At 33.2% G+C, this 180,905-nt stretch carries 144 protein-coding genes, 2 tRNA genes and 1 pseudogene (1 of these 147 cut by a window edge); 82 read left to right on the forward strand and 65 right to left on the reverse strand.

Annotated features, from left to right (window positions below):
- The 5 genes from ACVCXO_RS11395 to ACVCXO_RS11415 form a co-directional block, all read right to left on the reverse strand.
- Positions 1 to 907, reverse strand: the 5' portion of a protein-coding gene (locus ACVCXO_RS11395; RefSeq protein WP_452229711.1) for a cellulose synthase family protein. Its footprint begins 584 nt before the window's first position; the window shows 907 of its 1,491 coding nt (coding positions 1-907); it begins with the start codon at positions 905 to 907; the stop codon falls past the left edge of the window.
- Between the two features lie 87 nt (positions 908 to 994).
- Positions 995 to 1,687, reverse strand: coding sequence for a glycosyltransferase family 2 protein (locus tag ACVCXO_RS11400; RefSeq protein ID WP_452229712.1), 693 nt, complete (start codon positions 1,685 to 1,687; stop codon positions 995 to 997).
- Positions 1,688 to 2,596 (reverse strand): toxin-antitoxin system YwqK family antitoxin, encoded by a 909-nt coding sequence (locus ACVCXO_RS11405; protein WP_452229713.1) that lies wholly within the window; start codon positions 2,594 to 2,596, stop codon positions 1,688 to 1,690. It lies immediately after the preceding gene.
- A 38-nt stretch (positions 2,597 to 2,634) separates the two neighbouring features.
- Positions 2,635 to 4,275, reverse strand: coding sequence for a 4Fe-4S binding protein (locus ACVCXO_RS11410; protein WP_452229714.1), 1,641 nt, complete (start codon positions 4,273 to 4,275; stop codon positions 2,635 to 2,637).
- An 11-nt stretch (positions 4,276 to 4,286) separates the two neighbouring features.
- Positions 4,287 to 5,594 carry an NAD(P)/FAD-dependent oxidoreductase gene (locus tag ACVCXO_RS11415; RefSeq protein WP_452229715.1) on the reverse strand — a complete coding sequence of 436 codons (1,308 nt, stop codon included), beginning with the start codon at positions 5,592 to 5,594 and terminating at the stop codon, positions 4,287 to 4,289.
- A 257-nt stretch (positions 5,595 to 5,851) separates the two neighbouring features.
- Here ACVCXO_RS11415 and ACVCXO_RS11420 point away from each other — a divergent pair, with 257 nt between their 5' ends.
- The 4 genes from ACVCXO_RS11420 to ACVCXO_RS11435 all read left to right on the forward strand — a co-directional run bounded on the left by ACVCXO_RS11420 (position 5,852) and on the right by ACVCXO_RS11435 (position 9,886).
- Positions 5,852 to 6,568: a DUF547 domain-containing protein gene (locus ACVCXO_RS11420; protein ID WP_452229716.1), complete on the forward strand. Its 717-nt coding sequence runs from the start codon at positions 5,852 to 5,854 to the stop codon at positions 6,566 to 6,568.
- A 39-nt stretch (positions 6,569 to 6,607) separates the two neighbouring features.
- On the forward strand, positions 6,608 to 7,528 hold the full coding sequence (locus tag ACVCXO_RS11425) for a hypothetical protein (protein WP_452229717.1): 921 nt from the start codon (positions 6,608 to 6,610) through the stop codon (positions 7,526 to 7,528).
- Between the two features lie 88 nt (positions 7,529 to 7,616).
- Positions 7,617 to 8,615: a glycoside hydrolase family 113 gene (locus tag ACVCXO_RS11430; RefSeq protein ID WP_452229718.1), complete on the forward strand. Its 999-nt coding sequence runs from the start codon at positions 7,617 to 7,619 to the stop codon at positions 8,613 to 8,615.
- A 5-nt stretch (positions 8,616 to 8,620) separates the two neighbouring features.
- A complete protein-coding gene (locus ACVCXO_RS11435) occupies positions 8,621 to 9,886 on the forward strand; it encodes a POTRA domain-containing protein (RefSeq protein WP_452229719.1) in 1,266 nt (421 codons plus the stop codon).
- Positions 9,887 to 9,995: 109 nt separating this feature from the next.
- Here ACVCXO_RS11435 and ACVCXO_RS11440 read toward each other — a convergent pair whose 3' ends face one another.
- From ACVCXO_RS11440 to ACVCXO_RS11500, 13 genes are all read right to left on the reverse strand, one after another.
- Positions 9,996 to 11,510 carry a carboxypeptidase-like regulatory domain-containing protein gene (locus tag ACVCXO_RS11440; protein ID WP_452229720.1) on the reverse strand — a complete coding sequence of 505 codons (1,515 nt, stop codon included), beginning with the start codon at positions 11,508 to 11,510 and terminating at the stop codon, positions 9,996 to 9,998.
- 73 nt (positions 11,511 to 11,583) lie between these two features.
- Positions 11,584 to 12,345, reverse strand: a complete 762-nt coding sequence (locus tag ACVCXO_RS11445) for a TIGR04283 family arsenosugar biosynthesis glycosyltransferase (RefSeq protein WP_452229721.1) — start codon at positions 12,343 to 12,345, stop codon at positions 11,584 to 11,586.
- The gene (locus tag ACVCXO_RS11450; RefSeq protein ID WP_452229722.1) at positions 12,338 to 13,207 is read right to left on the reverse strand and encodes a DUF547 domain-containing protein; all 870 of its coding nucleotides are present in this window, start codon (positions 13,205 to 13,207) and stop codon (positions 12,338 to 12,340) included. Before ACVCXO_RS11450 ends, ACVCXO_RS11445 begins: the two co-directional genes overlap by 8 nt.
- A 56-nt stretch (positions 13,208 to 13,263) precedes the next feature.
- Positions 13,264 to 14,157 (reverse strand): sterol desaturase family protein, encoded by an 894-nt coding sequence (locus tag ACVCXO_RS11455; protein ID WP_452229723.1) that lies wholly within the window; start codon positions 14,155 to 14,157, stop codon positions 13,264 to 13,266.
- 148 nt (positions 14,158 to 14,305) lie between these two features.
- Positions 14,306 to 15,274 (reverse strand): arsenosugar biosynthesis arsenite methyltransferase ArsM, encoded by a 969-nt coding sequence (gene arsM / locus ACVCXO_RS11460; protein WP_452229724.1) that lies wholly within the window; start codon positions 15,272 to 15,274, stop codon positions 14,306 to 14,308.
- Positions 15,275 to 15,654: 380 nt separating this feature from the next.
- On the reverse strand, positions 15,655 to 16,467 hold the full coding sequence (locus ACVCXO_RS11465) for a purine-nucleoside phosphorylase (protein ID WP_452229725.1): 813 nt from the start codon (positions 16,465 to 16,467) through the stop codon (positions 15,655 to 15,657).
- Positions 16,460 to 17,074 (reverse strand): TIGR04282 family arsenosugar biosynthesis glycosyltransferase, encoded by a 615-nt coding sequence (locus ACVCXO_RS11470; RefSeq protein WP_452229726.1) that lies wholly within the window; start codon positions 17,072 to 17,074, stop codon positions 16,460 to 16,462. Before ACVCXO_RS11470 ends, ACVCXO_RS11465 begins: the two co-directional genes overlap by 8 nt.
- A gap of 23 nt (positions 17,075 to 17,097) precedes the next feature.
- Entirely contained in the window at positions 17,098 to 17,595 is a 498-nt protein-coding gene (locus tag ACVCXO_RS11475) for a rhodanese-like domain-containing protein (protein ID WP_452229727.1), read from the reverse strand.
- Between the two features lie 30 nt (positions 17,596 to 17,625).
- The gene (locus ACVCXO_RS11480; RefSeq protein WP_452229728.1) at positions 17,626 to 18,453 is read right to left on the reverse strand and encodes a metallophosphoesterase family protein; all 828 of its coding nucleotides are present in this window, start codon (positions 18,451 to 18,453) and stop codon (positions 17,626 to 17,628) included.
- Between the two features lie 28 nt (positions 18,454 to 18,481).
- A complete protein-coding gene (locus tag ACVCXO_RS11485) occupies positions 18,482 to 19,822 on the reverse strand; it encodes a sodium:solute symporter (RefSeq protein WP_452229729.1) in 1,341 nt (446 codons plus the stop codon).
- Positions 19,823 to 19,844: 22 nt separating this feature from the next.
- Positions 19,845 to 20,909 (reverse strand): arsenosugar biosynthesis radical SAM (seleno)protein ArsS, encoded by a 1,065-nt coding sequence (gene arsS / locus ACVCXO_RS11490; protein ID WP_452229730.1) that lies wholly within the window; start codon positions 20,907 to 20,909, stop codon positions 19,845 to 19,847.
- 180 nt (positions 20,910 to 21,089) lie between these two features.
- On the reverse strand, positions 21,090 to 21,425 hold the full coding sequence (locus ACVCXO_RS11495) for an arsenosugar biosynthesis-associated peroxidase-like protein (RefSeq protein ID WP_452229731.1): 336 nt from the start codon (positions 21,423 to 21,425) through the stop codon (positions 21,090 to 21,092).
- An 83-nt stretch (positions 21,426 to 21,508) separates the two neighbouring features.
- Entirely contained in the window at positions 21,509 to 22,963 is a 1,455-nt protein-coding gene (locus tag ACVCXO_RS11500; RefSeq protein ID WP_452229732.1) for a membrane dipeptidase, read from the reverse strand.
- Positions 22,964 to 23,112: 149 nt separating this feature from the next.
- Here ACVCXO_RS11500 and ACVCXO_RS11505 point away from each other — a divergent pair, with 149 nt between their 5' ends.
- The 4 genes from ACVCXO_RS11505 to ACVCXO_RS11520 are packed head-to-tail and all read left to right on the forward strand — an operon-like array spanning position 23,113 to position 26,696.
- Positions 23,113 to 24,354 carry a cation:proton antiporter gene (locus ACVCXO_RS11505; protein ID WP_452229733.1) on the forward strand — a complete coding sequence of 414 codons (1,242 nt, stop codon included), beginning with the start codon at positions 23,113 to 23,115 and terminating at the stop codon, positions 24,352 to 24,354.
- Positions 24,355 to 24,359: 5 nt separating this feature from the next.
- Complete coding sequence (gene xdhC, locus ACVCXO_RS11510; protein WP_452229734.1) at positions 24,360 to 25,148, forward strand: xanthine dehydrogenase accessory protein XdhC; 789 nt, start codon at positions 24,360 to 24,362, stop codon at positions 25,146 to 25,148.
- A gap of 58 nt (positions 25,149 to 25,206) precedes the next feature.
- Positions 25,207 to 26,214 (forward strand): hypothetical protein, encoded by a 1,008-nt coding sequence (locus ACVCXO_RS11515; RefSeq protein WP_452229735.1) that lies wholly within the window; start codon positions 25,207 to 25,209, stop codon positions 26,212 to 26,214.
- Positions 26,211 to 26,696 (forward strand): nucleoside-triphosphatase, encoded by a 486-nt coding sequence (locus tag ACVCXO_RS11520; RefSeq protein WP_452229736.1) that lies wholly within the window; start codon positions 26,211 to 26,213, stop codon positions 26,694 to 26,696. Before ACVCXO_RS11515 ends, ACVCXO_RS11520 begins: the two co-directional genes overlap by 4 nt.
- Before the next feature lie 171 nt (positions 26,697 to 26,867).
- Here ACVCXO_RS11520 and ACVCXO_RS11525 read toward each other — a convergent pair whose 3' ends face one another.
- From ACVCXO_RS11525 to ACVCXO_RS11540, 4 genes are all read right to left on the reverse strand, one after another.
- On the reverse strand, positions 26,868 to 27,377 hold the full coding sequence (locus ACVCXO_RS11525) for a hypothetical protein (RefSeq protein ID WP_452229737.1): 510 nt from the start codon (positions 27,375 to 27,377) through the stop codon (positions 26,868 to 26,870).
- Between the two features lie 117 nt (positions 27,378 to 27,494).
- On the reverse strand, positions 27,495 to 29,825 hold the full coding sequence (locus ACVCXO_RS11530) for a xanthine dehydrogenase molybdopterin binding subunit (RefSeq protein WP_452229738.1): 2,331 nt from the start codon (positions 29,823 to 29,825) through the stop codon (positions 27,495 to 27,497).
- Positions 29,818 to 31,227 (reverse strand): FAD binding domain-containing protein, encoded by a 1,410-nt coding sequence (locus tag ACVCXO_RS11535; RefSeq protein WP_452229739.1) that lies wholly within the window; start codon positions 31,225 to 31,227, stop codon positions 29,818 to 29,820. The genes ACVCXO_RS11530 and ACVCXO_RS11535 overlap by 8 nt, the downstream gene beginning before the upstream one ends.
- 161 nt (positions 31,228 to 31,388) lie before the next feature.
- Positions 31,389 to 31,862 (reverse strand): nucleoside deaminase, encoded by a 474-nt coding sequence (locus tag ACVCXO_RS11540; protein ID WP_452229740.1) that lies wholly within the window; start codon positions 31,860 to 31,862, stop codon positions 31,389 to 31,391.
- A gap of 264 nt (positions 31,863 to 32,126) precedes the next feature.
- On the opposite strand from ACVCXO_RS11540, the gene ACVCXO_RS11545 reads away from it, so the two are divergent.
- The 11 genes from ACVCXO_RS11545 (at position 32,127) to ACVCXO_RS11595 (ending at position 51,823) form a co-directional block, all read left to right on the forward strand.
- Complete coding sequence (locus tag ACVCXO_RS11545; RefSeq protein ID WP_452229741.1) at positions 32,127 to 36,083, forward strand: PAS domain S-box protein; 3,957 nt, start codon at positions 32,127 to 32,129, stop codon at positions 36,081 to 36,083.
- Between the two features lie 42 nt (positions 36,084 to 36,125).
- Positions 36,126 to 38,654: a PAS domain-containing protein gene (locus ACVCXO_RS11550; RefSeq protein WP_452229742.1), complete on the forward strand. Its 2,529-nt coding sequence runs from the start codon at positions 36,126 to 36,128 to the stop codon at positions 38,652 to 38,654.
- 83 nt (positions 38,655 to 38,737) lie between these two features.
- Positions 38,738 to 39,106 carry a response regulator gene (locus tag ACVCXO_RS11555; protein ID WP_452229743.1) on the forward strand — a complete coding sequence of 123 codons (369 nt, stop codon included), beginning with the start codon at positions 38,738 to 38,740 and terminating at the stop codon, positions 39,104 to 39,106.
- 7 nt (positions 39,107 to 39,113) lie between these two features.
- Positions 39,114 to 44,363 carry a PAS domain S-box protein gene (locus ACVCXO_RS11560; RefSeq protein ID WP_452229744.1) on the forward strand — a complete coding sequence of 1,750 codons (5,250 nt, stop codon included), beginning with the start codon at positions 39,114 to 39,116 and terminating at the stop codon, positions 44,361 to 44,363.
- Between the two features lie 184 nt (positions 44,364 to 44,547).
- Positions 44,548 to 44,961, forward strand: coding sequence for a hypothetical protein (locus ACVCXO_RS11565; RefSeq protein WP_452229745.1), 414 nt, complete (start codon positions 44,548 to 44,550; stop codon positions 44,959 to 44,961).
- 77 nt (positions 44,962 to 45,038) lie between these two features.
- A complete protein-coding gene (locus ACVCXO_RS11570; RefSeq protein WP_452229746.1) occupies positions 45,039 to 47,015 on the forward strand; it encodes a T9SS type A sorting domain-containing protein in 1,977 nt (658 codons plus the stop codon).
- Between the two features lie 2 nt (positions 47,016 to 47,017).
- Complete coding sequence (locus ACVCXO_RS11575; protein WP_452229747.1) at positions 47,018 to 48,478, forward strand: hypothetical protein; 1,461 nt, start codon at positions 47,018 to 47,020, stop codon at positions 48,476 to 48,478.
- Between the two features lie 185 nt (positions 48,479 to 48,663).
- Positions 48,664 to 49,086, forward strand: a complete 423-nt coding sequence (locus ACVCXO_RS11580) for a DUF7793 family protein (RefSeq protein WP_452229748.1) — start codon at positions 48,664 to 48,666, stop codon at positions 49,084 to 49,086.
- Between the two features lies 1 nt (position 49,087).
- The gene (locus tag ACVCXO_RS11585) at positions 49,088 to 49,507 is read left to right on the forward strand and encodes a DUF7793 family protein (protein WP_452229749.1); all 420 of its coding nucleotides are present in this window, start codon (positions 49,088 to 49,090) and stop codon (positions 49,505 to 49,507) included.
- Positions 49,488 to 51,332 carry a PAS domain S-box protein gene (locus ACVCXO_RS11590; RefSeq protein WP_452229750.1) on the forward strand — a complete coding sequence of 615 codons (1,845 nt, stop codon included), beginning with the start codon at positions 49,488 to 49,490 and terminating at the stop codon, positions 51,330 to 51,332. The genes ACVCXO_RS11585 and ACVCXO_RS11590 overlap by 20 nt, the downstream gene beginning before the upstream one ends.
- Before the next feature lie 14 nt (positions 51,333 to 51,346).
- Positions 51,347 to 51,823, forward strand: a complete 477-nt coding sequence (locus tag ACVCXO_RS11595; protein WP_452229751.1) for a response regulator — start codon at positions 51,347 to 51,349, stop codon at positions 51,821 to 51,823.
- A gap of 267 nt (positions 51,824 to 52,090) precedes the next feature.
- Here the strand turns inward: ACVCXO_RS11595 and ACVCXO_RS11600 are convergent.
- Positions 52,091 to 52,166: transfer RNA gene (locus ACVCXO_RS11600), tRNA-Phe, on the reverse strand.
- Between the two features lie 180 nt (positions 52,167 to 52,346).
- Here ACVCXO_RS11600 and ACVCXO_RS11605 point away from each other — a divergent pair.
- The 7 genes from ACVCXO_RS11605 (at position 52,347) to ACVCXO_RS11635 (ending at position 60,261) form a co-directional block, all read left to right on the forward strand.
- Entirely contained in the window at positions 52,347 to 53,075 is a 729-nt protein-coding gene (locus tag ACVCXO_RS11605) for a type III pantothenate kinase (protein ID WP_452229752.1), read from the forward strand.
- Positions 53,075 to 54,382, forward strand: coding sequence for a hypothetical protein (locus ACVCXO_RS11610; RefSeq protein ID WP_452229753.1), 1,308 nt, complete (start codon positions 53,075 to 53,077; stop codon positions 54,380 to 54,382). Before ACVCXO_RS11605 ends, ACVCXO_RS11610 begins: the two co-directional genes overlap by 1 nt.
- Before the next feature lie 20 nt (positions 54,383 to 54,402).
- Positions 54,403 to 55,731, forward strand: a complete 1,329-nt coding sequence (locus tag ACVCXO_RS11615; RefSeq protein ID WP_452229754.1) for a hypothetical protein — start codon at positions 54,403 to 54,405, stop codon at positions 55,729 to 55,731.
- The gene (lptC, locus tag ACVCXO_RS11620; protein ID WP_452229755.1) at positions 55,731 to 56,282 is read left to right on the forward strand and encodes an LPS export ABC transporter periplasmic protein LptC; all 552 of its coding nucleotides are present in this window, start codon (positions 55,731 to 55,733) and stop codon (positions 56,280 to 56,282) included. The genes ACVCXO_RS11615 and lptC overlap by 1 nt, the downstream gene beginning before the upstream one ends.
- A gap of 44 nt (positions 56,283 to 56,326) precedes the next feature.
- Entirely contained in the window at positions 56,327 to 56,521 is a 195-nt protein-coding gene (locus ACVCXO_RS11625) for a hypothetical protein (protein WP_452229756.1), read from the forward strand.
- Entirely contained in the window at positions 56,521 to 57,810 is a 1,290-nt protein-coding gene (locus ACVCXO_RS11630) for a hemolysin family protein (RefSeq protein WP_452229757.1), read from the forward strand. Before ACVCXO_RS11625 ends, ACVCXO_RS11630 begins: the two co-directional genes overlap by 1 nt.
- A gap of 327 nt (positions 57,811 to 58,137) precedes the next feature.
- Positions 58,138 to 60,261: a peptidylprolyl isomerase gene (locus ACVCXO_RS11635; protein ID WP_452229758.1), complete on the forward strand. Its 2,124-nt coding sequence runs from the start codon at positions 58,138 to 58,140 to the stop codon at positions 60,259 to 60,261.
- Positions 60,262 to 60,345: 84 nt separating this feature from the next.
- Here the strand turns inward: ACVCXO_RS11635 and ACVCXO_RS11640 are convergent, their stop codons facing one another.
- The 3 genes from ACVCXO_RS11640 to ACVCXO_RS11650 form a co-directional block, all read right to left on the reverse strand.
- Positions 60,346 to 60,981, reverse strand: a complete 636-nt coding sequence (locus ACVCXO_RS11640; RefSeq protein WP_452229759.1) for a hypothetical protein — start codon at positions 60,979 to 60,981, stop codon at positions 60,346 to 60,348.
- Positions 60,982 to 61,105: 124 nt separating this feature from the next.
- Complete coding sequence (locus tag ACVCXO_RS11645) at positions 61,106 to 62,071, reverse strand: GYDIA family GHMP kinase (protein ID WP_452229760.1); 966 nt, start codon at positions 62,069 to 62,071, stop codon at positions 61,106 to 61,108.
- A gap of 3 nt (positions 62,072 to 62,074) precedes the next feature.
- Entirely contained in the window at positions 62,075 to 63,367 is a 1,293-nt protein-coding gene (locus tag ACVCXO_RS11650; protein WP_452229761.1) for a hydroxymethylglutaryl-CoA reductase, degradative, read from the reverse strand.
- A gap of 190 nt (positions 63,368 to 63,557) precedes the next feature.
- Here ACVCXO_RS11650 and ACVCXO_RS11655 point away from each other — a divergent pair, with 190 nt between their 5' ends.
- The 4 genes from ACVCXO_RS11655 (at position 63,558) to ACVCXO_RS11670 (ending at position 69,863) form a co-directional block, all read left to right on the forward strand.
- On the forward strand, positions 63,558 to 65,789 hold the full coding sequence (locus tag ACVCXO_RS11655) for a S9 family peptidase (protein ID WP_452229762.1): 2,232 nt from the start codon (positions 63,558 to 63,560) through the stop codon (positions 65,787 to 65,789).
- A 40-nt stretch (positions 65,790 to 65,829) separates the two neighbouring features.
- Positions 65,830 to 67,419: a peptide MFS transporter gene (locus ACVCXO_RS11660; RefSeq protein WP_452229763.1), complete on the forward strand. Its 1,590-nt coding sequence runs from the start codon at positions 65,830 to 65,832 to the stop codon at positions 67,417 to 67,419.
- Between the two features lie 42 nt (positions 67,420 to 67,461).
- Positions 67,462 to 69,240: a peptide MFS transporter gene (locus ACVCXO_RS11665; RefSeq protein WP_452229764.1), complete on the forward strand. Its 1,779-nt coding sequence runs from the start codon at positions 67,462 to 67,464 to the stop codon at positions 69,238 to 69,240.
- A gap of 74 nt (positions 69,241 to 69,314) precedes the next feature.
- Positions 69,315 to 69,863, forward strand: coding sequence for a thioredoxin family protein (locus tag ACVCXO_RS11670; protein WP_452229765.1), 549 nt, complete (start codon positions 69,315 to 69,317; stop codon positions 69,861 to 69,863).
- 5 nt (positions 69,864 to 69,868) lie between these two features.
- Here the strand turns inward: ACVCXO_RS11670 and ACVCXO_RS11675 are convergent, their stop codons facing one another.
- The 5 genes from ACVCXO_RS11675 to surE all read right to left on the reverse strand — a co-directional run bounded on the left by ACVCXO_RS11675 (position 69,869) and on the right by surE (position 74,780).
- Positions 69,869 to 71,905, reverse strand: coding sequence for a ComEC/Rec2 family competence protein (locus ACVCXO_RS11675; protein WP_452229766.1), 2,037 nt, complete (start codon positions 71,903 to 71,905; stop codon positions 69,869 to 69,871).
- 58 nt (positions 71,906 to 71,963) lie between these two features.
- On the reverse strand, positions 71,964 to 72,527 hold the full coding sequence (locus tag ACVCXO_RS11680) for a C40 family peptidase (protein WP_452229767.1): 564 nt from the start codon (positions 72,525 to 72,527) through the stop codon (positions 71,964 to 71,966).
- 8 nt (positions 72,528 to 72,535) lie between these two features.
- Complete coding sequence (gene lpxB / locus ACVCXO_RS11685) at positions 72,536 to 73,654, reverse strand: lipid-A-disaccharide synthase (protein ID WP_452229768.1); 1,119 nt, start codon at positions 73,652 to 73,654, stop codon at positions 72,536 to 72,538.
- Positions 73,655 to 73,936 carry a hypothetical protein gene (locus ACVCXO_RS11690; protein ID WP_452229769.1) on the reverse strand — a complete coding sequence of 94 codons (282 nt, stop codon included), beginning with the start codon at positions 73,934 to 73,936 and terminating at the stop codon, positions 73,655 to 73,657.
- Positions 73,937 to 73,997: 61 nt separating this feature from the next.
- Positions 73,998 to 74,780 (reverse strand): 5'/3'-nucleotidase SurE, encoded by a 783-nt coding sequence (surE, locus tag ACVCXO_RS11695; RefSeq protein WP_452229770.1) that lies wholly within the window; start codon positions 74,778 to 74,780, stop codon positions 73,998 to 74,000.
- A gap of 185 nt (positions 74,781 to 74,965) precedes the next feature.
- On the opposite strand from surE, the gene ACVCXO_RS11700 reads away from it, so the two are divergent.
- Together ACVCXO_RS11700 and ACVCXO_RS11705 are read left to right on the forward strand one after the other, a co-directional pair.
- Positions 74,966 to 77,086, forward strand: a complete 2,121-nt coding sequence (locus ACVCXO_RS11700; RefSeq protein WP_452229771.1) for a carboxy terminal-processing peptidase — start codon at positions 74,966 to 74,968, stop codon at positions 77,084 to 77,086.
- Positions 77,087 to 77,094: 8 nt separating this feature from the next.
- Positions 77,095 to 78,189 (forward strand): ABC transporter permease, encoded by a 1,095-nt coding sequence (locus tag ACVCXO_RS11705; RefSeq protein ID WP_452229772.1) that lies wholly within the window; start codon positions 77,095 to 77,097, stop codon positions 78,187 to 78,189.
- Between the two features lie 77 nt (positions 78,190 to 78,266).
- On the opposite strand, the gene yihA is transcribed toward ACVCXO_RS11705, so the two are convergent.
- Both yihA and ACVCXO_RS11715 read right to left on the reverse strand, forming a co-directional pair.
- Entirely contained in the window at positions 78,267 to 78,872 is a 606-nt protein-coding gene (gene yihA, locus ACVCXO_RS11710; RefSeq protein ID WP_452229773.1) for a ribosome biogenesis GTP-binding protein YihA/YsxC, read from the reverse strand.
- Between the two features lie 133 nt (positions 78,873 to 79,005).
- Positions 79,006 to 79,770, reverse strand: coding sequence for an alpha/beta fold hydrolase (locus tag ACVCXO_RS11715; protein WP_452229774.1), 765 nt, complete (start codon positions 79,768 to 79,770; stop codon positions 79,006 to 79,008).
- Positions 79,771 to 80,065: 295 nt separating this feature from the next.
- Here ACVCXO_RS11715 and mraZ point away from each other — a divergent pair, with 295 nt between their 5' ends.
- The 20 genes from mraZ (at position 80,066) to ACVCXO_RS11815 (ending at position 103,016) form a co-directional block, all read left to right on the forward strand.
- The gene (gene mraZ / locus ACVCXO_RS11720; RefSeq protein WP_452229775.1) at positions 80,066 to 80,536 is read left to right on the forward strand and encodes a division/cell wall cluster transcriptional repressor MraZ; all 471 of its coding nucleotides are present in this window, start codon (positions 80,066 to 80,068) and stop codon (positions 80,534 to 80,536) included.
- Positions 80,523 to 81,419 (forward strand): 16S rRNA (cytosine(1402)-N(4))-methyltransferase RsmH, encoded by an 897-nt coding sequence (rsmH, locus tag ACVCXO_RS11725; RefSeq protein ID WP_452229776.1) that lies wholly within the window; start codon positions 80,523 to 80,525, stop codon positions 81,417 to 81,419. Before mraZ ends, rsmH begins: the two co-directional genes overlap by 14 nt.
- Positions 81,420 to 81,553: 134 nt before the next feature.
- The gene (locus ACVCXO_RS11730) at positions 81,554 to 81,874 is read left to right on the forward strand and encodes an FtsL-like putative cell division protein (RefSeq protein ID WP_452229777.1); all 321 of its coding nucleotides are present in this window, start codon (positions 81,554 to 81,556) and stop codon (positions 81,872 to 81,874) included.
- 61 nt (positions 81,875 to 81,935) lie between these two features.
- Positions 81,936 to 83,897, forward strand: coding sequence for a penicillin-binding protein (locus ACVCXO_RS11735; protein WP_452229856.1), 1,962 nt, complete (start codon positions 81,936 to 81,938; stop codon positions 83,895 to 83,897).
- Entirely contained in the window at positions 83,894 to 85,357 is a 1,464-nt protein-coding gene (locus tag ACVCXO_RS11740) for a UDP-N-acetylmuramoyl-L-alanyl-D-glutamate--2,6-diaminopimelate ligase (protein ID WP_452229778.1), read from the forward strand. The genes ACVCXO_RS11735 and ACVCXO_RS11740 overlap by 4 nt, the downstream gene beginning before the upstream one ends.
- Positions 85,358 to 85,425: 68 nt before the next feature.
- The gene (gene mraY / locus ACVCXO_RS11745; RefSeq protein ID WP_452229779.1) at positions 85,426 to 86,667 is read left to right on the forward strand and encodes a phospho-N-acetylmuramoyl-pentapeptide-transferase; all 1,242 of its coding nucleotides are present in this window, start codon (positions 85,426 to 85,428) and stop codon (positions 86,665 to 86,667) included.
- 77 nt (positions 86,668 to 86,744) lie between these two features.
- Complete coding sequence (murD, locus tag ACVCXO_RS11750; RefSeq protein ID WP_452229780.1) at positions 86,745 to 88,082, forward strand: UDP-N-acetylmuramoyl-L-alanine--D-glutamate ligase; 1,338 nt, start codon at positions 86,745 to 86,747, stop codon at positions 88,080 to 88,082.
- Positions 88,083 to 88,201: 119 nt separating this feature from the next.
- Positions 88,202 to 89,395, forward strand: a complete 1,194-nt coding sequence (locus ACVCXO_RS11755; protein WP_452229781.1) for an FtsW/RodA/SpoVE family cell cycle protein — start codon at positions 88,202 to 88,204, stop codon at positions 89,393 to 89,395.
- Positions 89,395 to 90,489 (forward strand): undecaprenyldiphospho-muramoylpentapeptide beta-N-acetylglucosaminyltransferase, encoded by a 1,095-nt coding sequence (murG, locus tag ACVCXO_RS11760; protein ID WP_452229782.1) that lies wholly within the window; start codon positions 89,395 to 89,397, stop codon positions 90,487 to 90,489. The genes ACVCXO_RS11755 and murG overlap by 1 nt, the downstream gene beginning before the upstream one ends.
- 51 nt (positions 90,490 to 90,540) lie before the next feature.
- Complete coding sequence (gene murC / locus ACVCXO_RS11765) at positions 90,541 to 91,896, forward strand: UDP-N-acetylmuramate--L-alanine ligase (RefSeq protein WP_452229783.1); 1,356 nt, start codon at positions 90,541 to 90,543, stop codon at positions 91,894 to 91,896.
- A 16-nt stretch (positions 91,897 to 91,912) separates the two neighbouring features.
- Positions 91,913 to 92,605 (forward strand): cell division protein FtsQ/DivIB, encoded by a 693-nt coding sequence (locus tag ACVCXO_RS11770; protein WP_452229784.1) that lies wholly within the window; start codon positions 91,913 to 91,915, stop codon positions 92,603 to 92,605.
- Between the two features lie 3 nt (positions 92,606 to 92,608).
- Positions 92,609 to 93,931 (forward strand): cell division protein FtsA, encoded by a 1,323-nt coding sequence (gene ftsA / locus ACVCXO_RS11775; protein WP_452229785.1) that lies wholly within the window; start codon positions 92,609 to 92,611, stop codon positions 93,929 to 93,931.
- Positions 93,932 to 93,963: 32 nt separating this feature from the next.
- Positions 93,964 to 95,979, forward strand: a complete 2,016-nt coding sequence (ftsZ, locus tag ACVCXO_RS11780; RefSeq protein WP_452229786.1) for a cell division protein FtsZ — start codon at positions 93,964 to 93,966, stop codon at positions 95,977 to 95,979.
- A gap of 163 nt (positions 95,980 to 96,142) precedes the next feature.
- Positions 96,143 to 96,592, forward strand: coding sequence for a GatB/YqeY domain-containing protein (locus tag ACVCXO_RS11785; RefSeq protein WP_452229787.1), 450 nt, complete (start codon positions 96,143 to 96,145; stop codon positions 96,590 to 96,592).
- 32 nt (positions 96,593 to 96,624) lie between these two features.
- Positions 96,625 to 96,698: transfer RNA gene (locus ACVCXO_RS11790), tRNA-Arg, on the forward strand.
- Between the two features lie 806 nt (positions 96,699 to 97,504).
- Complete coding sequence (locus ACVCXO_RS11795; RefSeq protein WP_452229788.1) at positions 97,505 to 98,218, forward strand: hypothetical protein; 714 nt, start codon at positions 97,505 to 97,507, stop codon at positions 98,216 to 98,218.
- A gap of 26 nt (positions 98,219 to 98,244) precedes the next feature.
- On the forward strand, positions 98,245 to 99,810 hold the full coding sequence (locus ACVCXO_RS11800) for a phage tail sheath family protein (protein ID WP_452229789.1): 1,566 nt from the start codon (positions 98,245 to 98,247) through the stop codon (positions 99,808 to 99,810).
- 364 nt (positions 99,811 to 100,174) lie between these two features.
- Positions 100,175 to 100,261 carry a contractile injection system tape measure protein gene (locus tag ACVCXO_RS11805; protein WP_452229857.1) on the forward strand — a complete coding sequence of 29 codons (87 nt, stop codon included), beginning with the start codon at positions 100,175 to 100,177 and terminating at the stop codon, positions 100,259 to 100,261.
- Positions 100,262 to 100,303: 42 nt separating this feature from the next.
- Positions 100,304 to 101,188: a zinc-dependent peptidase gene (locus ACVCXO_RS11810; RefSeq protein WP_452229790.1), complete on the forward strand. Its 885-nt coding sequence runs from the start codon at positions 100,304 to 100,306 to the stop codon at positions 101,186 to 101,188.
- Positions 101,189 to 101,525: 337 nt separating this feature from the next.
- Complete coding sequence (locus ACVCXO_RS11815) at positions 101,526 to 103,016, forward strand: BspA family leucine-rich repeat surface protein (protein ID WP_452229791.1); 1,491 nt, start codon at positions 101,526 to 101,528, stop codon at positions 103,014 to 103,016.
- A gap of 24 nt (positions 103,017 to 103,040) precedes the next feature.
- Here the strand turns inward: ACVCXO_RS11815 and rpe are convergent, their stop codons facing one another.
- The 6 genes from rpe to ACVCXO_RS11845 all read right to left on the reverse strand — a co-directional run bounded on the left by rpe (position 103,041) and on the right by ACVCXO_RS11845 (position 108,291).
- Positions 103,041 to 103,703, reverse strand: a complete 663-nt coding sequence (gene rpe, locus ACVCXO_RS11820; protein WP_452229792.1) for a ribulose-phosphate 3-epimerase — start codon at positions 103,701 to 103,703, stop codon at positions 103,041 to 103,043.
- Between the two features lie 241 nt (positions 103,704 to 103,944).
- Positions 103,945 to 104,808, reverse strand: coding sequence for a sigma-70 family RNA polymerase sigma factor (locus tag ACVCXO_RS11825; protein WP_055442537.1), 864 nt, complete (start codon positions 104,806 to 104,808; stop codon positions 103,945 to 103,947).
- A gap of 309 nt (positions 104,809 to 105,117) precedes the next feature.
- Complete coding sequence (locus ACVCXO_RS11830; RefSeq protein ID WP_452229793.1) at positions 105,118 to 105,978, reverse strand: SDR family oxidoreductase; 861 nt, start codon at positions 105,976 to 105,978, stop codon at positions 105,118 to 105,120.
- Between the two features lie 53 nt (positions 105,979 to 106,031).
- The gene (locus ACVCXO_RS11835; RefSeq protein ID WP_452229794.1) at positions 106,032 to 106,583 is read right to left on the reverse strand and encodes a TetR/AcrR family transcriptional regulator; all 552 of its coding nucleotides are present in this window, start codon (positions 106,581 to 106,583) and stop codon (positions 106,032 to 106,034) included.
- 133 nt (positions 106,584 to 106,716) lie between these two features.
- Complete coding sequence (locus tag ACVCXO_RS11840) at positions 106,717 to 107,082, reverse strand: VF530 family protein (RefSeq protein WP_452229795.1); 366 nt, start codon at positions 107,080 to 107,082, stop codon at positions 106,717 to 106,719.
- 480 nt (positions 107,083 to 107,562) lie between these two features.
- Complete coding sequence (locus ACVCXO_RS11845) at positions 107,563 to 108,291, reverse strand: SDR family oxidoreductase (RefSeq protein ID WP_452229796.1); 729 nt, start codon at positions 108,289 to 108,291, stop codon at positions 107,563 to 107,565.
- Between the two features lie 145 nt (positions 108,292 to 108,436).
- Here ACVCXO_RS11845 and ACVCXO_RS11850 point away from each other — a divergent pair, with 145 nt between their 5' ends.
- A complete protein-coding gene (locus ACVCXO_RS11850; protein ID WP_452229797.1) occupies positions 108,437 to 109,327 on the forward strand; it encodes a LysR family transcriptional regulator in 891 nt (296 codons plus the stop codon).
- A 50-nt stretch (positions 109,328 to 109,377) separates the two neighbouring features.
- On the opposite strand, the gene ACVCXO_RS11855 is transcribed toward ACVCXO_RS11850, so the two are convergent.
- The 6 genes from ACVCXO_RS11855 to tamL all read right to left on the reverse strand — a co-directional run bounded on the left by ACVCXO_RS11855 (position 109,378) and on the right by tamL (position 118,762).
- Positions 109,378 to 110,775, reverse strand: a complete 1,398-nt coding sequence (locus ACVCXO_RS11855; protein ID WP_452229798.1) for a glycosyltransferase — start codon at positions 110,773 to 110,775, stop codon at positions 109,378 to 109,380.
- A 221-nt stretch (positions 110,776 to 110,996) separates the two neighbouring features.
- Positions 110,997 to 113,237: a polyribonucleotide nucleotidyltransferase gene (locus ACVCXO_RS11860; protein WP_452229799.1), complete on the reverse strand. Its 2,241-nt coding sequence runs from the start codon at positions 113,235 to 113,237 to the stop codon at positions 110,997 to 110,999.
- 243 nt (positions 113,238 to 113,480) lie between these two features.
- Positions 113,481 to 113,750 (reverse strand): 30S ribosomal protein S15, encoded by a 270-nt coding sequence (gene rpsO / locus ACVCXO_RS11865; RefSeq protein ID WP_452229800.1) that lies wholly within the window; start codon positions 113,748 to 113,750, stop codon positions 113,481 to 113,483.
- Positions 113,751 to 113,899: 149 nt separating this feature from the next.
- A complete protein-coding gene (gene accD / locus ACVCXO_RS11870; RefSeq protein ID WP_452229801.1) occupies positions 113,900 to 114,757 on the reverse strand; it encodes an acetyl-CoA carboxylase, carboxyltransferase subunit beta in 858 nt (285 codons plus the stop codon).
- A 296-nt stretch (positions 114,758 to 115,053) separates the two neighbouring features.
- The gene (gene fbaA, locus ACVCXO_RS11875; protein WP_452229802.1) at positions 115,054 to 116,121 is read right to left on the reverse strand and encodes a class II fructose-bisphosphate aldolase; all 1,068 of its coding nucleotides are present in this window, start codon (positions 116,119 to 116,121) and stop codon (positions 115,054 to 115,056) included.
- A 121-nt stretch (positions 116,122 to 116,242) separates the two neighbouring features.
- Positions 116,243 to 118,762, reverse strand: a complete 2,520-nt coding sequence (gene tamL, locus ACVCXO_RS11880; RefSeq protein ID WP_452229803.1) for a translocation and assembly module lipoprotein TamL — start codon at positions 118,760 to 118,762, stop codon at positions 116,243 to 116,245.
- Between the two features lie 102 nt (positions 118,763 to 118,864).
- Between tamL and ACVCXO_RS11885 the strand changes: the two genes are divergently transcribed.
- Positions 118,865 to 119,584 carry a TrmH family RNA methyltransferase gene (locus ACVCXO_RS11885; protein ID WP_452229804.1) on the forward strand — a complete coding sequence of 240 codons (720 nt, stop codon included), beginning with the start codon at positions 118,865 to 118,867 and terminating at the stop codon, positions 119,582 to 119,584.
- 373 nt (positions 119,585 to 119,957) lie between these two features.
- Here the strand turns inward: ACVCXO_RS11885 and porT are convergent, their stop codons facing one another.
- Complete coding sequence (porT, locus tag ACVCXO_RS11890) at positions 119,958 to 120,671, reverse strand: type IX secretion/gliding motility protein PorT/SprT (protein ID WP_452229805.1); 714 nt, start codon at positions 120,669 to 120,671, stop codon at positions 119,958 to 119,960.
- 3 nt (positions 120,672 to 120,674) lie between these two features.
- Complete coding sequence (gene ubiE, locus ACVCXO_RS11895; protein WP_452229806.1) at positions 120,675 to 121,400, reverse strand: bifunctional demethylmenaquinone methyltransferase/2-methoxy-6-polyprenyl-1,4-benzoquinol methylase UbiE; 726 nt, start codon at positions 121,398 to 121,400, stop codon at positions 120,675 to 120,677.
- Positions 121,401 to 121,621: 221 nt separating this feature from the next.
- Between ubiE and trkA the strand changes: the two genes are divergently transcribed.
- The 3 genes from trkA to ACVCXO_RS11910 all read left to right on the forward strand — a co-directional run bounded on the left by trkA (position 121,622) and on the right by ACVCXO_RS11910 (position 124,986).
- On the forward strand, positions 121,622 to 122,971 hold the full coding sequence (gene trkA / locus ACVCXO_RS11900) for a Trk system potassium transporter TrkA (protein WP_452229807.1): 1,350 nt from the start codon (positions 121,622 to 121,624) through the stop codon (positions 122,969 to 122,971).
- Entirely contained in the window at positions 122,972 to 124,474 is a 1,503-nt protein-coding gene (locus tag ACVCXO_RS11905; protein WP_452229808.1) for a TrkH family potassium uptake protein, read from the forward strand.
- Between the two features lie 248 nt (positions 124,475 to 124,722).
- Positions 124,723 to 124,986 carry a hypothetical protein gene (locus ACVCXO_RS11910; RefSeq protein ID WP_452229809.1) on the forward strand — a complete coding sequence of 88 codons (264 nt, stop codon included), beginning with the start codon at positions 124,723 to 124,725 and terminating at the stop codon, positions 124,984 to 124,986.
- A 319-nt stretch (positions 124,987 to 125,305) separates the two neighbouring features.
- On the opposite strand, the gene ACVCXO_RS11915 is transcribed toward ACVCXO_RS11910, so the two are convergent.
- Positions 125,306 to 126,493, reverse strand: coding sequence for a pyridoxal phosphate-dependent aminotransferase (locus tag ACVCXO_RS11915; RefSeq protein ID WP_452229810.1), 1,188 nt, complete (start codon positions 126,491 to 126,493; stop codon positions 125,306 to 125,308).
- 35 nt (positions 126,494 to 126,528) lie between these two features.
- On the reverse strand, positions 126,529 to 127,623 hold the full coding sequence (locus ACVCXO_RS11920; protein ID WP_452229811.1) for a fatty acid desaturase family protein: 1,095 nt from the start codon (positions 127,621 to 127,623) through the stop codon (positions 126,529 to 126,531).
- A gap of 142 nt (positions 127,624 to 127,765) precedes the next feature.
- On the opposite strand from ACVCXO_RS11920, the gene rsmG reads away from it, so the two are divergent.
- On the forward strand, positions 127,766 to 128,395 hold the full coding sequence (rsmG, locus tag ACVCXO_RS11925) for a 16S rRNA (guanine(527)-N(7))-methyltransferase RsmG (protein WP_452229812.1): 630 nt from the start codon (positions 127,766 to 127,768) through the stop codon (positions 128,393 to 128,395).
- On the opposite strand, the gene ACVCXO_RS11930 is transcribed toward rsmG, so the two are convergent.
- The 3 genes from ACVCXO_RS11930 to pruA form a co-directional block, all read right to left on the reverse strand.
- The gene (locus ACVCXO_RS11930) at positions 128,392 to 128,856 is read right to left on the reverse strand and encodes a cytochrome c oxidase assembly factor Coa1 family protein (RefSeq protein ID WP_452229813.1); all 465 of its coding nucleotides are present in this window, start codon (positions 128,854 to 128,856) and stop codon (positions 128,392 to 128,394) included. The two genes, rsmG and ACVCXO_RS11930, sit on opposite strands and share 4 nt — an antisense overlap.
- A gap of 82 nt (positions 128,857 to 128,938) precedes the next feature.
- The gene (locus ACVCXO_RS11935) at positions 128,939 to 131,323 is read right to left on the reverse strand and encodes a T9SS type A sorting domain-containing protein (protein WP_452229814.1); all 2,385 of its coding nucleotides are present in this window, start codon (positions 131,321 to 131,323) and stop codon (positions 128,939 to 128,941) included.
- 145 nt (positions 131,324 to 131,468) lie between these two features.
- Positions 131,469 to 133,097, reverse strand: a complete 1,629-nt coding sequence (pruA, locus tag ACVCXO_RS11940; RefSeq protein WP_452229815.1) for an L-glutamate gamma-semialdehyde dehydrogenase — start codon at positions 133,095 to 133,097, stop codon at positions 131,469 to 131,471.
- A gap of 144 nt (positions 133,098 to 133,241) precedes the next feature.
- Between pruA and ACVCXO_RS11945 the strand changes: the two genes are divergently transcribed.
- A complete protein-coding gene (locus ACVCXO_RS11945) occupies positions 133,242 to 133,967 on the forward strand; it encodes an NRDE family protein (protein WP_452229816.1) in 726 nt (241 codons plus the stop codon).
- A complete protein-coding gene (locus ACVCXO_RS11950) occupies positions 133,960 to 134,955 on the forward strand; it encodes a DUF6695 family protein (RefSeq protein WP_452229817.1) in 996 nt (331 codons plus the stop codon). The genes ACVCXO_RS11945 and ACVCXO_RS11950 overlap by 8 nt, the downstream gene beginning before the upstream one ends.
- Here the strand turns inward: ACVCXO_RS11950 and apaG are convergent.
- On the reverse strand, positions 134,952 to 135,338 hold the full coding sequence (gene apaG / locus ACVCXO_RS11955; RefSeq protein ID WP_452229818.1) for a Co2+/Mg2+ efflux protein ApaG: 387 nt from the start codon (positions 135,336 to 135,338) through the stop codon (positions 134,952 to 134,954). The genes ACVCXO_RS11950 and apaG overlap by 4 nt on opposite strands.
- A 106-nt stretch (positions 135,339 to 135,444) precedes the next feature.
- Positions 135,445 to 136,692: a type IX secretion system plug protein gene (locus ACVCXO_RS11960; protein ID WP_452229819.1), complete on the reverse strand. Its 1,248-nt coding sequence runs from the start codon at positions 136,690 to 136,692 to the stop codon at positions 135,445 to 135,447.
- A gap of 196 nt (positions 136,693 to 136,888) precedes the next feature.
- Here ACVCXO_RS11960 and ACVCXO_RS11965 point away from each other — a divergent pair, with 196 nt between their 5' ends.
- From ACVCXO_RS11965 to ACVCXO_RS12060, 20 genes are all read left to right on the forward strand, one after another.
- Positions 136,889 to 138,244 (forward strand): Na(+)-translocating NADH-quinone reductase subunit A, encoded by a 1,356-nt coding sequence (locus ACVCXO_RS11965; RefSeq protein WP_452229820.1) that lies wholly within the window; start codon positions 136,889 to 136,891, stop codon positions 138,242 to 138,244.
- Between the two features lie 39 nt (positions 138,245 to 138,283).
- Positions 138,284 to 139,489 carry an NADH:ubiquinone reductase (Na(+)-transporting) subunit B gene (locus ACVCXO_RS11970; protein WP_452229821.1) on the forward strand — a complete coding sequence of 402 codons (1,206 nt, stop codon included), beginning with the start codon at positions 138,284 to 138,286 and terminating at the stop codon, positions 139,487 to 139,489.
- Positions 139,490 to 139,491: 2 nt separating this feature from the next.
- Positions 139,492 to 140,238 carry a Na(+)-translocating NADH-quinone reductase subunit C gene (locus ACVCXO_RS11975; protein ID WP_452229822.1) on the forward strand — a complete coding sequence of 249 codons (747 nt, stop codon included), beginning with the start codon at positions 139,492 to 139,494 and terminating at the stop codon, positions 140,236 to 140,238.
- A 3-nt stretch (positions 140,239 to 140,241) separates the two neighbouring features.
- On the forward strand, positions 140,242 to 140,886 hold the full coding sequence (locus tag ACVCXO_RS11980) for an NADH:ubiquinone reductase (Na(+)-transporting) subunit D (protein WP_055445098.1): 645 nt from the start codon (positions 140,242 to 140,244) through the stop codon (positions 140,884 to 140,886).
- A 29-nt stretch (positions 140,887 to 140,915) separates the two neighbouring features.
- Positions 140,916 to 141,632 (forward strand): NADH:ubiquinone reductase (Na(+)-transporting) subunit E, encoded by a 717-nt coding sequence (gene nqrE, locus ACVCXO_RS11985; RefSeq protein WP_452229823.1) that lies wholly within the window; start codon positions 140,916 to 140,918, stop codon positions 141,630 to 141,632.
- Between the two features lies 1 nt (position 141,633).
- Entirely contained in the window at positions 141,634 to 142,947 is a 1,314-nt protein-coding gene (nqrF, locus tag ACVCXO_RS11990; RefSeq protein ID WP_452229824.1) for an NADH:ubiquinone reductase (Na(+)-transporting) subunit F, read from the forward strand.
- A gap of 185 nt (positions 142,948 to 143,132) precedes the next feature.
- Positions 143,133 to 144,899, forward strand: coding sequence for an OmpA family protein (locus ACVCXO_RS11995; RefSeq protein ID WP_452229825.1), 1,767 nt, complete (start codon positions 143,133 to 143,135; stop codon positions 144,897 to 144,899).
- Between the two features lie 76 nt (positions 144,900 to 144,975).
- Positions 144,976 to 145,851 (forward strand): hypothetical protein, encoded by an 876-nt coding sequence (locus tag ACVCXO_RS12000; RefSeq protein WP_452229826.1) that lies wholly within the window; start codon positions 144,976 to 144,978, stop codon positions 145,849 to 145,851.
- 282 nt (positions 145,852 to 146,133) lie between these two features.
- On the forward strand, positions 146,134 to 147,900 hold the full coding sequence (locus ACVCXO_RS12005) for an OmpA family protein (protein ID WP_452229827.1): 1,767 nt from the start codon (positions 146,134 to 146,136) through the stop codon (positions 147,898 to 147,900).
- 85 nt (positions 147,901 to 147,985) lie between these two features.
- Complete coding sequence (locus tag ACVCXO_RS12010) at positions 147,986 to 149,074, forward strand: MSCRAMM family protein (RefSeq protein WP_452229828.1); 1,089 nt, start codon at positions 147,986 to 147,988, stop codon at positions 149,072 to 149,074.
- A 347-nt stretch (positions 149,075 to 149,421) separates the two neighbouring features.
- Positions 149,422 to 149,799: a Na(+)-translocating NADH-quinone reductase subunit F gene (locus ACVCXO_RS12015; RefSeq protein WP_452229829.1), complete on the forward strand. Its 378-nt coding sequence runs from the start codon at positions 149,422 to 149,424 to the stop codon at positions 149,797 to 149,799.
- A gap of 7 nt (positions 149,800 to 149,806) precedes the next feature.
- Positions 149,807 to 150,787, forward strand: a complete 981-nt coding sequence (locus tag ACVCXO_RS12020) for an FAD:protein FMN transferase (RefSeq protein ID WP_452229830.1) — start codon at positions 149,807 to 149,809, stop codon at positions 150,785 to 150,787.
- 92 nt (positions 150,788 to 150,879) lie between these two features.
- On the forward strand, positions 150,880 to 152,862 hold the full coding sequence (locus ACVCXO_RS12025; protein ID WP_452229831.1) for a tetratricopeptide repeat-containing sensor histidine kinase: 1,983 nt from the start codon (positions 150,880 to 150,882) through the stop codon (positions 152,860 to 152,862).
- A gap of 87 nt (positions 152,863 to 152,949) precedes the next feature.
- A complete protein-coding gene (locus ACVCXO_RS12030; RefSeq protein ID WP_452229832.1) occupies positions 152,950 to 153,702 on the forward strand; it encodes a LytR/AlgR family response regulator transcription factor in 753 nt (250 codons plus the stop codon).
- 105 nt (positions 153,703 to 153,807) lie between these two features.
- Positions 153,808 to 156,735, forward strand: a complete 2,928-nt coding sequence (locus ACVCXO_RS12035; RefSeq protein WP_452229833.1) for a histidine kinase — start codon at positions 153,808 to 153,810, stop codon at positions 156,733 to 156,735.
- A gap of 205 nt (positions 156,736 to 156,940) precedes the next feature.
- Positions 156,941 to 159,457 (forward strand): T9SS type A sorting domain-containing protein, encoded by a 2,517-nt coding sequence (locus ACVCXO_RS12040; protein ID WP_452229834.1) that lies wholly within the window; start codon positions 156,941 to 156,943, stop codon positions 159,455 to 159,457.
- Between the two features lie 154 nt (positions 159,458 to 159,611).
- Positions 159,612 to 162,020, forward strand: a complete 2,409-nt coding sequence (locus ACVCXO_RS12045; protein ID WP_452229835.1) for a LamG-like jellyroll fold domain-containing protein — start codon at positions 159,612 to 159,614, stop codon at positions 162,018 to 162,020.
- A gap of 141 nt (positions 162,021 to 162,161) precedes the next feature.
- The gene (locus ACVCXO_RS12050) at positions 162,162 to 163,661 is read left to right on the forward strand and encodes a T9SS type A sorting domain-containing protein (protein WP_452229836.1); all 1,500 of its coding nucleotides are present in this window, start codon (positions 162,162 to 162,164) and stop codon (positions 163,659 to 163,661) included.
- 153 nt (positions 163,662 to 163,814) lie between these two features.
- Positions 163,815 to 164,615 carry a T9SS type A sorting domain-containing protein gene (locus ACVCXO_RS12055; protein WP_452229837.1) on the forward strand — a complete coding sequence of 267 codons (801 nt, stop codon included), beginning with the start codon at positions 163,815 to 163,817 and terminating at the stop codon, positions 164,613 to 164,615.
- A gap of 152 nt (positions 164,616 to 164,767) precedes the next feature.
- Positions 164,768 to 165,085 carry a hypothetical protein gene (locus ACVCXO_RS12060; RefSeq protein WP_452229838.1) on the forward strand — a complete coding sequence of 106 codons (318 nt, stop codon included), beginning with the start codon at positions 164,768 to 164,770 and terminating at the stop codon, positions 165,083 to 165,085.
- 400 nt (positions 165,086 to 165,485) lie between these two features.
- Here the strand turns inward: ACVCXO_RS12060 and ACVCXO_RS12065 are convergent, their stop codons facing one another.
- The 4 genes and pseudogenes from ACVCXO_RS12065 to map all read right to left on the reverse strand — a co-directional run bounded on the left by ACVCXO_RS12065 (position 165,486) and on the right by map (position 167,956).
- Positions 165,486 to 165,854, reverse strand: coding sequence for a DUF423 domain-containing protein (locus tag ACVCXO_RS12065; protein WP_452229839.1), 369 nt, complete (start codon positions 165,852 to 165,854; stop codon positions 165,486 to 165,488).
- 21 nt (positions 165,855 to 165,875) lie between these two features.
- Positions 165,876 to 166,640 (reverse strand): class I SAM-dependent methyltransferase, encoded by a 765-nt coding sequence (locus tag ACVCXO_RS12070; protein ID WP_452229840.1) that lies wholly within the window; start codon positions 166,638 to 166,640, stop codon positions 165,876 to 165,878.
- 48 nt (positions 166,641 to 166,688) lie between these two features.
- Positions 166,689 to 167,054, reverse strand: a pseudogene (locus tag ACVCXO_RS12075) (GxxExxY protein).
- Between the two features lie 83 nt (positions 167,055 to 167,137).
- On the reverse strand, positions 167,138 to 167,956 hold the full coding sequence (gene map, locus ACVCXO_RS12080; RefSeq protein WP_452229841.1) for a type I methionyl aminopeptidase: 819 nt from the start codon (positions 167,954 to 167,956) through the stop codon (positions 167,138 to 167,140).
- Between the two features lie 123 nt (positions 167,957 to 168,079).
- Between map and ACVCXO_RS12085 the strand changes: the two genes are divergently transcribed.
- Positions 168,080 to 169,351 (forward strand): acetyl-CoA hydrolase/transferase family protein, encoded by a 1,272-nt coding sequence (locus ACVCXO_RS12085; protein ID WP_452229842.1) that lies wholly within the window; start codon positions 168,080 to 168,082, stop codon positions 169,349 to 169,351.
- Here the strand turns inward: ACVCXO_RS12085 and ACVCXO_RS12090 are convergent.
- The 5 genes from ACVCXO_RS12090 to ACVCXO_RS12110 all read right to left on the reverse strand — a co-directional run bounded on the left by ACVCXO_RS12090 (position 169,348) and on the right by ACVCXO_RS12110 (position 173,465).
- Positions 169,348 to 169,767 (reverse strand): BT0820 family HAD-type phosphatase, encoded by a 420-nt coding sequence (locus ACVCXO_RS12090; protein ID WP_452229843.1) that lies wholly within the window; start codon positions 169,765 to 169,767, stop codon positions 169,348 to 169,350. The two genes, ACVCXO_RS12085 and ACVCXO_RS12090, sit on opposite strands and share 4 nt — an antisense overlap.
- 31 nt (positions 169,768 to 169,798) lie before the next feature.
- Positions 169,799 to 170,335, reverse strand: a complete 537-nt coding sequence (locus tag ACVCXO_RS12095) for a thioredoxin family protein (RefSeq protein WP_452229844.1) — start codon at positions 170,333 to 170,335, stop codon at positions 169,799 to 169,801.
- Between the two features lie 6 nt (positions 170,336 to 170,341).
- Positions 170,342 to 171,859: a 2,3-bisphosphoglycerate-independent phosphoglycerate mutase gene (gpmI, locus tag ACVCXO_RS12100; protein WP_452229845.1), complete on the reverse strand. Its 1,518-nt coding sequence runs from the start codon at positions 171,857 to 171,859 to the stop codon at positions 170,342 to 170,344.
- An 82-nt stretch (positions 171,860 to 171,941) separates the two neighbouring features.
- Entirely contained in the window at positions 171,942 to 172,712 is a 771-nt protein-coding gene (locus tag ACVCXO_RS12105) for a M48 family metalloprotease (RefSeq protein WP_452229846.1), read from the reverse strand.
- A gap of 24 nt (positions 172,713 to 172,736) precedes the next feature.
- Complete coding sequence (locus ACVCXO_RS12110) at positions 172,737 to 173,465, reverse strand: M15 family metallopeptidase (RefSeq protein WP_452229847.1); 729 nt, start codon at positions 173,463 to 173,465, stop codon at positions 172,737 to 172,739.
- A 63-nt stretch (positions 173,466 to 173,528) separates the two neighbouring features.
- On the opposite strand from ACVCXO_RS12110, the gene ACVCXO_RS12115 reads away from it, so the two are divergent.
- The gene (locus ACVCXO_RS12115; protein WP_452229848.1) at positions 173,529 to 173,954 is read left to right on the forward strand and encodes a GNAT family N-acetyltransferase; all 426 of its coding nucleotides are present in this window, start codon (positions 173,529 to 173,531) and stop codon (positions 173,952 to 173,954) included.
- On the opposite strand, the gene ACVCXO_RS12120 is transcribed toward ACVCXO_RS12115, so the two are convergent.
- Together ACVCXO_RS12120 and ACVCXO_RS12125 are read right to left on the reverse strand one after the other, a co-directional pair.
- A complete protein-coding gene (locus ACVCXO_RS12120) occupies positions 173,951 to 175,087 on the reverse strand; it encodes a gliding motility-associated C-terminal domain-containing protein (RefSeq protein ID WP_452229849.1) in 1,137 nt (378 codons plus the stop codon). The genes ACVCXO_RS12115 and ACVCXO_RS12120 overlap by 4 nt on opposite strands.
- A gap of 1 nt (position 175,088) precedes the next feature.
- Positions 175,089 to 180,905 (reverse strand): beta strand repeat-containing protein (locus ACVCXO_RS12125; protein ID WP_452229850.1); only part of this gene is annotated, 5,817 nt, incomplete at its 5' end.

Here is a 180,905-nt window from a genome sequence, read left to right on the forward strand (position 1 = left end):
AAATGTTTTTGCTTCTAACCACTTTAAGCATCATTTTTCTGAAGTTTTCTGCGCCACCTTTGTTCCATCGAAACTGTTGCGAGCGTGCAGCACTAATTACTACAGGTAATTCTGCTGGAGTTTCTACATCTTCTAAGTACTTAAATTTCCAGTTTTTAAGTTGTGCTCTGTAGCTCAAATCTAAATCTTCGGTTAGTGTATCACCTTCCCAATTTCCTGCATCTAGAATACATGTTTTTCGCCAAACGCCTGCAGTACCATTGAAATTGATAAAATGCCCTTTGCTATTTCTACCAACTTGCTCTAAGGTGAAATGCGCATCTAAAGCAAAAGCTTGAATTTTTGTTAGCGTAGAATAGTTTCTATTAATATGTGCCCAACGGGTTTGTACCACACCAATTTGTTTGTCTTTAAAATATGGAATGGTTTGTTTTAGCCAGTTTTTATTTGGGAGAAAATCGGCATCAAAAATAACGATGAATTCTCCTTTAGCCATTTTTAAACCTTCCTTTAACGCACCAGCTTTAAAACCTTGTCTATTGGTTCTACAAATATGTTTGATGTCTAATCCTTGTGCTTTTAGTTTTTCAATTTGCAATGCGGTAGTGTCAACGGTTTCATCGGTAGAATCGTCTAGTACTTGAATTTCTAACTTGTCTTTTGGGTATTCTATTTTTGCAATATTGTCCAGCAAACGTTCCATAACATACAACTCGTTGTACACTGGAAGTTGTATGGTTACTAAAGGGGTTTCATCTGCGTTTTTTAAATTGAATTTTGGCGAATGATCTTCCTTTTTTTGTGCAGCAATATAATTAAACAGCAAGTTTAATTGTGCCAGAGCATAAAAGAAAATCAGCAATAATGCAGTGGAATATATAATGATAATTGTGGTTTCTAAAATCATTTCATATGCTGATTTTAATTGTTTTATTAATGGTCATGTGTAATTCGCTATTAAAATTTATTATAGTATTAGGAGGTTGTTTTTGGCTCATTTCTTAAAGCTGTATTTAAAGATCCATCCAAGGATTTTAATTCCTGCAAAAACGCTTCCTTTTACCGTTCCTGAAACTTTAGAAACACCAATTCGGTTTCTGTAGTTTACAGGTATTTCTAGGTATGTTAATTTTTGTTTTAAAGCTTTTAATTGCATTTCTACGGTCCAACCATAGGTTTTATCTTCCATGTTTAAGTTTAAAAGCGTATCGTATTTAATAGCTCTAAATGGTCCTAGATCTGTAAATTTTGCTCCAAAAAACAGTTTCATTAAAAAGGTTGCTAACCAGTTTCCAAAAATCTGTTGCGGTGTCATAGAACCCGTTTCGCGAAGTTCTTTAACTCTTGCCCCAATAACAAAGTCGATATTATCTTCTAAAATTGGTTGTATAATTTTGGTTAATTCTTCTGGGTAATCGCTATAATCGCCATCTAGAAAAACAATAATATCTGGTTTGCTTTCTTGTTTTGAAATGTAATCCATTCCTTTTAAGCAGGCATATCCATAGCCTTTTCTGTTTTCTTTTAAAACGGTTGCTCCAGCATTTTTTGCGTTAGCTTCTGTAGCATCTGTGGAGTTATTACTAATAACAATTACTTCATCTACCATTTTAGGAATGTCATGAATAACATTCGCAATAGAGTCTTGTTCGTTATAAGCAGGTATTATTACTTTTATTTTGGGCATTTACTTAAGATCACTTAATTTATTTTCTCTTTTAAAAGCGGCCAAATCGGTCCACGTTTTAATCTTTTTTCCTTCTGAAAATTTACTGGCGGAAACTAGCTTTTCGTTTTTATACATCAAGCAATAGCCGTTTTTCTGATTGTCTTTTAATTGACATTTATGATTTACATTTCCTTTACTATCATAAAACAACCACCAATCTGATTTTTTACCGTTAATAAAATGGCCTTCTTTTTCTTTCGTGCCATTGTTTTTATAAAATGTCCAGTATTTGGTTTCTAGTCCAGATTTGTAATCCCCCGTTTTTTCTTGTTTTCCGTTATCGAAATAAAACGTCCAAAAACCATCTTCTTGTCCGTTTTTAAAAAGACCTTCCGATTGGAGGTTACCGTTATTGTGATAGTTTTTCCAATATGCTATTGGTTTTCCGTTTGCAAAGTTACCTTCTTTTTTTAGGATACCATTAAAATGATAGAATTTCCAATAATTATTAAAAAGGCCTTTGCTGTAATTGCCTTTGCGCATTAGGTTTCCATTGGTATGATAGCTTTGCCAACAACCAGTTTCTAATCCATTTTCATAATTACCAAACTTATTTCGCGTCTTATCTGGATAGAAGTAGGTCCAAAAACCAGATCGTTTTCCGTTTAAAAAATGACCTTCGGCTTCTAGGTTTTTATTTTCGTAATAAAACGTCCAAAAGCCATCTTCTAAATCTTTATTAAAGACGCCTGCTTTTTCTATGTTTCCGTTTAGATGATAGAATTTCCAGTATTCGGTTTTAAGGTTGTTTTCTGTCCAACCTTCCGCTTTTATTGAACCATTCTTATAATATGTTTTGGAGTACGTTTTTTCCGCGAAAGCGTTACAACTTACAAGCAATATTAATAAGTATAGTATTTTTTTCATGGAAAAGTTAAATTCGGATCCCGTGTAAATACAAGAACTTAATTTTTATTTAATAAGTCCATAAGGTCTACATCGTTACCTAATAACACTTCAGTCGGATTAATTCTTCCATCCATACTATCATTCTCTAATTTTAATACACCTCTTGGGCAAACCGCGCTACAAACACCGCAACCAACGCAACTGGAGCGTACAATGTTTTCTCCTTTTTGCGCATAAGCACGAACATCGATCCCCATTTCACAGCTATTAGAACAATTCCCGCATGAGATACATTGTCCGCCATTGGTTGTAATTCTAAATCTAGAGAATAAACGTTGTTGGATTCCCATAATAGTTGCCATTGGACAGCCCATTCTGCACCAAGTTCTGTTTCCTAAAATAGGATAGAATCCGGTACCGATAACTCCAGAAAATATAGAGCCGATTCCGAAACCATAAAAGCTTCGTAATGCGCTATCAAAATTATACGAGTTTTGGTTTAAGCCGAAGGAGAAATAACTTGCATTAATTTGTATCTGACTTAAGTCGAAGAAAGAAAAGAATACTAGGAAGGCGATTGTTAAAATGTAAAAACCAATAGCACCTTTAAAGGCACTTTTATTTAATTCTTCTCTTTTAAAATAAAGGATTCCTGCTAATAATACGGTTAAGAATACGCCAATACTGATTAGAAATACATTTTTTGTAAACCAGTATTTTTCGGAATCATAACCTAAATATGTGGATATTACGGCCACTGTTGTTACTACGGAAAATACAAGGACAGAATTAATCATCCATCTTTCCAGTTTCCATGCTTTTGTACCTTTATCACTTAGGTGTCTAAAAGCATCTCCTGCAGTTTCTGCCAATCCGCCACAACCACAAACCCATGAACAATACCAACGTTTTCCGTATTTGTAAGTTAGGAATGGGGAAATAACAAAAATCATTACTACCCCTAAAATTAAGAAAAACATTCCTACGGTTTGTGCATTTATAAATTGATCTACGCGCCATTGATCAAAAGCATAGTAGTTTAAAGGCCACATGTTTTTAAGATCATTATATGGCAAGGAGAAATCGTCTGAATTTAATCGCGCCATTAATTCTGGAATCACAAAAGCAAATGCCGTTTGAAAAAACATAACCGATGCGGTACGCAATTGTTGGTAGCGGTTGTGTCTATATTTTAACATGAACTTATATCCGAAAGCTAAAATAGCGACGGTGTATAAGGTTCCATATACAAACCATTGGCTAGCATTATTACCGCTTAAAAGATTGCTTAACGGATCGAAAAGAGCTACTAAGCCAGTATTTGCTGCGCCATCCACTCCTAGTCCTAAATAGGTAGGAAAGAAATAAAGTACAATATAAAATGCCGTTAAAATAATACCTAATGCCCAACCTAAAACGCCTCTTGAGGATAACGATTTAAACCAAACACCATCATTTTTTATACCTTCTAATTTGGTAAGGTATGCTTCTCTAGAATATATAATGGTGCCGCCAATAACCAAACCTAAGGATATGGCTAAGAAAACGGCTCTATTAGGAAAGTCTACATTAAATATAGCGAGTACTAGTATAAATAACCCGACCAAGCCAGTTGCTAAAGCTATTTTTTGTTTGGTAGTTATGTTTAAAGCATCTGGTGTTGCCAAAGACATACTGTGATCTATTTTATTGCTCATTTATTTTAGGGTTATACTGTTTGTAGTTGGTTATTGTAAGCAGCTAGAATGTCTTTTTCAAAATGCTTGTAAAATTCTGGATCGAAATTCGCTTTAGGTAGATTTTTTATTACATAATCTACATCGCGTTTTTCGGTTAGCCAACGATCAAATATTTCGTGACGCATTCTTATCCCGAAAGTATTAATTCCTAAAAAGGCATTTGTTTCTTTGTGGTAAGCTACGGTAATACATTTGGTGTCATCTTCGTGTATCCAGTGAAAATGTTTTTCATATTCTGGACGACCGCGATCTGCAAATACCCAACCATAGGTTTGGTATTCAATATCTAAGAATTTAGCAGAATTAAACCAATGACCTGGTTTATACTCCATCGTGTTTCCACAAATGGTTTGCGCTAATACTTCTCCCATCATTCTGCCCGTATACCAAACTGCTTCAATAGGTCTGCGTTGTCCAATACCATCATCACGTTGTTCGGCACAATCGCCAATGGCATAAACATCTGGAATATTTGTTTCTAAATGTCTGTTTACTAAAACACCTCTATTAATTTCAATATCAGAAGATTTTATAAAATCAATATTTGGAGTAACACCAGCAGTTAAACCAACAACGTTACATGCTATTTCTTCTCCAGTTTCTACGATGACAATCGATTTTACGTTTCCATTTTCGTCCGATTTTATTTCTTGTAAATTAGTGGATAAACGTAAATCGATATGGTGATTTTTAATATGTCTATTAATCATAGCACTTTCACCTTCTGGTAAAACACCATTCCAAAAACTATCTTCTCGTACTAAAAAAGTTACAGGAATACTTCTGGAGTTTAGCATTTCGGCTAATTCAATACCTATCAATCCGCCACCAACAATTACAGCGCGTTTACATACTTTGTTATTTGGTGCATTACGTTCTATACTATCTAAATCTTGTTTGCTATATAAACCTTGTGCTCCTTCTAGATCTTGACCTGGCCAGCCAAACTTATTAGGTTTACTTCCAGTTGCAATTACTAAGGTGTCGTATTGTAAGCTATCACCTTCTGCAAATTGCAGTGTTTTAGAGGTTGTTTCTATAGATTTTACAAAGCCCTTTTTTAATTCGATGCGATTCTTTTTCCAAAACGAATTTTCATAAGGTTGTGTATGTTCAAACTTCATGTGTCCCATGTATATGTACATTAAAGCAGTACGTGAGAAAAAGTAATCGGTTTCGGCAGATACGATAGTTATTTTTTTATCCGAATTTTTTCGAATATGTCTGGCTACGGTTACGCCGGAAATGCCATTTCCTATAATAACTACATGTTCCATATTTTAGTTTGGTTTTTTAATTCTATTCTGATTAGGTCGTGATACAAGATAAAAACTTAATCGGTAGTAAGTATTTAGAATAGATATAAACTACGCAGACTTGTAAGGTTTTTTCAGGCAATGAGACGAGAAATTTTCTAATATTTTTTTGAAAGTTTTTACATGTGTTATAGACTTAACCGAAAGTTATACCGATTTGGATGTGAATTTTATCTGAATTTTTTCGGAATAAAAGAAAAGAATTAAACCATATTAAAATGAAAAAAATAATAGTAGTAGCATTAATTTTATTAGGCCATTTTTCCGCGAAAGCGCAAAACTTAGAAACCTTTTTTACACAAGCAGATGCCTTTTTTAAAGTAAATGTTGTAGACGGAAAAGTAGCTTACGATGCAATTAAAAAAGATACGAAATCTTTAGATGCAGTTTTAAAAATAGCAGAAGGAATAACCGTTTCTAAAACAGATGCTACAAATTACCAAGCCTTTTGGATAAACGCTTATAATTTATCGGTGATTAAAGGATTGGTAGATAATTATCCAACAAAATCTCCATTAGAGGATAGTGGTTTTTTCGATAAAACAATATATCATTTGGCAGGCAAGAAAGTAACCTTAAACACTATTGAAAACAAATTGCTACGCGCAGAATTTAAAGATCCTCGTTTTCATTTTGTATTAGTTTGTGGCGCTGTTGGTTGTCCGCCATTAATTAGTAAAGCATACTTGCCAAAGACATTAGAAGCACAATTGCAAAAGCAAACACAGTTCGCTTTAAACGGTGATTATTTTATAAAAGTGAACGCGAAAAAGAAAAGTGTTTCCGGTTCTAAAATATTAGAATGGTATAAAGAAGATTTTATTGCGAATGGACAAACAGAAATAGAATATATAAATACCATTAGAACCGAAAAAATACCAACAGATTATAAGCTAACGTATTTTGAATACGATTGGAAAATAAACAAACAATAACACACGAATTAACTAACTAAGAATAAATAAAATTTAAAAATGAAAAAAGTAATTGTATTAGTAATAGCCTTGGTAATAAATTTTGTTGGGTTCGCACAGGAGGAAAAAGAGCCAACAAGGAGTAATGTTCAGGAATTTACACCAAGTAAATTATTAAACAAAGGACAATGGGATATTAAGTTTTTTAATAGTTTGTACACGCAAACCAAAAAAACAGGAGAAGGAACAGGGAAGTCTTTTGATGTGGATAGAGAGAATTTTTTCACCAATACGACAGAAATTTATACTGGAGTTAGTAAAAATGCAAGAATCAATGTTGGTTTGATTATTCAGGTAAGAGCCAATAATTATGGTGGTCAAGACGCTTTTAGTGTTTTCGATTTTGAAAACAATGGTGTAGATTCTAGAAGTGGTTTAACAACCATAGCACCTTCTATTAGAGTGCAGCCTTTTGCAAGTGTGCCTAACTTTTCTTTTACAAGTTCTGTGTATTTACCAGTTTTTAAAGACAAAGATGTTCCTGTATATTTAGATAAAAGAAGTACGTTTTGGGAAACAAAATTCTTCTATGATAAAACTTTTGGTGGTGGCGATTGGCAAATATTTACCGAGGCTGATTTCGGATTTAATTTTGGGGAATCTACTTCAGACGCTATTAAAAGCGGAGATGCTGTTAATGTAGGTGAGCGTTTTGCGAATAACAGTTTATTTCTTCCAGTAAGTGCTTTTTTAAGTTATTTTCCGTCATCTAAATCGACCTTGTTTGTAAATGCGCAACAAGCATTTTTAATGGATTTAGGAAACGACTTTGAACAAAATTATACGCAATTAGGTTTTGGTGGTAAATACCAATTAACCAAAGTATTAAATTTAGAAGCTTCTTATGGTAAAATTGTAAGAGGAAATAATTTTCAAGGATTAGGAAGTACTTTCAGTTTAGGACTTAGAGCATTACTATAAAGAAAAGAACATTTTTAAAAGTGTATAGAAAAGGATCCCGCCGTATTAGCGGGATCTTTTTCTTATATTTCGTGAATAATTGAATAGAATGAAATACATCAAGCTTCTTTTTATTGCTGTAATCTGTACGTTACAATCCTGCTCATCACAAACAAAAATTAATGGTGTAAGTTTTGTAGCATCTAGAACTGCTGTAACTGAAGAACATGTAAATCCGGTAAAAGATATTAATGCCAATTTTGCCGCAGTAATGCCTTTTGGGTTTATTAGAGAATTAAAAAATCCCGAAGTTGTTTACAATACAGAAAGACAATGGTACGGTGAAAGTAGCGTAGGAGTCCAGCAGTATGCAAAAAGCTTAGAAGCAAAAGGCATAAAAATAATGATTAAACCGCAAATTTGGGTTTCTCGAGGGCAATTTACGGGGTATATAGAAATGGAAACCGAAGCCGATTGGCAAATATTAGAAACTTCATATGCTAATTTTATTTTAGAGTATGCAAAATTAGCCCAAGAAATTAATGCCGATATCTTTTGTATTGGTACCGAATTAGAACAATTTGTAACCAACAGACCTGCATATTGGAGTGCGCTAATTGTAGAAATAAGAAAAGTGTACAAAGGAAAACTTACCTATGCCGCAAATTGGGATGAGTTTAAAAGAACTCCTTTTTGGAATGCATTAGATTATATTGGAGTAGATGCTTATTTTCCAATTAGTGCTAGTAAAACACCAACGGTAGCAGAATGTTTGGAAGGTTGGAAAACGCATAAGTCCGTGATAAAAGAGATTTCAGACAGACATAAAAAACCAATTTTATTTACAGAGTTTGGTTATAGAAGTGCCGATTACGCAGGAAAAGAACCTTGGGATTCTGAAAGAGGTTTGGATGTTGTAAATTTTGAAGCACAGAATAATACCACCAAAGCACTGTTCGATACCTTTTGGAAAGAAGATTGGTTTGCGGGAGGATTTATATGGAAATGGTTTCATGACCATGCCAATGTTGGTGGTGAAAAGGATAACCGGTTTACACCTCAGAATAAGCCTGTAGAAAAAATAATTAAAGCGTATTTTCAAGCCTAAAAAAGATGCTCTATAGAAAAATAGTCATACTAATTATTGCTTTTATATCTACTATTGCTGTAGGTCAGGATAAAATGATTTCGGACTTAAAAATTCAAGGAAACAAAAAGCTAAAAACGTCCCTAGTTAAAAAAATCTCTAAAGCCAAAGCAGGAAAAGTTTTAGATTCCACTATTTTAGAAGAAGATATTAAACGATTAAAACGTTTGCCAGCTGTTGCACATGCGTATTATCAAGTGTTTCTTTCGCATGATAATAGTTATAATGTGTTTTATAATATAGAAGAGAATTTTACCATTATTCCGTCGGTAAGTATTTATACCACAAATGATGACGAGTTTGCTTATCGTTTGGGTGTTTATGAGTTTAATGCATTAGGTCAGAATATTATTTTTGGCGGGTTTTATCAGAAAGATATCTTTAGTTCCTATGGTATAAATTTTAGAGCACCTTTCCTGTTTAGTAGAGCATTTGGTTTAGCAATCAATCATCAAAACTTAAATACGGAAGAACCGGTTTTCTTTGATGGAACTACTGCTAATTACAAGTACAAGAATAAATCGTATGAAGTTTTAGCATTGTATCAACCTAATTTTAAAAACCGCTTTGAAGTTGGTATAAATTATTTTCTAGAAGAATATAAATATATAAATGGCGCTACTAATCCTTCCGTGCCACAAGAATTGTCTATTAATAAAGTACTCTATAAAGGTATTTATGAATTTAATAGTCTAGATTATGATTACCAGTATGTATCCGGATTTAGAAGCTTGTTTAATTTTCAATATGTAACTGCAACTAGTCCAGATGGCTCTGATTTTGTAATTGGATGGAATGATTTACATTATTACAAAAGAGTAGGAAATAAAGGAAATTGGGCAAGTAGATTGCGCGTTGGTTTAGCAACTAATGATGAAACGCCATTTGCTCCTTTTTCTGTAGATAATAATGTCAATTTAAGAGGTGTTGGTAATACCATTGATAGAGGTACAGGAGCTATCGTTGTGAATACCGAATATAGACACACGCTATTAGATAAAGATTGGTTAGCCATTCAAGGGAATGCTTTTATAGATGCTGGTACTTGGCGAAATCCTGGTGGTGGTTTTGGCGATTTTGGGGAATCCAAAAATATTAGAGTATATCCTGGGTTTGGTTTTAGATTTATACATAAACGCATCTTTAATGCTATTTTTAGAATAGATTATGGCTTCGGAATTACTAAAGGTGAAACACAAGGTTTAGTTTTTGGTATTGGGCAATATTTTTAGCGGATATGCTTTATGTAATAGGCATATAAATCTTCCGCGGAAGCACCCAAAGCCTTCTTTATATAAATAGCCAAGAAGTGATATTGTAATTTCCAGATATTAACTTGAATTACTCGATACTTTTAAAATCTTTAATTGCTTGATTTGGTTCTATTACGTTATATCCTTTCCAGAAATCAGGATCGTAGTGTGGTAAATAAGTTGGCTTAATAGCTGCTTTTTCTTTAAAATTATTAAAAGTCTCTTTGGTAATATTATCGTTTTCAAAAACAACTAATTCTTTTTTGTTAATGTTTGTTATTTTTAAATTTATGTTTGCAGAAACCTCATTTTGTTTACGTCTTCCTTTTACATTTTTATTCTTTTCTATAATCCTTATTGGTCTTTTAATTCCAACATTCTCGCCATCCACAATTTCAAAATATTTTAATGCATATTTATCTGCTTTGTTTTTTTCGTAAATGATTGTACCTCTTTGTAAATAATGGTTTACAGATACTCCTAATAGACTAAAATCTCGAAGTGCTTTTACGTTTTCATAATCTAAACGAATAATAGCGAAATCATCTGTATTAACATACATCGTGCCTTTATAATCTTCACCTCGTTTTGGTTTAAAAGCAATTTTATAAACAAAATTACCATTTAAAAAAGCATAGTCTAATAATTCAAATTCGTATCTATTTGACTTGTGAATGATGTTTAGGTTGGAGTCTTCATTTAAAAATCCTTTATTTTCTAAATTAGATATTGTTATTTTTCTGTACTTTAAAAAGTTTTCTTTACGCTCTTTTTCTTCCTTTTTTTTAGCCTCTAAATATGCTACAGATTCTTTGTCTTCTGGAGTTTCAAAAAGGGAAGAATCTATTTCTGTTTTTGTTCCAAACCAACCTGATTTTATTTTAAAATAAGAGTCTCTTTTTATATGTTTTCTTGCAATGGCATTAAACTTTTCTTCGAGTTTTTCTGAATCTATTTCATTGTTTTTATCGTATAATTCGGAAGCTTTTATTATATCTAATTTACTAATAGCATCTGTGTCATTATTTTTATAAAGTACTCCTAGGATTTCTGTGTAATTACTCGATTTTTTAGGTAATACTCGTAATATACTATCTATGAAATTTTGATTGAATTCTGGAATGGTTGTTTTTTCAATGACAACATTATTTTTTACAATATTCGAGTGGTATGATTGTCTGAAAAATAGTTTGCTTTTTTGTAGATCATGACTATAGTTTGTTGGTAAACTGTCTTTTATGAAGTCTATAATCTCATCCATGGAATAATTTTTATTGCTAATTAAAACCTCGTCTAAGTCAATAGATTTCGGACTTAAAGTAATAATACTATCTGTGACGCTTTGAATAGATAGTTGTTTCGTTTTATAACCTAAACAACTAATGAATAAGGAGTCTGTTTTAGTGAATTTTTTATGGATATTTAAATGAAAAACCCCAAAATCATTACTTATAACTCCGCTTGTGTTATTTAGCGAAATTGTTGCATAAGGTATTGGGTTTTGGGTTATAGAGTCTATTATTTTTGCTGCAATTAAATCTTGCGCATGAGAAAGGTTTATAATGCCAAAGAATAATAAAAGGCTGAAGTAGAGGTGTTTCATCTATATTTTTTTACGAATATATATATTGTGAATACCTAAACATTAATTTTAATTTAATCTTAAGTAAATTTTATTACTTTTTAACATTTATGTAATTGTTGTAATACGCATATAAATCTTCCGCACTTGCACCAAACCATTTCTTAATATAAATCATCCAAAAATGATATTGTAATTTCCAGACGCCATGTATTTCATATAGCCTTGCTGAGGTTTGAATCTTTGCATTAATGACTACAAATTCCTTCCTCGCGTAGAGCGCATTAATTAAAATATAGTCTTCGTAGATAGTGAAGGTCTCATTGTAACCACCAATTTCTTGGAATAATTTTTTGGTGATAAACTGACTTTGGTCGCCACCACGACAAGCTTTCCAGTGGAATCTAGTAAACCAACTCGCTAAACCTAACCACCAATGATTACTTTTAAACTGAAGCCTAAAACAACCGGCAGGATTTCCTTTTTCAACTTCATTTAGTAGTAGTTTATCAAAGTTTTTCGGCGGAAAAGAGTCTGCATGTAAAAAATATAAAAGATCTCCGGAAGCTGCTTTTGCTCCAAGATTCATTTGTTTAGCTCTTCCTTTTCCGGAATTAATTAGGTAGATGTTTGGTGGAGCGCAGTCGAAACCTATTGGAGTCCTTTCGGCTTCGCTCGAGGTGACAACAGCCCCAAAATTAGTAACGATTTTTTGCGAACCATCTGTACTTCCGCCATCCACTACAAGTATTTCTGCAATATTTTTGGGAGTACTATTTTCCAATAGATGTGCCAGCAGATTTTTAATGTTTTCTGCTTCATTTAACATTGGAATAATAATGGAAATTTTACTCATTCAAATCCCAGTTATAATCTTTATAGCTTTTTTTAGCGTTGGAAGAAATGTCTACTTCGGAATACGTATTTAAGAAATCAATAAGATCTCCATCTTGTTTAAAATCTTTTGAAAACCATTGAAAAATCTTCGAGATTTTAATTTTATCGGAAGCTATTTCATTTCTATTCGAATCTCCCAAAAATGCTTTGGTAGCATTGGTTAGTTGTTCCTCTAATTTGGAAGCGGTAAAGGCTTCGTTTTGTAATTTCGGACAAGAAAAAGAGGCGCAAACAATAGCAAAATGAATTCTAGGTTCATTCATTTTACGTAAAATTTCATGCTCAATTTCGTTTAGATTGTACCACTTTTCACCAAGTTTCCATAAGCGTTGGTCCCAAGGATCTTTAATGTCTTTGATGCTTTTTACAGGATAATTTCTAATAATTAAATCTACGGTTAATGCGTTGTAGGCGTTAATCCAATAGGCAAGTTTGTCTTGACTGTTCCAATTTTCTGTAGGCATATTCGCTGCCAAAGAATCGATGTAAGCACGTAATGCTGTTGGATTGTTTTTAAAATCTAGGTAGTTTACATTACCAGATTCCGTTACATTTTTTTGTAATAAAGTATGCCATGAGTGATGATTAAAAGCTTCAGGAGCATAATCGTCAATAGCATCTACCACTTCTATTTTAGGAGCTTGAGGTGGCTCTGGTATTTCTTTTTCTATAACTACTTCTGCGTCTGTTTTCGGAGATACATCCTCAGTCTCAATAGCACTAATTTCTTCTTTTTTTACTTCATTATTGGGTATTACTTGTTTGGTAGAAGAACAAGAGCTGATTAGAATTGCAAAAAGAATAATACTAAAGTATTTCATGTTATTTGTTTATTTCTTTGTCAATTCTTAGTACTTTCCCTTACATAAGAAGCTCATTATTTAGAAGTGTTTTTCTTTAAAGGATATAATTCTTGATGAATAAAATCTTTTGGAAAATCTTCATCTCCTTCAAATCCAAGTTCTATGTCTCTGCCGTCATAAGGTATGTGGTTGGTTTTAAAAAGATAATCCCAAATACTTAAAGTAATGCCGTAGTTAATACCATGTGTTGCTCCTTCCGGAAGTTCTTTTACATGATGCCAAATATGCATTTTCGGATTGTTAAACACATATTTTAAAAAGCCATAATCCCAACCTAAATTGGCGTGGTTTAAATGGCCGATAGTAATCGCGAAAAAGTGAACTATTGCCACATCTTGCGCATCAAAACCACCAATAATTGCGATAGGAATATATAGTATAGATTTGTAGATTACAGGTTCCATCCAATGGTAACGTAAGTGTGCTGCAAAGCCCATTTCTTTCACCGAATGATGTACTTTATGGAAGTTCCAAAACATAGGAACACGATGTAATAAACGATGCGTATTCCATTGCATAAAGTCGCTAACCATAAAGAAAATAAATAGGCCTAAAACTCTTGGCAAATTATCTACATCAAACAACTGGAAGCTAGAAATGGATAAACCGACTATGGCTAAAATATCATTAAAAAATGTTGCAGCTGTATTGGATAAAGCAATAAGTACAATGAGATTCAATATAAAGAAATTGAAAAACATATAAAAAGTATCCAGCCAAAAATCTTTTCTAAAAATAGATTGATTCTTTCTCCAAGGGAAAGCAATTTCTAAACCCCAAACAACTAAAGAAATTACAATTAATCCGTAAAAATAATTATCCCAATGGTTAAGCGTAATTAGCTCGTTCTTTAGATAATTGAAATATCCCGAATAGGAATTTTTTATGATGTCTATGTATTTTTCCATGTTATTTCCTGCGAAGGCAGGAATCTTATTTATAATAAATTATTTCTTTTAAGGTTTTCGACTACACTCAAAATGACACTAAATATATTATGCATTTATTTTAGTTTTATTCATGAGATTCCTGCTTTCGCAGGAATGATATTATCGCCTAACAACAACCGCCACCATCATAATGGAAAGTAGATTCTGAAAAATAAATATCATCTCTGTTTAGTGCTTGTAATGCATTTGCAGTTTTATCGCAAATTGCCAATGGTTGATTTTTTAATAAGATATGTCCTTCTTTATCATCAAAATAATCTTGGTCGCCATAATAAATAGCAGCTTTTCCAGTAAAAATACAAGGTCCGTCTTTAGGCATTGGATCTTTTATAGCAGCAACTTCGATAGATTCAATATAAATCAATTCGTCTGTTGGGTAATTTTTAGGGTCTAGAATTCTATATGGTTTTCTAGCGCGAATTTCAATAGTTCCAAAACCAGCATCGGTTAGTGCTTTTACGTATTCGGCAATTGGTAAGCTTCCACTTAGGCATAAAGCTCTTAGTCTTTCGTCGTTACGCAAAGTATCATTCATTGGTTGCTCACAAGTAGGATCACTCATCACCAGTTTTCCATGTGGTTTTAAAACACGATACATTTCTTCTATGGCTTTCTTTAAATCTTCCGCTTTAAAAATATTGAATAAGCAGTTTTGCGCAGCAACATCGATAGAGTTATCTGCTACATTAAGGTTTAATGCATCTCCTTTTACAAGGTCTACAAATTCCGATTTAAACCAAGGATTTTGTGCTTCGGCTTCGATAAAGTTTTTACGAGAAGCTTCAAGCATTTCGTCTACAACATCAATACCTACAACACCACCTTTTTGGCGATTAAAATATGCGAATTGTAAAAGTTCCATTCCGCCACCAACACCAACATAAAGCATTTTTGGGTTATTGGTTAAATCACGAGCATGTACCGTAGAACCACAGCCGTAATTCATCTCTTGCATGATTTTCGGGATTTTTAATCCTGGTAATTCCCAAATCGGGTTAGTGGTGCAGCATAATCCAACATCTGGTGTTAATGCTGCTTCTTTGTATACGTCGTGTGTGGTTTCTAGGTAACTCATGTTTTCATTCCTGCGTAGGCAGGAATCTTTTTATTAATTATTAATATTATTTTATATTCATTTTGTCTGGATACAAAACGAATCAAAAAATCAAATTGAAATGAGGAATTTTTTATTCCTTTATTGGGAATAAAAACCAAAAACTAAATCTAAATTTTTTCCAAGGCTTCAAAAATTTTTTACGATTTAATTTTTATATTCTGCATTTCAATGGTCAATGCTTAGGCATTGATTTGGGACTTGATTTTTTGCCTTTAAAAGTCAAATCCTATGTTTTTTTCATCCTAGTAAGCGCGTTAAGGATTGAGGCTTTGTTGGAGCTCCTCGCAGAGAGCGACTGCCGAAAGCCAGACCCTTGTGGTAACGCCCTAATTATTTTACTAAATACTTTTTATCAATTCTTTAAATAATGTAATCATGTCTGGTTCTGCTTTCGCAGCCATGGCAATGATTTCATTAATATTTACAGGTTTTAGGTTGTTTGGGTCGCATTCATCTGTTAAAACAGATACTGCTGCTACTTTTAATTTTAAATGATTGGCAACAATAATCTCTGGAACGGTACTCATACCAACAGCATCGGTACCAATAATTTTAAGCATTCTGTATTCTGCTCTTGTTTCTAATTGCGGACCAACAACACTTGTGTAAACACCTTCGTGCAATGTTATATTGTTTGCTTGTGCAATAGCTTTAAAGCTTGCATTGATTTTTGCATCATAAGGAGCGCTCATATCTGTAAAACGCTCTCCTAAATCGGAAACCCCTTTAAATGCCAAAGGAGAACCACCTTGAAGATTAATATGATCTTCAATTAACATTAATTCCCCTTTTTTATAGTCCGTGTTTATTGCTCCAGAAGCATTAGAAACCAATAAGGTGGTGATGCCTAATTTTTCCATAATACGAACAGGATAGGTTACGTCTTGTAATGAATATCCTTCATAAATATGAAAACGCCCTTGCATAACCACTACTTTTTTTCCTGCTAAAACGCCGTAAATAAGTTTTCCTTTATGGAACTCTACGGTTGCTGTTGGGAAATTTGGAATATGATTATAGCTTGCTTCTGCAAGTATATCTATTTCATCAATGAGTTTTCCAAGTCCAGTACCAAGAATAATTCCTACTTCTGGTTTGTCGAAACCCTTTTCTTGAAGGTATGCTACAGTTTCGTTTATAAATTTAATCATTTGTAATTATTAGTTTTTTTAAAGTGGAATTATGCTCCATATCTTCAAAAGTATCAATATCATTTAACTTTTCTAGTTGATGAATTTTAAATTTTTGTAAATCTTTCATCGTGTCTTTAAAAACGGATGAAGTTCCCCATGCTTTGTTGTCAAAAACTTCGGTATGCACTGTTTTCATTCCTAATAAATAGTAACCACCATCTTTTGCTGGGCCGATAACAACATCTCTGATTTCTAATTTTTGAAATGCTTCGTCTATGTGTTTTTCTTTTAAGTCGAATAAATCGCTACCAACAATAAGTACTTTTTCGTATCCGTTTTGGAAGGCGTTTTGAAATGCATGAAGCATTCGCTCTCCTAAATCATCTCCTTTTTGTTGGTGTTTTTGGTATGCGGAATTATCCCAAATATCTTGATCTCTAACTTTTTCTGAATAATAAACTGCTTTGTCGCTATCTATGTTTCTAATCGTTTTTTCGGTGTGTTCTAATAAAAAGCTATAAATATGTAATGCAGAAGCGTCTCCAATAGTTTTTGCTAAACGTGTTTTTACTTTCCCGAGTTCTGGGTTTCTTGTAAATACAATTATGAGGTTTTTGTTTTTCAAATTAGTTGTTTTGTTAGCAGTTATCAGTCGTTATATATTTTATTCCCTTTTAAAAGCCATTTGCTCCATGCTTTAGAAAATGTATGTATGTCTTCGGTTTCTTCCTCTTCCATATTGTATACAATGAAGTTGTTGTTTTTCCATTCAAAAATTCCGCCATACAAATTAAGAACGTTTGTATATCCGGCTTTTTTAAGTTGTTCTGCGACTTTTTCAGAACGAATGCCTAACGAACAATATACAACTATTTGTTGCTGCTTGTTCTTTAAACGCGTTGTTGTTTCATTTAAATTGAAGTGATCATAACCTACATGCAAAGCGTCTTTAATATGACTAACCTTATATTCTTCTATTTCTCTTGCGTCTAAAATAATGGCTTGCGTTTTAGGCATCGCTAGCTCTTGAACAGAAACATAGGGAACACTTTTGGTGTTATGCAGGATAAGAAGTTCTTTAATGGTTTCTTGGCTATGTGCCGAAAAACTTAAAAGTAAAATAGATAATATAAAGAGTTTTCGCATTTTTAATTAGTATAAATAATATGTAGAACCTTACAATTCAATAGGTTTTCCTTGTAATTGTCTTTCTGCTTCTGGTAAAATTTCCATGTTGTCCCAAATACCGGAAACAATTGTTTTCGCATACGATTCTGGTAATAATCCGTTTTGCATGAATGTGCTTGTTAATATATGGTTATAATCTAGCCTATGGAAATGAACACGGAAAGGTTTTGTGGTATCTTCTAAAATACTAAACCAAACGCTTGGCGCTCCATCATTAGCAGGCATGCCAATTACGCCAGGGTTTATCCAGTGTTTATTGTTGTTTTTAGTATGGAATGGTAATCCGCAATGACCAGCAATTATAAGGTCACTTTGGGTAGCTTCAAAATTTGGGGCTTTGTTTTCCCAAGGAGTGGAGTGGAATATAAATTCGGAAACATTAAAAAAAGAACCATGTACCACTGTTATTTTTTGATTGCCTAAAGAAAAAGTAATGTGGTCTGGAAGCGTTTGCAAGTAATCCATAGAATTTTTAGAAAGCATCCTTTGGGCATACGGATACCATTGTTGTGAGAAATTATCACATCGCGAACCTTCTTTAAAATCACAACCACAATCTTCTTGCGCATCCCGTAATTGTATTTCAACATTACCAACAATACTCTTCGCTTTCCATTTTATAAAGGTCTGTAGCGTTTCTTCCGGTTGCGCGCAATAGCCAATAATATCTCCTGTACAAATACAGTTTTCTGGCGGAATACCTTCGGTTTTGGCTACAGCAATTAAGGCTTCTAATGCTTGTAGGTTGCTATAGACACCACCAAATAGCAGTACTTTTCCTGATAATTTTCCTATGTCAACGATATTCTTGTTCATGTCATTTTTTGCAAAAGAGGAGATCTTATTATTTATCTAGCTGGATCCATTTCGGAATGAAATATAAAATAGTACAACTTAAAATCCCCCAAATATTAACCCAAAGTAAATCGGCATACTTTCCTTTAGTAAAAATTAAAGCTTCTGGGAAAATATTAAAAACCAATACAAAACCAAATAATAATCCGGTAATCACGCTAAGATAGAAACTTATTTTTGGGACTTTAATGTTCCAAAATAGAAATAATGGCGTTAGTCCAATAACCATCGTTCCCGATATGGTGGTTGCCGAAAGTATTTCGATATTAAAAAAAACAGGTAACGTACCTAAAATGGCTATTGCTGCCATGGAAGCTCTTCCAAAAGTTAGGTCTTTTAAGAAACCTAAATCTATAGAAAGTAATTTTGAAAAAGAGGAAAAAGTAGAGTCTAAAGTAGATGCTGCCGAGATTATCATTATAAAATTAATTACTAATAAGATGATAATACCAAATGCTTTACCGACTTCTACTGCTGCTTGTCCTTTTAAACCTTGAGTTCGCGCGTAGACGCCTATAATACTAAAAAGTATAATGCAAATTGCTCCTAATACGCTTGCCCATAAAAAGCTTTTTCGTGTTGCTTTTGACGTACTTATAAATGCTCTGTCTGTTAAAACAGGATCGTGAAACGGATAACTAAACGATTGAATAATGGCTGCGAAAAATAGATTTAAACCCATTTCAAAACTCCAAGTACCAGAAGTAATAACGTCTGTTACGCTAAAGCTGTCCATGGAAAAGATATGCCATAGAATGATCAATAATAATATACCAAATAATACCATTTGAATACTATCTGTAAAAATAGAACTACTCAAGCCACCTTTAATGGCATAGGCCAAAGTTAATGCTGTGAAAACTATAATTGCCCAATAGTAGTTCGTACTGCCTGTTTCTCCAAAATAAGTCCCAATTACCATGGTGTTACTCCAAACTTCATTAAACAAACGAATAGCAATTAATACAGAAAACAAAACCATCGCTCCCTTGCCAAATTTGGTGGTTAAAAATTCATGAATACTTTTAAACCCGCCAACTGTACGTATTTTATAAATAAGTATACCAGCTACTGCGAAAGATAAATAATATCCAGCATAGGCTACACCGCCAACAATACCATAATCTAATCCTAGGTTCGCGGCATTGGTAATGCTCTTGGCAAAAATCCAAGAAATAATTAGACTTCCTGTAAGTACCAATGTGCTTGGCGCCTTCTTTTTGTGGATCGCTTTAAAAAAAGCATCTGTAGTTTTAGCTAACGGAGATAGGAAAAAGAGAACTAAGCTCGATATTAGAATCAATGCCCATTGGTAGTCGATTATGTTCATTGAAATTTAAAAAGTATATATTTTATGCAACTACGCCTTGACAACTACTTCCTGCTCCAGCTGTACAGCCATAGCAATGTTGCGAGATGATAATATCACGTCCTTCCAATAATTCTTCATTAAAGTCTGAAATGTGTTTCGATGTGCTATTAACTGGTAATTCTAACATTTGATTAAAATCGCAATCGTATAAATAACCATCCCAACTTACGGAAATAGTATTGGTACACATTACGTTTGCTACTGCGGAAGGATTATACGCTTCGACTAAAGAATACATGTAATCTTCGTAGTTTTCGGAAGCTATAAGATAATCTAAAAACCTGCTAATTGGTAAATTAGTAATAGCAAATAGATTGTGAAATTGAATACCAAAATCTTGATCTAAGGCCTTTTTAAAATCACTTTCTAATGCTGCTTGATCTCCAGGTAAAAATGCTCCGGAAGGATTGTAGACCAAATCTAATTTTAAATCGCTGTCTGGCATTCCATAGCCTACAGCGTTTAGTTGTTGTAAGGCTTGTATCGATTGACTAAACACACCTTCACCACGTTGCTTGTCTGTTTTTCCTTTAGTCCAATGTGGCATAGAAGAAACGACATGCACATTGTGTTTTTTGAAAAACTCTGGTAAGTCATAATATTTTTTGTTTGCTCGAATAATAGTTAGATTAGAACGAACAATGAAATCTTTAATTCCTGCTTTAGATGCTTCTTCTACAAACCATTTAAAATTCGGGTTCATTTCTGGTGCGCCACCTGTTAAGTCTAAAGTATGTGCTCCTGTAGTTTTAATAACCTCAAGACATTGTTTCATGGTATCTGCCGTCATGATTTCTTTTCTGTCTGGACCAGCGTCTACATGACAATGCGTGCATACTTGATTGCACATATAACCAACATTAATCTGAAGTATTTCTAGTTTTTTTGCGCGTAAAGGAAACTGATTTGTCTCTTTTATTTTTTTTGCAAAAGTTGGTAACTCTCCATTTTGAAATATTCCGTTAGAGAGTATTTCTAATTGTTTGTTAGCAACTGCTAGTTCGCTTTCTTGTTTATGAAGGGATTGTGTTTTTGATTTCGGCATATGTATTCCCCACGAAGGTGGGAATCTTTTTATTATTGCTACTTGTTTTCATGAGTTCCTCACTTGGTGAGGCTTTCTGCGTTAGGGATTAAAAAGGAAATCCTTTTGCTTTTTTGCAAAAGATTGTATTGGAAAGCCCGACACTACGTAGTTTTTACGGAGTAGTGTAACGCCCTAATTTTAACCATCTAATTTATTGACTTTATTCATCATTTGAACGCCGTGTACTAAGGTTGCGCCGCTTTTAATTGCTGCGCCAACATGTATTGCTTCCATCATTTGCTCTTTGGTGATGCCACGTTGCAAGCCGTCTTTGGTGTAGGCGTCAATGCAATACGGACATTGTTCGGTGTGAGCAACAGCCAAGGCTATCAGTGATTTTTCACGTGCTGTTAATGCGCCTTCTTCAAATACTTTTGTGTAATAATCGAAGAATTTATTTCCTAATTCTTCACTCCATTCGGTGATTTTACCAAATTTTTTTAAATCGGAAGGATCGTAATATGTTTTTTGCATCTTGTCGTTTTAAAATGTATTCCTAAAAAAGGAATATACAGTTTATGTCGATAAAATGTGGGGAACTTAACAAAAAAATAAATTTATTTGAAGTTGGTTTTTAAAAAAGTTTCGGCATTTAAAAATAAGAGGCGATCTATTATTTCTTGTCCTGAAATCTGGTTGATAGGAATTAAATTTTGCTTGTGATCTTTTAAATACGCATCGGCTCTTTCTACCAAATAGGGTTCTATGTCTTTGATGTTTTCGCTGGTCCAAAGTCCTTTTATCGGATTTACGATACCGTCAAAATCGGATCCTATAGCTAGCGTTTCCCAACAAAAAATATTGTTCTTGTTTAGTATTTCTGCGGCATGTTGTAATTGGTTCCAGATGAGTTCAGATTTGTTTCGTAATCGACTTTTTTTGTTTGGCATGTAAATTCTGGAACTCTTTACTGCTTTTTTGCTTCCTATGCGTCGTTCGTCTAGTTGCAAGCCAAAGATTCCTTTAGATTTTGCTATACGAAGGATTTCGGAATCATAAAAATTAATATCTAAATCACTAAATGCTCCACTTAAAGCGGAATCTTTTTTGTCCCATTCTTCAATAGAGCGTTTTCCATTTGCAGCGCCATGACTTACTATTATTGGAATATTTTGATCTGCATAAGTAGTTTCTAGTAAATTATAATAGGTTTTTCTTGCAGCGGTGCTCATGTGTTTTACGTCTATGAGTATGCGTTTGTTATTGGTTTTGTCTAAAAGTTTATCTATTACTTTAAAGCCTAACTCGGTAATGTCTGTATTTAGTCCGCGGTTTTGATTGTCTTTTATTGCGCCAATATTAATGCTTCTTGCATGTCCGCAAATTTCATTATAAAAGTGATGTGCTAAGGTGATAAAAAGTGGTTTGTGTGCCCAGTTTTTTACTTCTTCTATATTGCTTAAAACGGTTTGCTCGTCCGCCATATTTTTGTCTAAAAGTAATCCGGTTTCAAAAGCATGAGCGCCTTCTATAGTTGGTATGAGACTAATTATTTTTCTAGTATCTGTAGATTTTTCTATGTTTTGTTCTACTTCAGAAAAACTATTCGTCATTCTGTAGGTGTAGGTAATACCATCTATTTTTTGAGCAAAATTATCAAGCTGTAAATAGTATTCATATTCAAAATTTAAATCTTGGAAGTAACTTTTATGACTTCTAATATTATCAATTCTGGAATGACTTACGCCAGCGGCGAGGTTTGTTAAAATATCAGAAATGAACTTAAAACCTAACATTCTATCCTTTAAAAAATGTTTTTCAAATGGATATAATGAAATCACAACGACTTGGCAATTCGCTTTTGCCAAAGCACTTAAATCTGTCTGTGTGAATTTAGTTAAGGTTAATATTTTATTTACTTGACGCTCTAGGAAGTTTGGCGGACTATAATGCCAAATAGAATTTTTTCTTCCCGCATTTAAGTGGTTTTGTTTTGTTGGTTCGTATTTATAACTCTTGCCATACGGTTTTAAAGCTGGATGACAATGCAAATCTATATATGCCCTTTTCATTTGTTTCTATGTATTGTTTTTATTTCCACATGCTGTTCGCTATTAAATATTTGTTGGTGTAATGCGTTATTAGCATGCTCGTTTCTTAATATGGAATTAATGATAGTTAAAAGATATAAATTTTTAATTTAGCAATAAATATAAAATCTATGGATTATTTCGTAATCACCTCTATATTAGTGCTTATGTCTGCTGTTTTTGGCTATATAAATGTACGATTTTTAAAAATGCCAAACACTATTGGCTTAATGCTAATTACAATTCTGTTTACTTTTGCCGTATTTGTACTAAGTTATTTTGATGATACTTTACTAAATGCAGAAAAATTTATCATTACACAAATCGATTTTAAAGCCGTTTTATTAGATGTAATGTTGAGTTTTTTGCTTTTTGCGGGAGCTTTACATACCAACTTTGAGCAGCTCAAAGTGCAGCGATGGCCCGTTTTAGCATTTGCTACATTTGGTGTTTTAATCTCTACGTTTTTAGTTGGGGTTATTATGTTTTATGCACTGCCAATTGTTGGGTTACATGTGGATTTTATTTACTGTTTGTTATTTGGTGCTTTAATATCACCTACAGATCCTATTGCTGTTTTAGGAATACTAAAACAAGCAGGAGCGCCAAAAAGATTGGAAACCAAGATTGTTGGAGAGTCTTTATTTAATGATGGTGTTGGCGTTGTAATATTTTTAACCATTTATAAAATTGCCGACTTAGGCATTGAAAATGTTAGCGCTTTAGAAGTCGTTGAATTATTTGGTTTAGAAGTTATTGGTGGTATTGCTTTAGGTTTAATTTTAGGATGGATTACGTATAGATTGATGAAGTCTATTGACGATTATGATATTGAAGTAATTATCACATTAGCAGCGGTTATGGCAGGAACGGTATTGGCGCAAAAGTTGCATATTTCTGCTCCTTTAGCAATGGTCACTGCTGGTTTAGTTGTTGGTAATGACACCGTTAGAGATAACGCAATGTCGGAAACCACAGAAGCCTATGTAGATAAGTTTTGGGAGCTAATCGATATTCTTTTAAATACGATTCTATTTGTTTTAATTGGAATGGAAATGCTTGTTTTAACTTTTAAAATGGAATATTTATTAGCAGGGTTAATAGCAATACCTTTGGTGTTATTGTGTAGATATATTTCCTTATTAGTGCCTATAAAATTCTTTGAAAAGAAATTGGATTTCGTGCCAAAAACCAATTTAATTATGACTTGGGGAGGCTTACGTGGTGGAATTTCTATCGCATTAGCTTTAGGTCTTACGCAAGTTATGGAACGTGATTTATTTTTAGTAATTACCTATGTGGTTGTTGTGTTTTCTATATTATTTCAAGGGATGACCGTTGGTAAGCTGATTAAAAAATTAGAAGTCAAATAAACTTTATGCAAAACTGGATTACGCTTTTATCCGAATTTAAACAAAAACATATACCTGTAGCGTTTATTACCGTTACTAAATGTTTAGGGTCAACGCCGTGTGTGGTTGGTTCTAGAATGCTAGTTACTGCAGATAAAGTAATCCACGGAACCATTGGAGGTGGAAAGCTAGAGTATAAAGCAATTGATGAAGCGATTATTGCATTAAACGAAAATAGAATTATAGAATCCAGTTACACTTTAGGTCCAGAATTTGAACAATGCTGTGGCGGAAAAGTAGAATTTATCATAGAACCCATGAATCAATCCTCAGAATTATTTTTATTTGGAGCAGGACATATCGGAGTGGAAATTTGTAAGCTATTAGTCGGCACACCTTTTAAAGTAAATCTAATAGATTCTCGTGAAGATTGGTTTTCTAATCTTGAGTTAGACGAAAGTATTGCCACACATCCAACTAGGGAAACCGATTTTAAAACGTTTAGTGACGCGGTGAATTGGGGAAGTAATTGTTACGTTTTAGTGTTAACGCATAACCACGCTATCGATTTTGATATTATAGCTCTGGCTCTAAAAAACGAAACCAAATTCCTAGGGTTAATTGGTAGTAAAACCAAGAAAGTGCGGTTTAATAACATGCTTATTAAAGAGATGGATATTCCAGAAGGTATGACCAATGTGGTTTGCCCAATCGGATTAGATATTGGAGGAGATACACCAAAAGAAATTGCTATTAGCGTAGTTGCACAATTACTGCAAGTGCATTATCAAATTGTGCCCTCGAGGGGACTTTAGTGGTGTTTTCGAATTAATCATTATTAGATTTAGATTCCTATTTTCTCAGGAAGCAAACATGAAAAACAACAAATCCATTATAGATAAACTAACCGCACTTTGGGCTTTAAATGAGTCTGGGCTTGGTGGCTTTTTACATGTTTTTAATTCGCCATTTACGGGATTAATTGTTGGCGGAATAGCCATTTTACTCATTAGCTTAATTGCATATTATGCCGAAAACAAATGGCAAGCAATTTTAAAAGCATTAGTAATTGTCTTGATTATAAAAATGGCCGTGAGTCCGTATTCGCCATTTACAGCCTATGTTTCTGTAAGCTTTCAGGCTGTTTTTGGTGCATTTTTGTTTTCTAATTTTTCTTGGAAAGGAATTACTTTAATCCTTTTAGGAATGATAACCTTCTTACAATCTGCACTTCAAAAACTATTAAAACTAACCATTATTTATGGTACAGATTTTTGGGAAGCGATCAATATTTATGGTAGTTGGATTCAAGAAAAAATTAACTTTATTACCCAAACATCTACCACTTCCGTTTTAATTAGTATCTACCTTTTGGTTTATGGAATTAGCGGACTTCTAGCCGGACTTTTTATTAAAAGTATGATTGGTATTATTTCTGAAAAAGAAGAAACGAGTTTCTATTTAAAATCTCCCGTTATGACTTCCGAAGAGAAAAAAACTAAAAAGGGAATGAAGTCTAAAGTTATTTGGATTTGGTTAATCACTGTTGCAATTATTGTTTTGGCTTTTACATTTTTTGGAGGTGCTTTATTCGGATGGCAAAAAGCGATATATATTATTGCAAGAAGCTTTTTGTTTTTAATGCTTTGGTATTTGGTTTTAGGACCTTTTGTATTGAAGTTCATTCGGAAATATCTTGCTAAAAAGGAATCGAAGTACCAAGAAGATATTACGAATGCGATGGATTTGTTTCCGTATTTCCGACAAATAATTGCATGTACATGGAAAGAAACCAAACAGCTCAAAGGCTATACGCGTTTTAAATATTTTATAGCCAATAGCATTTCTAATTGTATTCATTTTAAAATCCCTTCGAAATGATTTATATACTCACAGGAGCCATTAGATCTGGAAAAACAAGCGCTTTATTAGATTGGTCTAAAACGCGAAACGATGTCGATGGATTGTTATGTCCGGATAATGAAGATGGAAAACGTTATTTTCTGAAAGTGAAATCCAAAAAGGAATTTGAACTTGAAACGGAATCGGAATCTGAAGACGTCATTAGGATAGGGCACTTTAAGTTTTTAAAGCCTGCTTTTAAAGAAGCGAATGATTATTTGATTTCTATTGCTTCGGAAGCTGAAAATAAATATCTAATTATAGATGAAATAGGGAAACTAGAATTAAGAAATGAAGGTTTACATCGTTCCGCGGAAGCGTTAATTTCTAGATTCAAAAAGGATAATGCACATCACGTAATTGTAGTAGTTCGTGATTATTTGTTGGACGCCGTGTTGAAGCATTATGCTATTTCTGAATATAAGATTCTCACAAAAGAAGATTTGGAAACCTTTCAATAGTTGTTTGTCTTGCAGGGTTTTAAAAACCTGGTAGGTATTTCTTCTTGTTAGGCTTTTTATATCTACAAGGTTTATAAACACCCCTAAAGTCCCCTCAAGGGGACATGTCTATTTAGTGGCTTTTGAGGCTGAGGGGACTTTAGGGGTGTTAGTCCATGTGAAAATTATGTGCTAGCTAAAAAGCGTCTCACTCAACGCGTAATAAATGGCCATAATTGCCGAAAATACAGCAGATCCCATAAAACGCCATTTCAATTTAAATCGGTTTTGAATAATATAATTCGCAGTAAATGAAATAGGAATATTTACCAAAAATGACCAAAAGGCAATCTCTAAAAGATGAAAACCAATCGCTTCAAACTTTCCCGAGAACAATTTAATAAACAGTAAATGTCTAGCAATCCAAAGTGGATTGAAGTATAAAATAGCTAAAACAGTTTTGGTTAGTGTAGCTTTTATACCTTTTAAAAATTGGGTCTTTTTAACAATCCAATCAAAATAGTTGGGGATTTCAAAAGCATAAAATGTTGCGCCAATGAGCATCATTCCTAATAAACGATGGTATGAAAATTCGTCTAGCAAGAAAGCAGCAATAGAATCTCCAGCACTGTAAATAAGTGCACCTTTAAGGATGTTTTGTTTTTTGTAATGCAAAGAAAATGGTTTAATTAAATTTGTCAATTCGAGTGAGTTTTACGATTGAAAATGAGTAAAATTTGTATCGAGAATAAGAATTTAGTTTCCGTAGGTTCTCGATACAATTTTCGTTCCTCAAATCACTCGAACTGACAATTGTTTTTATTTCGTGTTTTCATACAAACCCATCAAAACTTTCTCTGGAGTCATTGGCGCATGAAACTCTAAATCGTAATTCGGATTAAACGCTTTAATGGCATTTTGAAGCGCAAAATAAGCACCAATCCCGTACATTAAAGGAGGCTCACCAACGGCTTTCGATTTTAAAATAGCCATGTCATTTCCTTCCGTTTCTACAGGAATCACTTCTACCGTTTTTGGTACCGAAAAGATATCTGGAACTTTGTAAGTAGACAAGGCGTTCGATAGTAATCTTCCATCTTTATTATAGGCGATTTCTTCCATGGTCATCCAACCAATTCCTTGAATTAATGCACCTTCTACTTGTCCCAAATCAATACCTTCACTCATGCTTTTTCCGTAATCGTGAACAATTTTAACGCTGTCAAACGCATACGTACCACGTGTACAATCTATAGTTGTTGTGGTTATTGCTGTTCCGTAAACGTGATAGGCAAAAGGATGTCCTTTTTCTTTCGTTTTGTCGAAGTGAATTTCTGGTGTCGCATAATGTGCGTTTTCCGTTAAGGCAACACGTTTTAACATAGCAGAACTGATGAGGTTGGTCCATGATAAATCGGATTTCTTTCCGTTTACAAAAATAAATTCTTCCTTTAAAGTAATACTGTCTTCCGGAACATTTAAATCTTCCGAAGCTACTATTTTCAACCGTTCTAAAAGCGAGTTACAAGCCATTAGCGTTGCTTTTCCGTTTAAATCTGCAGTAGAACTCGCAGCAGAAGGAGAGGTGTTTGCAACTCTTGTGGTATTGGTAGTTTCTATCTTGATTTTTTCAATGGAAATAGAAAAGACATCCGCAGCAATTTGCATCATTTTTGTATTTACACCTTGACCCATTTCTACGGCGGCAGTACTAATTCCGATACTTCCATCTAAATAAATATGAACCAAAGCACGAGCGTGATTCATTGGTGTATTGGTAAACGAAATACCAAAAGTAATAGGCATAAACGAAAGTCCTTTTTTAAACGCGGTATTGTTTTTATTGAAGTCTGCAACATCGCGTTCTAAAGCGTTACTATTAAATATGTTTTTAGCAGAATTCCAAGTGTTTTTGGCTTCTACTTTTGTAGCTATTTGTCCGTAAGAAAACGTATCATTTTCATCTAGTAAATTAGCTTCCTGAATTTGACTAGCAGGGACACCAATTTCATGAGCAGCTTTCGCAATAGCAGATTCTATAACAAACATGCCTTGTGGTCCACCAAAACCTCGAAAAGCTGTATTTGGAGGTAAATTGGTTTTGCAACTCAATACTTTTGTGGTCACGTTTGGTACGTAATAACTGTTGGTAGCGTGAAATAATGTGCGTTCTGCAATGGCAGGAGATAAATCTGCTGCGGCGCCAGAATTTTGTAAAAACTCCGTTTGGTAGGCTATAATTTTTAAGTCTTTTGAAAGTCCGATTTTATAGGTGCTTTCATAGGGATGACGCTTACCTGTCATGCGTAAATCGTCATGGCGATTCAGTATTAATTTCACCGACTGGTTTAAATGGTAAGTGGCCAAAGCAGCCATTACTGCCCAAGGTGTTGCTTGGTCTTCTTTACCTCCAAATCCGCCACCAAGCCGAGTGACGTCGACTTCAATTTTATGCATGGCAATACCCAAAACTTTCGCAATAGTTTTTTGAACAGCCGTTGGGCCTTGTGTAGAAGAAGTTACTTTTATATTGCCGTTTTCTAATGGTTCGGCATAAGCACCTTGTGCTTCAATGTATAAATGTTCTTGTCCGTTGGAAAAGGTTTCCCCTTCAAAAACATAATCGCAATCTGCAAATGCTTTTTCAGTATCTCCTAAACTAAAAGATCTGGGTGCATTGATAAAGCTTCCTTTTGCTTTTGCTTCTTTTGCAGTGGTGATTACTGGTAAATCTTCAATTTCGATTTCAATTAAACCTCTTGCTTTTCTTGCGATAAATTCCGATTCGGCAACAATTAATGCAATTGGCATTCCCCAGAAATGTACTTCATCTTCTGCAAATAAAGGCTCGTCAGCAATAATACCACCAATTTCGTTTTCGCCAGGAACATCTTTGTAGGTGAAAATACGTTCGACACCTTCCAAGGCTTCCGCTTTAGAATAATCAATGCTTTTTATTTTTCCGTGTGCTTTTGGTGCGTCGAAAACTACACAGTGAAAGGTTCCTTGTCTAATGTTTACATCGTCTACATATAAGGATTCTCCACGCACATGCGTGTAAGAATCTAAGTTTTTAATGCTCTGCTTTAGTGCAATAGAAACGGCATCTAATTTAGAATCTAAGACTTTATTGGATTTGTTTTTATGCATGCTGAACAAAATCGTTTAAGGTGAATAGCTTCGGAAATAATCCCGTGAAATGTGCAAAAAATAACTGTCTTGCAAGCAAACGTTTATAGTCTGTTGTGCCACGAACATCGCTAATTGGTGCAATTTCCTTTTGAAGTATTTCGTTGGCTTCCAGTATAGTTTCTGTAGTCAACGGTTTTCCAATTAAGAAAGCGGAGGTTTCATGTAAATACTTCGGGATAGCAGCAACGCCACCAATAGAAACGTGTGCTTCTGTGATTGTTTCATTTTCAACAGAAATATGTATTGCAGAATTTACACTTGCAATATCTAAATGGGTTCGTTTACAGACTTTTTCAAAATTGAAAAAAGAGTGTTTCGTTGGTAACTTAAATCGAATTTCTTTTAAAAGTTCTCCAGTATGTAAATCGAATTTTTTATAATCTTGATAAAATGTATTTAATGGAATAGTTCTTTCTTTTTCTTCGGAATCTATTATCGTAATCGTACTATTAAGTGCTAAAAAGAATATGGTCATGTCACCAATTGGCGAAGCGTTGACTAAGTTTCCGCCTAAGGAAGCCATATTTCTAATTTGTTCTGAAGAAACCAGTTTTAAGTGTGTTCTTAAGTTTGGAAAAATGGTGTTTAATTTTTTATGATTCCATAAATCGGAAACGGTTGCATTTGTACCAATAGTGCACATTCCGTTCGCAATGGTAATCCCTTTTAAATAATCTTTTTCGGCAATAAGATGTACGTTATTACCTGCTAAATTATCTGCTTGTTGTACATATAAATCGGTTCCGCCAGAAACATATTTTCCTTTAGGTTGATTTAAATCAGCAACCTCCATGTCTTTTAAACGTTTAGGAATACTTTCAAAATAGTCTGGAATAAATTCATTTTCAATGAGCCAATTAAAAGAATTCTTTTCTTGACTCTCTAGTTTTTCAACTACTTGATGCGCTGCTTTTTCAATCGCTTTATAACCAGTGCATCTGCAAATGTTTCCGCTAATGGCGTCTATTGCGTTGCTATAATTGTTTTGTGAATTTGACAAAGCAAAACCAGTTAAAGCAACCACAAAACCTGGTGTGCAAAATCCGCATTGTGTGGCGTAATTTGCTCGCATTGCTTCTTGCGCAGTGGTTAATTTGTTTTTAAGATTAGTGCCTTCTACCGTTACAATGTGTTTGCCGTGCGCATTTCCTAAAGGAGAAATACACGATGTGATACTTTGGTATTCTATGGTATTGTTTGTTAACGTGCCAACTAAAACAGTGCAAGCACCGCAATCGCCTTCACGACAACCAATTTTGGTTCCTGTGAGACGTTGTTGGTAACGAACAAAATCTAATAAAGTCATTCCAGAATGTTCTGGTGTTTTAATAGTTTTGTTATTTAAAATGAAGGTAATCATGTTAATTATTTCAATTATAAATGAATTAGAAATCTAACTATATTGTCACTTCGAGTGAACTTCCTTTTTCGGAATTTTGTATCGAAAAGCTTCCTCTGTCCTAAAGCTTCTCGATACATTTTTCGCGCAGTCTAAACATTCGAACTGGCTTAGTCTGCAATTTAATATTCTGTTTTGTCCATTTTTTTAGTCCATTCTTGAAATGGTTCTAATGCAATTTCACGCGCTAACTGCTCAAAAGGAATACTTCGTTCTGCATAAGGTAGTGGAATTTCTTTATAAATAAATTCGTCATCAAAACCAATATTTGCAGCATCTACTTGATTGCTTCCATAATATACTTTGTCTGGTCTAGCCCAATAGATGGCTCCTAAACACATTGGACAAGGTTCGCAAGAGGTGTAAATTTCGCAACCATCTAATTGAAAAGAATCTAAATTTTTACAAGCATCTCTAATTGCTGTAACTTCTGCATGTGCCGTAGGATCGTTTGTTGAGGTTACTTTGTTGTTTCCGCGGCCTACAATTTTCCCGTCTTTAACAACTACGCAGCCAAATGGTCCGCCTTCGTTGTTATTCATTCCTTTTAAAGCTGCGTTTACAGCTTCTTTCATAAATTGATCTTTATTACTCATTTTGTCTTTTTTTCTAACAAGCTAATATACTATTTTTAAATAGTGATTAATAGAAAAGAAATTCAAACTTAATAGGTGTGAAAAATAGGAGTACTTATTTTTAATATTGCTTTTGCTAGCGTATAGAGAAGATTGTATTAGTGATTAGTTTGATTCGTTAGTGTTATGACTTCTACTGAGGCTATATGGTTTTTTTGATTTATTCTTTTTACTTTTCAAGTAAATAGCGTATTTTTAAGATCCCTAGCTTAACCAAATCATCTTATGAACATATATACTATAATACTTATTGAGTTTTTACTCATATCTGCCAGTATTCTTTTATTATTTAAATTTAGAAACGTACTAGGCTTAGCGCCTCTTTATCTTTTTTTAGGTGCAGTTAGATATTTACAAGCGCTTTCGGGTACAATGATAAGTTTTACTGTTTTTGATGAACTAGTAATTTACCCTACATCTGTTATTATATTTAGTTCTCTTTTGTTTGCGGTTTTATTGATTTATATCAAAGAAGGCGTTTCTAGTGCTAGAGCCCTTATTTTAGGTATTCTCATTTCAAACCTTCTTTTGTCTGCATTGTTCGCTGTTGCCAATGTGCAAAACTTGGGGGATATGGAATCATCCTTCGCTTTTTTAATAGACGATACGTATTTTATTACTGGTACGGTCTTGTTGTTGCTTGATTTTTTGTGGCTAGTAATAATTTATCAATTTTTGATTTCCGTAATTAATAAGCAATATTTCTTTTTCACACTCTTTATTTCGCTATTAGCCGTTTTTGTTTTTGACGCATTTATTTTTAATATAACGCTCTATTTTGGGGATGCGAAATTTTATAATTTATTGGCAGGTAGTATTATAGGGAAGTTTTTTGCAGCACTTTTGTTTTCTGTGATTCTCTATATATATATAAGGTATATAGATAATGAGAAAAGCAAAACTTCTTTTATTGCTAATCAAGAGCGAGAAGTATTTTCTATATTAAGATATGAAAAGAAATATTTAAAACTAAAGGCAGAAAAGAACCAGTTGAAGGAAAGTTTAACCTCTCAATTAGAAACCTCTTTAAATAGCATTTCAGGTGGTTTTATTTCTTTAGACACTAATTGGTGTTATACGTATGTTAATAAAAAAGCGGCGGAGCTATTAGGAAGAAAGCCAGGAACATTAGTGGGGAAACATATTTGGACCGAATTCCCGGAAGGTGTGGACCGTTCTTTTTATAAGGCGTATTATAAGGCTATGGAGACGCAAAAAACGGTATACTTTGATGATTATTATGAGCCGCTAGATAAATGGTTTGAAAACAGGATATACCCATCTCCAGAAGGGTTAACAATTTATTATACAGATATTACCGAAAAAAAGAAAACAGATGCTAATAATCAAATGTTGTTGTCTTTAATAGAAACTAATGATGATTTTATTGGCTTAGCAAGCTTAGAGGGAGAACCACTTTATTTAAATGATAATGGTAGGCAATTAATAGGGTTGGCATCCGATGAAAAAATGCCAGCTTCTATTTCTGATTTTTTTCCTGAAGATTACCGTGATAGGATTACAAATGAGCATATGTCTAGTATTTTTGAAACGAATAGGTGGTGCGGGGAAACGTATTTTAAACATTTTAAAACCGGGAATCTAATTCCAATTGAAATGTCCGGTTTCTTAATTAAAGATAAAGTAACGGGTACCTCAACAGCATTAGGAATCGTGGCTAAAGATATTACCAAACGTAAAGAAGCAGAAGAAAAGTTAATATATAGTGAGCAATTGTTTAGGCGATTAACGTCTAAAGCGCCAACTGGTATCTACCAAACAGATACAGAAGGTTCTTGTGATTATGTAAACGAAAGGTGGTTGGAGTACGCGGGAATATCTTATGAAGATGCCATGGGATATGGTTGGGCTACAGCGATTCATCCTGATGATGAGGTAAGAATACGTAAAGAATGGGAAGCGTACGTTGTATCTGGAGCAAGTGAACTGGAGACTGATTTTAGATTTCTGCATAAGGATGATAAGGTGATATGGGTGTCTGTAAAAACGATAGGGACCTATGATGCTCAAAATAATTTGTATGGTTATATAGGTATGGCTATTGATGTTACCGAGCGCAAAGAAGCCGAAGAAAAGTTAATAAATAGTGAGCAATTATTTAGACGATTATCTTCTAATGCGCCCGTTGGGATTTTTGAAACAGATAAAAATGGTGTTTGTAATTATGTAAATGAAGAATGGATAAAATATTCTGGATTAACTTTTAATGAATCCATAGGGTTAGGTTGGTCTAACGCTATTCATCCAGAAGATAGAGATAGAGTTGTGCGCGAGTGGGAACAAGCAGTTTCTAGTAAGACGGAATTAGTTTCAGATTTTAGGTTGCTAAATAAAAAAGGAGGAATAAAATGGATTTCGGCTAAAACAACCAGTTTATATGATTCTAATACGGAGTTATATGGTTATATAGGCACGCTTGTCGATGTTACCGAGCGTAAAGAAGCAGAAGAACAAATTATTCAAAGTGAAAAGTATTTGTATAATATTATAAATAGTATTGGTGATCCTATTTTTGTAAAAGATGGAGAAAGTAGGTTTGTATTGGCTAACGAGGCGTTTTATAACTTGTTTAATTTTTCAAAAGCAGAGATAATAGGTAAAACTCTAGAGGAAAGTTTACCAATGGATGAAATGAAAGGTTTTTTAAGTATTGACAAAGAAGTCCTGTCAACAGGTATTGAAAATATTAGTGAAGAAATATTGACTTTAGATGGAGGCGATATTCGTATTGTTTCTACTAAAAAAACAAGATATATCGATGTGGCTGGTGATAAGTATCTAATTGGCGTTTTTAGAGATATTACAGAGCTAAGGAAAACAGACGAAGAAATAAGAAAGGCACATCAACGCCTTACTACACATTTAAATAATTCTCCGTTAGCCATCGTGGAGTTTAATACCGATTTTTTCATTACTAATTGGTCTGTACAAGCAGAAAATATATTTGGTTGGAAAGCATCTGAAGTTATCGGAAAACAATTAGCCGACTTGAACTTGGTTTATGAAGAAGATCTCCCTTCTACAGATTTTATTGCTAGTGAATTAAGAAGCGGTAAGGTAAAGAATAATAGGATTGTGAACCGTAATAATACGAAATCCGGAAAAGTCATTTACTGCCAATGGTATAATTCTGTTTTACAATCTCCAGACGGAGAGGTAGAAACTGTTTTAGCACTGATACAGGATGTTACCGAAAGTAAAAAAGCAGATGAAGAAAACCGAAAGGCGCATCAACGCCTTACTAGTCATCTAAATAATTCTCCCTTAGCTATAATTGAATGGGATAAGAATTTAGTTATTTGTCGTTGGTCACCACAAGCCGAAAATATCTTTGGTTGGAAAGAACATGAAGTAGTAGGAAAACATTTTGGCGATTTTAATCTCGTTTACGAAGAAGATTATGCGTCTACAGAGATTGTTTCTAGTGAATTAAGAAATGGAAAAGTAAGGAGTAACAAGATTATTAACCGTAATAATACTAAATCTGGAAAAGTGATTTACTGCCAATGGTATAATTCTCTTTTAAAATCTCCTGACGGGGAAGTAGAAACTGTTTTATCTTTGGTGCAAGACATTACGGAACATATAGAAGCAGAAGATAATGTAAAAGAAATTGCCGAAAAATTCTCTAAAGCTTTTGATTCCAATGTCATTGGGAAGGCAATACTTAATAAAGAAAAAACTATTGTTGAAGTAAACGAAGCATTGGCAAACATTGTCGGTTTTGAAAGAGAAGAGATGTTAGGGAATACGGCAGAAGAAATAGGGTTATTCAATTTTGATAATCAAAAAAATGTAGAAAATCAAAATAAACTATGGGGTGAATTTGATGAAAAAGGCTATGTTTCCAATATTGAATTAGAATACCAAATGCAGTCTGGGAAAGAGCTTTTCCTATTAATTTCTTTACAATCGCTTCAGTTAAATAATGAAGGTCATGTTTTGATTACTATTATAGATATCACCGAAAAGAAAAATATTGAAGAAGAATTGGCAAAGCATAGAAATAACCTAGAAGAGTTAATTAAAGTTAGAACCGAAGAAATCTATTTAAAAAATAATCAATTAGAACGTATGAATAAATTGTTTGTTGGTAGAGAATTAAAAATGAAAGAATTAAAGAATGCTATTAAAGATTTGCAATCGAAAAAGGATAATTAAATCTGCTATTAAAATTAATAATCTCTTTAACTTTGCTTTCTTATGAATAAAAGTACTTTGCTCCTTTTTTTTAAAAAACCTCTGGTATTAGCTTTTTTGTTTTTTATAGTACTGCTTTTTGCTACGCAATATATTGCTTATCAAGAGTATATCATAAATAAGAATGAACAACAACGAGAAATAAACAATCAAGTAAATTTAATTCAAGAAAAGCTACAATCGTTAGTTATGTATAGCTATTCGGCTACTAAATCACTAGAGTATATTGTAGAAAGAAACGGAATACCATCAGATTTTGATAATATAGCAGCCGAGTTATTAAATAGAAGTAAATATTTTGATGTTGTAGAATTAGTAGATCGTGAAGGGTTTATTACACACGTTTATCCTTTAAAGAATAATGAAGTTATTGGTTTTAATATTCTAACAAGCCCGGAAGCAAGTAGTGGATCGCTCACTACTATTAAAAGAAAAGATTTTTTTATTGCAGGTCCGGTGCATCTAGAACAAGGAGGTGTTGGTATGGTAAGTAGACAGCCGATCTTTATAGATGGTGAGTTTTCAGGATTTTCGGCAGTGGTTACAAAGCTTTCTACTTTTTTTAATGACTTGATTACAGCTAATTCTAATGGACATAATTTTATTTATCAATTGTCTAGGGTGAATTTGGAAACTGGTGAGGAAGATTTTTTTTTAGAAAGTGATATATCTTCTTTTAAAGAATTTGCAGTGCCTGTGGAGATGTCTGTTGGGGAGTGGAAATTGTATGTTGTGCCATTACAACAAAAATTTAATACCGCAATATGGTCTTCTATTCTTGGCGTTTTAATTGCGTTTTTTAGCAGTTGGAGCGTTTGGTATTTTGGTGGTCGATCTGCTCGGTTAAATGAATTGATTTCCTCTAAACTTTTAGTACAGGAAAAGCAATTAAAATCCATACATCAAACCACATCAGAAAAAATACAAAAAAGTGAGTCTAATTTAAGAAAAGCACAACAGATTGCTAAACTTGGTAGCTGGGAGTTGGATAAAGAGCGGAATAAATTATCCTGGTCTAATGAAATGTATCGGATTTTTGAAAAGAATCCCAAAGATTTTGAGGTTACTTATGATGCGTTTTTAGATGCTATTCATCCAGATGACATGGCAATGGTAATGGAAATCTATGCAGATTCCGTGAAAAGCAAAAATCCTTATCAAATAATTTATAGATTAAAGCTGGATAATGAGCGAATTAAGTATGTGAATGAACGGTGCGAAACATTTTATGATGAAAATCAGATAGCTATAAAATCTTTTGGTACCATACAAGATGTTACGAGTAGAATAAAAACAGAAGAAGTTCTTAAAAATAGAGAATTATTGTATCGTAGTCTTACTTCTAATGCACCAGTTGCTATTTTTAATACCAATGAAAAAGGAGAGTGTACGTATGTTAATGAAGAATGGCTAAAATATACAGGAATGAATTTTTTAGAAGCCATGGGTTTGGGATGGGAAAATGCCTTGCATCCGGAAGATAAAGAAAGAGTATTGAAAGAGTGGCAAGAAGCAGCCACTACAGGCGCAGAGTTTAAAGGAGAATTTAGATTTCAGGATAAAAATAATAAAATTACTAGCGTTGCCGTAAAAGCAACAAAGCTTTTAGATACAGATGATAATATGCATGGATATATTGGTATCGCTGTGGATATTACCGAAAGAATTGCAAACGAAAAAGAGTTATTAATTTTTAAAAATAATCTAGAGGAATTAGTGAATTTAAGAACCGAAGAGCTCAATGATAGTAAAGAAGCTTTATTAAACCTCTTAGAAGATATAAATCTGCAATCTACCGAATTGGAAAAAGAAAAGGTAAAAGCACAATCTGCAGATTTAATGAAATCCGCATTTTTAGCAACCATGTCTCATGAGCTAAGAACACCAATGAATTCTATTATTGGTTTTACAGGGATTTTACTAAAGGAGTTGGCAGGGCCATTAAATCAAGAGCAGAAAAAGCAACTCTCTATGGTTAAAAATAGTAGCGCACATTTATTGAGTTTAATTAATGATATCTTAGATATTTCTAAAATAGAGGCAGGTAAATTAAAAGTATCCTTTTATCCATTTAAATATCTTACATCCTTAGAGAATACCATTGATTTTCTAGAACCACAAGCTTCCCGAAAAGGGCTTACCGTAAAGACAGAAATTTCTAATTTTGATATTACGCTTATCAGTGATGAAAGACGTGTGGAACAAGTTTTATTAAACTTGCTTTCTAATGCGATTAAGTTTTCTGAAAAAGGAATCATAGTTGTAAAAGTCCATATTGAAGACAATGTACTCGTTACGCAAGTTATAGATCAAGGAATAGGAATCACTAAAAAAGATGCTGTTAAATTATTTATGCCTTTTATTCAGATAGAAGGAGGTCTTAATAGAAAGCATGAAGGTACTGGTCTTGGATTGGCTATTTGTAAAAGTCTAGTGGAAAAATTGGGTGGTACCATTCGAGTAGAAAGTGAATTAGGTAAAGGCAGTAATTTCACGTTCAAGATACCGTTAGAATATGTCGATAAAATATAATGCCCTTATAAATTAGTTTATAATATCAATTTTAATATATTTAAGGCTTAACCTGTTGATGTTAAATTTTATACGTAAAAAAAATGAAACCTACCATTTTAATAATTGAAGATAATGAACAAAATATGTATATGCTTTCGTACCTCTTAGCAAATAGTGAGTATAGTGTGCTTAAAGCTTATAACGGAATTGATGGGTTAAATTTAGCACATGAAAACCATCCGGAAGTTATTTTAATAGATATACAACTACCAGATATGGATGGTTATGAAATTTGTAGTAAGTTAAGAAATAATGGGTTACCAAAAAACACCGTAATCATAGCAGTAACGTCTTATGCAATGGCTGGAGATAAAGAAAAAGCGATGGAAGCTGGTGCAAATGGGTATATAGAGAAACCTATTAATCCAGATACTTTTGTAAATCAAATGGAAAGTATATATAAAGCATAATTAAGGCATGAAGACTATATTAATAGTAGATGATACTTTTGAAAACCTATATTTACTTAGAGTTATACTTGAGGAAGTTGGTTATGTGGTTGTAGAAGCCAAAGACGGTAAAGAAGGTTTAGAAAAACTACACGAATGTAGTGTGGACTTAATTATATCAGATATCTTAATGCCTGTCATGGATGGGTATATGTTTTGTCAAGCTTGTAAAAAGGAGGAATCCTTTAAAAACATCCCATTTATTTTTTATACGTCTACGTATACGGAAGCGCTTGATGAAGATTTTGCTATAAAATTAGGAGCAGATCAATTTCTAAGGAAACCCACAGACCAAAATAAGATAATAGCAGTAGTTCAAGATCTATTTGGTAAAGTTAAACCAGACGCAGAGCCTGCTAAAAATGTCAAATTTACAGAGGAAGAAGTTTTAAAGCTTTATAGCAAACGCTTAATTAGTAAGTTGGAGCATAAAAATTTAGATCTCGAAAAAGAGGTTTTAGAACGAGAAAAAGCAGAGCAATTATTAATTCATAAAAATGAAATACTAGATTTAATTTCCATAAATACACCTTTAAATGAGATTTTTGACCGGTTGCTTTTAAACTATCAATCTGTTCATCCAGGTTATTATGGCTCTATTAGTTTAATGGATGAAGATGGTATACATCTTAATTTATCTTCTGGACCTTCCATGCCAGAACTTTATACTTTAGCTATAAAAAGACTTGTCATAGGTGAAAATGCTGGCTCTTGCGGTACAGCAGCATTTACGGGAAAGACCGTTATTGTTTCAGATATAAGTACAGATCCGTTATGGGTAGATTATAAAGACATTGCGCTAGAACACCATTTGTACGCGTGTTGGTCTATTCCTATTCTTTCAGAACACAAGGCTGTTATAGGTACTTTTGCTATTTATAGCAAGGCTATAAGTACACCTTCATTAAGTGATATTCGCGAACTTAATTTCACGTTAAATCTAGTCAATATTGCAATTGAGAAATCTAGAATTGTAGCAGAAATTAAGAAGAAAGATGAATCGTATAGAGCATTAATTGATCAGGCGAATGATGCTATAATTTCCTATTCTTTAGATGGCGAAATACACGATTTTAATAAAGCGGCCTATACTAGTTTGGGGTATACCAAAAGCGAGTTTTTAAACCTAAGAATTCAAGATTTTAATATTGGTGGTTTTGTTCAAAACCCAGAAAATCACGAGCGATTACTTGCTGGTGAAGCCGTTATTTTTGCTAGAAAGTTTCTGCGTAAGGACAAATCTTTATTAGATTTAGAAGTCTCTGCAAAACTGCAAAAAGACGGTAAAATACTTGGTATTGCACGGGATGTAACCGAGCGTAGAAGAGCAGAAGAAAAACTTTTAGAAAGCGAATATAACTTAAGACAATCTCAAATAGTTGCCAATATTGGGTCTTATACTGTAGATATTCTTACAAAGATTTGGGAGAGTTCTGCTGTTCTTAACAAGATTTTTGGAATTAATAAATCCTATCTAAGAACAAAGAAAGGTTGGAGTGATATTATTCATCCAGATCAAAGAGAAGAAGTATTAGCTTATTATGAGAATTGTGTTCTAAATAGAAAGAAAATTAATTTAGAATACAAAGCTGTAAGAGTAGATGATAACGAAGAAATTTGGGTACACGTTAGGGGAGAGTTCCTTTTTGATGACGATGCAAACCCTATAAAAATTATTGGTACTACGCAAGATATTACAGAGCGTAAAAAAGCGCAATTAAAACTTCAAGAAAGCGAATATAATTTAAGACAATCTCAAATAGTTGGTAATATAGGCTCTTACGCTATAGATTTAAAAACAATGACTTGGGAAGGCTCCTTATTCTTGTATACTCTTTTTGGTATAGATGCATCGTATGCTAAAACAATTGAAAGTTGGGGGGAGCGTATTCATCCTGAAGATAAAGAGGAAATACGTAGTTATTTAGAGTATTGTATTGTAAATAATAAAAGGTTTAATAAAGAATATCGAGTTTTAAAACTAGATACTAATGAAGAAATTTGGGTGCATGGTGTTGGAGAATTAATTTTTGACACCGAAGGGAATCCTGTAAAAATAATTGGTACCATACAGGATATTACGAATAGGAAACATTCAGAAATAAAACTTCAAGAAAGTGAATACAGTTTAAGGCAATCTCAAGTAGTTGCTAATATTGGTTCTTATGTTTTAGATTTACGCACAAGAAGTTGGGAGTCTTCCCCTGTTTTAAATAGTGTTTTCGGTATCCCGGAATCCTATGCGAAAACAATTGAGAGTTGGGTTCGTATTATTCATCCAGATGAAAGAGAGTTGATGTTTAATTATTTAGAAAACGGCATCCAAAATAATAAAAAGTTTGACAAAGAATATAGAGTCATTAAATTAGAATCTAAAGAAGAAATTTGGGTACATGGTACTGGCGAATTTATTTATGATAGTGAAGGACAATCTGTAAAAATGATTGGTACCATGCAAGATGTTACCCATCGTAAACAAGCAGAGTTAAAAATTCAAGAAAGTGAAAAATCACTATTAGCAGCTCAGGAAGTAGCAAAAATAGGTAGTTTTAATTTAGATGTAAAAAAATTAATAGGTGTTACCTCTATCACCTTTAATGATATTATAGGAATAGATAAGAATACTATAGTAGATTTTGATCTATGGAAATCAGTAGTCCACCCTCAAGATAGGTCTCTCATTAAAGAAAATGTTTTCAAAAGTCTAAAACATAAACGAAAATTTGATTTAGAATATCGAATCCTGACTAAAAACAAAAAGGAATTAAAATGGATTCAAGGTTTAGGCGAAGTTGTTTATGTTAATGGAGTAGCCAACAGTTTTGTTGGTACTATTCAAGATATTACCGAACGTAAAAAAGCCGAATTAGATTTAAAAATAGCCAATGATTTTTCATCCAGTCTTTTAAGTGGAATGCATGAAGGCTTATATGCCATAAATCTAGACTCCGAAATAATTAGCGTAAACCCTTCGTTTTGTAAAATGACAGGTTTTACGGAAAAAGAATTAATAGGAGTTAAGCGTCCATATCCTTTTTCACCACCTGAATTAAAAAAAGAAAATACCAATCGTTATAAGTTATTAATACAAAATAAAAATAATAAAGATTATGAAAATACATACATGCGAAAAAATGGAGAGCGTTTTCCTGTGCATGTATTGGTTTCTAGTATATATGACGAAAATGGTGTAAAAACAGCCAATTTTGCTACGGTAGAAGATATTACAGTTCGAAGAAAATCGGAAGTAGATTTAAAACTAGCTAAAGAATTTAATGACAGGCTTATCATGTCTATGCAAGAAGGGTTGCTTATGCTAGATATGCCTGGTAGAATTATAAAAGTAAACGAGGCATTATGTGAAATTCTGGGGTATTCAGAACAAGAGCTTATTGGTATGGAGTTACCATATCCATTTGCGAAAGCAGAGGACTTAGAAAGAATGCAAGAAATTGAAATAAAAGTAGCTAAAGGAGAAGCGCCATCCTTTCAATTTGAATTTGTTAGAAAAAATGGTACACAATTTACAGCTTCATTTTCAGCTGGAAATATAAAAAATGATAATGGAGAAGTTATAGCCATATTTGCAACAGTGAAGGATGTATCGGAAGAAGAGAAGGCAAAAAGGTTGTTAGAGGAAAATGCCAAAAAATCATTAGAAAGAAAAAATGTCATTATCGAATTGGCTAGCTTAGTTGGTACAGATTATAAAGAAGCATTAAATAGAATTACAGAGCTTTCTGCAAAAACCTTAAATGTGGAGAGAGGAAGTGTTCTCAAATTTAATAAGAATAAAACAGAAATGTTTTGCGAGAAATTATACTCGCAAACAAATAGGGAATATGAAAGCGGCCAAGTCTATTCTAAAAAAGGTAATAACCGCTTTTTTGATGCGTTAATTGAAAATAAAATAGTTTCAGCTTCCCATGCTATTAGTCATGCGCTTTCTACAGGTTTTATAGAGGATTACCTTATCCCGCTAAATATAAAATCTAAATTAAGTATTCCTATTCAAGGTGCAGATGAGGTTTATGGGGTTTTATGTTTTGAACAAGTAGATACTACGCATGTTTGGACTACCGATGAAGAGGAGTTTGCTACTTCTATTGCTAATCTAGTATCTTTAATGGTGGAAAGTACCGAGCGAAAATCAGCAGAAAATAAAATTTTAATTACAAACCAGAAACTAACAGAAGCTAATAAGGAACTAAATGTATTAAGAAACCAGTTAGAACAAGAAAATGTATATCTAAGAAACGAGTTAGATCTAGTATTTAATTATGAAGAAATGGTGTATGGTAGTGAAGAATTTAGTAATGTTCTTACAGAGGTTGAAAAGGTGGCGCCAACAAATGCTACGGTGTTATTGTTGGGGGAATCTGGAACTGGGAAAGAATTATTAGCAAGAGCGATCCATAATATTAGTTTGCGTAATAATAAACCGTTAATTAAGGTGAATTGTTCCGCAATACCTAGAGAGTTAATTGAAAGTGAATTATTTGGTCATAAAAAAGGTTCCTTTACAGGGGCTATTAATGATAAGATTGGGAAGTTTGAATTGGCAGATAAAGGTACTTTGTTTTTAGATGAAATAGGGGAGTTGCCGTTAGATATGCAACCAAAAATATTACGATTTTTGCAAGAAGGAGAAATTGAGGTTGTTGGTGGTACTACAGGAATGAAAAAATTAGATGTTAGAGTAATTGCTGCAACCAACCGAAATTTAAAAGATGCCATTCAGAAAAAGGAGTTTAGAGAAGATCTGTATTTCCGTCTTAATGTGTTTCCAATAGAAGTCCCTCCTTTAAGGGATAGAAAAGATGATATTCCTTTATTGGTAGAGCATTTTGTAGATAAATTTAATAAGGCTTACGGAAAAAGCATCCAATATATTACCGATGACGCTATGAGTCAGTTAAAAGCATACAATTGGCCAGGAAATATAAGAGAATTAGAAAACTTAATAGAACGTGCTTCTATTTTGTCTAATACAGAAACCTTGGTAGTTCCGGGTTTTGAGTCTTCTACACAAAAGGCGAAACCAATTAACAATAAAGATCTCACTCTTGACGCAGTGCAGCGTAATCATATTATCTATGTGTTAGAACAATGTAACTGGAAAATAAGTGGGCCTAAAGGAGCGGCTGTTGTACTTCATTTAAAGCCTAGTACGTTACGGGATAGAATGACTAAACTAGAAATCTCGAAAATGCAATAAAATTGACGGAATACCGTTAATCGTTGCTTTTTATCTTAAAAATGTGCGGTATAGCGATGTTTTTAATATTGTCCAAAATTTATATTTAAATCATAAAGCGTTTATTGTGAGCGATTTATGATTTTTTTTTGGTCCCTAACGGTTTTTGGCATCTGTATTGAAATACGTTTTTCAAAATAATACTATGGAAAACAAGAAGTTAACAAATAGTTTTAAGTTTAGAGTAGATCAAAATATAATCTTCTGTAACGTGTTTAATGATTTGAACGAAAAAGATTTGGATAACGATTTAGAAGAAATCTTTGTTCAGGCTATTTCTAAGTTATCAAGAGGTACTCACATGCCTATTTTAATAAACTTAGAAGCGCTCGATTTTTATACCGGAATAAAAGCTTTTAGGTTTTTGTCTAATAATTCAAAAATTAAATCCATAGTACTTTCGGAAACCTTCTTGGTAGACTCTTACCGTTTGAAGTTTTTTTTAATGGTTCAAAACATCATGGATATAACTATTATTCCGGATGCGGTTTTTAAAAATTTTCAATCTGCAAAGCTCTATTGTAATAAAAATAACAAGATGTATAACGCATTAAGTTAGTGATCTATAAAAATAATAATCCCTTTTAATTTTAAATAGCTATTAAACAAATTTATTCTAACCCCAAACCTTAACCTATGAGAAAGAAATATTTTATTTGTAATTGCTTCCTTCTTTTTACCTTTTTATGTGGTTATTCACAAATTGTGAATGAAGGCATATTGGAAATTGAACCAGCAACAAGTGTGTATTTTGAAAATGAATACACAAATAAAACGAGTGGTGTGCATGACAGTAACGGAAACCTTTATTTAAACAATAGTTTTGTAAATAATGGGGCTACTTCCTCTGCTTCTGGAACCACGTATTTTAAAAGTGCAGCAAACCCGTTAGTCAGTATTTCCGGTTCTTCATCTGCTGTTAATTTTAATAATTTAGAAGTAGATATTACGGCAGCGAGTGAGAAAGGCCTTTCTGTAGCAGATGGTTTTGCTTTAAATATTAGCAATGCATTAAATTTAGTGAGTGGCGATGTTAGGTTAATAGACGAGGCGCAGCTTATTCAAACACATCTTGGTGTAAATGCTAACTCTATTGGCTCTGGTAAAATATTAATAGACCAGCAAGGATATGCGTCCGGATTTAAATTTAATTATTGGTCGGCACCAGTGAATAGTGGTGGGACATTCTCTTTGTTAGGAAATAAGTATGATGGTACAGATGCCAGTCAAAACCCATTTAGCCCGCAACAAATGTTATTTAGTGGTAGCTCTCCATACAATGGGGCGCCATCTGTATTAGATGGTGGTAGTAATGTGACTACTTCCTTGACGCTTAATACGAGATGGATATATTCATACTTACAAGGAACGGGAGCATATGGAGACTGGGTTGGTTTGAATGCTACTAGTGTTATAAATCCAGCAGAAGGTTATACTATGAAAGGTAGTAATACGCTTTCTGCGAATCAAAACTATGTGTATTACGGCGCGCCTAATAACGGCGAATATCTAATGCCTATAAATGCAGGAGAAGAATCCTTATTAGGTAATCCGTATCCTTCCGCATTAGATGCTACTAAATTTATACAAGATAATTTATCTATGCTCGATGCTCTTTATTTTTGGGTAGATGGAGGTTCAAATTCGCATGCTACTACAGATTATTTAGGTGGTTACGCGATACGTAATTTATCTGGAGGTATTCCTCCTTCTGTTTCATCTCCTTTAATTGCAGGTATGGGTAATTCGGGAAGTGTTACAGCTCCTAAGCGATATGTTCCAGTTGGTCAAGGTTTTTTTGTTAGTGCCTACGGAAGCGGATCTGTTCTTTTTAATAATTCACAAAGAAAATTTAAAACAGAATCTACAGGAGATGCTATTTTTTATAAATCTTCGGAGGATACAGATGAAGATCCAGAATACACTGTCAATAATCAATATATACGAATAGGTTATGAGGATCCTGAAGGATTTCATAGACAATTGCTTTTAGCTTTTATGCCTAGTTCTACTGCAGATATTAATTATAACCAAGGTTATGATGCAGTGTTAAATGAGTATAGAAACGATGATTTGTTTTTTGTAATAGAGGAGGATGTAAATAAAAAATATGCTATTCAAGGATTAGATAGTTTTAATGAAGCACTGGAGTTTCCGTTAGGGTTGTTGATTAGCGAAGCTGGTTCTCATCAAATTATGATCGATGAAATAGAGAATTTTTTAGGACCGATTTATTTAAAAGATAATATTTTAAATACTACACATAGTTTAACTGGGTCTAGCTTTAATGTCAATTTACCAATAGGACAGTATTTGGATAGATATTCTATTGTTTTTGCGCCGTCAGAAACGCTATCTGTAGACGCGGAAGAAACTAAAAATATCAAGATCTTTTATGATGGAAACAATAACATCGTGGTAAGTAACCAGGATCAACTTGCATTAAAAAAGGTCGCAATATTTAATATTTTAGGACAAGAAGTTTTAACGCTAGATACGAACCTTAATAATAAAGACAGAATAGAAATACCATTTAACCATAGTGATGGGATTTATTTGGTAAAAGTACAAACAACAAATCGCGAATTAATGCAAAAAATCTTAACCTATTAATTATGAAAAATTTTAAACTAAAATTAACCGTATTAACCATAGCAATTTTTACTAGTTGCAATTATAGTGCATTTGCTCAAGTAGGAGTGGGAACATTAACACCAGACGCTTCCGCTATGCTCGACTTAACCTCTACCAGTAAAGGTATGTTAGCGCCAAGAATGACATCAACGCAGAGAATTGCAATTGTAAGCCCTGCAACTGGTTTGTTGGTTTATGATATAACAACGAGTGCTTTTTATTTTTATAACGCAAGTGATTGGGTAAAGATGGATTCAGAAAAACGAGACAACCATAAACTAATTAAATCTGCAGCAGATTTAAGTGATGAGCTTGCTGCTGGAGGTGGGAGTGAATATTTGTTAACCACAAATACTTTATATGAAATAAACGGACAGATTACTTTAGCGCAATCTATAAATTTAAATGGAGCTTATATATTAGGTTTAGATACCAATGAGGATATTTTAGTAAAAGTTGGAGGTACTATGTTTGAAGGAAGTTCAGGAGGAAGTATCAAAGGGGTAACGCTTACCGCGCCTGGAGGAACCATTTTCAATATGACAGGAACTAGTACAGATAATTTTGTGTTTAGAGATGCTATTGTAGCAAATTCAGCATCTGTTGGTACTATTGATGGATATGGGTTGGCCTTTTTAAGTATTGTTCAGTTTTCAGGAAATACAACTGGAATAACATATAATAATGTTACCGATTTATTACTGAGTAATATGGGATGGTTTTCTAATAATTTGGGAACCTATGAAACATTTTCAGGAACTTTTAATAATCTAGAAAAGCAAGGTGGTTTTTCTGAGGTAAATGGGTCTGCTATTGGTATTGATGTGAGTAGTAATCCAATAGTGGAAAGCGGAGTATTGACAGGAGCTAGTTTTAGTGGTACTAGTACACAGTATATTAAAAGATATACAACGGGTTCATTTGCAGGATATAATTTTAATAATGCATGGACAGTAGATTGTCCTGGAATACCTGTAGAATCTGATGAGGTAGCAACAGGTCATATTTATTATGATGGAACAATTACAACAGGTTTTATACAAACGGTTGTAGCTGGAACCGCATTTAATTTGGCAGGAAATTCTAATTCAAATTCTACTACAGCGGTAAACTTGCTTAGGGTATCCTCTCCTCAAGATAATAGAATAACTTATTTAGGAAAAAAGACGAGAACATTTCAAGTAAGTGCTTCATTGTCTGTTAGAGGAAACATTAATTTAGGGGACTATTATGCATTTTTTATAAGAAAAAATGGATCAACTACATTGGTTGAAACGAATACATTAATGAGAGTGAATCTTTTAGCAGATATTACTAGTAATTCAATTTCTGGAACCGTAGAGTTAGATCCAGGGGATTATGTTGAGATTTGGGGACAAAGGTTAGTTGGGCTTTTGCCTTCGTCAATTTCTGTTTTTTCATTAAATCTTAATATTAAATAAATTAACGGAATACCGTTGATTATTATGTTTTGACTTAAAAAGTCGTGGTATAACGATGCTTTATTAGTCTTCTCTAATTGAAATAAAAATACGCAATAAATTGATTTACAAAGTGTTGCGTATTTTTTTATAGTGAATTAAACTTTTGGCACTCCTATTGGTTTAGTTTTTTCTAAAGGATAATAATGAGAAACGAAATACTAATAAACAATATTAAATTTTGGGTAGACCAGAAAATTGTCTATTGTAAATTATATGATGATTCTGATGTAGACTATTCAGATAAAGATATTCAAGATATATTTTGTGAGGCTATTTCATTGTTGTCAGATAGTGCTTATTTACCTGTAATATTTGATTTTAAAGAGATTAATAGTGTGCTTTCGGTGAAACTATTTAAACTTTTATCAAGCAATATTAAAATCAAAAGTGCTGTCCTGTCAAAAGCATTTTTAGTAAAAAATTATAAGCATAAAATACTTCTTTCCTTTTATGTAATGTTTAGTGATTCTAATGTGCCAAATTTAATTTTTAAAGACCCCGATTTGGCAATACAATATAGTAATCAAAATTATGCAATTTTTAATTCTGTAACCTATGACAATTAGTATGAAAGACATGATTGAGATCGGAAATTCTAAATTTTGGACAGACAATGATATTCTTTATTGTCAGTTTAGAAATAAGGATGCGAATTCTAAATTAGAAACAAGTAAGATAAAACGATATATAGACGCAATTGTTAAATTATGTGAAGGCAAAGCGATGCCTTTTCTAATTGATTCCAGAGATACCCGAGGAACATATACTCGTGAAACCGCTAATTTATTAGCGAACTCTGCAATATTAAGTAAACTAAAAATTTCAGAAGCCTTTGTTTTTAATTCTATGGAAATAAAACTAGTGATCGCTTCGTACAAAAGAATTTATGAGCCTATTACTCCTTTTGGTGTATTTAATAATCTAGAATCTGCAAGAGAATATTGTGTAGAAACTAAAAACAATTTCTATGGAAGCAATCAAATATAACCTTTCTCATGTTCTTAATGATAGCGTACTAGTGGATGTTATTGAAAATTCTATTGTATCTGTAACAGATGCGTTAGGCAGAATAGAATATGCGAATGATAAATTTTGTGAAATTTTAGAATGTGATGCTAACCGGTTAGTTGGTGAAACGCATAAACTACTAAAGTCACCTCTTTATTCAGGGGAAATATATAAAAACCTTTGGAGAACCATTAAAATGGAAAAAAAATGGAATGGGGTCTTAACAGATGTTTCTAGTACAGGAAAAATATTTTGGTTAGATACAACTATTATACCTATAAGAAACGAAGGAGAGAAAGGACTGAAGTACTTGTCCATTTATAAAGATGTTACTAAATATCACAACGAGAATGAAAAGCTTGTAGCATGTAAATCCACTAATGAGAGTTTTTTGCAATCCATGCCTTTAAATGTGTTTACTATTACAAGACATGGGAAGATTTTAAATGCGAATAAGAATTTTTGCAATAAAGAAATCGGGGAGTTAATTGGTACCTATATCTATGATTATTTTATTACTACAAGCTTTGAGGCCTTTAAAACTAATATAGATAAGGTTTATATAGATAAAGCAATAAACCAGTTTGAATTGTATGACTTTGATTCCAATGGTAAAAAAATATTCTTTTCGGCAGTAGTTTCCCCAAATTATGACAAGTTGGGCGTGATTATTTCTTCAACAATTGCTTTGCGTGAAATTACAGATTTTAAAGATTTAAGTGATGATCTTATAGATAGCGAGGCAAAATTTAGAGCAATCTATCAATCTATTAATGTCGGTATTATTGTAGTAGCAGATGAAAAAGGTAATGTTACCGAATGGAATAAAGGAGCAGAGGCTGCTTTTGGTTATGCAGAAGAGGAGATAATTGGTAGATCACTAACGGTTTTAATGTCTAAAAAGTATAGAAACGGGAATATTAAAGAGTTATTAAGAGTCGTTAATAAGATAAAAAATAAACAGAATGTAGATATCATTGAGATGTGTTGTCTACGTAAAAACGGAGAGCATTTTCCTGTAGAGTTTGCTTTAAGTAATGGTAATGTTGGTGAAAATATTTTTTATTGTGCTATGATGTTCGATATAAGTAATCGTAAATCTCTAGAAAATAAATTAAACAAAAAAACAGAAGAATTGGAGTTGTTCTTGTATCGCTCAGCACATGATCTTAAAGCGCCATTTTCTTCTGCAGAAGGAGTTCTTAGTTTATTAAAAGAAGAAAAAGATCAAGATAGAGTTGTTTTTTTAACAGATATGCTAGATACCGTCATAAAAAACGGAAAAGAATTATCAGAAAACCTTTCTCAAGCATCCTGTGTTACAGCGAAGAAAAAAGAATCTAATAAGATTAATTTTTCTAAAACAATAGATGGTATACTGGTGTTGTTAAGTGGTGCAAATAAATTTGATAACATAAAATTTAACATTGATGTTGTAGACCCTTTTGGTTATAATTCTAATCAAGAAATGATAAATTCTATACTTCAGAATTTAATTCATAACGCGGTAAAGTATTCTAGAGTACCAAAAGAAAATGAAAAGGCTTTCGTAAATATAGATGTAAAAACATTAGAAAAGGAAGTTGTAATTACTATAGAAGATAATGGTGTTGGAATATATAAGAATAAAATAGATAAAATATTTGATTTGTATTACAGAGCAAATAAATATGACGTGCCAGGGCATGGTTTGGGGCTTTATATTGTTAAAAACATGGTAGATGATTTAAAAGGAGTAATAACAGTTAAAAGTAGTATTAAAAACGGTTCTGTTTTTAAAGTGGTATTGCCTTCTGCTATATAAAAAAGATTTAAAATATGAATATGAACATTATGATCGTTGATGACAACAAGATAGATTTGTTTGTAGGTCAAAAAATTATTGAAAAAGTACATGCTGATAGTAATATTAGAACATTTGCTAGTGCGAATGCTGCTATTGTTTTTTTGAAAATTTTAGAAGGTAAAGATGTCTATCCAACCATGTTTACTCCAGATATAATATTGCTAGATGTTAATATGCCAGAAATGGATGGATTTCAATTTTTAGATGAATTTAATAAGTTAACCAGAATAAACAAAACCAAAATTAAAATATATATGCTAACCTCGTCAACGAACTCTCAGGACATTAAAAAGGCTGAAAACCAAAACTCTTGTGCAGGTTTTCTTAATAAACCACTTACAACTAGTAATTTTGAAAAGATTGTAGTAGAATTTAGACCATATCTTAACAGATTCGATGCAGAAGCAGGAGATGTAAGTTTTATGGAGAATAGAATGCAACTCCAATAAGAAAATATAGGATTAGGGATTCTGTTTTTTCAAAACATAACGTTTGTTTTGAATAGGAATCGAATAAACAGGTTTTTTTTTGGTAGTACGAACAACTACAAATTTATTTTAAGCGCCTCTCTCTGGGTAATAAAACAGTAAAGGAGTGTGCTAGAATAAGAATGGTTAAATGAATAAGGCATTAGTTATTAGAAGAAATTCAATAGCTATGACAGTCTGTGTCTTCTAAAAACCAAAAAACCCGATTCAAAAGAATCGGGTTTTTTTTGGTGGTGCCTCCAGGAATCGAACCAGGGACACATGGATTTTCAGTCCATTGCTCTACCAACTGAGCTAAGGCACCAGTAGCATAAAATTGCGAGTGCAAATATATGTACCTTTTTGTTATTCACAAAGAAAAAATTATAAAAATTTTATATTATTTTTTCTTGGTATTAAAAATCTTGCTTTAAGTAATTATTAAAGTGGGATTTAGAATATAATTTATAACGCATTTTGTAAATTTGAAGCCATAAGAAAAAATATGAACTTAATTATTGATGTTGGTAATTCCTTTGTTAAAATCGCTGTTTTTCAGGAGGATAAGATAATCTCTAGTCATAAAGTGAAAAACAAAGAGGTTTTAAAAACCTTAAGAAGTATTAGAAAAGAATATAAAAGCATTAAGAAAACCATTTATTCATCCGTAGGGAAATTAAGAAAAACAGATATTGCGTATCTTGAAAAATATTATGATACACTTATCTTAAATCATGAAACAAGAGTTCCTTTTGCAAATTTATATAGTACTCCTAAAACTTTAGGAATCGATAGAATTGCTTTGGTTAGCGGTTCTGTACAACAATTTCCAAATAAAAATGTTTTAATAATTGATGCAGGAACTTGTATTACTTTCGATTTTATCACCAAGAAAAACGAATACTTAGGCGGGGCAATATCACCAGGAATACGAATGCGTTATAAAGCATTACATCATTTTACAGCAAATTTGTCGTTATTAGAAACAAAGATGCCCAAAAATATTATTGGAGATGCTACGGCAACGGCGATGCATTCCGGTGTTGTACAAGGTGTTTTACTTGAAATTGATGGGGCAATTCAAGAATATAAGTTAAAATACCCTGATTTAACAATTATTTTAACAGGAGGAGACGCTAATTTTTTGTCTAAACAATTAAAAAGTAGCATATTTGCCAACTCAAATTTCCTTTTAGAAGGATTAAATTTTATTTTACAATATAATATACACTAATGATAAAAAAACTGGTTATAGTTTTTATTGCTTTTTTTGCAATTCAAAGTTTCGCTCAAGAAGGTACTTCTTCACCATATTCGTTTTATGGAATTGGTAGCCTAAAATTTAAAGGTACCGTAGAAAATAGAAGTATGGGAGGACTTAGTATTTATACAGATAGTACACATGTTAACCTAAGAAACCCTGCGTCTTATGGAGGGGATAATTTAGAGTTATATAACAATGAAGGTCGTCCAATGATATTTTCTGTTGGTGGAACGCATACCTCTACCAATTTAAAAAGTGCATCTAATAGTGATCGCGCTTCTACTTCAACCTTCGATTATCTAGCGATTTCATTACCTTTAGGGAAATTAGGTATTGGTTTTGGTTTAATGCCTTACACTTCTGTTGGGTATAAACTAGAAAACTATGATGCAGAGAATATTACCAATAAATTTAGTGGAGATGGTGGCGTTAATAGAACATATTTGTCTGCAGGGTACCAAATAACAAAAGACTTAAGCGTTGGTGTCGATGCCCAATATAATTTTGGAAACATTGAAGGAAGTACTATTGAGTATGTGTACAGTGGTGGCGAATTAGTACAATACCAAACAAGAGAAGATAATAGATCCGACTTAAGTGGTTTGAGTTATAATCTTGGTCTTACTTATAAAACGAAATTGACGAATAACCTAGAATTGACTTCTGGGGTAACTTTTTCTCCTAAAAGTGACTTAAAATCTAAAAACGAAAGATCTATTAATACCGTTACTATTATTTCAAGTACAGAACAAGAATTTGTAATAAATACGCTGGAAGCAAATTTAGAAGAACAAGGATTAAAAGAAACTACATTAACATTACCAGCTAAATTTTCTTTTGGTGTTGGTATTGGTCAGCCAAGAAAATGGTTTGTTGGTGTAGAAAGTGTTTTTCAAGAAACTAGTAAGTTTAGTAACGAACTTTATGCTAATCCAAGTACAGAAACAACATACGAAAACAGTAATACTTTTTCATTAGGTGGTTTTTATATTCCGGATTATAATGCATACAAATCGTATATAAAACGTATAGTTTATCGTGCAGGAGTTAGAGCAGAAAAAACAGGATTAGTAATTAATGGAGAGTCCATAGATGAGTTTGGCATATCTTTTGGAGTAGGTTTACCAGTTGGAAATTTATTCTCTAATGCAAACCTAGGTTTTGAGTTTGGTAAAAGAGGAACAACGAACAAGAATTTAATTCAAGAGAATTTTATTAATTTCCAATTAAGTTTATCTTTGAATGATAGATGGTTCGAAAAAAGTAAATATAACTAACAGCATAAATTATTAAGACAATGAAAACGAAAATCACATTATTAGCAATATTATTCCTAGGACTTGGTTTTGGCTTTGCGCAAAACGAAGAAGCTATGACCAAACTATCTATCTTTCACGAATACGTAAAAGCAGGGAATTTTGATGCAGCTTACGGACCTTGGATGGAAGTGCGTACGAAGTACCCAAAATTTAACAATGCAATCCCTGTAGATGGAGAAAAAATATTAAAGCATAAAATTAAGAACTCTACAGGAGCGGAACAAGTTGCTTTTATTAATGACCTTTTAAAACTTTGGGATGAAAAATTAGAACACTTTCCTAGTAAAACGAAAGTAGGTGATATGTTATCAGATAAAGCACAATTAATGTATGATTATAAAACCGAATTAGGTTTAACAGATACCCAATTGTATGAAGCTTTTGATAAAGCATTTACTACCGATTTAAAAACCTTTAAAAATGCGAAATCATTGTATGTTTATTTTTCTTTAATGGTAGATTTATTTGATGCTGGAAAGAAAACAGACCAACAATTATTTGATAAGTATGATGATGTTGTTGATAAAATTGAAACAGAAGTAAAAAGCAATTCAGAAGGATTAAATAAATTAATGGCTAAAGAAGAAGCAGGAACTGCTTTAACTAAAAAAGATGGTCAATACAAAAGATATTACGAAAGTTCATTAACCGCTTTCGAACAAATTTCTGGTAGTGTAGATTCTAAATTAGGAGATAGAGCAAACTGTTCAAACCTTATTCCTTTATACCAAAAAGATTACGAAGAAAATAAGAATAATGGTGTTTGGTTACAAAGAGCAATGAATAAGTTATATGAAAAAGGATGTAAAGAAGATCCAATGTTTGTTAAAGTTGTAAAACAAAAAAACAGCATTGAGCCTAATGCAAAAACATCATACTACTTATATTTAATAACCGGAGAGCAACAATATTTTGATCAAACGTTACAGTTAGAAACAGATCCTTTTAGAAAATCTAAACTTTACAATACAATAGCTAAAGACTTTAAGCAAAAAGGAAGCTATGGTAAAGCAAGAGAATACTTCATGAAATCTTTAAGTGCTAACCCTTCAGATAAAAGTCCTCATGTTCAAATTGCTTACATGTATGCTGCTAGTGCGAACAGTTGTGGAGATACAAACTTTAACAAAAGAGCCGTATTCTGGTTAGCTGCAGCAGAAGCGAGAAAAGGTGGTAATAGTAGTTTAGGTGCTAATTATGAAGCTAAAGCGCCAAGTAAATCTGAGATTTTCTCTGCAGGAAAAGCAGGACAGTCTATTAGTATTGGATGTTGGATTGGTAGAAGTGTAACCGTACCAAAAATATAATGCAAAACAAGAATTTATATATAAAAAGCATAGCCACAGTTTTAACTGTGGCTATGCTTTTTTCATGTAAAAGTAACTTTAACGAGGTGCAAAAAATTGGTGTTTCAGAAGATCAACCAATTGGTGTTGCAGAAGATATAAATTTAAAGTATACAGATTCTGGGAGAGTAACAGCAAATCTTATTAGTCCGAAGATGCTAGACTTTACAAATAGAGCATTTGGGTATAATGAATTCCCAGAAGGTGTTGTCTTACATATGTATGACGATTTAAATCAGGAAAATACAGTGATAGCAGATTATGCTATTTCATATAAAGAAACAAACCTTATAGATCTGCAAGGTAATGTGATAGTAACTTCGCATAAAAAAGACACGTTATTTGCAGAGCAATTGTATTATGACCAGTCTAAAGAATGGCTATTTACAAACAAACCAGTAACGTTTAGACAAGGTCGTGACTTAATCAATGGAAATGGTTTTGACTCCGATTCCGAATTTAAACAAGCAGTAGTTTTAGAAATAGATGGTATTATCACACTTGAGGAATAATACTTATCTTTGCTGCAAAATAAATTTCAACCTAAATACCAAAAATGAAAACCGCTAAGTTTTTTCAATACATATACTTGTTTTTTGCCGCATTATTTTTATACGATGCAGTAAGTAATTGGAGTGTAGACAGAAATAGAACCTATATATCTTTAGCTTTTACAGCTTTGGCTATTTTTATGTTTTTCTTCCGTAGAAAATTCAATAAAAAATTTGAAGACCATAATAACGCGAAGTAATGAGCGTATATATTGTTATTATAATTGTTTGCTTAATACTTTCCGCTTTTTTTTCAGGTATGGAAATCGCGTATGTATCTTCTAATAAAATACATATAGAAATTGAAAAAAAGCAAGACGGCTTTCTTGCCAAAATACTTTCTAAACTTACCGTAAAACCATCCAAGTTTATTGCAACCATGCTTATTGGTAACAATATCGCTTTAGTTGTTTATGGTTTTTTTATGGGAGATTTGTTAGTCCATTGGTTTCAGTCTATGTTGCCATCTAACAATAGTGTAGTAAACTATTTATTTGTAGATTTTAGTTTGTTTACACAAACCATCATTTCAACTATTGTAATACTAATAACGGCGGAGTTTTTACCTAAAGTGTTTTTTCAAATTTATGCCAATTCCTTATTAAAAATATTGGCTTTCCCTGCATATATGTTTTATATGCTTTTTACTTTTATTTCTGACTTTGTACTTTGGATTTCCGATTTTGTACTGAAAAAATTCTTTAAAACAGAAGGGGATCAAGTGCAACTAGCTTTTACTAAAGTAGAACTGGGTAATTATATTAGTGAGCAAATGGAATCTGTAGAAGAGCATGATGAGATAGATACCGAAATTCAAATCTTTCAAAATGCCTTAGAATTTGCGGAAGTAAAATCTAGAGAAGTAATGGTGCCTAGAACCGAAATTATTGCGGTAGAACTTCATGAATCTATTAAGAATCTAAATACTATTTTTACCGAAACAGGTTGCTCTAAAGTTATAGTGTATAAAGAAAATATAGATGATATTTTAGGTTATGTGCACTCCTTTGAGTTGTTTAAAAAACCAAAAACTATAAAGTCTATTATACTTCCTGTAGAGTTTGTGCCAGAAACCATGTTAATAAACGATGTGCTTAACGGATTAATAAAAAAACGTAAAAGTATAGCGGTGGTATTAGATGAATACGGAGGGACTTCTGGTATCATGACAGTAGAAGATATTGTAGAAGAACTTTTTGGTGAAATTGAGGATGAACACGATACGGTAGTTTTAATTGAAGAAAAGCTAGATGAAAATAATTATAAATTTTCAGCTAGAATAGAAGTCGATTATATAAACGAAACGTTTAAAATTAATTTGCCAGATGAAGAAAACTACGAAACTTTAGGTGGTTTAATAGTGGCACATACCGAGGAAATTCCGAAAAAAGACGAAATAGTAATCATAGAAAATTTTCAATTCACCATTTTAGAAGTTTCAAATACTAAAATAGATTTAGTAGAACTGAAGGTTTTGCAAGAAGATTAATTTTACAGTCTCCGTAATCCATTACAACTTAGATATTACATCTAACGGTTCTCTGTCTTTACCAGATGTAGTATAAACAATATCCTTTTTTTATTTGAATTATAAAAAAGAAAACAGCTTCTAGGCTTAGCAAGCGTTTTTAATATTTATTTTGAACTTGAACTTGAACTTGAACTTCTTAATGATAGTTTTTACTGGATAACAGATATCCGAACTCCTTTTTTAGTTCAATTTCCACTTGAAATTCATTTTATCAAAATAACCCTTTCATTATTAAATAGAAAATGGTATTTTCGCGCACTATATTGAATAAAATTTATACCAACAATGGCAATTTTAAATAACATTAGAAAACAATCATTAGTACTAATAGCAGTAATTGCTTTAGCATTATTCTCATTTGTATTAGCAGATTTGTTTAGAAACAGTGACGCACTTACAGCAAAATCACAAAATGTAGTAGCTACAATAAATGGCAAAGACATTACACGTGAGGCTTTTATGCAAAAAGTAGAAGCAATGCAACGTCAAATGGGAGGAAACGGAACGAGCACACAAGCGATGAACAACGTTTGGAACCAGGAAGTACGTCAAGCAGTTATGCAAACACAATTTGATGCTTTAGGTTTTACAGTAGAAAAAGACCAAATGCGTGATTTGTTAAGAACAAATTTATCAAATAATGCAGATTTTCAAAATGAAGCAGGTGCTTTTGATGAAAATAAAATGAACGAATACATTGCTAGCTTAAAAGAAACTTCTTCTATAGCTTACCAACAATGGATTGATTATGAAGAAGGAGTAGCTTCTAATGCACTGAACCAAAACTATGTGAATATGGTTAAAGCAGGAATGGTTGGTACACTTGCTGAAGGAGAATTACAACATAAATTAGAAGGAGATCTAAGAGATATCAAATTTATTCAGGTTCCTTTTTCTTCTATCGTAGATAGTACCGTTACGGTTTCTAATAGTGATATTACAAACTATATGAATAGCCACGTAAAGCAATATACTGTGGAAGCTTCTAGAAATATTAATTATGTGCAGTTTCTTGAAGTTGCATCTCTTGAAGATGAAAATGCTATCCAGAAAAACTTAACCAATCTTTTTAAAGACCAAGTGGTATATAATGAGGTTACAAAAAGAAATGATACGGTTTTAAGTTTCTTAAAAGCAAAAGACAACGAAGCATTTGTAAATGCAAATTCAGATATTAAATTTGATAATCGTTTTATTAAGAAATCAGATTTACCTGTAGCGGTTGCAGATACTATTTTTAATTTAAATGTAGGTGAAGTATTTGGTCCTTATAAGGATGCCAACAACTTTAAGATTTCTAAAGTGGTTGCTGTAACACAAATGCCAGATTCTGTAAAAGCAAGACATATACTATTACCTTTTATTGGATCTCGTTCTGCAACAGCAGAAACAGTACAAACAAAAGAGCAAGCTAAAGTAACGGCAGATAGTATTATGAACGTGGTTAAATCTTCGCCATCTAAATTTGTTAGCTTATTAGATTTTTCAGCAGATAAAGTAAGTAATGAGAAAGAAGGAGTTTTAGATTGGTTTACGTACAACGCTATGGTTCCAGAATTTAGAGATTTTTCTTTTGAAAACAAAACAGGTGATTTTGGTGTAGTTGAAACTACTTTTGGATATCATATTATTGAAATCTTAGGGCAAAAGAATATGCAACGTACTATTAAAGTAGGAACGATTGCTAGAAAAATTGAGCCTAGTGAAAATACAATTTCTAAAGTATTTAGAGATGCTGCTAGTTTTGAAAACGCTGTAGCAAACGGTAAATTTCAAGATATAGCTAAAGAAAGTAACTTTGTTGTTCGTCCTGTAGACGGAATCAAAGTTTTAGATGAAAATATTCCTGGTTTAAATAGCCAAAGAGCAATTGTTCGTTGGGCATTTGAAGCAGATGCAGAAGTTGGTGATGTTAAAAAATTCCCGATATCTAATGGTTTTGCAGTGGTGCAATTAACTGCTAAAAACAAAGCAGGTTTAATGAATACACAAAATGCATCTGTTACTGCTTTACCAGCAATACGTAAAGCTAAAAAAGCAGACATGATTAAAAGTAGAATTTCTGCAACAACGTTAGAAGATCTTGCAAGTGCAGAAGGACAAACAGTAAGAACTGCTTTAGCAATTAATATGAAAACACCAACAGTTTCTGGTGTTGGTAGAGAGCCTAAAGTTGTAGGTGCTGCTTTTGGTTTGAAAGAAGGAGAAACTTCTAAGTTAATTGTTGGTGAAAACGGTGTGTATATGGTACAAGTAACTAAAGCTACTCCTGCAGTAGAATTAGCAAACTACCAATCTTTTGCTAACCAAGTAGGACAACAAAAACAAATGGCAATAGATTCTAGATTATATACTGCTTTAAAAGATGCTTCTACTATTGAAGATAACAGAGCAAATACAGTGCAGTAATAAACTTACATTATAAAATATAAAAGCCCTTTTAGAGAAATCTAAAAGGGCTTGTTTTTTGTCATCGGACACTTGTTTCAATATCTATTTCAATTTTCTTTTCCAATATAGAATGTAAATCGTGCCCAGAAGAGAAGGCAAGATCCAAGAAAGGATACTTCCTATTCCTAATCCTGCCACTATAAACGCCGTAATAGATGCTATGAATGCTCCAATCATTTTTCCTACATGATTTGTCAGCCAGCCGTTTTTAGAGCCTCTACAGTTTTTATAGAAGATAAAATCTCTGATGGTTAATAGAAGTCCGAAACCACCAAAAAAGAGATAAAGGATATTTCCTGTGATTCCTTTAAATAAGCCATAAAATCCAAATAAGATCATCGTTATAGAAAGGACTAACATGCCACCCGAAATAATTTTATCTAGTGGTTTTGGAGCTAGCTTCCTTTTAGATTTAAAGGTCAGTATTTGGTTTCCAGAGAGTACTAAATAAATAGTAAATAGACCTATTAAACAAAGAAAGGTGTTTTTGTGATTCGGCAATAATGAAATGGGAATAGAGATTAAAGAACTGATTAACATGCCTATGGAAAATGATTTCCCCAATCTTTTATGTGGAACGCTACCTTTTTTTACCAATATGCTACCTAATCCGGAGATTAACCCTAGTCCGCCAAAAAACGCATGTATGTAAATGAAAATTTTAATTGTTTCTTCCATGAGATCTTGTTTATGATAACAAGGTGAAATTAGGAATAAAATGAAGGGTCTATAAAAGTAAATTTCTGAAGTGTCGTTTTTAAACGATAGAATGTAAAACAACTGTTTTAGTGATGAAGTAGTGTTAAAAAGTACTAGAAACCATTTCATCAAACTTTAAAATAGTAGGAAAACCTTTATTCTTAAAGTAGTCTGTCGGATTCGTTTTAGAAGCCACTAAAACAAAATCTCCGCCCCAAGCACCAAGACTTTTTATGCTTCCGTTAAAGTCCTTAAAAAGCATTTCTTTAACGGGCTTTAATTGTATTATTTTAGCAATGATTTGCTCGTGTTTACCCATTAGTAAATCGAAAGCTTCTAGGGTTTTGCAAGTAATAATAGCTTCGGTTATTTTATTTATGGCTGCAATAGTTTCATCTAGATTAGTAGTGTTCTTTTTGTATTGCGCAATACCATCGCGACTATTTTGTTTTTTGTTTAAATGCACAAAATAGAGATGTTCCTTGAAAATAGGATTAAATAATACGAGGTTAATATTTCTGCTGTCACTCTTAGCTAGTTCGCCGTTATTATGAGTTTGTCGAGAAATCTCCTGATTTAGTTGGTACGTAATTGCATCATCATGTTGCGCACAAGCAATATCATAACCACTGCCACCAAACGTTTTTTCTAAAAGTTGGTAGGCGTCTACTTCAGCCCAATTTGCAATATTATTGATTAATGTAGAAGAAGTGCCAAGTCCCCAGTTTTTTGGAAACTCTAATAGCGTTGTTATTTTGTAGCCTTTCTTGTCCTTTAAAAATTCCGGATTGAGTTGTTGAGTAGCCTGAAGTATTTCTAAAAGTCTGTTCGTTATCTCGTTGTCCTTTTGAGCTGGGCGCGAAATCTCATTATTGTAAATATCAAATGCGGTTTCACACCAAACATTCCCTTTTTCATCGAAACTTTCCCAAATTATTTTAGGCGCTTCAATTTCTTCAACAACTAAACTTTGTCCATATTTTGTTGGTACAGCAAGTGCTAGTGCACCATCCAGAACTACATATTCTCCGGTAAGTAATAATTTTCCGCTGCTATAGAAAGTTTGCATGTATTATTTTTTCAATCTTAAATTATTAAAAGCTTCTACAACGGCACTATGTGTTACGGTGTTTGTTTTAAAATGATGTACAATCGTTTCTTTTTCTGCTTCCGTAGCTTCCATTTGGTTCAAGATATTCATCAAGTGCATTTTCATGTGGCCTTCTTGAATTCCTGTTGTGGTTAAAGAACGTAAAGCACCAAAATTTTGTGCCAATCCAGCTACGGCAACTATTTGCATCAATTCTCTAGCACTTGGTTTATGTAATAATTCTAAAGCCAGTTTCACTAAAGGATGCAAATTGGTTAATCCGCCAACGGTTCCTAATGCTAAAGGGATTTCCATCCAAAAGGTAAATACGCCATTTTCAATTTTAGCATGAGTCAAGCTACTGTATTTTCCGTTTCTAGCAGCATACGCATGCACTCCAGCTTCTACAGCTCTAAAATCATTTCCGGTAGCTAAAACCACGGCATCAATACCATTCATAATACCTTTATTATGTGTAACAGCGCGATATGGTTCTACTTCTGCAATACGAACTGCTTGTACAAACTTTTCAGCATCAAAATCGTCTTTTGGTAAATCTTCTAATTTGCAACTTACTTCTGCGCGAACTAAACAATCTGGAACGTAATTAGACAAAATACTCATTACAATTTCTATGGTGTCTTGTAATTGTTTTTCCGCTTCCGCTTTAAACGTTTTTGCAAACTGCTCTAAACAAGAATTTATAAAATTCGCTCCCATGGCATCTTGTGTTTCAAAGGTTGCATGCAATTGGTAGTAACCAGGGATGGCTTCAGTTTTATCTTTTAAAATAATATCTAAAACACCACCACCACGTTTTTCCATATTCTTGGTAATTGGTTTTACCTCTGTAATAAGTTGTGTTTTAACTTTGTTAAAAAAGCGTTCTAGTGTTTTGAAATCTCCAGAATACATAAAATGTACTTGTCCGATTTTAGTGGTAGAAAGTACCTTTGTTTTAAAACCTCCATGTGCTAACCAAAATTTAGCAGCTTTACTAGCAGCAGCAACGACAGAACTTTCTTCAATGGCCATTGGTATGGTGTGCATTTTGCCATTTATTAAAAAATTAGGCGCAACACCAAATGGTAAATAATAGTTGGTTATCGTGTTTTCTATAAACTCATCATGTAAGTTTTGTAGTGCTATATTGGAATTCCAATATTGCTTTATGATTTTTTTAGCTTCGTCCTTATTTGAAAAATAAGTTTCAACAATCCAATCTATTTTTTTAGATTTAGTTAATTTAGAAAAGCCAGAAATAGGTGCACTCATGTACTATGTTTTTGTAACACAAAGATAGTATTCCCATTTTTAATGGTTTTCATTTAAGTCACTTAAGTTTTTGTAACTTAAAACCGAAGCTATTTTAAGTATTTACAACCTCAATTTACTGTTAATGTTTACGGTTTTTTGCTTATTTTTTAGTAAACTTGACATTCAATTCATAAAATCATTATTTTTAATGCGAACTTTTAAATTCTTCCTATTTAGTTGCTTTTTAATAACAGCGATTTCTACTACCGCACAAACCAAAAATATTTCACTTGAAGATATCTGGAATGGATCTTTTAGAACCGAAAGAATGGATGCTTTGCATTCTATGAAAAACGGACAACAATATTCTGTTTTAAATTTCGATAGAGATTCAAAAATCACAACTATAGATGTTTACGATTATAAGACATTAAGTAAAGTGAATACTTTGGTAAGCTCTTCAGACATTGAAGCGATACCTTATTTTACAGATTATACATTTAGTGATGATGAAACCAAAATTGTTTTAGCTACAGATGTAGAGTCTATTTTTAGACGATCTACACTAGGTAAATTTTATGTGTATGATACCAAAGACGGTTCGGTTAATTTAATAGCTGAAGAAAAAATACAAGAACCAACCTTTTCTCCAGATGCTACTAAAGTGGCTTATGGTTTAAATAATAACTTATATGTGAAAGATTTAGTTTCTGGTACAACGAAACAAATCACTTTTGATGGCGAAAAGAATAAAATTATTAATGGTATTACCGATTGGGTTTACGAAGAAGAATTTGGATTTGTTCGTGCTTTCGAGTGGAATGCCGCTAGTGATAGAATAGCATTTATAAGATTTGATGAAACAGATGTTCCAGAATTTTCAATGGATGTTTACGGTACTGCTTTATACCAAACACAACAAGTTTTTAAATACCCAAAAGCGGGTGAGAAAAATTCGGTTGTTTCTTTGTACTTATACGATTTGAAATCGAATAAAGCTTCCGAAGTAAAATTAGATAAAGCATACAACGATTTTTATATTCCTAGAATAAAATGGACGAATGAAGCAAATGTCTTAAGTGCGCAATACATGAATAGACATCAAAATGAATTGGATCTTTGGATGATTGATGCTAAAAAGGACAAGGCAACTTTGGTATTAGCCGAAAAAGATAAAGCCTATGTAGATGTAACCGATAATCTTACTTTTTTAAAGGATGATAGCTTTATTTGGACTAGCGAAAAAGATGGATACAACCACATTTATCATTATGATAAAAACGGAAAACTTATCAATCAAATCACCAAAGGAAACTGGGAAGTAACCAGCTATTATGGTTTTGATGAAAAAACGAATGCAATCTATTACCAATCGGTAGAAAATGGTTCTATAAATAGAGATGTGTATAGAATAGATTTAAGTGGCATAAATAAAACGCGATTAACCAAAAGCATAGGTACAAATAATGCTTCGTTTAGTGCCGATTTCACTTACTTCATTAATACGTTTTCTAACGCAACAACACCTCCAGAATATACGCTAAACAATGCTGCAACAGGAGATTTAGTAAAAAGTATAAAAGATAATGACGCACTTGCTAAAAAAATATTAGACTATACCACTTCTAAAAAAGAATTTTCTACCATTAAGGTAAATGGTAACGATTTAAACATGTGGATGATTAAACCCGCAGATTTTGATGCTACTAAAGAATATCCATTATTTATGTATCAATATTCTGGCCCAGGATCACAACAGGTTGCAAACCGTTGGAATGGCGCTAATGATTATTGGTACCAACATTTAGCACAACAAGGATATATTGTTGCTTGTGTAGATGGAAGAGGAACAGGATTTAAAGGGGCCGACTTTAAAAAAGTAACACAAAATGAATTAGGTAAATACGAGGTAGAAGACCAAATAGAAGCTGCAAAACAATTAGGAACAAGATCTTATATTGATGCGTCAAGAATTGGAATTTGGGGTTGGAGTTATGGTGGCTTTATGAGTAGTAATGCATTGTTTAAAGGAAACGATGTATTTAAAATGGCTATTGCCGTTGCTCCGGTAACTAGCTGGAGATTCTACGATTCTATTTATACCGAACGTTATATGACTACGCCTCAGGAAAACGCAAGTGGTTATGATGAAAATTCCCCAATAAATCATGTAGATAAATTAAAAGGAGACTTTTTATTAATTCATGGTACCGGAGATGATAACGTACATTTACAAAACACGATGCGAATGGTGGAAGCTTTAATACAAGCAGATAAGCAGTTTGAATGGATGGTGTATCCAGACAAGAACCATGGTATTTATGGCGGAAACACAAGATTGCATTTGTATAAAAAAATGACAAACTTTATTAATGACAAGCTTGGTGATAAATTACCAAAGGCAGAAACGAAAGAAGTACAAAAAAATATTAAAGGATAAACTAACTAACTAACTAACTAACTAACTAAAATAAATAAACATGGAATATAAATTTGGAGGTTCTGCAGAGAACCAGAAAACAGTTTTAGGACATCCTGCAGGATTGTTCGTGCTTTTCTTTACCGAAATGTGGGAACGTTTTTCTTATTATGGAATGCGTGCTTTATTAGTGCTGTTTTTAGTATCTACTATATTAGATGGTGGCTGGGAATGGAGTAGAGCAGATGCATTGGTTCTTTATGGATGGTACACAGGACTGGTTTATTTAACCCCAATTATTGGAGGTTTTATAGCAGATAAATTTATGGGGTATCGAAGAGCTGTTGTTCTTGGAGCCTTTATTATGACCTTAGGTCATGCTTCCATGGCATTAGAAGGAATTACATCTATGTTTTTCTATGCTGGATTAACGTGCTTAATTATTGGAAATGGTTTTTTTAAGCCAAATATTTCTTCCATGGTAGGTCAATTATATAAAACACAAGGAAAAGAGAAAGATGGTGGTTATACTATTTTCTATATGGGAATTAATGCAGGTGCTTTTTTAGGTATCTTATTATGTGGATACATTGGAGAAAATATAGGATGGCATTTTGGTTTTGGACTTGCTGGAATTTTTATGTTTTTAGGAATGTTACAATTTTATTTCACACAAAAGATTTTTGGAAAAATTGGATTATCACCAAAACAAACGGAAGATTTTGAAGAGGTTATAGAACATAGTGTTGAAAAATTAGAGCATGATATTGAAGACGTTGTTGTAGAAGCAGAAAATTCGAAAGTAGTAAGAGATAGAATGTTTGTGATTGGAGTCTTTTCTTTATTTGTAGTGTTTTTCTGGTGGGCTTTTGAACAAGCAGGTGGTTCGATGACCGTTTTTGCAGCAGATTATACCGATAGAGCTTTGGTTGGTAGTGCAGCGATGACTTTTAAAATAGTAAATACCATTATAACAGTAGTGCCAATGTTGGTAATAACCTATGTTTTAGCAATGCTGTTTAAACAAACATTTAGCAAATACTCTTTAGCAAATATTTTATTAGGTTTAAGTTTTGTAATTATTTGGATCATCGTAATTTGGATGTTAAATAGAGAATTTCAATCGGATGCAACAGAAGTTCCTGCATCATGGTTCTCTGTATTAAACTCTTTATTTATTATCTTATTTGCACCATTGTTTTCTAAACTTTGGGAAAGTAAATTAAATCCTTCAGGACCAGTTAAGTTTGCAATAGGTTTACTATTAGTAGGTTTAGGATTTGGAATCTTGGCTTATGGAGCTTCTGCAATTCCGGATGGAGCAAAAACAGCTTCTGTAAGTTTAATATTCTTAGTTGGTGCCTATTTCTTGCATACCATGGGAGAACTTTGTGTTTCACCAGTTGGGTTGTCTTACGTGAGTAAATTAGCACCGGTTAAATTAGTTAGTTTGATGTTTGGTATTTGGTTTACAGCCAATTTCTTTGCCAACCTTTTGGGAGGTTTTACAGGAAGTTATATCGATCCAATTTCAGAAGAATATGGTCTATCCAATTTCTTTTTGATATTTACGGTAATTCCAATAGCCGCAGCTGTAATTATGTTACTATTAAGCCCAATGCTTAAAAGAAAAATGCACGGCATTGAGTAAGCGGTTATTTTTATACTAAAAAGTGAACTAAACTATATATAAATGAATACAGATATTGAAAATCTATTTAAAGACAAAGTAATTGGGCATCCAGCTGGATTATTTGTGTTGTTTTTTACGGAAATGTGGGAACGTTTTTCATTTTACGGAATGCGTATTCTTCTAGTATTATTTTTAACAGCTCCTTTAATAGGTGATAACCCTGGTTGGGAATGGCCAAGAGAACACGCATTGGCATTAATTGGTACCTATGCATCCCTTTTATATTTAACGCCAATTGTTGGTGGTTGGGTTGCAGATAAGATTACTGGGTATAAATGGGCAGTTATAATTGGTTGTTTTATCATGATGCTAGGTCACGCTGCTATGGTTTTTGAAACGCGATTTACGCTGTATTTAGGTTTAGCACTATTGGTTATTGGTACTGGTTTTTTTAAACCTAACGTAACTTCTATGATTTCTGAAATGTATAAAGGCAAAGAATCTAAAAAAGATGGCGCATACACCATATTTTATATGGGTGTGAATGCTGGAGCCTTTTTTGGTATGATGCTTTGTGGTTATTTGGCCGAAAATATTGGATGGTCTTGGGGATTTGGTCTTGCAGGAATTTTTATGTTTTTAGGAATGTTACAATTCTGGTTAGCTAAAGATTTATTTGGACAAATTGGTGAAAAGCCTTCTAAGGTTTATGAAGTAGAATTACCGCAAAATATCAATGAAGTTAGTCCTACAGAACATAATCCAACAGAAGAGAAATTAAACCCTTTCACAGGAGTAGATAAAATTCTAATAATCCTTTCTGCTTTAGGAGGGCTTTTATATCTATTTAATGATCCAATGTCTAAAGTTGGGGATGTGAATCTTTTAGATTTTAGTATTGGTGGTTTAGAAGGTTCTAACGTTACCATTCTAACGGCTTTAGTCTTATTTTTATATTTAATTATTACAAGAATTTCAAGATATTCAAAAATTATAAGAGACAAAATTATTGCAGTTTCTATTTTTGGGGTCTTTACGGTATTTTTCTTCGCAGCTTTTGAACAGTCTTTAGGGTCTATGACTATTTTTGCTAGAGATTATACAGATAGAGTTTTAATAGGTTCTTCTGCAATGATATTTAAAATTGTAGATTTAATTTTAACGGTAGGACCTCTAGCTATTATTACTTGGGTTTTATATTTATTATTCCAAAAAACATATTCCAAAATACCGTTTTCCAATATTATTTTAGCAATCGCATTTCTAGCACTTTGGGGAATAGTAATTTGGAAAGTGAACAGAGAGTTTAGTAAAGACGCAACAGAAGTAGGAGCATCTTGGTTTGGTATTTTAAACTCCTTCTTTATTATTACTTTGGCACCTTTATTTTCTAAATGGTGGGAAAGTAAATACAATCCTTCTGCTGCCATGAAATATGGTTTAGGTCTTATCCTTTTAGGTTTAGGTTTTGGCGTATTAGTTATGGGAACCATGGGAATTGAACAAGGAGCACAAACAGCCTCTGTTAGTATGTTCTTTCTAATATTTGCGTACTTATTTCATACCATGGGAGAACTTTGTATTTCACCTGTCGGATTGTCTTATTTAAGTAAACTAGTACCAGGGAGAATGATTGGTTTTATGTTTGGTATTTGGTATCTAGCAATTGCTATCGGGCAAAAAGCAGCGGGGACAATGGGAGGAATGATTGATAAAATTTCGGAAGAACATGGTTTATCCACTTTCTTTTTAATTTTTACACTAGTACCAATTGCAGTTGGTCTAGTTTCTATAGTTTTAAACCCTATTCTTAAAAGATTAATGCATAACGTGAAATAATTTGTAATTTTGGAATAGTCTTTGAGACTGTAATTCTGAAAATATACAATTCATAATTAAGTTATTTATATACAATGAAAAATTTAGCACTTACACTTTTATTCGCAGTTTTAACCGTTGGATCTATTACTGCACAAGACATTAATTGGGTTTCTTTTGAGGAAGCTTTAGAACTTCAAAAGAAAGAACCTAAAAAAATCCTGATGGACATGTATACCGAATGGTGTGGACCATGTAAAATGTTGGATAAAAATACTTTTCAAAATAAGGAAGTTGCTGCCTATGTAAATAAAAATTTCTATGCAGTAAAATTTAATGCAGAAGGTAATGCTGTTGCGAACTATAAAGGGAAAGAATATACAAACCCTAATTATGATCCGGCTAAAGCAAAGAGACGTAATAGCGCACATCAATTGGCTAGATTTTTTCAAGTAAACGCGTATCCTACTATAGTATACCTAGATGAAAAGGCCGAACTGATTGCTCCTATTAAAGGATATCAAACGCCAGTTCAGATAGAGCTGTATTTAAAGATGTTTGCAAGTGATGACTATAAAGAACTAAGTACGCAAGACGCATTTGATGCATATTATTTAGCATTTAAACCAGAATTTAAAGGTTAGATTTGTCATTCTGAATTTGTTTTAGAATTTAATATAAAAGCTCCCTTTTTGCCAGTTTGGTGAAATGGGAGCTTTCTTTTTTTACAGGTCTTTTCCCATCGTGCTACATACGATTTGTAATTACTGCCATCTGCAATAATGGCTTTTGGTTTTAAAGAGTCAATCAGCCTTTCTAGATTTATTTTTGGCGAATTATGCAATAATACATAATCGGGTTTTATGCTTTTAATGGTATAAATACCAAGGCTATCTACTAATAGAATTTTTTTGTTTTGGAAGAAAAAGAGATCTTGTAATGTGTCTGTTGTAGTAGATTCAACATAGTTTGCTGTAGCAAAAGTGACTAAGGTTTTGTTGCTTGTAATGGAATCTAAATTATGAAAAATCTTCAGCATTTTGTTGCGTTTTAAACCTATAACTGTATTTCTGCTTTTATGAAAAACAATAAAGGCATCCTTGCTATTTTCGTATTTAGTATACATAATTGCTATTTGAAAACTTAATATCGAAAGACATAAAAACACCAAAGAGTAGAAGCTCTTCTTTACATATATTCGTACCAACGCTAAGAGGATTAAATACGAAGTAAGCACATAAAGGATATTAAAAGAAATCCCTTGAAATAGGAACTGTTCTTTACTCGCAATCCATTCAAAAAAAGTATTCATGAAACGTATGATACTTCCGAAGCCATCTGCAATAAATTGAGGCAATGCATGTAATAATGCCAAAATTATAACCAAAATTCCACTTGTTAAAATAATTCCTATCAACGGAATAACCACAATATTAGACAACCAAAACAATCCAGGAAACTGATGAAAATAAAACAAACTAATGGGCAGAACTCCAAATTGTGCAGCGATAGTTACCGTGGTAATTTGCCAAAGCTTGTCCGCTAGCCAAAACCGAGGTTTCCAAATTTTATAAAGTATTGGCTGAATAGCAACAATGGCAAGTACAGCCATATAACTTAATTGAAACCCAACATCAAACAAAAACAAAGGTTTAAATAGTAGAATGAAAAAAATCGAAATTGCCAATGTATTATATATGTTGCTTGGGCGTTTTAAGTGCATTCCAATGGCAACGATACTAAACATAGTTGCAGCTCTAATAATAGAAGCAGAAGCGCCAGCAAGAAGTGCATAGCACCAAAGTAGGATTAGAATGATAATCGTTTTTACCAGTTTGCCCTTTTTTATGCTTTCTAAAGGTTTAAACAGTGTGTTTAGTAGCAGTAGTAAAATCCCAACATGCAAACCAGAAACGGCAAGAATGTGAATAGCGCCAGCATTTACATAATTGGTGTACACACCTGTACTAATACTTTGTCTTTGTCCTAAAATTAATGCGTTAATAATAGATAGCTCGTCGGGTTTAAAAGGATACTTTTTAAGTTGTTTGTTTATTGTATTTCTTAATAAACTAGCATAACCAACTAGCGTGTGTTTGGTATCGCTTACGCGGAATAGATTTTCCGTTCTAGCATATATTTGATGATAGATATATTGCTTTTCTAGATAGTTTTTATAATCGAATTGATTGGGATTCAAAGTCTGTGAAATTTCCTGAAAACCTTCCGTTGTAATTAAGATTTCGTCTACTTCTAGTTTCTTCTGAAGACTATCCTTTTTGATATTTAGTAGCGCTTTCCCGGTAACCGATTCGTCTTCCGCTTTAAGAATATCTACAACATATTTAGTGTTATAATTACCAGGTTTTAAAACTTCCTTTATCCGAAATGTGATTTGCTTTGGTGTGTTTTTTAAATGCGTATAGTGCTTTTTAAAATGTTTTGGATTATGCATATTTGTGCTTACTATTCCAATAGAAATAGTGGTGAAACATACCAAAACGCCAAACCAAATGGTTTTGATAAATTGTTTTCTAGAAAGGAATAGGGAAATAGTTAATAGTAAAAAATGGAGAAGCGCATTATACAAAGACCAGGTTAAAGGAATTACAATGGAATAGGCTAAAACAATTCCTATACATAGACAAGCGCTTAGTTTGATTACGGTAAAATTTAGAATTCGCATATATAAATATAGTAAATAATCTATATTTATAGCGAAAATATTCTACATTATAAAAATGCTACAATATTCGTCTAGCTTGTACATAAGATAAATACCAATAGCGTTCTGCCAGGTTAGAAACCATAACGCCTTTACTTGATGACGCATGAATAAACTCCACATAGCCAACTCTTGCTGTAGTTACAATCCCAACATGGTTTACTTTTCGGCTGTTCTTTTTCGTAGCAAAAAATAGCAAATCACCTTCTTGTACTTCTTTGAGATCTATCCAATCACCAGTGGTAGATAAACCGTGGGTGGTTCTAGGAAGTGTAATGGCTTCTTTTTTAAACGAAGTATATATTAAACCAGAACAATCCATTCCTTTTTTGGTTGTTCCTCCATATTTGTATTTTACACCTTCAAAAGTTTTAGCATAATCTATAATGCTTTCTACATTTGCATTGCTTTTTGTAGTAACAGTATTAGTAGTCGCCGTTTTTGTAGTTGATTTTTTAGGAGTTTTCTTTTTAGTAACTGTTTTTGTTGTTCGTGTTTTTTTGGTAACAACACGTTTGTTTTTACTGGATTTACAAGCGGAAAAGGAAATTAAAAGAATAAGAATTAGGGCAATTTTTTTCATGTACAAATTTAAGTGTTTGGTGATAAAGCTTTATAAATAAGTTTAGCGGTTTTCTCACTTGCACCTCTTCCTCCAAGCTCTTTTTCTAATTCGTAATAGCTCATAAAGAATTTAGTTCTATGGTATTCGTCTAAAATAACGTCTAATTCTTTTTTAAGCCTTTTGGTGTTAAAATCATTTTGAATCAATTCAGTAACCACTTCTTTATTCATAATTAAATTGACCAAAGAAATATATTTTAGTGTGATGATACGTTTTCCAATTTGATAGGAAAGCCAACTCCCTTTATAACAAACAACTTGTGGTACTTTAAACAGTGCAGTTTCTAGTGTTGCAGTTCCAGAAGTAACTAAAGCAGCAGTAGATACGCTAAGTAAATCGTATGTTTTATTAGAAATAAAAGTAACATTTTTAGTGGTTATAAATTGCGAGTAAAAACTATAATCCTGACTTGGTGCGCCAGCAATTACAAATTGATAATCCGGATAGTCGCTAACCAAACTAAGCATTACCGAAAGCATTTTCTTAATTTCTTGTTTTCTACTCCCTGGAAGTAATGCAATTATAGGTTTGTCGTTGAGTTGGTGTTCTTTTCGAAAGGTGTATTCATCTACTTGCGTTCTGTTGGCAATAGCATCAATTAAAGGATGTCCAACAAAATTCACCTTGTAGTTGTGCTTTTTATAGAAATCTTCTACAAACGGAAGAATAACATACATAGCATCTACATATTTTTTTATTTTTTCAACGCGTTTCGCTCTAGACGCCCAAACTTGTGGAGAAATATAATAGTGTGTTTTAAAATGTTGTTCTTTTGCCCATTTCGCGATGCGTAAATTAAAACCAGAATTATCAATAAAAATAACAACATCTGGTTTGTAACTAGCAATGTCTTTTTTGCATAAGCTAATCGCTTTAAATATAGAGTTTATATTTAAAAGTACTTCTGCAAAACCCATGAAAGCTCTTTCTTTGTAGTGCTTTACTAAAGTACCACCAACACTTTGCATAAGGTCTCCTCCCCAGAATCTAAATTCGGCATGTACATCTTCTTTCTGTAATGCTTTCATTAAATTCGAGCCATGTAAATCGCCCGAAGCTTCTCCTGCAATAATGTAATACTTCATTTATATAAATTTAAAAAGAAGGGTTAAGATTGCTATACATATGGTAGCGATAAGTACACCTTTTGCGCGATTATCTTGTTTTCTGCTTAAAAAGAAAAAGAACGCAATAAGGTTTAAAATAGCACCTAAACTGATGAGTTTACCAATAAAATCTTGTGCATTAGCCGTTTCAATAGCTTCCATGAAACCGCCTCCTTGACCTAATACTTTAGTCGCAATAAATAAACCTATAATGTTGGCAATAAAACCAACTACTAACCCAATTGTAATATCTTTTTTCATCTTTAGTTTCCGCGAAAGCGGTATTCTCTTTTTTGTTTTCCACGAAAGTGGCATTAATTTTTTACTGTTTTAGGCTAAAGTCCCACGTGTTTAATTTTTGTATACTATGATGCGCTGTTAAATCAAATTGCACAGGCACCACAGAAATATAACCATTTTGTAAAGCCCATTCATCGGTATCTTCTCCTTTGTCTAAATTAACAAATTTTCCGGTAAGCCAATAATATTCTTTGCCTTGCGGACTAATTCTTTTATCAAATTTTTCGACCCAATTTGCTTTTGCTTGTCTGCAAATTCGTACTCCTTTTATAGCTTTTTTTTCTAGTTTTGGGAAATTTACATTCAAAACAACACCTTCTTGCAAACCATTTTCTAAAACATTTAGTGCAATATTTTTGGCATATTCTTTAATGGCTTCAAAGTCTGCATTCCAATTAAAATCTAATAAGGAAAATCCAATAGATGGTACACCTTCTAATCCTGCTTCAATAGCAGCACTCATGGTGCCAGAGTAAATTACATTGATAGAAGAGTTAGAACCATGATTAATACCAGAAACGCACAAGTCTGGTCTTCGGTCTAATATTTCGCTAATTCCTAATTTTACACAATCTGCAGGTGTGCCAGAACAACTGTATTCTTTTTGGTCGCCATTGTCAATAGTTACTTGTTCTAAATGTAATGTAGAATCTAGAGTAATAGCGTGACCCATTCCACTTTGCGGACTATCGGGAGCAACAACCACAACGTCACCTATGGTATTCATCACTTCAATTAATGCGCGTAGTCCGGGAGCAGTTATGCCATCATCATTGGTTACTAATATTAGCGGTTTTTTTGTCATGTAGCGTCCTTTTTTTTGCTATGCTAAAATACATATTTTATACAGCTTATTCGGCATATTTACGGTTTAACAAAAAATTAGTACCTATTCGTTTTAATTGGCACAGTTTTTTCTTTAAATTAGTGAATTGAGACAAACCCCTAACTTAAGCTATAAAAGCTTAAATTAATTAATGCATTTAGAAAATGAAAAAGAAATATAATGTATTTATCCTACTGCTTTTATTAGCATTTGCATCTTGTAGTTTTACGAGTAAGACTTTTGATGATCCAGATAAAGATAAGCTACTAATACAAGTGATAACTTACGTTTTAGAGCGTGGGCACTTTGACCCTAAAGTTTTAAATGATGAATTTTCATCTGCTGTATATACCGATTATTTAGAGCAATTAGATCCTTTAAAACGTTATTTTTATAAATCAGATATAGAAGAATTTGAAAAATATAAAACAGAATTAGATGATCAACTTAAAGCGTATGATATCGCTTTCTTTAATCTAACGCATGAGCGTTTATTAAAACGTATCGAAGAAACGAAAACAATTTATAAGGATATTTTAAATAAACCTTTTAATTATTCTGTAAATGAAAGCTATAGTTCCGATTATGAAAAATTAGAATACGTTAAGAATAAAAAGCAAATGAAAGAACGTTGGAGACAACAACTTAAGTTTACTACTATTTCTAATTATGATGACTTAGTTACCGAAAATATAAAAAGTGACAAAGAGAAAAAGGCGTTAGCAAAGCTAGAAGAAGAATCTCGTAATGAAACTTTAAAATCTATTGATAATTATTACAATGATTATATAGATGATCAACAACGTAAAGATTGGTTCTCTATTTATGTAAATGCCATTGTAGAAGAATTTGATCCGCACACATTTTATTTTGCACCAGAAGACAAAGATCGTTTTGATCAGCAAATGTCTGGTAAGCTAGAAGGAATTGGAGCAAGATTATCTAAGAAAATGGATAACACTAAAATTGTAGAATTAATTTCTGGAGGTCCAGCTTGGAGAGGAAAAGAATTAGAAGTTGGTGATATTATTCAAAAAGTACGTCAAGAAAATGAAGAGCTAGCGGTTAACATTGTAGGTATGCGTTTAGACGATGCAATTAAACTTATAAAAGGCCCAAAAGGAACGGTTGTTAATCTTACTATTAAAAAAGTAGATGGTACTATTGATGTGATTTCTATTACTAGAGATGTGGTAGAGTTAGAAGAAACCTATGCTAAATCTTCTATTGTAAAGAATAATGATAAACGTTTTGGGGTAATCAATCTTCCTAAGTTTTATGTAGATTTTGAAGATTACAAAAAACGTAACGCTGCAAGTGATATCAAACAAGAAATTGAGCGTTTAAAAGAAGAAGGAATGGAAGGTCTTGTTTTAGATCTTCGTAATAATGGAGGAGGATCTTTACAAACCGTTGTAGATATGGCAGGTTTGTTTATTAAAGATGGACCAATAGTGCAAGTACGATCTACTGGAGAACCAAAAGAAGTTTTAAAAGATAAAGATAAATCGATCAGTTGGGATGGACCATTGGTGATTTTAGTGAATGAGCTTTCGGCATCTGCTTCAGAAATATTAGCAGCAGCAATGCAAGATTATAAAAGAGCTATTATTATAGGTAGTAAACAAACCTATGGTAAAGGTACTGTTCAAAATGTATTGGATTTAAATAGAATGGTGCGTAATAACTCGCAAGGAGATTTGGGAGCTTTAAAACTTACTACACAGAAATTCTACAGAATTAATGGAGGTTCTACTCAATTAGAAGGAGTGAAGAGTGATGTTGTTGTTCCAGATAGATACAGCTATATTAATGTTGGCGAAAAGGATCAAGAAAATCCATTACCTTGGGATAAAATTGAAGCTGTAGATTATACTTTTTGGGATAGTTATTTCGATTACGATTCTACCATTAAAAAGAGTCAGGAACGTATGAGTAATAATGCCCAGTTAAAGCTAATTGAAGAGAATGCAAAATGGGTAAAAACTAGAATGGATGAAAATTCACACGCTTTAAACTATACTGCATACAAGCAAAAAATAGAATTAACAGAAGAAGAAGCAAAACGATTTGATAAAATATCAGAATATCAAACAAATCTAACCTTTGAGTCTTTACCTTACGAAAGTGAATTGTTTGCAACAGATTCTATTTTAAAGGATAAACGCGATAGATGGCACGAAAGTCTGAGTAAAGATGTTTATATGGAAGAAGCATTACATGTTTTAGAAGATTTGAAAATGTCTTACAGCATTGAAAAAGTAGCTGCAACAGTAAAAGACTAAATAAATTCATGAGTAGTAATACCAACTCATTAAGTGCATTAGCGCTCCAAAAATTTAAAAGCAATTTTTGGGGCGTTTTTAGTTTCTGGTGTATCGTGTTAATTGGCTTAATATCCGTTTTTGCTTACGCAATAGCTCCAGATAATTCGCAATATGCAAACCAGATGCATTTAGCAATACATTCCAAAAGACCAGGGTTTAAAGTGCAAATGCTAACCATTCCTTCGACGATTAAAAACGAACAAGGTTTTTTAGATACGCTTTTCTTCGGAAGAAAAAATACAGAAACTGAAATTCCTATTTCCAGTTATACTATAGAGCAAAATAGTTTAATCTATACAGAATATGCTTCCGATGGATTAATTGGAGCAAACAAAACGATAGATTTTGAGCAATTAGATGCTGCCAAATTAAAATCATTAATTGCAACAAAAACCTTTCTTTTCGGAACCGATAAGTACGGAAGAGATCTGCTAAGTAGAATATTAGTAGGCGCGAGAATTTCGTTTTTTATTGGCTTTGTAGCTGTTTTTATATCCCTATTTATAGGTGTTTTCATGGGAAGCGTTGCTGGGTATTTTGGCGGTAAAGTAGATGCTTTTATTATGTGGATCATTAATGTAACTTGGTCTATCCCAACGTTATTATTAGTGATTGCAATTACATTGGCTCTAGGTAAAGGTTTTTGGCAAGTCTTTATTGCTGTAGGTTTAACTATGTGGGTAGAAGTTGCTAGAGTGGTAAGAGGTCAAATAATTAGCGCTAAAGAAATGCAATACGTTACTGCTGCAAGAGCTCTAGGTTTTAATGATTTTAGAATTATTACCAGGCACATTTTACCAAATATAATGGCGCCAGTAATTGTGATTTCGGCAGCCAATTTTGCAGCAGCTATTTTAATAGAAAGTGGTTTAAGTTTTTTAGGAATTGGAGCACAACCACCAATGGCAAGTTGGGGTGCAATGATTAAAGATCATTATAATTATATTATTCTAGGAAAGCCTTATTTAGCGTTAATACCAGGATTGTGTATTATGACTTTAGTGATGGCTTTTATGCTAATTGGTAATGCACTTCGTGATGCACTGGATGTTAAGAATTAATTAGTTTATGGTAGCAGTTGCAGTTTTTAGAAATAAGTTATTCAACTTCAACTTCAACTTCAACTTCAACTTCAACTTCAATCCAGCTCCATGTTCGCATTCAAAGAATCTATATACTCCAAAACTTCCTCTTTACCAACATCTTTAGATGAAGAAGTAATAAAGTAGTTAGGCACTTCTTCCCAAGTTTCTAAAAGAATTTTCTTGTAATCTTCTACATGGTTTTCTATAGCCTTAGGTTTAAGTTTATCCGCTTTTGTGAAAATAATAGAAAACGGAATGCCATTTTCTCCCAACCATTTCATGAAATCTAAATCTATTGGTTGTGGTTTGTGTCTAATATCTACTAAAACAAAACCAGTAACTAGCTGTTCGCGTAAAGCAAAATACTGTGTTATAAATTTCTGAAAAGTCTTTTTTGCAGATTTAGAAACACGAGCATAACCATAACCTGGTAAATCTACTAAGTACCATTCTTCATTAATTAAAAAATGATTTATAAGCTGCGTTTTTCCTGGTCTACCAGAAGTTTTTGCAAGGCTTTTTCTGCTAGTAAGCATGTTGATAAGCGAAGACTTACCTACATTACTTCTACCAATAAAAGCGTATTCCGGAATGTTTTTGGTTGGGCATTTTGCAACATCAGAGTTACTCAATACAAATTCTGCAGATTTTATTTTCATGGCGATAGCATTTCCGTGAAAACGGAAGTCTCATTAAATTAATACTAAAAGCTCAAAGGTAAAGACATCCATGTAAGTTACCAAAATAGTTATGGTAAAAGAATAAGGGTCTTTATATATACGCTAATTTGCTTTAGAACTTTCTGTCCTCTAACCAATCATTAAGAATTTGGTTGAAGGTTTCTGGATGTTCCATCATGGCAGCATGACCGCATTTGTCGATCCAGAATAAATCAGAATCCGGTAACAAAGCATTAAATTCATCAGCAACTTCTGGAGGAGTAACAGTATCGTTTTTTCCCCAAATAATACAAGTAGGTACTTTCATTTGTGGTAAATCACTAGCCATATTATGTCTTATCGCACTCTTTGCAATTGCTAATGTTTTAATAAGTTTGTTTCTGTCGTTTACCGTATCGTAAACTTCATCCACAATTTCTTTGGTTGCTACAGCAGGGTCATAAAAAACATCTTGTGCTTTCTTTTTTATTACCTCGTAATCGCTACGTTTGGTGTAGCCTCCGCCCATGGCACTTTCGTATAAACCAGAACTTCCTGTAATTACAAGCGCTTTAACTTTTTCAGGATACAGTTTTGTATGATATAAACCAATATGTCCACCTAACGAATTCCCTAATAAAATCACATTATCTAAGCCTTTGTATTCAATAAAGTCATGTAAATATTTTGCAAAAGTTTTTACATTCGTTTTTAGTAAAGACATGCTGTAAATTGGCAACTCAGGAATAATAACCTTGTATCCTTTTTTGCTAAAATGCTTAGTAACCGCTTCAAAGTTGCTTAATCCTCCCATAAGTCCATGAAGTACAATTATAGGATTACCTTCTCCTATCTCAATGTAGCTGTAATCCTTCTCTTTTTTTAAGCGATGCATCATGAATTAGTTAATCATTTCTATGAAAAACAAATATAGTTAATTCATTCAAATTATAACAACTTAAATAAAAACACTGAAAGAGTTTCTTAAATGAGATGTTAACAATCGTTTTTAAGTTTTTTACCCACAAGTTAACCCGCTGTTAGTTAGTGGTTCTTGGGCTTTAATTGTTTTTGTAATCGAAATAATGCTTCGTTTGGTCGAAAATTTATTAACAATGTGGTAAATAGTGGTAAATAGTGGTAGAATTTTCAATATATTTGACTCTTAATCGTTTTAACACGTAAAAGTTACAGTGAACTCATTAATAGGAACATACGAATGCAAGGTAGACGCAAAAGGAAGGCTTATGCTTCCTGCTGCGCTTAAAAAGCAGTTGTCTCCGGTGTTGCAAAATGGATTTGTGCTTAAACGAGCAGTTTTTCAGCCTTGTTTAGAGTTGTATCCAATGAGTGAATGGGAGGCTTTGATGACTAAAATGAATAAACTTAATCGTTTTAAAAAGAAGAATAATGATTTTATAAGACGATTTACCGCAGGAGTTAAAATAATTGAGGTAGATGCGACAGGACGATTATTGATTTCTAAAGACCTGGTGGCTTTTGCAGATATAGCAAAAAACATAGTGGTTTCTTCAGCAATTAATATTGTGGAGATTTGGGATAAAGATAAATATGAACAAACCATTGATGATGCAGCTGTAGATTTTGCAGATTTAGCAGAAGAGGTAATGGGACAAGACGATGAAGAAAATGGAATATCATAACCCAGTTTTATTGAAAGAAACCGTGGACGGTTTAAACATTGTTGAAGATGGTGTTTATGTGGATGTCACTTTTGGAGGTGGAGGACACAGTAAAGAAATATTAAAAAGACTTGGAGTAAACGGAAAGTTGTATGCTTTTGATCAAGATCCAGATGCGCTTGAAAATACTATTGATGATGCTCGTTTTACGTTAATTCATGAGAATTTTAGACACATGAAGCGCTTTTTAAGGTTTTATGGTGTGAAGGAAGTAGATGGTGTTTTGGCGGATTTCGGAGTTTCATCACATCAATTTGATGTTGCAGAGCGTGGTTTTTCAACCAGATTTGAAGCGGATTTAGATATGCGTATGAATCAGAAAAGCGAAATTTCTGCATATCATGTAGTTAACGATTATGAAGAAGAGCGATTGAAGCAAGTGCTTTTGCAATATGGCGAATTAAGGCAAGCTCCGGCAATGGCTAAAGAAATTGTAGAGCAAAGAAAAGAGTCGCCAATCATAACTAGTGATCAATTAAAAAAAGTATTAAAAAGCTTTTTACAGCATAAAAAAGAAAACAAGGTTTTAGCGCAGATTTATCAAGCTATTCGTATTGAGGTGAATCAGGAAATTGAAGCTTTAAAAGAGTTTTTATTGCAAATGCCAGAGGTTTTGAAGCTTAATGGTCGTTTGAGCTTTATATCGTATCACTCTTTAGAAGATAGATTGGTAAAGCGTTTTATTAGAAATGGTTTGTTTGAAGGGGAGCCAGAACGCGATATGTTTGGAAACTTTGAAGTGCCTCTTAAAAAAGTTGGTGGTTTAATAGTGCCAAGTAGAGAAGAGGTAAAAATAAACAATAGAGCAAGAAGCGCTAAACTTCGTATTGCTAAAAAAGTATAAATAAGTATCGCCCCTCGCGTTGGTTGCGATGGAAATGTGTTTTCGTGGAAAGCACATTGTAAAGCAAAACGAGAGGTCTCAATAGAAAAGAAATAACTTAAACAGATGGATTACCGCTTTCGCGGAAACCGAAGATGAAAAAAAATATCTATAGCATATTAAAAGGAAGGTTTCTCGTTAGCGATGATGCCTTTAAAAACTGGAAAATGATTCTATTTATTTCTGGTTTGGCTATAGTGATGATTGCGAGTTCGCATAGTGCAGATAAAAAAGTACATGAAATTGCAAAACTAAATAATCATGTTAAAGAGCTTCGTTCTGCTATGATAGATGGCAGGGGAAGACTCATGAAGCTTAAAAAAGAGTCGTTTTTAGAAGGAGAAATGGCAGGGAAAGGAATTGCTATATCAGAAGTTCCACCAAAAAAAATAAAAGTTAAATCACAAAAAGAATAGTTCCATTTTGGCAGCAAGCGAAAAGAACATATTAAACCGATTGTATTTCATAGCAGGATGTATGTTCATCTTCGCTCTAGCAGTTGTGTTTAAACTTTTGACTATCCAGTTTGTGCAAGGGGACAAGTATAAAGCATTAGCGCAAAGTAGAACAATTAAGCCCGTGCCAATTCTTGCAAACAGAGGAAATGTTTATTCTGTAAACGGAAATTTATTAGCAACGTCTGTGCCTAAGTACGATATAAGAATCGACGCTATTACGCCTTCCGCTAAAACCTTTGAAGAAAATTTAAAACCTTTGAGTCTGGCACTTTCAAAATATTCAGGAAAGCCAGCTTCGTATTATCAAAAAGAACTCCGTAAAGCAAGAGCAAATAGAAATAGATATTACTTATTGGCTAGAAATATTGGGTATTCCGATTATATTAAGTTTCGCAATTTCCCAATGTTAAAACTTGGTGCTTTTAAAGGTGGTCTTATTGTAGAGCAAACTACAAAACGCGAGCATCCAATGGGAGGAATTGCAGAGCGTACCATTGGTTATGAGCGTACAGATGAGGATGGAAATGTTACTAGACCAGGAATTGATGGTGCTTTTGGAGTGAAATATTTACGTGGCACAGATGGTTTGCGTTTAAAGCAAAAAATAGGAAAAGGACAATGGAAGCCTATTGTAGATTATGACCAAGTAGAAGCTAAAGATGGTTATGATGTGTACACAACAATAGATGTAAATATTCAGGATATTGCACATCATGCCCTTTTAAAACAATTAGAGTATTACGAAGCAGAACATGGTTGTGTGGTTGTAATGGAAGTGAAAACAGGGGAAATTCGAGCGATTTCTAATCTTGGTAGAACAAGTAAAGGTAATTATTACGAAAAACTAAACTATGCTGTTGGGGAGTCTCATGAACCTGGATCTACATTTAAGGTGATGGCTTTAATGGCTGCTTTAGAAGATAAAGTTATAGATACATCTACGGTTGTAGATACAGGAAATGGAAGAAAACGATTTTACGGAAGAACGATTAGCGATTCGCATCGTGGTGGTTTTGGTAAAATTTCGGCAGCAAGGGCTTTAGAGGTTTCTTCAAATATTGGTTTGGCTACTATTGTGGATGATAACTATTCCGAAAATCCAGAGAAATTTCTTAAAAGGTTACGAAAATGGAAATTAGATCAGCCACTGGGTATTTCTATTATTGGCGAAGGTAATCCTGTAATACCAAGACCAGGAGATGCTATTTGGAGTAGAAATGCATTGCCATCTATGGCTTACGGTTATAATATGCAATTAACGCCATTGCAGACTTTAGCTTTTTATAATGCTATTGCTAATGATGGCGAATTGATAAAGCCTAGGTTTTTAAAAGCGGTAAAAGAATTTGATAGAGAGATTGAAGTCTTTGACAAAGAAGTGATCGTGGATGAGATTTGTTCTGCGGAAACACTTGCTCAAATGAAAGATATTCTAAAAAATATTGTGGTTAGAGGAACAGGAAAGAAGTTGTATTCTGAAACTTTCTCCATGGCTGGAAAAACAGGAACGGCAAGAACAGATTATGCTAATAATGAAGAGTGGAAGAGGAATCCTAAATACATTTCTTCTTTTGCAGGATATTTTCCAGCGGAAAACCCTAAATATTCTTGCATCGTAGTTATTCATAAACCAAGTACAAAAGTCGGCTATTATGGAGCAGATGTAACGGGGCCTGTATTTAAGCGTATTGCGCAAAAAATATTTACAGATACGCCAATTGTAGATGAGGTAGAATCTTTAGAGGTGCAAAATGCTTCGGTAGATAAGGAATACCAAGGGTATTATAATACGGCGCAAACCTATAAAACAATTATGCCGAGTGTTATCGGTTTGCCTGCAATGGATGCTATTTCCTTATTGGAAAATATGGATGTAGATGTGCAAGTAAAAATATCAGGTTCTGGTATTGTTAAAAAACAATCGGTAGATAAAAACACCAAACTTAAAAAGAAACAAACTATAGTTTTAGAAGCATCGTGATAGATTTTAAAGACATATTATATAAGGTAAATATCAATGCGGTTGTTGGTAGCACAAACGTGTACATACGAAACATAGATTTCGATTCACGTAAAATTGCTATTAATGATGTCTTTGTTGCTATTAAAGGTTCTCTTGTAGATGGTCATGACTATATTGATATTGCGATAAAGCAAGGAGCAATGGTTGTTGTTTGTGAAAAAATGCCACACAATCTGAATGCTAAAGTGACTTATGTGCAAGTGGAAGACGCAACAAAGGCATTGGCAATTATGGCGAATAATTATTATGGTTCTCCTTCTAAAAATTTAAAGCTTGTTGGTGTTACGGGAACGAACGGAAAAACTACTATAGCAACCCTTTTGTATCAGTTGTTTAAAAATGCTGGTTACAAGGTTGGTTTGCTTTCCACAGTAAAAGTGATGGTGGATACTAAAGAATATAAGGCAACACATACAACGCCAGATTCTTTAACGATCAATCGCTATTTAAAAGAAATGAATGATGAAGGCGTTGAGTTTTGCTTTATGGAAGTGAGCTCGCATGGAATTCATCAAAATAGAACAGAGGCGCTTTATTTTGAAGGCGGAATTTTTACGAACCTATCCCACGATCATTTAGATTATCATGACACGTTTGCGGAATATCGCGATGTGAAAAAATCCTTTTTTGATAATCTTCCGTCGGAAGCATTTGCACTTGTGAATGTGGATGATAAAAATGGAATGGTGATGCTTCAAAATACGGCAGCTAGAAAATATACGTATGCTTTAAAAAGTTATGCGGATTATAGAGCGCAAATTTTAGAGAATCAGTTTAGTGGTTTGTTGCTTAAGGTGGAAGATGCTGAAGTTTGGACAAAACTTATCGGAAAATTTAACGCTTATAACGTATTGGCAATTTATGGTACTGCGGAATTATTAGGATTAGAAAAAGGTGAAATCCTTCGTTTAATAAGTGAATTGGAAAGTGTAAGCGGAAGATTTCAGTACTTAATTTCAGAAGAAAAGATCACGGCAATTGTAGATTATGCGCACACTCCGGATGCTTTGCAAAACGTGTTAGAAACCATAAATAGTATTCGTACAAAAAACGAAGAACTGATAACGGTTGTTGGTTGTGGAGGCGATAGAGATAAAACTAAAAGACCTAAAATGGGAAATATAGCTTCTGCTTTAAGTACTAAAGTGATTTTTACAAGCGATAATCCTAGAAGTGAAGTTCCAGAAACTATTATAGAAGAAATAGAAGCAGGAGTGGATCCTGTAAACTTTAAAAAAACCATGTCGATTGCAGATAGAAAACAAGCTATCAAAACAGCATGTCAGCTAGCAAAAGCAAACGATATTATATTAATAGCTGGGAAAGGACATGAAACGTATCAGGAAGTTCATGGTAAACGTCATGATTTTGATGATTATAAAACCGTGCAAGAGTTTTTAAAACAATTGCAAAAATAAATCTTGTCATTCCTGCGAAGGCAGGAATCCATAAAAAATAATAAAAAAAATAATAAAAAATAGTATAAATGCTGTATTACCTATTTGAATATTTAGAAAAACATTACCAGTTTCCAGGAGCTTCACTTTTTGGGTTTATAACCTTTAGAGCAGCTGTGGCTATACTAATATCTCTATTGTTTTCTACCATATTTGGTAAACGCATTATTCGTTTTCTACAAAAACAACAGGTAGGAGAAACGATTAGAGATTTAGGTTTAGAAGGGCAAGCAGAAAAAGCAGGAACACCAACTATGGGAGGAATTATTATCATTCTTGCTACGTTAATTCCAGTCTTACTACTTGCAAAGCTAGAAAATACATACATTATTTTATTAATTGTTACCACGTTATGGATGGGAACTATTGGTTTTATTGATGATTATATCAAAAAATTTAAAAACGATAAAGAAGGTTTAAAAGGAAGATTTAAAATTTTAGGTCAAGTTGGTTTGGGTATTATTGTAGGTGCTACTTTATACTTTAGTCCTAATGTGACTATTAAAGAGAAACTTCCTGTAGCGCAACAACAAGAGATTTTAGCGGAAAACCCAAATGCTTTACCAGGAAAGTTTTTTGCAGCAGAAGAGCAATCCACTAAAACAACAATCCCTTTTGTAAAAGGAAATGAGTTTGATTATGCCGATTTAATTACATGGATAAATCCAGAATGGGGAAAATATGCTTGGATTATTTTTATCCTTGCTTCTATTTTTATTATCACAGCCGTTTCTAATGGTGCAAATCTTACCGATGGAATTGACGGACTAGCAGCAGGAACTTCAGCTATAATTGTACTAACCCTCGGGATTTTTGCCTTTGTGTCTGGACATATTGTGTTTTCAGATTATCTGAATATTATGTACATACCAAGAATAGAGGAAATTACTATTTATATCGCTGCATTTGTTGGAGCGTTAATTGGTTTTTTATGGTACAATGCCTATCCAGCACAAGTGTTTATGGGAGATACTGGAAGTTTAACTATTGGCGGAATTATTGCTGTAATTGCAATTGCCGTTAGAAAAGAATGGTTAATCCCCGTTTTATGCGGAATATTTTTAGCAGAAAATCTCTCTGTAGTAATGCAGGTAAGTTGGTTTAAATACACCAAGAAAAAATATGGTGAAGGACGACGCATTTTTAAAATGTCGCCTCTACATCATCACTATCAAAAATCGGGATATCACGAAAGTAAAATTGTTACCAGATTCTGGATTATCGGAATCTTATTAGCAATTGTATCTATTGTAACACTAAAAATTAGATAGTTTTTGTTATTCCGCGCTGAATGCGGAATCCATATTAACAAAAGCAGATTCTGCGTCGTAGCGCAGAATGACAAATAATGAAAAAAAAGAGATTAGTCATATTAGGAGCAGGAGAAAGTGGTGTGGGGACAGCGCTTTTAGCAAAGGCAAAAGACTATCAGGTTTTTGTTTCCGATAAGGGATTAATTAAAGATAAATATAAAGAAGTTCTTATACATAATGAAGTGGAATGGGAAGAGCAGAAGCATACAGAATCAAAAATTCTTAATGCAGATGTGGTAATGAAAAGCCCAGGGATTCCTGAAAAAGTTGCTATAGTGCAGCAGTTAATTCAGAAGGGTATTCCTGTTATTTCAGAAATTGAATTTGCTTCCAAATATACCAATGCAACACTAGTTGGTATCACAGGAAGTAATGGTAAAACTACAACGGCTACACTAACAGATCATATTTTAAAACAAGAGTTAAACGTTGGTTTGGCAGGTAATATTGGAGACAGTTTTGCAAAGCAAGTTTTAGAAAAAGATTATGAAAACTATGTCTTAGAGATTAGTAGTTTTCAGTTAGATGGTATAGTAGATTTTAAACCGCAAATTGCTGTAATAACCAACATTACTCCAGACCATTTGGATAGATATAATTATCAATTTGAAAACTATATCGCTTCCAAATTTAGTATTGCTAAAAATCAGACAAAAGAAGATTATCTGATTTATGATGCAGACGATGAGGTAATCACAGATTGGTTGAAAACGCATCCAGTACAATCCACATTATTGCCATTTTCTTTAGTAAAGAAAATTGAGAATGGCGCGTATTTAGAAAAAGAAAATATAATAATAACAATAGATAACAACCAAATAATTATGCCAACAAGCAAAATAGCATTAGAAGGTAAGCACAATGTTAAGAATGCAATGGCTGCATCGACAGTAGCGCATTTATTAAAAATAAGAAAGCAAACGATTCGTGAAAGTCTGGAGAATTTTCAAGGAGTAGAGCATCGTTTGGAGCATGTGTTAAAAATTAACAAAGTGCAATATATAAACGATTCTAAAGCAACAAATGTAAATGCAACATACTACGCGTTAGAAAGTATGGATGCACCAACGGTTTGGATTGTTGGAGGCGTAGATAAAGGAAATAATTACAATGAATTATTCTCTTTTGTAAACGAAAAAGTAAAAGCAATTATTTGCTTAGGTGTAGATAATGAAAAGTTGATGCGCACTTTTGGTGGCATGGTAGATATTATTGTGGAAACGCAATTTATGAGCGAAGCTATAAAGATTGCTTATAAAGTTGCTGAATCTGGTGATAATGTATTGTTGTCTCCAGCTTGTGCAAGTTTTGATTTGTTTGAAAACTACGAAGACAGAGGAAGACAATTTAAAGAAGCAGTACGAAGTTTATAATAAATTCCTGCGAAGGCAGGAATCTATAAAAGTAATGCGTGAAGCGAAATGAAATTCGTGGATAAAAAGAAGAGCGTAATAAATTTAAAAAGAGATGTCTGCCTACGCAGGAATAAGGAATGCAAGAAATATTTAATAACATAAAAGGAGATAGATTAATTTGGGCAATAGCAGCGCTATTGGCTATTTTTTCATTCTTACCTGTGTACAGCGCAGCAAGCAATTTAGCTTACGTTGGTGGTACAGGTAATACTTTTTCTTTTTTTATTAAGCACTTTATGCATTTGTTTTTAGGTTTTGCTATAATGTATGGCGTGCATAAAATTCCGTATCGATACTTTAGAGGTTTATCGATGGTTTTAATTCCTGTAGTACTAGTATTATTGGTTGTTACAATGCTACAAGGAACTACTATTGAAGGAGCCAATGCTAGTCGTTGGATTCAAATCCCAATAGTAAACATGTCGTTTCAAACATCTACTCTTGCAGCAGTCGTACTTATGGTATATGTAGCAAGATATATGTCTAAAATTCAAGAAAAAGAAATTACTTTTGTCGAAACTATTTTACCGCTTTGGATACCTGTATTTCTGATACTAATACTAATCCTTCCAGCAAATTTTTCAACCGCTGCAATTATGTTTGTTATGGTCGTTATGTTGGTGTTTTTAGGGGGGTATCCTTTACGCTATTTAGCGGTGATTATCGGTTCTGGTATTTTCGCATTGGTGCTCTTTGTTTTGGTTGCAAAAGCGTTTCCTGATGCGATGCCAAATAGAATTGATACTTGGATGAGTAGGATTGATAGTTTCTCTAATGATGATAATACAGAAGCAGACTATCAAATAGAACATGCAAAAACAGCAATTGCCTCTGGAGGAATTCAGGGTGTTGGTCCAGGAAAAAGTATTCAGAAAAACTTTTTACCTCAATCATCATCCGATTTTATTTATGCAATTATAGTAGAAGAATATGGTTTAATAGGTGGCTTTTTACTCATGATATTATACATGTGGTTGCTGTTTAGAATTGTAATTGTAGCGCAGAAATCCGATACCATTTTTGGTAAACTCTTGGTGCTTGGTGTTGGTTTACCAATCGTTTTTCAAGCATTAATAAATATGGCCGTTGCTGTAGAGTTGTTTCCGGTAACGGGGCAAACTTTACCATTAGTGAGTAGTGGAGGAACATCTATTTGGATGACTTGTCTTGCAATTGGTATTGTATTGAGTGTAAGTGCAAAGAGAGAAGAAGATAAGAATAAAGAGAATAGTGAAGATAATCCGTTAGAGGTTTTAAGCGAAGCAATTTAATGAAGAAACATAAAATCATATTATCTGGAGGAGGAACTGGAGGACATATTTATCCTGCAATTGCCATTGCTAACGAGTTAAAATCTCGTTTTCCAGATGCGGAGTTTCTGTTTGTTGGTGCAAAAGACAGAATGGAAATGGAAAAAGTACCGCAAGCTGGTTTTGCAATCAAAGGACTTTGGATTTCAGGTATTCAGCGTAAGCTTACATTAAAAAACCTATTGTTTCCGTTTAAATTATTAAGTAGTTTATATAATGCAAGGAAAATAATAAAACAGTTTAAACCAGATATCGCTATTGGTACAGGTGGATTTGCAAGCGGACCATTATTACAAATGGCAACTGTAAACGGCGTGCCTACTTTAATACAAGAGCAAAATTCGTATCCGGGAATTACAAACAAACTGTTATCTAAAAAGGTGCAGAAAATTTGTGTTGCTTATGATGGTTTAGAACGCTTTTTTCCGAAAGAAAAAATGATTAAAACAGGAAATCCTGTTCGCCAAGATTTATTAGATATAGATTCTAAAGTAGCCGAGGCTAAAAAATATTTTAATCTAGTAGAGGGAAAGAAAACCCTTTTGGTTATTGGTGGTAGTTTAGGTGCAAGACGCATAAATGAGCTGATAAGGGAAGAACTAGATTATTTTAATACGTTGAACATGCAAGTGATCTGGCAATGTGGAAAACTGTATTATAAAACGTATAAAATTGATGGTAATGAAAAGCAAGTGCAGCTGCATCAATTTATAAATAACATGGATTTGGCGTATGCTGCAGCAGATATTATTATTTCTAGAGCAGGAGCAGGTTCTGTTAGTGAATTGTGTATTGTTGGTAAACCAGTAATTTTTATTCCGTCACCAAATGTGGCCGAAGATCATCAAACTAAAAATGCGATGGCTGTTGTAAATGAAAATGCAGCGATGTTAATTAATGAAAGTGATTTGGTAGTAGATTTTGAAAATAAATTTACGCAATTAATGGCTTCACCAGAGAAACAAAAAGAGCTAGGAGCAAATATAAAAAAGCTAGCATTAGTAAATGCTACTAAAGAAATAGTAGACGAAGTGGAAAAGCTTCTGAAACATTAAACTAAAAAGAAAATGTTTGGTCGATCGCAATCGCGACCTTATTTAAAAAGAATGAACTTAAACAACATACATAACATCTATTTTATTGGCATTGGTGGCATTGGCATGAGTGCGCTTGCGCGATACTTTAAGGCGAGCAATAAAAACGTGGCAGGTTATGATAAAACCCAAACGGAAATTACAGATAGTTTGGAAGATTTAGGTATTCAGGTTCATTTTGAAGATTCTATAGCGCAAGTAGAAGATGCTTTTTTAAATTATGATACCACGTTGGTTGTTTATACTCCAGCGGTACCAAAAGATAATAGAGAGCTTGCTTATTTTAAAAACGACAGAAATTTTACCGTTTTAAAAAGATCTGAAATTTTAGGCCTAATTACAGAAAATACGTTTTGTTTAGCTGTTGCTGGAACGCATGGTAAAACTACAACGACAAGTATTTTAGGGCATTTGTTATACGAATGTAATGTAGAATTAACCGCTTTTTTAGGCGGAATTAGTGAAAATTATAATTCTAATTTAATCTTAAATGGAAACAAAGTTTCTGTGGTAGAAGCAGATGAATTTGATAGATCCTTCTTAACTTTGTCTCCAGATTTAGCGTGCATAACATCTATGGATGCAGATCATCTAGATATTTATGGAGATGCTTCCGAATTAATAAAAACATTCAAAGATTTTTCAGAAAAAATAAAACCTAACGGAAAGCTGTTTGTTAAAAATGGTTTACCGCTAAAAGGAATTACCTACGGAATGGAAGACGATTCCGATTATTCCGTAAAAAATATAAAAATAGAAAATGGTGCGTATGTATTTGATGTGAAAATGCCAAATGCAACACTAGAAAGAGTTCAATTTAACCTGCCTGGTAGACATAATTTGTCGAATGCGTTAGTAGCCTTGGCGATGGCTGTAGAATATGGTTGCCCTCACCAGCAGCTCGCCAAAGCTTTAGCATCTTATAAAGGTGTGAAACGCAGATTTACGTACCAAATTAAAACGGAAGAATTGGTGTTTATAGATGACTATGCACATCATCCAGAAGAAATTAATGCAGTGTATCAAGCCGTTCGAGAAATGTACCCAAATAAGAAAGTGTTGGCAATATTTCAACCGCACTTATTTTCTAGAACCAAAGATTTTGTAGATGATTTTGCTGAAAGTTTGTCGCAGTTTGATGAAGTATTATTGTTAGATATTTATCCAGCAAGAGAGCTGCCAATAGAAGGCGTTACTTCTAATTGGTTATTAGAAAAAATTAAAAATGAAAACAAACAACTTGTTGCTAAAAATGAGTTAGTTGCAAAAATAAAAGAAAGTACAGCACAAATAATTTTAACTATTGGTGCTGGTGATATTGGAGCAGAAGTGAAACATATTAAAAAAGCGTTGCTTGGTGAAAGTTAACTGGAACTATATAAAAATGTTTGTACTACTAGTGTTAGTAGTGTTTTTGTATGCTTTTTCGGCAACAAAAAATAAGGTTAGAGATGTGTCTCAACCTCAAGTACAATTTTTAGGCGATAATAACCTGTTTATTACGCAGGCTAATGTTAGTAAGTTGTTAATACAAAATCAACAATCTGGTGCAAAGGCGTCTAAAGAAATTTTAGATTTGAACAAATTAGAATCTGCCCTGAATTCTAATCCAATGATCAAATCTGCCGAAGTGTATCTTTCTGTAAATGGGGAACTTAAAGCAGAAGTGAAACAAAAAAAACCTATAGCTAGAGTTAGTACTAATTCGTCGTATTATATAGATGACCAAGGAAGTTATATGCCTTTGTCTTCTAATCATGCAGCAAGAGTGCCTTTGGTAACCGGTTTAGTGAAAAAAGATGCATTGGATAATGTGTTTAAAATAGCAAAAAAGGTAAATAGCGATGCCTTTTTAAATAAATACGTGATTGAGATTCATCAAAATGAAGACAATAGTGTTTATTTAAAATTGAGACAATCCACTTTTATAGTGCATTTAGGGGATTTAAATCAATTAGATAAAAAGATAAATAACCTAAAGGTATTTTATCAAAAAGCGTTAAAAGAAAAAACACTTAATAGTTACAGTAAAGTTAATTTACAGTTTGATAACCAAGTAGTGTGCACCAAAACGTAAACTATGGAGAATAATATAGCAGTAGGATTAGATATTGGAACCACAAAGATTGTGGCTATGATTGGTCGTAAAAATGAATATGGTAAGGTAGAAATTTTAGGTATTGGTAAATCTAAAAGCCTTGGTGTACATCGCGGTGTGGTAAATAATATTACGCAAACCATTCAATCCATTCAATTAGCAGTGCAAGAAGCAGAAACTGCGGCAGGAATGAAAATTGAAGGAGTAACCGTTGGTATTGCTGGGCAGCATATAAGAAGCTTACAGCATAGCGATTATATTACGAGATCAAATTCTGAATTGGTTATAGATGAAGAAGATATTGACCGATTAATTAATCAAGTGCATAAGTTAGTAATGCTTCCTGGTGAAGAAATTATTCATGTTTTACCACAGGAATATAAAGTAGATGGTCAAGCCGAAATAAAAGAACCAGTAGGAATGTATGGCGGAAGATTGGAAGCTAATTTTCATGTGGTAGTTGGACAAGTTTCTTCTATCCGAAATGTGGGAAGGTGCATACAAAGTGCTGGATTAAATCTGGAAGGAGTTACACTAGAACCTTTAGCGTCTTCTAATGCTGTATTAAGTCAAGAAGAAAAAGAAGCAGGAGTTGCACTTATAGATATTGGAGGAGGAACAACAGATTTAGCCATTTTTAGAGATGGTATTATAAGACATACTGCTGTAATTCCTTTTGGAGGAAATGTAATAACAGAAGACATAAAAGAAGGCTGTTCTATTATAGAAAAGCAAGCCGAACTTTTAAAAATAAAATTCGGTTCTGCATGGCCAGGAGAAAATAAAGACAATGAAATTGTTTCTATTCCAGGATTAAGAGGCAGAGAACCAAAAGAGATCACATTAAAAAATCTCTCTAAAATTATTCATGCTCGCGTAGTAGAAATTGTGGAGCAAGTGTATGTAGAGATTAAAAATTATGGTCACGAAGAGCAAAAAAAGAAACTTATTGCAGGAATTGTTTTAACAGGTGGTGGTGCACAATTAAAGCATTTAAAACAATTAGTAGAGTACATAACAGGAATGGACACTAGAATAGGGTTTCCTAATGAGCATCTTGCAGGAGATAGTGATGATGAGATTACAAGTCCATTGTTTGCTACAGCTGTAGGTTTAGTAATGGATGGCTTAAAAAGAAATGAAAGAAAAAAAGCCGAAGTTATTGTGGAGGAGTCCGATTTTCTAGTCGATGAAACAGAAGAGACAAAAGAAGAAACGGAAGTAAAACAAGTAGTAAAAGAGAGACGGACGTTTTTAGATAAACTGACCGAGAAAGTAAAAGATTTTTTAGATAACGCAGAGTAAAGTAATTAAGTAAGAAAATAAAACCGAAATTCATGAGCAGCAACAAAGAATTCGAAACCAATATAGCATTCGATTTACCAAAAAATCAATCCAATGTGATTAAAGTTATTGGAGTAGGTGGTGGTGGTAGTAATGCTATCAATCACATGTTTCAACAAGGTATTAAAGGAGTAGACTTCGTAATCTGTAATACAGATGCGCAAGCACTTCAAAATAGTGGTGTACCCAACAAAATTCAATTAGGTCTTAACCTTACCGAAGGTTTAGGTGCAGGAGCAAATCCAGATGTAGGAGAGCAATCTGCTATAGAGAGTTTTGAGGATCTACAACGTATGTTAGATACCAATACCAAAATGATCTTCATTACCGCAGGAATGGGTGGAGGAACAGGAACAGGAGCAGCCCCGATTATTGCTAAAATGGCTAAAGACTTAGATATTTTAACAGTTGGAATTGTTACTATGCCTTTTCAATTTGAAGGAAAAATGCGTAACGAACAAGCGCAAAATGGTATTGAGAAACTACGAAACGTAGTAGATTCATTAATCGTAATAAACAATAATAAACTTCGTGATGTTTATGGTAATCTTGGTTTTAAAGCAGGATTCTCCAAAGCCGATGAAGTATTATCGACTGCAGCACGTGGTATTGCAGAAGTGATTACACATCACTATACACAAAATATTGATTTACGTGATGCTAAAACGGTATTAAGTAGCAGTGGAACAGCTATTATGGGTTCTGCTAGTTCTTCTGGGCAAAATCGTGCACATGATGCCATTCGTAAAGCTTTAGATTCCCCATTATTAAACGATAATAAAATTATAGGTGCCAAAAACGTATTGTTGCTAATCGTTTCTGGAGCACAAGAAATTACTATCGATGAGATAGGAGAAATCAATGATCATATTCAAAATGAAGCTGGTCATGGAGCAAATATAATTATGGGAGTTGGTGAAGATGATTCTTTAGATGAGTCTATTGCTGTAACCATTATTGCTACGGGTTTTGATATTGAACAACAAGATGAAATTTCAAATACCGAAACAAAAAAGGTTATTCACTCTTTGGAAGAAGAGCAAACTTCGGATAAAGATTTATCTAAAAAAGATAAAAGTCCAGCAATTATAACTCCAAATATTGAGTTACAAAAAAAGGTAGAACCAGTAATTGTAAAGCACACTTTAGATTTAAATGAATTGGAAGATGCTTTTGAAACAAGAAGAAAAGTAGGTGCTAAACCATTAAATTTAATTCCAACTTCAGAAATCATCAAAAACATGAATGTGGTTTATGATGAAGTACTTGCAACGAAGGATGCACATGTAGAAGAAACTTTACAAGAAGAAGATTTTGTAATCACTAACGCCACTCCGGTAGCTGAAGCTGCTAATGATTTTGAAGAGGAGCAACAAATCACGCTAACTTTTGATATGCCATTAAGTGAGCCTCTTGCGCCTATTGCACAAGAAATTCAAGAGGTTAAAGAAGAAGTTAAAGAAGTTGTACAGGAAGAAAAAGTAGTTCATAATCTAAATGCAGAAGAGATTAAGGCATTGCCTGTGAATGACTTTATAGAGCTTGTAAATGTTACAGAAACAAATAAAGATGGCGAAATTCGTTATGCTTTAGATGATTATTTAGAATTTGAAGCTACAAGCGAACCAAAGAAAAAAGAGCCAGTTGTAGAAGTGGTAGATAAGGTCTTGGATCAAGAAATTGTTTTCGAAAAGAAAGTGGTGAAAAACAATGTTGTTGAAGAGCAAGTGGAAGAAATTGACCCAATGAACAGTCCGATTTCAGACATGTTAAAAGAAAGAGCAGAAGAACGCAGACGTAAAATGAAGGACTTTAATTATAAATTCAATACTTCAAAAATTGATGATATAGAGAAGATTCCCGCGTATAAGCGCCAAGGTGTAGATTTGCAAGATGTGCAACATTCATCACAAAGAACTAGTATTTCTGGTACTTCTATAAGTACAGATGATAATGATGATATGCTTTTAAGAAGTAATAATTCGTTTTTACACGATAATGTAGACTAAGTTAAGTTTAGTGTTTAACTTCAACTAACCCGAAAAACTCACCCAAAGGTTTTTCGGGTTTTTTATTTTAATCATTTCTTATATTTTCTAAATTTAGGTTGCTTATGGAGTACTATCAACTGCTCACTTTTTTATATCTTCGCAATTCAAAACAAATAAGATTATGAGCTTACAAGAAAGTATCATGACAGCTATGAAAGCTGCAATGAAATCTAAAGACCAAACAGCATTAGCTGCTTTAAGAGCAGTAAAATCTGAAATACTTTTAGCACAAACAGAAACTGGATCTAAAGAAGAAATTACAGAAGATCAAGAAATAAAAATATTATCTAAATTAGTAAAGCAACGTAAAGATAGTGCTGCTATTTTTTCGGAACAAAACAGAGAAGATTTAGCAGAGCCAGAAATAGCACAAGCGGCAGTAATTAGTCAGTTTTTGCCAGCGCAACTGGACGAAGCAGAAATTGAGAAAGTGGTAGTAGAAACTATTGCAGCAACAGGAGCAGCAGGTATGAAGGATATGGGAAAAGTTATGGGAATGGTAAACCAAAAACTTGCAGGCCAAGCAGATGGTAAAACCATTTCTACTATTGTAAAGGCTAAATTGTCTTAAATAAATAATAAGATTCCTTCTAGGAATTTGATGGCCTCGTAGTTCAACTGGATAGAATATCAGATTTCGGCTCTGATGGTTGGGGGTTCGAATCCCTTCGAGGTCACGAATAAAAGAAAAAGCTGTGCGTCAAATCAAACTCGTTTGAATTTGTAAGTACAGCTTTTTCTTTTTCAAAGCGGAGCTTTATAGGGAAAAGCGAGTGCAGCGAGTTAATCCTCTTTTTAATTACCTCAAATCAAGCGCGCTTGAATTTTTAAATGCAACTTTTCTTTTTTCAAAGCAGAGCTTTATAGGGAAAAGCGAGTGCAGCGAGTTAATCCTCTTTTTAATTACGTCAAATCAAGCGCGCTTGAATTTTTAAATGCAACTTTTCTTTTTTCAAAGCGGCCCTTTATAAGGAGAAACGATTGCAGCGAGTTAACCCTCTTTTTAAAGTCAAATCAAACTTACTTTTCAAAGATTTTAAATATTGTTTTTTTTTAATAATCTCGGAGTATTAATTTTTCCGAATAATCTATCCGTTTTCAACTTATTTTTCACCTAACTTACTTAGTGTCAAATATTTTTGTACATTTAAGTTCTCCCTAAAACTTCCGCGTTTATTCTGTTAAGTGGAATAAAAACAACGAATAGCAAGATGGTATTTTTATACTGTCTTAGATTTTTATTGGTATTATTTTCTAAAAATGGAAAACCTACCGTTTAAAATTAGAACAAGTCTAGCACTAATTTTAAACCATGTCGTTTGTTGCATTCTATTCTTTAGAAATTAATCTTTAACTAGAAATTTTTTTAATAAAATTCGATGATGAGCGTAGTTTCGTAAAAAAAATATTCCGTATTAAAATAACCCACGATTATTTTAGTGACTTAATAGATGGAAGTATTTCTTTAACCCTAGGATTAATTATGGAAGAATTAAAAAAACGATTTGATATTCAAATTCAGAATATACAAAGTGCTTACAACATATATGTAAATTCAGAAGTATCAACCGAAGTATTTTTAAGCCATTTGGAAAGTACAACTTCTAACCATTTCTTTGATTTTAATATTCAAGTTTCAAATCCGAACTTTTATAACTATTCAGATATTCCTACCGACTTTATTGGAACTTATGTATATGAAAGTAATGCTTCAGAAAACAGGTTAGATACTAATGTTACATTATTAAATCCTAAAATAAATACTACCGTTTCTCATAATTTATTAGGTGAAGTAAAAATCTATTTTCACGATATTTTGGAAAACCCTTCTGGAGCAACTACTTTTTTGATTGCTTTAAAAGCTAGAGCAACTTTTTGGCAATATGATATCGTTCAAAGTAAACTAGATCGTTTCTCTAATCTATATGTGGATGGCAGTTTTTCTAATTTTTTTGAAGGACCAGAACAAGTCACTTTACCAAATAATAAAGTAGCAGTTCGTTTTATCACACCGCAACCTTTAAAATTAAGCGAAGTACCAAAATATAAATTCCAATTGTTTGGTATTCGAACTACGGCAAGCGCTTTAAATAAAAATCTTAATATGGAATTACCAATTCCTGATGGTAGATTTACTATAACAAATAACGAAAATCGAGACCATAAGGTGTTATCACCAATGTATATATATCTATAAACGTAACACAAATAAAATAGAAACGTATGGCAGCAAAATATAAAACACCCGGAGTATATATAGAAGAGTTAAATGGGGTTCCAAATTCTGTAGTTCCAGTAGCAACGGCTATTCCTGCATTTGTTGGTTATACGCCACAGGCTATCTTTGAAGGAGAGTCGCATATAAATGTGCCAATCAAAATTTCTTCCTTTGCCGACTTTCAGGCCATTTTTTGCTTTCCAGATACCGATTCTAAAAAACAATATAATCCGCACTATTATTTAATAAAACAAGCTAGAAATCCGGAAAGAGGGAGTTTTATGCAAATTGGTAATGATTTCTATGCTGTAGTTCCAGACCCTAACACTATTTATTATATGTATAATAGTATCCAGTTGTTTTATCAAAATGGAGGGGGTGATGCGTACATTGTTTCTGTTGGTAGCTATGGTGAACCTTCTAATGATCCATTGCGACCAGGAGATGTATTGGTGAATCCTAATGTGCAATTAGACGACTTGCAAAATGGGATTGCTTTGTTGAAAAATGAAACAGAACCGACTATGTATATTTGTCCGGAAGCTACTTTGCTTTCCGTTGTAAATAATGGAGCACTCATGCAATCTATGTTATTTCAAAATTCTGAAATGCGCACAGCAATTAGCATTTTTGATGTTATTGGAGGAACTAATCCAGATCCAATATTATATACGGATGATATTGATAACTTTCGGAATAATACTGGAGCTAGAGGATTATCTTTTGGTTGCGCTTATTATCCTTTTATAGGAACTGTTATTATGCAGGAAGATGATTTAGATTTTACGAATTTATTTGGTGGCAATTTGGATGCATTAGAAGCGCTTTTAAATCCTTCGGAAAAACCAAATAAAGATGTTGCTGAAATTTTTAAAAAGATCAAATGTCTAGACGACGCAAAGTATACTCTTTCAGAATTTCATAAAGCATTATTAAACGGAAGCACTTTATACACATCCATTATCCAAAAGGTATTGTTAGATGTTAATGTACTTCCACCAAGTGGCGCGATGGCTGGCGTTATTACTAAAACAGATAATCAAGAAGGCGTTTGGAAAGCGCCTGCAAATACTTCTATAGTTGGCGCTGTTTCTTTACCTATTAGACTTACTAGTCAAGAACAGGAAGGTTTAAATGTAGACGCTATTTCTGGTAAATCAATTAACGCCATTCGTCTTTTTCCAGGAATCGGGATTCTAATTTGGGGAGCACGAACCTTAGATGGTAATAGTAGGGAGTCGCGATATATTTCGGTACGACGGACACTCATTTTTATAGAACAATCTTGTGGGGCTACCATACAATCTTTTGCTTTTGAACGAAACGAAAGAAATACTTGGGATGCTGTAAACAATAGTGTAAGTAGCTTTTTATATTCCATTTGGAAAAAGGGAGGATTACAAGGAAGCATGCCTGATAACTCGTTTTTTGTGCGTTGTGGTTTGGGAGAAACAATGACTGCAGACGATATATTAGAAAGTAATATGATAGTTGAAATAGGTGTTGCTGTAGTTCGTCCTTCGGAATTTATTGTTATTCGAATGTCACAAGAAATAACAAGTCAAACCTAATAGATTTAAATTATAAAAAAGAAATAATATGGCAGACGATGGAAGTAATTTTGGAGCAACATCTAATAGCCAAGTGAAGGGCCTTTTTTCTTTTCCTTTAAAACCGATGGTATCAAGATACCAGAAATATATTTTGTTCATGCTTTAGAAATTGCCAAAGAAGCATATGTAGTGCGCCATAAATGGATTTGTCTCTAGATTAAAAAGAACTTATAGAAGGATTACTCAAAGTTGCTATGGATTATTGGCCTGCAATTAGTTAAAGGTATATATCTGGATTTAGAGGTAATTGGATGCTGCGAGAAGGCATTCTTTCTGAAACATCGGATAACTTTGTGTTAACTGTCGAAAAATAGCTTATGATATTTTACTGTCTAAAGCACCTTTTTCCTTCTCAATAATTAAATTGCCTTGGATGTTAAAACCATTACGTGTAAATTGGGGCTATTAAATAGTTTCCATACATTAGATAAAGCAAGCCTACTAAAACTTTATGATTAGATCCCTTTTACTTAATCAAACCGATTATGAAACGCCACCACTAGCAATTATAATACTGACCGTTATATTAATCGTGTTTACAGTGGTGTTAACAATCATTATGACGGTTCGAGGGACTTTTACCTTTTTAGAAAAGGTACGCGTAACGTATTTTAAAAAGAAACAATTCTTTACACATGTTTACTTGAAAAGGAATAAACTTGCTATAGAACATAAAGCTATTCTGCAAAAAGAATTTGATTTTTATAAACGGTTAAGCCTTTTAGAAAAAAAGAACTTCGAGCATCGACTTAATTACTATATAGAAAACTGGGAATTTATTGGGAAAGAATCCAAAATAACCAATAGCATGCAAGTTTTAATTTCTGCTACCGCTGCAAAGCTTACTTTTGGGTATAGAGATTATAAAATTGAGTGTATAGATAAAGTGATTATTTATGATAAAGCATATTATTCTACCATGAATAAAGACATGCATAAAGGGGAATTTAATATGGCTTACAATGCTTTAGTTTTTTCTTGGGAAGATTTTGTAAAGGGATATAATATTGAAGATGATAATATGAATTTAGGAGTACATGAATGTATTCATGCCATGCATTTTTCGTTTTTGAAATCGCGAAGTTATAGTACTAGTGCTGCAATTTTTTTAGATTCTTTTCAAGAACTTACACAGTTAGTGGATACAAACGAGGTGTTAAAGCAAAAGCTGACGACTTCAGGTTATTTTAGAGACTATGCTTTTGAAAACCAGTTTGAGTTTGTTTCCGTTTTAGTAGAAAATTTCATAGAAACCCCAAGCGAATTTCGATCGGAGTTTCCTAAAATTTATGACAAAGTAAAACAAATGCTAAATTTTAACTTTCCTGGTTATTAAGCATTAGCAAGCTTCTTTAAATTAGCAATAGCAGCAGTTGGATTCGCACTTTTAAAAATAGGACTACCTTAAATAAAAGGGTTTAATCCAGATTTTACTTGTTTTTCATATAACATCTACTTAAATTTAAGTACTAAAATCAGGGTTAATAGTCATCTGTTTGAAACTAATCAGCATCCACATTATTAGCTGTTTCTGTATCCTGTTGTAAGTTGTTAAAAGCTGAAATTTTATTATTTACTTGTGTAATTCATTAAATTTCAATACATTACAATGGTATTCCCAATTTAGTTCTCCCTAATATAAAATTAGAAATCAAATTTTTAAAAATTGTATTATGGAATCAAAACTCTCGTTTTTATTGTTTTTTCTGTTGCCCATATTTCTTTATAGTCAATCAGAAAACCATTTCATCACTACTTGGAAAACCAACAATACTGGCATTTCTAATGCAACATCCATAACAATTCCTTCAGTCATTAGTGGGAGTAATTATGATGTAGATTGGGATAATGATGGTGTTTTTGATGACCTTGGAGTTACAGGATCTATAACTCATGATTATGGCATTGAAGGTACTTTTACGGTGGCCATTCGTGGTGTTTTTCCAAGAATATTTTTTTATGACGATAGTGATAATAATAAAATACTTTCCGTAGAACAATGGGGAGATATCGAATGGGAGTCAATGGCATATGCCTTTAATGGCTGTTCTAATCTTGTTATTAATGCTACTGACGCTCCTGATTTGTCTTCTGTAACTAATATGAACCATATGTTTGCAGGTGCAAGTATTTTTAATCAGGATGTGTCTTCTTGGGATGTGAGTAATGTTACTCATATGGTAAATATGTTCTGGGGTGCTTCATCCTTTAACCAAGATTTGTCTTCTTGGGATGTAAGTAATGTTACTATTATGGCAGCCATGTTTCAAGAAGCTTTTGCTTTCAATCAGGACCTTAGCTCTTGGGATGTGAGCAGTGTTTATCATATGGGTTCTATGTTTAATTACGCATCCTCATTTAATGGGGATGTATCCACTTGGGATGTTGGTATTGTATCAGATATGGGCTTGATGTTTCGTGAGGCAACATCCTTTAATCAGGATGTATCCACCTGGGATGTTAGTAATGTGTCTGATATGAATTGGATGTTTTATGATGCTTTATCTTTTAATCAAGATTTATCAGCTTGGAATGTGGGCAATGTTAACCAAATGAGACTTATGTTTCGAGGCGCAACATCTTTTAATCAGGATTTATCTACTTGGGATGTAAGCAGTGTAACCCAAATGGGGCTTATGTTTCGTGATGCAATATCTTTCGATCAGGATCTGGGTTCATGGGATGTAAGCGATGTTACAGAAATGTCTTTAATGTTTAGTGGCGCGACCCTTTCTTTAGATAATTACGATGCTTTGCTTCAAGGATGGAATCAATTAACATTACAAAATAATGTGGAATTTGATGGCGGTTTTAGTAAATATTGTAAAGGCGAAGATGCACGTGACAATATGATAAGTACTTTTGGTTGGACCATTACAGATGCAGGTTTAGATGCCTATTGCGATAAACTTAATACGGAAGATTTGGATGTTAGTGCAATTAAAATATATCCAAATCCAAGTTCAGGTATGGTCTATTTAAAAAACGGTAAAGCAGAAGATTTAAAAGTTATTAATATACTGGGGCAAGTGGTTGTTTCTTATAAATTTGATGCGAATTTAGAAATACAAGAATTAAATTTAAGTCATTTAAAACCTGGAATATATGTAATGCAGTTTAGCATCGGAAATAATTCAATTACTAAGCAATTAGTTTTTAAATAAACGCAGTAAAAGCTTTTTGTTTTTTTATGAATTAGCAAGCTTCTTTAAATTAGCAATAGCAGCAGTTGGATTCGCACTTTTAAAAACATGACTTCCAGCTACAAAAGCATCTGCTCCAGCGGCTACTAGTTTTTCTATGTTTTTATCGGTAACACCACCATCAATTTCAATTCTAGTATCTAAACCTTGCTCGTCTATCATTTTACGAAGCTTTCTCACTTTTTGATAGGTGATTTCTTCAAACTTCTGACCACCAAAACCAGGATTAATAGACATTAATAAAACCATATAGCATTTCGGTAAAATATCTTCTAAAACACATACCGGAGTCGTTAAGTTTAAAACCACACCAGCTTTACAACCAGCATCTTCAATTTGTGTAAGTGTTCTGTGTAAATGCACCGTAGATTCGTGATGCACCGTAATAATATCGGCACCAACTTTTGCGAATTCTTCAATATAACGCTCTGGCTTTTCAATCATTAAATGCACATCTAACGGCTTTGTTGCATGCTTTTTAATAGCGGCGATTACTGGCATTCCGTAAGATATGTTTGGTACAAAATGACCATCCATTACGTCAATATGAAACCAATCGGCATCACTATTATTAACCATTTCTGTATCGCGTTGTAAGTTACCAAAATCTGCGGCAAGCATAGAAGGAGCAATTAATTTGTCAGACATTTTCTTAGTTTTTGTTGTGTTTGCACAAATATAGAAAAGTCTTTTTGAAGTAGCTTCCCAAAGGAAAGATAAAAATTTCTAGAAGGATAAAGAGAAAATAAGGAAAGTATTAAAATGAGTGAACCCAGAGTAATCAGCTCTGGGTTCTTTCATCAATCAAAAAACGAACAGCTTTCGTACCCACGAAAGTGGGTATCTAATTCTGTTTGTTGGGGTAATTTAGTTGTAATTTTTAAAATTACTATCCTAAATAAGTTTTTAATATTTTACTTCTAGACGTATGTTTTAATCTACGAATAGCTTTTTCTTTAATTTGTCTTACACGCTCACGAGTTAAATCAAACGTTTCACCAATTTCTTCTAAAGTCATTGGGTGTTGGTTTCCTAAACCAAAGTATAAACGAATAACATCTGCTTCACGAGGCGTTAATGTTTCTAGAGCACGCTCAATTTCGGTACGTAAAGATTCATGTAATAAATCACGATCCGGATTTGGAGACTCACCAGAATTTAATACATCATATAAGTTAGAATCTTCCCCTTCTACCAAAGGCGCATCCATACTTACGTGACGACCAGAATTTTTCATAGACTCCTTAACATCGTTAATAGTCATGTCTAATTCTTTAGCAATTTCTTCCGCACTTGGAGGTCTTTCATGTGCTTGTTCTAAAAATGCAAACGTTTTATTAATCTTATTAATAGAACCAATTTTATTTAAAGGCAAACGTACAATTCTAGATTGTTCTGCTAATGCTTGTAAAATAGATTGTCTAATCCACCATACCGCATAAGAGATAAATTTAAAACCACGCGTTTCATCAAAACGTTGAGCCGCTTTAATTAAACCTAAATTACCTTCATTAATTAAATCTGGTAAAGTTAAACCTTGATTTTGGTATTGTTTCGCTACAGATACAACGAAACGTAAATTAGCCTTTGTCAATTTCTCTAAAGCCAATTGGTCACCAGCTTTAATACGTTGTGCTAATTCTACTTCTTCATCAGCTGTAATTAAGTCAACTTTTCCTATTTCTTGTAAATATTTGTCTAATGATGCGGTTTCTCTATTGGTAACCTGCTTGGTAATTTTAAGTTGTCTCATCTAATGTCTCGTGTAAAATTAAGTGTGAATAAAACGTTCTACATAGTTATACGTAGAAAGAGCAGTAAATGTTACAAAAAAGTTTATTTATTTTTTATGAATTGTAAATCAAAGCATTAATAAAGGTTTGGGCGTTCCGTTTTTAAACCTAAAATGGTTTTAAAACGTCAGGCTATCACTAATATCCTCCCTCGAACGAAGTTCTCAAATTCCCACAATAAACCAAGCCTCCCAATAAACAAAAAACCACCAAGCTTTCGCTAAGTGGTTTTATAATTAGATAGATATAATAATCACGTAAATAACAGCCTACAAAAAACTAGCTCTTACTTCTGCAACTAATTTAGTGCCGTCTGGATCTGCTTTTGTTTTAAGCTTACAAAAATCTTCAGCCCATTGTGAGGTTCTAATACGTAAAGGCGGATGGTTATTTTGTGCCACTTGTAAAGCCACGGTTGCGACTTCTAATCCGGTTTGATAAAGTGATACTTCGCTTAATTTGGATCTCTTTTCAATTCCAGCCATGTATTGATTAAAAATAGGTGCGTACTCTCCGGTTGCTAACTGTCCTTCGGTGGTTGTTTTAGTAATGGCTGAGGTCATAAATGCTGTTGCAATTCCTCCTGGTTCTAAACACGTAATTTTAATATTAAAAGGATCGCTAACATAGGTTGCTAAGGCTTCCATAAAACCTTCTACCGCAAATTTTGCTCCGCAATATAGCTCGTTAAAAGGTTGTCCAACCAAACCACCAACAGAGGTAATACTAATTATTTGTCCCGATTTTTGTTTGCGCATGTGTGGTAAAACAGCCTGTGTACAATACACCACACCAAGATAGTTTACGTCTGTGACCCATTTTATTTCGGCTTGGGTTGCTTGTTCAGTTGTTTTTGCAAAACCTGCACCAGCGTTATTCAAAAGGAGGTCTATTTTTCCATCGTTTTTAATAATGGTATCTACTGCAGCTTTTATAGTTTCTGTTTTTGTAACGTCTAATGGGAGTAAATGGATGTCTAAATTATGGTTGTCAATTTGCTCTTGTAATGCTGTTGCTTTGTCTAGATTACGCATGGTAGCGTAGACCTTAAAATTATTTTTAGCAAATAGAATAGCGCTTTCAAAACCTACTCCTGTAGATGTTCCTGTGATTAATATATTTTTTTTCATAGTTTTTGTTTTTATTGGAGTGAATGTTCATTCCAAATTAATAATAAATTTTTTTATGCTTTTATTGCATCCCAAAGCATGTGCATTTGGTTGCTAAGTGATGTTTTGTTGTGTGCTTTCTGATTAAAATACCAACGTAAATAGGCTATTATAGAGCTACCAATAAACATTAATATTTCGTCTATATTTATGGCTTTAATATGGCCATCTTCTTGTCCTTTTGTTAGCAAATTGCAAACTGGAATAATAGATTTTCCGCCTTCGTTTCTACTGTCTTCTGTAATAATAGGAGAGGCTTGCAACTGCTCCATAAATTTAAAATAGGTAGGATTGGCTATAAAAAAATCAATCATAGCTGTGCAGTAGGTTTCAAATTGCGTTTGAATAGATTTGTTAGCGTCGAACTCTAAAAACAGGTCTTTTTCTTCGTGTTTTATGCTGACGTAAATGGTATTTATTAATATTTCTTTGTTTGGGAAATAGTTGTAAATCGTACCCATTCCTGTGCCTGCTGCTTTAGCAATAGCAGACATTGGTGTGTTGTGTACCCCTTTTTGAGTTAATAGCGTAATGGCAGCAGATAGTATGGCTTCTTTTTTATTCACGATGCAAAGATATATTTTTTTTGGAATGATTATTCCAAAAGTTTAACTTTATTTTAATTATTGGCTTTTGGGTTGGATTTTGATATGCTTTTGCGTCCAATTTTTTAGCAGATGTAACAACCTTAGTAAAGATTTATTTTTTTAGTATTTTATCTTGCGCTCTTTTTCTTTCCACCATTTCCAAATAGATGTCCTCTACATGTTCTCGTGCCCAAGTGGTACGTCTTAAAAAACCGAGACTTGATTTCATGGTAGGATTGTAGATAAAACAGCGAAGATTAGTACGGTCGCCCAAATATTCCCAACCATAATGTGCTACTAAACGCTCTAATACTTGTGCTAGTTTTACACCATGAAAAGGGTTGTCTAACTGCTCTTGAGTCGCTTGTTTTCTTATGCGTTTGGTCGGTTTATCTTCATTGGTGTTGTTATCCAACAATTTATCTGGCTGCATCTGTTTATTAGTCTGCTCACTTTTGTTATTGTTTTGTTTGTCCATTATGGTGTATGGCTTGTGGTGTTCTTTTTTATAATGTATAGTTGCAATTTAAACAAAAAACACCTTGCTATCGCAAAGTGTCATTTTTATAAAACACTCCTTTTTAAAGGTCGTAAAAGTTGTTACGTTATCTACTGTTGCAAGTTTACGGGATTCTGAGAATTTTTCTGCATCAGCGATTACAAATAAGATGTTTTAGTTTTCTGTAACCCATTTTTTTAATATTGGATGTTCCTTTAATACTCAAGCGTTTGGTTTGCTAGTACGTTTTATACGACTATAAAAACAATCCAAATGTTGAATTTTGGTAGCATCGAGAAAGTTGTTTTGTGTTCCTGAGGTTACAAGTTGCTTTTGGGTAGGGGCGTTTTCGATTTTTAAATAAAAACAAATAAGAATTTTATATAAAAAAAAACAGCAGTAAAAGCCAAAGATATATTGGATTTATACTGCTATTTTTAATTTGTATGTAAACGATGATTAGGCGTCTTGCATGGTGTCTGAAATAATTATTTCACGTAATAAAACGGCTTGTGGTAATTGGTATGCAAATTTTATGGTGTTTGCTACATCAGCCGCTGTGATATTTATAGCACCCAGATTTTGATTCCAATCGTTATAATCATCGATTATCGACTTGTCGGTTGTATGTCCTAATAATTCCGTTTTCACTGCTCCAGGCTCTATAGAAATCACTCTAACGTTATAAGGTGATAACTCTAATCGTGCGGTTTGTGTTAAACCTCTAACGCCAAATTTACTAGCCGCATATGCTGCGTGATTTTCAAATGCTTGTATCCCAGCCATAGAAGACAGGTTAATGATAGTACCGCTTTTGCGCGCTTTCATTTTTTGTATTACTGCAGACATTCCGTTCATAACACCAAGAATATTAACGTCTAGCATTTTTTTCCATTCTGCAGGATCTTGTGTTGTTATATCTCCTAAAAGCATTACTCCTGCATTGTTTACAAGCAAATCGGTTTCACCATAAATTGCTTCCGCTTCAGCGATAACTTTTTCAAAATTTTCTTTGTTGGTAACGTCCAATTTTCGGCATAACGTATTCGGTAAGTGTAAAGCCTCCATTTTTTCAACTCTTCTTGCTAATAATAAAAGCGGATACCCATCTTTAGAAAATGCTTTCGCCATTTCTAATCCAAATCCTGAACTTGCTCCTGTGATTACGATAAGTTTTTTAGTTTCCATACTATGTTTTTGTTATAATAAATATTAATGATAATTTTGATTTTTGAATTTTAACGGAAGTGTTTTAGATTGAATACAAAGATAAGCTATCAAAAAATGACATCAAAATACTATGTTTTTATGTTTATCATAATTTAAATTTATAATGGAAGAACGTCTTTTAAAATTTTTTGTAGCGGTTTACGAAGAACAGAATCTAACTAGAGCAGCAGAAAAATGCTTTGTATCACAGCCTAATATTTCTAACGGAATAAAGCAGCTGGAAGAAAAGATGGGTAAAAATCTTTTTAGAAGGCATAAAAGAGGAGTAGAACTAACTAATGAAGCACATTATTTGTATCCTATTGCTAAGCGCTTGTTAAGGGAATTAAAAGAATTACCAGACTTATTTTTGAAGCAAGACTTAACCAACGAAGTTACTATTGGTGTTGCAGATAGTTTACCACAAGAATATAAATTGCAATTTTTTAAAACAGCGACTCGTTTAAACACTTCTGTGTTGTGGAATGTAAATGAAATAGGAAGAGGAAATGAACTGAATTTATTAGTGCGGGAATGGAAAGATGAAGAAGATTTATTTTTACCAATTTGGAAAGAAAATTACGTGCTGTGCATACCAAATGGGCATTCTCTTTTAGAAAAAGATGAAATTGATTTAGTGGAAGATTTAAAAGACGAAAATTTTATACATTGTCCGCCTTGTGAAGCTCATAAACAATGCATTTCTATACTTAATTTTTCTAATCAATCCGTGAATACAGTTGGGAATTGTTCTACTAAAACCGAAACCTTAACGCTTTTAATGGCGGGATTGGGCTTGACTTTTTTACCAGAATATTTTATTGATGGTTGGTATGGTTTTGAAACCAGACCATATAAAGGTCCGGTTTATTATAGAGAAGTAGGTTTGGCCTATTCGCGTAATAGTTTACAAAATCCTGCAATTGCTAAAATGGTAAATCATTTTTCTAAAAATGAATTAAAAGGAAATAAGTTTAGTGATTTGGGCGCTTATAAAAAAGTGCAGACTAAATAGTTGATCTGTTAGTATTTATGCAGATAGACTCCTTTTATTTCGTATATCTATTAACGTGTTAACCAACCACTTTTATTGGCTGTAGCTATGGCATAAGGTGTAATCCAGAATAGACCAAAGGTGTATAGAATACTATAGGTATAAGCCCAAAATCCTTGGGATGTTTTATATCTATTGGTAAAGAATACTAAAGAAAAAGTCGATAAAATTAAGATACTAACCAAAGTAGATCCTACAAATAGTAAAGGATGTATCAAAATAAAAAATAGCATAAAAATTAGTAATGGATAACTCATAACAAGTCTAGAGAAATGACTAATAAATAATAAACGCGTTCCCATTTTTTCGCCTTCTCTAAAGTTTGTAAAAACGTATTTAGACATTTCTAGATTTTCACGTACATTACTGCGACCCCAGCGGATAAACATTTTATATAAACCTAAATATTCTTCAGGAACATTGGTGTATGCAACCGCATTCTTTTGAAATAGTACATGTTTCCCTTGTTTTAAAATCATGTTTGTCATGGCGCGATCTTCACCAATATCTGAAGGTTGTCCCATAAATGTTTGATTTATCCATTCTGGTAAGCATTTAAATACTGCAGTACTTCTATATGCAGCCAAAGCTCCTGGTGTGCATAATACGGAATTTAAATTGCTTTCTGCAGATCGTACAAATTCAAAACTCATTACAAAACTAACATCCAACATTTTAGGAAGCATTTCCTTTTTGTTATTTAAAACACGGATGTTTCCTGCAACGGCACCACATTGTTCGTTATTAACAAACGGACTAACTAGATTTCTAAGGGTATCTTCGGTAACAATAGAATCACTATCTACGGTCACGTAAATATCTCCTGTACCTAAATTAAATCCACGGTAAAGGGCGTGACGTTTTCCTTGGTTTTCAGGTTGTTGGTAGATTTCTAATCGATCTCCTAATTTATCTTTAGCATCCAGCATCCAATCCCAAGTATCATCCTTGCTGCCATCATCTATAGATATAATCTGAATTTTATGTTCTGGATAATCACTTTTTGCTAGACTCATCAAGGTGTCCCATACTTGTTTTCCTTCATTATAAGCAGGCACAATTACCGTACATGTTGGTAATTCATTGTCTGTTACAGAAGCAACGGGTTTGTATTTTATAAAGTTGTATGCGGTATATGTGAAAAATATTAATTTATAAGCAAATAGGGTTGCTGCAATAAGCATAAAGCTAACGCCAAGAGAAGATTCCATATTATTGGTATTGAATGTTTCAAAATCGGTATGAAAAACATAAAAAAAGTAAACCCCTATTAGTAGGAGTAAAAAAGTACTTAAAAGAACTATTCTATTTTGAGGGTTTTCTAATTTTCTATTACTTCGGAAGAAAGACGTAATTTTGGATTCTCTTTTTTTATGATTTGGCTGGAGATTACTAGTGTTTTTGGTCATAAATCTATTTGGATGGGTTGACTTAAAATAGATGTACGTGACAAGCTTTGGTTTAGATGTTTATAAATATTTATTTAAGAAAAATTTATAATTTGATGGGTTATGGAATGAAAATGATAAGGGATCTTTTCCTATCCTAAAATGGTGATTTAAAGAAGGAAACGAAAAAGCCTATTCAAATTAATGAATAGGCTTTTAAATATATTAAGAGCTAAAAAGAATTAATCCTTTTTATCTTCTCTTGGTTTTCTGTCATCACGACCTCTATTGTCACGAGAGCCTCTGTTATCACGTCCACCAGAACGTTTATCATCTCTTGGTGGTCTTGCAACATAACCTTCTGGTTTTGGTAACAAAGCTTTTCTAGAAACTTTTTCTTTGCGTGTTCTTGGATCTTGTCCAAAATACTTTACATCAAATACGTCTCCCATGTTTACAACATCGGTTACGTTTTCTGTACGTTCCCAAGCTAATTCACTTACGTGTAATAAAACTTCGTTTCCTGGCGCATCCATATACTCAACAACAGCACCAAAATCTAACATTTTGATTACTTTTACTTCGTAAACGCTACCAACTGTTGGTTTAAATAAGATAGAATCTATTTTTGCCATAACAGCATCAATACCTTTTTTACCTACACCTAAAATTTCAACAATACCTTCTTCAGTAACAGGATCCTCGTTAATAACGATTGTAGTCTCTGTTTCTTTTTGCATTTCCTGAATTACTTTTCCACCAGGTCCAATTAAGGCTCCGATAAATTCATTAGGAACACGTCTTGTTACCATGGTAGGAGCATGCTCTTTTACATCTGCATTTGGAGTAGCAATTGTATCTGTCAATTTCTCTAAAATATGTAAACGACCAGCACGTGCTTGTTGTAAAGCATTTACAAGAATTTCGTAAGAAAGACCTTTTACTTTAATATCCATTTGACAAGCAGTAATACCATCGGCAGTACCAGTTACTTTAAAATCCATATCTCCTAAGTGATCTTCATCTCCTAAAATATCAGATAATACAGCATATTTTCCAGATTCTGCATCCGAGATTAATCCCATTGCAATACCCGAAACAGGTTTTGTCATTTGCACACCAGCATCCATAAGTGCCATGGTACCAGAACAAACTGTTGCCATAGAAGAAGAACCGTTAGATTCTAATACTTCAGATACTACTCTTACTGTGTAAGGGCAGTCTGCAGGAATCATTCCTTTTAATGCACGTTGTGCTAAGTTACCATGTCCAACTTCTCTACGAGATGTTCCACGAATTGGTCTTGCTTCTCCAGTACAAAAAGGAGGGAAGTTATAGTGTAAATAGAAACGTTCTTCACCTTCTTTAGATGGCATATCTATTTGATTAGCATCTCTAGAAGTTCCTAAAGTTACGGTTGCTAAAGCTTGCGTTTCTCCACGAGTAAAGATTGCAGAACCATGTGTTGATGGTAAGTAATCTACTTCACACCAGATAGGTCTGATCTCATCGGTTTTACGACCATCTAAACGTAAACCTTCATTTAAGGTTAAATCGCGAATGGCAGCTTTTTCCGCTTTGCGGTAATAGTCAGAAACTAAACCACCATAATCTGCTAATTCTTCTTCCGAAAAAGTAGCTTTAATATCTTCTTTGATTTGTTGAAAAGCAGCACTTCTTTCATGCTTAGCAGATCCAGCTTTTGCAATAGCATACACTTTATCGTAAGCCATGTCATGCACTTTCTTCTCTAAATCTTTTTCTTCTCTTTCTCCTGCATATTCACGAACTTCTTTCTTTCCAAATGCTTCTGCTAATCTTAATTGAGCAGCACATTGTACTTTAATCGCTTCATGAGCAAACTTAATTGCATCTGCCATTTCTTCTTCAGAAATTTCATCCATTTCACCTTCTACCATCATTACTGAATCTGCAGAAGCACCAATCATCATGTCTAAATCAGACAATTCCATTTGTGCTGGTGTTGGGTTGATTACAAATTCACCATCTATACGACCAACTCTAGCTTCAGAGATAGCACATTCAAAAGGGAAATCTGATAATTGAATAGCTGCCGAAGCTGCTAATCCTGCCATTGCATCTGGCATAACGTCTGGATCATGAGACATTAACTGAATCATCACTTGAGTTTCAGAGTGATAATCTTTTGGGAATAATGGACGTAAAACTCTGTCTACTAAACGCATCGTTAATACTTCACCATCACTTGGTCTTGCTTCTCTTTTGAAGAAACCACCTGGATAACGACCTGCAGCTGCAAATTTCTCTCTATAATCTACCGTTAAAGGAAGAAAATTAAGATCTTTCTGTTCGTAATTGGAAACTACTGTACATAATAACATACATTTTCCCGATTGCACAACAACGCTTCCATGCGCTTGTTTTGCTAATTTTCCGGTTTCGATAGAAATTTCTCTACCATCACCAAGGTCTATGACCTCTCTAAATACTTTTGGAATCATAAATAAGTTTTAATACTAATTAAACATTGGTAGTTGTGTTGTGTAGTTGTTGTGGCCAATGAAAAACTGTAATTTAGCTTCTTCAATTTTTTGTCATTCCGAGTCCAAACATTTTTGTTTGGATGTGGCAATCTGTTTCTTTTGGAAGAGATTACCACGTCGTTACACTCCTCGTAATGACACTGTAACGTTGTTAGTTTATACCAAAAAACCACGCCGTTAAGCGTGGTCTTTGTATCGAGATTATTTTCTTAATCCTAATTCTTTAATTATTGCACGATATCTTAAGACATCTTTCTTAATTAAGTAATCTAGTAAGCTTCTTCTTTTTCCTACTAACATTACTAACGAACGCTCTGTATTATAATCTTTACGATTACTTTTTAAGTGTTGTGTTAAGTGCTCAATTCTTTGCGTAAATATTGCGATTTGTCCTTCTGCAGAACCAGTGTTTTTTGCGTTACCACCGTGTTTTTTGAATAATTCTTCTTTTGCTTTTTGATCTAAATACATGCTAATATTGTTGTAAATGATTTTTATGTACACGAAAGCCTATCTTTCGAGCGGCAAATATAGTTATTTTTATTTATATAGATATATAAAAAATAAAAAAGACCTTTATTTTTAAAAAATAAAGGTCTTTTTTATTAGTGTGTTAATCTTTAAGCTCTTAAAGGTTGGTTTTGTACTAAATCTATATACAGATTTACTCTGTTTTTTAATTCTTTTCTATGTGTAATAAAGTCTAGAAAACCATGTTCTAATAAAAATTCTGAGGTTTGAAAACCTTCTGGTAATTCTTTTCCAGTGGTATCTCTTACAATTCGTGGTCCGGCAAAACCAATTAATGCTCCGGGTTCTGCAATGTTAATATCTCCTAACATGGCAAAGGAAGCTGTGGTTCCTCCAGTGGTTGGATCTGTACATAATGAAATATAAGGTATTCCTGCATCTGCAAGTTGTGCTAGTTTTACGGAGGTTTTTGCTAATTGCATTAGAGATAATGCTGCCTCCATCATACGTGCTCCTCCAGATTTAGAGATAATCATGAATGGTAGTTTTTTATTTAGGGCATAGTCTGCGGCACGAGCTATTTTTTCTCCTACTACGCTTCCCATAGATCCACCAATAAAACTAAAATCCATTGCCGCAATTACTAAATCTTTTCCTTTAGATTTACCAACGGCTGTACGTACAGCGTCTTTTAATTTGGTTTTTTCTTGTGCTGCTTTTAAACGGTCTGGATACTTTTTTGTGTCTTCAAATTTTAAAGGGTCTTTAGATTCTAGTTTAGCATCTAACTCTTTATATTTATTGTCGTCAAAAAGTATTTCAAAATATTCGTTACTACCAATTCGTACATGGTAACCGTCTTCTGGACTAACGTAAAAGTTTTTTTCTAGTTCTTTTGCGTCTACTATTTTACCTGTTGGTGATTTGTACCAAAGGCCTTTTGGTGTGTCTTTTTTTTCTTGAGTCGAGGTGGTTATCCCTTTTTCTTTTCTTTTAAACCAAGCCATATAGATTTACGATTTTAGTTTTCTAAAATTAATTTAGTTCGTTCTTATTTAAAATAAAATAAGTGTACAAAATTACTCATTTTATTAATACAACTCAAAAATAGATGTAGCTATCTTGTTGTGTTGTATTATTAATGCATAAAAAATTCCGTTTAAGTGCTGATTGTATTCAGTTTAAACGGAATTTTAATTTTTATAATTACCTGGATTTGCGTTAGGGATTGAGCAATTGTTGGAGCACATCTTTGATTGCGACTTGTGAAAGCCCGACCCTTTTGGGTAACGCCAAAATAATTTTAAAGCGTATTTACGTTGTTAAGGTCTTCAAATGCTTTTTTAAGGCGTTCTACAAAGGTAATCTCTCCTTCTCTTAACCATTTTCTTGGGTCGTAATATTTTTTATTTGGAGATTCTGGTCCGTCTGGACTACCAATTTGGGATTGTAAGTAGTCTGTTTTTTCTGCCATGTAATCTCTAACTCCAGACATGAAAGCGTATTGCATGTCGGTATCGATATTCATTTTAATAACACCATAACCTATTGCTTCTCTTATTTCTTCTAATGTAGATCCAGATCCACCATGAAATACGAAATCAATATGGTTGTGAGGTAAATTGTGTTTTTTAGATAAAAATTCTTGAGAGTTTTTAAGGATTTTTGGAGTAAGTTTTACGTTTCCTGGTTTGTAAACGCCATGTACATTACCAAATGCTGCTGCAATGGTAAATTGGTCACTTACTTTGCTTAACTCTTCGTAGGCATAGGCTACTTCTTCTGGTTGCGTGTATAGTTTAGACTCGTCTACATCACTATTATCTACACCATCTTCTTCTCCTCCAGTAATACCTAATTCTATTTCTAGGGTCATTCCCATTTTGCTCATTCTGGCAAGATATTCTTTGCAGATTGCTATGTTTTCTTCTAGTGGTTCTTCACTTAAATCTATCATATGTGAGCTGTACAATGGTTTGCCAGTTTCCTTAAAATGTTGCTCACTAGCATCTAATAAACCATCTATCCACGGTAATAATTTTTTTGCACAATGGTCAGTATGTAAAATAACAGGGACCCCATAAGCTTCTGCCATTAAGTGGACATGTTTTGCACCTGCAATACTTCCTGCAATTGCTGCTTTTTGGTTTTCATTACTAAGTCCTTTTCCTGCATTAAAAGCACCACCTCCATTTGAGAACTGTATAATTACAGGAGCATTTAATGCCGCTGCAGTTTCTAAAACACCATTTATAGTGTTGGAACCAATAACATTTACTGCTGGTAAAGCAAAGCCTTTTTCTTTAGCAAGTTTGAAAATTTCTTGTACTTCACGACCTGTTGCAACTCCTGGTTTTATGTTATGTGCCATTTTATTATTTATTTTTGTTGATAATTTGTTTATCCAAAAGTACGAAATTTTTAAATAATTATTAAAGAATAAGTGGATTCTTAACGGAAAATTATACGATAACGTTTGCGTTATAAATGGCTTAAAACGGATAGTTTATACCAATGTTATAGACCGCATTTCCAAAGTTGTAGTCCTGAAACCAACGGTTGTTATCATCTGCAGGGTTGTAGGTTTTAAAGCCTAAGTCTAATCTTGCTACTGCGAAACCAAAATCATATCGAATTCCAAAACCAGAACCAACTGCTATGTCTTTTAAAGAGGATAAACTGGTGAAAGTTGCATTGTCATCTTCTACATCATCCAGCACATTCCAGATATTACCGACATCGATAAAAAGTGCTGCGTTAACATCTCCAAAGACATTAAATCGGTTTTCAAAACTAAAAGCTAGTTTTAGGTTTGCTTCATTAAACTCATTGTTTGATCCAGAGCTTCCTGGTCCAAGGCTGTAGGCTGTCCATGCGCGATTATCATTGGTGCCTCCGGCAAAGAAACTTTTAGAGAACGGTATGTTGGTAGAGTTGCCATAAGGAATTGCAATACCAATAAAACCTCGCGCTGCAAGTACATTCTTTTTTCCTAAATCCCAATGGCGAATATAATCGAACTCGGTTTTTACATATTGTGAGAATGCTACATTAAAAAACTCATATTGATCGTTACTGTTTTTTTGTAAGCCAAAAGCACTCGATGCTGCGGAAAAAACATTTCCCGCTAATTCTAGTTTAAATCGGAAAATAGAAAAGGTTTCATCGAATAAATTTTCACGCTTATCTTTGGTATAGTAGTAATTTGAAGAGAAAATAAGATTGTTCTCTGTCAATCTATCTTTACGCTCGCTAATAGCAGAAATGGTCTGGTAATCCTCATTACTTGAGGTTAACGAAGTGTTTCCGTTTAATACATCAGCAATAAAAAGATTAGCCTGATCTGGAATGCTTAAATCTGCATTGTCTGTATTGTAGTTTAAATCTTGTGCAATAGTATTTAAATTGTCATAAGAGGTTTGATAAACGTTAAAATAATTATCAGTATTTAAGTTTCTTACGTATTGCGCATTAAAAACATCTAATCTATTGGTTACCGTTTTGTTTGGAACCCATTTATAGTTAAAAGCTCCTGTAACCGTTTGTTTATCTAAACCAATATTTGTTTGACTAGACATAGCTAAGGATATGATAGTGCTGGGAAACATGTGTTTAGGTATTATTTTTTCGGTGTTAAAAGGAAAGAATAATCTAGGTATGGTTAATCTAAGGTTTGCACCTATTTCATTAATGTCAAAAAACGGATCGCCATCAGTGGATGCATCTTTGGAAGCACCAATAGATCCAATAGCAGAGAGTTCAAGGGTTTCTGCGCCTCTAAATACATTACGCATTAAAATACTAGGGTTTAAAGCAAAACCTACGGTTTGTATATCGCTTTGCGAAACTTCTGCGCTAAAACCAAACTTAAATTTCTTTAAAGGGGATAAATATATGTTTGCAGTTAGCGTGGTATCCTGATTTTCTATATATTCTATGTCCGGGTATTTAAACGTTTTCAAGTTGCTTAAATGTCGGTAAGAGCGCGTTTTGCTGATGTCTTTAAAAATGCTATTTGGGGTAATAAAAACAGCATCGGTTAGTGCTTTAGGTTTAAAACGCATTTTACCAACGCTAAATAAATTATAACCGTTATAAGTTAAAGTATCGGTTATCGTTTTATTTCTGTTTTCGTAAGAACTATTGGTAAAAATATTTACGTCTTTAACTTTATAGATTTTAAAAGGGATTCTGTAAGCAGAATCTTGTTTTCTAACCTGGCGATTTTTTATTTGTAAATCCACCAATACTTTTTGGTTGTTGTCAATAGAATCCATTTCAAAATAAATATATTCTTGACTAAAATGATATACACCAGAATTTTTAAAATGCTCTGTAATACGTTGTAGTTCGTTATCGAACGTACTTGTTTTGTATTGTTCTTTTTTAAGGAATGATTTATGCGATTGCGTTTTATATAGAGAATCTAAAATAGGAGAATCAATAGATGTGGTTAGAGAATCTACAAAATAAGCTTTGCCAGTATTTACCATGTAATCTACAGTTGCTTTTTTATTGCTAAGTGTGTCTATTTTTGAGCTAGCTTTAACATTAAACCACCCATTGTTAAAATAATACGCTTTTAAAAGATCTAATGATTTTTTTGTTTTGGCTTCCTTAATAATTACCGGAGCTTCCCCTGTTTTTTTAATCCAAGAATTAAAATCTATTTTTGCTTGTAAGTAGTTGTCTAGTTGTTTTTTAGATAAAAAGCGCTCTAGCCTTTTCTTACGTTTTGGATTTCTGTTTATTTTTTCGTTTACAATAGAGTCAATGTTTGGTCTTGCAGTGTTGTAAATATGTAGACGTAGTGGGATGCCTAAAAGTTTTCGGTTTGGGCTTTGGTATAAAAGATTGTTTATTCTTTCGGAATTTACTTTTTTGTTATTCACCACAATAGTGTTGTTAACCAGTAAGTGTTCCTTTTCGCCAACTCTTTTAACGGTATCACAAGAAGCAAAAAACATTGCAAGTAATACAAATAATACTATATTAAAGGGTTGTGATTTCAAGAATGTTATGTGATAAATTAATACTAATTTTGCTTTAATGAATTTAAGGTTTCATCTTTAACCCGTAAAAACCTTTTATAGTTTCAAAAATACATTATTTACATGTTATCCAAAAGCCAAATAAAATTAATAACTAGTTTAAAGCAAAAAAAGTATAGACAGCAGGAAGGCTTGTTTGTTGCTGAAGGTTTAAAAACGATAAAAGAGCTATTAAATTCTTCTTTAAAACTGTATCATGTTTTTACTACAACGTCTTTTGAAATGGATGTCATAGAAGAAACGGTTATTTCGGAAAAGGAATTAAAAAAAATCAGCTTTTTAACGACACCAAATACCGCTTTGGCAGTTTTTAGAATTCCGGATGCTACCGAAATAAAGACTAACCGTTTAATTGTTGCTTTAGATGCTGTTAGAGATCCTGGCAATTTAGGAACCATTATTAGGTTGTGTGATTGGTTTGGAATTGTAGACCTGGTTTGTAGTAATGCTACTGTAGATTGTTATAACCCTAAAGTAGTGCAAGCAACTATGGGCTCGATAACCAGGGTTAATGTGAGTTATTTGAATTTAGAAAACTTTTTAAAGCAAAGTAATACCGAAGTTTTTGGTGCTTTTATGGATGGCGAAAATGTATATAAAAGCGAATTGCCAAATGCAGGTATTTTGGTTTTAGGAAACGAAGCTAATGGCATTTCTGCAGCTATGGAAGCTTTAGTAACAAAAAGAATTAGTATTCCAAGGTTTGGACAATTGCAAGCAACAGAAAGTTTAAACGTTGCAACAGCAACCGCTATTTTGTTGAGTGAGTTTAAGCGGGGTTAGTAAACAGTGTTCAGTAAACAGTGTTCGGTAAACAGTGTTCGGTAAACAGTGTTCAGTAAATAGTGTTCAGTAAATAGTGTTCAGTAAACAGTGTTCAGTAAGCAGTGTTCAGTAAGCAGTGTTCAGTAAGCAGTGTTCAGTAAACAGTGTTCAGTAAATAGTGTTCAGTAAACAGTGTTCAGTAAATAGTGTTCGGTAAGCAGTGTTCAGTAAACAGTGTTCAGTAAACAGTGTTCAGTAAACAGTGTTCAGTAAACAGTGTTCAGTAAACAGTGTTCAGTAAACAGTGTTCAGTAAACAGTGTTCAGTAAACAGTGTTCAGTAAACAGTGTTCAGTAAACAGTGTTTGGTAGGCAGTGTTCTGTATTCTAGATTATTGAAAAGTCAAGTTTATAAACATACCTCTAGTTTGCATGCTAGAAACATTTCCTGTCCAAGGACTATTAGGATCTACATCAGGAACAATTTCATCATTAAATGCAAATATACCACGAATGGAAGGTGTGAATTTAAAAAAGAACATATAGAAGTCGATACCAAAGCCAATTTCGTAAAACAAATTATTCTTTTTCATTCTAAACTCACCAGCCGAATTATCGTCCGGATTGTCTTGATTACTAGAAAGGTTTAATGCAGTAGAGATACCACCAACTATAAAAGGTTTGAAATTATTAAGTCGTTTTGTAGAAAGTTTCACTAATAATGGGATGTGTATATAAGTAGATTTAACTTCTCGTATTAAATCTGCATCTGAGAATTCTGTTCCATCAAAATAGCTTTCATCATAAATTAAATTTCTAGAAGTTATTGATAAGCCTGGCTCTAATCTAATATCTATGTAATCGTTAATTCTTAAGTTTCCAATAAGTCCAACATTAAAACCGGTGCTTGTTTCTACTTGAATATCTTTTTTGTCTTCGTAATAGTCAAAATTGAAATCATAACTATTAAATCCAAGGTAGTAACCATAGCTTAAACGAGCTTTATCTACGTTTTCATTGTTTTTTATTTTCTCCTTACTAAATAGTTGTGCAGAAGAAGATTGATAAATAAAAAGGGTGATTATTATGACAAGTATATTTTTCATAAATTATTTTGACGATTTATAGATTGTTGCCACACCAAAAGTTTGGGGAAAATCTTTAACATTAATAAACCCCGTTTTTCTTAAAATATTGTTTAAAGCTTCTCCAAAAGGAAAAACCGAAGCAGATTCACATAAATATTTATACGCACTTCTATCTTTAGAGAACATTTTACCTATTAAAGGCAAAATATTTTTTGTGTAAAAATTGTAACCTTGTTTGTAAGGTGTTTTTGTTGGCATAGAAGTTTCTAGAATAACAAAAGTACCTTTAGGTTTTAAAACGCGGTGTATTTCTTTTAAACCTTTTTCTAGCGTTTCAAAATTTCTCACACCAAAAGCAACGGTGATGGCATCAAAAGAATTGTCTTCAAAAGGCATGTTTTCACTGTCTCCCAAAACCATTTCAATAGTATTCTCTAAGGCACGTTTTTTTATTTTGGTCTTACCAATATTAAGCATGCCACTGCTAATATCTAAGCCTACAATTTTTTCGGCATCTGTTTCTGCTAGATTTATAGCAAGATCACCAGTTCCTGTTGCAATATCTAAAATGGTTTTTGGTTGCATTTCTTTAACCATTGCCACCACTTTTTTTCGCCATGAAATATCAATTCCAAAAGAAATAACTCTATTTAAGCCATCGTAATCTTTAGAAATAGTATCAAACATTTTGGTAACTTGTTCTTTCTTACCTAAATCACTATCCTTATATGGTTTTATTTTCGACAAATCTATTTTTTTGGCAAAACTACATATTTTTTTTGTTTAAATACTTATTGAGGAATCAAATCAAATACATGCATCTTATTTGTATCTTAATAATTTGAGTATATTTGCATACTTTTTTGTTAAAACCACAAATGAAACATGTATCACAAAATTTTTAATATTTTGTATATTTATAAAATGCATATTACATCTGACCTTTTAAAAATAATACGTAACAATAGATGAAAATAATTATTGCTGGAGCTGGTGAAGTAGGATTTCATTTAGCAAAATTATTGTCTTACGAATCGCAAGAAATTACCTTAATAGATACTAATAAAGACAGTCTGTCTTATGCAGATAATCATTTAGATATTAAAGTTATAAAAGGAGATGCTACATCGATTTCTATTCTAAAAGACGCGAACGTTAAACAAAGTGATTTAGTGATTGCGGTAACCGCCTCTGAAACTACAAACATTACAGTTTGCGTTTTGGCAAAACAACTTGGAGCAAAACGTACTATTGCTAGAATTTCTAATACAGAGTTTATACTACACAAAGAAGAAGTTGGCTTTACAGAATTAGGTATCGATGAATTGATCTCTCCAGAAGCTTTGGCAGCTGCAGAGATTAGTCTTTTACTTAATAAGTCAGCATTTAATGATAGTTATGAGTTTGAAGAAGGAGCACTTACTATGGTTGGTTTAAACTTGGCTAGAACGGCATCTTTTGTGGGTAAAACGGTAAGGGAAGCAGCTCAGTTGTTTTCTGAAATTCATTTTGTGCCAATTGCAATTCAGCGTTTTGGTACACAATATACCATTATTCCTAGAGGAGATACGCAATTTAAAGAAGGCGATAATGTGGTTTTCATTACTAGTGAAGGCGGCGGAGATGAGTTGTGTAAAATGACAGGAAAAAGTAACGCCGAAATTAAAAATGTAATGATTCTTGGAGGTAGTAAAATAGGTTACAAAACGTCCAGAGATCTATGCGCAAAAAGTTTTAATGTAAAGCTTATTGAAAAAGATAAAGAACATGCTTTTGACTTGGCAGACGAGTTAGAAAAAGTGCTAGTAATAAATGGAGATGGTAGAAATGTCGATTTACTAGAGGAAGAAAATATTGCAGATATGGATGCTTTTATTTCTGTAACAGGAAATTCAGAAACCAATATTATGTCTTGCTTAGTGGCAAAATCTAAAGGTGTGAAAAAAACGATTGCCCTTGTGGAGAATATGGATTATTTTGAATTATCACAATCCATAGGAATTGATACACTGATCAATAAAAAACTACTTGCAGCAAATAATATTTTTAGATATATCCGTAAAGGAGAAGTGGTTGCAATGACCAAACTGAATAACATGAATGCAGAGTTATTAGAGTTTAAGGTAAAAACGAAATCAGAAATCAACAACAAACTTATTAAAGACGTAGATTTTCCTAGGTCGGCGATTATAGGTGGTGTTATTAGAGACGGAAAAGGACATATCGCATTAGGTAGTTTTAGAATACAAGAAAACGATAATGTGGTAGTATGTTGCTTACCAAGATCTATTAAGCGCGTTGAAAAAATATTCTTGTAAATGAGAGCAATAAAGCTTAACTACAAAATTATTTTCCATTTTTTCGGATTACTGCTATTGTTTAATGGTGGTTTTATGTTGCTGTCTGCACTCATAAGTTTAATTTATAAAGACGGTGTTACTTTAGAATTATTCCTTTCCGGAATTGTAACGCTTTTAGTGGGTGTTTTTGGTATGGTTTATACTAGAAAACATAGCAAAGAAATGAATAAACGGGAAGGTTACATTGTGGTAACTTTTGGTTGGATTGTTATGTCGCTATCTGGGACGCTACCTTATGTGTTTACAGAAAGTATTCCGCAATTTACGGATGCTTTTTTTGAAACGATGTCCGGTTATACTACAACAGGAGCATCTATTTTAAACGATATTGAAGCAGTTCCTGAAGGTGTTTTATTCTGGCGAAGCCTAACCCATTGGATTGGTGGTATGGGTATTATTGTACTTGCAATTGCTATTTTACCGCTTTTAGGAATTGGAGGAATGCAACTTTTTGCAGCGGAAGCTCCGGGACCGAGTACCGATAAACTACATCCTAGAATAACAGATACTGCAAAACGTCTATGGCTTATTTATTTTGGATATACTATTGCTGAAACTATTTTGTTGCAAGCGGCAGGAATGACCTTTTTTGACGCTATAAATCACTCTTTGTGTACTTTATCTACAGGAGGTTTTTCTACTAAAAACGCGAGTGTTGCATATTGGAATAATGAACCCGTTATTCAATATATAATCATAGTATTCATGTTTTTAGCGGGAACAAACTTCGTGTTAAGCTATTTTGCTTTTAAAGGGAAAGTGCAAAAAATTATTCATGATGAAGAGTTTAAGTTTTACTTTAGGTTTATAATTATTTTTACAGCAATTGTGTCTTTGATAATTTATTTTAGGGCAGATCTTACAGAGTCAACAATAGCGCATCCTATGGTTTGGGGGAAAGCAGAAAGTGTTTTTCGTCATGCTCTATTTCAAGTGATCTCTGTAATAACAACAACTGGTTTTGTAACCGCAGATTATACCTTATGGACGCCATTTTTAGTGGTATTCTTTTTTGGTATTATGTTTCTTGGTGGATCGGCAGGAAGTACTTCTGGAGGTGTAAAAGTAGTACGCCATTTAGTGTTAATTAAAAATGGTTTTTTAGAGTTTAAACGTACTTTGCATCCTAATGCTATTGTTCCTGTTCGGTATAATAAAAAAGCAATTTCTAAAGAAATTGTATTTAATATACTTGCCTTTTTTATTCTCTATATGCTTTCCTTTATTGTTGGGGCTTTGGTGTTTTCTATGATGGGAATAAATTTTGAATCTTCGGTCGGTTTGGCAGCTTCTAGTTTAGGTAACGTTGGTCCTGCACTCGGCGATTTTGGACCTGTAAATAACTATGCAGCATTACCTAATTTAGGGAAATGGTGGTGTAGTTTCTTGATGCTAATTGGTAGATTAGAATTGTTTACGGTACTTATATTATTTACACCATTTTTCTGGCGAAATAGATAAGAACTTTTGCATACTTTTCTTTTAGTATTCTTCGGAAGAAATTCTTTTACCATATAAAAAGTGTAACATTTGTGTAAAAAAGACTACATATATGTAAAGCAGCTTTGTACTCGATTGTTAACGGATGCTCTTTTGAGCAAACCTCAAAATAATCTTTTATAGTATTTAAATAGAAATAAGAATCTACATTCTTGTAATACACTTCTATTGTCTAAAATTTAATGTTTCACTTTTAAAACCTGAAAATTATGGGATTTGGTGGTTCTGCACAAGCAATGATTACTATTCTTAAGAATAACGAAAAAATGCGTGCACAACGTAGTAAACGTAAAGCGTATGGAGGGAGCTATACTAGTGTAAGACTAGAGTTTCCGAATACTGCGACCGAACAAGATTTGAAAAAAATTGAAACGCGTTTACAGCGGGAAAACAAACAATTAAAATTAAAACGAATGCTTGTTTTTGGTTTCCTTTTTAGCATATTAATGTCACTAATTATTATTTATATATAAAACGATGTCTTTAGGAAAATTGATGCTATTCACGTTGAAGAATAATGAAAAATCTCAAACGTTTAAAAAAGAAAATTTCGAGACCATTTTTTGGTAAGATTGCCAAAATCGAATCCTTGTATAAATTTTCCGAAAGCGACACTTGAAATTTTAGAAAAAATACGTTTGTAAATGGCTATTCAGAATAAAAAAGAAACTGTTTATTATCTAGTACGTTTGGTAATTACTTTGCTTTTATTTTTGCTAGTAATGGTATAAAAAAAAAGGCTATTAATAACAATTGTTTTAATAGCCTCTTTTAAATTTTATAAAGATAGAATTAACTAACCGCTTCTTTAATACGTTTTATAGCTTCTTTAATTTGCTCTTGACTTGCAGCATAAGAAATACGAATACAGTTTTTATCACCAAAAGCATCTCCTGTAACAGTAGCTACTAAAGCTTCTTCTAAAAGATATAAGGAGAAATCGGTAGCATTGTTTATTGTTTTTCCTCGTAAAGTCTTTCCGAAGAAATAAGAAACATCTGGAAATACGTAAAACGCACCTTCTGGAGTATTGGTTTTAAAACCTTCTATGTCATTCAATAAATCTAAAACCATATCCCGACGTGTTTTAAACTCGTCTATCATGTATTTTACAACACTTGGATCTGCATTTAAAGCCGTTATAACAGCACGTTGCGCTATACAGTTTGTTCCACTAGTTACTTGTCCTTGCATTTTATTACAAGCACGTGCAATCCAATCTGGAGCACCAATAAATCCAACTCTCCAGCCTGTCATGGCAAAAGCTTTAGAAACACCATTTACGGTAATTGTATTATCAAACATACCCTCAATTCCTGCCATACTTGCATGCGGCTTTCCTGTGTAGTTTATGTGTTCGTAAATTTCATCGGAAACGACATAAATATTCGGATGCTTTACTAAAACAGAAGCCAAAGCTTGTAATTCTTCTTTACTATATAGGGATCCACTTGGGTTACAAGGCGAACTAAACCAAAGCATTTTTGTTTTTGGGGTAATGGCAGCTTCTAATTGTGCGGCTGTCATTTTGAAGTCGGTATCTATAGACGTTTTTACTTCTACAGGAACGCCTTCAGCAACCTTAACAATATCACTATAACTTACCCAATACGGACAAGGTAAAATTACCTCGTCACCTTTATTTAACATTACTTGTGCTATGTTATATAAAGATTGTTTTGCACCTGTAGAAACAACTACTTGTGGTAAAGTATAGGTTAGATTATTGTCGCGTTTAAACTTTGTAATAACAGCTTCTTTTAAATCTACATAACCATCTACTGGGGAGTACGAATTGTAATTGTCGTTTACTGCCTGTATTGCAGCGTCCTTAATGAAATCAGGAGTATTAAAATCTGGTTCCCCAAGACTTAAACCAATAATATCTTTTCCTTCTGCTTTTAATTCTCTAGTTTTTGCTGCCATAGCTAAAGTGGCAGAAGTAGACATGTTTATTATTCTTTCTGAAAGTGGATTCATGTATGAAATGTTGTTTTGAGGTACAAAAAATGATGTTATGCCATGCTAGGTTTTTTACCTAGTACTTTTAGTTGTTGATAGTGTTCTCCTATTGCTTTCCACATCGTATTGTACTCGTTGTAAGGTAAGCTGAATTCATGCGCAGTATCTTTAACTATTTTGGCTATGTTTTTGTAATGAACATGGCTAATATGTGCGAATAAGTGGTGTTCTACTTGTCTGTTTAAACCTCCAGTATAAAATTCTACTAACCAATTTTTAGGAGAAAAGTTAGAAGTGGTGAATAACTGATGGATTGCCCAAGTATTCTTCATGTTACCGGCTTCATCAGGGATAGGCATATCTGTGTTTGGCATTACGTGTGCTAGTTGAAAAACAACACTTAAGATAATTCCAGCTGTATAATGCATGATTAAAAACCCGATTAAAACTTGCCACCAAGCATACCCCATTGCTAAAGGAAGAACTACCCAAATAGTGTAATATAGTATCTTACCAATAATTAACTTTGTCCATTGTGTAGCTGGTTTAGGGAATTCACCATAAGACAGTTTTCTTTTTAAATAAATATAGGTTTGTTTGAAATCTGTAGTAATTGCCCAGTTTACAGTTAGTAAACCATATAGTAAAAAGGCATAATATTTTTGGTATTGATGAATTTTTAACCATTTAGAATGCTTAGAAAAACGAATGATTCTTCCCGCATCGATGTCTTCATCATGTCCTTGAATGTTGGTGTACGTATGGTGTAATACATTATGTTGTACTTTCCAGTTGTAATCGTTTCCAGCTAAAATATGTATGCTGCTTCCCATTAATCTATTTACCCATTTTTTGCTAGAAAAAGAACCATGATTTGCATCATGCATCACATTCATTCCTACACCAGCCATCCCAATACCTATAACCATCATAGATATAATTTGAAGCCAAGTTGGTAAATCAACCGTTAATAAAAGTACTAAAGGACCAAGTAATAAAGTAAACATTACTATGGCTTTAGTATATAACTTCCAATTACCGGTTTTTTTAATTTTGTTCTCTTTAAAGTAGTTGTTAACACGTTTGTTTAGTGTTTTAAAAAACTTTGCCGAGTCTGTCCTTGAAAAAGTTATTGTTTGTTTTGTCATGCTATTATTTTTTACTGTATTATAACGTATAAATACAAGTATCAATTATTACACCAAAGATAAATAATATTGACGTGCATCTTAATAAAATTTTCATAAAAATGCACAATAATTTATCTACTTTTGTGCAAAATTAAAAACCATGGAGCTAATTCTTAAGTATTTTCCAAACCTTACAGAAGATCAGATTGATAAATTTACCAAGTTAGAAGCTTTGTATCAAGACTGGAATTTAAAGATTAATGTAGTGTCTAGAAAAGATATTGACGAACTATATTTACGTCACGTTCTGCATTCTTTAGCTATTGCAAAAGTCATTGATTTTAAACCGAAAACTAAAATCATGGATGTTGGTACTGGTGGAGGATTTCCAGGAATACCTTTAGCTATCTTGTATCCGGAATGCTCTTTTCATTTGGTAGATAGTATTAATAAAAAACTGAATGTTGTTAGAGAAGTTGCCGAAGGTTTAGGCTTAGAAAATGTAAAAACAACCCATTGTAGAGTCGAGGAAATTAAAGATACCTACGATTTTATTGTAAGTAGAGCAGTAGCCGCAATGCCAACTTTTGTACATTGGGTGAAAGGTAGAGTTGCTAAAAAACAAAACCATGAACTTAAAAATGGTATTATTTATTTAAAAGGAGGTGATTTAGCGGAAGAGTTACAGGATTACCCAAAAGCAACCATTTATAATATTTCAGATTATTATACCGAAGACTTTTTTGAAACTAAAAAAATAGTGCATGTGCCTTTAAAATATAAAGGTTAGAATCTTGATTTATATTCTGTTGGCGTAATAATAGTAATGATTTCTTTCTTTTCTATTGGCTTTTTAATTCGAACATTATTTTTTTTGTAATGCCATGTTTCATTAATTCTGTCCGCAGAAATATCTAACATAGCTTTACCCTTTTTACATGTTATTTTAATCGTAGTATGTATGGATTTGTTGTTGTTTGAATATTGTACCGCGCCATTTAGTATAGTCATATTATCTATGGGGTCAATCGTTCCTAAAACTTTAATCACACGTTCGTTAATGCTCGCTTTTTCTATGGCTTCGTTGTACAGTTCTATATCTGTATAGGCTTTTGTGTAATCAATCAAAATGCCACTAAAGCCAGAAGAAGAAAACACAAACAGGAATAGAATAAAACTTATAGCTACAGCGGTAAACCATTTCCAATTACGATACCACCAACTTTTATGTGCAATAATCTCGTTATTCATTTTGTTCCATTTACTTCAAATATATCTAAAAAGAAAAACGCTTCAAAATAGAAGCGCTTTATATTCTTAAATTTCTAGGTTGTTATTTTACCATAAACTTTGTTTTTAAGTTTTGGTTTTCTGAAGTTTCAATATGTAAAATATATAAACCGGAAGCAACATGTAACGGTATTCTGGTTTTTGTGTTTAATGTTAAATTAGTATTATAAACCATTTTCCCTGTAACATCTACAATAGTAATTCTAGCATTGTTAAATGTTTTGGTACTTAGAATATGTAAAGCATCTGTAATTGGGTTTTTTTCTAGTTTAATACTGGTTTCTAGGTTCGTATTTGTAGATAATGGTTGTTGAAAAATTTCATTTAGAGCAAATGCGACATTAGCTTCCGTTAAAGTAACGTGAGGTTGATTCTCTGTTGGCATATACCAAGCATCAAAAGGGGTTAGGTTAGATGTTGCTCTGGCGGTTGTAATTCCAGATGGGGCATGAAACCAATTAATTTCATTCGCATATATTTCAAAAGCCATGGCGCTTACACTTGGTATAAAGTTAAAGTGATCTGTGGTTAAGGAACCTAAAAATTCACCTACTAAACCATCCGTTGCCAAATCTTCGGTAAGTCCTAAAATATCAAAAAGGCCACCGGAAGCCGCATCAATACCATCCGAGTATGTAAAAGAAGTTGTACTTGCATTGTTTCTTCTGTCATTTGCCAAAGGAAACCAAAGCGGAAAATCTAAGTGTACTTGGCTCATTTCAATTTGTGTTCCTGCAGCTGGTGTAAAATAGGTTTTAGCTTTTAGCTCTGCAACATCAAAAAGATCAATATTTGCATTTACAATTCGGCTACCAGGAACTAAGTTGTTAGTATTTGAAGTGTTGTCTTGATACCGACTATTATTACCGCTACCATTAATTATAGAAACGTTTCTGGTTAATTCTGGAAATCCGTAAGCATTATTACTAAGCGCATTCATACTATGGAAAAAAGTGTTTTTAAAGGCATGTGCTCTTGGTGTGGATAAACTGCTATTAAAAGTTACACCGTCACTATTTGTAATATGTGGTTCAAATTGATCGGTAAGCATTTGTCTTGCGGCTGCAGAGGTTAGCATACCATCAATAATTGGTTGTAGTTCCTCTACATTTTGGTCTCCCAAAAACCAAAAATCATCTAAACCAAAAGCAAGGAAATTAAATTGATGTTGAAAACCGATTGGCACGTTTGCGCCATGATGTGGTGCATCAAAAGAAATATATAATCTTGTGTCATGGTTCAGGGAAGGCACACTTTCCATATAATTTAATGCATATCTCGCGATTAGTCCGCCCATACTTGGGCCAATAACTACGTTTTGTGCATTTCCTACTTTCTGTGCATTAATTTCTTCAATCAAATGCACTAGTAACATAGCGTTACGTTCAATAAAATCGGAACCTCCATCAATAATGGCATTGTCGGCAGCCCGAGCATATACTGGAAAGTTTAAATATACCACATCAAAACCTTCTTCTTTAACTAGTGCTTCTAGGTTGGATGTGGAACCATTATCATCAAAATCTAATAATTCGCGTAATCCTGTAATGTCTCTTCCGTCACCTGGGTCAAATCCGTCGACTAAAAAAATAGGTTTGTCCAAAATGTTGTCATCACTTAAATATATTTCATATTCTCCAACTCCTGGATAGGAAGTAGCTTCACCATAAGCAGATAAATTAGGAGTAATACTAGAAGTGAATGTGGTAATTACTCTATTTTGGTATGTATTTAAATCTTGATTGGAGTATTTAATTTCAATAGTTGAAGTGCTTGAAATTACTTCGTTATTATCTAAAGTTAGAGCGAAATGGAGCGTTTTTTTACCTGCTTCGGAATAATCGATAACTATGTTTTGATTTAGGTTTATATTTTTAAAACCTTTACCGTCATTAAAATCTATTGCAATATTTTGAAAGCCATTTTCTGTAGTATTAAATACATTGGAAGCATCTAAGCGAAATGTTGTTTGCAGCCCTTTTGTTGTTGCACGTAGCGCAGAAGCAGTGGTTATAGAGCTTTTTTCAAAAACAGGTGTTTCTACATTTGTTCTTCGCAAATTTCCTTGCGCATCTCTGGTTACTATGTGGTTTCGCATAGCGGTTTCTGTTATAGATTCAAAGTCGCTATGTAATATTGCTAACGGAATTACATTAGTAAAGTAACTCTGGTTGCGCTGCTCTTTTAAGCTTTGTACAGGTAAAAGACGTTCTTGCAGGTCTCCTTGAGCAATTGTTTTGTATGCTTGGTAAAACCCTAGATTGTTAATTGTTTTGTGGTTATAACTGGTAATATCTCCAATTACAGATTTTTGTGCAAAAACAGAAGTTTCCATATCTGAGGTGTCAAACTTAAGAAGGGCTTTTTTGTTTTGAGAGAATGTGGTTAAAGTAATAAAGGAAAATAATAAAAAGTATAAATTTTTCATATAATAGAGGGATTGATTAATCTTTTTAAATATATGAAGTTCTCTCAGTCTTTTTTTAATTATGTATAGATTTAAGCTAAAAGGTATAAAAAAACCCTTGAAATGATAAAATTTCAAGGGTTTTTTTGTGTATAATTAATTTTGTTTACTCTCCTAAAAATGGATATCTGTAATCTGTTGGTGTTACAAATGTTTCTTTAATCATTCTTGGTGAAACCCAACGTTGTAAGTTTAAAATACTTCCAGCTTTATCGTTTGTTCCAGAACCTCTAGCACCTCCAAAAGGTTGTTGTCCTACAACAGCACCAGTTGGTTTGTCGTTAATATAGAAGTTTCCAGCACAGTTTTCTAAAGCTTTTGTTGCTTCAATAACCGCATATCTATCTGTTGCTAAAATAGCACCAGTTAACGCGTAGTCACTAGTTTCGTCAACTAGTTTTAAGGTTTCCGAATATTTGTCATCCTCATAAACATAAATAGTCATAACAGGTCCAAATAACTCATCACACATCGTCGTATATTTTGGGTCTTCTGCTACAATTACAGTAGGCTCAATAAAGTAACCTTTGCTTTTATCGTGACCACCACCAACAATAATGTCGGCACCTTTGTCTTCTTTAGCTTGGTCAATATATTTTGCAAGTTTATCGAAAGAACCTTCATGAATTACAGCAGTAATAAAGTTGCTCATATCTTCTGGAGATCCCATTTTAAAAGATTTTACATCTTTAATTACTTGCTCTTTTACTTCATTCCAAATGCTTTTAGAAACATAAGCACGAGAAGCAGCACTACATTTTTGTCCTTGAAATTCAAAAGCACCTCTAACAATAGCAGTTGCTACTTGTTTTGGGTTTGCAGTTTTGTGGGCAACGATAAAATCTTTACCTCCAGTTTCTCCAACAATTTTTGGGTATGTTTTGTAGTTATGGATATTGTTTCCAATTTGTTTCCATAATTCTTTAAATACATAAGTAGAACCTGTAAAGTGTAAACCAGAAAAATCTGGACTAGCCAATACGGTGTCTGTAATCATAACTGGATCACCAAATACTACATTGATCACACCTGCAGGTACGCCAGCTTCTTCAAATACATCCATAATTACTTTTGCAGAGTATATTTGAGAATCACTAGGTTTCCATACTACTACATTTCCCATCATTGCCATACAAGCAGGTAAGTTACCAGCAATAGCAGTAAAGTTAAATGGAGATACCGCGTATACAAAACCTTCCAGAGGTCTGTATTCAATTTTATTCCATGCGTCACTTGTACTTTCTGGTTGTTCGTGGTACATATCTGTCATAAACTGTACGTTAAAACGTAAAAAGTCTATTAACTCACAAGAAGCATCAATTTCTGCTTGGTGAATGGTTTTAGATTGTGCCATCATAGTAGCAGCATTTATTTTTGCTCTATATGGACCAGCAATTAATTCGGCAGCTTTTAAAAAGATAGCAGCACGATCTTGCCATGGCACTTGAGACCAACCTTTTCTTGCTTCAAGAGCAGTAGAGATAGCTTCATCTACATGCGATTTGTCAGCGATATGGTATTGACCAACAATATGTTTATGATCATGAGGCGGAGACATTGTTCTAGTGTTACCAGTAGTAACATCTTTCCCGTTTATGTACATTGGCACGTCTAAATTGCTGTTGTACATTTCTTTATATGTTTTTGAAATAGCTTCACGATATTCGCAACCAGGAGCATACGCTCTTACAGGTTCGTTTATTGCGATTGGAACATTAAAAAATCCTTTTCCCATTTTATTTTGAGTTTTTAGTTGTAAAATTTGAAGTGCAAAGTTACGATATTTTTATAGATTAGTAATTCTTTGAAATATTAAAGGCAAGTTAAATTATAAGATATTTTTTGTAAGTTGCCGTGCAGATTAAAGACTACAAAAAACATGTGTACAGTAACTATTTTTGCTAAAGGAGAAAATGATTTTGTGTTAACCTCGAATAGAGATGAAGCACCAAATCGTGTTTCTTTATCTCCAGATTTTTATTCGGTAAATACCACTAAAATGTTGTTTCCTAAAGACGAAAAAGCTGGAGGAACCTGGATTGGTGTTAGTGAAAAAAGCCGATTGATTTGTTTATTAAATGGCGGTTTTGACTTGCATAGTAGAAAGGATAACTATAGATTGAGTAGAGGAGTTGTGGTTACAGATTTATTAGCTTCGGAAGAAATTGTTACCGCAATAGAAGCATATGACCTTCACGATATTGAGCCATTTACTATAGTAGTTGCCGATTGGAATACGGATTTACAATTTTATGAATTGGTTTGGGATGGAACTCAGAAATATTTCAGTAAGTTACCTAAGGAAGCTAGAGTTTGGTCTTCATCTAGTTTGTATACTAAAGCCATGCGAGAAGAGCGGAAACAATGGTTTGCAAATTTTAAAACCAAAAACGAACTGTCTTCCTCGAAAGCGTTACAATTTCATCAAAATACACATATAGATAATACGGAATACGGTGTTATTATGGATAGAGGTTTTGTGAAAACGACTAGTATTACTCAGGTGGAGAAAACAAAAGATAAAGTTTCTATGCTTTTTAAAAACCTGCAAAGCAATACGCAATCTTCTAAATTATTTTTATTTCCTGAAAAAATTCATGAATAATACAGCAATTATTGTAACACTTGCGTATCCAGAAACTATTGTGATGGTTGCAGACGAATGGTATTCGCCATATTTACGTTTTATAGGGATAGGAAAAAAAAATTATCTAAGAGCGGGGCATGCTGCTTTGGTTTTAATTGAAAAAACGACAGGTGTTTTAGAGTATCATGATTTTGGGAGATATATTACACCAGAACCTAACGGAAGAGTTAGAGGTCGAGATACCGATCATGAGTTAGATTTTCCTGTTACCGCTAGTATTAAAGATGACGAAATACAGAATTTAAATGAAATTTTGGAATTTCTTGGTACACACCCAAAACTAACCCATGGTGAAGGTAAATTAATAGCTTCGGTTTGTGATGCTGTAGATTATGATTTGGCAAGGCAGCATATAACAAAAATGCAGCAACGAGACTTTATTCGGTATGCGGCTTTTGTGAAAAACGCATGTAATTGCGCACGCTTTGTTACGGATGCTTTAATAGCTTCCGTAACCGATAAAGTAATACATAATAAGTTGCAAAAATCGAAATGGTTTACGCCAAGTACGGTTGGTAATGTAGTAATTGCAGATACGGGAAATAGGATTTATGAAGTTTCGGAAGCTGGAGAAATCTCTGAATATACATCTTCGGTTAGTAAAGATAATAGGCGTTATTTTTTAGATAAATTAAAAGAGCATACGCCAAATTTTGTGGGTACTTTAGAGCCTAAGCATGTTGCAGATTTACATGAAAAAGCACAATGGCTTTCTGGTATTGCTGCTGGAGCTTGGTATGAGTTGCATGAAACCGAAAAGAATTTAGAATATTGGTATAAACGAATTTCACCGCATGGAAATATCGATGTGCACGCTTTATATGAAGTGAATGAAACTGGGTTTAAGTATCATGAATCTTATGAATTTATACATTACTCCAATTGTAAATTCTTTCATGTAGAACAAAACGGAAGGGTGTACAGATTTGAAATTAAAGAAAATTAATTTAAAGCAAAAGGAGCGCTTAGTTTAAACGTCGGTATTGCTACATGAAATTTTTTGGTATTGCTAAAATTCACCATTTCGTAATATCCCTTCATCGCTCCAAAAGGAGAAGTAAGTAAGCAACCAGAATTATAGGTGTGAGATTCTCCCGGTTTTAAAACAGGTTTTTTACCAATAACACCTTCACCAGAAACCGTTTCCACGTGGTTTAGCGCGTCAAAGATTGTCCAATGTCTTGCATTAAGTTGCACAGAGTCTTTACTCTGATTTTCAATAGTTACTTCATATCCAAAGGCGAATTGTATTTTATAATTTTTATAAAATGTGCCTTCAAAAGTAGTGTCTACCGATATTTTTATGCCTTTTGTAACTTGTTGAACCATTTTAACTTCTGATAATCAGGGGTTTTAGTAATCAAAAATACTAAAAAATAAATAATTAAAACTTATTTTAGTATTTCTTTGATAGGAATATAATGAAATATTCTGATTAATTAGTAATATTAACAGAGCTAGCTTCGCCAAGACCAATAATCTTATCATAACGAGCGCCTAGATCTCTATAGTAAACCAATACTTTGTAATTGTTTTCTGCTTGCCAAAAATTTCCGCTAATGGCACCTTCGTCTACATTACCTTTTTTATCTACAACTACATATTTATAATTGTAAAATCCTTGTTTTAATAAAATTGCATTTTTATAAACACCTCGTTCTGTATTAAAAGCCATTTTTGTAGTTTCATCAATGGTGTAATTATTGAAATTACCATAGACATGTAGTTCTTTGCCGTCTGGCAGTTGATCCAATTGCAAAGAGAAAAACATCCAAACATAATCTGCTTCAATACTAGAATTACTAGCATCTATTGCGGTTACCAAATAATTACCATTAATATCTGGGTTATACGTGTAAGGTTTGTCGTGTCTTACCAGATTAGTGTATAAATAATTGTGGTACAAATCTTTTAAATCAATAAACTGAATACCTGTATTTGCTGCTCTAACATCTTTATTTTCAAACCATAAATATTCGTTTCCAGCCCAAAAACTAGTTTCTGTATTATACTTGTAAATAAGTTCGTTACCTAATGTGTACATTGGTTTAATACCAGAAATTGCAGTATTTAAATTGTTGTTTTGAACAATAACTGTTTTAATGGTTTGTTTTGGATTGTTAAAATGAGAATTAGTAGATGATATGGTGATATCCACCGTTTGTTTACTTTCTATTTCTCTAACATCACGTGATCTTTTTATCGCTACACCTACATTTGCCGCTACTTCATAAATCATGAATTTTCTTGAAAAAACAAGGTCGTCATAATCATCATAAATTTTAAGCATATAATTCCCAGAAACTTTTAGTCTGCGTGTTTGTTCATTAGGAATGGTTAGTTGGTAATTCGAGTAAATTTGTAGGGTATTAAAGGAGTTTTCGTAAGTTCGTATACGTTGTTTGTCGAAACCATCTAAATATTCAATTTTAGATAAAACGGAAGGCGTCCAATCATAATTATAATGTTCTATCACATAATAAAAGTCTTCTTCGTCACCATTTAAGGCGTCAAATTCTAGTTTTAAATATTCGCCAAGTTTTAAAACAGGCAATTGACTTTCTGCTGTGTTCCCTTTAAAAGTGATTGTTTTGATATAATCTGGTGGCGCAACTTCTTGTGCTACTTGTGCCAAAAGTGTTGTTGAAAACAGGAGTGTTACTAGTATGTATTTAAAATTCACAGGTGTAAAATTGTTGATTTGCAGTAAATATAAGCAAATTTTATGCCTAAGTTAATCAATTTATTTAGATTGAATATAAATAGTATGGAAGACGATTTTTAACCATGTTTTTATGGATTTATTCGTAAATTTGCATCGATTTTTAAGATAATTAAGAATTAGAAACACTATAACTATTAACAAATAGATTTATAATATGTCAAACGACATTAAGATTAAAAAAGGTCTAGATATTAAGTTAAAAGGAACTGCAGAAAAGGCAAAAGAAAATGCCATTATCAGTAACTTTTTTTCTGTAAGACCAGAAGATTTCCACAGTGTTATACCCAAATTAATCGCGAAAGTTGGAACTAAAGTAAAAGCAGGAGAACCTATTTTTTACGATAAGACGAACGAAGCTATACAATTTGTTTCTCCAGTTTCTGGTGAAATTACAGACATTCCTCGTGGAGAAAAACGTAAAATTTTAGCAATTAAAATTCAAGCCGACAAAGAGCAATCTTACCAAGATAATGGTAAGTTTAATGTAGATGCTGCAAAAGCAGAAGACGTTAAAGCACATTTGTTAGCTTCAGGATGTTGGCCTTTTATTAAGCAACGTCCTTATGATGTAATTGCAAATCCAAACAAAGCGCCAAAAGCAATTTTCGTTTCTGCTTATGCTTCTGCACCATTGGCTGCAGATCTAGATTTTACCCTTCAAGGTAAAGAAGCAGAATTACAAGCTGCTGTTACAGCGTTAACTAAATTAACCGAAGGACAAGTTCATATTTCTGTTGGTAAAAACAGTAACTCTCCATTAGCTAACCTTTCTGGTGCAACTATTCATAAAGTTTCTGGGCCACATCCTTCTGGGAACGTGGGTACACAAATAAACAAAATAGATCCTGTTAATAAAGGAGAAGTTGTTTGGACAGTAAACGCACAAGACCTTGTTATTATTGGTGAATTATTACTAACGGGTAAATTTAATGCAGAACGTATTGTTGCTTTAGCAGGTTCTTCTGTGAAAAGTCCAAGATACTTTGTTACTAAACTTGGAGCTGAGGTTGCGTCTATGATTTATGATAACGGCGTAGATAAAAATGAGGATATTAGAATCATTTCTGGAAACGTATTAAGCGGTAAGCAAGTACAACCAGATGGTTATTTAGATTATTACAGTAATATAATTACCGTAATACCAGAAGGTAACGATTACGAATTATTTGGTTGGAATAAACCCGTTTTTAATAAAGTGTCTACTTCAAGAGCATTTACGTTCTCTTGGTTAACACCTAACAAAGAATACGATTTAAATACCAATACCAATGGAGAACATCGTGCTTTTGTTACCACTGGAACATACGAAGAGGTTTTTCCTTTAGATATCTTTCCAATGCAAATTTTAAAAGCTTGTATGTATAAAGATTTAGATGAAATGGAAGCTTTAGGAATGTACGAAGTTGCTCCTGAAGATTTTGCTTTAACAGAATTTGTATGTGTATCTAAACAACCGCATCAAGATATTATTAGAAAAGGGTTAGACTTAATGCTAAAAGAAATTGGATAAATTATTCATTGAACAACGAGAAATGAAAAATATTACAAAATGGGTTTAAAAAGTAATTTACATAACTTAAAAGAAAAGTATAAAGGAACAAAGATGGCTCCTGCGTTTAACGCAATCCATACTTTTTTGTACTTGCCAAATGAGACTACGCATAATGGTACTCATATCAAAGCAGCAGACGATTTAAAACGTACGATGAATACGGTAATCATGGCACTTGTACCATGTTTAATATTCGGTATGTTTAACGCTGGTTATCAACATTATTTAGCTTCTGGAGCTATTGAAGCAGCTAACGGATTTTTTAGTTCTTCTTTCTGGGCGTGGGACAACTTAGTTGTTGGGCTTTGGAAAGTGTTACCATTAGTACTTGTTTCTTACGGAGTTGGTTTACTTGTAGAATTTATTTTCGCAGTAATTAAAGGTCACGAAGTAGAAGAAGGGTACTTAGTAACGGGAATGTTAGTACCACTTATAGTACCAATCGATATTCCTTTATGGATGCTTGCAGTAGCAGTAATCTTTGGTGTTGTTATTGGTAAAGAAGTTTTTGGTGGTACAGGAATGAATATATTAAATCCTGCATTAACCATTCGTGCATTCTTATTCTTTGCATATCCTACTTGGATGTCTGGAGATAAAGTTTGGGTAGAAGGTGCAAAAGAATTGGCTGGAACTCCAGATGCTATTTCTGGGGAAACGATCTTAGGAACTTTGGCTCAAAATCATGAAGTCACACACTCTGTAGCAGATATGTTTTTAGGCTTTATTCCTGGTTCTGTTGGAGAGACATCCACATTGTTAATTGTATTAGCCGCATTATTCTTAGTGTTTTCTAAAATAGGAAGCTGGAGAATTATGTTGTCTTCTGCTGTTGGAGCTTTAGCAATGGGATTAATATTTAATGGTCTTGTAAATGCGGAAGTAATTGCAGATGGAAGTAAGTTTTACGGATTAATGAGTACACCATTTTGGCAACACTTACTTATTGGTGGTTTTGCTTTTGGTACGGTATTTATGGCAACAGATCCTGTTACTGCATCACAAACCAATAAAGGAAAATGGATTTATGGATTTTTAATAGGATTCCTTTCTATATTAATTAGAGTATTTAATCCTGCATATCCAGAAGGAGTAATGTTAGCCATTCTATTAATGAATGTGTTTGCGCCAACTATTGACCATTACGTGGTTCAAGGAAATGTAAAAAGAAGAATGAAGCGTTTAAAAACTAAAGTTGCTTAAACATGGAAAAAAGAACAGATAAAAACTCATACACTATACTTTTTGCCATTGCAATGGTAATTGTAGTAGGAGGTTTGCTAGCTTTTACAGCTTCAGCATTACGACCAAGAATTGATAATAACGAAAGATTAGAAAAGCAACAAAACATTTTGTATGCTATGGGAATCAACGAAAATGAAGGTAACTCTGCCATTTTTGTTTCTACAGATAAAGCTCCAGAATTGTTTACAGAATACATCAAAAAACAATTAGTAATTGAAGGAGATAAAGTATCTGAAGACGATAAAGCATATCTAATCGATGTGAAAAAACAACAAACAAGAGCAAAAGCTGGAGAGGTAAGAAAACTTCCTTTATTTGTTGGTGAAAAAGATGGTCAAACATTTTATATCGCACCAATTAGAGGAAAAGGACTTTGGGATGCCGTTTGGGCTTATATTGCTATGGATGAGAACATGGTGGTACAAGGTGCTTATTTTGATCATAAAGGAGAAACAGCAGGTTTAGGTGCAAACATTAAACAACGTTTCTTTATGGATGACTTTATTGGAGAACACCTAAAGTCTAACGGAACTTTTAAAGGTATTAATATCTCTAAAAGTAACAACGATCCTAAAAACGAAGATAAAACAGATAACGAGGTAGATGCAATAGCTGGTGCAACAATTACTGGAGACGGTGTTTCTGCAATGATAAAATCAGAGCTTAAGCAATATGTACCTTATTTCGAAAACTTAAAAAAGAATTAATTTATGGGACTTTTATCAAAAAAAGACGCAGCATTAATTACAGATCCATTAGCAGATAATAATCCAATTACGATTCAAGTACTTGGTATTTGTTCTGCATTAGCAATTACTGCAGAATTGGAAGCAGCCATCGTAATGTCTGTTTCGGTATTATTTGTATTAGCTATTGGTAACGTAGTTATCTCTTTAATGCGAAACATTATACCTTCAAAAATTAGAATTATTGTACAACTTATTGTGGTTGCTGCATTAGTAATTATTGTAGATCAAGTATTAAAAGCTTTTGCTTATGAATTAAGTAAAACACTTTCTGTATTTGTCGGATTAATTATTACAAACTGTATCATTATGGGGCGTTTTGAAGCTTTCGCTTTAGCAAACAAACCTTGGCGTTCTTTTCTTGACGGTATTGGAAATGCTTTAGGATACGGAGTGATTTTAATTATTGTAGCATTCTTTAGAGAGCTTTTAGGGGCTGGAACTTTACTAGGTATTCCTGTATTAGGAGATCCTATTGAAAAAACAGGATTATACGCTTTAGGTTACGAAAACAATGGTTTCATGATTATGCCTCCTATGGCATTAATTGTAGTAGGAATTATTATTTGGGTACAACGTAGTAGAAACAAAGCATTAATAGAAGATTAAGCTAGTAACTACTAACAAACTATAAAAAAATGGAATATTTAGAATTATTTTTAAAATCGATATTTATAGATAACATGGTGTTTTCCGTATTCTTAGGAATGTGTTCATACCTTGCCGTATCTAAAAAAGTAACTACAGCCGTTGGTTTAGGAGCTGCAGTAATCTTTGTATTAGCAATTACAGTGCCTTTAAACTGGTTATTAGATCAGTATGTGTTACAACCAGGAGCATTAAAATGGTTGGGTGCAGAATATGCAGACTACGATTTAAGCTTCCTTTCTTTTATCATGTTTATTGCAACTATTGCAACCATGGTACAATTGGTAGAAATAGTAGTGGAGAAATTTTCACCATCATTATATAATTCCCTTGGTATTTTCTTACCATTAATTGCAGTAAACTGTGCCATTTTAGGAGGGTCTTTATTCATGCAATCTCGTGAAATTCCAACATTAGGATTAGCTACTGTATATGGCGTTGGTTCTGGAATAGGATGGTTTTTAGCAATATTAGCTATTGCAGCTATTCGTGAAAAAATTAGATATTCTAACGTTCCTCCAGCATTAAGAGGTTTAGGAATAACATTTATCATTACGGGTTTAATGGCTATTGGGTTTATGAGTTTTGGTGGAATGTTAACCGGAGGTGATGAAGAAGAAACGAAAGCCGATAAAACAGTACAAGTAGAAACGGTAGATAAAGAAAGCTCAAAGGAGTTAGCTAACAACACAACAATAAACGAGTAACATGATATTAGCAGCAAGCACATTAGGAATCATAATAGCAACTGTAGCAGCTTTTTTACTAGTAACTTTAGTATTAGTATCTCTGTTATTATTTGTTAAACAAAAGTTATCTCCATCTGGTCCTGTAAAGATTACGATCAACGGAGAACGTGAAATAGAAGTAAGTTCTGGAGATAGTTTATTATCTACATTAGGAGCTCAAAAAATATTCTTACCGTCTGCATGTGGTGGTGGTGGAACTTGTATTCAATGTGAATGTCACGTCCTTTCCGGTGGTGGCGAAGCATTACCAACAGAAACACCGCACTTTTCTAGAAAAGAATTAGCGCATGGCGCACGTTTATCTTGTCAGGTAAAAGTGAAACAAGACATGGAAATTACAATTCCTGAAGAAGTTTTCGGAATTAAAAAATGGGAAGCAACCGTAGTTTCAAACTATAACGTTGCTACATTTATTAAAGAATTTGTAGTGGAGATCCCAGAAGATATGAACTACAAAGCTGGTGGATATATTCAAATTGAAATCCCTAGTTGTGAAATTAAATATGCAGATATGGACGTTTCTGCACACCCTCAAGATCATCCAGGAGAACCAGATAAGTTTAAAGGAGATTGGGAAAAGTTTGGTTTATGGCCGTTGGTTATGAAAAATAACGAACTTGTAGAAAGAGCCTATTCTATGGCTTCTTACCCTGCAGAAGGAAGAAAAATTATGCTTAATGTACGTGTTGCAACGCCTCCTTTTGATCGCGCCAAAGGCGGATGGATGGATGTAAATCCAGGTGTTGCATCTTCTTATATTTTTAATCAAAAAGTTGGAGATAAAGTAACTATCTCTGGACCTTATGGTGAATTCTTTATTAATGATTCGGAGGCAGAAATGCTTTACGTAGGTGGTGGAGCAGGAATGGCGCCAATGCGTTCTCATTTATATGAATTATTCAGAACATTAAAAACAGGAAGAAAAGTAACATATTGGTATGGTGGACGTTCTAAAGCAGAATTATTCTACATCCATTACTTTAGAGCATTAGAAAAAGATTTCCCGAATTTCAAATTCTTTATTGCATTATCAGATCCTACGGAAGCAGATAACTGGCAACTTAAAAAGGATGTTGAAGATCCTAATGGAGACGGATTTACTGGATTTATACACCAAGTAGTAATCGATCAATATTTATCTAAACATGAGTCTCCAGAAGACATTGAATTATATTTCTGTGGACCTCCATTAATGAACCAAGCAGTTCAAAAAATGGGTGAAGACTTCGGAATAGATGATGAGAATATCCGTTTTGATGACTTTGGTGGATAGACATTAATTGTTCACGAAACCAGTTTAAGTGGTTAACTATAAATTAAAACCCAATACATTTTGTATTGGGTTTTTTTATATCCATTATTTTTATATAATTTCTTGCTATACAGTTTATTAATATTAAAAAAGAAAGTATATTTATTGTCATATATTACTTACAAGTTTAAAAGCTATTTTACGTTATGAAAAAGACTTTAAAATTATTGTTATTGCTATTCGTGTTTATAAATATATACACCGTTTTTGCGCAACAAGAAACATTAGATGAAAACTATTTTCAATTTAGTCCTAGAGTTGGTTATGACTTTCCTACCTATGACAATAATACGCCATATATGGATTATGAGGCAGGATTAAATGTAGGTGCATCTGTAGATTACTATTGGAACTGGTTTGGTCTAGGTTTTGATTTTGATTATATCAACAACACATCAAAAAACACGTATCCTACATCCGATTTGTATTTGTCAGACCGAGTGACTCCTATAAATTCTTTTAATCTTAGTGAAGATAAAATCACACGCATGTTTTATGGTATTGGTCCAAATGCGCAATACCGAACGAATTCAGGAAAGTTTAAAGTGGAAGCGAATACTCGTTTTGGTTTGGCTTCCATAAAAGGAGGTAGGACACTTCTAGAAGGAACTTCTACATCACCAAATGTACCACTAAATTTTCATGCTGGTTACAAAGATTCTGGTGTTTTCACCTTTAAGGGACAACTTCGTTTTACCTATTTTTTAACGGAAAAATTAGGTGTTCATCTTGGTGGATATTACATGAGACATTTTGGTATTGAAGAGTTAAACGAATCTGGAGTATCTGCTTTTTACGAGTCTTTTACTTCTAATACAGGAAGTACAGGAGAATCTATTTATACTCTTCAGGATGATCTAAAATCAAGAAATGAAGCTTGTGATTGTGATATTTCGTCTGTTGGTGTATTTGCAGGATTAACCTGGAAACTAAATAAAAAAGATAATATATGTCCGGTTTGTAAATTAGACCATTTTCCACATTGTTGTGCAGATTGCGGATGCGCTATTACTATAATAGCAAAAGATAAATTGACAGGAAGTATTTTACCTGATGTTGGTGTTGTTTTAAAAGATTTAGAAGGTACTATTGTGAAAAGTGGTACAACCGATGTTCTAGGAATGGTAGTTTTTGAAGATGTTGTAGAAGATGATTATATCATAGAATCCCAATTATATAATGTAAAATTATTAGGAAATAGTATTACAAAAGATGAATTTATAAAGTGTAAAAGAGAAAACACAGGAATTCAAAAAGAGATTTTATATACCGATGAAAATTTCATCCTAAAGGGAACTGTATTCGAATGTAATACGGAAGAAAAAATTCAAGGTGTAGATATTTTATTAAGAAATAAAATAAAAGCAGGAGAGAAGCATACTTTGTCTGATGATAAAGGAGATTTTATCTTACACATAATACAAGAATCTACCTATGCTATTAGTGGTAAAAAAGGTGGTTATTATTCTAATGAAATTGAAGTTTCAACAGGTTGGTATAATAGAAATACAACTCTTTTTATTGATTTAGAAATGTGTATGGATCCATGTGGTAAAGCTATCAATTTAGATAATATTAATTTTAATTTGAATAAATCTGAAATTTTACCAGCATCTATTCCAGATCTACTTCGTATTGTAAAACTAATGAATAACAATCCGAATATTTTAGTAGAAATGTCATCACATACAGATAGTCAAGGATCAGAAGAATACAACAAACAATTATCGCAAAGACGAGCAGATGCTACAGTAGAATATATAGTGAGTCAAGGTATTTCCAGTAGTAGGTTAATTGCCAGAGGAGCAGGTGAAAGCGAACTTAAAAATCTCAAATGCTCTAATAATGTACCATGTACAGATAGCGAACATCGTATTAACCGTAGAACGGAATTTAAAGTAGTCTGCTATTAATTTTTTATTGTGTCCATAACCCATTAACGAATCTAGATTTTTTATAAATCTGAATTTAAATTAAAATTTAAAAAAAATGAAATATTTAAATTATAAAAACCAAATAGATAGAAGTACGAGTAAAATTCTAATGCTTTTATGTGTATGCTTTCTATTGGTTAATCTTTCTTGTAGCGATGAGGATTGTGAATATACTAGTGAAGTTGTAGAGGTAGATACTTTTCCGTTTGCATGTAATGAAGGCATGGACGTTGCTTTTCTAGTAGATTATTCGCGATCTATGTCTTTTGTTGTAGAAAATATTCAAAATTCTTTGACTCCAATTACCGATGCTGTAATAGATCAGTCTGGCGGAGATTATAGGCTTTCGTTATCCTTTTATGATACCTATGATAGCCAATTTGAACCTACATATGCAAACCAAGCAGATTATACAAGTCTACCTGCAGACCAAAAAATTATGACAAGTACAAACCCGAGTAGTAATCATTACTTCACCATGATGGAAAAGTTTGCACCAAGCAATGCAGCCTCCTTTAGCACACAATTTAATAAGCTATTTGTAACTTTAGATTCGGGGTTTGGTAATTTTGCTACTAATATGGAACCAGGAGGTTTATTGTTAAATGAAATTTTGAATAATAATTTTGCAGGTAGTTATAGAACAGAGAATCTTACTAAACTTGCTATACTTATAACAGATTCTCAAGCGGGAGGAGAAGATGATATTTACGATGTTGCCGATGATGCGTACTTGGCAGATCTAGCTAATACTGCAAATAACTTAGGTGTTCAGTTGATTTTAGTTACCACTTTAGATGATTCCAATTTAGAGATTAGTTTGATAGATAACAATACAGGAGGATTAAAATCGATGAGTATTGCTCAAGACCTTTTCTCAGAAAACATTGTAAGACTTATAGAAAATGTGTGTGTGAATAATGAAGGATAATATATATTAAGTGTAATTAGTAACTTACAAATTACATAATTTTACTTTAAAAGACCTTTCCGTATTTAAACGGAAAGGTCTTTTTTTTACCCAACATATTCCTGTTGGGTTCTTGTGCTTATAGCTCCTTTTGTCATAGGTACAGCTAATAGAAACTTCTTTATGTATAGTGCGTTCTAAAATTATATTTATGCTGCTATTAATTATTTTATAAAAAAGAGGTAACAATTTTGCATCCTTCTTGATATAAGTATGAGTAACAAAAAACAAACGCTTTTTATCATGAAACATTTATTAAAAATAGTATTAATGTTCTTTGTATTTGCAAATACATGTAATGTAATGGCACAGCAAGAGCCATTAGATCAAAATTATTTTCAATTAAGCCCAAGAATTGGTTATGATTTTCCAACCTACAAAAACAATACACCTTATATCGATTATAAAGGAGGAATAGATTTAGGTCTTTCTTTAGATTATTACTGGAACTGGTTCGGACTAGGTTTCGATTTGGATTACATTAAGAACCAACCCGAAAGTACGTATCCAACTTCTGATCTTTTTGAAGCAGATGGAACAACAGCTATAAACTCTTTCCAATTAAGTGAAGATAACATTACTCGCGTATTCTATGGAATTGGTCCAAATGTGCAGTTTAGAAGTAAATCTGGTAGGTTTAAAACCGAACTTAATACACGTTTTGGTCTTGCTTCTATAAAAGGAGGAAGAACGTATTTAGAAGGTGCTTCTAGCTCTGGAACAACTTCTTTAAATTTTCACGCTGGTTATAAAGATTCGGGAGTATTTACTTTTAAAGGGCAATTACGTTTCACTTACTTTTTAAGCAGAAGTTTTGGGATTAATGTTGGAGGATATTACATGAAGCATTTTGGGGTACAAGAATTAAGTGAATCTGGAATTTCTGCAATGTATCATCCTTTTAGAGTTACGCCAAGTAGTGCAGGAACGCCAATAAATGGGTTAGAAGATAATGCAATGTTAAGAGAAGAACCATGTGATTGTGATATTTCTTCTGTTGGTTTATTTGCAGGAGTAACGTTTAAATTCAATAAAAAAGAGAATGTTTGTCCGGTATGTAAAGAAGATCATATGCCACATTGTTGTGCAACTTGTGGATGTGGGGTTACAGTAACTGCTAAAGATAAATTTTCGGGAATAGTATTGCCAAATACAGATGTAGTTTTAACAGATTTAGATGGAAACATTGTACAATCAGGCATAACAAATGCGTACGGAGTTGTTGTTTTTAATGATGTAGTAGAAGATAATTATATCATTAAAGGAAAACTATATACTATAGATTTAGTCGAAGGAAGTATTGCAAAGAGTGATTTTGAAAATTGCCAAAAAGAAAGTGCAGGAATTCAAAAAACTATTTTATATACCAATGAACAATTCATACTAAAAGGAAATGTTCTAGAGTGTAATACGGACCAAGGAATTCAAGGTGTATCTATTATTTTAAAAGATACAATAAAAGCAGCACAGAAAAATACTTTATCAGATGAAGAAGGTGATTTTATTTTCCACCTAACGCAAGAATCCACTTTTGTTTTAAATGGAAGAAAAGACGGTTATTATTCTAATGAAGTAGAAGTTTCAACAGGCTGGTATAATAGAGATACTACCTTATTTATAGACTTAGAAATGTGTGTAGATCCTTGTGGTAAGGTAATTAAACTAGACAATATTAATTTCGATTTAGACAAAGCAGAGATATTGCCAGTATCTATCCCAGATTTGCAACGTGTAGTAAAGCTAATGCGTGATAATCCAAACATTCAAGTAGAAATGGCATCGCATACAGATAGTCAAGGATCTGATGCTTATAACAAACAACTATCCCAACGTCGTGCAGATGCGACAGTAAATTATATCGCTAGCCAAGGAATATCTAAAGATCGCTTAATAGCTCGAGGAGCAGGAGAGACCGAATTGAAAAACACCAAATGTGCTAATAATATACCATGTACAGATGATGAGCATCGTATAAATCGTAGAACAGAATTTAAAGTAATATGCTTTTAATAATATGATTAGTCTGCTATTAATCAATAACCAAATCCAAGCAGTTGTTAATTGCTGCTTGGATTTAAATTAAAACTTAGAAAATATGAAAACAAGATATAAAATATACAGAACCCAAATAAATACGATTTCCGATAAATTTTTAAAACTGTTATTTTTAAGTTTTATATGTATGCAATTTTCGTGCAGTAATGATGAATCTTGCGAATACATAGAAAGTGTGCCAGTAATATCTGCTAGTTGTAATTTACAATCGGAACTAAATTTATCTACAGGAATAGATACTAATGGGAATGTAATTGCTCCTGGAAAAGGAATTGTAGATCCATTTTGGAGAGTAATTAATAATCCTCCTTTATTATCTTGTTCAGACCCTTTAGTCTCTACCATTAATGGAGATGCTTATGTAATTAACTTTGCTAGTTTTGGTCCAGATGGTTGGGTTAACCAAACAGGATCTACCACTTTAGCTCCTATGGATTTAGGAACTACAGATACTTTTGGTTGTAATAACGCAAGTAACAATAATGGAGACAAAGTGCCTTATGTTTTTGAAAGACCTTTTTGTGTATTAGAAGATACTTGTATTGATTTTAGCTTTACTTTAAAAGGAGATGATCAAGTATATTTAGAGTTAATAGATAATTCGAATAACTTTCCTATAGATATAAGTCCAACATATATTTGGTCTAGTACTGCGGTACAAACATGGAGTGCTTCCAATTTATGTTTATCGTCTGGGAGTTATAGTTTAAGAGCGTATTTAGTTAATACTAACGCCACGGTATTAGGTTTCTCTCTTGTTGGAAATTTGGTGACTACTAATGGAGATGCATCTATTTCTAATAACGTGGAAGGTTGTTGTCAAAACAATGTAATAAGTGTTTTAAATATTTTAGAAGAAAATTGTGATGCTGTTTTTGATAATGGACTAGATCAATTAGGAGATGGTTGGACATTCCAATTAAAAGATGCTACTAACACAGTTATACGAACAGAAATAACAGATGCCAACGGAAACGTTTTCTTTTCCGGATTAGAAGACGGAACGTACACCATAGAAATTGTAAATCAAGCAGGTTGGGTACAATCTAATCCAAGTGCAGGCTCAATTACAGTAACGGTTGCAAATAATGAAGCTACTATATTAGAGTTCTTCAGTTGTATTAATTAAGACTACTATAGAAGTTAAAAGGAATAAACGAATACGGTATCTATTTATATTGTAAACAATAGATATACCTTAAATATTTGAAGAAGCTATTAATTAGTTTGAGGGAGAAAAGGCAATGGAGATAACATCAAAGTTGCCTTTTTATTTAAAAAATCTTTTTAATACAGACTCCATACGAAAGTGTTGGGTTTTTGCGTTAAAATAAGATGAAGAGATTTCTCCTATTTATTGCATTGCTGCTTGCTATTGTGTTTTTTGAGAAATAACGCTACAATTCCTGTGTCAAACTATACTTTTCAAAGTTCAAAATTTGTTCGTTTTAAATAGCAAGTTTGTATCTTTGTATTATGAGTAAAGAACTAACAAAACAAGAACTACACAACCTTGCCATGAATCATGTTGGTAAAGATTTAGAAAAACGAGGATTTGAATTCGTTGCCATAAATAGTAAGTTAACAAAACACCCACAATTTGTCTGTATAGATAAAAATAGCCAATACTTTTTTGTGATAGTTCGCGCAGTATTACTTCCAGCGAATCCCAATAATTATGATGTAATTTGGATGGAATCCTTTAAAAAGCACGCTACCGAAAAAGATGCCAAAGTATTGTATGCAGGCGTTGGACTAGGAAACCCAAACGGCGAAGATTTGCCAGTGTATTTAAACGAAGAGTATCTCATTGAATATAATGGTATTCAGGTTATGGAAACAAATTTAAATTGATTTTAAGATGAAGAAATCTGCATTCCTATTATTACTTATAGTACTCTTTTTATCCTGTAAACAAGAATCCAAAAATATAAAGCTTTCGGGTGCTGTTTTCGGAACCAGTTATTCCATAATATATGATGCGTCAAGCAATTACCAAAAGCAAATAGATAGTTTGTATTATGTGATTAATAAATCGATGTCTACCTATCAAACCAATTCTGATATTTCTAAACTGAATAGAAACGAAAGCAATTCCGTAGATACACATTTTGAAAAAGTATTAGCAACTTCCAAGCAAATTAATAAGGAAACCGAAGGTGTTTTTGATCCTACTATTGGGACTATTGTAAACGCTTTAGGCTTTGGTCCAGAAAAGAGAATCGAACGTTTAGATAGTCTTAAAATAGATAGCTTAATGCAGTTTGTAGGATTAGATAAAGTGCGTATTGCAGATCGAACAGTCATTAAAAAACACAAAAATACATTTATCGATTTTAATGCGATTGCAAAAGGATATGGCGTAGATGTGATTGCAGATTTTTTAGAAAGTAAAAAAGTGAATAATTATTTAGTCGAAATTGGCGGAGAAATTCGTTCTAAAGGAATGAATATAGAAAGAAATTCGGCATGGACCGTTGGTATAGATAAACCTAATTTTGAAGGGGAACAATCCGTTCTAGAAGCTATTACATTACATCAAGAAGCGATGGCAACTTCTGGGACGTATAGAAAGTTTAAAATAGATGAAAACGGAAATCGCTATGCACATATTTTAGATGCTAAAACAGGATATCCAAGTAAATCAAACATCTTAAGTGTTTCTGTAATTACATCCAATTGTATGACAGCTGATGCCTATGCAACTGCATTTCAAGCGATGGGAATTGAAAAAACCAAAGCCTTCTTAAAAAAGCATCCAGAATTAAAAGCCTTTATTATTTTTGAAAATAATAAGCAAGAGCTAGAAACCTTAAACCTCAACGGATTTCCAGAAGCATAATTTAGTCTGTTAAAAGCTCAAAACCGCATTTCAGCAAATGAAAAGGTGGTTATTATAATATTTTTTTCATTTTTACAATATATACCTCATAAATGAAAAGAATATTTCCCTTATTTATTATCCTATTTGTTTTTCAATATAGTTTTTCGCAACAAAAAGTTATGGACAGCTTAGAGCAAGTTTTGTCTAAAATGGAAGGAGATAGTTTAAAATATCAAGAATCCGTTAAACTTGTGAATTTTTATAGTGGAAGAGATTCTGATGTTCACTTAAATCTTTTAAGGAAGTTTTATAATCAAAGTCTTGAAGATAAGGACGAGATTCGTCAAGGTAAATGGATTAATGAAAAAGTATTGTACTACATCGTACAAGGTAATTTAGATTCTGCAATGGTGCTCAGTGAAAGAGCACTTAAAATGGGTAAAAGATTAGAAAATCAGGAACTTATAAGAAGTTCGAAATCCTCTCTTGGTGCTGTTTATCGAACTATGGGGGAATCTTTGAAAGCTATAGAACTGTATAATCAAATGCTTAAGGATGATGAAGTACGTGGTAAAGAAGAAGAGAAAGAGCATCTAACTACAATATATAGGCTTTCTGGGGCGTACTATAATATAGCAGAATATAATAAATCTTTTGACTTGGTAGCGTCGTTATACAATAAGCCAAAGGTCAAAAAAGACCCTGAGTTTTTGTCTAAAGTATATTTACAAATGGCCATGAATAAATATCAATTAGATGAAAATGATGCTGCATTGCAATATGCCAAAGAAGCAGAGTCTATAGCAGAGAAGACTTCTCTGAAATCTAACATTTATAATGTTTTTAGCGCGCTTTACACGGATGCTGAAGATTATAAAAAAGCGAATGAGTACCAACTAAAGGCACTAGCAATTTCTGAAGAACTAGGAGATCAAGTTAGAATTATTATTAACAAACAAAACATTGCGAATAATTCCGTTTTTATTGAAGATTACGATTTGGGGGAACAACAATTAAAAGAGGTAGAAACCATTTTATCTACTATGAAATATCCAAACTGGCATAATATAGCAGTTAATTATGAAATGTTATCCTACCTATACGAGAAAAAAACAGACTATAAGAAAGCCTTAGTTTATGCAAAGAAGAGAGCAGATGTACACGATAGTGTTTTAGGTATAGAAAAGAAAAAAGCAATTTCAGAGATAGAAATAAAATACGATACAGAAAAAGTTAAAAGGGAAAAGGAAGTTGCAGAAAAGCAAGTAGTAATCACCAAACTAGAAAGTCAGAGAAATAGAAACTTATTTATAGGTGCATTAGCTGTTGCGGGATTATTATTGCTAGCATCGGTATTTTATTTTAGTCGATTGAAAGCGAAAAAGAAAGCCGAATTAGTAACCATAGAACTTAAGGAAACACAGAAACGTTTAGCCATTGAAAAGCAATATAGAGATTCCGAATTAAAAGCATTGAAAGCACAAATGAATCCGCATTTTATATTTAATGCTTTAAATTCTATTCAGGATTATATTGTTTTAAATAAGAAAAATCTAGCCAGTGATTACTTGGGGAAGTTTGCCGATTTAATTCGTAATTACCTTCATTTTAGCGATACCGGTTTTATCTCTATTCTGGATGAAGTTCATAATTTAAACCTCTATTTAGAACTAGAAAAATTACGTTTCGAAGAAAAATTGGAATATACCTTTCAAGTAGACGAAGCTGCAAATTCAGAAGATATACATATTCCAACCATGCTAATTCAACCGTATGTAGAAAATGCTTTAAAACATGGTTTATTGCATAAAAAAGATAATAGAAAACTGAAAATTTCCATAGGTAAACCTTCCGATAAAACTATAGAATGTAGTATTGAAGATAATGGAATAGGAAGAGAAAAGTCTAAAGAAATTACTAGTAAAAGAGAATCACATCACAAATCTTTTGCCTTAAAAGCAACCACAGAACGGTTAGATTTATTAAATTATGGTCGTGAGAAAAAAATAGGTGTAGCTATTATAGACTTGCACGAAAATAATTGTGCAACAGGAACAAAAGTGATTTTAAGAATTCCAATTCTAAAACAATAGTTTGGAACACGTTAGAGTAAATTTTGAATTAAAACTAGAGCGTTCCTAACTATTACATTTTACTTATTAAAACAATAAAGATACCCAATGAAGGCACTTATAATTGATGACGAAAAAAAAGCAAGGCAAGTTCTACGTATTTTAGTAGAAGAAAATTGTCCAAAAATTACAGAAATTTTTGAAGCAGAAGATTTGCTTTCTGGAGTAGCACTTATAAAAAAAGAACAACCAAGTATTGTTTTTTTAGATATAGAAATGCCTGAACATTCTGGTTTAGAGATTTTAAATTTCATTGAAAAAGAAGTGCATAATTTCGAAATTATTTTCACAACAGCATATAGTGAATATGCCATACAAGCCTTTCAGCTTTCTGCAATAGATTACTTGTTAAAACCCGTAAGGCCAAGTCAGGTAAAAGCGGCAGTTGATAAAGCGGTTGCCTTTTTGGGGAATACGCAAATCAATAAACGGCTAACAGAATTGAAAGCAAGTCTGGAGGATTCGAACTTTAAAAAAATAGGATTGCCAAATGCCGATGGGATTAAGTTTGTTAATTTTACCGATATTATTATGCTGGAAGCTGATGGTATGTACACCAACGTTTCCACCGTTACACATGGTAGTATTTTGGTGAGTAAACCATTAAAATTCTTTGTAGATATCCTTCAGGAACTAAAGACATTCTATCGTCCACACCGTTCCCATCTTATAAATCTTTCCTATATCAAAGAGTATATTAAAAAAGATGGTGGATATATCGTCATGGAAAATGATAAAACCGTATCCATTTCAAATGATAAAAAAGAAGAATTCTTGACCATTGTTCAGAATATAGGGTAGCCTTTTTTAGTCATAAATACCGATTCTATAATAGAAATATTTTTTTAAGCGTTAGATATATACTTTTAAAGTATATTTTATTGTAGCTTTAACTGCAATTCCTATATGTTGAGTAAAAACCTACTTTTTATATTCTTCCTATTATGTTCTCGCTTAATATATGCGCAAGAACCTGTATCTATTCATATTACGGAAAAAGATGGTTTGCCAGATATAGAATTCTATGGTGTTTTAGAAGACAGCAAAGGTTTTATTTGGTTAGCTTGTGATAGTGGTTTGTATCGTTATGACGGTAAAACCTACACGCAATATACTAATGCAGAAAAACGAGGTTTATCTGTGTTTAGTCTTTTTGAAGATAAAAAAGGACGCGTTTGGTGTACCAATATTTCAGGACAATTTTTTTATATTGAAAATAACAAACTCATTACGTTTATAGATTTAAAAGAGGAATTAAAAGGGCAGCTCGCTAATTTTAGGATACAAAATAATCAGCTTTTAATTACTAGAAATCGCGTTTTATATGTTATTGATTTAAAATCGAAAAAAATTATTTTAAAAGATTTAAGTAATGATGGAGGTCTTCGATTAATTTTTCAGGATGAGAAATACGTGGCTGTAAGTTTTCAGGTTGTAAAAACATGGAATAAAGATTTAAAAGAAACCAGTCATTTCCCACTGAATATACACTATCGTGATAGTTTTGGGAGAAGCACATCGCAAGGACAAACATATGTTTTTGAATTAAATGAAACTTTATTTTTTTCACAACAATTTAAGTATCAAAATGAATTTAGAAGCGTAAACCTAATTGAAGAGACTACACAATTAACTAAAGGATTAGAGCTTTTAAAAGATTTGCGAATTATTTCTTTAGAAGTAATTAATACTAATTTATGGGTTTTAACGAATAAAGGGATTTTTATTTATGAAAATGATAGAAATGAATTCGCACTAAAAAGACGAATTTTAAAAGAGGAAATAGTTACGGATGTTATTATAGATAAAGACCATAATTATTGGGTGACCACACTTACTAATGGTATTTATTTAATACCTAATATTGAAGTAGTAAAACAGGAGTTACCTGAAAAGAGTAACGATATTATGGCTATTTGTAAAGTGAATGATTCGGTGGTGTTTTTTGGTTCTAAAAATGGTAAAGTTGGTTTACTAAATTTGAATACTTCCGCGTATAAATTGTCCGCTTTTTTAAACAACAAAGTATCTGCTATACAATACAACTCCCAACAAAAAGAAAGTTATGTAAGTACAGATGATGGTTCTTATTTTGTAAATAATAACTCCTTATTGGCAACAAGAAAAGGGGGCTTTATTGGTGCGAAAAGTTTTTCACGTTTAAATGCAAATACTACAGTATTCGGTACGTATAGAGTGTTGAATTTTTTTAATGAACAAACAGGGTTATTAAAAACGTTTTCTGACGATAAGCGGGTGTATACCACACATTATAGCGCTAGTAATAATGCTATTTTTATTGGTTTTGTAGATAATTTATTAGTGTTAGATGATGCTTTAAAAGCGACAACCATACAATATGAAGGTAAAGAAATTTTGGCTATTTCTATTACAGAAACAGCAGACGGCATCGTTTGGGTTGGTACGTTTAAAAACGGAATGTTTGCTATAAGAGATAATCAAGTTATTGCGCATTATTCTACAGAAAAAGGATTGCTTTCTAATCAAATTGCATACTTAAAAGGAGATGAGAATTCCGTTTGGATAGCAACACCAAAAGGACTGCAAGTCTTTAATACCGATTTTAAGACGTTTAAGAATTTAAGTAAAACAGATGGTATACTCTCTTATAAAATATCTGGTATTGAAATTTTAAAAAACAAAGTGGTTTTATCTTCCAACAAAGGAATCTTTTCTTTTGATAAGGATAAAGTTTTTAAAACGACCTCATGTCCAGAAATTTATTTTAACGAAATAAAAATTAATGAGAAATCGGTAGCGCTAGAAACGGATTATAATTTAGATTATAATCAGAATTCCGTGCATTTTGGTTTTAATGTGAATGGGATTTTATATAATAGAAATAAAACCTATCAATATCGTTTATTGGGGTATAATGAAGCTTGGATTACGACAGGTGTTGAAGTGAACACCATGAAATATAGTAGTTTGCCTGCGGGAAAATATACGTTTCAAGTACGACCAACAAATAGTAATACAACAAGTGAAAATACCATTAAAAGTATTAAACTACATATAAAATTACCCTTTTGGAAAAGATGGTGGTTTATTTTGTTATATAGTTTATCTATAATTGGTCTTATTGTTTTTTACTATAAAAGGAAGCTTCAAAACAAAGAAAAGGCGAAACAATTAGAAATAAAACAACTCTCATTAGACAACGAATTAATAGCCTTAAAACTGGAAAATTTACGTTCACAAATGAATCCGCATTTTATATTCAATGCGCTTAATTCTATTCAAGATTATATCGTTTTAAATAAGAGTCGACTAGCAAGCGAGTATTTAGGGAAATTTGCCGATTTAATAAGAACCTATTTAAACCATAGTACAAAAGGAAAGATCACATTACAAGAAGAAATTAATTGCTTAGAAATGTATTTAGAATTAGAGAAACTACGTTTTGAAGATAAGCTAAACTATGCTATTCTCTCTACTGGAGATTTAAAACCAGATCAAGTATATATTCCCACAATGCTAATTCAACCCTATGTAGAAAATGCATTAAAACATGGATTGTTGCACCGTAAATCAGGTCGTAATCTAGAGATTAATTTCCATATTAATGTAGATAATTATACAATAAAGAGTGTTATTATAGATAACGGTGTAGGACGTGAGCAAGCCGATATAATTAAAGCAAGAAGCCTTAAAAAACATGAACCTTTCGCTACCAAAGCAACACAAGATCGTTTAGCATTATTGAATTACGGAAAAGAAAAACAAGTAGGTGTAACTATTATTGATTTGCTGGATGGTGAAAAACCAGTGGGTACGCAGGTAACTGTTATCATTCCATTTACAATAGATTAAATAAGGAATGGAAAGCAAGAACATTTCTTTCGTTTTACGATACTAAATCTAACCTAAGGCCTGTAATTTATATAGGAAAATGTATTAATTGGTATAGAAATGATTTTTTGTTTAGAAGTTGAAAGTTACATTTCAGAAGTTCACTTCATTTTTAGATAGCCTTGACTAGTAATTTTGTTTTCATAAAACTATAAACTTATTTATTATGAAAACACGCTTACTTTTATTATTTGTCCTTTTTAATGGACTATTATATGCACAATACCCAATAACAAATTTAATAGGTGCTTATGATTTTAATGGCGATTTAACAGACCAAGCAAATGGTGTAAATATGACCGCTAATGGCTTGATATTATATCCGCCAGATAGATTTGGTACTCCAACTTCGTCTGCACGCTTAATATTTGGGGATGCTAGTAGAATTAATGTGGATTTCCCTAATAACAACAATATACAATATAATTTTTGGATAAAAACAACTATAGATGATGCTAATAGAAGAACTATTATAGAAGATTCAGATAGAACAGATGATACAGATTCAGATTATGATGGGTATTTTGTATATCTAGAAAATGGAGCTATAGGAGTGCGAGCTACTTTAAGATTTGGTACTACTCTTATACCCTTTGCTAATATTCATCCTACAGCAATATCAGATGGAGAATGGCATAATATAAATGTACATATAGATTATTATTATGATTTTACATATAATGATACTTATGGGGTTATAAGTATTAAAGTTGATGGTGTTGAAGATGTTGTAAATCCAAGAGTAAACAATAACTCAACAAGTGTAACAACATCGTATAATAGTATTGATGGAAATGTTGCACTAGGAAATAATAGAGCAGGAGATATGCCAGTAGCTAATAAATATGTAGGTGAAATTGATAACTTATTGATTTATTCTCTAGCTTTATCGCAAGCACAAGTAGAAAGTATTATAGATTATGGTAATTATTGTCAAAAACCAGATGCTTCACTAGTTTCTATAACATCCATAACAAACGATGGTGGTACAGTAAATATAAACGATTCTGGAACTTACGACATAGCTTACCATGTTCAAGGCGAACCTTTTTCTAGCGCAACAATAGTAAATAATGTTACAACCAGCCATGTAATAACTGGTTTAGAAGCTAATTTGGATTACGATGTTTACATAAGAGAAATCTGTGCAGTAACAACATCTTGGTCTGAGGTTGTTAGTTTTAAAACAGATAGACCAACAGGAACGGTTTATGTAAACCCAGCAGCTACAGGTTTAAATACGGGAACAAGTTGGGCAAATGCTTATACAGATTTACAAAGTGCTTTAGACAATTCTAGAATAAACGAATCGGTTTGGTTAGTAGGTGGTACGTATAAGCCAACAGTAGCTAATGGCGATAGAACTATTGCCTTTACAATAAATTCGAGAATTAATGTACTTGGTGGCTTTGCAGGAACTGAAGCTGCAGCAACCGAAAGAGTTTACGGCGCAAACCAAACCATTTTATCCGGTGATTTAAATGAAGATGATGATGCCAACATAGATCCTTTAAATGCGTTAAGAGCAGAAAACAGTTACCGTGTGCTTGTTACCAACTCAATTGTTAACAGTGTTAATGTTGGTATTATACTAGATAGACTTACCATTACTGGAGGAAATGCAAACGGAACTGGAGTTTATAATCGTGGTGGAGCAATTACAAAAGGAGCTATAACAAGAGCGATTACTATTAAAGATTGTAACATAGAAAACAATAGTGGTTTAAATAGAGTTGTAGATATGAGAGTAGGAGGAGGTCAAGCAGGTAATATAACTATAACTCGTTCTAAGTTTAGAAATAATTATAGTCGTGGAGGCGCTTTGTATTGCTTCTCTCAAGCTACAACAACTGTAAATGTTTTAAACTCTTTGTTCGAAAACAATATCGCTGCAGATATTTCAGGAGCTGGACAAGCAGGAAGTAGTATTTGGTTGAAATCTGATGTTAGTAGAAGTGTTAAATTAGATGTCCGTAATTCTACATTTGTAGATAATCAAGATTTAGGTACAGATACTGGATATAATAATTTCAATAGAGCAACAATTGTTTTAGAAAGAAGTATAAGCGCTGGAGGTACTCCATCTACAACGGATGCAGATGTTTATAATTCTATATTTTATAATAATACTACAATAGGAGGAAACACAGCAAAGCTTATTTCTGGTGGAATTACAACCATTCCAGGAACAGATGTTTTTAATTCTATAGATGAAAATGGATTTTCACAATTAGATCCAGCAAGAGTAATAAATAGTACAAATTCTAATCCAATGTTTAATAATGCATCTATGGGAGATTATACCTTAACTTCTAGCTCACCAGCCGTAGATTCTGGAGACAACACTTATGTAACTGGAACAGAAGATTTAGATGGGAATATAAGAATTTTTAACGCTGCTGTAGATATGGGAGCTTATGAGTATGGTTCTACACTAGGAGTTAGCACTTTTCAGTTAAATGAAAATGAGATCAAATTGTATCCAAATCCAACATCTTCTGTTTTAAATATTAAAATGAAGAATAACCTAAAACAAGCAACGGTTTATTCTCTTTTAGGAGCTAAGGTTTTAGAAACTAAATCATCTACTATAAATACATCTAATTTAAATACAGGAATGTATTTAATTACCATAGAAGACGAAAATGGAAGCGTTGCTACTAAGCGTTTTATCAAGCAATAGATTGTAGTTTTAATTATTGTTATAAATCTCGTAAGTGTTATGCTTACGAGATTTTTTGTTTTAGAAGTTGAAAATTAGGTTTCAGAAATTGAGACACCTTTTTAGAAGGTCTATAATAGATATTTGTTTTAAGGATTCTAAAATTTAACCTATTATGAAAACAAAATTATTTTTAATGCTACTTTTTATAAGTAGTATAGCTCTTGCACAAACACCTATTGATGAAGTTTTACATTACTCTTTTACAGGAGGAAATTTAGTGAATGAGGCAAACCCAGGAACAGGAGATTTAACGCAAACAGGGAATGCGGCTACTTTTGTAGCAGATCATTATGGAACATCTGGTAATGCTATAGAATTAAATGGAGATCAATTTACAGGAGGAAACGTAACCTCTACGCATTTAAGTTTAAGTTTTTGGATAAAACCTAATTCCGTAACGAGTACAGAACGTATTATACAAATGTATAATGGGCCTAATGGTTTAAGGTTAGAACTTGCGGCAGGAAACAGACTCGGTTGGGTAGGAAGTTTATACAACTCTAGTGGCGCGCAATCCAATGATTCAAGAAGTACTGTTGTAAATAATCTATATGATGGAGATTGGCATCATATTGTTTTGAGGGGTACTAGGCATTCTGTTCAAGATTGGAGAAGCATTCATGTGTATATTGATGGGGTTTTAAATAATGATCTAACAGGTGATATTGTTTTAGATAGTAATATTACTAGTTTTTTAGGAAATGGGCAATTGGCTATTTCACCTTCATCTGTAACTAATTATAACAAATCTATAGATGATATTAAGGTTTTTAATAGAGCACTAAATGGCACTGAAATTATAGCATTATATAATTTGTGTGAAAATTGTTATGCATTAGATACCAGTATTGTAGGAGATGGAACAATAACAACAAGTCCCGCTGCATCTTCCCCATATGGTACATATGCTTCTGGTACAACAGTAACTTTAGCAGCAACTGCAAATACAGGTTCCGTTTTTTATCAATGGACGGGAGATGCTTCTGGAAATACAAGTACAACAACCGTTGTTATGAATGATGATAAAGATGTTACTGCTAATTTTGTAATACCTTCATTATCCCATGTATATGTAGATAAAAATGCAAGTGGTAATAATGATGGTGCCACTTGGACAAATGCATTTGTTAATTTACATGATGCGCTTGTCTCTGGAGCAACCACTATTTGGGTAGCAAAAGGAATGTATAAACCAGATGTTTCCGATAGAAATGTTAGCTTTAATATAGTAACAAATATCTATGGTGGTTTTGCAGGTACAGAAGTTAATCTGGCAGATAGAGATCTAAGCCTAATACATACTACTAATGAAACAATATTAAGTGGTGATTTAAATGGTGATGATGCTGCTACGGTTGCTTTTGGTGATACTACAAGAGATGATAATAGTTATCATGTGGTAGAAGTTACGCAAGAAGATTTGGTTATAGACGGTTTAACTATACAAGATGGTTATGCCAATGCTACAACTGGCGATGACCGTTTTGGAGCAGGTATTTTTAAAACTGCAAGCATCGCAAATTTTACTTTAAAAAATAGTATTATAAAAAACAATGTAGCGTATACAGGAGCAGGTTTGTCCATGACAACTACAGCGGCGCTATCTACTATAAGTATAGATGCTTGTATCATTGAAAATAATTTAGCAAATGCTGGAGCAGGTGGTGACTTTCATCATGGTTCAGGTAATGGAGCCGTTATGAATGTTAAGATAACAAATACCTTATTTAAAGCTAATAAAACCGCTGATGATGTTGCGAATAATAGAGACGGAGTTGGAGCACCAGCAGTAAGAATAAGAGCTTATTGGTCCATGCAACTTTATGCGGACTTAATAAATAACACATTTGTAAACAATAGTAGTTTAGGTAGTGAATGGAGTTCCGATTATTCTGTGGTAGGAATTTCGCGGAGAACTGGAATATTTCAAAGTTTTGCTATAGCAAATAATATTTTCTGGGGCAACACAGCAAATGGTGGAGTAATAAGTCCTGCAATAGGTAGAACCAGTTCTACGTATACAAGATTAACAGTAAGTAGTAATAGAGTAGTAACAAATAATACAGATGAAAATAATTTTTTACTTATCTCAGGAACTACTAATACAAACGTTGTTAATCCAAATTTAGATGCTAATTTTCAATTAACATCTACTTCGCCAGCATTAGATATAGGAGATAATAGTTATGTAACTACAGCTTCCGATGTGTTAGGTAACCAACGTATTTTTAATACCACAGTAGATTTGGGAGCTCATGAATACAACTCTACGCTAGGAGTTAATGATTTTCAGTTCGCTAAAAACGAAATTAAACTCTACCCAAATCCAACAACATCTGTATTAAATATAAAAATGAAAGCCAATTTAAAACAGGCAACAGTGTATTCTGTTTTAGGAGCTAAAGTTTTAAATACCACATCAAAATCCCTAAATACGGCTAATTTAAAAAGCGGACTCTATTTAATCACTATAGAAGATGAAGCAGGAAATGTTTCTACCAAGCGTTTTATTAAGCAGTAGTTTGTAGTTTTAATTATTGTTATAAATCTCGTAAGTGTTATGCTTACGAGATTTTTTGTTTTAGAAGATGAAAACTACATTTCAGAAAACAAGAATTTTTTCAAGGGTTTTTAGGAGTAAATTAGATGCAAAAAAAATATTATGAGAACAAAATTACTTTGTATATTATTATTATTAACTGCGTTAAAATTAAATGCGCAAACTCAAATTGGACAAGATATAAATGGAGAGGCTACTTCTAATGGATTCGGACTTTCAGTAAGTATTAATGATTCAGGAAATAGAATTGCGGCTGGAACTCCTTTCAATAGCGGAAATGGAAATTCGGCAGGACATATAAGAATGTATCAATTAAATGCTAGCAATCAATGGCTTCAAATGGGGCAAGATATAGATGGGGCATCAGCTAATGATCAAATGGGGAGATCGGTAAGTTTAAATGGAGTGGGTAATAGGGTTGCAACAGGATCTCAATATAATGATACCAACGGAAATAATTCTGGAAATACGCAAGTGTTTGAATTTAATACGAGTAACCAATGGGTGCAAATAGGACAAGATATTAATGGAGAGGCGGCTGGAGATTTTTCAGGTTTATCTGTACGGTTAAATAGTGTTGGAGATCGTGTTATTATTGGTGCATACGGTAATGATGAAAATGGCCCTTCCTCAGGACATGCTCGGGTCTATCAATTATATAACAATAACCAATGGTTAAAAATAGGACAAGATTTAGATGGAGATGCAGCATACGATAACTTTGGAGGAGAAGTAGATATAAATGGATTGGGTGATAGAATAATAATAGCTTCTTGGCAAAACGATACTAATGGAAACAATGCAGGACTTGTTCGTGTATACCAGTTAAACAGTAGTAATCAATGGAGCCAGTTAGGACAGGATCTTTTTGGCACAAATGCAGAAGATAATTTTGGTCGTTCTGTTTGTATGAATTCCGCAGGGAACAGAATAATTGTAGGAGCTATTGGTAGTGATAACGGAGGGACTAACAGTGGGCAAAGTTATGTTTATGAGTTAAATGTTAATAGCCAATGGATACAAATTGGGCAAGGTATAAATGGAGAAGCTAGTGGAGATAAATCTGGTTTTTCTACAAGTATAAATGCCTTGGGTGATATAATATCTATTGGTTCTTTTTATAACAGCGGAAGCGCTTTTCAAGCTGGACATGTAAGAACTTATAAGTTAAATACGAATAGTAATTGGGTTCAATTAGGAGACGATATAGATGGTGAGGCAGCTGACGATCAGTCCAGTTTTTCAATTTGTTTAAATGCAAATGGACAAAATATAATTACTGGAGCAATGGGAAATGATGGTAACGGTAATAGTTCTGGATATGTTAGAGTGTTTGATGTAAACCCGTCGACATTAAGTCTAATTCAAAAGCTAGGAAATCTAAACAACATAAAAATGCACCCAAACCCAACAACAACAGTTCTTAATATTAAAATGAATAGTAACTTAAAACAAGCAACAGTGTATTCTGTTTTAGGGGCAAAAGTTTTAGAAACAAAATCGAATACGATAAATACATCTAATTTAAAAACTGGATTATATTTAATTACAATAGAAGCAGTAAACGGAAGCATTGCTACCAAACGTTTTATCAAGCAGTAGTTAATAGTTTTAATTATTTTTATAAATCTCGTAAACGCTGTGTTTACGAGATTTTTTTGGTTTAGAAGTTGAAAATAAGGTTTCAGAAATTGATGTAGTTTTTAAATACGTTTACCAAGTAGTTTTGTCGCATAATCAATAAAAAAAAGAATTATGAAGAGAAAATTACTTTCCATTTGTGCCTTTATTTCAATATTTACGGCAACAAATGCACAAAATGTATCCATTCCAGATACAAACTTTAAAACCATATTAGTAGCAAATACGAATATTAATACAAATAACGATACAGAGATTCAAGATACCGAGGCCGTTGCATATACAGGAACTATTAATGTTTCCGGTTCAAGTATTCAAGACTTAACAGGGCTTGAAGCGTTTACCGAAATTGTAGGTTTACAGGCTTTTGGAAATCCTTCGCTTACCAGTATTGATGTTTCTCAAAACACAAAACTGACACAGTTACTAATAGAACAAACAGGAATTGGAGGTATTTTAGATTTAAGTATGCTTACCCATTTAGTCGATTTTAAAGGGCATACAACATCCATAACAGCTATTAATATGGCAAATGGGAATAATAGTAATGTAACCCGTTTTAATGTTGTAAGTAGTACTGTAGATTGCGTGCAAATTGATGCCGGGTTTACACCTAATTCTAATTGGAATGCACCACCTAATGCTAGTTTTTTGGAAGATTGTCCTACTATTCTAAGTGTGGATGAGTTTCAGGTAAAGAAAGTGTCTTTATACCCAAACCCAACAACTTCGGTTCTAAATATTGAAATGAATAGTAATATAAAAAGCGCAGCAATCTATTCTGTTTTAGGAGTAAAAGTTTTAGAAACAACATCCAAAAAAATAGTGACTTCCGGATTAAGAAATGGTGTGTATCTTATTATAATTAAAGATGAAGATGGAAGCGCAGCAACCAAACGATTCATCAAACAGTAGTATATCGTTAAGTTTTATTTAGAAATCCCGTAAGTGCGAGGCTTATGGGTTTTTTCTAGTTTAGAAGTTGAAAACAAGATTTCAGAAAGTAGAAGCATTACTTAATCGTTTTTAATAACATATTTGCAGCAGTAAATTTAAAACAATTCAACATGAAAACAATAATTATCGCATTAAGCACATTCGTATTACTTTCTTTTTCAGAAGAAAAACAAATTGTAAAAGCATCCCAAAATATGGAGATTTCTATTGCAAGTAGTTTCTCATTAGTTAATGATACTAAAGAAAAAGTGAGCATTTATACAGGAACAGGTTTTGTTTCTTTAAACAAAGGCTCTAAAACTAGTATTACTTGTAATATAGGGAAAGAAGTACGTTGGGCAAATAAAGGGAGAAAAGGAGACGTTATTTTTAAAATTACAAGTGATATGTGTGGGAAAACGATTAAGCTTTCCAAAGTCATGGACTAAGTAACGATCCATAAAAATATTGAAAAATTAAAGACGCTATTAATTCGTTCTTAAAAGTTGAGTTACTTCTGTAGTTCAGCTTTTTTTATTATAAAACATATATGAAAAAATATAAACTAGAACTCTGTATTGCGCTATTATATATAGCCATAGGTGCTGTTTTAATCCAGTTGTTTTGAAATCAAACAATTTTTTTAACGGTTAAAGGACGTTGAAAAAGATATGGCATGCATTCCACTAACTAATGAAGGCTTTTCATTAAAAAGCGATATATTTCTTTTCTTTTAAATTGTAGTTTTAGGAGATGCAGTCTTTTTAATTACGAAATATTTAAAACAAAAAAGCTTAGAACTGTACTTTACACGGCAAGTACAATGGTGCTATTTGTACTCTGGTTTTTTTATAGGGAATTAACCAATAACAGTAACCAGCCTGCTACTAAAAGTAAACCACCTATTGGAGTAATAGGCCCTAAAAAACGAAGCTTCTTTCCTTTGGCATCCGATAAAACTAATCCGTAAATACTAAAAGAAAATAATAGGATTCCTATAGTAAAACACCAGTAAACAGCTGCCGTTGTAAAATTAGATTGTAACCCTAAAGCCAATAAAACAATAGCGTGATACATTTGGTACTTTACACCAACTTCAAAACTTTGTAGTTGGTCTGTAGATAAAATTTTCTTTAAAGCATGGGCTCCAAAAGCGCCAAAAATTACAGAGAGCATTCCAAAAATAGCAGCGGTAACAAGTATAATTTGTTGTGTCATTAAATATGTTTAAAAGTTGTTTTATTTATAAACCACAGGAATAATTTCACCTTTGGCTAAGCAATATCTTTTAATATTTTCTTCGGAAAGCCTTGCGGTATAATCCTCTTCATTGACCATAAAACCAATTTCACGTAGTTTGTTAAAATAATCGTAACCATACACACGAACGTGATCGTATTGCCCAAATATTTTTGCGCGTTCTTTTTTATCTGTAATCGAATTATCTTCAAAAGTAGTTTGTCTAGTTAGGTCTTGCGGAATTTGAAAAATCCCATAACCACCAGGTTTTAAAACTCGAAATAATTCTTGCATTGCTTTCGTATCGTCAGGAATATGTTCTAACACATGATTACATAAAATAACATCATAACTATTATCTTCAAACGGAAGGTTGCAAATGTCTGCCTTTACATCAGCAATTGGCGAAAGTAAATCTGTAGTGGTGTACTTCAGATTTTTTAGCGCTCTAAAACGATCTAAAAAACATTGCTCTGGAGCAAAATGAAGTACACTTTTTTCCGCAGTAAAGAAATCGGTTTCATTTTTTAAATACAACCATAACAATCTATGACGCTCTAAGCTTAAAGTAGAAGGCGATAATACATTCTCGCGTTGTGTTTCATAGCCATAAGATAAAAAGCTTTTAAAACTTTTACCGTCAATAGGGTCTGTAAATGTATTTCCTTTTAAAAAGAAAGCTAAAATAGGGCGTGCTACATAACTTAACCTAATTAATAAAGGTCTCGGAATACTATTTAAAATTATTTTGAAGAGTTTTTTCATTCGTTTTTACACTGAGATTCAAAGAGACACACAGAGATTCACAGAGTTTTACTCGTTTGTGTTTATGAATCTTTTTATTCCGTTTTTTAAAAGTTTGGTTTTAAAATTTAATAATAACCCAATTGGGTAATCGCTTAATTTCATATAGGTTAAAATTTAAGCAGCATGTACTTCCGTAAATTTATCAACGGTTTTCAATTCAATTACTATTTTATTTTCAACTAATAAATCTATTCTATAACCATGATCTAAGGTTATATCTTTATAAATAATAGGTTGTGTAATCTCTTTTTGAACAGAATAGCCCATAGCTTTAAGTTCATACAATAAACATTCTTGATAAGCAGATTCCAGTAAGCCTGGTCCAAGCGATCTGTGGACTTGTATAGCACAGCCAATTATATTCTCGGTAATCTTCTAGTAACTCATTATTAAATATTGAATCTAAAAACGCTCTGTGAATCTCTTCGAAACTCTGTGAATCTACCTGTAATAGTCTATAACACTAAAGCCTTTTGTCTAAACTCATCTTCCTCATCACTAACAATTCCTAAAGCTTCATAAATATAAGCAAACGTAGAAAGTAGTTCTGGCTTGCCATCTAGAATTGCAACGTCATGTTCAAAATGTGCAGATGGCTTATTATCTAGTGTTGTGATTGTCCAACCATCTCTATGTTGTTTGATATTTTTTGTTCCAAGGTTAATCATAGGCTCAATAGCTACAACCATACCTTCAATAAACTTTTTACCACGACCACGTTTTCCATAGTTCGGCATTTCTGGATCTTCGTGCATTTTTGTTCCTAAACCATGACCAACAAGTTCTCGAACAACACCATAACCATGATCTTCACAATACTTTTGAATGGCATAACCAACATCACCAACACGATTCCCAACTTTAAGTTCTTTTATTCCAACATAAAGAGATTCTTTAGTGACTTGTAAAAGTTTTTCGGTTTCCGGATCAATTTCACCAACAGCAAAAGTGTAGGCATGATCGCCATAATAACCGTTTTTGATAGAACCACAATCGATAGATATAATATCGCCTTCCTCTAAGGGAGTGTTGTTTGGAATTCCGTGAACTACTTGTGCGTTGGGACTCATACAAAGTGTGTTCGGAAAATCATATAAACCTAAAAACCCAGGAATTGCACCTTGGTCTCTAATACATGCTTCTGCAATTTTATCTAAGTCTAAAGTGGTTACTCCAGGTTTCACTGCTTTAGCTACTTCCCCTAAAGTTTTAGATACTACTAATGCGGCTTCACGCATTAATTCTATTTCTTCTCTTGTTTTTACTATAATCATAGGACATAAAAATATGGTGCAAAGATACTAAAAATAACAAAGTATACTTTTTTATTGAAACATGATATTTGACAGTTTTTAAACTTTATTTATTCTATAGTTTTGTGGCACAAATAAAACCATATGTATAGATCCGTTAGTGCTGAAGAAGCAGTAAAAGTAATTAAATCTAATAGTAGAGTTTATATTCAAGCGGCAGCGGCTGCACCTCAAACTTTAATAAAAGCAATGACTGCTCGTCATGAAGAATTAAAAAATGTTGAGGTATGCCATTTGCATACGGAAGGCCCAGCTCCTTATGCAGATCCAGCGTTAAAGGATAGTTTTCATGTGAATTCTTTTTTTATCGGAAAAAATGTAAGACATACTTTAAAAGCGGGAAACGGTTCATACACTCCAGTTTTTTTAAGTGAATTACCATTGCTTTTTAAACGGAATATTATTGATTTAGATGTGGCACTAATTCATGTGTCTGTTCCCGATAAACATGGGTATTGTTCGTTGGGAGTTTCTGTGGAAGCTACTTTAGCGGCAATTGATAATGCGAAACATGTAATTGCACAAGTAAATAGAAATATGCCAAGAACGCATGGTGCAGGAATTATTCATGTTTCAGAAATTGATTTATTTGTAGAGTCTAACGAGGATTTACCAACTCATGATATTGTTACACCTACAGCTATTGAAAGTAAAATTGGGGATTATGTTGCTGGTTTAATTGAAGATCGAAGTACCCTGCAAATGGGAATTGGTAGTATACCAAATGCTGTTTTAACTCGATTAACAAACCATAAAGATTTAGGGTTGCATACCGAAATGTTTTCCGATGGTGTGATCGATTTAATCTTAAATAATGTTATTAACGGAAACTATAAAGGTGTAAATCGAGGCCGTGCATTGTCTACTTTTTTAATAGGATCAAAACGTTTGTACGATTATGTAGACGATAATCCTTTTGTAGAAATGCGTGCATCTAATTATACCAATGATGTTTCTATTATCAAACAAAACCCTAAAATGGTAGCTATTAATTCGGCAATTGAAGTAGATGTTACTGGGCAAGTCTGTGCAGATTCTATTGGAGCACATATGTATTCTGGAGTTGGCGGACAAGTTGACTTTATAAGAGGTGCTTCCTTAAGTGAAGGCGGAAAAGCTATTATTGCATTACCAGCGACTACTAAATCTGGTTTAAGTAAGATTGTTCCTTCTTTAAAACCAGGAGCCGGAGTTATCACGACTAGATCGCATGTGCATTATGTAGTAACAGAATACGGAATTGCAAATCTATATGGAAAAACAATTAAAGAGCGTGTAAAAGCATTAGTAAATATCGCGCATCCAGACCATAGAGAATCTATTGATAAACAGTATTTTGATTTGATAAACAGCTAGTGGTTTTTTCTTAAAAAAGAAAAGAATCCTTTCTTTTTTTGTGGTGTTTTTTGGTTGTATTTTGGATTTGAAAGATATTGATATACTTCTCCCCAGCCTAAAAATCCACCAATATTTCTATCGTCTATAAATAAATCTGCGTGAATTTTTCTGCTTTTGGATGTATCTAATTGTTCTTCTGGAAAACTTTTATTTATCGCATAGAATTCAATGCCTTTACTTTTACAAAAAGCAACAGCTTCTTCTAAAGGTACACCACATCTGTAGGTCCATAGAATTAAACGGTGCCCATCTGCTTGTAGTTTTTTAAGGGTTTCGATTGCAAAAAGTTTTGGTTTCCCAACTTTTGGATATGCATCATCTACAATAGTTCCATCAAAATCAATGGCAAGAATAAGTTTATCGTTTAAATTCATAGAAATTCATTAGCTGCAAATATATAAATTATTATTCTTCGAAATAAGCATTTTTATAAGGTTGATTCGTTAAAATATGTAGAATATCTTGTTCTAAACTTTCTATAGGATATTCCACTATTCTATTCATTTCTTTACCATCCTTGAAAAATATTAGTGTTGGAACATTCGTGATATTTAGGTTTTCTTCCAGCTTTTGAGGGGTTGTCTTGTCTCTGTCTACAGCAACTAATTGAAGATTGTCTAAATTAAAATTTGCGGCATCCAGAATTTTATAGAAGCTAGGTGTTTCTCTCTGGCTGTCTTCACACCAAGTTCCCATAAATAGTTTTATAGAAACATCGGTTAGTTTTGGTTTTATAAGTGCCACTAAAGAATCATTTACTTTGTAGTCGGTATAGGTTGTATTATACCAACTGTTAAAAGGAGCTTGTTGTAAGCCTTCTTTATTTGCTGGCCCTAATAACATCATAGAATCTTCCTCTTCATCCGGGACTGCTATATTTATTGACTGTTCTTTACAAGCAAAACATATTAGGACAATAAGTATTATATATAAATTTCTCATAGGTTCTTAAATTAAAGAATGTTGGGTCATCGCTTTAGGTTGTTCTACGCCAATAAGTTTTAGAATAGTAGGAGCGATGTCTCCTAAAATACCATCCTTAATATGTTTTAAATCTTTATCAATTAAAATAATTGGAACTGGATTTGTGGTATGTGCGGTATTTGGTGATCCGTCCGGGTTTATCATGGTTTCACAATTACCATGATCTGCAATTAGTATGGTTGTGTAATCATTTTCTAAAGCAGTTGTTATTACTTTTTTCACGCAAGCATCTACAGCTTCACAGGCTTTTATAGCAGCTGCCATAACTCCGGTATGCCCAACCATATCCCCATTTGCAAAGTTTAAACATACAAAATCTACCTCGCCTTTTTCAAGTTCAGGAAGAAGTGCATCTGTAAGTTCAAAAGCACTCATTTCTGGTTTTAAATCGTAGGTAGCAACTTTAGGAGAGTTTTTTAGTATTCTACTTTCTCCTTCAAAAGGTGCTTCTCTTCCTCCTGAAAAGAAAAAAGTAACATGTGGATATTTCTCTGTTTCGGCAATACGGATTTGCTTTTTGTGGTGCTTTTCTAAAACTTCACCAAGCGTTTCTGTTAAGTTATCTTTATCATAAATTACGTGCATTCCTGTGAAAGAATCGTCATAATTGGTCATGGTAACATAGTACAAGTTTAATTTATGCATGTTCTGCTCATGAAAGTCTTTTTGCGATAATGCCTCTGTTAATTGTCTTCCTCTGTCTGTTCTAAAGTTGAAAAACACAATAACATCACCTTCTTCAATTTTTGCGATTGGTTGGTTCTTTGTGTCTACAGCGATTATTGGTTTAATAAACTCGTCGGTAATATCATTATCATAATTTTCTTGAATAGATTTTAAAATATTGGTGGAATGTTCCCCTTCGCCATTAACCATTGCATCATAGGCTAGTTTAACACGTTCCCAACGTTTATCTCGGTCCATCGCATAATATCTTCCAATAATCGAAGCTATTTTGGTGTTTTTGTTTTCTAAATATTCTTCTAATTCTGTTACAAAACCATAACCAGATTTTGGATCTACATCTCGACCATCTGTAAACGCATGAATGAAAGACTTTTCAATTCCGAAGTTCTCAACAGCATCTACCAAACCTAATAAATGACTAATATGAGAATGTACACCTCCATCACTAAGTAAGCCTAAAAAATGTACCGCTTTATTGTTTTTTTTAGCGTATTTAAAAGCATCAACAAGTACTTTCTCTTGTGCTAATGTTTTGTTTTTTACTGCTAAATTTATGCGTACCAAATCTTGATATACAATCCGCCCAGCACCTAGATTCATGTGACCAACTTCCGAATTTCCCATTTGCCCTTCTGGTAAACCAACATGTAAACCATCTGTGCGTAAAGTTGCATTTGGGTATTTTGTATAAAGCGAATCTATAAAAGGAATATTCGCATTATCTATAGCGGAGACTTTAGGGTCAGGAGATTTTCCCCAACCATCTAAAATCATAAGAATTACTTTTTTGTTCATGTGATGTTCATTTTGTAAACCAAATATAAAAAAAGAATCCCGACGAGTCGAGATCTTATATAAGGATTAAAATATTTTTATGTTATTGTAACTGACCTCTATATTTTTTTATAGATTCTCTAATTTCTTCTATACGATTATCAGGATCTGGATGTGAACTTTGAAACTCAGGAACACGATTTGGTCCAGCAGCAGTTTTTAATATTTCCATAACGTCAATCATTTCTTCTGGGTCATAACCGGCTCTTAACATAAAACGTACGCCAAGATCATCACTTTCTAATTCGTCACCACGACCATTTTTTAAAATTAAGTTCTGTCCAACACCTCCAATTAATCCACCAACATCACCGCCAACAGAACCAGCGGTAGAAAGTCCTTGCCACAGTTCACTATTTGCAATACGTTCTGCACTATGTTTACCAAGTACATGACCAATTTCATGACCTAAAACACCTGCTAATTGGTCTTCATTTTCTAGCTGAGAAAACAAAGCGTAGGTGATAAATATTTGTCCGCCAGGTAATGCAAAAGCATTTATAGTTTCCGGATCTGCCAATAAATGAAACTCATATTTATAAGGTGTTTCTTTAGCAATACTATTGTTTATTAGTTTGTTGCCTACATTATCTACTAAGGCTTGGTAATTTTCATTAGGATATAAGCCTCCATGCTGCGCAGCCATTTGATCTCTACTTTGCAAGCCCATTTGTATTTCTTCATCTACCGTCAATGAAATAGCTTGCTTTTTTCCTGTGTATGGATTTATTTCTTGTGATGAGAAGTATTTAAAGCCAAAATAAGCAGCTATGCATAGTCCTATAATTAATCTTACTTTTAAATTCCCTCTCATTTTAATGGTTTTATTATGAATAATTTACAAAAGTTCTGGGTTAATGTCTAAAATATTTTCATTTCGATAGGTGCTTAAAAATGCTTCGGAAAAATATGCGTTTCCTAATAGTTTTTCGTTTTGAAGGACCTCTTGAATATTTATGCATTTGTACGCTTTTAAATAGTCTTGAGATAGTGGTTTGTAGCTATAATGCCAAGGTTCATATTTAAAACCTTTTCTGTCTAAATCGCTAGTGTACACTAGATAAAAACCAAAAGAATTGGCATGTGTATCCATCCATTTTTTTAAATAGATGTACGGACCGTCTCTATGAAAATTCTCTTCGCGAAGCACATATTTTGGTGCATGCACATTGCCGTCAATAATATCCATATCTGTTCCCCAATGATGTCTTGAAGTTCCTGGAATGGTGGAGTATTCAATTATTTTTTCCATACTTTTTTCTTCGGAAAAACCTTGACTTCTATAGCGTTTGTATTTACGTTCCCAAATACGTTTTTGATGTTCAAAATTTCTATAGCTAGAAACTATCTGAATCTTTATGCCTTCTTTTAAAGCTTCCGTTTTCATTTCCTGAAAGGCAAGATGTGCTGCTTCCCTTAATCTATAGTCTTCACCAAAAAGAATCGGATTTCCTTTACCTATAAGTTCTTCCGAAGAAATTATATTTTGAGCAAAAGCAAAACTAGGAATTGCAGCTAAAGCTATTCCGGTTAATGTGGTTTTTTTTATGAAGTTTCTTCTTTTCAAATTCAGATAAAGTTTTACTAATTACGAGCCAAAATTAATTAAATTTACATCAAAAATTAAGGTATGCATTTTTCGTTTAAAATAATTGAAAAAGAAAATATTTCAACAATCCTTCCTTTGGTTATAAAGTTAAATGAAGGGAAAGTTTCTATAGAAATACTAGAAAAACGTTTTCAAGAAATTATAACCCAAAATTATGAATGCGCTGGTATTTATGATGGCGAAAAACTGATTGGTATTTCGGGTATGTGGTTTTGTACTAGACATTATTCTGGAAAAAGTGTGGAATTAGATCATGTGTATATCGATGAGACTTATAGAAATCATGGTTTAGGAAAACAGTTTATGCTATGGATTACAGATTATGTGAAAACTAAAAATGTGGAAGCTATGGAGTTAAATGCCTACATTGAAAATCCTGCATCGCATAGATTTTATGCTAATCTAGATTTTAAAAAACCAGGCTATCATTTTCTAAAAAAACTTTAGTAATTAATATATAAATAACCAGCATATTCTTTGTTTTCATCTGGTAAGATTAAAAGGTAAAAATAAGTGCCAACAGGAAGCTTTTTGTTTTTACCAATTAAGATTTCTTTGTTGGTATATCCATTCCAATCGTTTTGATAATTTTCTGCATCGTATACCATTCTTCCCCAACGATTATATATTTGTAAACTGTTTCTAAATAATTCGACACCTTCAATTACAAAGACATCATTTTTACCGTCTCCATTCGGACTAATACCATTATAAACAGTAATACCATCGCTGCCAATTAAAGATCCAAACGTTATGATTTCATAGTCGTTTGGTACAAAAGAAGTAGAAGTTATGGTTCCTGTATTTATATTTCCTGTAAAATCTACATTGCCCAAATCTTTCCATTGGTTTTCTGTATTGCTCCATCCTACAACGCGAAGGTTTAGTAAATCGTCTACTAAAACATTAATGTCACTATCTGTATTCCACGTTAATGTTACTTGGGTTTCTTCGGTACCATTAAAATCCCAAAATTCTTCCAAATTTATGGTGTTTAGGATACCTTCAGAATTATTGGTGTCAAACGAAGTGGAAAAGGTAGAAGGGAAATTAGGGTCTTCATTAAAATAGGCTGCCGAAAACTTAGGGTTTCCAGACTGAAAAGGAGTAATTAAAGGTCTTAACTTATTATCGTCTCCAATAGGGAAACTGAAAGCGTTATTTCCTGTGAAGGAAGCGTAGCCATCGGTTAATCTCAAGTCGTCTTCGGCAACAAAAAAGGCATTACTTAAATAATCTAGAGATATGTTTGGATTGTTTCTAGGAGTTATTACATCTCCAATAATATAGTTTAGTCCGTTGGAAATTTCGGTGCTTATTTCTAGGAATAAATTATTATCCACAGCAACATCCATATCAAAAAATCTGGGGCTTTCCGTTCCAGAAATAGTTATTACATTGTCTTCATTGTAAAACCCTGCTAAACCTAGATTTTCATTAAATGTTCCGTCGTTTTCTAAATCGATATGAAAACCTATTTGACCTTCATCATGAATTTGAACATTTCCAAAGTTGTGAAATGCCTGTTGCGCAATGCTTACTTGAAATAAGAAAAGCGCTATGTATTTTATCGTTTTCATATTATTTATAAGCCGTATATATTACAAGTATATTTTCTGTTTTGTTATCTACGTTTATTACAAATCCGGTTGGATTCGCAGAAACGAAACTGGCAGATGTTAAACCTAAACTGTCACCATTGTTATTAGCGTATCTTATACCAATACAATGTGTGTTGGATGCATAACGAGAAATGTCATTAATGGAAGATCCACTACCACCAACATAAATTACTTGTTGCGTTGTTCCTCTTGCGTAACCTGTCATTCCTCCAAAAGTATTATTAAATCCATTATTGTTATTGCCGATCCCATTATCTTCATTTATGTTTTCGTTTTCCACATTGGGATACGCTTGAAATGTGATTTGTGAAGGTTCAAAAGGTAGGTCTGCAATAGTCTGATTACCTGTTGCTGTTATTATAAAATGTCCAACATAAACCGTTGGTCCTAAATAAGCACCTCCATTTGCACCAACCTCAATTAGGTTGTCCGCTTCTGCTGCTATAACTTGTGCTTTGGCAGCAGTTCCAGCTTCATTGGTGTAGGTTATTTCTCCAGTAGGACTGGAATCATTTTGCGATAATGTTGTTGTTGTTTCTGTAATATTAGTTGTTGTTGCTCCGCTAGTATGCGTTGCGATGGTATTGCCAGTAGTTACTACTGGTGTTACATTTGAAGATAAGGAAGAAAGATCTGTAGTAATTGTTCCTCCAGCATCTGTCGTTTCCAGATTGGTACCATTCAGAATAACCGTATCGTTAAGTTCGTTTGTGCTATCATTATCATTATTAGTAGGAAGGATTACAGATAAATTGTAATTATCACTACCGTCGTTGGTAACAGACACGGAACCATCCGTAGATTCTACCGTTTGAATTTCGTTCGTTGCATCTGTATCTTCATCTGCAGTAATATGATCTGCGATTGCAGTTGCATTGTCTGTTATGTCTGAAGCGTTATCTGCAATGGCGGTCGTGTTATCGGCAATTGCAGTGTTTTGCGTCGTTTGTTGCGTTTCTAAAGTATCAATATCATCTGCATTTGTTGTGATTAACGATTGTAAAGCAGTTTCATCAAAAGGCGTAACACTTAAATCGATATTGTTATTTGCATCTGTGGTTACTGTAACCGAACTATCAGTAGAAGCTACCGTTTGAATTTCGTTGGTTGCATCTGTATCTTCATCTGCAGTAATATGATCTGCGATTGCGGTTGCATTGTCTGTTATGTCTGAAGCGTTATCTGTAATGGCGGTCGTGTTATCGGCAATTGCAGTGTTTTGCGTCGTTTGTTCCGTTTCTAAAGTATCAATATCATCTGCATTTGTTGTGATTTGCGATTGTAAAGCAGTTTCATCAAAAGGCGTAACACTTAAATCGATATTGTTGTTTGCATCTGTGGTTACTGTAACGGAACTATCAGTAGAAGCTACGGTTTGAATTTCGTTCGTTGCATCTGTATCTTCATCTGCAGTAATATGATCTGCGATTGCAGTTGTATTGTCTGCAATGTCTGAAGCGTTATCTGTAATGGCGGTCGTGTTATCGGCAATAGCCGTGTTTTGTGTTGTTTGTTCCGTTTCTAAAGTGTCAATATCATCCGCATTAGTAGTGATTTGCGATTGTAAAGCAGTTTCATCAAAAGGAGTAACACTTAAATCGATATTGTTGTTTGCATCTGTGGTTACTGTAACCGAACTATCAGTAGAAGCTACGGTTTGAATTTCGTTGGTTGCATCGGTATCTTCATCTGCAGTAATATGATCTGCGATTGCAGTTGCATTGTCTGTTATGTCTGAAGCGTTATCTGCAATGGCGGTCGTGTTATCGGCAATTGCGGTGTTTTGCGTCGTTTGTTGCGTTTCTAAAGTATCAATATCATCTGCATTGGTAGTGATTTGCGATTGTAAAGCAGTTTCGTCATAAGGCGTAACACTTAAATCGATATTGTTGTTTGCATCTGTGGTTACTGTAACCGAACTATCAGTAGAAGCTACGGTTTGAATTTCGTTGGTTGCATCTGTATCTTCATCTGCAGTAATATGATCTGCGATTGCAGTTGCATTATCTGCAATGTCTAAAGCGTTATCGGTAATTGCTGTATTTTGCGTAGTTTGTTCCGTTTCTAAAGTGTCAATATCATCCGCATTAGTAGTGATTTGCGATTGCAAAGCAGTTTCATCAAAAGGAGTAACACTTAAATCGATGTTGTTATTTGCATCTGTTGTTACGGTAACGGAACTATCAGTAGAAGCTACGGTTTGAATTTCGTTGGTTGCATCTGTGTCTTCATCTGCAGTAATATGATCTGCGATTGCAGTTTCATTGTCTGCAATAGCTGTGTTTTGTGTTGTTTGTTCCGTTTCTAAAGTGTCAATATCATCCGCATTTGTTGTGATTTGCGATTGCAAAGCCGTTTCGTCAAAAGGAGTAACACTTAAATCGATATTGTTGTTTGCATCTGTCGTTACGGTAACGGAACTATCGGTAGAAGCTACAGTTTGAATTTCGTTGGTTGCATCATTATCATTATCGGCAATTGTGATTGTTCCTCCTCCATTGGATAAGGTTACATTTGTTCCAGATTGCGCTAATGTTTGAATTTCATTCGTTGGATCGTTGTCATTATTAGTAGCGATTATAATACTTAAATCGAAATCATTTCCATTTTGAGTTACGCCAACGGAACCATCAGCGGACGTTACAGTCTGTATTTCATTTGTAGGATCATTATCTGCATCGTCCACATTATCTATGCCATCGTTGTCTAAAGTGATATTTCCTCCATTGACATCTGTGATTGTTGTTGTTCCATTTCCATTATCCGTAACTGTAGTAATTTCGTTTGTGGCATCATTATCATTATCTGTAATGGATATGATTGTTGCGGTTCCGTTTTCATCCACATACGTGAAAGTGCCATTTGTATTGTCTGTAATGGTAGTTACAGTTTCTAAATTATTAATTAAAGCGGAAAGGTTTATTTGTGTAATAATACCATCTTCATCTGTATAATCAATATTTGTATTGTCCGGGTTTAATGCTATAGAAGTTAGTGTTTCTAGGTTCGCAACGTTTAAAATAGTTGGATTTCCATCTTCATCGGTGTAAGTAAAGGTTCCATCATTATTATCTACTAAAGTTGTTAAAGTTTCTAGATTTGCCACGATTGCAGATAAATCTAATTGCGTAGTAATACCGTCTTCATCTGTATAATCAATATTTGTATTGTCTGCGTTTAAAGCAATAGATGTTAAAGTTTCCAAGTTAGCAACATTTAAAACAGTCGGATTTCCATCTTCATCGGTGTAGGTTAACGTTCCGTCGTTATTATCTACTAAAGTGGTAAGTGCTTCTAGATTTGCAACGATTGCAGATAAATCTAATTGTGTAGTAATACCGTCTTCATCGGTATAATCAATATTTGTATTGTCCGGGTTTAATGCAATGGTGGTTAGTGTTTCTAGGTTCGCGACGTTTAAAATGGTTGGATTTCCATCTTCATCGGTGTAGGTTAACGTTCCATCATTATTATCGACTAAAGTGGTAAGTGCTTCCAGATTTGCTACGATTGCAGATAGGTCTAATTGCGTAGTAATACCATCTTCATCTGTATAATCAATATTTGTATTGTCTGGGTTTAAAGCAATAGAAGTTAGTGTTTCTAGATTGGCAACGTTTAAAATAGTTGCATTTCCATCTTCATCGGTGTAGGTTAACGTTCCATCGTTGTTGTCTACTAAAGTTGTTAAAGCTTCTAGATTTGCTACGATTGTAGACAGATTTAATTGCGTAGTAATACCGTCTTCATCTGTATAATCAATATTTGTATTGTCCGGGTTTAATGCAATGGTGGTTAGTGTTTCTAGGTTCGCAACGTTTAAAATAGTTGCATTTCCATCTTCATCGGTGTAGGTAAAGGTTCCATCATTATTATCTACTAAAGTGGTAAGTACTTCTAGATTTGCTACGATTGCAGATAAATTTAATTGCGTAGTAATACCGTCTTCATCTGTATAATCAATATTTGTATTGTCCGGGTTTAAAGCAATGGTGGTTAGTGTTTCTAGATTGGCAACGTTTAAAATGGTTGCATTTCCATCTTCATCGGTGTAGGTGAGGGTTCCGTCGTTATTATCTACTAAAGTGGTAAGTGCTTCTAGATTTGCTACGATTGCAGATAAATTTATTTGTGTAGTAATACCATCTTCATCTGTATAATCGATATTTGTATTGTCTGGATTTAATGCTATAGCGGTTAATGTTTCTAGATTGGCAACGTTTAAAATCGTTGGGTTTCCATCTTCATCGGTATAGGTTAACGTTCCGTCGTTGTTGTCTACTAAAGCTGTTAAAGCTTCTAGATTTGCTACGATTGCAGATAAATCTAATTGTGTAGTAATGCCATCTTCATCTACATAATCAATATTAGTGTTATCGGTATTAAGTGCAATAGAAGTTAAAGTCTCTAATGCTGAAATATCTATTGTTATTGGGTTTCCGTCGTTATTATCAAAAGTATAGGTACCATTTAAATTAGCTGTTAGTGTCGCTTTATTTACAGTATCCATAGTTCCGTCTGGTTTTTGTAAACTAAAAGTTCCATCGCTATTATCCACTAAGCCAATAGCATCCACATAAGATTTTGGAGTCGCATCGCTTGGTCCAGTTGGTTGACCTAAATCCGTTACCGTGTTTCCGTTCATGTCTAAGTTTCCAACCATAGTATCTCCGGAAACATTTACATATCTAGGATCATAAAGTGCCGCATTAAAAGGGTCTATTGCAATCCAAACGGAGGAATCGTTATCATAAATATAAGTCGCTCCAACTTGAGTTGGATCTGGGGCATCACTGTTTACAACATATATATCTCCTTCTTGCGGTGTTCCACCAACTTCAATTACTCCGATATCTCCGGTGCTTGTTGTTGGACCTGTATATACATTTCCAATAGGGATATTTATATTTCCACTCGGATCTGGTACAGAATTATTAACACTTACTACACGAATACCATATACCCATTGTGTGCCATTCCAATATATTTCGCTATTCGGATTTGGAGCATCGACAAACATTTCTAACGTAATTTGACTAGTTAAATCCACTAAATTATTAGGAGTAGCAGGATTAGATAACTGTAATTCTGTTCCATTTAAAAACAAATCTTGTAGTTCATTTGTGGAATCGTTGTCGTTATCTATTACGGAAATTTCAACTGGTGTTCCGGCTTCATTTAAATAGGTATAGGTTAAATCTCCATTATTCGTTAGGGTTGTAAGTGTTTCTAAGTTTGCAGCATTAATTATTGTTTGCGCTCCGTTTTCATCGGTGTAAGTGAATGTTCCGTCGTTGTTGTCAACTAAAGTTGTTAAAGCTTCCAGGTTTGCTATGATTGCAGATAAATCTAATTGTGTAGTAACGCCATCTTCGTCTGTATAATCGATGTTTGTATTGTCTGTGTTTAAAGCAATGGATGTTAATGTTTCCAAGTTAGCAACATCTAAAACAGTCGGGTTTCCATCTTCATCGGTGTAAGTTAATGTTCCGTCGTTGTTGTCTACTAATGTTGTTAAAGCTTCCAGGTTTGCTATGATTGCAGATAAATCTAATTGTGTAGTAACGCCATCTTCATCCGTATAATCGATGTTTGTATTGTCTGTGTTTAAAGCAATGGATGTTAATGTTTCCAGGTTAGCAACATCTAAAATAGTTGGGTTTCCATCTTCATCGGTGTAAGTTAATGTTCCGTCATTATTATCCACCAATGTTGTTAAAGCTTCCAGGTTTGCTATGATTGCAGATAAATCTAATTGTGTAGTAACGCCATCTTC

Source organism: Lacinutrix sp. MEBiC02404 (genome assembly GCF_053601575.1).

Excerpts from the sequence above, each read along its gene's own strand:
- ACVCXO_RS11475 (WP_452229727.1), bottom strand. The coding sequence starts at position 17,595 with ATGCGAAAACTCTTTATATTATCTATTTTACTTTTAAGTTTTTCGGCA.
- ACVCXO_RS12050 (WP_452229836.1), top strand. The coding sequence starts at position 162,162 with ATGAGAACAAAATTACTTTGTATATTATTATTATTAACTGCGTTAAAA.
- ACVCXO_RS11505 (WP_452229733.1), top strand. The coding sequence starts at position 23,113 with ATGGATTATTTCGTAATCACCTCTATATTAGTGCTTATGTCTGCTGTT.
- ACVCXO_RS11935 (WP_452229814.1), bottom strand. The coding sequence starts at position 131,323 with ATGAAAAATTTATACTTTTTATTATTTTCCTTTATTACTTTAACCACA.
- rsmG (WP_452229812.1), top strand. The coding sequence starts at position 127,766 with ATGGAGCTAATTCTTAAGTATTTTCCAAACCTTACAGAAGATCAGATT.
- ACVCXO_RS12040 (WP_452229834.1), top strand. The coding sequence starts at position 156,941 with ATGAAAACACGCTTACTTTTATTATTTGTCCTTTTTAATGGACTATTA.
- ACVCXO_RS11530 (WP_452229738.1), bottom strand. The coding sequence starts at position 29,825 with ATGCATAAAAACAAATCCAATAAAGTCTTAGATTCTAAATTAGATGCC.
- mraY (WP_452229779.1), top strand. The coding sequence starts at position 85,426 with ATGCTGTATTACCTATTTGAATATTTAGAAAAACATTACCAGTTTCCA.
- ACVCXO_RS11655 (WP_452229762.1), top strand. The coding sequence starts at position 63,558 with ATGCGAACTTTTAAATTCTTCCTATTTAGTTGCTTTTTAATAACAGCG.
- rpe (WP_452229792.1), bottom strand. The coding sequence starts at position 103,703 with ATGTCTGACAAATTAATTGCTCCTTCTATGCTTGCCGCAGATTTTGGT.
- ftsZ (WP_452229786.1), top strand. The coding sequence starts at position 93,964 with ATGAGCAGCAACAAAGAATTCGAAACCAATATAGCATTCGATTTACCA.
- ACVCXO_RS11800 (WP_452229789.1), top strand. The coding sequence starts at position 98,245 with ATGGCAGCAAAATATAAAACACCCGGAGTATATATAGAAGAGTTAAAT.
- ACVCXO_RS11410 (WP_452229714.1), bottom strand. The coding sequence starts at position 4,275 with ATGAGCAATAAAATAGATCACAGTATGTCTTTGGCAACACCAGATGCT.
- ACVCXO_RS12055 (WP_452229837.1), top strand. The coding sequence starts at position 163,815 with ATGAAGAGAAAATTACTTTCCATTTGTGCCTTTATTTCAATATTTACG.
- ACVCXO_RS11970 (WP_452229821.1), top strand. The coding sequence starts at position 138,284 with ATGGGTTTAAAAAGTAATTTACATAACTTAAAAGAAAAGTATAAAGGA.
- ACVCXO_RS12000 (WP_452229826.1), top strand. The coding sequence starts at position 144,976 with ATGAAATATTTAAATTATAAAAACCAAATAGATAGAAGTACGAGTAAA.
- ACVCXO_RS11520 (WP_452229736.1), top strand. The coding sequence starts at position 26,211 with ATGATTTATATACTCACAGGAGCCATTAGATCTGGAAAAACAAGCGCT.
- ACVCXO_RS11625 (WP_452229756.1), top strand. The coding sequence starts at position 56,327 with ATGAAAACCGCTAAGTTTTTTCAATACATATACTTGTTTTTTGCCGCA.
- ACVCXO_RS11570 (WP_452229746.1), top strand. The coding sequence starts at position 45,039 with ATGAGAAAGAAATATTTTATTTGTAATTGCTTCCTTCTTTTTACCTTT.
- ACVCXO_RS11660 (WP_452229763.1), top strand. The coding sequence starts at position 65,830 with ATGGAATATAAATTTGGAGGTTCTGCAGAGAACCAGAAAACAGTTTTA.
- ACVCXO_RS11585 (WP_452229749.1), top strand. The coding sequence starts at position 49,088 with ATGAAAGACATGATTGAGATCGGAAATTCTAAATTTTGGACAGACAAT.
- ACVCXO_RS11815 (WP_452229791.1), top strand. The coding sequence starts at position 101,526 with ATGGAATCAAAACTCTCGTTTTTATTGTTTTTTCTGTTGCCCATATTT.
- ACVCXO_RS11465 (WP_452229725.1), bottom strand. The coding sequence starts at position 16,467 with ATGATTAAATTTATAAACGAAACTGTAGCATACCTTCAAGAAAAGGGT.
- ACVCXO_RS11495 (WP_452229731.1), bottom strand. The coding sequence starts at position 21,425 with ATGCAAAAAACATATTACGATCCTTCCGATTTAAAAAAATTTGGTAAA.
- ACVCXO_RS11845 (WP_452229796.1), bottom strand. The coding sequence starts at position 108,291 with ATGGAAACTAAAAAACTTATCGTAATCACAGGAGCAAGTTCAGGATTT.
- ACVCXO_RS11715 (WP_452229774.1), bottom strand. The coding sequence starts at position 79,770 with ATGATGCATCGCTTAAAAAAAGAGAAGGATTACAGCTACATTGAGATA.
- ACVCXO_RS11610 (WP_452229753.1), top strand. The coding sequence starts at position 53,075 with ATGATAAAAAAACTGGTTATAGTTTTTATTGCTTTTTTTGCAATTCAA.
- ACVCXO_RS11485 (WP_452229729.1), bottom strand. The coding sequence starts at position 19,822 with ATGAACATAATCGACTACCAATGGGCATTGATTCTAATATCGAGCTTA.
- ACVCXO_RS11730 (WP_452229777.1), top strand. The coding sequence starts at position 81,554 with ATGAAAAAAAATATCTATAGCATATTAAAAGGAAGGTTTCTCGTTAGC.
- ACVCXO_RS11665 (WP_452229764.1), top strand. The coding sequence starts at position 67,462 with ATGAATACAGATATTGAAAATCTATTTAAAGACAAAGTAATTGGGCAT.
- rpsO (WP_452229800.1), bottom strand. The coding sequence starts at position 113,750 with ATGTATTTAGATCAAAAAGCAAAAGAAGAATTATTCAAAAAACACGGT.
- lpxB (WP_452229768.1), bottom strand. The coding sequence starts at position 73,654 with ATGAAGTATTACATTATTGCAGGAGAAGCTTCGGGCGATTTACATGGC.
- ACVCXO_RS11965 (WP_452229820.1), top strand. The coding sequence starts at position 136,889 with ATGTCAAACGACATTAAGATTAAAAAAGGTCTAGATATTAAGTTAAAA.
- trkA (WP_452229807.1), top strand. The coding sequence starts at position 121,622 with ATGAAAATAATTATTGCTGGAGCTGGTGAAGTAGGATTTCATTTAGCA.
- ACVCXO_RS11755 (WP_452229781.1), top strand. The coding sequence starts at position 88,202 with ATGCAAGAAATATTTAATAACATAAAAGGAGATAGATTAATTTGGGCA.
- ACVCXO_RS11915 (WP_452229810.1), bottom strand. The coding sequence starts at position 126,493 with ATGAATCCACTTTCAGAAAGAATAATAAACATGTCTACTTCTGCCACT.
- apaG (WP_452229818.1), bottom strand. The coding sequence starts at position 135,338 with ATGGTTCAACAAGTTACAAAAGGCATAAAAATATCGGTAGACACTACT.
- ACVCXO_RS11575 (WP_452229747.1), top strand. The coding sequence starts at position 47,018 with ATGAAAAATTTTAAACTAAAATTAACCGTATTAACCATAGCAATTTTT.
- ACVCXO_RS12085 (WP_452229842.1), top strand. The coding sequence starts at position 168,080 with ATGTATAGATCCGTTAGTGCTGAAGAAGCAGTAAAAGTAATTAAATCT.
- ACVCXO_RS11675 (WP_452229766.1), bottom strand. The coding sequence starts at position 71,905 with ATGCGAATTCTAAATTTTACCGTAATCAAACTAAGCGCTTGTCTATGT.
- ACVCXO_RS12015 (WP_452229829.1), top strand. The coding sequence starts at position 149,422 with ATGAGTAAAGAACTAACAAAACAAGAACTACACAACCTTGCCATGAAT.
- ACVCXO_RS11415 (WP_452229715.1), bottom strand. The coding sequence starts at position 5,594 with ATGGAACATGTAGTTATTATAGGAAATGGCATTTCCGGCGTAACCGTA.
- ACVCXO_RS11630 (WP_452229757.1), top strand. The coding sequence starts at position 56,521 with ATGAGCGTATATATTGTTATTATAATTGTTTGCTTAATACTTTCCGCT.
- ACVCXO_RS12010 (WP_452229828.1), top strand. The coding sequence starts at position 147,986 with ATGAAAACAAGATATAAAATATACAGAACCCAAATAAATACGATTTCC.
- ACVCXO_RS11810 (WP_452229790.1), top strand. The coding sequence starts at position 100,304 with ATGATTAGATCCCTTTTACTTAATCAAACCGATTATGAAACGCCACCA.
- ACVCXO_RS12115 (WP_452229848.1), top strand. The coding sequence starts at position 173,529 with ATGCATTTTTCGTTTAAAATAATTGAAAAAGAAAATATTTCAACAATC.
- ACVCXO_RS11550 (WP_452229742.1), top strand. The coding sequence starts at position 36,126 with ATGAATAAAAGTACTTTGCTCCTTTTTTTTAAAAAACCTCTGGTATTA.
- ACVCXO_RS12065 (WP_452229839.1), bottom strand. The coding sequence starts at position 165,854 with ATGACACAACAAATTATACTTGTTACCGCTGCTATTTTTGGAATGCTC.
- ACVCXO_RS11690 (WP_452229769.1), bottom strand. The coding sequence starts at position 73,936 with ATGAAAAAAGATATTACAATTGGGTTAGTAGTTGGTTTTATTGCCAAC.
- ACVCXO_RS11500 (WP_452229732.1), bottom strand. The coding sequence starts at position 22,963 with ATGAAAAGGGCATATATAGATTTGCATTGTCATCCAGCTTTAAAACCG.
- ACVCXO_RS11480 (WP_452229728.1), bottom strand. The coding sequence starts at position 18,453 with ATGAACAAGAATATCGTTGACATAGGAAAATTATCAGGAAAAGTACTG.
- ACVCXO_RS11540 (WP_452229740.1), bottom strand. The coding sequence starts at position 31,862 with ATGAGTAATAAAGATCAATTTATGAAAGAAGCTGTAAACGCAGCTTTA.
- surE (WP_452229770.1), bottom strand. The coding sequence starts at position 74,780 with ATGACAAAAAAACCGCTAATATTAGTAACCAATGATGATGGCATAACT.
- ACVCXO_RS11860 (WP_452229799.1), bottom strand. The coding sequence starts at position 113,237 with ATGATTCCAAAAGTATTTAGAGAGGTCATAGACCTTGGTGATGGTAGA.
- ACVCXO_RS11850 (WP_452229797.1), top strand. The coding sequence starts at position 108,437 with ATGGAAGAACGTCTTTTAAAATTTTTTGTAGCGGTTTACGAAGAACAG.
- ACVCXO_RS11555 (WP_452229743.1), top strand. The coding sequence starts at position 38,738 with ATGAAACCTACCATTTTAATAATTGAAGATAATGAACAAAATATGTAT.
- ACVCXO_RS11645 (WP_452229760.1), bottom strand. The coding sequence starts at position 62,071 with ATGCAAACTTTCTATAGCAGCGGAAAATTATTACTTACCGGAGAATAT.
- nqrF (WP_452229824.1), top strand. The coding sequence starts at position 141,634 with ATGATATTAGCAGCAAGCACATTAGGAATCATAATAGCAACTGTAGCA.
- ACVCXO_RS11905 (WP_452229808.1), top strand. The coding sequence starts at position 122,972 with ATGAGAGCAATAAAGCTTAACTACAAAATTATTTTCCATTTTTTCGGA.
- ACVCXO_RS11455 (WP_452229723.1), bottom strand. The coding sequence starts at position 14,157 with ATGGAAAAATACATAGACATCATAAAAAATTCCTATTCGGGATATTTC.
- ACVCXO_RS12020 (WP_452229830.1), top strand. The coding sequence starts at position 149,807 with ATGAAGAAATCTGCATTCCTATTATTACTTATAGTACTCTTTTTATCC.
- ACVCXO_RS11635 (WP_452229758.1), top strand. The coding sequence starts at position 58,138 with ATGGCAATTTTAAATAACATTAGAAAACAATCATTAGTACTAATAGCA.
- ACVCXO_RS11605 (WP_452229752.1), top strand. The coding sequence starts at position 52,347 with ATGAACTTAATTATTGATGTTGGTAATTCCTTTGTTAAAATCGCTGTT.
- ACVCXO_RS11770 (WP_452229784.1), top strand. The coding sequence starts at position 91,913 with ATGTTTGTACTACTAGTGTTAGTAGTGTTTTTGTATGCTTTTTCGGCA.
- ACVCXO_RS12030 (WP_452229832.1), top strand. The coding sequence starts at position 152,950 with ATGAAGGCACTTATAATTGATGACGAAAAAAAAGCAAGGCAAGTTCTA.
- ACVCXO_RS11545 (WP_452229741.1), top strand. The coding sequence starts at position 32,127 with ATGAACATATATACTATAATACTTATTGAGTTTTTACTCATATCTGCC.
- ACVCXO_RS11450 (WP_452229722.1), bottom strand. The coding sequence starts at position 13,207 with ATGAAATACTTTAGTATTATTCTTTTTGCAATTCTAATCAGCTCTTGT.
- yihA (WP_452229773.1), bottom strand. The coding sequence starts at position 78,872 with ATGAAAATAAAATCTGCAGAATTTGTATTGAGTAACTCTGATGTTGCA.
- ACVCXO_RS11680 (WP_452229767.1), bottom strand. The coding sequence starts at position 72,527 with ATGAAAAAAATTGCCCTAATTCTTATTCTTTTAATTTCCTTTTCCGCT.
- ACVCXO_RS12105 (WP_452229846.1), bottom strand. The coding sequence starts at position 172,712 with ATGAGAGGGAATTTAAAAGTAAGATTAATTATAGGACTATGCATAGCT.
- ftsA (WP_452229785.1), top strand. The coding sequence starts at position 92,609 with ATGGAGAATAATATAGCAGTAGGATTAGATATTGGAACCACAAAGATT.
- ACVCXO_RS11910 (WP_452229809.1), top strand. The coding sequence starts at position 124,723 with ATGGGATTTGGTGGTTCTGCACAAGCAATGATTACTATTCTTAAGAAT.
- ACVCXO_RS11785 (WP_452229787.1), top strand. The coding sequence starts at position 96,143 with ATGAGCTTACAAGAAAGTATCATGACAGCTATGAAAGCTGCAATGAAA.
- ACVCXO_RS12070 (WP_452229840.1), bottom strand. The coding sequence starts at position 166,640 with ATGAAAAAACTCTTCAAAATAATTTTAAATAGTATTCCGAGACCTTTA.
- arsS (WP_452229730.1), bottom strand. The coding sequence starts at position 20,909 with ATGCCGAAATCAAAAACACAATCCCTTCATAAACAAGAAAGCGAACTA.
- ACVCXO_RS11580 (WP_452229748.1), top strand. The coding sequence starts at position 48,664 with ATGAGAAACGAAATACTAATAAACAATATTAAATTTTGGGTAGACCAG.
- ACVCXO_RS11705 (WP_452229772.1), top strand. The coding sequence starts at position 77,095 with ATGAGTAGTAATACCAACTCATTAAGTGCATTAGCGCTCCAAAAATTT.
- ACVCXO_RS11595 (WP_452229751.1), top strand. The coding sequence starts at position 51,347 with ATGAATATGAACATTATGATCGTTGATGACAACAAGATAGATTTGTTT.
- ACVCXO_RS11975 (WP_452229822.1), top strand. The coding sequence starts at position 139,492 with ATGGAAAAAAGAACAGATAAAAACTCATACACTATACTTTTTGCCATT.
- ACVCXO_RS12095 (WP_452229844.1), bottom strand. The coding sequence starts at position 170,335 with ATGAGAAATTTATATATAATACTTATTGTCCTAATATGTTTTGCTTGT.
- ACVCXO_RS11640 (WP_452229759.1), bottom strand. The coding sequence starts at position 60,981 with ATGGAAGAAACAATTAAAATTTTCATTTACATACATGCGTTTTTTGGC.
- ACVCXO_RS11980 (WP_055445098.1), top strand. The coding sequence starts at position 140,242 with ATGGGACTTTTATCAAAAAAAGACGCAGCATTAATTACAGATCCATTA.
- ACVCXO_RS11840 (WP_452229795.1), bottom strand. The coding sequence starts at position 107,082 with ATGGACAAACAAAACAATAACAAAAGTGAGCAGACTAATAAACAGATG.
- ACVCXO_RS11400 (WP_452229712.1), bottom strand. The coding sequence starts at position 1,687 with ATGCCCAAAATAAAAGTAATAATACCTGCTTATAACGAACAAGACTCT.
- ACVCXO_RS12045 (WP_452229835.1), top strand. The coding sequence starts at position 159,612 with ATGAAAACAAAATTATTTTTAATGCTACTTTTTATAAGTAGTATAGCT.
- ACVCXO_RS12120 (WP_452229849.1), bottom strand. The coding sequence starts at position 175,087 with ATGAAAACGATAAAATACATAGCGCTTTTCTTATTTCAAGTAAGCATT.
- ACVCXO_RS11830 (WP_452229793.1), bottom strand. The coding sequence starts at position 105,978 with ATGAAAAAAAATATATTAATCACAGGAACATCTACAGGAGTAGGTTTT.
- ACVCXO_RS11945 (WP_452229816.1), top strand. The coding sequence starts at position 133,242 with ATGTGTACAGTAACTATTTTTGCTAAAGGAGAAAATGATTTTGTGTTA.
- ACVCXO_RS11795 (WP_452229788.1), top strand. The coding sequence starts at position 97,505 with ATGGAAGAATTAAAAAAACGATTTGATATTCAAATTCAGAATATACAA.
- gpmI (WP_452229845.1), bottom strand. The coding sequence starts at position 171,859 with ATGAACAAAAAAGTAATTCTTATGATTTTAGATGGTTGGGGAAAATCT.
- murG (WP_452229782.1), top strand. The coding sequence starts at position 89,395 with ATGAAGAAACATAAAATCATATTATCTGGAGGAGGAACTGGAGGACAT.
- ACVCXO_RS11920 (WP_452229811.1), bottom strand. The coding sequence starts at position 127,623 with ATGACAAAACAAACAATAACTTTTTCAAGGACAGACTCGGCAAAGTTT.
- ACVCXO_RS11995 (WP_452229825.1), top strand. The coding sequence starts at position 143,133 with ATGAAAAAGACTTTAAAATTATTGTTATTGCTATTCGTGTTTATAAAT.
- ACVCXO_RS12060 (WP_452229838.1), top strand. The coding sequence starts at position 164,768 with ATGAAAACAATAATTATCGCATTAAGCACATTCGTATTACTTTCTTTT.
- ACVCXO_RS11735 (WP_452229856.1), top strand. The coding sequence starts at position 81,936 with ATGTTCATCTTCGCTCTAGCAGTTGTGTTTAAACTTTTGACTATCCAG.
- map (WP_452229841.1), bottom strand. The coding sequence starts at position 167,956 with ATGATTATAGTAAAAACAAGAGAAGAAATAGAATTAATGCGTGAAGCC.
- ACVCXO_RS11535 (WP_452229739.1), bottom strand. The coding sequence starts at position 31,227 with ATGATTACCTTCATTTTAAATAACAAAACTATTAAAACACCAGAACAT.
- ACVCXO_RS11615 (WP_452229754.1), top strand. The coding sequence starts at position 54,403 with ATGAAAACGAAAATCACATTATTAGCAATATTATTCCTAGGACTTGGT.
- ACVCXO_RS11435 (WP_452229719.1), top strand. The coding sequence starts at position 8,621 with ATGCTCTATAGAAAAATAGTCATACTAATTATTGCTTTTATATCTACT.
- accD (WP_452229801.1), bottom strand. The coding sequence starts at position 114,757 with ATGGCTTGGTTTAAAAGAAAAGAAAAAGGGATAACCACCTCGACTCAA.
- ACVCXO_RS11650 (WP_452229761.1), bottom strand. The coding sequence starts at position 63,367 with ATGAGTGCACCTATTTCTGGCTTTTCTAAATTAACTAAATCTAAAAAA.
- murD (WP_452229780.1), top strand. The coding sequence starts at position 86,745 with ATGAAAAAAAAGAGATTAGTCATATTAGGAGCAGGAGAAAGTGGTGTG.
- ACVCXO_RS11425 (WP_452229717.1), top strand. The coding sequence starts at position 6,608 with ATGAAAAAAGTAATTGTATTAGTAATAGCCTTGGTAATAAATTTTGTT.
- nqrE (WP_452229823.1), top strand. The coding sequence starts at position 140,916 with ATGGAATATTTAGAATTATTTTTAAAATCGATATTTATAGATAACATG.
- lptC (WP_452229755.1), top strand. The coding sequence starts at position 55,731 with ATGCAAAACAAGAATTTATATATAAAAAGCATAGCCACAGTTTTAACT.
- xdhC (WP_452229734.1), top strand. The coding sequence starts at position 24,360 with ATGCAAAACTGGATTACGCTTTTATCCGAATTTAAACAAAAACATATA.
- ACVCXO_RS11440 (WP_452229720.1), bottom strand. The coding sequence starts at position 11,510 with ATGAAACACCTCTACTTCAGCCTTTTATTATTCTTTGGCATTATAAAC.
- fbaA (WP_452229802.1), bottom strand. The coding sequence starts at position 116,121 with ATGGCACATAACATAAAACCAGGAGTTGCAACAGGTCGTGAAGTACAA.
- ACVCXO_RS11515 (WP_452229735.1), top strand. The coding sequence starts at position 25,207 with ATGAAAAACAACAAATCCATTATAGATAAACTAACCGCACTTTGGGCT.
- arsM (WP_452229724.1), bottom strand. The coding sequence starts at position 15,274 with ATGAGTTACCTAGAAACCACACACGACGTATACAAAGAAGCAGCATTA.
- pruA (WP_452229815.1), bottom strand. The coding sequence starts at position 133,097 with ATGGGAAAAGGATTTTTTAATGTTCCAATCGCAATAAACGAACCTGTA.
- ACVCXO_RS12025 (WP_452229831.1), top strand. The coding sequence starts at position 150,880 with ATGAAAAGAATATTTCCCTTATTTATTATCCTATTTGTTTTTCAATAT.
- ACVCXO_RS11565 (WP_452229745.1), top strand. The coding sequence starts at position 44,548 with ATGGAAAACAAGAAGTTAACAAATAGTTTTAAGTTTAGAGTAGATCAA.
- porT (WP_452229805.1), bottom strand. The coding sequence starts at position 120,671 with ATGAAAAATATACTTGTCATAATAATCACCCTTTTTATTTATCAATCT.
- ACVCXO_RS11855 (WP_452229798.1), bottom strand. The coding sequence starts at position 110,775 with ATGACCAAAAACACTAGTAATCTCCAGCCAAATCATAAAAAAAGAGAA.
- ACVCXO_RS11700 (WP_452229771.1), top strand. The coding sequence starts at position 74,966 with ATGAAAAAGAAATATAATGTATTTATCCTACTGCTTTTATTAGCATTT.
- ACVCXO_RS12090 (WP_452229843.1), bottom strand. The coding sequence starts at position 169,767 with ATGAATTTAAACGATAAACTTATTCTTGCCATTGATTTTGATGGAACT.
- ACVCXO_RS11590 (WP_452229750.1), top strand. The coding sequence starts at position 49,488 with ATGGAAGCAATCAAATATAACCTTTCTCATGTTCTTAATGATAGCGTA.
- ACVCXO_RS11420 (WP_452229716.1), top strand. The coding sequence starts at position 5,852 with ATGAAAAAAATAATAGTAGTAGCATTAATTTTATTAGGCCATTTTTCC.
- ACVCXO_RS11825 (WP_055442537.1), bottom strand. The coding sequence starts at position 104,808 with ATGAGACAACTTAAAATTACCAAGCAGGTTACCAATAGAGAAACCGCA.
- ACVCXO_RS11930 (WP_452229813.1), bottom strand. The coding sequence starts at position 128,856 with ATGAATAACGAGATTATTGCACATAAAAGTTGGTGGTATCGTAATTGG.
- ACVCXO_RS11885 (WP_452229804.1), top strand. The coding sequence starts at position 118,865 with ATGTTATCCAAAAGCCAAATAAAATTAATAACTAGTTTAAAGCAAAAA.
- ACVCXO_RS11950 (WP_452229817.1), top strand. The coding sequence starts at position 133,960 with ATGAATAATACAGCAATTATTGTAACACTTGCGTATCCAGAAACTATT.
- ACVCXO_RS12035 (WP_452229833.1), top strand. The coding sequence starts at position 153,808 with ATGTTGAGTAAAAACCTACTTTTTATATTCTTCCTATTATGTTCTCGC.
- ACVCXO_RS11670 (WP_452229765.1), top strand. The coding sequence starts at position 69,315 with ATGAAAAATTTAGCACTTACACTTTTATTCGCAGTTTTAACCGTTGGA.
- ACVCXO_RS11560 (WP_452229744.1), top strand. The coding sequence starts at position 39,114 with ATGAAGACTATATTAATAGTAGATGATACTTTTGAAAACCTATATTTA.
- ACVCXO_RS12005 (WP_452229827.1), top strand. The coding sequence starts at position 146,134 with ATGAAACATTTATTAAAAATAGTATTAATGTTCTTTGTATTTGCAAAT.
- murC (WP_452229783.1), top strand. The coding sequence starts at position 90,541 with ATGAACTTAAACAACATACATAACATCTATTTTATTGGCATTGGTGGC.
- rsmH (WP_452229776.1), top strand. The coding sequence starts at position 80,523 with ATGGAATATCATAACCCAGTTTTATTGAAAGAAACCGTGGACGGTTTA.
- ACVCXO_RS11405 (WP_452229713.1), bottom strand. The coding sequence starts at position 2,596 with ATGAAAAAAATACTATACTTATTAATATTGCTTGTAAGTTGTAACGCT.
- ACVCXO_RS11430 (WP_452229718.1), top strand. The coding sequence starts at position 7,617 with ATGAAATACATCAAGCTTCTTTTTATTGCTGTAATCTGTACGTTACAA.
- ACVCXO_RS11445 (WP_452229721.1), bottom strand. The coding sequence starts at position 12,345 with ATGAGTAAAATTTCCATTATTATTCCAATGTTAAATGAAGCAGAAAAC.